Raw genomic sequence first — 196,403 nt, forward strand, 5'->3', positions numbered from 1 at the left:
CAGGTTGCTAAGTTGACCAATTTCCGGTGGCAGACTGCTCAGTTGATTAAAGCCGAGGTGGAGCGATCGCAGGTTGCTAAGTTGACCAATTTCCGGTGGCAGACTGCTCAGTTGATTAAAGCCGAGGTGGAGCGATCGCAGGTTGCTAAGTTGACCAATTTCCGGTGGCAGACTGCTCAGTCTACTATCGCTGAGGTCGAGCGATCGCAGGTTGGTGAGTTGACCAATTTCCGGTGGCAGAGTTGTTAAACCTTTGCCAGAAAGTTTTAATTCTGTCACCTGATCTCTGAGTTTTAATTCTGTCACCTGATCTCTGACGGCTTTTCTAATGATTTGCAGTAGCAGCAGTTCTTCGTGATTCATTGGGAGTTGTTATACAGGTATGTCGATGAGTTACTGCTTAGACACGCAGTAGAGAAATTTAGCTAATTAATAATGTAACTTGTATCAATACTAAGTGCTTAGTAAAAAAGTTAAGGCTTGCTATCAGTGCAAGGTGTAATTTTAGTCCAGTTAATAAACTGGCCAGATTATTTATACCAGTAAAACTATTAATGAATAGAATCACATTAAAGCACTTAATTTTAGGTAAAAAAATATGCAAACAATTAATCCAGCAAAAGACAGTGCAGCGTGGATTATTCAAACATGGGCTGCTTTTTTATTCTCTATATCGATGACCACTTTCGGTATTGTCAACTTACCTGTTGATAACTGGGTCAAAGGATTCATGGGTATGGGTTTGGCATTTTCTATTGGCTCAAGTTTTACATTGGCAAAAACCACTAGAGACTTACATGAAACCAAAAGATTAACCGCGAGGATTGATGAAGCGAAAGTAGAAAAATTGCTTTCCCAGCATGATCCACTCAATTTCAAATGAGAAACAAAAACAATAAAGGACTGGTAATACCAGTCCCCTACTTTGTATATTGAACTTTTTTATTAAAGGGATTTTTTGCTTTTTAACTTGCGTTTTTTACGTCGCCGTTCAGCAGCAGCTACAGCTTGTTCTACAGGGTAACCCACCACAGGGATGACCTGATATTTGCGCTCTTCTTCTAACTTTTTCAGTTCAGTGTAATCAACCCAATGGATGCAATCAACTGGACAAGTATCAATCGCTTCTTGGATTAGTTCTTCTCCATCTCCATCTTGGCGAATCACACGCGATCGCCCATAATCTGGTTCAATGTAGAAGGTATTACGCGCAACGTGAGCGCAGTGTAAACAGCCAATACAGGTGATTTCGTCAACGTAAACACCCTTTTGACGCACCACACCGCCTAATTCCGGTTCTAAACCAGAGCGTTCTGGGTCGTCTCGTAAAAAACCACCTAACTCTGGTTCTAAACCGGAACGATTGTCGTCTGCTTGTTCATCCGGCGACGGCAGAAAATCAGCCATTACGCACTCCAGCGTTGTACTACCAGGCGAATCGAACCATCTTGATTGTTTTGTTGTTCAGCTACTTGAAAACCGACACGTGCAGTTTCTTTGACAACTGTTTGGTAAGCATAGCGCTGTGTTACTTGGCGTAAGAACCCGTCTACAGACAAACCTTGTTGCCAATATTGCAAATCAGCTACCAACTCATATTCCTTGCCATTCCATCTAAAACCGATGTCATAGCCGTTTTCCTGTTCAATAGTTACTTCCGCAGGATGAGTTTGACCGCGATAGCCGCGTACTTCCCTGGGGCCTGGTTTCCAGTCTATGCCCAACTCAGTCAGAGCATCTTTTAAAGAGTCAAGGTTACGGATTTGAGTCTTAATTTGGCTAAAGTGTGACATGGCGGTTGTTAGTAAATGACGCTAAACTTTTGAGAAAACTTACCAATCGCTGTAGGTGGCTTGCGTATTTGCCACAGCAGACTGCTGCTGCACCTGAGCAGCAAAAAATTCCGAGGTTGGCTCATGACTAAGTACTTGTCCCAGCTGTGCCTCTATTGCTGCTGTAACCTCAGCGCAAGAATTACCCACAATGCCAGTGACTTTCTCTTGTACCCGACCGTCTGGATAAATTATGAACTCTAATGTCTCCATGCTTTTGGCCAACCACGATAGTACGCTTGAATTGTACTGCCTTAGCAGCAGGCTACGTATATAGCCTTCGGAACATTGTTACTTAGATATAAAATTGCCATTTGTTAACTAATGTTGCATCTCTCGAAATATATATCTCAGAATCTTTACAAAATTTATTAATATTATAAGCACACACGTCAGTTATTAGTTAGTTTCTCTTAACCTCATCGATTAGTCAAGTTGATGATTAATTGGGCAAAGTAAGTATTAAAATCCCGAAAAACCAGCGCTAGCAGCAGTATAGCTAGCTATGTGATTTACAAAAATATACGTTTTATTGAAAAAATTTATCATTATTATTGAACTTATACTATTCTTGCCATAGCTAGATTCAATGCTGGGTAGTGTCCCCCCAGAGGATTATTTTATTGATTTTATTGATGCGATCGCCTGAGGAAGATGAATTAAATATCATGCAAATCTAATTTTTGACCTCACCCAGTTTGATTTTAACTGGTAGTGGACTGATAAGTCTAACATGGTTGTGATAGATATAACTCTTGTAATGCGGGCATCTTGCCTGCACCGGACGAGCGAGACGCCCATGCTACAAGATAAATTTAATGCCACATTTTAGCCTTGACACGCCAGGAGGGTGCTTTATGGACTTTACCTAACGCACCGAAAATATTGATAATGCCTTGCGCTGGGCGACAACCCACCCTACAAATAATTTACATTCCTTCATGTACATTATTGAATTTTTCTCACCAATTTACTTAGTTACAACAGGGTTTTCTGGAAGCAAAAAGATAAATAATCTAAATAAATTTAAAAATATGAAAAACTTGCTTAATTTTATACCCTCTAAAGTTACTGCTTTTTTATGAAAATTCTTTGCAATACTTAACTTTTTTCTAATTAAAAAAAATAAATATAGATTAAAAATAATAACTAACATAATAATTTATGAAGTTTATTAGGCTAGATTAAGAGTATGCTTAATCGTTGAAGCCTAGTTCAAAGTTTGGATAAATAGGTACAAAAAACTAAATAATTATTAATTATTTGTCATGTGTTTAAGTGCTAATAGCTAATGATTAAAAGTTTATTTGTACCAGACTTAGGAACTAGGTTATTGAGCCAGGCGTTGGAAACTTCAACTGAGCCAAGTAATAAGAGCAAACACCAAAGCAACCTTAACCACAAGAAGTAACAATGATTGAAAAAATTTTGCTAGCGGTTTCTGGCTTGGGACATGCAGAAGAAATGCTCAAAACCTTAAAAGAAATGCCATCTATCCAATCTGCAAAAGTGACAGTTTTGCATGTTGTCTCTGCCCAAAGTACTGCGGCGGCTATGACAGATAAATGGGAAGAAGGTGGCAAAATCCTGGCTAATGCTATTCAGTCTCTGAATTTAGATCCCAGTCAGGTTTCTTCCATTTTGCGGCAAGGTGACCCCAAAGACGTAGTTTGTCAAGTAGCAGATGAAATAGATGCTGACTTAATTATTATGGGTTCACGTGGACTTAAGCGTCTACAATCAATTTTATCTAACTCAGTTAGTCAGTATGTTTTCCAACTGTCTTCTCGTCCCATGCTGCTGGTAAAAGACGACATTTATGTCAAGAGAATTAAGCGTGTAATGGTGGCGATGGATAATTCTGATTCTGCAAAACACTGCTTAAGTTTAGCTTTGTTCTTGTTAAGAGATATTCCAGGTGGCCAGTTAATTTTGACTAATGTAACTACAGATTTGCGTGGTAAAACATCTGAAGTTACGGAAATTGTCCCCGACAAAAGTTCAGCGTTGGGATCTGCGGTTGCGGAAGCACAAAAGTATGGTGTCCAAACACGTTGTTTTACCAGTAGCGGTAAACCAGGTGAAGAAATCTGCCGTTTAGCAGAAGAATTAAATACAGACTTATTATTACTCGGATCTCCAGACCGTCGGCCATCGGTGGCTAAGAGTTTTGTTGATATAGACAGACTCATAGGCGCTTCTTTGTCTGACTATGTTCGAGTTAATGCTACTTGTCCGGTTTTGTTGGCGCGGACAGTAGCTTAACATCACAATCAGTTTTGCGGTTGGTCAACAAAAAACCCCTGCACCAATGGTGTTGGGGTTTTTCATATTATGCACAAATGTCAAGAATCTTTTCCACCTTCACGGCTAGCAGTTTGGATGTAAAGAACTATTAAAAACACTGCGGGAACTAATACGAACAGAATGCTCGCTACGAACCCTAGGTCATTCACTTGCATAGCAAGAAAGCCTCTCTTTAATTTTAGTTTCCAGTCAACAACTTTAGAATAGCATTATCGATGCCTGTGTTCATCCAATTTTTTTTACTTTCTTAGCTAGGGCTTTGTGACTACGCTAACTGGCCCATTGACTAAGGTTTGACAAGCTAGGCGATAATTATCGGGCTTTTTCTGAAATTTGCGGTTTTCTACATCTGTACGCGGGGAAAGATTTTCCATTCCTTCAACTATTTCGACAATACAAGTACCACATTGACCATTGCCATTACAATTGGTCATCTTGCCGATGAATTTATATATATCAATGTCATTTTGCATGGCCTTGAGTCGAAGATTAGCCCCATCCGCCGCAATTACTTCTTTATCTTCTTTGACAAATTTGATGTTACCCATAGCAGATTGATTCCTCTTTGACTTTAGATGTGGCTGGAAAGGCGGATTTGTGGATAGGTTCTATACTCATCCTACTGAACTTATGGTAGGTTATTACAAAATATTAAGAAATATCAAGTTTTAAAAAATAATTCTCAAAAAATAGGACAGGTAAAATACCTGCCCTAGTAATTGATCATGAATTAACTTATCTAAATCCAACTGCTGCTTGCCATACAAAAGCTAGCAACAAAAAGAAGACAGGAATAATTGGGAGAACATCTACCAAGGGGTCGAATATTTGATAAGCTTCAGGCAATTTGGCTAACAACAATGCTGCTTCCATGTTCTTTTAAATCCACCGATCCAACACAGTATTCATAATTGAGATGTATCTTAACATGGTTTGGGTATTGGGAATTGGAGATTGAATACTGGGTATTTAATCTTTTGGGATTGAAAAATTCTTTCCCCTAGTCCCCAGTCCCTTTTTCTGGTGAGTTGAGCCAGTGGCCAAATTTTTCAGCAAAGGAATCACTTAATATTGCTTCACGAATCTTTTGGGTAAAACGAATTAGTTCGGTAATGTTGTGAATACTCAATAATGTGTAGGCTAAAATTTCCTGCGATCGCACTAAATGAGATATGTAAGCACGGCTAAAATTTTGACAAGCATAACAAGGGCAAGTTTCATCTAATGGGGTAAAATCTTCACGAAACTTAGCATTCTTTAAATTCCAGCGTTCACCTTGGACAATTGCCGTACCATGTCGCGCCCAACGGGTAGGAATCACGCAATCAAATAAATCTATACCAGAGGCGATGGCAATGGCCATTTCTCGATAAGTTCCCACACCCATCAAATAACGTGGTTTGTCGGGTGGTAATAGAGGTGCTGTAGTTCGCACAATTTCCGCCATGAGTTCTGGCGGTTCCCCCACACTCACACCACCAATGGCATATCCTGGTAAATCCAATTTAGCTAAAGCTTGGGCGGCTTGGGCGCGTAAATCTAGGTACACGCCTCCTTGAACAATACCAAACAAAGCCTGATCGCTACGTTGATGAAAGGTAATGCAGCGTTCTAGCCAGCGGTAAGTTCTCTCAGTGGCTGCTTCTACATCTTGGCGGCTAGCTGGGTAGGGGGGACATTCATCAAACGCCATAATTACATCTGCCCCTAAAGTATTTTGAATCTCAATGGAGCGTTCTGGCGTTAAGTGAATAACTTGTCCATCATGGGGTGAGCGAAAAGTTACACCATCTTCCGTAATTTTTCGCATTTCGCTTAAGCTGAAAACTTGAAACCCACCAGAGTCAGTGAGCATTGGCCCATTCCAGCCCATAAATTTGTGTAACCCACCGCCGCCAGCCACAATAGCTTCCCCTGGCTGCAAGTGGAGATGATAGGTATTAGATAAGACCATCTGGGCCCCAGTGGCTTTAAGTTGGTCTGGGGTGATAGTTTTGACGTTGGCTAGTGTCCCCACAGGCATAAATCTTGGGGTTTCCACGGGGCCGTGAGGGGTGTAAAAGACCCCAGCCCTGGCTTTTGTCTGGCTACATCGAGCTAGGGATTGAAAAGAAAAGTTGGCACTCAAGGTAAGATTAACGGTATTTAGCTAGATTATAAGCAATACTTGCGTTCATTTTCTCAAACGCCTTCAGGCTGGCAACTTGAGATTAATTATTGACATTTCTTGGTTTTGGCAACAACCAAAGTAATACTATGCCAGAAATAATCCCACCAAACCAACCACCTAAAACATTAGTTAATATCCACCAACTAGACTTAGGAACAAATGGCCGCAGTACCAACCATTGCCCGAAACCAACAATTAATCCGTGTACAGCAGCAAAATGTATCCAGTTATTTAACCCCACCAAGTAAAAAGGAATTATAAAAGCTAAAGTAGTTACTAATATCCACGACCAAGCCGGAAAGGACACCTGTCGGCGCAGTACAAACCATTGCTTGACTCCCACAGCTAATCCCCAAAAACAAACAGCCGCCAAATTACCTGCGATAAGCCCGAAGGGCATAGCTACGCTTATCGCAACAACATTAAAACCCAAAAAAAAGCCCCCAGCGTAACCAAAAACATTGGCTAACAACCACTGAGCATAAAAGCCCAATTGCATTTTGGGGAGTTGAATTGATGTCAGTGGTTTGATAGTAGGAATTAATTTCTTTGGTAGCAGAGAAACGGCTGAACTATGCCGGGGTGCAATAAAAGACGATAATTCATATGGTGTGGCTTGAAGCTGACTCGAATGAAGCAGCGGTTTGTATGTTTGAGTCCTTGAATATTGCTTGAGTACGAAAGGATCAGCCAAAGCTTGCACCGCCGTTAAAGCTTCTGCGGCTGATTTGTATCGCTGGCGAAAGTCGTAGCGCACCATTTTATCTAAAACATCTGCCAACTGTGGATTTACAGGTGCTAGATCACGCCAAATCATCTCCGCGCTGTGGGCATCTTCTGGGATATCTTCAGGCATTAATCCTGTCAAAGCTTGAATGCCAATCATGCCTACAGCATAAATATCGCTGCTGAATCTGGGACTACCTCGACTTTGTTCGCTAGGCATGTAACCTGGTGTGCCAATACTGACAGTAATTCTTGTTTGTCCTTGAGGACTCACCAACTGAGTGCTAATTTGTTTAACTGCCCCAAAATCGATGAGAACGATTTGTCCATCACTGTGGCGGCGAATTAAGTTAGGGGGCTTAATATCTCGGTGAATGACATTATTTTTATGGACAAAGACTAAAGGTTGGAGGATATGCTGCAAGAGGTTAATCACATAACCTTCATTCCAATGTTTACCTGGTGTCAGTTCGCGGCTTAAAGGATGCCCGGCAATAAATTGCTGAACTAAATAAAATTCCTGATTTTCTTCAAAATGAGCTAGTAGTTGCGGTATTTGATCGTGGTTCCCTAATGTGTGTAGTAACCGGGATTCAGTATCAAATAACCGTCTAGCTAACCGCAGAGTCCCAGGGTCAGTTGATTGTGGCTTGAGTTGTTTAACAACACAAGTCGTATTGTAAAGTTTGGTGTCTTCAGCTATGTATGTTTGACTAAAACCACCAGTACCTAAAGCTTGAATAATGTTATAGCGTCCGTCTAGTAAATGACCCAACATAAGGGCGATCGCCTAGCAAGTTAACAGATGTATTGTAGCTTCCTAGCGATATATTCGGTATCTGGGTGTGGGGATAGGAAGATGGGGAAAGGATATTTCTGACTAATTCTCTAACCCCTAGCCTCTAGCCCCTAGCCCTTAACTACTAAACACCTCCATCGATACACGACCGAAGGAAAGCCGCTCATTTTGCACATCGACAACGATAGTATCACCGTCATTGAATTCACCGCGTAAGATGGCTTTGGCGATTTGCGTTTCTAGTTCTCGCTGAATTGCTCGCTTTAATGGACGCGCACCATATACAGGGTCATATCCTACTTCTGCCAAAAAGTCAAGAGCAGCATCAGAGAGTTTGAGGGACATCTTGCGATCGCTTAATCTGCCTCTGAGTCTCTCTACTTGTAACAGTACAATTTGCCGCAGTTCTTTTTTGTCTAAGCCGTGGAAGATGATAATTTCGTCAATGCGGTTAAGAAACTCTGGACGGAAGCTATTTCGCATTGCTTCCATGACTCGGCGGCGCATTTCGTCGTAATGGTTGGCTTCTCCGGCGACATCGAGAATGTACTGTGAACCGATGTTACTGGTCATGATAATAATGGCGTTTTTGAAGTCCACTGTATGACCTTGGGCATCGGTGACGCGACCGTCATCAAGAATTTGCAGAAAGATATTAAATACGTCGGGATGTGCTTTTTCGATTTCATCGAACAGAATAACTGCATAGGGACGACGACGAATGGCTTCGGTTAATTGTCCACCTTCTTCATAACCCACGTATCCGGGAGGCGCGCCGATTAATCTAGAAACTGCGTGTTTCTCCATATATTCAGACATATCAATTCGCACCAAAGCTTCCTCAGTGTCGAACATATACGCCGCCAGTGCTTTGGCTAACTCGGTTTTACCTACACCTGTGGGCCCCAAGAAAATAAAGCTAGCAGTGGGACGATTGGGGTCAGCTAATCCCGCACGCGATCGCTGAATTGCATCGGCTACAGCTGTCACGGCTTCGGCTTGTCCAATGACGCGATTATGTAGCTCATCTTCTAAATGCAGCAGTTTTTCTTTCTCTGATTCCACCAACTTACTGATGGGAATCCCTGTCCACTTAGAAATGATTTCGGCAATGTCAGCTTCTGTGACTTCCTCACGTAATAAAGATTTGCCAGTTTTTTGGGCATTGGCTAATTCGCTTTCGGCGGTTTCCAATTGGCGATGCAAACTAGTTAATTTGCCATATTTCAACTCAGCCGCGCGGTTGAGGTCGTAGTTTCTTTCTGATTGCTGAATTTCTAAGTTAACCCGGTCAATTTCTTCTTTGATGGACTGAATTTTATTGATGATATCTTTTTCCGACTGCCATTGAGCATTGAGAGTTCTTTGTTCTTCCTTGAGGTCAGCCAGTTCTTTTTCAATTCTTTCTAAACGTTCTCGAGAAGCTGCATCAGTTTCTTTTTGCAAAGATAGCTTCTCCATTTCCAATTGCAAAATCTTACGGTCGATTTCGTCTAGTTCTTCTGGTTTGGAGGTAATCTCCATTTTCAGTCTGGCGGCGGCTTCGTCTACCAAGTCAATGGCTTTATCTGGTAAGAAGCGATCGCTGATATATCTACTAGATAATGTAGCGGCTGCAACTAAAGAACTATCAGAAATTTTCACCCCGTGGTGGACTTCATAGCGTTCTTTCAACCCGCGCAGAATAGAAATTGTATCTTCTACACTGGGCTGGTCTACATATACTTGCTGGAAGCGTCTTTCTAGTGCCGCGTCTTTTTCTATATACTTGCGATATTCATCTAAAGTTGTCGCCCCAATACACCGCAATTCGCCCCGCGCCAACATGGGTTTTAATAAATTGCCGGCATCCATCGCCCCTTGGGTAGCACCAGCACCAACTACGGTATGAATCTCATCAATAAATAAAACTATACTACCGCCGGATTCTGTAACTTCTTTTAATACTGCTTTGAGACGTTCTTCAAATTCACCCCGGAATTTTGCCCCGGCGATTAAAGCACCCATATCTAGGGCGATTAACTTGCGGTCTTTCAGGGATTGGGGCACATCACCAGCGATAATGCGTTGTGCTAGTCCTTCGGCGATAGCAGTTTTACCAACACCTGGTTCTCCAATTAAAACAGGGTTATTTTTGGTACGGCGCGAGAGAATTTGAATGGTGCGACGAATTTCATCATCTCGCCCAATGACTGGATCTAGTTGACCTTGACGTGCGGCTTCTGTGAGATCACGCCCATATTTTTCCAGTGATTGGTATTTGCCTTCTGGATTTTGGTCGGTCACTTTTTGACTCCCACGAATTTGCTTAATAATATTTTTGAGCTTGCCTTCGTCTAAACCAAATTCTTGGAATAAACTTTTACCAAAACGGTCATCTTTGGCATAACCCAGCAACAAATGTTCAATGGAGATATATTCGTCTTTGAATTCCTTACGATATGCCTCTGACCGATCTAACAGTGTATCTAAGCTGCGTCCCAAGTAGACAGACGTGCTGCTACCAGATACTTTCGGTTGACGACGGAAAAATTGATCAGTGCGATCGCGGACTTTTTGCAAATCTACACCCGCTTTTGTCAAAATACTGCTAGCCAGACCTTCTTGTTCCAGCAGCGCTTTCATCAGGTGTTCGCTTTCGATTTGCTGTTGTTGATATTGTTTAGCAATATCTGGGGTATGGGCGATCGCTTCCCAGGCTTTTTCGGTAAATTGGTTAGGATTAGTGGGTTGCATAGGCTGTTCGAGAAACCACTCCAAATATGAGGCGCACAGAGAACAAGAGTCAATTTTGTTTTGATATGGTTATTGTAAGAAGAGGGGCATACCTACCTGGATCGGTCTTCACGTCTTTATAGAGTAGTATTATCGCCCGTTTTTGTAGAGTGTGGGCAGGCAGAGGGTGGGTTGGCAACACCATGTAACAATATTTCTAGCTTTATCGGCATCAAAATTATGGGCAAGGACTTGAGGCACATTTTCTCGTTTCCATTGTGCCCCGGAAATCTTTGTTCGACGGTCAACCTGTTTAACGGCAGATTCAACCGAACCAGAACCAAAAAAAAGGTAGACCTTTCAGTCTACCCTAAAGAGAATATTCCGTTGCTAATTAACCCAATAATTGTTTAGCCTTAGCTAATACATTATCAACGCTAAAGCCAAATTTCTCCAGACAAACACCGCCAGGAGCCGAAGCACCAAAGCGATCAATACTAACAGTATCTCCTTCCATGCCCACGTACTTATGCCAGCCGAAGCTAGAAGCAGCTTCTACAGACAAACGCTTGGTGACAGCTTTCGGCAGAACCGACTCTTTATAAGCTGCATCCTGTGCGTCAAACAAGTCAGTTGAAGGCATTGAGACAACACGGACTTTCTTACCTTCTGTTGTCAGTTTTTCGGCTGCGGTAACGCAGAGGCTCAATTCAGAACCAGTACCAATCAGAATTAGCTCTGGTGTACCTTGGCAATCTACCACTGTGTATCCACCCTTGGCCACATGCTCAACCGATGTACCTGCTAAGTTGGGAACAGCCTGACGGGTGAACGCCAACAGAGTAGGAGCATTTTGCTTGGCGTGTTCAATTGCGACTTTGTAAGCACCAGAGCATTCGTTACCGTCTGCGGGGCGAATTACAGTCAAGTTAGGAATAGCACGCAAGGAAGCTAAAGTTTCTATGGGTTGGTGTGTGGGGCCATCTTCACCTTGTCCAATGGAGTCGTGAGTCATTACCCAAATGACTCCAGCTTGGGACAAAGCCGATAAGCGGATAGCTGCCCGCATATAATCTGTGAAGATCAAGAAGGTCGCACCGTAGGGAATTAATCCCGAACCATGCAGCGCTATACCATTACAGATTGCGCCCATACCGTGTTCCCGGACACCGAAGTGGATGTTGGGGTTTTGGTATTGTCCTTTTTGGAAGTCCCCCTTACCCTTGATTTCAGTTAAGTTGGAATGGGTCAAGTCAGCTGAACCACCAATTAACTCAGGTAAACCTGCTGCCAATTTATTGAGACAGTTTTCCGAGTGTTTGCGGGTAGGCAATCCTTTGTCTTCGGCGGTGTAGGTAGGTAGTACTTTATCCCAACCGTCTGGTAGTTTGCTGCTCAGGTAACGTTCAAATTCAGCCGCTTCTTGGGGATATTTGGCTTTGTAGTCGGCAAATGTCTTGTTCCAGTCAGCTTCGTAACCTGCGCCACGTTCTACTGCTTTGCGTGCATGATTGAGAGCATCTTGAGGAACTACGAAAGGCTCGTGTTCCCAACCCAAATTTTTCCGGGTTAATGCTATTTCGTCTCCACCCAAGGCAGCACCATGAACACCAGCAGTGTTGGCTTTGTTGGGAGAACCATAACCGATGGTAGTTGTAACCTTAATCATGGTCGGCTTGTCGGTTACAGCTTTAGCTGCTTCAATTGCCTTGGCAATGCCATCTAAATCGGTATTACCATCTTTGACATGTAAAACATGCCAGCCATAAGCTTCAAAACGCTTGGACACATCTTCGGTGAAGGCTACATCTGTAGAACCATCGATAGAGATGTGGTTGTCGTCATACAGAGCAATCAGTTTGCCTAATCCCAAGTGACCCGCGAAAGAAGCAGCTTCGCCGGAAATGCCTTCCATGTTGCAACCATCACCTAGAATTACGTAGGTGTAATGGTCAACAATTTTGGCATCAGGTTTATTGAATTTAGCAGCTAGATGGGCTTCTGCTATCGCTAAACCGACTCCATTGGCAATTCCTTGACCCAAGGGGCCAGTCGTAACTTCCACGCCTGCGGTCATGAAGTTTTCGGGGTGTCCGGGGGTTCTAGATTCCCACTGACGGAATTGCTGAATATCTTCAATGGTGACGCTATCGTAGCCTGTCAGGTACAGTAAAGCGTACTGCAACATCGAGCCATGACCAGCAGACAAGACAAAGCGATCGCGGTTGAACCAACTGGGATTTTTGGGATTAAATCGCATAAAGCGATCCCATAGGACGAAAGCCATAGGAGCCGCGCCCATCGGCAGCCCTGGGTGTCCCGATTTTGCTTTTTCTACGGCATCAATAGCCAAAAAGCGAATTGAATTAATACAAAGTTCTTCGAGGGATTGGGTTGCAACAGCCATAATCTCTTGTTCTTAACGACGGGTTAGCACTCTTGGAGCTTCTCTTCTCACTGGGTTTATTTTAAACAGTTAACAGTTAACGGTTATCAGTTATCATTTTTATTCATTAAGCCTGGTAACTGATCACTGATAGCTGACCACTGATTTAAAGGTTCCCGCAGTATCTTCATCATCCCATTCCCCATTGTGGATGGACAAGCGGGATCTCCTGAGTTTCTGGTGATAAATCAAGCTGATAATCGGGTTATGCTGAACGCTCAATTCAGCCATGAATGATATTTATGATACTTTTCACAAGATGATCTCAGGAGAACTGAAAACGGCAAATTTGAGAATTTTAGGTGTACTTCTTAAAGGCTAGTGTGACATTGTGACCACCGAACCCGAAAGAGTTGGATAGTGCGACTTCAACTTTTTGCTCGCGGCTAGAGTTGGCTACGTAATCTAGGTCACACTCTGGATCGGGATTTTCTAAATTGATGGTTGGCGGAATTTTATCACTAGCGATCGCCAATACTGTGGCTACTGCTTCGATGCCTCCTGAACCACCCAAAAGATGTCCTGTCATCGATTTGGTGGAACTGACGGCAATTTTATAAATGTGATCGCCTAAGGCAGTTTTCATGGCAGCGGTTTCGGTGGAATCATTAGCCGGGGTGCTGGTGCCGTGAGCATTGATGTAACTCACCATTTCTGGGGTGAGTCCGCCATCTTTCAGAGCCAGTTGGATGGCTCTAGCGGCTCCCGTGCCACCTGGTACTGGGGAAGTCATATGATAGGCATCACAGGTCATGCCATAGCCGACCATTTCCCCATAAATCCGAGCGCCACGACTCAAGGCGTGTTCTAATTCTTCCAAGATGAGTACTCCGCCACCTTCACCCATGACAAACCCATCGCGATCGCGGTCGAATGGACGGCACGCGTGAGCGGGGTCATCATTGCGAGTCGAAAGCGCTCGTGCTGCGGCAAAACCAGCTAAACCCAAGGGTGTAATTGCGGCTTCACATCCCCCGCAAATCATTGCTTGAGCATAACCATTTTGAATCAGGCGAAATGCATCCCCAATGGCGTTAGAACCTGCGGCGCAGGCGGTGACAGCGCAAGAGTTAGGCCCTTTAGCACCGGTATGAATTGCTGTTAATCCCGCGGCCATATTGGCAATCATCATGGGAATCATGAAGGGACTACAGCGATCAGGCCCACGATTGAGGTAGATTGTTTGCTGGTCTTCCATCACCTTTAGTCCACCAACACCGGAGCCAATCATCACTCCCACCTGTTCGGCATTTAGTTCATTAATGACTAACTTGGCGTCGGCCAGGGCTTGTTTGGCGGCTGATACCCCAAATTGGGAAAACCGATCCATGCGTTTGGCTTCTTTGCGATCCATGTAATCATGTGGATCGAAGTTTTTTACTTCCCCTGCAATGCGGCAATCATGGCGCGACGCATCAAAAAATGTGATGTGGTCAATGCCATTGCGTCCGCTTAACAATCCTTCCCAATATTCATCTGGTGTGTTACCAATAGGTGTAATCGCGCCAACACCAGTTACAACAACGCGTTTACGTTTATAATCTGTCATGACTTAGTTAAAGGTGGCGAGAAAGCTGCACAATATAGGGAATGGGGACTGGGGACTGGGGACTGGGAAGCAGGGATTGGGAAGTAGAAAGACAAAATAATGGTTTCTTCAGAAGATTTTTCTCTTTAGCCAATTATTACCAGTACCTAATACCCAGTACCCATTGCCCCTTATCCCCAGAGTGGGTCCCGAGTTCCCCAATTGCTGTTTAGGCAGATGCAGCAACTTTGTCGTTGATGTAATCCACCGCTTCTTGAACCGTCGTAATTTTTTCGGCGGCTTCATCGGGAATTTCAATATCAAATTCTTCTTCCAATGCCATTACCAATTCAACTGTATCTAGGGAATCGGCTCCTAAATCGTTAGCAAAATTAGCTTGGGGTGTAATAGTTTTGTCAACTTTGTCATCATCAACACTCAGTTGATCGGCAACAATTTTCTTGACCTTTTCAAAAATTTCTTGATTCATAGGTAAAAGTCCTTGACCAGTTGCTATTATCCGCTCTTTATGGGCGACATGGTTTTGAGCATATACATCTTATCGGAAAGCGCGATCGCCCGTATACTACCGGAGGCTTTTCCTTGAGAAAACTCTAGCCCCTAGGGTACGACTAAACTGTTGTACCTGAAAGCACAAGGTAATCTAGAGAAAAACAGTTGGCAATTAGAACCAGCGACGCGATCGCTTGATGTCAACGCTTTTATTTACCAGGTGATTAGTGACCTCCTCCCCCACTGACGCGATCGCGTACAGTCAGGGCTGCCTTACTGCGCTATCGCGCCGCTACGCTAACACGATCAGGCTTTCCTAGTTATTTCCATTTCTGGTTTTACACCCACCATCTAGATTTGGAGTAATAATTAAGTTACTTCATATCCCCGACGCTCTGATTGCCCAGGCAGTTTCCATTCCCGCCAGTCTAGCGGTACTTGTGCTAGTTTGAGTTTTTTGTGGTGCCGATTTTCGGCAACTAACAACCCATTCATTCGCCCAACATTATTGTATTACTCTTGAAATCATCGCTATATCAAGATTACATGCAACTTATCACTTCGGTTGTTATCTGTTGATTAACCCCCATCCACAAGCTCAATTTTTAGTTGAATATCTAAATTAACATCTATGCCCTGGCTAATATCCCTGTCCAAGAATGATACAACAGTAGTTGTCAGGGGCAATTGCCCTTATCCAAATATACTTTTATGCTATCTCAGACGTTAAAGTACGCTTATTACCCTGGTTGTGTCGCCCAAGGAGCTTGTCGGGAGCTGTATTTATCAACTCAAGCTTTGACTCAAGCATTGGGTATTGAACTGGTTGAATTGAAAAAAGCTGCTTGTTGCGGTTCAGGCACATTTAAAGAAGATTCTCAATTACTAGAAGATACGGTTAACGCCAGAAATATTGCTTTAGCAGAAGAATTAAATCTACCCTTACTTACCCATTGCAGCACTTGTCAGGGTGTAATCGGTCATGTCAACGAAAACCTGAAAACATGCCAGACCAGTAACCCTGCTTATGTTGAGCAAGTAAATAGTTTGCTGCACAAAGAAGGTTGTTCACCTTATCGCGGTAGTACCGAAGTTAAACATCTCCTTTATGCCCTAGTCACAGATTACGGTTTAGAGGAAATTACCCAACGTGTAACTCGTAAGTTAACGGGATTAAAATGTGCTGCTTTTTATGGTTGCTATCTCCTGCGTGCCCAAAAGTTAATGCCCTATGATGACCCTTTCCAACCTGAAGCAATGGAAAATGTCTTTCGAGCAATAGGCGCAACACCAATTTATTATCGTGGACGCACCCAATGTTGTGGCTGGCCCCTTGCTAGCTACGCTACTACCCAGTCTTTCAAGATGGCTGGGATGCACATTCAAGAAGCCTTAGAAAATGGTGCTGATTGTCTAGTCACGCCTTGTCCTCTTTGCCATCTGAATTTAGATTCTCGTCAGCCAGAAGTAGAAAAAGTCATCGGGCAGAAACTAGGTTTACCAGTACTGCATTTACCACAGTTAATTGCCTTAGCATTAGGAATTAGCCCGAAAGAACTGGGTTTAGAACGCCACATTGTTTCCACAAAGTCATTGTTGGAAAAATTGGAGATTAGCTAGTAGACAGAGGGGGAGATGGGGAGATGGGGAGATGAGGAGATGAGGAGATGGGGAGATGAGGAGATGAGGAGATGAGGAGATGGGGAGATGGGGAGATGAGGAGATGAGGAGATGGGGAGATGGGGAAGATGAGGAAGATAAAAACAAAGATATTGGTACTCACCGAAAATCCTTCCCCCCTGCTCCCTGCCCCCCTGCCTCTTCCTGCCTCGTCCCCAGTCCCAATCACTTCTTCCCTAACTGGCGTTGCAATTGCTTGAAGGATAGATACATTTCTGGCAAGCGATTATAAATAGCAGATATCTTCAGATATAGTTTGTGGGGTATTGCTGGCATTCCGGAGACGATTTCCCCTGGTGCAACATCATTATGAATTCCGGCTTTAGCGGATGCGATCGCCCCATCACCAATTTTCACTTGATTGGCAATTCCCGATTGTCCAGCGAGGATGACGCGATTACCAATTTTGACGCCTCCTGCCATACCGGCTTGACCGGCGATGGCACATCCTGCACCAATTTGGCAGCCGTGTCCTATCTGTACCATGTTATCAATTACTGTCCGACGTCCTACTCTTGTTTCCCCTACGGCTGGGCGGTCAATGGCACTGTTGCAGCCTACTTCTACACCATCTTCTAAAACAGTGTAGCCAGATTGTTCCATTTTTAACCAACCAGTAGGGGTAGGCACAAAGCCAAAACCTTCTGCACCGATGACAGCGCCACTGTGAATTACGCAATCTGCACCGATAAGTGTGCGCTCATGTATGGTGCAGTTAGCATGTAAGGTGGTGCGATCGCCTATTTTGGCATCGGGATAAATCACCACATTGGGATGAATTATGGCATGATTACCAATTTCTACATTTTGCTGAATCACTGCATGGGGGCCAATATAAACATCATTGCCTAGTTTTGCTGTGGGGTGAATCACAGCCGTGGGATGAATTTCTGGGCTGGGGCGATATGGCTGGTAGAAGAGGGCGATCGCCTGGGCAAACGTCAGCTTGGGGTTGGGTGTAGCTATCCAAGCTATACCGCGTTCTTGAGCTTGTGATTGTAATGTTTTGTCTAAAGGCAAAATTAAAGCACTGGCATTTGTTGTGCTGACAAAAGATGCGAATTTTGCGCCTTCTACGTAACTGAGATTACCAGGTTGAGCTTCATCTAAAGCAGCCAACCCTATAATTGCTGGATCGTAACTTTGCAAAGTTGTCAGGCTATTGTCGGTAGTGGCGTCCAGTTTACTGATAATTTCACTGAATTTCATATTGTGCTGTTATGAGGTTACATGTTGAAGCGATACAGTTGCTATTTAACCAATTTTTACTTGTAGTCTATATTTGTGGCTTAATTATCTCAACATTCAGGATATTTACATAAAAAATAATTAGTTCTAAAAATCGGCTATAAGTATTGCTAAATATAGCTTTAATGTTGGCGCTGAAGACATAAATTTTTCATTTAAACGACCTTTACAAAACAATTTAGTGATGCTGAGTGTAATTACTTATGGCAGTAACTCTACGTCATTATCTGATTGAACTCAAATTAATTCAATCTACGTACAAGCACGTTACATTAGTAGTTTTAATTTTTACATTATTTTTTAAAAAGATTTACTGTTTACTAATTTAATTACCTAGTAATAACACTGATGGCGCACGTATTTCTTCAAACTATCTTTGGATTGCAGTTTGATGAAAAGTGTATTTTTTATGGTAGTAAAAAGTTTAAGATTGAAAGCGTTTCTTGTACTCCCCTGGGTATTAAGCGGTGTTGGTGAAGTACAAAAAACGTCTTTAGCAACGGTTGTTCAGCCATCATCCAATTATGAAGCAATAGTAAAGAACAAACCTCAGATCATCAGTATGAATTCGGGAACAACATACTATGTCAGTGGTAGTGGCAACGACAACAATAACGGACGTTCGGCATCGTCTGCTTTTAGAACAATTCAAAAGGCAGCAAACCTGACTCAGCCAGGAGATACGGTACTGATCATGAACGGAGAGTACAAAAATTCGCACTCTGGCAACGTAGTATATATTTCACGCTCTGGAAATGCAAATGCCTGGATTACTTATAAAGCGCATCCTGGACATTCACCGAAGATTAAACACAATGCTTGGCACGGAATTGAGATTGATCGAGGCGCTTCTTATATCGAAATCAATGGGCTGGAAGTAGAAGGAAACAATGCCAATATCAGCCTTGATTATGCCAGAAGTCAAAGATATAACGGTGGCAACCCACTAACAAACGGCAATTGCATCACCCTAGATGGGCGCAAAAATGGTCGTTCGCGTCACATCCGCATTCTCAATAACAAGATACATAACTGCGGTGGTGGTGGTGTTTCAGTCATTCAATCTGACTACATAACAGTGGATGGCAACGAAATATTTAATAATGCCTGGTACTCTGTATATGCCAACAGCGGCATTTCTATGTGGCAGAATTGGAATTCTGATAACAACACCACAGATTACAAGATGATTGTGACCAACAACAAGACTTACAACAATCGTCAGAACATTGAATGGTTAGCAGTTGGTAGAATCACTGATGGTAATGGCATCATTATCGATGACTCTAGAAATACTCAGAACGGCTCCAATTTGGGTAAATATCGAGGTCGCACTTTAGTTGCCAACAATGTTACATACAAAAATGGTGGTTCAGGTATTCATACTTATGAGAGTGATCACGTTGATATTGTCAACAATACTGCTGTTTTGAATAACCAAAGTCCAGAACTCAGCGGTGGACAAATATTTGCTGCTGATTCATCTGATGTCAAAGTTTTGAACAACATTCTTTATGCTTTCCCTGGTAAGAGAATGAATGGTAACTCCCGAAGTACTAACATCACGTACGACCACAATATCTACGCTAATAATGGCAACATAGTTGTGCGAGGGGCTAACGATATTATCGCTGACCCGCAGTTTGTTAATCTATCGAAAAATGACTTTCAACTGAAGGCAAATAGTCCAGCTATCGACAAAGGTAGTACATGGAGTATTTTAAAAACTGATTTTGCTGGCAAACCTCGTCAATCGGGTACTAAATATGATATGGGGGCATACGAATATCAGCATTCAAGTACTCCCACTCATCCTACTACTCCAAATAACCCTACACCAGGTTGCCCTAGTAATTAAAATCAATAATATCCTGAAATGCTGATTTTTAGGATGTTACTAGTGGGGTTTTTGCTGCTTTTATTGGACATTTTCATAATGCTCATTGCCAATTTATTCTACGGATGAATTACAGCAGGATCATGAATTTCTTATATGAAGTGATAGGATTACCAAAAAGTGCGATAATTCCACAGGAAGCCGCAAAAGCGCTTCTTTAAGGTAATCTTAGACACCAATTATTGATGAAAATTCTGTTTCCACTAGGAATGAAAAGTTTGAGTTTGCGTGCATTTCTTGTACTTCCTTGGGTATTAGGTGTTATAGGTGCAGCACAAAAACCAACTTTAACAACCAGTAATCATCCGTTATCCAATCATCAAGAAAGGATAGAGGAATCCAAGTTGATTAGTATGAATTCGGGAACAACATACTATGTCAGTGGTAGTGGCAACGACAACAATAACGGACGTTCGGCATCGTCTGCTTTTAGAACAATTCAAAAGGCAGCAAACCTGACTCAGCCAGGAGATACGGTACTGATCATGAACGGAGAGTACAAAAATTCCAACTCTGGTCAAGTGGTATATATTTCACGCTCTGGAAATGCAAATGCCTGGATTACTTATAAAGCGCATCCTGGACATTCACCGAAGATTAAACACAATGCTTGGCACGGAATTGAGATTGATCGAGGCGCTTCTTATATCGAAATCAATGGGCTGGAAGTAGAAGGAAACAATGCCAATATCAGCCTTGATTATGCCAGAAGTCAAAGATATAACGGTGGCAACCCACTAACAAACGGCAATTGCATCACCCTAGATGGGCGCAAAAATGGTCGTTCGCGTCACATCCGCATTCTCAATAACAAGATACATAACTGCGGTGGTGGTGGTGTTTCAGTCATTCAATCTGACTACATAACAGTGGATGGCAACGAAATATTTAATAATGCCTGGTACTCTGTATATGCCAACAGCGGCATTTCTATGTGGCAGAATTGGAATTCTGATAACAACACCACAGATTACAAGATGATTGTGACCAACAACAAGACTTACAACAATCGTCAGAACATTGAATGGTTAGCAGTTGGTAGAATCACTGATGGTAATGGCATCATTATCGATGACTCCAGAAATACTCAGAACGGCTCCAATTTGGGTAGATATCGAGGTCGCACTTTAGTTGCCAACAATGTCACATACAAAAATGGCGGTTCAGGCATTCATGCATTTTTAAGTGATAATGTCGATATTGTCAACAATACTGCTGTTTTGAATAACCAAAGCCCAGAACTCAGCGGTGGACAAATATTTGCCGCGGAGTCATCTGATGTCAAAATTTTGAACAATATTTTCTACGCTTTTCCTGGTAAGAGAATGAACGGTAACTCCAGAAGTTCCAACATCACTTACGACCACAATATCTACGCCAATAATGGCAACATCGTTGTGCAGGGAGATAATGATATTATCGCTGATCCGCAGTTTGTTAATCTATCGAACAATGATTTTCGACTTAAGGCGAATAGTCCAGCTATCGATAAAGGTACTAACTTTAGTGCCGTAAAAACTGATTTTGCTGGCAATCGTCGTCCGTCCGGTAAAGGATATGATATCGGGGCGTATGAATATGAAGACTAGGCACAATTAACCTATTGGTTGATCAAATTGCCCTTCGGCAAAGCTAATGCCTAAATTTACTGTTAGGCAAATAAAGCAACCTGATACTGATTCCTCATTTCTTTAGTAAAAGTTGATTTTTTGGCGTTGCTAAATTTAGGGATGAATCTTATGGGGTGAATTTCTTAAACGCCCTAAAATACAAGGGACAGGCGAGAAACCCATCCCCAATAAAATTAAAATCATCCAGCAAATATGCAACGCCGATTTTTTTACCCTTTCCCCTGAAAGACAAAAGGTTTTGACAAAAGTTAACGTTTTTGCAACGCCACATCTTTTTTGCTTAACTTTTCGTGAGGGAAGTATTCTTTTGCATGATAAAAATAACTGCTAGATTCGTTTTTCTCAATGATTCCATTGACAACTAAACCTAAAACGTTGTGATTGGCTCTGTCTAGCATCTCTTGGGCGGCAACAGCACTATTATAATCAATTACCTCTGGTCTAGATACTAACAACATCCCATCGGACATGCGATTTAAAGTTAAAGCGTCAGCCGCAAGCAGCAAAGGAGGAGCATCGATAATTACACAATCGTACTGTGATGCAAACTGTTGAATGAGTGATGCCATGTGCTTGGATTCTAGTAAAGCCAGTGGGTTAGGTGGTCTAACTCCAGCAGTTAAGACATCCAGGTGATCCATAACTGTATTCACAGCTGTGCGGAATTCAGCCTGTCCTACAAGTACCTCACTCAAACCTGCGGCATTTGTTAGTTCCCAAAGATGATGCTGAGAAGGCATTCGCATATCTGCATCAATTAATAAAACCTTTCGTCCTAGTTGAGCGATCGCAGCAGCCAAATTAGCGGAAACTGTAGACTTACCTTCTTTGGGAACTGCACTGGCGACTACAATTGTTTTCACATCCTTATCTGAACTGAGGAATTTCAGATTGGCTTGAATCATCCGGTACATTTCGCTAGTTAAAGAGTATGGCATATCTCTAACAGCAATCTCAGGGGTAATTGATTCTGGCTCACGATGACGGGAGTTAGCCTTACTCGGCAACAAAGGAAGCATCCCTAACGGTGTATAGTTAAATACCTCTCTGACTTCCTTCGTTGTTTTGAGGGATTTATCTCTCAGTTCTAGGAAGAGAACGGCCGTAGTGGATAAAAATATCCCTGACATCAATCCCAAAGCCAAAACAATCAGTTTTTTCCCTGATGCTGGCTCTGTGGGAACTAAAGCCTGAGCAATAATCCGAGCATTGGGTGTAGTTCTATTTTCTGCTACCTCTAATTGTTGAACTTTTTGCAACAAATTTTGATACGTAGTTTCTGCAACTGTAACTTTCCGTTCTAAATCCCGCTGAGTTTGTACTAATTGGGGTATGTTTCTCAAACGCTGCTCGTAGGTAGAGCGTGAATTGTACAAAGAAGCAACTCTCTGGCTCAGTCCAGAGCGCTGCACTTCTGATTGCAGCAAATTTTGGATCAAGTTTTGTCTGAGTTCTCCAATCTGTAATAGTCTGGGCGGAACATTGGCTTGATTACCAACAGTCTGGGCAATTTGCTGTTGTAAGAGGTTTTGTAAACTAGCTCTTCTGGCTACTAGTCCGACTACTACCGGGTTTTCATCTTGGAAACGACTACGCTCATTCGCCAACTGTAGTTCCGTTTCTTGAAGTTGTGTCAGCACTCCCTGCACAGCCGGTGACTGACTCAGCGTACTCACAACGATCGCTTCCTGGGAATTTAGGGCAACTTTCTGCCGTAGTTCATTGGTTTGAGCATTTACCTCAGCTAATTGCGCCTGAACAGTATTAATCTCGTTATTAAGATTGCTAATAAGCCCAACAGATGTCCTTGTTTCTTCCGGTAAGTCTGCAATGTTGTACTTCTGTCTAAATATGCGTAACTCTTCTTCTGCCTTATTCAGAGCAGCTCGACTTTGAGGCAGCTGCTGAGACATAAAGTCACGAGTTGCTTCTGCCTCAGAACGATTGATGAGAATATCGTTTTGGAGATAGAGATCCATTATTGTGTTGATTACTGCTGCTGTTTCGTCAGGTTGACGACTGCTGTAGTTAATTTGCAACACATCTGTGCCACCAACAATTTTTAGATCTAGGGATCTCTCTAGCTCTTTTGCTTCTAGTGGTTCACCTTTGTCATTCTTGAGTTGTAATTTGTCTATTACCTGCTGCAAAAAAGAAGGAGAAGAAATTACTTGCATTTGAGTACTGATGGGATTTTGAGTAGAGATCAAAGATCTCAAATCACCTGCTTCTTGTCCTTCTGCTTGACTAGGCAACAAATTATTACCTACTGTTTTAAAAGAAGGCATCCGGAAGAAGAGTTTTCCTTCTGCCTCATACGAGGGCTTCATCAATGTTGTGGCTACAACACTTAGTCCAAATGTACCTGCCAAAATGAGTAAGACTAGTATCCAGCGCCGTTTCACTGTTAATAAGTAATGGCTCAAGTCTAAGTCAATAGACTCTTTAGATTCCACAAATTTTTCTGAATTTGACATAATTTTTCCTTTACAAGTAAGGGTTGGCAACAAAAAAATTAGATTTTATTTAGAAGAGAATTTCAAGTAATACTGCAACCATAAATGCACTGATGGGACTTAACAATAGTGTTGACTAACTAGGTTGCAAAATTGAGAATTTTTCGATGTGGGTATTTGCTTGACTTGTTTTGTTAATTGCTGCTTGTTTGTATTGCTGTATCTCAAAAAATATAAACAACAGAGGAAGGAGGAAGTATGAATAGGATCTTATCAGTCTTTGGTAGTATGATCAAGAGCATTAATAGAATCACATTCATTTCTAAATTTGCATCTGATGAGAGAATATTATTGCAACTCGCTGCATGATAAATAATCCTTATTCTCAATATATGTCAATCATTTATTAATAATAAATTAATTTAGCATAAGTGCCTGATATCATCGTAAAATACCTCCCCAGATATATTGCCTTCTTATCAATCAAATTCAAAGATTAACTTTCTTAACAAAGCAGAATATTCCCTTAGCGCTTTACTAATATTGCTTGAGTAATTCGTTGTTTGAACACACGATAAAAGAATAGTGGATTGCCTACAATATAACGTTTCCAAAGACGATTAGGCTCAACAATTAAGCGGGTTAACCACTCAAAACCATTATCAGTTAGCCAACGCGGCCCACGATATACAGATTCAGTATAGAAATCTAGACATGCTCCTAGAGGTAAAAACACACGCGTGTCAATTTTATGGAAGTTATCTTGAATCCAGCGTTCCTGTAATGGCATACCAAAGCCGACATATAAAACATCTGGCTTAAATTTATTAATTTTCTCAATTACAGCTTCTTCTTCTGCTCCAGATTTTTCAAAATAACCGTGATGTCCTTCTATGCGTAAATTAGGAGCTATCTCCAGCAACTTGCTAATTGCTTTATCTGTTACGCCTGGTTTACCAGCCAGCAAAAATAAAGAAACATTCTGTTGCTCACAAGCTAACGCTAAAGTTTCTATATAATCAGGACAAGTCATACGATGTGCGGGTTCCATTTGGTAGCCCAAAATTTTTGCTCCCAGTGACACACCAAATCCATCGCAAAATACTAAATCAGCATTGTTTATAAAATTGCGATACCAAGGTAACTCACATGCAAAGTTGATTCCTCGCACATTGACATTAGCGATAGTTCTTTTTTGCTCGATTTTCCCACTGGCTACGATGTAACTTATTAAGTCATTTACTGTTAATGTATGAAATCTTGTATCTAATATTTTTATTTCAGAAAATCTTTCCATTTGGTACCTCTACAGCTTAAAAATATGTAAATTAAATCATCACTGAATGATAAATTTTGAACAAATGAATTAAATATTTATCTACATCAAAAGGTTGGATACTTTCTCTGGCGTTCTCACCTATTTCCTGCCTTAGCTCTTGATTTACAATCAAACTCTGCATCGCTATTGATAATTCTTTAATATTCCCTGGTTTCACTAGTAACCCATTTTTATCAGGAATTACTAGCTCTGGAATACCTCCAACTGGTGTAGTAATCACAGGTAATCCCCAACTCATAGCTTCAAGTAGTGCCATTGGTAACCCTTCATTGTATGAAGGTAAAACAAAAACATCCGCTTTTTTCAAAAGTGCATCTCTTTCTTGTTCATTTACCCAATCTAAAATAGTAATTTGGTTGCTTAAATTCAGATTTTTGACTAAATCTCTAGCTCTTTTACCATCTCCATCTCCCGCCATAGTCAACTCTGAATTTTGTCTTTGTTCATGAGGAATCGCCGCGAAAGCTTCAATTAAATCAAATGCTCCTTTGCGTTCACCAATTCGGCCTAAAAACAAAAAATTGACTTTTTGAAAATTTGTTCTTGGCGGTACTTCTACCGGGAGTTTAACTGGGTTAGGTAATACAACTACCTGCTTTGGGTTTAAGCCTAGATTATCGACGTAGAATTTTTTCCAACTATCTGATAAAACAATAAAACGTGTAGATTTACAAAATGCCCATCTTAATACTGCTTGGAATATTCTGGGTATCTTTGAGTAAAATACATGAAAATCAGCACTATGGGTGTGAAGAATGACTGGTTTTTGCAGTAACCAAGCAATTAAAGTAGTGATTGACTGGCGCCAAGCACTACCTCGTTCTGAGACATGGATATGAACAATGTCAGCTTCTTGTTTTAATAGTTGCCAAAATAATAAGACTAAAGCTTGAAAAAATACTAATACTTTGATGAGTGTAGATCCCTTGGGTAAAGTAGATATATGATGAATTTGCACCTCAGCAGGAGCTTGTTTAATTATTAGCTTTTCAACTGAAACTATTCCTCCTTGATTTTTTAGGCTTTCTCCTAGCATTAAAATTCGCATTCCATAAATCCTTAATTTATTATATTTATTGTTTCGATATCCCTCTTTTTGTCTATTTTAAGCTATTAATTTTTCTTGATTTTTAGGAATTATGGGCAATGATAAAACCAAGGCAATGTAAAGTACCCAAACAATAGTGTTTGAGTCCAATAATGCGGATTCAGTCAAATTGAATGTGGCTATATAAGTAAGATGGATGGCCGGCAAAATATCTGCTGCTGTTTTACTACTACGTACCCAAGTAAATGCGTGGCGGCAACTACGCCAGAATCCTATAAAGAATAAAACTAATCCTAACAGGCCTAAATCCAGCCACAGTGCCAAAAACCCGTTGTGAGGATGAGTCGGTGTCCATCCGGCTGCTCGCCAAACATATGCCGATTCTCCATTAAAACCTTGCCAAAATCCACCGTAACCATAACCAAACCAAGGTTGTTGCCAAATCATTTCCATCACAAATGGCCATAAATCTGCCCGACCAGTAAGTGTCGCATCTCTGCCAATTGAAGCAAATAAGACATCGGCATTATCACTCAACCAAAAAGAAAAAGCCTGACTAATGGTTATCAACATCATTTGCGTTGGTATCATCACTATGTATGGCCAACGAAAAGTCCGAAAAACAAAAAATGCAAATACAAGGACGAAGAGATTGACAACAGATGAAGTTGAATCTGCAAGCACTAAAAGTAGGATTGATAAGCTCAACCCACCCCACATGAGCCAACTATGCTTTTTACTTTGATAAGCTAAAAGGAGAAAAACGATCCCACTATTGACCATTTTTGCTCCCAGTCCATTTTTATGTATAAAGACTCCGCGCCACCTTCCTTGATGAATACCGCCCATGATCCCGTATGAGGGTAAAGCTATAGCAAAGATGAAACTCAATATTACAGCAATGCCAAATGTCCAACCCAACAACTGTAATTGCTGTTTTAAAGTATAACGAGAGGCTAAATAAACTCCAAATAAACTGGAACCAATAAGTGTAAAACTGTCTTTAATTGTTGTACCAGGCTCAAAAGACCAAATAACTGAAACAGCCGCAAGAATGATTAAAGGAAAAAGCCAGCGGTCTTTACTAAAGACATAAAGAGTTTTTTTCCAACGCAAAACTAATAATACGAAGGTAACTACATAAATTAATAAATTAATTATTCTAATTAATGAACTATCAAACTCAACAACTTCATTTTCTTGCATCCCTCCTGAGAGGATAAGAGTTAATATTGCCCCTGAATAAATCAGTAAGACAGTAACTGTAAATGCCTGTTCAGCAAAAAGTAAGAGCTTTTTCATAAACTGATTCAAGATTTATTTTTTATCTTTATTGCCTGGTGATAAACTTGGACTGTTTGCGCCGCAATATTTGTCCAATTTAAATCTTGCTGACAGCGTGCTAATGCCGCAGTTTGCATCTGCTGTTGTAAGTTGCGATCGCCTAATAACCGGATGATGGCATCAGCTAAGGCTGTAACATCTTTGGGAGGAACTAGTAAACCATCTTTTTCATGGGCAACTATTTCTTGCAAACCCCCAATATCAGAAGCAATTATTGGTGTTCCCATGCCATAAGATAAAGTTGCTACGCCACTTTGTGAAGCTTCAATGTAGGGTAAAACGGAAACGGCACTACGTTGGAATAGCCCTGAAACCTTTTCTAAGGGTATGAAGTCATTTATCAGTTCGATGTGGCTGGTATCGTAACCATCGGGAAAATATTGCTGGATATTTTCTCCCCGTCCAGCAATAATCAATTTGACTTCCGGAATTTTGGCAGCAACCAATGGTAGTGCTTCTAACAAGTAGTTTAATCCTTTATATGGCCAGATTCTGCCGAAGAATAATAATGTATAAGGGTCTCTTGGTAAACTGTGTTGCCCTGATCGACGTTGGTATAAACTGCCGAGTTCCCCATGTGGTAACACGTTAACTCGCTGTTGTGGTACCCGAAAATCTTGAATCAGTGCTTGTTTTAAAGCTTCAGCATGAACGATAATTTGCTGAGAGCGATAAAATGCAATACGCCTAGTATATTCTGCACCGAATACAACTTGGCGATCGCCTGGATGACGATATACATCATGAATCGTTGTTACCAATGGCGGCATTTGATTTAGCAGCAACGTCAAGTCATACCACGGATCGTTAGTTTCTTGTACATGTAACACATCTGGTTGCACATCTTTGATAATCCGCATCATGGCGCGCATAGATGACAAGTTGTGCGGATCACGCATCCGTGGCTTTTTAAAGCTGATGACGCGAATACTGGGGTCGAGAACATCGCCACAGGTAGCGGCAACATTTTCTGGTTGAATTACTGTTAAATCAACGTACTTAACTAGACTATTGGCTAACTCAATAGTATAGTCTTCAAAGCAAAAATGTAGTAAAGCAACTTTTGTCACTCGCATTTCTCCATGTTTAGCACCTTGTCACAATTATTAAGGTCAATTTCTTCATTACCTAGTATGCTAAATATCAGTTAACAACTAACAACCCTTACTAGATAACCAAAGTTGTTTAAACTGCCAATCTTTGTTACTTAACTCATATTTCAGCATAACTAGTAATGAAGAAGGAGTAATTTTTATTACTTTGATTCCTTAACTTTTTTTATTAAAAAAGGCTTGGATACTTTTTGTAGATTGGATTTTAAATTAGCACGAGCAATTATATATTTGGTAGCTTGTACTAAATCGTCACGACCTATAGATGCAAACAAAGGTATCAGACTCTGATATTTTCCTTTTTCCAACAGAGTTTTTGGATGTGCAAACTTTATCAGCCTTTCTTTCGTAAGCTCCTTGACAGGAAAAATATTCGTTTTGTCTAATACATCTAACGCCGCAAGGTGTGCCATTGTTATTGTACATTTATGACAAATACCACAGTTTAAATAACCAGTGGGTAAAACTAATTCATCACAAACTCTAAGGTTTTGGAACGCGACATCCCAACCCACTACTAATTTAGTTTTATCTAACCTGGATAAATGCACGCTATCATACTTAACACGCAAATCATAACTGCTGTAATTGGGATCTGTTAAAGGATGTGAACCCCAAGGCTCGATATGCTTTATTTCACTAGTAGAGGCTACATACACTAAATTCAATCGGTTGACAAAAGCATGTGCAATAGCTGATAAGGCAGAGCCACCAAAATAGTATTTCCAGAAATTGTAATTGCTATCTTCTAAGTCTTTTACATGTCTATATATATTGGTATAAACTGGAATTAAGTTTATTCCGGCATCTTTAGTTACTGGTAATAGTGAAATAAAAGCTTTCTCAAATGCTTCTAAAGTAGTATTTGCTATCCCGTAAACTATAAAACCATCTTTAATTGAAGCTGGATGATCTTGTCCAAAGTTAAGACGGTTATTTCGCAAAGTGGCAAAGGTATCTACGCCACCTGAAAAAAACATCCCCGCCCTTTGAGGTCTAACTGTGTTTGATGTCTTAAAATTAGTTTTTGCCTCTATTTGCACAATATCACGATCTAATTTGTACCAAGATCTCATCCAATGCATTGACGTAATTAAACCATCACGCAATTCTGGACAAATTTCTGCTTCTTCTGTATCTATAAAAATTCTTGTTTCCCCATAGTGAAAAGCTAGCATGGTACAAGCTATGAGAAAAGTATTGGGGTTGCAGGATAAGTCATTGGCAAATTCTTTAGTAGTAGCAACGTAGATTTCTTGAGAGGGTCGATCCCGATCTTCCCAAACTACAGTCGCTGCGACTCTGGTCAAATTTTCTTTTTCATACTTTGTAAAGTTACTAATCTTCATGTTTCTCCTTCACTTTTTTTAAAAAATTTTGCCCACAGAACATTGACACCGCCTAATGTATTGACCGCTAAAAAACTAGCTATCAAAGCATAGGCACAAATTGACACAATCAAAACTACCACAAAATCAAGTTGATATCTTTGTAGTAACAAGAATACTAATGCCATGCTCACGCCAATTACCAATGGACGATACATTATTCTCCATATATTCAATGAAAATAACCGACTGTACACACCATACATAAGTATGCTAAAAGCCGTTAAACTCATTGACAAATACATAAAAGCTGCACCCATTAACTGAAATTGTGAAATTAATACTACACCTGCTATATTTCCCACGGCATTGGTAATAATCACTTCTTTCAGGTTATATCTCTCTAATCCATTAGATAAAAGCAGATAACCTAATGTGCGGACAAATGGACTAGCCAGTACGGCTAATGCAGTCAATTTAAGCACTAAATCTACTTGATTAAAATCAGAATTTTTATAAATAAATGTTATTAAATCATTACCAATAAAGTGTATACCAATCACAAATGGTAAGGCTATACACATCAGCATTGTAATAATATTTTCTGTGACTTGCGCCTGTTTCTTTTTGCCACTATTTACGGCTTTTGTCATCCCTGGAAAAGCAGCAAGACTGACACTCTGAATAATCATCGTAATGGGTTGCATTAATTGGAGAACAGCACCAAAAAGACCAACCATGACTTCACTCCCCAAGAGTGAGATAATGAGAATACTTGTTTTACTAGTGATTATTCCTACTGCATCAATAGCAAAAAATGTCCGAGCAGATTTTAATAATTGCCGGATAAAACCTTGCTTAATCTCCCATCTCGGTCTAATCATGCTGGTGAGCATGACCCATTGAATAATAAAAACTATTACTTCGGAAACAACAAATATTCCCGCTATATAATTGACCCCATAATTTAGTTCTTGCATACACCATATCATTACTACTAAACGTAGAATGTAAACTGGCACCGTTGAGACAGCTATCAAAGTCATTTTTTCTTGAGCTTGAAAAATTGCCTCCGTTATATTAGAAAGTGAAAAAGGAATAATTGCTAGACCCATGATGTAGCAAACCATTGAGGTCTCAGGATTGTAGGGCAATAAAAACACCAATATAATCATTGCTCCATAACCAAGGACACTCAAAAGTATTTGCAAGAAAGTGCCATTGACTAGATACACGGGTATTTCTTCGGGATTGCGAGAAAGTTCTCGTGTAAATAAGGTTTTTAATCCCTGTGACGCAATACTCGCAAACACAAAATAGTAGCTGAATGCTAGTAAATATTGACCTAATTCATAAGCACCTAAATTACGGGCTATGGCTGCTGTTAACACAAAAGTAGCGATACTTTGTATTAAACGAGTAACTAATAATGATAGAGAATTTGTAATTAAGGTGCGTTTTTCCATATTTTTTATAGTAAATATTTTTATAATTTTTAGCAGATAATATATATTATCTGCTATGCTTGGGTGTTTTATTTATTTTTTATAGTTTTCACTTTAAATCTTTAAAATCTTTTGGTCTTTACTACGATAAAACATGTCGTATGCTGCTGTATTGCCAAAAATGTAACGCTGTATGCGACGATTTGTAATACCAGGAAATTGGATAGAGAAATGCCAGAAAAAGTAAGGATTACGTACCATTTCTATCACACATCTAAACCATTGTCGTTGCTTTAATGAGTCTACAACACGGTAATAAGCTAAATTTTTTTTAAAGACAGTAAGATTTTTAGATAAAGCATAAGCTACTTCAGGTTTTTGCCTCAAACAGTCTTCTTGATCGATAAAAGCTACAGTTGCTTGACAATCTTGTTCGAGACGCTTGACTTTAGATGAATAAACTAGAGAACCGGGACGAGAACGATAATAATAATAAGGTTTTGGTAGAAGAAAAAATCTCGCTCCTCTTATCAAACATTTCAGGGCTAACCAAAAATCTTCGCTCACCTTCATTAAGGGATCATATTTAATGTCATGTTTCAACATAAAATCTCGCCGGAATAAAGGCTTTGATAAGCCAAGGTGTAGCCCTTGTTGTCCATACACATCTGTTTCCACAAAATATTGCGGATCAATTTGCTTGATTTCTGCAACAACTTCCCCGCTTTCGTTAATTAGTGTACTCCAGGGAGCATCTTCACCGTCTCTAATCAAAAATAAATCATCAGCAATTATATCTGCATTTTGTGCGTGTGGTAACTGTAGAAGTTTTTCTAGTCTTTCCGGAGCATACCAGTCATCGGAGTCTAAAACAGCAATCCATCTGCCTTTGGCTTCCTTCAAGGCCCGATTACGTGTAGCAGCCACTCCCAGATTTTGAGGATTTACAAAAACTTTTAGTCGTTCATCTGTAAAGCTTCTAGCTACTTCGGGTGTCCCATCAGTGGAGGCATCATCTACTACAATTACCTCAATATTTTTCAAAGTTTGCTCCAAGGCCGACTCAATTGTTTGGGAAATGTAGCCTGCGGTATTATAGGCAGGAATAATGACCGATACTTCTGGATTCATGTTGATAGTCATCGATGAGAAATTCTCAGGTGTATTTACTAGTTGATTGGGTTATGCCAAATATGAGGATAGTCAGTTTTTACAGGCTGTTATCAATTATCTTTTGAGAAGTATTGTTAGCAAGCCTTCTACTTGAAGCCCATATTTGGTGTTTTTTGTCAAGGTGTAATTCCTAAGAATCTGGAAATACTAGGACTGTTTTAAGCCTCAACGGTGGCGTTAGTCACTGGGAGTCTTACTAGTGGGCTGCCTTCAAAATAGTTGGGAATGGGCGCCCCCATTAATTCTAAAATTGTGGCTGACACATCTACTGCTTCGGCGTTAGGCAAATCAGAACCTGGTTGGATATCAGGCCCCTTTGCCAAAACAAATCCTCTGTTCCAGTGACCACCTGCGCGGAAGTGAGTTAGGGGGCCAATGCGTCCAAAGTCGGGACTATCTACGACATCAGTCATGCTCTCATGCCATAAAACAGCCAAGTCAAAATCTGGCAGATGAGGATCGTTATCTAGAGGATTTTCTCTTGTCCGCACAACTTCTTTAACTATGGGTTCTCCAGTTCTGCCATCTTTGAGACGACATAGCACTTCGGCAATTTCATCACAGAGGGAATGATATTCAGCAGCGGTGACTACACCATGAGGATCTCTGCCTTGAAGATTGATGCGAATATGTCCATTGGTGAAAGAAGGTATACCAAAAGCTTTCATTTTTGTCCACAGAGGTTGATACCAACGTGCAGGCATCCAACCCATAGGCACCGATTGTTCCATCAATGGGTAAGGAGAAGCTAAACCGTTTTGGTTAGCATGTAAGAACTTACTAGGTGTCCAGGGTTTGAGGAAGCGTTTAATGGGATTTGGCTCATAATTTTTTACCCAAACTTCTCCAGGCCAAGAGTTCCGCAGGGGTTTACTGACTGTTGGTGGTAGAGGATCTCCTACTTTACCAGGTGCGATCGCAACTTGTTCGGGAAAGTTAAATCGATACAAAACTTCGGGCAAAAAGACCATACTCAGCATATCGCTGTAGTTAGGCCCCATACCATGAAGTGAAAAACATACTACATAAGCATCTTCGGGAGCTTCAGCTAATATTGTGCCGATGGCCCTATCGATATTTTCATAGGTTTCAAATAATATATCAGGAGTGCCAGTTTTACTCAGGTCGGAATGTAGGGGATGATCTGGTTGGCTATAGTTATATATGTCATGACCAGCAGTGTGTGGCTCACCAAATACTGCTAAGAATAAATCCCAAGGTTCTTTTTTTAATAAGTCACAGCAGATTTTAGTACGACTGTCAATACTTTCTTTAAGTGCTTGCTGCAACCATTTGACGTAATCTTTATCCCACCAAATACCATCATCATTGAAGAGAATGGGATTTTTGCCATATTGATTAATAATTTCCGAATAGACTTCAGGGGGATGAGAATGACTAGGTGTATAAGGAAAATGTCCTCCCCATCCTAAAATTTGGGTGCCGTTGACTTCATCAGAAAGCCTAGTTACAGGTAAATCAAAAATAGCGACTTTGTATTTGTCTCCTAAGGCATAAAATGGGGAATATTCTTGATAATCATAGCCACTTAGAGCTAGATCACATTCCATATCATACTTTTTGTCATCATACCTAAAGGAGTCCCAATAGCCTGTTTTATGAGGCTTACAACCAGTAGAAAATGCAGACCACAATGGCTCGGTTACAGCAAATTCGGTTGTTTTACCGCAGTATTCGACTGTATTCTTAATCCGACCATAGGTTCCTTGCTGACGCAGTTTAGCAATATTTTTGAGGTGCCCTTGTGACATCCATTTTTCTAGTAATACTGGATCTGCTGCATCTAAACCAATGGCAATTACAGGTTTTTTCATCTTCCTTCAAATTTCTTGTACTTGTAAATAACTGACGTAGTTAAGATGGTTTTTTGTGCCTGATACTTAGTAAGCACCTTCTTTTTTTAAAACAACCTTGACTGTTTTCATCAAAATTTCAAAATCTAACTGCAACGACCAATTCTCGATGTAGCTTAGATCAAGATTGATTACTTGTTCAAAATCGATAATATTGGAGCGTCCGGAAACTTGCCACAGACCTGTAACACCAGGTAAAACTTCATGTCGGATAAAGTGGTGTTCAGCAAACTTGTTGACATCTCTGGTTGGCAAGGGACGAGGGCCAACTAAACTCATTTCTCCCAACATCACGTTAAATAGTTGAGGTAGTTCATCTAAGCTATAACGACGGAGAAACTTACCTACACGAGTAATCCGAGGATCATCTTTAATTTTGAAGATGATACCGTCTTTGGTTTCGTTTAAAGCTTCTAGTTCTTTTTGGAGTTTGTCCGCATCTGGTCTCATGGTACGGAATTTCCATACTTTAAACTCTTGACCACGCAGACCTATGCGAGTTTGTTTGTAAAAGACTGGGCCTGGAGAATCTAGTTTGATAGCTATAGCAATGGCGGCATAAACAGGAAAGGTGAACATGAGAAATAAGCTAGTGAAGCAAAAGTCAAAACACCGCTTAAGCCAAAAATCCTTACCTGTAAGTACTGGGCAATCAAAACTCAGACAAGTCATTCCTCCGATGTTTTGCAATTCGACTTGTCTGTGAATTGGCTTTAGCCCCATTGGGAGAAGATGTACAGTGATGCCAGATGCTTGAAATAACCAGCAAACAAACATACGATTCTTAATGGCATCCCACGTAATAAAAACTTCTGTAACCCCCAATCTCTTCAGTTTGTCTAAAGTCTCTTGACGGCGATACCTGTCTAAACATTGAGAATCTTCGAGTCCACGGATAACGTAACGCTTTTCCTTTTGCACAAAGTTAAGGAATTGCTCGCTATTTTCAGCATCACCAATAATAAAAACAGAATTACACCCGAAGATTTTTTGCTTACGAAGATATTCAAGATTAAAATTGACAAATAATCTCCCAGCACAAACCAAAGTTGTACTCATCAATCCAGATAAGATAAATGTAGAGCGGGGAAGATCTAAAATAGGTTGATATAAAAAACAAACAAGTAGTATTAACCCGTGGGCAAAAGTCAATGTTTTGATAATCCCTAGATAATCACATCGCTTTTTACCTGATTGATAAATACCTTGGAGAGCTAGTGCGGCTATTTGAATCACAACTAGCAAGGGTATATAAGTGATTTGTGTATTCCAAAGAGGATCTACAGATGCAGCATGATGTAGAGCTAATACCCAAGCAAGAGTCAGAAGACTAGCGTCTGCTGCAATCAGTGTGATTAATCGTAGCCACCATGACCCCTTTCTGAGTCTAGAAAATGCAGGCGCACGTAAATCAAATACAGGCGTACGTAAGTCGAGAGCAACTTCGCTTAATTGATTAGTTGTCAGAGTTTTGTTTGTCATGTTCAGGAACACCTGGTGCAATAGTAAATTGAAAAAAGATTATGTTGATAAATATTTGATTTTCTGTTCACAATACACCCCCAATTCACGAAATAACGTCACTTCTTCCGTTAATTATTCTCACGTGTTTAGAACCAATGAGCATAGCTAACAACGAAACTAGCGGTTGAGGAAAGGCTTAATTTACCTTAGTCAACATGCTGTGAACAGTAAACACATAAATTTAATCGAGGGCATGTTTTTATAATCCACTGTGTTTTCAAGTGGGTATGCTTACGCGTGTTATCTCTGCACACGAGTCCCAAGAAGTTGCTTCTGAGAATGTGATGTTAGTATGGTGTTGGTTATTCTAAGTAATATTGAGTAAGTATTTATTAAATTACATAATATTACCCGTTCGGTAAATATAGTAGTATTTCTGAGTTTAAAAGTCACTTAGCGGTTCAAGTCTTTACTAAATATTTATATCCTTAGAGAGACTCGTATATAGAGAAAGGTATTTTTTTATATCGAGAAAGGTATTCTTTGCAGATGAGTGGCTGAAAATTTCAACATTTTAGTAATAATCAACAAATTTTAGTTATTTCAGCCACAATACTTGAATGTTTGACTCTGGAGTGCTAAAAACAAGGTGTTCCTTATCCATAAAAAACATCTAAAATACTATTTTCATAGTACATTTGTACCATGAAAATATATAGCATAATTACTTATACTTAATTTAAACAGCTTTACAAGAACTTCATTCACATAACATACTTAGTAAGTATTGCGGATAGGCCCAAAATGGTGTATGTAAACGTGTAGAGGGAGGTAAGGGAGAAATTTGTGGAAAATTTCTCCTTTGCCCTTCTTGTTTAAAAGTGAGTTCGATGAACCTCTCCCTAACCCTCTCCGACTCGGAGAGGGGCAGAAATATCCTTAATTACCAACAAAAATTAAGCCTTTAAAGTCTCTAACGCCACTTGCTACAACGCGGGAAACCCGCGCAACGCAGTGGCTTCTCCTTGCAGGGGTTTTTTAAATCCGTCAAACTCACGTTTGTTTAAAAGTGATTTGAGATTTTCGATGCCCGTTTCTAACTACTCATCCCCATTGCGTTACCAGCTAAATATGAGGTTGTCCAAGCACTTTGGAAGTTGAAACCACCAGTGATGCCATCAATATCTAAAATTTCGCCGGCAAAGTAAAGTCCAGGAATTAGCTTACTTTCCATTGTTTTGAAGTTGACTTCTTTGAGATTCACGCCTCCACAGGTGACAAACTCTTCTTTAAAGACTCCTTTACCATTGATTAAGTATTCACCCTGAATCAGTTCTTGGACTAACTGATTTAATTTTTTGTTGGATAGTCCTGCCCAACGGTCTTCTGTGGAGATATCTACACGATCAACAATGTATTGCCAGAGGCGGTGGGGTAGGTCAACACCACGATGCAAGGCGATCGCTTTGTTGGCCCATTGGGTTTTGACTGCTAAAATTTTTTGCCGTACTTGTTCTTGATGCAAATCAGGCAACCAATTGACTAACAATTTCGCTTGATAGTGGTTTTGGTGCAGAAATCTGGCACCCCAAGCAGAAAGTTTAAGGACAGCCGGGCCACTCATACCCCAGTGGGTAATTAGCAATGGCCCGGTTTGTGTGAGTTGGGGTTTTCCTGTATCTAACCGTAATTGCACAGGATCAACACTAATACCAGCCAATGACCGCAATTTGGCATCGGGAATATTGAAGGTAAATAAAGAAGGTACAGGCGGTTCAATGTGATGACCAAACTCCCTAGCAATTTTATAACCTACAGGGTTACTGCCTGTGGCCAATAATAGGCGATCGCACTGTTTCGTTGCTCCTGATTTCCCAAAAATTTCAAACCCTTGGTTTTGAGCAAGTTGTTTGACTGTAACGACTGGTGTCCCAATGCGTAGTTCTATCCCAGATTTAGCAGCAGCTTTGACTAGACATTCCACAATTGTTTCGGAATTATCTGTAATGGGAAACATCCGACCATCTGCTTCGGTTTTTAAATGTACACCGTGGGCAGAAAACCAAGCCACTGTATCTTGTGCTTGGAAGCGGGTAAAAGCACCTAGTAGGGCCCTGCTACCTCTGGGGTAATTTTGGATTAACCTCTGTGGTTCAAAGCAAGCGTGAGTGACATTACAGCGTCCTCCACCAGAAATTAACACTTTCGCCAGGGGTTGGCGACTAGCTTCAAATAACGTGACTTGGGCATGAGGATTAGCTTTCGCACAAGCGATCGCGCCGAAAAATCCGGCCGCCCCACCCCCAATAACTACAATGTTTAACGGCAGCAAATTCAAAAACGTCTCTTTAGATCAATACCTATCTCTAGGCTAGCTGTTATTTTTACGGTTCTGACGGTTCAAATAAATCTTTTGTGGCACCGCAAACCGGACAAACCCAATCCTCTGGGATATCTTCAAAGGGTGTTCCTGGGGCTATACCGCTATCAGGATCGCCAACTTCAGGGTCATATTCGTAGCCACAAACAGTACATACATAAATTTCCATGAGCCTTTTCCTCTAAAAACGCCACCAAGTTCTTTGCACGTAGCTGATAATTCCCATAGCCATCGCCCCTAGTAACAATAACCCAATTACTCCACCCGGAATAAAGGTGAGAATACCAAAGCCTCTGAGTACCCAAACAGCTAGTCCAATGCCGAGAAGGATACCAAAAATCTGGGTTAATGTCCGGTTTAAGGAAGATTGATTCACTTAATTTTTCCTCTTAATTGAAAATTTATATTCCTATATATATATTGATAGTTAAACATCAATAGTATATGTGTAAACAAACACAAGCAAGGGTTTGATCCTGCTCAAAATCGGGTGATCCAAAATTATGACTACATTGCCTGCTTTTTGCTAAAAATCAGTTTGCATATGAGATTATATTTGTGCCATTCTAGCTGTTATAAATTTCTTTTTTCTCGAAATAGTAGTGATATTTTCATAGTCACTCATGTGTAGATCTGATTAAAAGTAATAATAAATACAGTTTTTTTAGGTGAAATTTCTGAATAATGTCCTGAAAATGTCTGGTTCCAGCAGTTGAAAACTGGAATTAAAATCTATGGGGTAGGACTCGACCTAATTTCATAGGTCGCCATTTCATCCCTAGTATAAGGTGGAAAAGGTGAGGAGTGAAGGAAATGAATATGTCTGCGTCTCAAATATCAGACTCAATGATTACAGGATCAGATATGGCTTGGAGTCAAAACCAGCAATCGTTGCTAATGCAGGGGGAAATTTTATTGCAAACGCGATCGCATACAGCCTGGGGCGGTTGTGTGACTGCTTGCATGTATTTACCACTAGTGCGATCGCAAGTCTGGCAGCAACTAACTGACTACCCTCGTTGGGTTCAATATTTTCCTGACATCACCAAAAGCGAAGTTATCTCCAAAGGTGAAGTTAAGCGACTGTATCAAGTAGCACACAAAGCCTTTTTATTTTTTACGGCGCAAGTCGAAATTTATCTTAACGTTGTAGAAGTGTTGGGGCAACAAATTCAATTCCGCATGGAAAAAGGAAATTTCCTGGACTTTACAGCCATTGTAGACCTACAGGATTGTGGTGATGGCACTTTGTTGGCATATAAAGTGCAAGCTACACCCAACCTCCCCATACCTGCGGTTTTTATTCAACAAGCCATGAATTTTGAGTTGCCTGCAAATATGCGTAAAATGCGGCAAGTTTTATGTAAGGTGCAATAAAGGCAATGTCACAGGCAAAAACTATTTTGGAATTTTGGTTTGGTCATCCCGATGAACCGGATTACGGCAAACCAAGGGCTGATTGGTTTCAGGAAAAAGCGGCATTTGATGAAGCCCTGCGAAATCAGTTTCTTGCAGATTACCAAAAGGCAGCAGCAGGATATTTAGACGACTGGATTGATGTCCCCGAAAGCTGTTTAGCTCTCATCCTGTTATTAGATCAGTTTCCGCGCAATATGTTTCGTGGCACGCCAGAAGCCTTTGCTACAGACTGGGAAGCACTTTCCGCTGCCCAGCACGCTGTGGCCAAAGGCTATGACTGCCAATTTTTGCCTGTGCAACGCTGGTTTATTTATTTACCCTTTGAACATAGTGAAAACCTTGAGGATCAACGTCAGAGTGTCAAACTATTTCAACAACTCAGAGATGATCCTGATAGTACCCAAGCCATCGAATATTCATGGCGTCATCAAGAAGTAATCGAGCGTTTTGGGCGCTTTCCTCATCGCAACAGCATTTTAGGACGTACCTCAACTCCAGAAGAAAAAGAGTTTTTACAGCAACCTAATTCATGGTTTTAGGCTAACAGATCAAGTTTTTGTTTGTAGTCAGGACTTTAGATAAGGACTAAAGTCCTGACTACGAACCCTTAAAATGAATCAGAACAGTCATCGTCAAATTCTGCATCCCATTTAGCTGACAAGACTTGTTCCATCATCTCTTCTATGGCACTGAAATTCAAATTCCGCTCTTTTCGCTCTTGTATAGGAGTCGAAAGGGGAATCAGCCGTAAACAAACGCCTTCTTGCAGCAAGTCAAAACAAGTTTCATTTTGTGGGGACTGTTTTAGCTCCAAGTAATCGAAACTATGAACATTCAAGTAAAGGGCACAATTAGCAACTAAAGTAGACCGTTGCGGATTTACAAATACTTCCATCACATCCCCTTCACCCTCGCTCTGTATGTTGCCATCTTGGGTGTAGATGTAGTGGACTCGACCTAAATCAGACAGCAATCGCCGTATGTCGAGCTTATTCACAATTATTCCCGTGTTAACAATGCACGGAGCTGGTATCCTGGCGTCGGGTAGATGATGACTCATAGGAAAATAGGAGATAAGCAAAGGTGAGGTACAACGCAGCTCAACAGTCACTTTAACAGCTTGTTGGCCCCCGATAATTTAAAAAATATCAACTTTGGAGGGCGATCGTCTCATAAGTCTAGAGTAAGTTATTGATTGCAAAATGCAAAATACAATTCTTTTTGTACAAGTATTGATTTGCTAAATTTTTGGCAATTACGTGACAATCGGCACTTTGAAAAAATAAATTACTGAAACCAGCATAACAAACTTTTTTTCATGAGTCTCTAATCAAGGGTAATCTTATTTGAAGCTTTAAAATTTTGACTACTGCTAGCGTGGGCATTAACGGCAATCTTCCTTAAGCAGTTTTTACGTATATTAACTAAGATGAATCAACTGTATCAGTGGTGGAAGTGGACAAAAAAAATAGGTTTAAAATTTTTATCGAGTATTATATTTTACACTGCAATTCCTCTACCTGATATTAAGGGGCTAGACTTCCAGGGAGTGGCGCATTTGGCCCCACTTGTCGGACTGCTGATTGGGGGAATATTAGGGCTATGTGATACGGGAATGAATTATTTGGGGATGCCCGTGCTAACTCGTAGCGCTTTAGTAGTGGGTATATGGATAGCCATGACTGGAGGATTGCACTTGGATGGGGCAATGGATACAGCCGACGGTTTAGCAGTAGGTAACCCCGAAAGACGACTAGAGGTGATGACAGATAGTGCTACAGGTGCCTTTGGGGCAATGACAGCGATCGCCTTAATATTATTAAAAACCGCCGCCTTGGTAGACATGGAACAAAACCGTTGGCTGATACTCATGGCAGCTTGCGGGTGGGGACGTTGGGGACAACAACTAGCCATCGCCTGCTATTCTTATCTCAAACCGACGGGCAAAGGTGCATTCCACAAACAAGCAATTCGTTCATCCCAGGATTTATTACCAGGACTGTTGTTGCTGTTGAGCTTGAGTGGATTACTGTGGTTATTAGATAGCCAGTCTGTATTTTTTGCCCTCGGGATGATACTAGCTGGAAGTGCGATCGCTACTCTTACAGGTGCATGGTTTAATCACAAATTAGGCGGGCACACTGGTGATACCTATGGTGCAGTCGTAGAGTGGACAGAAGCGCTGTTTCTTTGTACGCTGACCATTTTATAATTGCCAATTACTTCACCGGTTGTAGCTTGGTCACTTTCAGTTTAAAAGCCCCCACCCCAGTTTCCCCAAAAGACCGGACACGAATAATGTAAGTTCCTGTTTCGTTAATGCGCGTAAACAGTAGAGAATTACTAGTACCATCAGGCCCATCATCATTTTCTGCCACAGTCGCGCCATTGGGTGCTAACAATGTGATGATGGTATCGAAGCTTTCAGATGATAAATCAATTACTAAATTATCACCCTTATTCAACTTCACCGTATAATCACGAGCAAATCCACCCTGACCTGTGGGAATGTCTTTGTCAGACAGTGTATCGGTAAATTCAGTACTAGGAGTTAAAGGAATTGGACTGTATAACTTATTTTGGGCAAATGCTGCCCTTGTATTCATGCCAATTGCCAAAAATATGGCAGGAACAATAATTACTTTTTTTAAACCTGCCACAAAAGCTTTACTTATCATTATCAAACAGAGTTCCCACAAAAACAGGGTATTCGACCAATTATAGATTTCTCAGCTATGGCTTGCCCAGGAACTCTCAGGATATTTGTCTTTGACGGCAGTCGCAACGGCTGCTAACCCTAAAACGGCAATTCCACACTGCTGGAATGTTTGCACAGCGGATCTGGCTGTAGCACCAGTTGTATAGATATCGTCAACTAACAACACTGGGATTTTTAAACGACGACGGCGTAAGTCTTGACTGACAGCAAAAGCTGCAACCAAGTTGTTTTGTCGCTCAGACGACGATAAACCAAACTGTGCTTCAGTTTCTCGGACTCTTACTAAACCATTGACTTGTAATTTTAATCCAGTTGTTTGACAGAAGCTTTGGGCTATGAGTGCAGCTTGGTTATAACCGCGTTGTTTTTGCTTACTAGTATGGAGTGGGATGGGGATAACTAAAGGCTTATACTGTGATAAATTTGATAACCATGCTTCTCCCAGCCATTGACCCAAAGGACGGGCAATTTGGGGTTGATTGTCGTATTTCATCGTGGCGATCGCTCGTTTGAGAGGGCCGCCATACATGCCCCAGCCAAATACTGGTATTGGTTTTTGCCACAAAGTCGTAGGGTCTTGGTGGTGACAGTTGTACAATTGCCTAGCACAGTATAAGCAAAATTCACCAGAAGCAGGTTTTTGACACAAAGGACAATTGGATTGTAGAAATAAATTGAGAAAGCCTTTGAGGTTGTTAGTCCAGGTGGGCATAGGTGGGGACTGGGTAGATTTTCTCCCTCATGTCTTATAGCGTTTTAACATAGACGCGATCGCAGCGTGTTGTTTCTACACCTGTTGCTGGTTGGTAACCATTACTTTCATATAACTTGATGGCTTCCACCAAAACACTGGCGGTTTCAATCCAAACTTGCTGAAATCCACGGGAGGCGATGGCTGCTTCTAGCTGTTGTAACAAATATTTCCCTAAGCCTAAACCCCTGACACTAGATAAAAGATACATTTTGCGGATTTCTACAGCTTTTTTTCCCCGTTGAATGGGATAGTATGCTCCAGTACCCACTAGCTGCTTTTCGTGTTCAATTACCCAAAACTCGCCACCAGTAGCTAAGTAAAATTCTTCTACTTGCAGCACGTCTTTGTCTGCGCCGTTGGGTTCCCAACCCAAACCGTATTCTGATAGTACATAACTGATGACAGAGGCCGCTCTGGTGCGATCGCCCATCTCCCAATTACGAATCAAAAAATCTTGATAATAGTTTTTCATGGGTCAGGTTTGCACAGAAAATTTTTCTGAATCTATATCCCAATTTACCCAGTTAATTGCTTTTGTGGGAGATTTTGTCTGAGGGGCGCTTTTAACATGTATATATTTTGCCACAACTACGGTAAGTCTTTCCTAACAGCCACATACCACAAGGTATATCTGTGGCATAGCTGGTTAGAAGTGGACACTGGTAGGAGTTCCTAGAAGATACGTTGAGGTAGGGTCAACAGGCTCGATTTTAGTTTCCAGTTTACGTGTATCAGGTGAAAAAAGTTTATTTTGAGATGGAAATTGCAGTAGAGTCTATATAAATTCATGGTGTCACTATTATTGCCGAAGCAATGAAGCGGGGAAAGTCGTAGGAACAGTTAGATTAAAATTTCGCCTGATGCTATTATTAGCGACGAAAAAATTACTCGCTACTTATTAGTACCGAGAGAACAAGATGATAAATCAAAGTTTCTCGCAAAAGCTGGATTTACACAAGACAACCCAGAACTATTGAAAGCAGCAATTCGGCAACTGGCAGATTCAACAGAAGCAATACAAGATAGAGATAATGAATATGGGATGTTCTATCGCGTTACTGGTGAATTAATCGGCTTAAAGGGGCAAAACTTAGCAGTGATTACAGTTTGGCTGCAAAGGACTGTTGACGGCAAGTTTCAGTTTATCACCCTCAAACCCAACAAGGAGTCTGCAAATGAACTTTGAACCATACCAGCGTGTCGCCTTAAATCGTGACTTAGAAGAATATCAATTAAAAAAAGGTGATGTAGCAACTTTAATTGATTTTGTCCCTCATCCCAGCAATGGCGAACAAGGATGTGTTCTAGAAGTATTCAATGCAACTGGTGAATCAATCGCTGTTGTCATCGTTCCCATATCTGATATTAAACCACTGCGAAATCATGAAATTTTAAGTGTTCGCTCTTTGGCGGAAATTTAGGTCGCCCACCTCAACATTTTATGGACACACCTTTTATTCCTGTAGTTCATTCAATTCCTGAAGGGTCAGCTTTAATTGACACTGTACTTGATAACTACTCAATTAACAAGCCTCTCAGTTGTAAGTTATATAAACGTGGGCTTAACGATACTTATTTAATAGAAACTGAGCAAGAGAGATATATTTTACGGATTTATAGATGTAGTTGGAGAAATAAAGAAGAGATTGGTTTTGAGTTAGAACTTTTAGCATTTTTAAATAACAAAAATCAGCCAGTAGCATACCCTCTTCTGAGAAAAGATGGTGGTTTTACTACAGAGGTTTTAGCACCGGAGGGTGTACGTTATGCGGCTGTGTTTACTTATGCACCAGGATGTGCAGTTAATGAAAAGCTTCATGCTGACCAAAGTTATTTTTTGGGAAAAGTGTTGGCAGAAATTCACCAGGAATTAAACTGCTTTAGGAGTAGTTTTACTCGGAATAAATTAAATAGTGAATATTTACTTCATAGGTCATTAATAGCAATTATACGCCTCTACAAACATCGTCAACATGAGCTAGACTACCTTGAACAATTAATCAAAAAAATTACTAGCCAAATAGCCGGATTTAGGCTACCTTTTAAAGCCCCTGAGTATGGAATTTGTATAGGTGATGTACATTCAGGTAATGCTCATTTTACAGCGCAGAATAAACCAACATTGTTTGACTTTGATCAGTGTGGTTATAGCTGGCGTGCTTTTGACATTGCAAAGTTTTTACACGCAGCATTAAGGATGAAGATAGACGTTGAAGTTAGAAACAGTTTTATTGAAGGTTATCAGACAATTCGCCAGTTGAGTAAAGATGAACTAGCATCAATTCCCGTATTTGTTCAAACTGCTCATATCTGGGTTATGGGAATTAGTACAAGTGTTGTAGGTGATGTTTTACCTTATGGTTGGTTCGATGATCATTGGCTAGATACAAGGTTAGCCATGCTGAAAAGTTTAGATAATGCAGAAATTCAAATCTGTTAACCACCAAAACTTTCAAGCGCCCAAATTACTAAATATTTCAATCAAATTGCCATCAGGATCACGGAAATGGGCGGTTCGCAGTCCCCAGGTGGGACGGTCTTGGGGTTGCGTCACAACTGTCACATTTTTTTCTTTGAGATACTGATATAGTTCATCGACACTATCAACGGCGAAGACCAAAGCCACTTTATTGTGACAGTCGTTTGCTGAAGTCAGATAGGCGCTGGGGACGGCTTCAGCCATTAAGTCTTTTTTGAATAAAGCCAGTTTGATACCATCTCCAGTGTGCAACTCGGCATACCAACTATTTTCGTCGCCCCAATCAATATTAAATCCCAACACATCCCGATAAAACAGAAAGCAATCTTTGAAATTGGAGACTAGCAACCTGATGTGTGTTAATTGAATTATCATGTCTTTTGCTTGATTCTACTAACTATGGATTCTTGGTTCTGGATGCAAATTTTCCAGCAACTCACTTTCAACAATTGCCAATTCGTCTAGCCGTTGCATAACTATTGCACGATCATAGTAAGTATCGGCTAAAACCCAATAAGTACCGTAATGTCTGGCTTCTGATGCCATCAAACTGCCATAAAACGCAGCTAATTCTGGCTCAGGGCAATGTGTAGCTAATAGTCCCAGACGTTCGTGACTGCGAGCTTCTATTAATCCGGTAACTAGTAAAGAATCTAAAAAGCGATGGGGTTCTTGGGGACGCACAGCAGCACGTAAGCCTGCACCGTAGGGAGGCGGTTGTAGGGGCGCCAGGGCAATATTCCGGCGTTCTAACCATTGGTTAACTAGTTCAAAATGTTCTAGTTCTTCGCGGGCGATCGCAGTTAATTCCCGTACCATTTTAGTATTGGAAGGATAGCGAAACATAAAGTTGAGTGCTACCCCAGCGGCTTTACGTTCACAGTGAGAATGATCAAGCAAAATGATGTCTAAGTTAGCTAGGGCCTGTTCGATCCAAGCATGACTCGTCGGTTGCTTGAGGGCATTGATAGTAGGTAATACAGAAGTAAGCACAGGGTGACAAAACTCCGGAAATTTGAATATTGTGTAGTATCCCAGCAAATTGATTTTAATAGTGGATGGGACAATCAGGTAGACTTCATCAAATATGTTTGACAGTTTTTCTAATTGTCTGTCATCTTGTGAGGATATATATTTGTAAATATACTTAATAATTTAGTGTTCAGCGATGCTGATGACCACAGAATACCACAGCTGCAATAGTAAATATTTGCAGCCTCGGATAAAGTTGTTTTAACTAGTGAAAAAAGTAAATCACCAGGGCGCTGAAAATTACTCATCCTGTTCTACAAGCTTTGTGGTGAATGAACACCAATCATCCTTGTCCGGGGTAATTTGCTAACGCTCTGGTGCTTTTTGAGCGGAAGTTTCCGCCCTAAGGGTATAAGTAAAGGGTTTAAAAAGCCTATAACAGTTATTTAGAAATTATTGTATCAGCCCACACATTTTATTTGAAATTTGAGCATGTTAAGCAGTGAGTAATGTAAATACATACTCTTAATAAAAAACCACAGAAAATTCATGTGTGATTATCTATGGTTTATGTGAAAAAATCCGTAATTTTGCTTTATTTTTAAGTTTGTCGATTAACTAGGGTGGCACTAGCTTGATCCACTGGCATGAGTATCACTTCATTGATATTGACATGAGGCGATCGCGTGACACAAAAGAAAATCACATCAGCTATATCATCGGGAGTCAGAGGCGTCGTTCCTTGATAAACTTTTTGAGCGCGTTCCGTATCCCCATGAAAACGCACATCACTAAATTCTGTTTCTACCATTCCTGGGTCAACAGAAGTTACTCTAATGGGAGTTCCTAACAAGTCTTGTTTTAAACCTTCAGAAATTGCCTTAACAGCAGCCTTGGTACCACAGTAGACATTACCACCAGGGTAAGTTTGATGTCCGGCAATGGAACCCAAATTTACCACATGACCACGACCACGATTTACCATACCGGGAACAACATAACGGGTGAGGTAAAGCAAACCCTTAATATTGGTATCAATCATTTCTTCCCAGTCTTGAGAGTTGCCTTCATGCAACTTGTCTAAACCGCGGCTCAGACCAGCATTGTTAATCAGAATATCAATATCAGACCAATGGGGGGGTAAGCTAGAAATAGCAGATTCCACAGCCACGCGATCGCGTACGTCTAAAGGTAACAAATAAATCTCTACACCGTACATTTTGTTAAGTGCGTTTGCCACCTCTTGCAAGCGTTCCCCACGTCGCGCCGCTAAAATCAGTCTTGCACCACCACGCGCAAATATTTTCGCACAAGCAGTACCGATACCACTACTTGCACCCGTGATTAAAATTACTTGATTGTTTACAGTAATCATGATTAATTCAAAGTTAATCGTCAACAAAAGTAGAGAGTCGGGGAAGCAAAGACAAATCAATCAAAATTAAACTTTTTTGATTTTTGACTTTTGATTTTTGAGCGCCAGTTGCTACAAGATAGGACTGCTTCACCACGGCGCTGTCTCCCCAACGCACTGGCTCCTTTTAACTTCCCCGGAGGGGTTTCCTACCTCACCACTTGCAGACGCTGAGTTACCATCGTCATGCCACTACCGCGGAGAATCACGGCAGAAATCCACTGATTACCAGGGGTAGATGGTGCGCGTCCCACTTTAAAGAGTCCACCGGATGTCAGCAATTCCAAATCTACAGAGGTGGGATTGAGAAACTTGCTAGGTTGCACTGGTTCTTCAACTGCCGTTCCCAAAAGAAAATCATCACCTAGTGGCTCTTGAACAATGGCATCAAAACTATATTGCTCGCCTACCTTCACCTGCTGAGGTAAATTGATATCAATTTGGGGCGGCTGGTTACCAGATGTCAGGAGGGTACGTTCTGATAAAATTTCTTGATTGACAATTCTGCCGCCTTGAATCCGCTGGCGGGATTTAATGGTGGCATTGAGGCCTACATTATTAGCATTAGCTGATGGTAACCCAGTGATATTAGTTACCGTTTCAGCTACAATAGCGTTGCCCTCAGATTTCCAAGATTCCAGCGTTGTACTATATCGCAACTGTGGATATCGCTTCCAGAATGCCGTCAAGGATTGTTCCAAAGTTTGGCGATTTAACCCATCTCCATGAGTGAAGGTAGGGCTGTATAGTTGCATCACACCTTTGATGTCCCCCTTGCTAGCTGTGGCATCCATTTGTGTTAATAAATTTTTGAGTTCAGCTGGTGCATTCTGCAAAGCAACGGGTTGAACTGATGGTTCGGATTTTACTTCTTCTGAGAAAGTGTAAGCTCTTCTGCTTTCGCTCCAGTTGATTAGCCTTTCCCTCAGAGAAATCGTTTCTGTACGTGTAGCGTTGGCCACAGAAGAAGAGTTGGGTAGGAAGTTTGGTGGTGTACTGGCTTTAACAGATTGCCAACTACTAGTTACACCAAGAATCAGCAAAGATAAAATTAACCAAATACCATTGGGAAATTTTCGTTGATGTTTCAGTAATAATGCAGTAATGTTATTCATTTGGTAAGAGTTTACTGATTTAAGTAGAGAACGTCAGGAAATTGTTTTATCTTAGTTAAGCTAGGCGCTAAACGGTAGAGTGTTGATGGCAAATGCACCAATAAAATTATTAATAGCTGCTAGTGGGACTGGTGGACACTTATTTCCAGCGATCGCACTGGCTGAAAAATTGCCAGAGTATAAAATTGAGTGGCTGGGTGTCCCCAATCGTTTAGAAACTCAACTTGTCCCCAAACAGTATCCTTTGCATACTATTGCAGTTGAAGGGTTTCAGCAAGGATTTGGCTTGTCTTCGTTACGTATATTGGGTAAATTGATTGCTTCGATTCTCGAAGTGAGACAAATTCTCAAACAGGGTAATTTTCAAGGCGTGTTCACCACCGGGGGATATATTGCTGGGCCGAGTGTAATTGCGGCGCGATCGCTGGGGTTACCTGTGGTTTTCCATGAATCGAATGCCTTACCGGGTAAAGTAACTCGGTTTTTTGGCCCCTGGTGTACTGCGGTAGCTTTAGGATTTGCCGTTGCTGCTAAATATTTGCCGCGCGCCCAAAATGTCTGTGTAGGGACTCCCGTACGTTCCCAATTCCTAGATGGCGGATTGGATACAACCCTGGATTTACCAATTCCTGATGATGTTCCGTTAATTGTTGTTTTTGGTGGTAGTCAAGGTGCAGTTGCAGTCAATCAGTTAGTGCGCCAATCAGCGCCAGCCTGGTTTGATGTCGGTGCTTATGTAGTACATTTAACAGGCGATCGCGATCCTGAAGCAGATAGCCTCAAACATCCACAATACATAGCCTTACCTTTTTACGAGAATATGGCGGCGTTGTTGCGACGAGCCAATTTAGCAATTAGTCGTTCTGGTGCTGGGAGTTTAACAGAATTAGCAGTGTGTGGAACCCCAGCAATTTTGATTCCTTACCCCTTTGCTGCCGAAGACCATCAATCTTATAATGCTGACGTATTTACTAAAGCTGGTGCGGCTTTAACGTTCCCACAATCAGAGTTAACAACAGAGATATTGCAAACTCAAGTTTTGAATTTATTACAATCACCAGCAGCACTGGCAAAAATGGCAGATAATGCCAAGGCGATCGCAGTTCCTGATAGTGCTGATAAGTTGGCCTCTCTACTGCGTGAAGTTTTAGAAACATAAAAAACAGGCAGAGGTACAAAGGGATGAGTTAAAGTCCTGCCTTTCCCGACTCTCTTGCCTGCGATTTCTCCAAATATCATTATTTTATGGATAATTAAACACTACACGACCACCAGGACGCCAATCACAATGGATAAAACCTCTATGCATTCCTCTTCCCAAGCCAGTGCAATCAGAGGCGCGACAAATTTCCATAAGTCGGGAAAAGTTGCCGTCAGCAGGGGCAATGTCAATTGCTAATCCTTGAATATGCTGAGAATAACGCGCACCTCCAATGCGTCGATTAACAGCAAGTGGGCGATAAGCAGAAGTGATCGCAATGGCACTACCGTATTTCTCACGAATTTTGCCAAAACCTTGAGTCGTTTTGATAATGTTATTAATAATAGCTCTAGATTCTGGCGCTCTTTCCGGGTTACATCCTTGAGTGAATTCTCCCCAAGTTAGAGGTATGCCAGGAACTATCAATTCATTTTGGTAAACGGTCATACCAGTTACTAACCTCATAGTTCGACCTGTTTTAGTGCCTAAAGTCGATGTAGGTAAGGGTGTAAGTTTCTGGGTTTGTTCTTCAATGACTGTATGATTTACTGCAATCTCTAATAATGCAGCAACGGTGGTTGGCCCTAATAATTCCGGAGAATCTAGCCAAACACTTTCTTTAAATTGGGCAAAGGCTTTTTGGGTTAAATCACCTGCGATACCATCAATTTGACCCTGATAAATTTCTGCCTGGTTCAGCAAAGTTTGGACTTCTTTAATGGTGTCAGTATCAGATTCAGTGAGTTTGATTGTGCTATTGTCAGACTGAATTTTATTTAAATTCAGAAATTCCCCTAGAACTGTTGTCATTGATGCATCTCCTTTAATTGCCGATTGACTAATTGAAGCTACAGTTATTTCCTCGGTGATTCCTGAAAATCGCCATACCCACTATGCTGCGAATTTCAAGCAAGGGAAATTTTGAAATACAGATATAAGCTGCTTGATTATAGTTTTTTTAGTTACTTAGGTTTTACAGTGTTTATCCTTAATTTTTTCCTATTCGTACACAAAATATCCTATCTAACTCAAGACTGGCTAGGCTTTAGTATTATTTGTAACATAAAAAATATGTATTAAGTTTTACAAACGCGGAGCCGTCAAAAATCTAGACTTCATTGATCAAAATCCAGGCGATTTTACTCTGGACTGATTTTGTTTTACAATTTGTTACATGGATGATTTGCCGTTATACCAAACAGCATGAAAAAACTAATATGGTGTCCTATCATGGCTACTCTGCTAATGGGATTTACAGATAAGTTAGCTATTAGCCAGAAGCCCCAACACTATTTGCAAATAAATCTCAAATCCTCACAATCTTTTGTAGATTTAGACGAGCCTACTGCTGTTAAGGTTTCTCAGGCTACCAAAGAAATTGATGAAAAAACAGCTTTTAACTTAGTTTGGCAGTTGCCGCAAGTACAACGCAAAGCACGTACCATCTCACAACTATCCAAAGGGACAATCAAAGTTGACGCAATTGTTGATGGCTATCCGACACCCGATGATCCCTACTACAAAGTTCGGGTATTTGAGGATGAACCAGACCATAATACAACGATTTATTGGTTTCGTGTCTTAAGTACAGGTGATGTTATCGAAGTCTTAGATGTAATCGAAAACAAATACATATCCTTGGAAGAATGGAGAGTGCAATTAAAACGCTAGCAAGTAATAATTGTGCTATTTTCTACGAACATGAGATACTTTGGGAATTGCAAGTCCCTCATTACATAAGACCAATGTCTGAACACAAATCTTTAAGTCCCTGGAACTACAAACCTTGGTGGTGTCAGCCTTGGTCTATCCTACTTACAGGTGTAATAATAATTAGCGGTAGTTGGTTATTATTTAAAATTATTTGGCTAACAGTCCTCGTTGCCATACCTGTCTTAGCATGGATGGGATTTTTTCTCTTAATTTGGCCGCAGCTCATGATTCGCAGTGGCGTTTTAGAATCATATCAACGTGACTCCATACAACAATAAATAATGAGGATTTGAGAGGTTTTTTGCGTAATTCCTAAATGCATCTCCTACTCCGGATAAGTTTGGTCTGGTAAAAATAAAGTGAATTGACTACCTTTACCTAGTTTTGATACTACTGTGACATCTCCACCATGCAACCGGGCTAACTTGCGGGTCAAAGCCAAACCCAAGCCAGTACCTTCATATTGACGATTTAATCGACTGTCTAATTGTTTAAAAGGCTCAAATAGAAATTGAAACTGATTGGCATCAATCCCAATACCAGTATCAGAAACTGTGAAACTAATACCTTCAGGTACTTTTTGCACTAGTAAAGAAACTTGACCCGCTGGGGTGAACTTAATAGCATTAGTTAAAAGATTTATTAACATTTGTTTGACACGCCGGGCATCAGCAACAAACATACCTGCTTTTGAATCAATGTCACTTGTGAGGTCTAATCCTTTTTCTATAGCGCGATCGCGGACTGTCGATAAGACAGAATTACATAGCTCTGGTACTGACAAAGGTAATACAGATAATTCTTCTTTACCTGCTTCAATTTTAGATAAGTCTAAGATATCGTTAATTACTGCCAGTAGATGTTCACCACTGCTGTATATACAACTTATATACTCCTTTTGTTTCTCATTGAGTGAGCCAACCATTTCTTGTTGTAGCAACTGAGACAAGCCCATAATGGCATTGAGAGGTGTCCGTAGTTCATGGCTCATGGTTGCTAAAAATTCACTTTTTGCCCGACTACCCGCTTCTGCTGCTGCTTGAGAAGCACGTAGTTTTAACTCTATTTGTTTGCGCTCAGTAATGTCTTCAATCATCGCTAAAAAACATTCAGGTGCACCATTGCTGTCTGGAAGTATAGAAACGGATATTTGAGTCCAAACTAGGCTACCATCTTTGTGTATTAAGCGTCTTTCCATCTCAATGTGTTGTTTGACGACAAGTTGTTTACCATCGTCTAGATGGATTCCGGAAATTAGTTGTTTGTAAACTGCTAAATCTCCCTTTTGGTGAGCAATGTAATTGATGAAGCGTTGACCACATAGTTCTTGGCGGCTGTATCCCAACATGTGACACAAGGCGGGATTAATATCCACTACTTGTGCTTTGAGATTGATCAGGCCAATACCAATGGAGGAACGCTCAAAAATTGCCCGAAATTGAGTCTCGCTTTGTCGTAGTGCTTCTTGTGCGGCGTTGCGATCGCTTGCTTCTAGAGCCAGGGTGACAAAATCTGCAATTGAGGCGGCAAAATTTTCTTCCGCCAAATTCCAATGACGCACCTCGCCAAAGTGTTCATGACAGACTACCCCCACCAAATGACCCCCAAGCCAAATGGGTGCAGCCAACAAAGATGCAATACCAAATACAGAAAGATAAACCGTTGATAACTCTTGGGTTCTTTGGTCTTCGATGGCATCATGGACTGCAATGCTACGTTCTTCTTTTAACGCCTGAAAATAAGCAGGATAATTCGCTTTTAAAAAATATTTACCAGAGGTATGTTCTTGTTTACTCACATCATACAAATTGATACATTCAATGGCAGAGCGGTCTTCGTTATACAACCACACGCCAACTCGCTTCACTGAGAGGGTTTGCGCTGCAATTTCGGTTATTTCTCTGAGTGCTGCATTCAGATTTCCTTGTTGAAATGTTTTGCTTCTAGCTAATTGCACTAGCGCCTGACTTTGTTTGCGCCGCTCCTGCTCTTTGAGTTGCAAGACTTCTTCTACTTGTTGAGGTTCTGTAATATCTTCAGCCACTACCATCTGCATTTGTTGTCCCCGGAAAGAAATTACTTTGCCTTGCGGGTCTACAGGAAAGGTAGAACCGTCTGTGTTAACTACAATTACTTCACAGGGTTTTTCATAACCGGGCAGTATATTTTTATTCATCAAATCTTTTAACTATATTTATATACTGAGTCTGTCAAGTACTCACATTCTCCAGAAAATACTGGCTCTGAATCAGCTGAAATTGTAGCTGGGAGGTCATATTTTTAACGATTAACACTCAGATAACATAGAAGACTCCAAAATAGCATCACTCCCTTAGGGTAAATCTGTTAGGGTTGATACTCTCTGTTGGCTCTGATCATTAGAAAATATGATTAATGGTGATAAATTGCACCTATGGGATTTGTTACGCAATAAAGCAGCTTTATCTAAAAATTCTCAGCAAACAAGGGCTGCATACGCAATTTTAGAAAAAATTGGATTTGGATTGATAATATCTTGATGAAAAATCCTATACATAGTTAAGGGGCGGTTATATTAACCAAGACTGTCTGATAAGCCTATGCAGCAGTTGTTTAAGCTGGCAAACATCAATTTACAATAATGACCAATACTTGTTTCATAGTACAAGTACCTAGATTTATCTTGGGGGTTAAAAGAGGCAAGGGAGCAGGGGGGAAAACCGGGACGAAGCTTGGACTCTGCCCCGTATAAACGTTTTAAAAGGACGGGGCTTGTACCCATGTTCCGCTCCGCTCCAAACACTACCGTGTATACACAAATCATCTGATCCCCCTAAATCCACGCCACTTGCTACAAGTCGGGAAACCCGCCCAAAGGGGGACTTTGATTCTTTTCCCCCTCGATCAGGGCTTTACGCTTTAGCGATATGCAAAATCTCAAATTGTTTGACTTAAGGAGCAATTATGACTAATAAACCATGTAAATACTGACTACCAGAACAGCCGCAGATTCACCTAGAGAAAGATACCCTAATGCAGAAAATTTGTAAGAATTGAAAATAATACGCAGATCTTCTGGAGGTGGCTCAATGACCAATAAAAATGTAAGAATTGTTTCATTAATTCCCAGTGGTACAGAGATTTTAGCAACACTAGGGTTAACTAATGAAATTGTGGGGCGATCGCATGAATGTGATTACCCTCCAGAAATCCAAAATCTCCCTGTTTGTACACAACCACGCTTAAACTCCCAAGCAGCAAGCAGCAAAATTCACGATGATGTCAATAATTTGTTGCAATCTGCTCTCAGCATCTATGAAATCAAAACAGACGTTTTAGAGAAATTACAGCCCACTCACATTTTGACTCAAGACCAATGTGATGTCTGTGCAGTCAGTCTACAAGATGTAGAAAAAGCTGTTGCTAGCCTTATCCATACTTCACCACAAATCATTTCCTTACAACCGAATCTTCTAGAAGACGTATGGACTGATATTGAGCGCGTAAGTCATGTCTTTGGCGTAGACTCAGTTAAGGTTTTAGAAAATTTAGAAGCTCGCGTAACTATATGTCAGCAAAAAATTCAAGGGCTTTCTTTAACAGAGTTACCCACCGTCTCCTGTATTGAGTGGACAGATCCTTTAATGTTTGCGGGAAATTGGATTCCCGAACTCGTTAATTTGGCAGGAGGACAGTCACAGTTTAGTGTGATTGGGAAACCTTCGGCTCGCATACCTTGGGAAACACTGATAAATAGCAATCCAGACATAATCATCTTTATGCCCTGTGGATTTGATTTAAATCGCACTCGCCAAGAAGCCCAATTATTTACTCAACATCCAGAGTGGCAAAAACTCCACGCCACCCAGGCTGGTAGAGTTTACATCACTGACGGTAATGCCTACTTTAATCGTCCAGGTCCAAGATTAGCCGATTCCCTAGAAATTTTGGCAGAAATTTTGCATCCAGAGATTTTTGATTATGGCTATAAAGGAACCGCCTGGGAAGTATTGTAAAAATTGGGCATTTCAATTTGAGATGTTAGATTCAATTGTCATCTAAAGTCTGCGCTGCGTATACTTTGCGAACACAAATTCCAAACGCCCCAATCCCTACTCTCTACTACCCCCAAACACAGCCAAACCATAATATTTCCAAGGCACTGCCACTGTTTTAAATCCAGATGCTGTCAGCATGTATAAATGTGTCTCTAAAGTAGCTAACTGGTCTTGACTAGAATACCCTTGTGTACTGCTGGTGCCAAGTTTAGCGCGAACTTCAGTTAATGGAACTCCCTGTTGGGTTGCCCATTGCTCTCGCGCGGCTTTGTAAACTTCTGCGAGGGTAGGTGATTCCGGTAATACTGGATCTGCATTCCAAAAATAACCGCCTTGGGTGAGACTGGCAGCAATTTGCTGAAATAACTTTAATTTCATTTGATCATCAAGATGGTGAATTGCCAAAGATGATACACAGGCATCAAATTCGCTCCCAATGCCTAACTTTTTGGGATTGTCTGCCCATTCGCCAAAATCGGCTTCCATGCCAGTCCACCTGTGTTGATATCCAGCTGCGGTGATTTTAGTTTCGGCAAATTGCAGCATTCGGGGTGAGTAATCTAAAGCAATTACTTGGGCATCGGGAAAGCGCTGGAGAATTTTCAGACTCAGTTCCCCTGTCCCACAGCCTAATTCTAAAATGCGATGAGTTGTCACAGGCAAGCAATGGGTGATTACTGTCAACATCTCATCATATCGGGGTAAAAGTTGGCGAATGCCTGTATCAAAATCGGCTGTTTTGGCGAATACTTCTCCGGGAAATAGCTGTTGCATGGGAATGAGAACAGATAGAACAGGTCGATGCACTATTAATTATGATGACGCATTCTGGCTGGGAAATAACACCGAGCGATATCGCTTATTTTTGAGGTCGTCAATACACGACAATTTCGATGTTTCATCCATCACTGTTGTCAAAATATCAGCCTCCCTAGGGCATATTTTGTTTAAGTATTAAAAATAACTAACTATATATAATCACGGTAGGATTCTATACTTAATTTTTTCTAGTTATTTAAATTACTGTCCCCAAAATTATTCATTGCTTTAGCCGGAAATAGTAAATTATGAAGCAAAAAAACAAATATAAATATTTTTAATATGTCTTGATAGCAAATTGCCGCTTAATTGCGTTAGACTAATTTGTGTCATTAGTAACTCTGATGAATAAAAACTTCTGATTTTCAAGAGTTGCGGACTTAGTATATTTAGTACTGAATAGTAACTGAACTGAATCAAAGTAGAAGTCCACCATCATTCTGAATCAGACAGAATGTAACAATTTTAGTGATATAAGGTTCGAGACTCATGCGAAAACACAGCGAACTGAAAGTTAATCAGAGCTGTAATCTGAAATGGAAACCTGGAGATAATTTATCTAGACAGTTTCCGTGACCCCATTTTTGCAGAGTCAGGCAGTCAAAATCCACTATAGATAAATATAGATAGGATGCATAGCAGAGTTAATCCAAATGCAGGTTAACTTTCTGGAAGTATATTGTCACTCTAATTTAAGCAGAGTGTCGCCAATTTATTGATGTTAAGGTTTTGGACTAATGCTAAATAACAGTGATCAGAACGTTAATCAGGGCTGTAATCTCAAATGGAAGCCGGGAAATAGTTGCTCTGAGCAGGTTTCTAAAATAGAATTTTTGCGGAATCGCACAATTGGCAAGCCATTATTAATTAAAACAATGGCGTTAATCTAAATTCGAGTCAATTTCCTGAAATATAATTAACAATCTTCCATCAGCGCCAGCATAATGGTGATAATTTTTGTATGGGATTAGTTAATTAGCCTTAAGGTAATCTTGAATGAGAGATTAACCTACAAAATTTGTATACATAGGTGATGTTCTTTATTAACATTACCGGCAATAGCAATGGGGTTTTTGAATGAAAGCCTGCTTGTGGATGCTTTGGCATAATTCGTAATTATGGTTATGAATTTTGATCTGGCAAAAGCATAGTTTGTGGTTGCTATATAACAGGTGAAACTTGTAGTTTTGCCTAGATCGTCGTTATGAAAATTTTAGTTACACCAAGGTCAACAGAAATGAATAATGTACAAGCGTCCTTTGCAGCAACGGAAGCTGAGTTTCGTGTGGAAGGTTACGAGAAAATTGAGTTTAGTCTTGTCTATGTCAACGGTGCATTTGACATTAATAACAAAGAAATTGCTGACAGTTACGAGAAATTTGGCCGTTGTTTGACTGTAATTGATGCCAATGTCAATAAATTGTACGGTGAGAAAATTAAGTCATATTTTAGACATTATGATATTGAACTCACCGTAGTTCCCATTGTGATTACTGAGCCAACCAAAACCCTGTCCACCTTTGAAAAAATTGTTGACGCGTTTTCTGACTTTGGCTTAGTTCGCAAAGAACCAGTTTTAGTTGTAGGTGGTGGTTTAACTACTGATGTGGCCGGGTTTGCTTGTGCTGCTTACCGTCGCAAGAGCAACTATATTCGCATTCCTACCACATTGATTGGTTTGATAGATGCAGGTGTAGCGATTAAGGTTGCAGTCAACCATCGCAAGTTAAAAAATCGCCTGGGTGCATATCATGCGCCGCAGAAAGTTATTTTGGACTTTTCCTTTTTAAAGACCTTACCTACAGCCCAAGTTCGCAATGGGATGGCAGAGTTAATCAAAATAGCTGTAGTTGCGAACTCAGAAGTCTTTGAATTATTGGATGAATATGGCGAAGACTTACTGCGTACCCACTTTGGTTATGTGAATGGTACAGAAGAACTCAAAGCGATCGCTCATAAGTTAAACTATGAAGCCATCAAAACCATGTTGGAATTAGAGACTCCGAACCTACATGAACTAGACCTAGATCGCGTCATTGCCTATGGTCACACATGGAGTCCCACCTTAGAATTAGCCCCACTTGTACCTCTATTTCATGGTCATGCCGTGAATATAGACATGGCTTTATCTGCAACCATCGCTGCTAGACGGGGATATATTACCACAGCAGAACGCGATCGCATTTTGAGCTTGATGAGTCGCATCGGTCTATCAATCGATCATCCGTTACTAGATGGCGATTTACTGTGGTATGCCACCCAATCTATTACCCTAACAAGAGATGGTAAACAACGCGCCGCCATGCCCAAGCCTATTGGTGAGTGCTTCTTTGTTAACGACCTCACCCGCGAAGAACTTGATGTAGTCTTAGCGGAACACAAACGGTTATGCGCCAAATTACCTCGTGGTGGCGATGGCATTGATGCCTATATTGAAACTCCAGAATCGAAACTACTAGGAGTTTAAATACATGACCAGTACTTTAGGACGCCACACTGCTAGACCAATAACGCCTCATAGCATCCTTGTATGGCAGTTACAGCAAACGCTGAGAACGGCAGAAGAAAATAACATACCTCAAGAGGTATTGACTTCTCTGCGGCAAACATTGCAATTAGCAGCAGGATTAGATCCTTACCTCGATGATTGCACCACACCCGAATCGGGTGCTTTGACAGCATTAGCCCAGAGGACTAGTGCAGAAGATTGGAGTAAACGCTTCAGTGATGGAGAAACAGTCCGACAACTAGAACAAGAAATGCTCTCTGGTCATTTGGAAGGACAGACACTCAAGATGTTTGTGCATATGACCAAAGCCAAGCGCATCCTGGAAGTGGGAATGTTCACAGGGTATTCAGCCTTAGCGATGGCAGAAGCCTTACCCAGTGAGGGGCGATTGATTGCTTGTGAAGTAGACTCCTATGTCGCTCAATTTGCCCAAGCTTGTTTTCAAGATTCGCCCCACGGTGAGAAGATTTCCGTGGAGGTAGCACCAGCTTTAGAGACACTCCATAAGTTAGCAGCAGCCAAACAGTCATTTGATTTGATCTTCATTGATGCCGATAAAAAGGAGTATGTAGAGTACTTCCAGATGATCTTGGAGGCTAACTTATTGACTGCCGACGGGTTAATCTGCGTCGATAATACTTTGTTGCAAGGACAAGTATATCTGCCTGCTGATCAACGTACCGCAAATGGTGAGGCGATCGCTCAATTTAACCGTGTCGTGGCTGCCGATCCACGTGTAGAGCAGGTGTTGTTACCCATACGAGATGGGGTGACTTTAATTAGACGCTTGGTTTAAGGTTTTTTCGGATGGGTGGCTAGTGTCGCCCATCCTCAGAATTGTTAAATGCAAAGGAACGCGAAGGAAAGCGCAAAGGGGCGCAGAGTATGACACAATCGATTTCTTTATCTTTGCCTGAATCGACAACGCCAGTGATGGCTGTGAAGGTGAAGATATGGGCTTTATTCAAGACGATCGCTACTTTATTGTTATTGTTTTTGGCTTTGCCGTTGAATGTTCTGGTAGTTGTATTATCTCTGCCAATAGCAATTATACGTAGTTTATTTATTCAGGAATTTGTCGTAATTACTCAACCGAGAACCATCTTGGTGAGTGGAGCGAAGATGACCAAGGCTTTGCAGTTGGCTCGTTCTTTCCATGCAGCAGGGCACCGAGTCATTTTGGTTGAGAGTCATAAATACTGGTTATCTGGACATAAATTCTCGAAAGCTGTAAGTCGTTTTTATACAGTTCCCGCACCACAAAGCGACCCAGAAGCATATATTCAGGCTTTGGTGGAAATCGTCAAAAAAGAGAAGATTGACGTGTATGTGCCTGTATGTAGCCCTGTAGCTAGCTATTACGATTCATTAGCCAAGCCTGCATTATCAGAATATTGTGAAGTGTTCCATTTTGATGCAGATATCACCAAAATGCTGGATGATAAATTTGCCTTTACCGAGAAAGCGCGATCGCTTGGTTTATCTGTTCCCAAATCTTTTAAAATTACAGATCCAGAACAAGTAATCAATTTCGACTTTAGCCAAGAAACTCGCAAATACATCCTCAAAAGCATTGACTACGATTCCGTGCGCCGCTTGGACTTAACCAAACTTCCCTGCGATACCCCAGAAGCCACAGCCGCCTTTGTTAAAAGTTTACCCATCAGTCCCGAAAAACCTTGGATTATGCAAGAGTTTATTCCTGGGAAGGAATTATGTACTCATAGTACAGTCCGGGATGGAGAATTAAATTTGCATTGCTGTTCCAACTCATCCGCCTTTCAAATCAACTACGAACAAATAGAAAATCCCCAAATCAAAGAATGGGTGCAACACTTTGTCAAAGGTTTGAAACTAACCGGACAAGTATCCTTCGACTTCATCCAAGCCGAAGACGGCCAAGTCTACGCCATTGAATGTAATCCCCGTACCCATTCAGCCATTACCATGTTCTACAATCACCCAGGCGTAGCAGCAGCATATCTGGAAAAAACTCCTCAACCAGAACCACTGCAACCCCTAGCAAATAGTAAACCCACATATTGGCTATATCACGAAATCTGGCGACTCACCGGCATTCGCTCCTTAAAACAATTGCAAACTTGGTTAAAAAACCTAATCCGAGGCACTGATGCCATTTATCAACTTGATGATCCAGTACCATTTTTAACCTTACACCACTGGCAGATTACCTTACTTTTACTAAAAAACCTGCAACAACTCAAAAGCTGGGTAAAAATCGACTTCAACATCGGCAAATTAGTAGAACTAGGCGGCGACTAGAAGAGGGGAGTAGGGAAAACTTACTCATACTCTCCTCTGCGACTCTGCGCCTCTGCGTGAAACAACATCCAAAATTTAATACTATGCAAATCACACTCAAACACGAACTTAATTCCGCAGAAAACTACAAACCATTTCCCCTGTCTCAAGTCCAGCAGTCAACATGGTTTCTCTACAAACTAGCACCAGAAGGTTTGGCTGATAAACTGGCCTTTGCTGTCAGGGTAAAATCACAAATTAATTTCTCTACATTAAAAACCGGCTTTCATAACCTCTTATCTCGCCATTCTTGCTTACGGACTGGTTACTATCAAAAAAATAACCAATTGATGCAGCGAGTATGTAATATTACTAAGTTGCCTATTGAACAGGTTGATGCTTCTGGGTGGAATGATGGTGAGTTACAGGAAAATTTACTCGCATCTGTGAAGCAACCGTTTAACCTAGAGGCGGGTTTGGTAGCAAGAGTTACTCTATTTAGTTGTTCTCCTACAGACCATGTTCTACTGTTGAGTGTGCATCATATTGCTTGTGATTGGTGTTCTTTGTTGGTTTGTGTGGATGAGTTGTTGGGAAATAATCTCACGCAAAGTCGAGCCAGTGCGTTGGGCGGCTCCGCCGACTTGTTCGCGGAGCGTCTCGTTGGCGCAGCCTCTCGTAGAGAAGAGAAGCAAATGGCGCGCAGAGACGCAGAGGTGAGGAGTTATGAGGATTATGTGTTGCGAGAGGTGGGTTTGTTGGTGGGTTCTCGGCTGAAGGAACTGGAGGATTATTGGGGAGGTAGATTATCTGGGGTGTTACCTGTTCTGGATTTACCGATGAGTCAGTCTCGTCCGGCGATGCGGAGTTATCAGGGGGTAGGGGAGAGATTTAAGATTGAGGGGGAAGTTTATCAGCAACTTCAAGCTTTAGCACAGGCGGAAAATGTCAGTTTATCTGTTTTGCTTTTGACGGCTTTTCAAGTTTTGCTGCGACGTTATACGGGTGAAGATGATATCCTGGTGGGTTGGATGAAGGCTTCGCAGAATCCATCTGTGGTGGGAAATGCGACTAATTTGATGGTTGTTCGGTCTGCTGTTGTTGATACTTTGAGTTTTCGGGATTTACTCAAACAGGTACAAGCAGTTTGTACGGAAGCAGCTAATTATCAAGATTATCCGTTTCCTGTGTTAGTCAGACAACTACAACCAGATTTCAAACTTAGTCATCCTCCTATTTGTCAGGTGGCTTTTGCTTATGAGGATGTTCAAGATTTACCAACTCTCTCACAATTATGGGTGGAAAACTCGGAGTTAGAGTATTTTCATCTCACCCAACAGCGAACAGAGTTTGACTTGACTTTGGAAGTGGTGGCGCTGTCAGATTCTCTGGTTTGCAACTTCCTCTATAACTGTGATTTGTTAGATTCTGCCACTATAACGAGAATGGTAGGGCATTTTGAAAATTTGTTAGAGGCGATTGCTCATAATTCTTCATCCAGTATTGCCCAACTTCCTTTATTAAATGCCGCTGAACGCCATCAACAGTTGATTGAATGGAATAATACGCAAACTGACTATGATTTATCTCGATGTTTGCACCAGTTAATTGAGACACAGGTAGAACTGACACCAAATGCTGTTGCGGTGACGTTTGCAGGAGAAAGTTTAACCTATGAACAACTTAATTCTCGCGCTAATCAGTTAGCGCATTACTTACAAACTTTAGGTGTTAAGCCAGATGTACTGGTAGCGATTTGTGTGGAACGTTCCCTGGAAATGGTTGTGGGATTGTTGGGAATCCTCAAGGCTGGCGGTGCTTATGTACCTGTTGACCCGGAATATCCCCAGGAACGCACAGCATATATGATAGATGATTGTCAAGCTAATGTGCTACTCACCCAAAGTCATTTGGTGGAAGATTTACCTGGAAACACCCAGAAAATTTGTTTAGATACTGACTGGGAAACTATCTCACACAGCAGCAATAAAAATCCTGATTCCAGCGTCCAGCCGACAAATTTAGCTTATGTTATTTACACCTCCGGTTCCACTGGTAAACCCAAAGGTGCAATGAACACCCATCGGGGAATTTGTAACCGCTTACTGTGGATGCAAGAAACTTACCAACTGAATGCCACAGATAGCATACTGCAAAAAACACCTTTTAGTTTTGATGTTTCCGTGTGGGAGTTTTTCTGGCCGCTATTGACTGGGGCGCGTTTAGTGATGGCGCAACCTGGAGGACATCGAGATACTGCTTATTTAGTGAATACTATTGTTCATGAAGGAATCACGACGCTGCATTTTGTCCCTTCCATGTTGCAGGTGTTTCTCGAAGCCAAAAATTTAGAAAGTTGTCAATCTCTCCAACGCGTATTTTGTAGCGGGGAAGCGTTACCAGTTGACCTACAAACCAGATTTTTTGCCCGGATGGAATGTGAACTCCACAACCTCTACGGCCCCACAGAAGCCGCCATTGATGTCACATATTGGCAGTGTCAGCGAGATAGTATCTTAAAAAGTGTACCCATAGGCAGAGCGATCGCCAACACCCAGTTATACATTCTCGACTCCCATCTGCAATTAATCCCACTAGGAACAACAGGTGAACTTTATATTGGTGGTGTAGGAGTTGCGAGAGGTTATCTCAACCGTCCAGAGTTAACACAAGAAAGATTTATTCCCCATCCTTTTATTGATGGTGAAAAACTATATAAAACAGGAGACTCAGCCCGTTATTTACCCGATGGCAACATCGAGTATATCGGACGCATTGACCATCAAGTCAAGATTCGCGGCTTGCGGATTGAATTAGGCGAAATTGAAAACTCGTTAACTCAACACCCACAGATTCGCGAAGCAGTTGTGATTACTCAAACAGACCACTTAAATCAGCAACGATTAATTGCCTATATTGTCACACCACAACAGCAACCCACTCCCAACGAGTTACGCAGTTTTCTCAAGCAAACCCTCCCCGACTACATGATTCCCTCAGCCTTTGTGGTTCTAGAATCACTTCCTCTCAACCCCAGTGGTAAAGTAGATAGGCGTTCTCTCCCTCAACCTGATTTGTCTAGTTTGATGGGAAAGGAAACTATAATTTCTCCCCGCAATGATTTAGAACAACAATTAGCAACAATTTGGTCAGAAATTTTAAATATATCGCCTCTAGGCGTGACCAATAACTTCTTTGAAATTGGTGGTAATTCTTTATCAGCGATTCATTTAATGAATGCCATAGAAAAGCAATTTGGTCGAAATTTACCCTTAGCCACCTTGTTTGCCAATGGCACAATTGAAAAATTAGCAGAAGTTATCAATTCATCAGACGAAGTAGATTTTGATTCTCCAATTATTCCTCTGCAACCACAAGGCAGTAAACGTCCCTTCTTTTGTGTTCATCCAGCCGGAGGGCATGTCTTATGCTATGTTAATTTAGCTCGTTACCTGGGTACTGAGCAACCATTCTATGGGTTACAAGCTCAAGGATTTAATGGAACAAAAGCACCCCTAGACACAATAGAAGATATGGCTAGTCTTTACGTCAAAGCCATACAAAAAGTTCAACCAGAAGGCCCTTATCAAATAGGTGGTTGGTCTTTTGGGGGCGTTGTCGCTTATGAAGTAGCGCAACAATTAATCCAGCAGGGGCAAGAAGTTTCTTTATTAGCAGTGCTAGATTCTTATGTCCCAATATTGCTAGACAAAGCCAAAAAAATTGATAATTCCTACTTAGTAGGTGTTGTATCTCGCGTCTTTGGCGGTATGTTTGGTCAAGATAATTTAGTAGAGCCTGAAGAAATTGCCCACCTGAATATAGAAGAAAAAATCGACTATATTATCGACAAAGCCAAAAAAGCCCAAATATTCCCGCCAACCGTTCAGCGGCAAAATAATCGCCGGATTTTAGAAGTACTTGTAGGCACATTAAAAGCTACCTATGCCTACCAACGTCGTCCCTATCCAGGGAAAGTCACTGTATTTAGAGCCAGTGAAAAACACGTTATGGCTCCCGACCCGACTTTAGTTTGGGTTGAGTTGTTTTCAGTACTAGCAGCAGATGAAATAGAGATTTGTAAAGTACCTGGACATCACTACTCATTTGTGCTGGAACCTCATGTGCAAGTTCTCGCAGAACGTTTAAAGAAATATTTGGTTTAAATTAGTGGTTTTGAGTTGGAGGTAGTTTTCCCGATATTCCGGGTAGAATAGAAAAACCATAACTTAAATTGGCAAGATAGCGCATCAATGAGCGATCGCTAGCCCCAACTTTACCATTCCCATAATTGGGAACCTGTATGCTCCAGCTTATCATCGTCGTACTTGTTGTGATTATCGGTTCAGCGCTTTGTTCGGGCATAGAGACGGCGCTGTTCTCTGTGTCTCCCCTGAAAGTCCGACAATTAGCACAATCAAACAATCCTTCGGCTGTGGCGCTTTTGGCAATTCGAGAAAATATGAATCGCCCAATTGCCACTATCGTCATACTTAATAATATTTTCAATATAGTCGGTAGTATTCTTACAGGTAGCATTGCCACTCAAATTTTAGGCGATACCTGGCTGGGTATATTTTCGGGGGTATTCACCTTTTTAATTATCATTTTTGCAGAAATCATTCCCAAGACAATTGGAGAACGCTATTCGGAATCAATTGCTTTACTGGCGGCTTTACCTGTCACCGGACTTTCGATTATCTTTACACCTTTAGTGTGGATAATTGAAAATTTGACGGCAAGGTTTTTTAAAGTCAAAAAACGACCAACAACCAATGAAGCTGAAATTAAACTACTAGCAAATATTGGCCAACAAGAGGGAATTATTGAAAGTGATGAAGCAGAAATGATTCAACGGGTGTTTAGGTTAAATGATGTCACCGCCGCCGACTTGATGACACCCCGAATTATGCTGACATATATACGCGGTAATCTGACCCTCACAGAAGCAAAAAAAGATATTATTGCCTCCCAACATACCCGAATTATTGTTGTCGATGAATCTATAGATCAAGTTATTGGCTTTGCCTTAAAGCAAAATTTACTCACAGCGATGGTAGAAGGTAATAACGATGAAAAAATCGCAAATTTAGCTCGTAAAGTTCACTTTGTTCCAGAAATAATTCGGGCAGATAAACTATTAAAAAACTTTATAGAAGCGCGTGAACATTTAGCAGTTGTAGTTGACGAATACGGTGATGTTGCTGGTGTAGTCACTTTGGAAGATGTACTGGAAGTGATTACTGGTGAAATTGTAGATGAGACTGATAGAACGGTTGATTTACAAGAAATTGCCCGTAAAAAGCGCGAAAAAATGTTGCAATCTATTAATATTGCTAATCCAAGTTAGGGCGTATTTTCTAATTTATAATTAAATCCTTGCCAGCCACTTTGTAAGTGCTAAATCTGCTAGGGATTATAGAGTATTAGGAACGAACAAGCTGTAACCCCTGATTTCTCAGACTTAGGGGTATATTTGCGCTCATTGCGTTGCTGCGATCGCAAAAAAATGGCGGGATTTTGCGTAATTCCTGTTATATCTGAAATTTCATAAAGATCTTTCATAATTAAACTGCTTTATCTAAAGAAATCAAAAAGTTAATTGAGTGTAGGTTATTTATTTATTTTCAAACCCTACCTCTGAGCCAAAAAGATAGAAATTAGATAAAAATCAGTACAAATCACATTAGCGCTTAAGCGAGTAAATACTACAATATAAATATCAATATTTTCAGAATACGTGCTTTCTTCTTCTACCAATTTCATCAAAATTAAATTTGACTAAAAACTTCAATAATATTGCGTAACCTAATAAACAAACTATGGAATCTGAAAAAATAGCTTTGATTCTTATTGGATATCAAAATGATTATTTTTCACCTGATGGCATTTTATATCGAGTGGTAGAGGAATCATCGAAAGTCACAAATGTCATATCAAATACAGTTCATCTTCTGGAGTGTCTGTTTTCCACATCTGCACTAATAGTCACGACTCCCATATTCTTTACCCCTAACTATGAAGAATTAATTGAGCCAATTGGTATTCTGAAAACAATTAAAGAAGTCAATGCCTTTCAAATGGGAACTCTTGGATCAGAAACAATTAAAGAGTTAATACCTTTTCAAAAAAGAATACTAGAAGTACCTGGTAAACGCGGATTTAACGCTTTCATCAATACCAATCTTGGTGAAATTCTTAAAGAGAGAGGAATCACAGAGGTTGTTCTAGCAGGTGCTGTAACATCAATATGTATTGATTCTACTGGTAGATCTGCTCACGAAAAAGGCTATCATGTGACAATTTTGTCAGACTGCACTTCAGCCCGTACCGTATTTGAGCAAGAGTTTTATTGTAGTAATATTTTTCCGCTGTATGCAGAAGTAATAACCCACAAAGAACTACTCAGTCATCTACAGTTAACTGTTGCCATCTAAACCAGAAATTTCTGTAAATAGCAATTTTACTCGTAGAGATAGGGAATAGTTAATTCTTTTCCTATAAATTGCTACAAGTAGTTTTGCTTCTCTCATAGGGTTTTGGGAATGATAGAAATACTTTTTTTATAATTCCTGTCACTTCTACCAATATAAAAGTTTATGAAGCCAGATTTGTTAGCTGATAACGAGCTGCATACGCAGATTCAATATCGTTTAATTGAAAAAATATCAGAATCAGAACGGCGTTATCGAGAGTTAGTTGAAAATCTACGTGAGATTGTATTTAAATGTGATCAAGCAGGTAATATTACACTTTTGAACAAAGCTTGGACAATGACTTTGGGTTATAGTGCTGAGGAATGTTTAAATCGCCCCATCGATGATTATCTCCATGCCGAAGATCGAGAAGTTTGGTTGAATTTTTTGAATCAAATGTATGATAACCAGGATTTGGCAGGTAGAGAATTACGTTTTCATCATAAAAATTCAGAGATTGTCTGGTTAGAGTTATCAGCCCGTTCTGAAGATCAGGGAGAAATATGTGGCTCTTTAACGAATATTACTGATCGTAAACGAGCGCAGGCTGCTTTGAAGGAAGCAAATGAAGCACTACAAATGCGAATTAAACAATTGCGGGTTGAGAACCTAGAACGCAAGCAGACAGAAGCGACTCTGTTACAGTCAAGAGAGCAACTGAAGGAGCAAAAACAGCAGCTAGAAGCGACTTTAAAGGAACTTAAACAAACCCAAACTAAACTGATTCAAGCAGAAAAAATGTCGAGTTTAGGGCAGTTGGTTGCGGGAATAGCTCATGAAATTAATAACCCAATCAACTTTATTTATGGCAATATAATTCATGCGAATGATTATATTAAAGACTTATTGAATTTAGTGAATCTCTATCATCAAAACTATTCTGTGCCAGCAGAGGATATTCAAAAACAAATCAAAAAAATAGACCTCATTTTCCTACTTGAAGACTTACCTAAACTCATGACTTCTATGCAAATGGGAGCAGATCGAATTTGCGAAATTGTACTTTCTTTACGAAATTTTTCTCGTTTGGATGAAGCAGAAATTAAACCTGTGGATATCCATGAAGGAATTAATAGTACTTTAATGATTTTACATAGTCGTCTTAAGGTAATTAACGATCGCCACTTTATTCAAGTAATTAAAGATTACGGCGAATTGCCACAGGTGGAGTGTTATGCAGGACAACTAAATCAAGTGTTTATGAACTTGCTGAGTAATGCCATTGATGCGGTAGTATCTCGCTGTAAGTCTGAAGTAATCAATGAGGAAACTCAGCTTCAGTTAATACCGGAGGAAGAAACAGAACTATCTTCTTTCATCCCCACCATTAGAATTCACACCGAAGTTATTTGTGATGATTATGTGGCAATTCGGATAATTGATAATGGTACTGGTATGACTGAATTGATTAAAAAGCGCATATTTGATCCCTTTTTCACGACAAAACCTGTGGGTCAAGGGACAGGCTTAGGTCTTTCCATCAGCTACCAAATAATTGTCGAAAAGCACGGTGGCATGTTGGAATGTTCTTCAGAGTTAGGCAAAGGAACAGAGTTTTTAATTAAGTTGCCAATCTCGCTTTCACATTCAAACTAGATTTTTAGACTACATGGGTACATTGTCGCCGCTCACTTGACTCATAACGGCAGTTCAAGAGAATTTTTGTTCGGTCATGATTTGGCAGAAAGCTTCTGTTTATTAACACTTATTGAGTGAAAAGATAAAACAATGTCACAGTACCATATGGGAATTAATTTAGGGCATGAGCGCTCAGTGGCCATCGCTCAGGATGGGAAAATTGCGGTGGCTATTGAGCAAGAACGTTTAGACCGCCACAAATATAGTCCTGGTTATATGCTTCATGCTCCTGGTGTAGCAGCCCAAATGCAGATTCCCGCAGAAGCCATGCGTTATTGTTTGGATGCTTGTCACATCACTATGAGCGATTTGGCGACAATCACGGCTAATATGCCTGGCTATGATTGTGCCCCTGATATTCTGCGTCGGGTATTACCTGCGGAAATTACGGATAAAGTGATGCGAATTCCTAGCCATCATTTAGCTCACGCCTATTCTGCCTACTGGCCTTCAGGATTTGATGAAGCATTGATCTTGGCTGTAGATGCTACAGGTAGCACCACTCCCGCCCATTGCACCGAATCTTATACCCTCTATGAAGGCAGGGGACAGACAATTACAACGCTGCATAACGAAATGGTTGCAGCTCATTTAGCTCAACTTTCCACCCTCGGCTTTGTTTATGAGTACATCACTCGCAAAGCTGGGTTTGTGACCAAAGTTGGCGATAAAATTCAGCACGCCGAAGCTGGCAAACTCATGGGTTTAGCTCCCTACGGCGGCGACCAAATCAATTGGCATTCTTGGATTCGGACTGTAAAAGATTCTTATAGCCTGAAAATTTCTGCTTACGATATCTTTTTGGAAGTCGCGGCACTAGAAAAGCGTTATGACAATGGAGAAGGCAAACCTTACCTACGTCCTTATTTGGTTGACCTCGCCTATAAGGTGCAAAAAGAATTAGAACAAGCACTATTGCATATTGTCGGTTTGGCTATCAAACGTACCGGACTGCGAAAGCTATGTATTGCAGGTGGCGTAGGCTTGAACTCTGTAGCTAACTACCAACTTTTACGCCAATTACAACTGGATGATATTTTTATTTTCCCCGCAGCCGGAGATAGTGGCATTGCTGCCGGTTGTGCTTTATGGGCATACCACACTGTCGGCGCGGGACAAAAGCGCGTATCTCTAACACGGGCTACCCTTGGTCGTCAGTATAACCGTGAGCAAATTACTCAGGCAATTCAACACTTCCAAGATTCTATTCAGGTGGAGGAGTTAACTACAGATGAGATGATTGCTCGTAGTGCTAAAGCCCTAGCACAAGGCAGTATTGTGGCTCGCTTTGAAGGTGGTGCCGAGTATGGGCCACGAGCTTTGGGACATCGGTCAATTATGGCTGACCCTACCTTTAAAAGAATGAAAGACATTTTAAATATGCGGGTCAAGTTCCGCGAAGCATTTCGTCCCTTCGCACCGGTGATTCCTGTAGAAGCAGTTTCTCAGGTGTTTGAGCAGCAAGTTGCCGCCCCGTTTATGTTACTCGTACCCCCATTGAAGCCAGAATCTCAAGAGAAATTACCAGCCATTACCCATGTAGATGGTACAGGACGGGTGCAAACAGTTACAGAATCAGAAAATCCTTACTTTTATCGACTTTGCTACAAATTGGTAGAAGAACGCCAGGGGCCGCCTGTGTTACTCAACACCAGTTTTAATGTAGCAGGTCAGCCAATTATCGAAACAACATTAGAGGCGATCGCCACCTTTCTGGGTACAGATATTGATTATTTAGCCATAGAAAACTTTTGGATTTCTAAACGACATGTACCTGTGCGTAGTTATGAAGAGCATCTGACAAAGGTTGGTGAAGTTATACTACCTCATGGACTACCCCCCCATGCACCTGATGTTACTGATTTAATGGCAAAACTAGACCAGGCCTTATTCTTTGGTCAGACGGTGGGTTGTCCTTGGACTCCAGAAGAGTTGCAGGTACTTTCTGCCCAGGGCGCTCAATATAAAGAAACCAGCGAACTGTTTCCAGAAAACCCGTTCATTGGTTCATTGCAGACAAAGCTTTCTAGTGATGTCATTCTACTACTTGACCCGTTAAACAAATCGACTCTGGTCGATCTCAAACAACAAGTACCCCCCTCAAGCTACACTTTTGCAGAAGTTCAGTTGTTGCTAGCTGTGCTGAATGCACCCATGAATAGCTTAGAACAAATGCGAATTGATCTGCGTCTGACTCAACGGGAATTTACACAACAAATTGAATGGGCAAATCAACAACTGCGTAAATACAGATTAGAACCTGCATCTCCCTACGTTCAATTTTTGACTACAGATTCAATTTTACCTTTGGCCTCAGAGCGCACCTTGGCACCTTTTGAAGATGAAAATTTTTCTGCCCGACATATTCTGTGCCATTTGTATGAATGTCTACACCAAGCAGGTTATAACGAAGCTAATATTTGCCAGTTACTAGGTGTTACCTCACAGCAAAATATTGAGCCGACATACCTGCACTATTATGATCGCCACAAACTACCGCAATCTGTATTAGGAGACTTGATTCGATTATTCTTACTGCGGGGTGCATTAACCAAAAGCAAATTACAAGAAATTTTTGGTAATGAGTTATTCTCAACTTTATGTAGTTTGGGTTTGTTAATTCGACGAGGTGAAAACTGGGTATCAAGAGTTGATTTATTTAGTGTTGCCGGACTATATTTAGTTACTGATCATCGCTACATGATCTTGGCAGAAGATGAGATTCACGAAGATGCTGTGATGTACGTAGGTATGGACAGCATGGGATTAGTTTACACTGCTCCCCAATATCCAGCCCAAAGAGTTTTAGATCTTTGCTGTGGTAGTGGCATTCAAAGCTTAGTAGCCAGTCGTTATGCTCAAGAAGTGGTAGGCATTGATATTAACCCACGAGCAATTCGCTTTGCCCGGTTTAATGCTCAATTCAATGGCATATGTAACACTCACTTCTGTTTAGGCAATTTATACGAAGCAACTTCTGGCCAGTTCGATACTATTTTGGCCAATCCCCCATTTGTTCCTAGCCCCAGTCAGCAATGTCGCTTCCGGGATGGCGGCTTAACTGGTGAAGATATTTTGGCCCGCATTATTTCTGAAAGTTCTAAATACCTGACACCTAATGGCAGACTGTTTATTGTCACAGATTTAGTGAATATTCAAGAGTATGAGTCTAAATTAGAACATTGGTGGCAAGGTGGAGCCGCCCACAAATTAGTGTTGGGAACTGCCGATCGCAATGATATTCTGTTCTCAGTGCCTCACTGTCATACAGCTTTTAATCAGACTTGGGATGAATACAACACTGAGTTAGACCAATGGCTACAAAATTTCCATACCACTGGTTTAAGGGCTGTCAACTTTGGTTATATTCTCATTTGTCGGGATACTACAAGCTCATATTACAGCCGCACAATCCACAATCCCCATCAGCCAATTCACCAGCAAGTACAAGAATATTTCCAGCAACGGCAGTTATTAGAAGCAACGCCAATCCAAGATTACTTTTTGGCACTGTCTCCAGATTTGCGATTCCGATTAGAGACGAGTCCCCGAACTGGAGAACGCCAAATTGAGTTATTTGCTCCCAATAATCCTTATTTCACCACTTATCCCATTAGTGAACAAATGTATCGCTTGTTGCAAGATGTCAATCAATGCCAACCTACGTGGGCATCTTACGTCACCGCAACTAACCAAGAATGGCTGCGGGAATTAATTTATAAGGGTATCCTTTATTTAACTGTGGAAGCACCCAATGTTAACCGGAATCGCCGATTAAATGACCCGGCACCCATTCATGGATTAACCATTGAAGAATTGCAAACTAAAACAACCCCCACCTGTGTTTCTTCCTATTTAAGGTAGATAGGTGGCAGTAAATAGAAAAAACTCATATCCCCGACATATTCAACAAATCGGGGATTTTTTTATGGGTATTTTTCCCTTTGATTTTAATCTTCATAAGGTTGTGGTCATTTCCTCAGGTGATACTTGCCTAAATCCACCAGTTGGATATAGATATTATGCATTGAGAATTTCCACAATTATTTTAGAAATCACATTTTACTCTATTGAACAAAAGGGTTTTCAATGTTTAGTTCAGCAATTCCTTGAAAGTCATGAACATTTCTTGTTACTAAACATGCTTCTGTATATATCGCAGTAGCTGCAATAATTGCATCAGGGAGTTTAATCTTATAATGTCGTTTTAATTGAATGGTCTGATTTTCAATTTCTCGTAATAATGCAACTGAGTTAAACTGAGATAATAAATCTTCTATTACTTGTTCTTCTGCTTTTGATAAACCAGTAAAACTCAGTAATTCAATCCGAATAATTGGTGAGAATAGAACATCATGTAAATTCAGGAATTTTTCTGCAAACCATGAATTAATTACTGGCTCACCAGCAAGATAGTAAATGAAAATATTTGTATCATAAAGATATTTCATTCGTCCCATTCCTGACGTAAAATATTTAAATGAGCCAGGATGTCTTCTTTTTTATGCTTTAAGATTCCTTGAGCTTGAGAAATTTTGTCATAGTCTTTTTTCCAATTTAACAGCATTGATTCTGGTACATCTACTGTAATCGAATCTTCATCTTGATATACAAGATAATGTTTTGGTATTTTGATTAATGGCACAGTTTATACTCCTGTTTTTAAGATTTATGGCTTTGATTATAACTGATTTATTTGGTTTTTCATTATGAAATAGCTGACTATATTAAGGCTTGGTGAGATTACACAAAAATTAAGGTCATGCCAAAATGGACAAATTAGTTGTCACTGATTTAAAACTGTTGATCACCTATTTGACCGTAATATGAAACGTCTTTTATTAATTACAGAACGGTTTGCGCCAGAGTTGGGAGGTTTAGCTACTAGTGCGACACGTCTTGTAACGACACTCTGCCAATTGGGAATAGAAGTTGATGTTGTTACCTGGAGCCGTTATTTACAGCCGGGTGAAGTTTTACCACCGGAAACTCTAGATGCTAAATCTCGGATCTATCGTATAGGCTTATACCGTCATTGGGATATGACAATGCCTCACACACTAAATTTTCTAGATTGGTTGTATCAAACTCGTCACTATGATGCTCTGTGGGGACATTATCTTTTTCCTTGTGGTTTTCTCGCTACTTGGTTTGCTGCACTCCAAGAAATACCGAGTACAGTCAGCGCCCGTGGTAATGATATTGACAAAGAAATGTTTCCTCCAGGTGATTTTTCTCGCCTACAATGGACGTTACAACATGCCAGTGTCATTACTGCTGTCAGTGCTGATATGTCTCGCAAAATTCGGTTACTTAGTGGACGAGATGATGTGTTGGTGTTGAAAAATGCAGTGGATACAGATATATTCTGTTTGCAGAACTTTGATTCACCAGCAGAAATCACTAGGGAAAAGTTAGGAATTGCGCCTGATGAAGTTGTCATGGGGTTTTGTGGCGAATTACGAGAAAAGAAGGGACAGCAGTTTCTTTTAAATGCTTTGACAACAGTTCGCAGTCAGCGTGCGGCTTGTTTATTAATTATCGGTGAGGTCAGGGCTTCTCAGGAATCGGTGTTGCAAATTTATCAAACTCAACAGCCAGAACACGCCCAAAGAATCATGATTACGGGACATTTGGGAAATTCGCGGTTAGTTGCTGAATATTTACGACTTTGTGATGTTTATCTCCAGCCTTCACTGTGGGAAGGAATGCCAAATGCACTGTTAGAGGCGATGGCTTGTGGTTGTTGCTGTATTGCTAGTGATGCGGGGGGGATTCCAGAGGTGATTTTACACGGTGAAAATGGTTTTTTGCTACCGCGTTCGCAGTTGCATAGATTGGGTGAGGCGGTGCTAGAATGTCTGACAATACCAATAGCGCAAAAAAATATGCTGATTCAGGCAGCAGGCGATCGCATTCTCAATGAATATTCTATCGCCCAGGAGCAACAGCGACTTCAAACTGTGATAGATCGTTTAATCCCCAACTCTCCATAAGCAGCGGTTAAAGCTTCACCTGCACGTTGCCAAGTGTAATATTTCTCAATGTGCTGACGAGCGTTGATTGCTAGTTGGGTGGCTAATTCTTTCTGGTTTTGCAATTGCAACACCGCATCTTTAATGGCTTTGGCTGAACCAGATTTGACTAACAAAAAATGTACTTTGTCTTCTCCAAGTTCCCGTACCACTGGTAAATCACTAGCAATTACAGGAACTCCCGTTGCCATACCTTCTAAAATCTTTAGGGGACAGCAACCTTGGACTAAGTTGCGATCGCTAGGCATTAATGGTGCCAAAATCATATCAGCAGCATGGATATATTCGACTAACTGTGTTTGTGATGTTGGTTCTAAAATAGTTAGTTTGTCTGTAACTCCCAACTTTAACGCCAGTTGCTTTAACTTTTTGATTTGATAATCTCTAGCTTGTCCTATTACTGTTAAATAGGCAGGAAAATCTTTATTTACTAGTTCTAAGGCTTCAATTGCTAAGTTGACACCTTGCCACGGTGAAAGTGTGCCAAAATAGATCATTTGTAAGGCATTTAGTGCGCCATCGTTCAGTATAGGTAATGTGTTTGCGTGTTTATAAGTAAATACATTTAAATCCACACCGTTGGGAATCACCCGAATTTTCTGGGCTGCTACACCCCGACTTTGCAAATATGCCGATGTCACACTACTTGGTGTCACAATTAAGTCGGCTGCTGTTAAACAAATTTGTTCTTGGGTATGTAATTTGTGCAGTAATACCGGATCATCAGCAACCCCAGGATAGCGATATTTTAGTTCAATAGACGGTAAACCGTTGACTTCAAATATCAGGCGATCGCAATATTTCTGTTTATTACGGGCGATGATCAAACCTTCATAAATTGAACGAATATGAACTACGGAAAATCTCTGATCTTGCAACCATACCCTTAATGAATTTTGAAAATACAAAACTCTGGCAATCAAGTTTTTGCCTAAAGCTGGCAACATTGTTTGCCTTATATGTGGATACATTTCGTTGACATCTATCTTAACCACTGTAGGTGAAACTGTCACCAACTGAATATGATCAAAATCTCCAACTAAGGCCATCGAGAACGCCATAATATGAATCGCTGCCCCTTTTGGTGCAGGAACAATATCGAAACAAATATAAGCTATCTGCGGTTTATTCATAAAACTTTGTATACTTCGTTGACACTTAGTTTTCCCTTTGTTATACTGGCGGCTATTTATATGAGTTTTATCTAATATATTTCGACAAAAATCAATTGCAAAATAATTTAAATAAAATTAATAAAACTCTATCCATTTGCACAATAAAACAAGATATTTGAAATCAATTTAAATTAATGGAGTTAGTCTATTATGCCCATTGAATTACAGCAATTTCGTCAGAATTTAACGTATGATGTCAAGGCGCCATTAACTATTATTTCAACTGATTTAAATGATTTAGAAGCACTTTCTCAGTTAGCAGAACTCAGAAAAAATAAACACGCTAAAAAAGCTATTTACTATTTTGTAGGAGCAGCCGTATTAGGTGTAGTGAGTTTGATTGTATCTAGCTTAAGCATATTATCGTTGTTGCTAAAATTGGGCTGTATAGGTTTAGGTATTGCCTGGGTTTATTCCTTAGTAATGATGTCTAAGTTTGGTAAACTCAATATTCTTAATTATCGCTATAACGTCACTAAGCAAATCTTAGATATGCTAGTTCGAGATTTAGATGAAATATCTGACGTTTATCTAAAGTTATCTTTTCAGAACGATGAAATCAACGAAAATAAAATAAATACAATAGCACATCCCCATCGCACAGGATGGAAAATAGATATTTATCAAAATCAGTGGTTAAATATTCAAGGAATATTTTTAGATAAAACTCGCTTTAAATTAACTACTATGGGGCTAACCAAAAAACAATATGGCTGGAAACGTGGTAGGAGTGGCAAGAGTAAGTATAAATCGAAAGTTAAATCAGTAGGATTAGATATCAACTTAAGCCTAACTTATCCTCAACGCCGTTATGGAGCAGTAAAAATTTTAAAAAATGAAATTAGAGATGCCATCAAGCTACCTCAAGTAGCTGTTATCAGAAATTTAAAAATTACAGATAAAGCTATGCATCTTATGGTGAGAATCCCGCCAAATCGATCAAAAATTCAAGAAGATATATATCAAACAATTGTAGCTATGTTTTTGAGTTTATATCAAATCCTCAATTTAGCAAAGATGCTTTCTAAGGAGAAAGTATGAAAATTATTTTTCTGATTTTGGCTTTTTTGATAACATCAATTTTAGGATGTAATAACCAGGCAGTAAATGAGTTACCACAAAAAAACATATCAGAAACCACAACTAGGGCAGTTGCGGTTACTAACTCTACAGAAAAAATTAAATTTAAGACTGAGTTTGGAGCAGATTTATTTTCCTTAAAGCAGCAAGCAAATGGAGCTAAATTAGTAGATGGTAATGATCAAGAATTAGCCAACATGAGAGCAGAAGAACTAGGGAAACTAAAAATTAAAAATGCTTCAGATAAAGTTTTAGGTTACGTAATTAGAGAAAGGGGTCAGTGGACAATAAAAAACCCTGAACAAACTCAATCGTTGTATATCCTCAAGCGGCACAATGATCTAAACTATAGTTTAGAAGATACGGCTAAAAAAGAAATTTATCAGATTAAAACGCAAAATGATAGGTGGGAAATTAATACACCACAGCAAAATTTAGTGTATCAAATTAGGATTAAAGATGGTAAAACTTCTTTAAGAAATGCCTCTGCAAATACAGTATTTTCTACCAAATCGCAAATAGCACCCATTGCATTCGCTTGCTTTGGATTAGACATTCTCACGCATGAACAACAAGCAGCTTTAGCTTATGCTGTAAATTTAACAGGGGGACAATAAAACTTGCAAATTCAACTTACTTGGATAGATCCAAATACCGCAGAACACCGAGAACCATTATTAGAAACACCAGTGGTGATTGGGCGCAATTTTCAGCAAATGCCACACGAAATTAATGGTAAACGAGTTTCTAGGGTGGTAATTAATGATGATTTAGTTGCAGATTATCATGCTTTGATTGATGGGCACAATCAAGAATTAATGATTATTGCTCAAAATACAAATTTTGGACTAAAAGTTAATGGTTTGTTCGTGAATAATGGTAAATTGAAAAATGGCGATCGCCTGCAAATTGGTAACTGTGAAATAGAAGTCAAGTTAGCCGCATCAGCAGGATCAAATGTCTGCGATCGCCTGGTAGGATTTCTATTTAAACGACGCTGCGATCGCACTGATAAAATCGGCTGTCCTCACTGTAACGAATCATACGAAGAAGACTATGCTTTTTACAGCAACTATGGCAATTATCGCTCTGGTGACTGGGGTCATAACTATTACGAAGATAGAGATTATTATGTTTATGACTCCTATACAGGTAATGTCAATTTTACAGAAGCAGATGCTGTCAGTTTAGAACATGAAAATGATACGGATTTTGAATATGATATGGGAGCAAGTTGAACAGTTATATAGATTATTTGGATTTTGCAAAAAACTTGGTTAATTTATGCTTTAGGTGGGGGATGGGGACATTTAACTCGTGCTTTGTCTCTAGGAAGAATTGCCGCACACCACAGAAAAATCAGAATTATTACCAATAGTCCTTATGCCCAGCACATGGATAGTCAGGGTTGTGTAGTGCATTGGATTCCCGATTATACGGGTTTTTCTGCCACTTGTTTACAAGTACGAGAAATTTTACTCAATACTCGCTACGATGGCTTAATTATTGATACCTTTCCCAGAGGCTTGGGGGGTGAATTGGCAGATATATTACCGCAGTTGTATCCTATCCCCCGGATTTTAATTCATCGGGATATTAACCCACAATATATTACTGCCAAGGGTTTACAGTCTTTTGTCAAGAAAAATTTTGATGCTGTGATTGTACCAGGAGAAGGTACAGATTTAGGGTTGTGTGACTTGCCTGGTGTCCACCACACAGCACCTTGGTTGATTCGTAATGCTGAGGAATTACCAGAGAAAAATGCCACGCGATCGCATATCCTCAGAGTAGATAAGTCCGTAAAAACCATCCTTGTGTGTGCAGCCGGGCAAGCATCAGAGTCAAGTATTTTTACGCAAATAGCCCTGGAACTACATCAAAAATTTCCCGAATGCGCCGTGAGAATTTTAGCCCCTGACTGTCCGGTAGATGTTCCACAAGCTTTATGGATGTCTCACCATCCAGGTATTGAATGCCTAGCCGCAGCCGACGTAGTTATAGGTGGGGCTGGATATAACACAGTTTACGAATGTGCCGCTGTGGGTGTACCTTTAGTAGCATTAGCTTTTCATCGACTGTACGATCGCCAAGAAAAACGAGCCAGCAAGGGTTATTGGGTCAAGAATATTCCAGAAGCTGTTGCCACTGTGAGCATACTTCTCGATCAAGTACCAACACAAAAAACTCCCGTAGCCTCAACTTATGTTAACGGTGCCGTGGAAGCAATGCATCAGATTATGAGTTATAAGTTGTAAGTTATGAATTTTATCTTCTAATTACTAAATTTTTACCTGTATTGAATCGTGAATCTACGCCATCTGATTCCCATTTTTGATAATTCCGTCGCCACTTGGGCCTTAGAAGCCCGATTACTGCGTTGGTTAACATTGATTTGGCTGTCTGTAGGACTAATCATGCTATTTTCAGCATCTTATGCCGTTGCCGATGCGCGTCAAGGAGATGGACTATATTACTTTAAGCGTCAAGTCATTTGGGCTTTAGTGGCCTTAATTGGATTCAACATAATTGTGAATCAACCCCTGAGGAAAATTCTGGGGATGTCTCATTGGTTTTTAGCAGTATTTCTGGCGTTAATTTTTGCCACCTTGATTCCCGGAGTAGGGAGAAAGGCTTTCGATGCAGCACGTTGGATAGCCATTGGGCCCATTCCCCTCCAACCTTCAGAATTAATTAAACCCTTTTTGGTGCTGCAAAGCGCCCGACTGTTTGGACAGTGGGAACGTTTGACTTGGCCAGTGCGTTTAACTTGGTTAGGTATTTTTGGTTTAGTACTTTTAGGAATTCTCGCCCAGCCTAACTTAAGTACAGCCGCACTCTGCGGGATGACTATGTGGTTAATTGCTTTAGCGGCTGGCTTACCTTACAAGTATTTGGGAGGAACAGCAATTGGTGGTCTACTCCTAGCCGTACTCAGTATTAGTATCAAAGAGTATCAGCGAAAGCGGGTGATGTCGTTCCTCAATCCTTGGGCTGATCCTACAGGTGATGGTTACCAATTAGTACAAAGTTTGTTAGCTGTAGGTTCTGGTGGCCCTTGGGGGGCTGGATTTGGACTTTCCCAACAAAAGCTGTTTTATTTGCCAATTCAGGACACCGATTTTATCTTTGCAGTGTTTGCCGAAGAATTTGGCTTTGTTGGCAGTATAGTACTTTTGATACTTTTAACTTTATTTGCCGCTTTAGGATTAGTTGTGGCATTAAAGGCGAAAAATCCAGTAAATCGCCTCATAGCCAGTGGTGTAATCATTGTGATCATTGGGCAATCATTGTTACATATTGCTGTAGCGACAGGTGCCTTACCAACTACAGGTTTACCGCTACCCATGTTTAGCTATGGCGGTAATTCCATTATTTCCAGCTTAGTTTCCATTGGATTACTAATTCGGGTAGCCCGTGAGAGTAGTGAAGCTGAAGTAGTACCGTTGCGACAAAACAAATCCGAGAATGGACATCAGCGCCGGACGTTAGCGAAACAAAAAATCTTAAAACGCTAGACTCGGAAACTGTTGTCTTAAATTCGCAGCCCCATAATAATCAAGTCCCGTTCTGTACCATCAAGTTCTGCAACTTGTGGCAAATATCCCCATTGTTGAAACCCGAATGATTCAAATAGCCGTAAACTGGGTTGATTGTGGGCAAAAATAAAGCCCAAAAGCGTTTTTAAACCCAAATTAGGACTTTCTTGGATGGCTTTGGCTAACAGTTGTCCTCCTAATCCACATCGATGAACAGCAGGGGCAATATAAATACTAATTTCGGCAGTGGAATTATAAGCTGGCCGCCCATAAAAAGATTGAAAACTCAGCCATCCGACAACTATACCTTCTACTTCTACCACCCACAATGGTCGATGAGAAGGCGATCGCCCTTGAAACCAAGCAAAGCGACTTTGCACAGACACTGGTTCTAAATCAGCGGTTGCTGTGCGGTGGGGAATTGCCGCATTATAAATTGCTACGATAGCAGGTAAGTCAGTTTCAGTCGCATGGCGGATAGTCATCGCTGCCGTTTCAGAGAAAGTTTTGCACAAATATTTCAGAATAATACAGTTTTTGGCGAAAAAAATAGCAGAGAACCAGGAATGTTTACGAGATGCTATATCTGCACCACCTAACCTGATTTTGCTGGATGTGAATATGCCAGCAATGAGTGATTATTCTCTAGAAGAAGTAATTGGCTATACAGTAGTTGAACTAAATTTGGGTAAAGATAAACAGGCGATCGCTAAACCTTTTCGCCCTTTGAAACTAGCCGAAAAAATTAGTCAAGCATTACAATGGGGTGCCTAAGGTAGCTGCTAAGAAGTATTTTCGTTAAAACTCTTAAAATAAGTCACAATTATGACAACTACTCTGATCACAGGCGCATCAGCAGGAATTGGTGCTGCTTTTGCCCAAGAATTAGCCTCTCGTCATCACAATTTAGTTTTAGTAGCTCGTTCAGCAGATAAACTAGAACATCTCAAGTCTACGCTGCAAGAAAAATACAAAATTCAAGTAGACTACATAGTCCAAGACTTAACAGCACCACAAGCGGCACAAGTAGTATACGATGCCGTCAGCAACAAAAAAATAACCGTTGACTTGTTAATTAATAATGCTGGTTTTGGCGATTATGGCGATTTTGCTGAACAAGACGACGAACGGCAAGTTAAAATGATACAACTAAATATTTTGGCATTAGTTGATCTCACACAAAAATTTCTGCCAGGAATGCGACAGCGAAAAGCTGGAGGAATCATCAATTTAGCTTCAACTGCGGCGTTTCAACCCATTCCTTACTTTTCAGTTTATGCTGCCAGTAAAGCTTTTGTCTTAAGTTTTAGTGAAGCACTATGGTCAGAGAATCAACAACATGGTGTGCGTATCTTAGCCGTTTGTCCTGGGCCAACAGAAACACAATTTTTCCAAGAAGCACAATTCCCCAATGTTCTGATGAATTCTTTAGGTAAAAATTACACCTCTCCAGAAGAAGTAGTACGTACAGCACTCCAAGCATTAGAAAAGAATAAATGTAATGTAGTTCCTGGTACTATCAGCCACAAAATACAAGTGAATATACCCAGATTTTTCCCGCGACAAGCTGTAGTAGAATTTGTACATAAATTCTTTAGCATTTGACTTTTGACGTCCACACAGCGGTACTAGTGCCTAATTTTAATTTTGGCGTGTAAACTTTGACAAGTAATCCCTTGAAAGAAATATCCACGCCATGAAAAAAATTACTGCTTTCATACTGATGAGTGCTACCTTGGCTATGAGTACAGATGCCTTAACACCTAGACTTGCCAATGCTCAATTGTTTTATCCACCAGCAAGCGATCGCAATTCCTTGATGGTTATTGGTCAGGGTATAGTCAAAGTGCCAGCCGATACGGCGGATATTGAATTGGTCATCAGTAATGACAGTAATCATGATGAGTTTGAATCGCAACCATCATCTCTACCAATCAGCCTGCGCTCATCTTCAACAAGTGTGCTTTTAAATCAGCAAAAACCAGCAGCACCAGTTTCACGTAAATTATCTTTGGCTAGCCAAATAGATCTAAATCAAGCAACTCTTAAGCCTATAGTAGATAGCTTAGTGGCTAAAGGTATTAGAGTTAACAACATTAAAATACAACCCAGTGAAAATCAAGCCAAAATATTAGTGAGGTTAGAAAAACCAACAAGTGATAGAGTCAAAGAAATAATTGCTACAGCAAATGCAGCAACTAGTAAACTTGATAATCTAACTATTAATAATGTCGGTGTAAATTATGCAGTAAACGACTGTCAGGCTTTGCAGAGTGCAGCATATCAATCAGCCATGAAAGACGCCCAAAGCCGCGCTCAGGCTTTAGCTACAGCTATGGGTGCAAAACTTGGTAATGCTTCTGTCGCCGAACCATTTTACACATTGCTATATCCCTCATGTAGTTCCAAAGCGGGATTACCTTTACCTTCTTTTGGGGGTTTATTATCTTTCCCATCTTTCAATCCAGATAATCCCGCAGAAGTAGAGATGAAGAAAGATATTTTTGTCACATATACAGTGCAATAGTTTTACAGGCGATCGCACTTTTTATTAGAGTGTAATTAGAGTGCGATCTGCTTGCAGTTAACTAATAAGAATTGCCCATAAATACACATTTAGAAAGTTGTCTTGATAGAATATCAATAAATTAACTGGTGAAGAAGAATGGCAACAGTAAAACTAGAAGTACAACTGTCATCAGCAGAATTAATAAAAGCTGTTGAACAGTTAAGTCATGAAGATTTAGAGCAATTTGTTTCTCAAGTTATTATGTTGCAGGCACAACGAAAAGCATCTAATTTGCAAAAAACAGAGGCAGAATTATTATTAAAAATTAATCAAGGTGTTCCTTTAGATATTCAAAATTACTATAACGAATTAATTGTAAAAAGAGAAAATGAAACTCTCAATGCAGACGAGTATCAGGAATTGTTGAGGTTAACTGAACAAATAGAAAAACTGCAAGCACAACGTATTGAATATTTGGCAGAATTAGCTAGTTTACGTGAAAAATCACTCACGGAATTGATAAACGATTTAGGCATTAACACACAAATATATGTCTGATAATCGAGTTAATAGCGAACAAAAAAAAAGCTATTGTCGAAAGAGCAAATGGATGTTGTGAGTATTGTAAAAGTCAAATAAAATTTGCTATTCAAGCTTTTTCCATAGAACATATTTTACCTAGAAGCCGAGGTGGGACAACTATGTTAGAGAACCTGGCTTTATCTTGCCAAGGTTGTAATAATCACAAGTATAACAAAACAGAAGGAAGAGATAATATAAGCGGGACTATTGCATCTTTATACAATCCACGTCAACAAAAATGGCATGAGCATTTCGCTTGGAATGAAGACTTTACTCTTGTGATTGGGTTAACTCCAACAGGACGTACTACAGTAGAAACTCTGCAACTAAATCGAAATGGTGTTGTTAATTTGCGTCGTGTATTATATGCGATGGGAGAACACCCTCCGGCTGAATTAAATAATTAAATATTATTATAAATGAATTTTTACAGCCGCCGAATAGCAACTTCTAAACCTTCACAAACACCTGTGAGAAAATCTAAATCTAAAGTAGCGATCGCATCACTGGGTTTATGATAATGAGGATTCCTTAAAAACGCCGTATCTGTAACCATCATTGCTGGATAACCCAAATCCCAAAACGGCGCATGATCACTTTGTCTGGTTTGGGGAACTATCAAACCGCGATTTGGCGCAGGTAACCATTGGCTAGATACACCAGCCTGACGAATACTCCGACTCATCCCAATTAAGTCACGGATGGTGCGTAAGTTACCAATTAACGCAATAAAATCGCCCTGAGGCGGATAAAAGCGTTCTAGAGGAGATGGATAGCGCTGCGAACCAGGGGTAAAATCACGATACCCTAACATTTCCAAAGACATCATCAAGCGTAGTGGTTGCTTTTGTTCATGCAATAAAGCTGCATATTCAGCACTACCTAGCAAGCCATATTCTTCCATATCAAAAGCAACCATCCGTAAAGGATATTTGCCTGGTTCAGCAGCAAATTTTCTGGCTAATTCCAACAATACTGCCACACCTGTAGCATTATCATCCGCCCCTGGTGTACCGGGAACAGCATCATAGTGAGCCGCAATTAAAATAGGAGGTAAATTATTCTTTTTTGATTCACTTTGGCACGGTAAATCAAGAATAAGATTTTTACAGGTTTTGCTACCTACTTGAAAGGTGTGGAAATCCACACTTCCCCATTGAGAAAACTCTTGGCGGATGTATTCTTGGACAAAAAAATGCCCCGCCGTGGCTAAGTAGGGATCTCGTTCTCGTGCTATCTCCCGCAGATGATTTTGTAATCGCTCTTGTAAAATCAAATGTTTAAAATAGTCGCCATATCAACTTTTTGAATCGATAAAAAGGAAAAAGCAACTTTTATGAGGGTGGATTTCCCAACTTGAAGCCACGATAAAGCCCTGTATTCAGGGGATAAGATTTGCGGCTGCTTGGACATACTCAGCATCGTCAATGTTATCCTAGTCTTGCAACTAGCTCCTCAAGCTTAAACTTTTCTACTTCTTACCTTAATGATGATTATCATACCATTGAGGTGTTTTCATCCGATAGCAAACAGCTAGAGGTAGTCCGGCATAATCAAATTAAATGTACAAGACACGCTAGGAGAAGAGTAACGCATGGGCAAGGTAGTCGGCATCGACTTGGGTACAACCAACTCAGTAGTCGCCGTAATGGAGGGTGGCAAGCCGGTGGTGATTGCCAATGCAGAAGGAATGCGAACAACCCCCTCCGTTGTCGGTTTCAGCAAAGAGGGCGAAAAGGTGGTTGGCCAAATGGCAAGACGGCAAACCGTTCTCAACCCACAAAACACATTTTTTGCAGTTAAACGCTTTATTGGGCGGCAGTATAGTGAACTGAGTCCGGAATCTAAGCGTGTACCTTATACTATCCGCAAAAACGAATTAGGTAATATTTCTATTCCCTGTCCCCGACTGAAAAAGAATTTCGCCCCAGAAGAAATTTCGGCGATGGTGATGAAAAAACTGGCTGATGATGCCAGTACATATCTAGGAGAACCAGTTACAGGGGTAGTAATTACAGTTCCTGCTTATTTTAATGATTCTCAACGACAGGCCACCCGCGATGCTGGCAGAATTGCTGGTTTAGAAGTGTTGCGGATTCTTAATGAACCTACAGCCGCATCTTTGGCTTATGGATTAGATCGGGGGACAACCGAAACTATCCTCGTATTTGACTTGGGTGGTGGCACCTTTGACGTGTCGATTTTAGAAGTAGGCGATGGCATATTTGAAGTTAAAGCTACTAGTGGAGATACACAACTAGGCGGTAATGACTTTGACAAACAAATAGTAGATTGGTTAGCAGAGCAATTTCTGGAAACTGAAGGTGTAGACTTAAGACGCGATCGCCAGGCTTTACAACGTCTGATGGAAGCTGCGGAAAAAGCAAAAATAGAACTTTCGGCAGTTAGCGTCACTGATATTAATTTACCCTTCATCACCGCTACTGAAGACGGCCCCAAACACCTAGAAACTCGCCTCACTCGTGCCCAGTTTGAAGGTTTGTGTCTTGATTTAATTGGACGCATACGCACACCAGTCAAACGCGCCCTTAAAGATGCTGGACTTTCAGCAATGGACATTGAAGAAGTTGTCCTAGTTGGTGGTTCCACACGGATGCCCATAGTTAAGCAGTTAGTGCGCGACTTAATCGGTATAGAACCCAACGAAAACGTCAACCCTGATGAAGTAGTAGCTGTGGGTGCAGCCATTCAAGCAGGTATTCTTGCAGGTGAACTCAAAGATGTGCTGCTGTTGGATGTGACACCCCTATCTTTAGGGTTAGAAACCATCGGTGGCGTGATGAAAAAACTCATTCCCCGCAACACTACCATCCCAGTGCGTCGTTCGGACATTTTTTCCACATCGGAAAATAACCAAAACACTGTGGAAATTCACGTAGTCCAAGGTGAACGGGAAATGGCAGCAAATAATAAATCATTAGGGCGTTTCAAGCTCTATGGTATTCCCCCAGCACCACGAGGCATTCCCCAAGTCCAGGTATCGTTTGATATTGATGCCAACGGAATTTTGCAGGTAACAGCCCTGGATAGAACCACGGGTAGAGAACAAAGCATTACAATTCAAGGTGCTTCCACCCTGAGTGAATCAGAAGTAAATCGGATGATTCAAGATGCTCAAAAATACGCCGATGTTGACCGAGAACGCAAAGAAAGAGTAGAAAAACGCACTCGTTCTGAAGCTTTGATTTTACAAGCAGAACGACAACTTAGAGAAGTAGCACTGGAATTTGGAATGCAGTTTGCCCGCAACCGCCGCCAGCGCATTGATAGTATTTGCCGGGAACTGCGTGACAGCCTCAAAGAAGACGACGATCGCGGCATAGATCAAGCATACGCCGATTTACAAGATGCACTGTACGAACTAAACCGGGAAGTCCGCGAATATTACGCTGAGGACGAAGACGAAGACTTGTTTGGGACAATTCGGGACATTTTTACAGGTGGAGACAAGGAACGCGATCGGGATTTTTCCCGTGATACATATCGAGAACGTGATTCCTATGGCAGGGATTATTACGGCAAAGACTACGGCAGAGACTACGATCAGAACTATGGTAGAGACAACCGTCCTCCAGCCTACGACAATCGTCCCCCAGCCTACGACAACCGTTCTTCTCGCAAACCCTCTCGCCCCAGCTATCAAGATAACTGGGATGACGATGACGATGATTGGTTGTAGTCATTCGCCCTGAGGCTACCCCCAGGGTAATATTGCTCATTAGTTATCCCCAATCCCCATTACCCCTGCTCCCCAGAGGGCCCCCGAGTTCCCCAATCTAAAATTTCAAGTTAAATAACCGAGCTATGCAAAATTTGCAGAATTTTCGCGATTACTACGAAATTCTAGGAGTACAGAAAGATGCTTCCGGTGAGGAAATTAAAAAGGTTTATCGGCGGTTAGCCAGACAATATCACCCTGATCTTAATCCCGGAAATAAAGCAGCCGAAGAGAAGTTTAAAGATATTGGTGAAGCTTACGAAGTCCTGTCTGATGTCGCCAGGCGATCGCAGTATGACCAATTTAGCCGCTACTGGAAACAAAAAGGTTTTACTAGTAACAAGGTACCCAAGACTAAAAGCTGGTCTGGGGCTGGTGCATCCAATCGCAATAACACTCAGGAAGTAGACCCCAGCCAATTTTCCGACTTTGAGAGCTTTATTAATCAAGTTGTTGGTGTCGGCGGCGGTCGTAAAGATAGCAGAAATGGGGGTAGTAGCACCAAAAGTGATCCATTTCGTTCCCCGAAAAGCCGAGTTGAATATACAGTACCGAAAAGCCCACCACGCACTCCTCGCCGAGATATTGAAGCCAGATTAACCTTACCCTTAGAAAAAGCTTATCAAGGCGGTAACGAACGTATTCGCTTAGAAGACGGGCGATCGCTAGAAGTAACTATGCCTGCCGGAATGGTTACAGGTCAAACTATCCGTTTGCGAAACCAAGGTATTGGCGGTGGTGACTTGTACTTAAAAATTACCGTTGAGCCACATTCTTTATTTAAACTAGACGGTTTTAATATACTCTGCCAAGTTCCAGTTACCCCTTGTGAAGCCGTCTTAGGAGGACAAGTAGAAGCACCAACTTTAGATGGACCAGTCAAAATGACAATCCCACCAGGAGTAAGGTCTGGTCAAAGACTGCGTTTAGCCAATAAAGGTTACCCAAACGAAAACGGTAAACGTGGCGATCAATTAGTAGAAATCCAAATACTTACCCCTAAAAACATCAGCCCCGAAGAACAGGAACTTTACGAAAAATTGCGGGAAATAGAAACTTTTAAACCCCGCGCTGATTTGTTGCGTTAAATACAACAAACTTTATATATATTGAACCTTAAGAATCAGCAAAAAAGGCATAAAAAATGCCACGACTAAAAAGATCTAACAAAATGAAGGTTTCGGCTAAGTCTACTAACAAATGCCCATTAACCTATCCGCAGAGTATTGGTTATTGTGTATTATTTTCAATGCAGATGATAAACTTGGTCTTTCTCTGTTATGAGACTCAGGTGTATCTCCAATGCCCAGGCAAACAAAAGTAATGCAACAACTGTCTCTTGCTCTTGAACTACTTGAGTCTGAACAAGCCAATAAACATTGGTTTCAAAATCTTTTATCTACTCTTGAGGTGAGACAAGAACCTGGATGGACTGATAATTTCGGTAAATCTCTTCGTCAATGGTTATGGCAGCAGGGTATCGCTCCAGTTAAAACTCTTAGTTTATTTTCCGGTGGTGGTGGTTTAGATATTGCATTTCATGATTCTGGATTTGAGATATTTCAGATGATTGAGCTGGAATTTAAGTATATTCAAACACTACAAAAAAATTCTCAATTGGGAAAATGTTTAGAAGGTTCTGAACCGATTTGTATTGATATAAAAAAATATTCACCTGATCCCGACCTCAAAGTAGACTTCATCATTGGAGGTCCACCTTGTCAAACTTTTTCTGCGGCTGGACGTAGAGCTGCCGGAGTGTCTGGAACAACAGATAGTAGAGGAACATTATTTCAAGAATATGTTCGCATTGTAAAGTTACTTCAACCTAAAGGATTTTTATTTGAGAATGTATACGGAATTACTGGTGCAAATGGAGGAAAAGCATGGCAAGCAATTCAAGAAGCTTTTCGAGAAGTTGGATATAACATTTACTTCCGTATTCTAGATGCTGCTGACTATGGTGTTCCTCAGCACCGAGAGCGTTTGTTTATCGTTGGATTAAAACAAGAAAAATATTTATTTCCCTATCCTACTCACGGTTTGGATTCTCTTGATCATCTGCCATATTACTCCGCAGCAAAAGCTGTTAAAGGTGCTGATACTTCAGACATCGAAACAGGCTTAAGCGGACGATTTGGTCATCTACTTGAGGATATTCCTCCTGGACTTAACTATAGTTTTTATACAAAGGAAATGGGGTATCCTAATCCAATTTTTAGTTGGAGATCCAAATTCTCTGATTTCCTTTATAAAGCAGATCCGGATGTGCCAGTACGAACAATCAAGGCTAAGGGTGGACAATATACTGGTCCCTTTAGTTGGGAAAACCGCAGATTTTCTATTCCTGAACTCAAGCGTTTACAAACTATTCCTGATGACTATGAAATAGTAGGCAATAGACAAGTTGTTATTGAGCAAATCGGCAATTCAGTTCCTCCTCAATTAGGTAGAATCCTAGCTCTCAGCATTTTAGATCAAATCATAGATGTTAAATTGCCTTTTGATATTGCTTATTTACCTCAAAACAAACAATTAGGTTTCAGGCAACGCAAAAGGAAATTAACAAAAATTTACCTTCAAAAATCCCAAGCAGCAATTGCTGAACTGTTTAACCAAGGAAAAATTACACATTCAGACGCGTATCTTTATAAAGAAAACTGTGATTCTGTCAGATTTTTATCGATGGAAGATTTTTCGTGGACAAAAGAACCTGTTTTTAAATGTGTAAAAATTTATTTGAAATATGAATTAAATTCTTCCTCTTGGATAATTACAGCAAGTACTAATGGCAACTGGGATGAGCCAGATAAATTTTCCATTGATGTTTATCCTTCATACGATTACGATGACTGGGTTTTGGGTACAAAATCGGTGAAGCTATGTGCTAAACAGTTGGATACACAAATTTTTACATCTCTTTGGAAAGCTTTTGAAGAAAAATTGAACGAAGCTACAGGCAAGGCAGATTTAGTCCAGCTATCTGGATATTATCAGTATAATGCTCGTATTAGTGGGGTTATGAACTTCTGTGCTAAGTCGAAAGTTAATTCATTTTGGCGTGTAGTTCAATCTGTAACAAGATGTATTGCTACTTCTACTCAACTCAAAGTTAAAGAATTTTCAGAGTATTGGGGTGTCAATGAAGAAGATATCTTCTCTTACCTCCAGTCTTTAAGAGCTATGGGCTACGAAGTTAGAAGTCATAATACAAATCCCCAGATTCCTGTAGACGAGTATCTAATTCCTTATGCCTTTCCTACATTAAACCCAAAGAGTGTTCAACTCCGAAAGATTCTGTAGCTACATTATGAGTGAATTACATTTAAGAGTTTATGCAAATAGAAGCGAATTAATTCTCCCTGATGGCACAGTTCAAGCCTTTTATGAAGGAGGAATGAGTCAGGAAGCAAAAGCAAGGTATAGCAAGATAGCAGTAGAGCTTGCCAATGGTTATTTAGAAAGAAAAATTTTAGCTTGTAGGGATAACTCCTCAAATCTTGACTTTTCAGAGTTAATACAAGTGCATAGACTGCTTTTGGATAGATTAGTTCAATCAGTAACTAGTGAAGTTGGCAGAGCATTAGTTGGACTGACAATACTACAATTATGCGTTAAGTCAATTGAGCCGGAACAGAATATTAGATTGCATAAAGGTAGCGCAAGCACAAGAGACTTTTCTTGGCGTGATGGAATTTCTATGCGTTCTCTTGATAAACGATACATTACACCTGTGTTGCGAGAGTATGAATTGCTTCGGCTAAATGCTGATGGTTTTATGATGACTCGCAGTCTTGCAGAAAATTATCCATATTCAACTGTATATAAGGCAAATTTACGAGGTGCGCGTTCTGAATGGGTAAGTATTGTTGAAGCTACAGAAAAAGGTGAATTAGATGCTGATTTTGCATTACTATATCTTCTTTCACAATTACTTAATCAAGCAGAAAATTTTAGAAGACTAGCCTTGCAAGTGATTGATAAACTTAGTGCATTTTGTGAAACAACAGTTATCAATCAAGAAATTGTATTAAATCTTATTCTTCGTCATATTAACAAATCTGATTATGCTGCTAGATTAATGGAAATTGCTATGCACAGTTTGATGCAAGCAATGCAAGATTATCAAGTTTTTCCAAATAGCCTTTTGAAACCGCTTTCACAAATGCGATCAGCTAACAAAAAACATGGCAATATTGGTGATATTGAGCTTTTAGAAGCTAGACAAATTGTAGAATCTTGGGATGCTAAATATGGCAAATCATACCTAAGAGATGAGATTGAAGAATTATCAGAAAAACTGGAGGTACATCCTTCTGTTAGACGCGCTGGGTTTGTGACAAGTCTGGACCCTGAACGGCTTGATGAATTGGAACCCAGATGTAAAGAAATTGAGCAGATACATGGAATATATTTAGAAGTTTTGACTTTTGAGGAATGGGTTAAAGAACAGTTTGAACGTGCATTAATAGAGGAAGTTACTTCGGAGCAGGAACTTGCTGTAGCCTGGATTAGAGCATACACAGAATCTTTAGCACAGAAACGTAGAGACATCGCTCCCATTGACGAACCATGTTACCAGTGGTTGTTAACAGTGAACGATATCTTGACTGAAGATATGCCAAAAGCACCAAAATTTTAAAGACTGTAGTTCCGAAGGGCATCTGATTATTTCTTAATATAGAAAGCTTTTGTATTTATCTGTACTTGTCCACAAAAATTATTGGTTCCCCACCGTGGTGTAGGAGGTTTACAATATGAGAAAAAACTCCATTGCAAAGTAGCTTAAACAGCCGTGAATCAAAATGGGGCAATGTCACAACGCAGTGAACCCACCTATTACTCCCTGTTAGGACTACATCCTTCAGCATCAGTAATAGAAATTCGTCGTGCTTATCGGGAACTGAGCAAACGCTATCACCCCGATACTACAGACTTGCCTGCTGCCTTAGCCACCACTAAATTTCAGCAAATCAACGAAGCCTATGCTACCCTTAGCAGTCCAGAACGCCGCCAAAGCTATGACCTGAAAATTGGCTATTCCCGGTTTACAGTGATTCAACCACCCCCGGACTTGAATCATCCTGTTTCCCGGTCGTACAATTGGTCAAAATCAGCTTATTTGGACGCAAGCGATCGCCCTCTGTCATCTGGTGAAATTTTTGCTTTATTTATTTTGGTATTAACCTTTGTCGGTTGTCTACTGCTGGCGATCGCCATTGGTTTCACCCGTGGTGAAGCTGCTTTCCAAAGGCAAACACAAGCAACTCCCACACTCAACCAGCAAGTTAGCCACCTATCACTACTAACCATCCCCTGGGAAAGTAGCAATTTTCCCGCAAAAAATACTTAATCTCAAATTCTTATGTCTATACTTTCATCTGACACGCCCTTATATAGTCATCCCCTACCACAAATTGAGCAGTGGTTAAAAGACCAAGGCTGTCAACAAGACGAAACACAACTACATTGTTGGCGTATACAGCGACCTACTTGGCAAGCCGAACTATGGCTAGATATTGAGCAACTTGTAGTTCGATACATCCAAGCCGGGGAAAATGGACAAGATATTCAACGCTCATTTAAATATTCCCTCAGTCGTGAAGATATAGAACAAGCCGTATTCTCTGGCCCGTGATGGGAAAATGAGGGGAATGAGGGAGTCAAGATTGAGAATAGTCAGCCAAAAGTCTTTCCCTCCTGCTCCCTACCCCCTTGCTTCTTCCCCCAGTCCCTAGACTTTCCCAAATCTCCGCTCCCGTTGCTGGTAGGCACACAAGGCGCGATGAAACTCCACACGATCAAAATCGGGCCACAGCGTATCGGTAATATAAATTTCCCCATAAGCCATTTGCCAAAGCAGGAAATTAGAAAGACGCATTTCGCCGCTGGTACGGATTAATAAATCAGGGTCAGTAATTCCGGCTGTGTACAAGTGACGCTCAAACAACTGTTCATCAATTTCATCAGGTTTGAGGATACCTTGTTGCACTTTTTCGGCGATCGCCCGACAAGCTTGTAATATTTCTTGCCGTCCGCCATAATTGGTAGCCACAGTAAAGCGAATGGCACGATTATTCTGGGTTTCTGCCATTGAGCGGGAAATTTCTGCTTGGAGCGATCGCGGTAAAGCATCCAAATTGCCTACAAACTGAATTTGCACATTCTCCTCGATCATTTCTCGCAGTTCTTGACGTAAGACTTTTTGGAACAAAGTCATCAAGAAATCGACTTCTTCCTGGGGTCTTTTCCAATTTTCCGTGGAAAACGCATAAGCTGTGAGTGCTTGAATCCCCCAATCTTGACAACAGCGCAGCAACTCCTTGAGGGCATCTACTCCTCGCTTATGTCCCATAATTCTGGGTAGACCTTGACGTTTAGCCCATCGACCATTGCCATCCATAATCACTGCAACGTGCTGTGGTAGCAGTTCTCGTTTCAAGTCAGGGGGTAAATATTGCAGTTCAGTTTGTTGTGCTGTCATTTTTTATTTCGAGAAGCGGTCGATGGTAATCCGAGTAAACGTGAAACCAATATTAATGCCTTGCCGCCCATTTGACGACCCAAACTGAATAAACCAGGAGCAACAGCCTCCCGATCTACAGTGGTCGATAATCGAGCTTCTAATGACTCTTTAAGTGTCCTAATCGTCAGTGGTCTATTTAAGATTCCCCTTTCCGCTAAGGAAATAGAACCTGTTTCTTCTGATACAACGACACAGATGCAATTTTCGACCCGCTCAGTAATTCCCATCGCAGCCCGATGGCGTGTTCCCAACTGGCGCGAGGCTGTGCGTCCCGAAAGTGGTAAAATTATACCTGATGAGACAATACGTGAGCCACGAATTAACGTCGCTCCATCATGCAATAAAGTTTTTGGCTGAAAAATTGTTTGTATCAGTTCTTTAGAAACGTCAGCATTCAGCTTGACTCCAGGTACAGAAAAATCCCGTTCGTCAATTGGGCCACTTGTTTCCAAAATCAACAAAGCTCCTATTCGGTTTTTCGATAGTTCTTTAACCGCATCCACAATTTCATCAATTACACTATCAGACTTAGGGATTGTTAAAGTAGATGGTTTAAATAGCTGCTGGAATTCACCACGCCCCACTTGCTCTAAAAAGCGGCGAAACTCTGACTGGAGAGCAACAGCCATCGCTACAGCACAGCCAATCACTAACTTTTCTAGAACAAAATTTAAGAGTGGTAGACCCAATTTACCACTGAGTGCTGAGGCTAGCATCAATATAATAAATCCCCGCACCATCCACAGTGTCCGGCGCTCACTAATAATCACTAGTATCATATACGTCAGTGCCAGCACTAACATGATATCCAGAGTCCCAAGCAGCAAGGACTGTGACCATCCCAGGTTTGTCAGCCATTGCTTCCACCAATCTCTCATGACATCTGGATTACTCTTTGTTCTGCCTCAATAATCTGTTATTACCTGTGTCATTTTCATGCACCAAAGGTTAACACTTCGGTAGGAAGTAAATGATTAGTCATCAGCTAATAGTGATGATTTATTAGCTAGTGGCTAATCATATGTCAACTCGACAAAGATTTCCCTTCTCCAACCCCACTACAGGTGAGGACACTTAACACTCCCATTTTTCCCATCGTTGTGAGATGAGACAAACAACAAGGTTACAAACTATTGAAGTCTTTCTCATTGTGGTCAAGCGGTTTGTAGAAGGGTCAAATAAAATTTGTCGAATTCACATGAATATCACTTCCAATTTTCCACCTTTGAGATGTTTATTTTTGCACGTTGAGTCTTTCTGGTAGACAATCTTGTCGAATCAAGTCCTGATAAGTTTCGCGGCGCAGTATTAAATTAGCCTCGCCATTCGCCACGACAACGGCTGCTGGCCGAGGTAAGCGATTATAGTTAGAAGCCATACTGTAATTGTAAGCACCTGTTCCCATAATTACGAGAATATCCCCGGATTCAGTTTTTGGCAGTTGGGCATTTTTAATGATAATATCCCCTGATTCACAATGCTTACCGGCAATTGTGACTGTTTCTGTACAAGGAGCCGACATTTTGTTGGCAACTACCGACCGATACACTGACTGATAAGTAATTGGGCGGGGATTATCAGACATACCACCGTCAACTGAAACGTAGGTACGAATTTCTGGGACAACTTTCGATGATCCAATAGTATAGGCGGTGACGCACGCTGTGGCAATGAGCGATCGCCCTGGTTCGCACAACAATTTCGGTAAAGGTAAATTCTGGGCTGCACAAGCTTCCTGAATAACTTCACAAATTGCCTTCACCCATTCTTCAATGCTTGGGGGATCATCCGATTCGGTATATCTAATCCCTAAACCACCACCGACATTTAATTCTGTGATAGCTAAACCATAATTTGCCGCTTTCTGTAACCACTGCACCATGACAGCAGCTAAATCCCGATGGGGTTGGCGTTCAAAAATTTGGGAACCAATATGAGCATGTAACCCTACACAGTTTAAAGTAGGTTGTTGGCTGACAAAGGTAAATACTTCATCTAAGTCATTGGGATCAAAGCCAAACTTACTATCTAAATGTCCTGTGCGAATGTATTCGTGGGTATGGCATTCAATCCCCGGTGTTAACCGCAGCATCATCCGGATGGGGGATGCTTTATCGGCAATTTCTACTAAGGTACGTAGTTCTTGCCAATTATCCACAACAATAGTCACACTGGACTGGATTGCAAAAATTAGCTCTTCACGAGATTTGTTATTACCGTGGAGATAGAGTTTATCAGGGCTAACTCCTGCACTTAAAGCTGTGTAGAGTTCACCGCCAGATACGATATCTATGCCTAATCCTTCCGATGCGGCGATCGCACAAACTGCAAGACAATTCCAAGCTTTTGAAGCATAGAGTACCTGAGATTCACCCTGGTAATATTGCTTAAAAGTGTCCCGGTATTGCTGACAAGCTAAACGCAGGGTTTCTTCATCTAAAATATATAAAGGTGAGCCAAACTGCTGAACTAGAGTTGTGACATCACACCCACCAATTTCCAGGATGTCTTGACTATTAACTTTGGCAGTCAAAGGCAAAAGTTCCTGGTTAGGTGAAAAATTCACATTGTTTTGGGCGTTTGTGCTGCGTCTTTGAGGTAAATACTGACTACCAGCATGTTGAACCCCAGTGGGGTGAGTCGATACCATAGCTATTATGAATTGTCCTTGCTCAAAATTACGGGCATGAGTAAGTCTCCCGATTCTCAGTTTACCGAAAATAGGGCGGGAACATAAAAAGCTAAGTGACTAACCCTATCTCCCTATGTCTCCACCTCCCCAACTCTCTATCAATAGTGATCTCATTAGACTTAAAACTTAAATCACTGACTGTAGACGATCTCAGTGCCATCATAGAATTAGACCAAGCTTGTTTTGGTGGTTTGTGGACTCTAGAAGGTTACCAACGCGAATTAGACAGTCCTAACAGTGAGTTATTAGGTTTATTTTCCCCTCTTTCTCAGTCAACACTGCTGGGAATGGGTTGCTTTTGGTCGATTTTAGAAGAAGCACACATTACAATTTTGGCTATTCATCCCCAATATCACCGTCAAGGCTTAGGGCAGGCTTTACTATATTCTCTACTGAAAACAGCTAGCGATCGCGGTTTGGAACGAGCTACCCTCGAAGTTCGCGCTTCTAATGTAGAGGCCATATCTTTATATCAAAAATTTGGCTTCAAAACCGCAGGGCGACGGCGACGCTATTACCAAGATAACGGTGAAGATGCCCTGGTGTTGTGGCTATCAGATTTACAGCATCCTCAATTTACAGCCACTTTGGACAATTGGCAAACCATTATTAGCGATCGCTTGAGCAAATCTTCTTGGCAGATGCTGTAGTCATTGGTCAATCAATTTTAGATTTTGGGTTAAATGTGCTACTTACACTTTGATCAGAGATTGCCAAAATCCACAATTCTTCAGTCACCATCACATTAATGCGAAAAAAATTCAGTTTTCATTTGCCCCTTATGATTAAAATAATTAATAGTTTTTAGGTTTAACTTTTGGAAAACATATTGATTGATCAAAAAAATTGACAATGCCACCATGAAGATGCTAACAATTAATATTTGTGATTGGTTAAGTGAATACTTATCCAATATTGGTCTGCTGCATAGTAGTCAACCCCAAAAATACTGGTAAACTCAAGCCCCTCAGTATAGCAGCCATACAAAAAGTAATAAATATTGAGTAACTGCACCATCACCTTGGGCGAGATTTCTGGGAAGCCTATAATCTTTATACAGGCATCCAAATTCTAAGCCTGTGCTAAAATCAGCATACCGGCACGACGCAGGTGATGGGAAAAATGCCATGTTTGAACGCTTCACAGAAAAAGCCATTAAGGTAATCATGCTGGCCCAAGAAGAGGCCCGCCGCTTAGGTCACAACTTCGTCGGAACCGAACAGATCCTCCTGGGTCTGATTGGGGAAGGTACAGGAGTCGCAGCCAAAGTGTTGAAATCAATGGGTGTCAACCTTAAAGACGCCCGCATTGAGGTAGAAAAAATCATAGGCCGGGGTTCGGGCTTTGTCGCCGTGGAAATTCCGTTTACGCCACGGGCAAAGCGTGTTCTAGAACTATCCTTAGAAGAAGCGCGCCAATTAGGGCATAACTACATTGGCACCGAGCATCTGCTGTTGGGCCTGATCCGGGAAGGGGAAGGTGTAGCAGCCAGGGTGCTAGAAAACCTCGGGGTGGATCTATCTAAGGTACGAACCCAAGTCATCCGCATGCTGGGAGAAACAGCAGAGGTTTCAGCCACTGGACAATCGGGACGCACCAAAACTCCAACCTTGGATGAATTTGGCTCAAACCTGACCCAAATGGCAACAGACAACAAGCTAGACCCAGTTGTCGGACGCGCCAAAGAAATTGAGCGGGTGATCCAAATTTTGGGTCGCCGGACTAAAAATAATCCAGTATTAATTGGTGAACCAGGGGTTGGTAAAACAGCGATCGCTGAAGGTTTAGCATCGCGTATTGCCAACAAAGATATCCCCGATATCCTGGAAGATAAGCGCGTGGTCACTCTAGATATTGGCTTGCTGGTAGCAGGAACCAAGTACCGGGGTGAATTTGAAGAACGCCTTAAGAAAATCATGGATGAAATCCGCTCTGCGGGTAACGTCATTCTGGTGATTGATGAGGTACACACCCTAATTGGTGCAGGTGCAGCGGAAGGTGCCATTGACGCAGCAAATATCCTCAAGCCAGCTTTGGCCAGAGGCGAGTTGCAGTGTATTGGCGCTACAACGTTGGACGAATACCGTAAGCACATTGAACGAGATGCAGCCTTAGAGCGACGCTTCCAGCCAGTAATGGTCGGAGAACCATCAGTGGATGAAACCATTGAAATCTTGCACGGGTTGCGCGAACGCTACGAGCAACACCACAAGTTGAAAATCTCCGACGAAGCCTTGGTAGCGGCGGCAAAATTATCTGACCGTTACATAAGCGATCGCTACCTCCCAGACAAGGCCATCGACTTAATCGATGAAGCTGGTTCTAGAGTACGTTTGATTAACTCCCAACTGCCACCCGCAGCCAAAGAGTTAGACAAAGAACTACGGCAAATCTTAAAAGAAAAAGACGACGCTGTACGCTCCCAAGACTTCGATAAAGCTGGGGAACTGCGCGATCGTGAGATGGAAATCAAAGCCGAAATCCGGGCGATCGCTCAAAGCAAGACCAATGGCTCTGGTACTGAAGGTGAAGAACCTGTAGTAGATGAAGAGGACATTGCTCACATTGTTGCTTCCTGGACTGGCGTACCGGTGAACAAACTCACCGAATCGGAATCCGAAAAGCTGCTGCACATGGAAGACACCTTGCATCAGCGGCTAATTGGTCAAGAAGATGCGGTAAAAGCAGTTTCACGGGCAATTCGTCGCGCGCGTGTTGGTTTGAAAAACCCCAATCGACCCATTGCTAGTTTTGTCTTCTCTGGGCCGACAGGTGTAGGTAAAACTGAGTTAGCGAAATCCTTGGCATCTTACTTCTTTGGTTCCGAAGAAGCAATGATCCGTTTGGATATGTCGGAGTATATGGAACGCCACACCGTCAGCAAGTTGATTGGTTCGCCTCCTGGTTATGTTGGTTATAACGAAGGCGGTCAGTTAACTGAAGCTGTACGGCGACGTCCTTATACTGTGGTGCTATTCGACGAAATCGAAAAAGCTCACCCCGACGTTTTCAACATGCTGCTGCAAATTTTGGAAGACGGTCGATTAACCGATGCCAAAGGACGCACAGTAGACTTCAAAAACACCTTGCTAATTTTGACTTCCAACATTGGTTCCAAGGTAATTGAAAAAGGCGGCGGCGGTATCGGCTTTGAATTCGCTGACGATGCTAGCGAATCCCAGTACAACCGTATTCGCTCCTTGGTGAACGAAGAACTGAAGCAATACTTCCGTCCAGAGTTCCTCAACCGTCTAGATGAAATCATCGTCTTCCGTCAGTTGAGTAAGCCAGAGGTGACACAAATTGCCGAAATCATGCTCAAAGAAGTATTTGGTCGTCTAACTGAAAAGGGTATTACCTTAGAAGTTACCGATCGCTTCAAGGATCGCTTGATTGAGGAAGGTTACAGTCCTAGCTACGGTGCAAGGCCCTTACGTCGAGCGATTATGCGCTTGTTAGAAGATAGCTTGGCAGAAGAGATTCTGTCTGGACGCATTAAAGATGGCGATACAGCCTTAGTTGATGTTGATGAAAATGGCATTGTCCAAGTTAGTTCTCAACAGCGTCGGGAATTAATGCCTCAAGGCGCTGAGTAAGATTTAAGATTTGGGGTTTAATTCTCAAATAATAAATACATAAACGGTAGGGTTATAAATGCTCTACCGTTTTTTTCAGGTAATAGGGAAATCCCCTACCCTCGTTGTAGGTTCTTGCTTGTGAGTATCTAAGGCCAGGGTGATTCTCGATAAAACAACTTTATCAGTTTCTTGGGCGATCGCCTGTTGTAAAGCAGCCTGAGCCTGGGGTGTAGCAATTTCTTGCAGAGATACTACAGCAGCGTAACGTAGTCCCCAATCCTCAGGTGTCAGCAACGCCCAAATTAGCTTTTCTTCAGTACGACGAATCATATCTGCATTTTGAGAAGTACTACCAATTAGCCCTATTCCTCGCGTAGCAATGCGGCGGACGTTTCCCTGACAGTGGTTAGCTACTGTTGTGCCTACAACCTCAGCTAACAAATCAAAAGCTCGTTCATCGCCAATTTGAGCTAATGCTTGAATAATATAAGCCTGGAATTCTTGGTCGGTAGAATGCTCATAGGCAGCAATTAAAGGATTTACACTTGCAGGTGCTAATTGCACTAATGCCACAACAGCCGCCGCACCCACCGAGGGATGATGATGGCTTAATGCGGGAATTAAAATATTGACAATTGCCGCTTCTTGTGTATCAATGGCGCCGAGGGAATTAATGAGTGCGATCGCTTGTTGAGGAGTTGAGGCGTTATTTAATTGTGCAATCAAGGACTCGATATTATGAGAGTTTAATATATTCATCACAGTTGGATTAATAAATCATCAATTGCTTGAAAAACTAACTTCGATGTTTCCTGTGTAGAAACATTACTATCCAACAATGCTTCTAAAATCCGTTTTAAATTTAATAACTTTAAACTGTTAGGAACCTGAGCCGCCAAAATCGCCTGTATAGCTTGCTGGTGTCCCACTGCACCCAAATCAAAAACAGCCGCCCAGCGTAAATACATATTCTCATGGTTGAGATTTTGGATAATGCGTTCCAGGTACTGGGGCTGCTGAGTTAAAAGATACATATATCGAGCCGCAGCACATTGCACCCGTTCCGAAGAATGTTGCAGAAATTGTTCAATCTCAGAACGAACTGACCAAACTTTTAGCGTTGCTAGTGCTTCAATTAAAGCTTCATAAGGCTGTTCTTGATCAGATTGTAAAAGATCCAGTAACGGAGTCACAGCTTTTTGGTCACCAATGGCAGCCAAGGATGCGATCGCCGCTGCTCGCAGACGCACATCTGTATCACATTCTAAGGCTGCAATTAACGCTGGTACAGCCTGGGGATTTTTCAATTGTCCTAACGCCCGCGCCGCTTGACGACGCAGAGGATATCCACCAGCAGGAATACGATATTTTTCATCAAATAGGGCTTCACACAGCGCTGTACAACCACCTTGCACCTGATGTTTCCCTAACCACCAAGCAGCATAATAACGAATTTGATTATCGTCACTCGACAACGCCGCGATGGCCGTTTCTGGAGACAGAATTGGTTCAGTCATGGAGAGTGGAGATTGGGGGGACAAGGGGATTGGGGGACAAGGTGAGACAGCGCTGCATCACCCCATCACCCCATATCTTCCTAAACGGGCGAAATTTTAGTAATCTTACCGCCGCGCTTGTGAATATCTTGGTATGTAGTAGAAAGTCGCTCGTAAGGTACGGTGTAAACTTGTCTACTACGACGGACTGCTACATTTGTATTTTGTCCACCTGCGATCGCTTCAATGACGAACATCCGACTGTCTCCCCGGAGTGAAGAACTAACTAATGTCGGTGCCAATGATGCAAATTTAGCAGTTGCTGAGGTCGGTGGCAAAATCCCGTTAGCCAAATTCAAGGAAATTTTTGACCGTAAGCGAGAATTTTTACCGCCCATTTGCGCGTTATCACTGTTACCACGACCACGATACAGCTCGAATATGCGATTAAATCCTACAGTTTTCATTCCCGGAATTGATTGAAATCCCCGGTAATAAGGAACGACAGAAGTACCAAAACTATTTTCGTATTCTGGGCTGTAAATGTAAGACTCAATATCAGCATCGTAACCACGAGAGGCATACATATCTACGTGGTAAGCAATTTCTGATTGATCGTAGGGCGCACGTCCTAGTAAGTGCTTGTAGTTCAATTCAATGAAACGCACCTGGGAGTTTTTGTAAAAAAAGCATTCTTTGTAAAATTCAGATTTTGCTAAAATCTCCACAAATTGCTGCACACTAATTCTACCGTTGCGTAATAAAGCTTCGGCACTAGTGAACTTTTGGCTAGCATAAATTCCTTGACGACCAAAAATCTGGTCATAAGCAGCCCGAAATACTAGTTGTAACTCTTCTTCAGTCCAATTGGGACGCAGTTCAACTTTTTTGCCTATCTCATCTCTAATTCCTAGCCGTTCTGCGACTGAAATACTCATTTTGCCAATCGTTCCTTTGCAAATTTAGTTTGTAAATAAATTTGGGTCTTTGGCAGTAGATAAATGTGACAATTAAGAAGATAAATAGCCAATAATCAGATAATTCATAGTAGCCATGAGGGCTATAGCTACTAAAAATATTGATTTCGCTAATCTACTTATTTGCCCCTGAATCTATTTCCCAAGACCCAAAAGTGTTTTCTTAGCTCAATGCGTTAATTGCATAATTAAGATAGGTGTTGGCTTCACCAGCAACATCACCATTTAGCCCATGATTGTCACGCACAAATTCCAGGGCTGCTACGTACCAACTAGGAGATAAACCCAAGGCACTGTTGAGTTCGCTCAAGCCAGCAACTACATATTCATCTAAAGGGCCAGTACCGCCAACAACACAACAGTAACTGATGGTGCGGAGGTAGTGGTCAATATCTCTTACACACTTGGATTTGCCTTCTGGAGTGGAGGCATATTGAGGCCCCTTCATTTGGGTGGTGTAAGGGAATTTTTGATAGACGTGATTTGCTGCTGCTTCTGCCCATTTTTTGCCATTATTAGAAAAAGCTTTAGCAGCTTCTAAACCTGCACCGGCACGGTTGAAACGACCAAAAACCGCTTGCATTTCGGTGTTACTTAGATAAGAACCGCGAATATCGGCAGTGGCGATCGCTTCAGTCAAAGGTGTTTTCATGATTCTCTTAATCTCCGGATTTTTTAACTAAACTACTAACAATCAGCTGGAAAAATTACAAGCAAAATATGTTTATTAAACAACAGCAGAAGCAGCACGATCAAAATAGCTGGCTACTTCAGACATTAGTTGGCTACAATCTCCTTTGGTAATCCCATTGGCATCGTTAGCAATATTAATTGCTGCTTCTTTCATTTTTTCAATTCCTGAAGCCACTGCATCACCAGGAGTACCCAAAGCTTGATAGGTTTCACGTAGACCATTCAAGCAACGATCATCCATAACACTGGCATCACCTGCTAACACTGAATAGGTGACATAACGCAGAATAAATCCTAAATCACGCAAACAAGCAGCCTGATTGCGGTTATGGAAGCAAGCACCACCAGCGTTAAATATTTGAGGACGTTCAGCAACTAGGGCACGATAAGCATTAGACACTATCGAGGAAGCATTACTAGTAAGTCTATTGACCACATCTAAGCGTTTATTACTATCAGCAATAATTGCGGATAATCCATTAATTTCATCACCACTGAGGTAAGAACCTTTTCTGTCAGCTTGTTCAACTACTTTAGAAAAAGCGTCAAGCATTGTAAATTTCTCCTCAAAATTATTGCAGCTTTTTATCTAGGTCAAATGCAATTAATTATTCAAGACAAAAATCCAATACAAAATATGGCAAAAACTCCACATGCAATATGGAAAAAATGCCTTGTGTATAGCGAATAATTACGGGCAAAATTACAGATTTTTGCTCGATTTCTAATTGCTTTTAAAACCTTGTTCGTATTTTATATATCGCTTGAGTCGGTTTTTTATAAAGTTTTGTAAAATAGTATTAAAGCATACATATTTGGGGAAAACTTCTTATCCCATAAAGCTTATAAGCATTTTCCTTAACTAATATATTTACAATCAAATATTTTCCTTAATATTACTTTAGATATTCTCATTTTCACTTTTAGGTTTCGTATCAAATACAGCTTATACCTAGTTATTTACTGGCAATAAACCTCTGTAACCAAGTAACTCTGAAAATTTATTTCCCCAAAAAATGTGATCTATGTAACCAAATAAGATTTTTATTGACTAAATAAAAATAATTATCATCTTGATGCCAAATAGCTATAAAAATTTCTTAATACCCACTTAAAATCCTAGTTCATCAACATTACATGGACAATTACTCCTATTTATGGCAATTATCATGCAAAATCTATGCGTAATGTTTTGTAAACTTAAGTAAAGAAGACGTTGAAAAAAATTTTTTAAATTTTGATTTCTGCAAGCCGCACACTCGTGACTAGAAGTCATTCCTTAGGCACTCCATATTCTGTATCCTGTTAAAATTAGCGGATAGCGAAAACCAAGCTAAACTGAACCACGACAACTAAAGATATAGGGTTCTACTCAAAAATAGATACTTTTGTACCGATCCTTTACCTTTATTGCCGTTCCCAGTGTAGATATGGATGGCATACATGAGCCAATTATGGGTTTATTGATGCATGGTAAAAACTAGATATGAATTTCTAAAGCTTTAACTGAATTTTATTCACTAAATCATTAAAAGGTTGCCAGTTATCTTCCTGAGCAATAGGTTCCCAAATCGATTCTATTACTGGTCTTAACAAAACTGTTTGGGGATTTTGTTTAGCTAGAGTTTGGGAAATTATATCCATTTGCTCAGGGTTAAAATCATTCAAAATTTTATGATAAAGTACACACCAGTTATCAAAAAGATTTGACATACCTAATGCTGGTGCAATGTGGGAATTATTCATTACCAGTCCTGGCTCATCGCGCCATTTCGGTGAAAAAGTCTGCGCCATTTCCGAAAAAAACTGATGATAACCAACTTGGCTATCTTGTAAAAATTGCATAGTTAATTTTAAAAGCTCATCGGCTTCAGGAAATTCTAATTGCTCAAAACCTAATTTCTTCAACATCAATGAGCGATATTCAGCCAGATAATACTTATTAAATCTGCCTAACGCTACTTCCATTTCTGTTTTATCAATAATTGCCTTTAATGGTTCTTGCAACAGTTCTAAATTCAATTGGCAAATACTTGGTTGATGACTATAACAATAACGACTATAGTAGTCAAAATAAGCAGCTGTAAAATATGGATCATAAGTAGGAATAAAAGCATAAGGCCCATAATCAAAGCTTTCCCCAGTAATTGACATATTGTCAGTATTGAGAACAGCGTGACAAAAACCAGCCGCCATCCATTGGGCTACTAATTCGGCTACTCGTTGGACTAATTCAGCATAAAATAAAACATATTGATCCGGTTTTCCGATTAAATGGCGATAATAATATTCAATTACATGGTCTAAAAGTTTTTGAATTAAATCTGGTCTTTGGAAATAATGCAAGCGCTCAAAAGTTCCAAAGCGAATATGGGAACTATTCACCCTGACCATAACAGACGAACGTGTAGGTGAAGGTTCATCACCCCGCCACAAAGATAAACCAGTTTCAATCATGGTCAAACAACGGGAAGTCTTTACCCCCAATTGATGCAATGCTTCTGCTGCTAAAACTTCTCGTAATCCACCTTTGAGTGTCAACATTCCATCGCCACCACGAGAGTAGGGTGTTCTACCAGAACCTTTGGTGCCAAAGTCGTACAACTCGCCATCGGTAGCGCGTACTTGTCCATAGAGAAAACCCCGGCCATCACCCAAGTTAGGATTATATTCACCAAATTGGTAGCCATGATAGCGCAGTGCCAACAATGGCTGGCGTCCCTGAAATTTGCCAAATGCGTTAATGAAATCTGCATCTGTCACTGCTTTGGCATTTAGTCCTAAAAGGGGTAATAGTGAGTCGTTGCGCCACCGGAGGATATGTTGGGGAAAATCTGCCGCTACTACCTCGTCATAGTAATCATTACCTAAAGATTCCAAAGCAGGTTCATAGTTGAGGCGCAGAAACGGATTGAGAGAATTTTCGTTGTCAGGAGTGTCAGTCAGATTCATTACAGGCAAAGCTAATTTATCTCCCTTTCATCCTACCGCTGCCAGGATGTCAATGTGAATTACCTCCTGATGCTGATGCACAACTGCAATTTTTGGGTTCTAACTGATAACTTTTTAGTGCAGAAATTCAAGTTAATGGTGAATCATTGCGTGTGAAAACGGTGCAAATTGCTGTAGGTAATGGTCGCTATTATGGTGGGGGGATGGCAGTAGTTCATGATGCTACTATTGATGATCAAAGACTAGATATTTATAGTGTCGAGATAAAACATTGGTGGCAAATTATTCCTTTATTGCCTGCAATGCGACAAGGAAAACACATTCATTCTCTGGATGTACGCACTATCCAATCACAAGAAATTCAGCTTAATACTCGTAAACCATATCCTGTGAACACCGATGGTGAAATTACAACTTATACCCCTGCCCAATTTCGAGTTATTCCCCAGGCTATAGCTGTATTAGTCCCGCCAGTTGAAATAATTGAATTAGGAAACTGAGAATTATTCACCCAAATATGAATTTGATTATCTAGAATAGTGGTGATGGTATTAGTATAGTTCAGGAAAGCTGAGTATTTTGGCCAATCACATCAAATCACGCCAAATGCATGTGAGATTTTCTCAAGAAATTAAATTCTTATTGCAACGCTTGGCTGAACAGCCCTTAACTATAGGTGATATTCTAGCTGAAACCTCTGAACGTGGTTTTAGCTTAGTTATTACATTATTAGTCTTACCTTTTTTGTTTCCCACGCCGCCAGGATTAACAGGGCCGTTTGGTGCTGCTTGTTTGATATTATCAGTACAAATGGCATTAGGCAGGCGATCGCCTTGGTTACCTAAAAGAATTGCTAACTACAAATTTCCGCGGGCTGTTACCGAATTACTTTTACAAAATCTCCGGCGCTTAACGAAAATAGTCGAGAAAATAGCCCGTCCTCGTTTTTTCAAAATAGCCCGTCATCCTTTGGCTTGGCGAATCAATGGGTTATGTATCTCTTGGTTGGCTATATTACTTATGTCACCAATTCCTTTTACCAATCCCTTCCCCACTATAGGGATTTTATTTTTGGCAATTGCCACTATTGAAGCTGACGGTTTATTAATTTGTGTTAGTTACTTAATTACTGTCTTAATTACTTTATTATTTGTGTTTATTGCTTATGGACTGTGGATGGCTCCTGGTTGGCTGCCATCTATATTTAGGTAACTTTTACGGCGATTTTTTCTTAATTATTAAGACAATCTATGATTTTTGTGACAAATTTGTTGTCAAAAAAAAAGATATGTATGATGATTTGGGAATTTTAAATTATGGCAGGAAATATCAATATTTAAAACTTGATACTGCTTTAGAAACTAAATTATAGTAGATACTTTGAGTAATAAAATATGCTGACAAACAGCAACAATTGATACAAGTTAAATTTTCCGGAATATCATCTTCATTACAACTTTAAAAATTATTTCCAGCGACAATGGGTGCAGAAAAAGAATACTAAAAATTTGCGCTCGGAGACGAATAAAATAATGGTAGCGATGTCTACGACCGGCAATGCCCACCCAGAGAACGTACAGCATCGACTGACAATACAGACTGTAGAAATTGCCCCTAACACAACGGCGATTCGCTCTCTTGACTGGGATCGCGATCGCTTCGATATCGAATTCGGACTGCAAAACGGTACGACTTACAATTCCTATTTAATTAGGGGCGAGCAAACAGTTTTAATTGATACTTCTCACCAGAAGTTTCGTCAGCAGTATTTAGACACACTCAAAAGTATTGTCAACCCCAAGACAATTGATTACATAATTGTTAGCCACACAGAACCAGACCATAGCGGCTTAGTGGAAGATGTGTTGCAGTTAGCACCTAGAGCTACTGTATTGGCATCGAAAATTGCCCTGCAATTCTTAGAAGGTTTGGTACACGAGCCATTTTCCAAGCGGATTGTCAAAAGTGGCGATCGCATCGATATTGGCAAAGGACACGAAATTGAATTTGTGAGTGCGCCTAACTTGCACTGGCCAGATACCATCTTCAGCTATGACCGCAAAACCCAAACCATTTTCACCTGTGATGCTTTTGGGATGCACTTCTGTGACGATCGCACCTTTGATGAAGACTTAGAAGCCATCGAAGCCGACTTTAGATTTTACTATGACTGTCTCATGGGGCCCAATGCGCGTTCTTTGTTGAACGCCATGAAGAGAATGGGCGATCTCGGAAAAATTAACATAATCGCTAACGGTCACGGGCCTCTACTACACCATCATCTAGATGTACTCACCGAGTGCTACCACACTTGGAGCCAAAGACAAGCCAAAACAGAAACCACCGTCGGCTTGTTTTACGTTTCCGAGTATGGATATGGCGATCAACTCGGTATGGCCATCGCTGAAGGTATCCAAAAAACAGGGGTAGGCATAGAAGTCATTGACCTCAGCACCGCCGAACCCCAAGAAATTCAAGAACTAGCAGGGAGAGCCACCGGCGTAATTATTGGGATGCCCCCATCTACTGCGGTGGCGGCCCAAGCTGGTATCAGTTCATTGTTATCAGTTGTTAAAGACAAGCAACTGGTAGGCTTATTTGAATGTTACGGCGGCGATGATGAACCCGTAGACACCCTGCGGCGGAAATTTATCGACTTGGGTGTCAAAGAAGCCTTCCCTGCAATTCGCATTAAAGAAGTTCCCACCGCCAGCACATTCCAACTGTGCCAAGAAGCGGGTACAGACTTGGGACAATTGCTGATGCGCGAACGTAACATCAAGCAAATCAAGTCCCTTGATGTCAATCTAGAAAAAGCCTTGGGGCGGATTAGCAACGGACTATACATTGTCACCACCCAAAAAGGTGATGTTAAAAGCGCCATGCTAGCTTCCTGGGTAGCCCAAGCAAGTCTGCAACCATTAGGATTCACAATTGCTGTGGCCAAAGACCGCGCCATTGATTCTTTGATGCAAGTAGGCGATCGCTTTGTCCTCAATGTCTTAGAAGAAGGCAATTATCAAGAACTGAAAAAGCAATTTCTCAAGCGCTTGCATCCCGGCGCTGACAGATTTACCGGAGTCAAAACCCAAACCGCCAAAAACGGTTCTCCTATTCTCACAGACGCTCTAGCATACATGGAATGTGAAGTCCAAAGCAGCATGGAGTGTAGCGATCACTGGCTTTTATACTGCACCGTTGATGAAGGTCGAGTTTCTAAAGCCGATGCACTCACAGCAGTGCGCCATCGCAAAGTCGGTAATTACTACTAATGGAGACTGGGGATCGGGGACTAGGTAAAGTCTCTCCCATCCCCCCATCTCCGCATCTCCACACTCCACATCTTCCACACATGAGCTTCCTGAATCGCTTCATTCAATCTGCTAAAAACTGGGCAACATCTACCCGGTTTTTCCATTTTTTCTCCACATTTGGCCAAAAATCTATGAGCAATTCCAAACCCCGTGACGTACAAGTTCTCCCCATCGCTACAAATACAAAATTCATTAGAGCGCGTAGTTGGTCACGTCTGCGGTTTGAAATTGAATATGCACTAGAAAGAGGTACTACCTCTAATTGCTATTTAATTGAAGGTGATAAAACCGCAATTATTGACCCACCCGCTGAAACTTTTACTGAACTTTACTTAGAGGGGTTGCAGCAAACCATCAACTTGAAAAAGTTGGATTATGTAATTTTGGGTCATTTTAGTCCCAATCGCGTACCGACTTTCAAGAAACTTCTAGAATTAGCACCACAGTTGACTTTTGTTTGTTCTCTTCCTGGTGCAGCTAATTTGCGTAATGCTTTTCCAGATGACGCACTGCAAATTTTAGTCATGCGCGGGAAGGAAACTTTAGATTTAGGTAAGGGTCACGTTTTAAAATTTTTGCCTATTCCCAGTCCCCGTTGGCCAGAAGGACTTTGTACCTACGACAAGCAAACCCAAATTCTCTACACAGATAAGTTATTCGGCTCTCATATCTGTGGCGATGATGTGTTTGATGACAATTGGGAAGTATTGAAAGAAGACCAGCGCTACTACTACAACTGTCTGATGGCTCCCCAAGCTACGCACGTAGAAGCCGCTTTGGAAAAAATTTCCGATTTGCAGGTGAGAATGTATGCGGTTGGTCACGGGCCGTTGGTACGTACAGGTTTAATCGAACTTACCAAAGCTTACGGAGAATGGAGTCGCGCTCAAAAGGATCGGGAGATATCTGTAGCGCTACTTTATGCCTCAGCTTATGGAAATACAGCCATCTTGGCTCAGGCGATGGCTTTGGGATTGACTAAAGGTGGGGTTGCAGTACAATCAATTAACTGTGAATTTGCTACCCCTGATGACATTCGCGCTGCTGTGGAACAGTCAGATGGCTTTGTCATTGGTTCTCCCACCATCGGTGGTCATGCACCGACTCCCATTCATACAGCTTTGGGTATTGTGCTGACAGTGGGTGATAGCAGTAAACTCGCAGGTGTTTTCGGTTCCTACGGCTGGAGTGGCGAAGCATTTGATTTAATTGAAGGTAAACTGCGGGATGCTGGCTATCGTTTTGGGTTTGATACCCTCAAAGTCAAGTTTAAACCCGATGATGTCACGCTCAAGTTCTGTGAAGAAGTTGGCACAGACTTTGCTCAAAACTTAAGAAAAGCTAAAAAGGTTCGCCTACCTCAACAATCTGCTACTCCTATGGAACAAGCTGTAGGTCGGATTGTTGGTTCAGTTTGCGTAGTCTCAGCTAAACAAGGTGATGTATCTACTGGAATGCTTGGTGCTTGGGTATCTCAAGCCACATTTAATCCGCCTGGGTTGACAGTTGCGATCGCCAAAGACCGAGCCATAGAATCTTTGATGTATCCAGGTGGTAAATTTGCCCTGAATGTCTTGGAGGAAGGCAATCATCTAGAGTACGTGAAGCATTTCCGCAAAAGTTTTGTGCCTGGAGAAGATAGATTTGCCAACTTTAGCACCACAGTCGCAGACAACGGCTGTACTATTCTCACTGATGCCATAGCATATGTTGAATGTTCAGTCAATCAACGTATGGAATGTGGTGATCACTGGGTAGTTTATGCAACTGTTGACAACGGTAAATTAATCAAACCTGATGCCGTTACTGCCATCAACCACCGTAAAACGGGCACTCATTATTAAAGAGTTAATTGATATTAATTAGCAGTTATCTTGCTGATTTTTCATTACCCTGCTGCGTATAGCTACGGTGTACACACAAATAGAAAGGAAAATTTCACCTCGCTTGTTTTTAACTGGTAGTGGACTGACAAGCCTAAAATGATGTGATAAATATAACTCTTGTAGTGCGGGCATTTTGCCTGCACCGGACGGGCAAGACTACAAGATAAATTTAATGCACATTTTAGCTGAAACAGTCCAGTAGGGTGCGTTGCGTTGGGCTACTTGTGAAAAATTTGGGATGATTAGATCATTTGTGTGTACACCGTAGGCACCGTATAGGGATGAAAACTTGGAGACTCTGCCTTTGATTATGAGGCTTTTGGTTGAGAAATCATCCCTATTTCTGACCCAACGCAATGTGTTTCTTGCGAGTTAAATCTGATTGCCAAAATTTTTTATAGACTCTAGAAGATAAGCAAGCTATAACTACAATAGTATTTTTAACTAGGAACTTTTAGCATTATACTCAGTCTAGCAAATCTGGCAGAAATATTTAGGTAAAATTCCGCAATTGCCACCAAGACAACTGAATATGTATCATGTCATCTTTAACTAGGAAATAAGTATCTGGCAGTTCTCACACAACATGCCAACTACTCTGCCGTAACGCTTTTATACATTTTGTTCCTCCTATGTCCGCACAAAACAACAAGATTAAATTTCCTTTTTGGCAGTATCTGAACCAACCCTTGTTTAGCCGTGATTCTCAATTAGAATTGAATCCCCGTCGCTTCGCCTATAGCTGGCGAATTGGGCTTCTAGAACGATGCTTGAATAAAGAGTGTGATGCTAAAGGGCCTCAACAGTATTAATCCATTTTGCGGGTTATAGATGACAGGAACACTATTCTAGGGGCATGGCATGTAAATGTATGTCCCGTGTTTCTCATGATGTGAGGTAGTGTTGAAACCATTGGCTGGCTAATCGTGCTACTTCTTCCAGGGCGCCAGGCTCACCAAATTGGTGAGTTGCTCCTGGAATAATTTCGATTTTTTTGTTTTTTGCGGGCATTTGTGCTAAAAAATCCTCCTTCATGGCAATTATGGGCAGGCCGTTCCCACCAACAATGAGCAAGGTTGGGGTTTGGAGATCAGACAGTGCTTCACTAACTAAATCTGTTTGCCCACTGCGCGCTACAATTGCTTTGATTGCCAACAGACGTATTATGGCTGCTGCACTACCGCCAGTATCTGTACCACAATAGCCGATATTGAGATGGTGGATTATGGGGCTTTGTAATAGCCAGTAACTATTTGCTCATTAATATTAAATAATAGTTTGTGATTCATAATTCTCTACCTAGGGGCTATTTTTCTGGCTGCGCGGAAGTCAAAAAGCTAATTCTATAGGCTTTGGTTTTTCATTATATGCAAATTAAATTTGCATGAGCTGAGTAGGTAGGGAATAGGAGGATGAATGAGGGATAATAAAAAATGAGCATTAGTTGAGCATAAGAATTAAAGTATAAAATACTACTAAAAATAGATGCTTAAACACAAGAAATAATACTTTTAAACATTGTTTGAGCATTTATGTAAGCAAAATGGCTGAAGGTGTTGATTTTGAGAAATTTAGCGGTTCACTGCATAAATCCTGACTGTCAACGTCCTTATCCTCAGCCTTGGGGAAACAAGTTTTGTAACAGTTGTGGCGCTCTGCTACATCTGCTAGATCGTTATACCCCTATCCAACCCTTAGGCTCGGGAGGGTTCGCCCAAATTTATACGGTTTGGGATGAAAAAACTCAAACGGAAAAAGTATTGAAAGTTTTGGTGGAACATACACCAAAAGCATTGGAGTTGTTTACACAAGAAGCAGCAGTTTTAAGGGACTTGCAGCATCCAGGTGTTCCTAGAGTGGAATCGGATGGTTATTTTCAGGTGAATATGCCCGGTGTCAAACCACATCCATTAGCTTGTTTGGTAATGGAAAAAATTAACGGGCCAACTCTAGAAGAGATACTAAAAAAGTATCCCCAAGGATGTCCAGAAAATTTGGTGTTAACCTGGTTTATTCAAACTGTAAAGATTCTACAAGAATTGCACAAACGCCAAATTATTCACCGGGATATCAAACCTTCTAATTTGATGTTGCGGACTTTTTCGTCAACTGTACCCTTAACTCCAGGCGCAACTAAGGGAGAACTAGTACTGATAGATTTTGGTGGGGTAAAGCAATTTAATGCCGCAATGCTACGTCGAGAGTCTAGTTCAACTAGGTTATATTCTTCTGGCTACAGCCCACCAGAACAAATCTCAGGTAGTAATGTGGGGCCAGCCGTTGATTTTTATGCTCTCGGTCGGACGATGATTGAATTACTCACAGGCAAATATCCACCGGAGTTGGAAGATCCCCACACTGGGGTTTTGCGTTGGCGAAATCAGGTGAACGTTAATCCACAACTGGCAGATTTACTAGATGAGATGGTACAGGAGGATGTGCGATCGCGTCCAGCTAATGCGGCAATTATTCAAAAACGTTTGACTAAAATTACCCGCAAATCTTTGCACCCAGGTTTATTTTCCCAACTCAAAGACTCTGTTGGGCAAGCTGTCACCCAAGTTGGTAGCCAATTTACATGTTTAATCCAAGCTATTGAGCAAGCATTAGACAATTTGACCCAAGCTATAGGTAAAACAGTTCTTTTTATAGCTCAGACAATTCTCAAAGTCTTACAAGCTTGTCTGGCAACACTTTGGGCTATGCTGCTAACTGGTATTGGCGCTTGTGTAGGTACGATTATTGGGTTTATTGTGGCGTATCGCACAATCTTAGGCGATCAAGTTTCCGAATATATTTTTAGGCAGCTACCCGAATTAGTCACCAATACTCAAACTGTCGTCGCCTCAGAGATGATGGTATTTGCCGCCGCAGGTTTAGGAACTGCATGGGGACTGACGGTATCAGGGTGTTTTGGTCAGCGGCGAAGGTTTGTAGTAGCGTCCCTCATGGGCATGATCAGTTATGGGTTGAGCTGGTTGATTTTACAATTAGTCTCATCAAAAGATAGTAGCGAAGGTCTGTTGGGAGTAATTTTAGTTGCCGTTTCTTTGTTGACGTTGAGTATTGGTTTTCGCAGCCATCATATAGTTCATGCTGTAGTCGCAGCCCTTGGGACTGCGATTATTTTTGCAATTTTCATCGTTTTGGGATTTCCCACTACTGTCTTACAATTTTCTAGCCAGCCCCTTTGGTCAGCATTATCCCCACCCATTGTGTTTTTTAGTTTGGTGGCTATCTTCATGAGCTTTTGGCTAGGGGTGAGTTATTACCTAATTGTTCCAGGATTAAAATTTTTGGGGTGGCGGTAGACGGGGAGTTGGTGAGATGGAGAAAATTTCTAGTCCCTAGCCTCTAGCCCTATCCCCAAAAACAAGATCCCCCTAGCTGCTTTTTGCTTTTCAACTAGGGGGATCACATATGTGGTAGTCTATAAATGATTCTGTATAGTTCCTTACGCTACTGATTGTAGATCCTAGATTTGAGTTTGTGTAGTCTTATAACTAGAATTTATAGGATTTTCATAGCATCTTCATCAGCACTTCATCACCTGTTAATTACTGAAAACTTTGTAAATATTGCGTATATATTTGTGTATTGTATTAAGTATTGCATCACTGGTCATCTTGAAAATATACGTAAAAATATGAATTTAAAAATTGTTGCTGGCATTGCTGTGTTGGCTTGTTTCGGCCTGGTAGACGCAGCTGTAGCATTTAATCAGCAAGACCTGGAGAATCTCAAGGCCAATGGTGCTTGTCCCAGGTGTAATTTAATGGGCGCTGATTTAACTCGTGTGAATCTAGTAAGGGCAAATCTGCGAGAAGCTAACTTGACGGGTGCTATTTTATCGGAAGCAAATCTGGCCAATGCAGATCTGACTGGTGCCAATTTAGAAGGTGCGGTTTTAAATTCGGCGAACCTCTCTGGTGCTTCCTTGACGGGCAGCAATTTAAAATCAGCATCATTGGAAAATGCTGATTTGTCTTCGGCTGGTTTTATGAGCGCTAATTTAGAAGCAGCTAACTTAAGAGGTTCTAGAATACAATTCACAAATTTTAGAGGCGCACATTTCCAACTAACAACTCTAGCTAATGGAGTCGTCAGTTCTGATAAGTCTTATGACTGGTCTTTAGATCGGGCGACTGTTAGCCAATGTATCAGGTTCCGAACTGCAAATGTTCCTGGGTCAACTTGCTATAACTCAGATGTCGCACCGGCTCAATCTTCCGTCCAGCAATAAGTGATATTTTGGGTCAATTCTTCTCTAACGTGAGTTCGATGAACCTTTCCCCAACCCCTCTTTGACGCACAGAGGGGCAAAAATATTCTGAATTACCAACGAAAAATTCAGCTTTTAAAGCCTCTTGACTTCCGTGCAGCGGTAGCAGGGGTACTCGCCTCTAGCTGTGGAGCAAAAGCATTTTGTTTTTGAACACTTATTTATCATGGGAACAAAGCCTGTAAGATAAAATTGAGTAATGCTAACCCGTATTAAAGACTTAGCCACAAAATTAGCGCCCCGTTTAATTGAAATTCGCCGCCACATTCATGCTCACCCAGAACTCAGCGGTCAAGAATACCAAACTTCTGCCTTCGTTGCTGGTGTCTTGTCTTCTAGTGGTCTGCATGTAGAAGAAGGAATTGGTAAAACTGGGGTCATTGGAACATTGCAAAGCAACGGCACAGATGAGCGTATATTGGCAATTCGTACAGATATGGATGCTTTGCCAATTCAAGAACGTACAGGTTTGGAATATGCCTCTCGTTCAGAAGGTGTGATGCACGCTTGCGGTCATGATGTTCATACCACTGTGGGATTAGGTACAGCAATGGTACTTTCCCAAATGGCAGAGGAGTTAGGTGGGAAGGTGCGGTTTTTATTTCAGCCAGCCGAGGAAATAGCTCAAGGGGCAAACTGGATGGTCAAAGATGGGGCGATGAAAAACGTCTCAGGTGTCTTAGGCGTTCATGTTTTCCCTTCTATACCCGCAGGGTCTATTGGTGTGCGGTACGGGGCATTGACGGCAGCTGCTGATGATCTAGAGATTATCATTATCGGTGAATCTGGGCATGGGGCGCGTCCTCATGAAGCAATTGATGCGATTTGGATTGCATCGCAAGTAATCACGGGATTACAACAAGCCATTAGCCGTACACAGAATCCTTTACGTCCTGTGGTGTTGAGCATAGGCAAGATTAGTGGTGGTAGAGCGCCAAATATAATTGCTGATCAAGTACAGTTGTTGGGAACCGTGCGATCGCTCCATCCAGAAACCCGGACTCAACTCCCCAACTGGATTGAAAATATTGTAGCCAATGTGTGTCATTCTTACGGGGCGCGTTATCAAGTTAATTATCGCCAAGGCGTGCCCAGCGTGCAAAATGATTATGCCATGACGCAATTATTACAATCATCTGCCGAAGAAGCTTGGAGTAGCGATCGCGTCCAAGTCTTACCCGAACCTTCCCTGGGTGCTGAAGACTTTTCTGTGTATTTAGAACACGCCCCTGGTTCCATGTTTCGTCTCGGTGTAGGCTACAAAGATAGAATTATTAATCACCCCCTACACCATCCGGAATTTGAAGTCGATGAGTCTGCTATTATCACTGGCGTTGTGACGATGGCTTATGCTGCTTACAAATATTACTTGTGAACATAGGTTGGCACGAAAACAGACGATCGCCCAATATCAATCAAAGGCGATCGCCTGTTCTTTTGGGAATTAATCCCTATTCCTCATTCCTGATCCATACCAGACAACTTTGGCTATGGGTAGTCAAGTATTACTAGGCATTGGCTCCAGTCTTACTACCGCCCAATTTTTGTTGAATTTTGCTCTTAGCGGCTTTAAATTCTGTCGCCATTTGCTCAGTTTGGTTAGAACTTAAGTTGTTGCGAATCGCCGCAAACATTGTACTTTCTTCTTGACGAATATGGTCGCCAACACTATCCATTAATTGTCTGACTCTATCTTTGAATTCAGGTGCAGAAGGGTTAATAGCGCGGATTTGCTCCAACATTCGCTTCATTTCTGCTTGTTCGTCATAAAGCTCTTGGGTGTCGTTTTCACCATAGAAGGAACGCACTCTTGGGTACACAACTTCCTCTTCAGCTTCCGCGTGAGCAGTTAGGTCTTTGTAGATTTGACCAAAGTACTCTTGGATCTTTTGGGGATCATTGCTTTGCAGTAATTCTGTAAACAGAATATTTACCTTGTTGTGATCCAGACGAATCACATCTTGGATATTCATATCTTTTTTGTCACTGGTTTGAGTCACCGCACTACCGACTGCACCACTAAATGCAGCAACAGCATCTTGAACTCGTGCCCAAATTCCTTGATCTGCATCTTGTCCGGTGAGTTCACGAACACCTAGGACTTCTAATATACCTTTGAGTTGCTCTTGATGAGCGCGGTTTTCAAAGTTAACAGTATTTAAAGGCCCAATTGCTGCCATCACGTCAGCACCAACTTTTTGAGCAGCTTTGTGGATTGTAATACCAGACATTGCTTGTTGATGCTTTAACAGTTCATGCTGGAATACTTTTTCATAGAAGCTCAATTCAGAGCCTTGCATCACTTGACGAATTGTTTTGAGCATTTCTTGAACTGTTTTGTTTGGCTCTTGTTGGATGCCATATTGAACTATTACAGTTTCGAGAACGCCTTGATTTTTTTGGTCATCTTCGAGCATCTTCCGAAAGCGATCTGTGATTTCACTATCGGTTGATTCTCTTAAAAACAGTTGTTCGTTTTCGATAATCAACTGTTGAACCAATTTTAAATCTGCCAATTTTTTAGCAATAGCATTACGCTTTGTATCATCTAAAGTAGATACCATGCTTCAGTTCTCCTCTGAAAAAATGTTCGGATCGTTACTTGTTTTAGGTTGTCATATTGCTTAGTTATATTTCATCTTTCTTTTGAGCGATCGCCTTCGTAACTCTAGATAGAAAAACAGAGTTTTTTCGCTATATTTCTACTTTTATACTCCTAGGCAGATAAATTCATAATCTGTACTCCACCTCTAGGTAGATAAAAAAAATAGCATAGTTCTATAAATTTACTCAAAGGATATTTGCATATAAAAAACAAATATTTTATTAGCAAGTTAAAGCTGATATTTAATAGCTATTCTGTCAGTAAAAAATAGGATCATCAATAATGGAAACTACAGGCGCAGAATCAACTTCCACACCATTTCCCAATATTCCCCCAATTATTGAAAGTGACGACAAAGAATATCTTGATACTGGTGTACCCAGCACAGTAGCGATCGCCGGACATCCTTTACACCCCCTAACAGTGATCTTTCCTATCGCTTTTTTAGCGGGTGCCTTAGGTAGTGATGTGGGCTATTGGTTAACTAATGATTTTTTCTGGGCTAGGGCATCGCTCTGGTTAATTGGCTTGGGTTTACTGGGGGGTATCGTTGCTGCCATAACTGGTATGAGTGACTTCTTGAGAATTGAACGTGTCCGCAAGCGCACCGCAGGGTGGACACACATGATTCTTAATGTGGCAATTTTGTTATTGACAGCCCTCAATTTCATCTTGCGTCTGGGTAATGCTGATGCTCGAATATTACCTTGGGGATTATTGATTTCGTTGGTTGTCGGGACATTGACTAGCGTTTCCGGTTGGTTTGGGGCTGAACTTTCCTATCGCCATAAAATTGGTGTTGTGGGTGCTGGGAGCAGAAGATATCCGTAGACTCATCTCTGGCCCATTTAAATGGGCAGGGATACTTATCTTCTCGGTTTCAATTCCTAGCAACCACTAAACACTCATTTGGCGCTTTAGCAAGCATCTGGTTAAAGGCCGGAGTATAGCGCCCATTTTCATCGACAATCCGCCGCAGAGTATATTCTCCCACGTTGGAAATTCCGCCAAACCAAGAGTTTTTACGATACCAAGTATCTCCATTGTTAGAGTTTTCAGCTCGACACAGTGTAGCGTCAATGATCCACTCAGGAATCCGCACTCCTAATACCCAGGGTATGACTTGCGATCGCTGTAAAGTTTCATCTTCAAATTGAATTTGGTACTTTAATTGCGTCAATTGAACGGAAAACAGTAATAACCAACCTAGAATTGAGCGATGAAAAGTCCACTGCAACGGCGCAAACACTGGTAATATTAAACTTAGCTGTTGTGTGTCCCATTCTAAGTTGTACATTGTGATGCAATCATCTGGAAGCGGGTTACCATCCAGAAAAAAAACACCCTTCAAGACAGTTGGTAAGTTTGTTTGTTGAATCGGAATCATCCAGGTGGCAATATTATCTAGTTGCCTGTTCTCAATTGAGCCAATCATCATTTTTGAGCAAAGCCTTGTAGTACTAAATCATTGGGAGTAACTGCTGTTACTCTTTCAAAATTCCACTTAACTTCTGTGATTGATTCCCATTGATATTTTTGGAAAAGATACAAACAAAAAACTTTAATTAAGCCAACAGATAATGAGCGTCCAGGACAAATTCGCTCATGCTCTTGGCCATTCCAAGATAAGATATCTGAAAAATCCCGATTCACATCAAAACTATCAGGATTTTCATATCTTGTAGCATCACGATTAGCTGTGAAAATAGAACCAAGTAACCGCGTACCTTTTTGAAATGGACATCGCTGTTCACCTATTTTAACTTCACCTGACTCAGTAGTAAGTTGACTGACAAATCGCACAGGTGGATAAAGACGAGCCGTTTCTAGAATAACTTGATTGAGCAGAGGTAAGTGTTCTAATGCGGATGCATTCAAGGTTTCTTGATGGTTCCAGACAGCATTAATTTCTGATATTACGTCATTTCTTAATGCATGATCTTGGCATAAAACACCAATTACAGATCCTAAAAGCGCACTTGTACCAGCCGTACCAGCAATATGAATCATATCGAATATACTGTTAGCAATCTGATGGGCATTCAATTGATATTGGCTACCAATTTCTAGATAAGATGCCCATAGTGGAGATTGTTGATACTTCTCGATTAAACGCCGACGATGGCGAATTTTCGGTGCTGTGATGATGGCTAATAAATATCTGCTGACAAAATTAGGTAAGGATGCGAGAGCCAGAGTTTGAATATAACTATTCGATGCTGTAATTTCTGCTTCAGATAATGAAATTTCCCACACAAGTTGATGCAAAATAGACAGTATCATCTTAGGCAAATCATTGCCGATGTGGATTTCTCCTTTGTGGGCAGCTACTAATAAACTTTGATTTACTAGCTCACCAATGACATTTATTTTGGCAGATGGATCTGGCAAAGCTTGTTTAAAAACAGCACGAATTCCTGTATGTTCATTGCCGTTCATTCCCAAACTCAGGGGATTATTTAGCAAGTAGCTAGGAGCTAACATTCTAATTATGCCTAAATCATTGCCCCGTAATTGCGGCTCAACGTGCATGAGTTCTTTCACTTGGGAGTGAGAAGAATGCATAATCGCCTGATCTACGGCAAAATACTTGTCTCCAATATGTTCCTTGCGAATATAGAGAAAGTCTTTCCATTGCTGGAGTATGAGCAAAGCTTCTCTGTAGTAAGCAATTAGGCGAAACAGCCTGCCAAGGGTAGTATCATAACCAACTTTAGCAAGACGGTGAGAAAGCCGAATTTGGCGATCGTGAGCTTGAAGTATTTTGGAAGTTTCCATAGTTTCTCACTTGTGAATAGGTGATGGGGGAGATGAGCGCGATCAGGAGGCTAAGGAAAAAGCATGTATTAAAAGCCCAAAACATATGCCCCTATACACTGCCTCTCTAGCCTCTAGCCCCTCAGATATTAATGCTTTGAGGAATTTTAGACGGGAGCAAATATTCATAAGGTGGGCGGTGTAAATTGCGTTCTTTGATGGTGGCTTCTACCTGTTGAAGATGACTCTGGAATTTCTCTAACAAGGGTTTTATCTGCGGATCTGTGAAGTGTCGTTGCGGATACTCACCAAGCTTGTTGTAATATACAGAACCCAGCAAAGTCAGTACATTTAATTGTCGTTGTGCTTGTCCTAAAGGCGGAAGTAAAGTTAGGTAGTCTTGCTCACTAACGTTGCCTTTGAGGGTTGTCGCTGGCAAATAACCTGCTAAGGGTATACCTGGGTAACTCATCAAATCTTTTTGGGGGAAATTCACCGCAGCGTGTTGGGCACTACCAGTGAAAATAATTAAAGTCACGGCGTCAATTAGGTAAGCCCGTGTCTTAATTCCTCCATCTTCGCCAAAGTCAATTACACGTCCGCCATCGTCAGCTTGCGCTTCGGCTGCCCATGCTTGCAGGGCTGTATCATTTTGAATATCTTGATCTGTCTTGTAGTAAAGGCTGAGATAATCTGATACCCATTGATGGATAGCATCCCAAACTAGTAGTGCATCATCTCGGTAAGGATAAACAGGTAATAAGTTGGGATCTTCTACACCACGCTGTTTCAATTGTTGCGGTAACATGGCTTGATTGAAAGCATAGGTTTGCAACCCACGCACTGCTAATACCCGTGAGTTATCGACTGTTGATGCAAGTAATCTATCAACACCGCCGCTAGGAGCGATGAGAACTCGTTGGGCGGCATCGTTAATTGCTAAAGTGCCTTCAAAATGGGGACGTAGTAATAAATTGAGGGGATGGCTAGGAGATAACTGGCGATGGGTTGTGATGACAAAAGGCCCAATAAACAGATGTGTTCTCCCCAGGTGACTAACAGCTTCATGAAAGTTGCCATCTGCTATGTAGACGACGGTTTTGGCAAATAGCCAAGCATATTCACCAGAATTGGGGGTAATAATCGGGTAATCAGTTCCGGGAGTTTGTCCACATTGAATAGCTATAGGGCGCAGTAAACGATTAGGATCAGATCCTTTGGGTAATGCAAACAGCGCCAGAGGTGCATAGATATATTTTTGCGTATTAGGAAATGTGCCGTTGATCGCACCATCTAAAATTTTATAATCTGCTAGATAGAGTCTTCCTTCTTCTCCTGCCATTGCTAATGAATCCTCACTACCCATGACGGCTTGGTAATGTTCCTCTTGGACGGGGAAGTTATCACCTGGAATTTTTACCCGTTTAATCACCAGAGGATTGTAGCCACCTACTTGCATATATGCAAAAACTTCATCTTGCTGAAAAGTTTGAGCGATCGCTTGTGGCTTCATGATCGGAAATATCTTTTCGTAATCTTGAAGATTGCTCACATGCCCTGTAGGATGGCCCTCATATAGCAGGGCTGTGACGCGATCTAAAGAATCTTGAAATATCTTGAGTCCGTTTTCGCGGATCATGGAAAAAAACAGATCATCGAGTTCCCGAAAATCTTTAGATAGTCCGAGAATTAAAACCTTCGGAATAATTGGCAGCAGTTGAGTAATAATACTAATCTTGACGGGTATTGCCCCTTTAATTAAGGCTTCTAAAATAAACCATTTCACATCATCACGAACCGATTGGGAACCACGATTCCCCCGATTGGTGATGATAGTATTCACGACAATCACCTTTAGTACTTGGGCTAACAAATAAATCCACTGATTTGAGAACAACTCTGAACCAGGAAGCTGATCCACCATTGCTAGAGGTGGAATATGAGTATAGTTATATTGATATTGTTTCTTAGCTGCTTCCAGGTCTTGAGTGATGGGTCTACTGATGGAATTATCTGATGATGAAGCCGTCATAAACACTCCTCTTGTGTAGTGGTTTGACAATACTTTAAAAGTTAATTGAAAAAACCTCCTGTAATTTTTTTTATCAATGAGATTGATCAGCTGTAATTTTCGTGTTTTCAATAGTTGAGTGCTACACAGGATTATCGCAAGTAAGTTTAGACTTACGGTTTTTTTAAAAGAAATCTTAGGAAGTTCCCAGATTTAGGGAGGAAGACAATCCTTCTTCCCCATTCCCCATTTCCTGCTATATCATGGCTTGTATGCATTCCCAGCAACATAAAATTGGGTGATCTGAGCGTAGAACTATGGATAAGCAAGCGATACAAGTAATTGGAGGTGGATTAGCTGGGACAGAAGCAGCTTGGCAAATAGCTCAGGCTGGAGTGCCGGTGATTTTACATGAAATGCGCCCCAAACGCTTTAGCCCAGCCCATCATACAGAACATCTGGCAGAATTAGTATGTAGTAATTCATTTGGGGCAATGGCAAGCGATCGCGCTACAGGATTGTTGCATGAAGAACTACGCCAACTTGGTTCTATAGTCATTGCTAAAGCCGATGAACACGCTGTTCCGGCTGGTGGGGCGCTAGCTGTAGATAGAGGACAATTTAGCCAAGACTTAACGGAAACTGTATCGAATCATCCTTTAGTGGAATTTCGGCGCGGTGAAGTTCCAGCTATTCCTGAAGGTATTGTGGTGTTAGCAACCGGGCCTTTAACCAGTCCTGATTTAGCCGCAGACTTGCACCGTTTGACGGGGATGGAATACCTCAGCTTTTTTGATGCCGCTAGCCCCATTGTCGTCGGTGAATCAATTAACCATGATATTGCTTTTATGGCGTCGCGTTATGACAAAGGTGAAGCTGCTTACCTCAACTGTCCGATGAACAAAGAACAATATCTGCGGTTTTGGCAAGAACTACGTCAAGCGGAACAAACTGAATTAAAAGACTTTGAACGGGAAACGGCAAAATTTTTTGAAGCTTGTTTGCCTATTGAAGAACAAGCGCACCGGGGAGAAGACACCATGCGCTACGGCCCCCTAAAACCAGTAGGATTGTCTGATAGTCGCACAGGGGAACGTCCTTATGCTGTGGTGCAGCTACGCCAAGAAGATAAAGCCGGCCAACTATGGAATATGGTAGGATTCCAAACTAACTTGCGCTGGGGTGAACAAAAGCGAGTCTTCCGCCTCATTCCTGGTTTAGAAAATGCGGAATTTGTGCGTTTGGGAGTGATGCACCGCAATACTTTTATTAATGCACCCCAATTAATGTACCCGACCTTACAATTTAAACAACGTCCCACTGTGTTCGCCGCTGGACAGTTGATTGGTACTGAAGGTTACACCGCAGCCGCCGCCGATGGTTGGTTAGCGGGAACCAATGCTGCGCGGTTAGCTTTGGGTAAGGAATTATTAACAGCACCAGTAAATACCATGATGGGGGCGTTATTAGAATTTATTAGTTCGGCTTCACCCAAGCATTTCCAACCAATGCCACCAAATTTTGGCATTTTGCCGGATTTAGGCGTGAAAATCAAAAGTAAGCCAGAGCGTTATGGACGTTACCGCGATCGCTCTTTGGCTGATTTGGCAAGTTGGAAAAGTCAGTTTTAAACTGTTAGGATTTTCTCAGTTTTGGGAATAATGCTGTTGACGCCTGCAATTGTTTGGCTGAATCAACAGCATGAGATCGCTATTTATCCATCTAACAAGAATTTTTTGGTTACGTCTTGCATTTGGCTGTATTTTATGCATATTAGTAGCACTACCAGTATCTGCAACTACAGCACCATCAGTTGATATCCTGCGACAGCAACAGCAACAAATTAAACAAGAGCGTGAAAAAACCATACAGCAGCGCGATCGCTTGACTAATTTGCAAGAAGCCGCTGAACAACGACTGACTGGAATCAACCAAAACTTGCAAACTACAAATAGTCATATTCAAGACAGTGAATTACAATTACAACAAGCGACAGAAAACCTCCAGCAGTTAGAAGCTGATTTAGTTGTCGCGGAAAATTCTTATGCAGAACGCCAAGCAGCAACAGTAGCCAGATTGCGATATCTTCAGCGATCGCCTGCTTCTCAAGGATGGGCTGTGTTATTACAAAGCCAAAATATCAGCGACTTTATCAGTCGGCGGCGGCAATTAAAGTTAGTGTATCAGGCAGACCAGAAGATTTTGGCGAAACTCAATGAACAAGCCAACGAAATCCAGCAACAAAAAATGGCAGTAGAACAGCAAAAGAATGAAATTGCTTTGATTCGCCAGCAGTTGCTAGCACAAAAAACTGATTATCAAACTCAAGCAGAATCACAATCAGAACTAATCGAACGCCTAAATAGCGATCGCCTGGCGTTGGAAACTGCACAAAACCAGCTAGATCGAGATTCCCAAAACTTAGAAGTTTTAATTCAACAAAAAGTAGCCGCAGCCCAAGCTAAAGCCAATAGCCGCACCAATATCCTCATTCGGGGAACGGGAATACTCATTTATCCCAGCGATGCCCGCACTAGCAGCGCCTTTGGTTGGCGGACACATCCGATTTTGGGATATCGGCGCTTTCACTCAGGATTAGATTTTGCCGCTAGTCATGGCAGTAGAATCCGCGCCGCCGATTCCGGAACCGTAATTTTTGCCGGGTGGTATGGCGGTTATGGTAGAACGGTAATTATTGACCACGGTAAAGGCATGACTACCCTGTATGCCCATGCCAGCGAATTATTTGTGAATGACGGGCAAACTGTAGAAAGAGGTCAAGCGATCGCGGCTGTGGGTTCCACAGGCTTATCTACTGGGCCCCATCTGCATTTTGAAGTACGTCGTCATGGTTCCCCCATCAACCCTGCCGATTTTCTCTAAAACGTGCTATGATCAGCCAGTATTAGGGCGCGTGGCTCAGTGGATAGAGCAACAGATTCCGGTTCTGTGGGTCGGGGGTTCAAATCCCTCCGCGCTCGTTGTCTAAAGTGATTAATTATTTGTCTGCCTTGAGAGATTAATGCTTTGTTATTACTCTCGTCATATTAAATTTGAAACCCTATTTTGAGGTTAGTCCGCGCAGGCGGACTTTGTTTGTGTAGCCGCGATTTATAATCGCCTAGATTATTCTCGTCCCCAGAGTCATAGAAGAGCGCTAAATACCTGCTGAGAGGGGTTTTGAAACCAAAATAGCAGCCAGCGAACTGTGGCGATCTCACTCATGTAAAATCTTCGTGGTTAGCTATTAGATACAAAGCAGAATTAGCAGTAGCTACTCAAAAAACTTATGAAACTCTGAGCAAAAAGACCAATCAAGATGATATATATGATCAGCTAGTTAAAAGATTATTTAAAGATAGATTACATCAAGCAAATATTAATCATATAGTTTTTGCTAGACGTGGTAAAACGGCACGAGAAGAAGCACTACAACAAGCTATTAATCAAGCAAAAAAGAATTTTGAAACTAAATGGCAAATCTCTTCAGATAGTCAAACTATTATTAAACCAGCTTACCCATCAGAGTATGCTGGCTTGCAGGTTGTTGATTACTATTTATGGGCTTTACAAAGATTATATGAACGTCATGAAGATAAGTATTTTATTCCACTTGCTCAGAAATACAGGATGATTATGGATTTAGATGATCGGCGAAATAAGAACTATGGAGAGTGGTACACCGATTCTAACCCGCTATCATTGGATAAACTTAAATGGTTTGTGGGCTAGGTTCAAGTAGACAAGCTACTCAAACACACGGCATGAAGCCGACGTTCACCCATGATTATATTATATCATTTATAATAGAAAGTCTCAAATATTTAAATGTTTGGTTGATATTAAAATTATGTCGCTTTTGATGACCATATCATGAGCGATCGCTGGCAACATCCCTAAAACAGAAACAACCTTCAGTGTGACCAGTGACTAAAATCTGGACATGAGGACTGAATGGCGCAGATATAGCAGTGGATAAGATTTTCGCCCCTATACCATTATAGAGGTCTGCATAGGCAAAGTTCATTTGTTCTAGGGGCCTACTTTGCAGATATGGTTGCCAAATACTTAAATCAGAAAATTTATATGAGAAGTTTTACCGTTTATTTCCTATTTTATCATTTTACGACCGAATAAATGCGGACGTTCGCCAACAGCATCATAAATTCAGGGGCTTTATGCATCACAGTAGGTAATTTGATCTAATTTGTGCAACTTGCGAATATTCGGAATTGGTTTTTATATTTATCAAGTTTTTATAAATTTTATTTTCTACATAATCATTTACGATTACTATGTCAGTCTTTATCTATAGGTGACATCTTTGAGATAGAACAAATCATCTACAATTGTCATATCACAAAAGATTGTCAAATTAATGATTACAGAAACGGTGATTATATGAATTTATTATCTGCAACTACCCCAAAAACCTTTAGCCTGTTAAGTATTGGTCAACGAGGAGTAGGCAAAACAGTTTTTCTGGCCGGTAGCTACGCAGAATTACATCCCGATAATCACCCAGACAATTCTCAACAGATGTGGTTTGATTGTCAAGATAGCAATGTGCAAGCCAATCTAGAAAAAATTAAAAAGCATGTTGCTCGCACTGGTCAATACCCGCCACCGACAATTAGAATTACTAACTTTAACTTTAGTTTGAAACGTCAAAGTGTCTCGGGGGCAAAAACCCTATGTAATTTTCGTTGGTGGGATATTCCTGGGGAATTCTCTAATATTGTTAATCCTGCATTTCAAGATATGATATTTTCTACCAATAGCTGCTGTGTATTTATTAATGCCCACGCTTTGATTCAAGATCCAGATTACCCACGGGTACTAGAAGATATTTTCAACCAGGTAGCGGCGATCGCTTCCGTAATCTCCAAGTATAATGTAAAATACGCTTTTGCGTTAATTTTAACTAAGTGCGACCTCATCGAACTTAATTCAGCTACCCAGCAACGAATTACCAAGAAACTGGAACCGCTGACTACGTATCTTGATAATTTGAAAGCCACACATCAAACATTTTATTCCGCTATTCCCATTGTCTCTTTAGAAGGTGTTTCCCGTCTCCAAGCAAAAGGTGCAGCTACTCCACTGCTTTGGATTTTATCACAACTAAATGATGCTCATGAACAGTCATTTTTCCAAACATTGTCTAGTAGATTCACCCAAATCTTTATGGGACAGGGATTATCATTAAAGACCCGGAGGTCTATTTTAATTATGTCCTTAGTAAGTGTTAGTTTCGTAGGGGCGATCGCTTCACTGTTATTGGTCTTAAATTTATTGAGAATTTTTCCTCAGCAAATGCCAATAATCCAACAATCACCAAACCCTACTCAACAAAATGATATTGACAACTAAATACTCAACAAAGTTTCCTCTACTAACCTAGAAACCCAGATTAAGTTTGACTATTTTAATTACGAATTGCTCTTAGTATGACCCCTTTGCTTTTAGGTCAACTTGTATATACTAGTTTTGCTGGCGTGGGATTTACAACTCTGGTGAGTACAGAAGTTCCCGCAGAAGTTCAGCAGGCCTTTATCCAAGAGGTGGTTTATCAGTACTGGGATTCCTACAATCCACCAAGTGCTGGATATCAAGCGGCTTATTTATATCAAGTCACCCCAGAGCAATGCTTGTTTGGTTGGTTATACAACGATGGACTAGATGATTTCGGTCGCAGCGATGTCCCTTACTTTGTTTGTTACTATTTAGCAGGTAAACTACAGCCTATTCAACTGGAAAATATTTTTATTTGCCTACGCACCGGGCCAGCAACTCTCATAGACAGGCAAAATGTCCCAGATACTTTAGAAAACGTAGTCGCTCCCGACTTGTGGAATTATCATTCTGCTCGTGCTGGGGTGGAGATTCCTCGAGATAAAATTGACCAAAGCCAAATGGCTCTTCAGGAGGGAGAATTACTCAATTTATTTGCCTTCACAGTTGATGGGAAAATACCCAGCATTTCCATTTCTCATCGAGATTCATTGGCTGTTGCAACACCACTATATGCCCATGACACCATCATTCCCCAAGAGATACCTATAGTAATACGGTCAGCAGAAGATTATCGCCAGATACTTTTGGGTAAAGCTCAGTCCCAATATAAGGCAAAAAAACTTCTTCCCCATTCAGAACAATTGACTTTAATACTGGGGATCATCGTATCCATGACGGCGCTGCTGGCTTTGGTCCCAGGTAGCTATTATGCCAGTTCCTATTTTTTGAAAGTCACACCTTTTGAGGCCAGTGTCCCCCAGACTCCAGATTTTACTCCCTCTCCCAATCCCGTACCATCTCCCCAAAATCTTGCTCTCACTCAAACTTTGGCTGGTCACGGAGATTCTGTTTGGTCTGTTGCTCTCACCGCCAATGGACAGACTTTGGTGAGTGCTAGTGCCGATAAAACTATTAAAGTTTGGAATGTAAATCCTGGCAAAATTATATCCACACTGGAAGGACATACCGATACCGTCAGAGAGATCGCAATCAGTTCAGATGGTCAAACTCTGGTCAGTGGTAGTGGAGACAAGACAATTAAGGTTTGGAATTTGCAGACCTTCGAGATTATCAGGACAATTACTCCTAATGGCGGCCCTGTGTGGTCAGTTGCCATCAGTTCCGATGGACAGACCTTAGTCAGTGGTACTGAAGACGGTAATATCCAAATTTGGAACTTTCACACAGGTCAACTGCTGCGGACAATTCAGGGACATGAAAGTCGGGTGTTCTCGGTTGCTATCAGTCCCGACGGGGAAACTTTAGCTACAGGGGGTCTTGACAAAACCATTAAGATTTGGGATATGTATACAGGGGAATTGCGTCAGGCGATCGCCCAACATAATGACGCTGTGAGATATGTGGCCTTTAGCCGCGATGGAGAAACACTCGCCAGTGCCAGTTGGGATCAAAGTATTAAAATTTGGGATCTGCAAACAGGCAAACTACTGCATACACTGCTAGGACATACCTCACGGGTAGTTACTCTGAGTATGGGACTGGATGGGCAGACTCTCCTCAGTGGCAGTATTGATAATATGGTCAAAATGTGGGATATGCAAACAGGTAACGTGCTGCAAACCCTCTCTGGTCATAGCGACTGGGTTTTAGCTTTGGCCACCAACCCTACCCAAAAAATCCTAGTCAGTAGCAGTAAAGATAAGACAATTCGCATTTGGCAGCCTCAAATAAAAAACTGAAGTTAGCATTTAAGCGAATTATTTATCTGGCTTTTTACATCATGTGGAAAAGTCCACGAAAAATCTAACTTCCAAACCAGGAATTCAAAGTCTCTCTCCTGCGAGGCTACCGTGTACATTAGGCAAAAGCGGTATGAATATTCCTCCTGCTTTATTGCCGTTGTGTTATGCCGGAGGCTAATGCACCTGGGATTAAAGGTTTGCTAAATTTGTAGTAATCATTTGAGAATTTAGCACATTTAGGACTAAAGTCCTGACTACAAACACATCACCCATAAAATAGGAGGGTGGTTATGTTCAAAAAAATAAAATACATTCAACTGCTGCTAACTAATAAAAACTGGGAACATTTAGGTGATATTGCCATTCTCAAATCTGAGTTATTGGGTGCTAAGATTTCGCCAAAAGTAGCTACTAAATTACAAGCAGTAGAGGGATATCATCCCCCCATTAATTTGGAGATATTAAGCCAATATCCTCCAGGAACTTTGGGAAGAGAATATGCCAACCATATGCAAATTAATCATTTACAACCATTCAATGTCAGTCCGGCATTAGATGAAATTGCTAAACACAATGTCTTTGCTTTGCGCTATGTGATTACTCACGATATTTTTCACGTTTTACTCGGTTTTGACACTAGCTATGCTGGAGAAATAGGTGTTCTTGCTGTTGCAGTTGAGCAAAACTATAGCCAATCATTGAAAATCGGTTTATGGATAGCTCAATGGCTTTATCCTCTGCTTGCGCCTCAACAAAGAGGTGAAATTTCTGCTAACTTAAAAAAAGGGAAAGAACTGGGCAAAAAAGCAGACTTTTTATTAGGCTATCGTTTTGAAGAACACTGGAAAGATTCTCTTGCTAATTTGCGAACCAGTTTATCTTTACCACCAGTGTAAATAAATATTTGACTAAAAATTTATTTATAGATCATCCTAAATTAGGAGTAGTAATTCATGGTTACCATTGAAAAAAAAACTGCAAACCAAACAATTGCTAAACTACCACCAAAATCTCGCGTACCTAGAATAATTCAAACTATTCGCTCAGTTTTTACACCAGTCTCGTTTTTAAAAGCAACTCAACAAGAATATGGAGATATTTTTCTTTTTGAATCTAAGAATTTTTCTTCACAAATAGTTTTGAGTAATGTGCAAGCAATTCAGGAACTTTTGACAGCCGACTCTAAACTATTTGAATCAGGTTCAGGAAGCAAAATTATTCAACCACTTGTGGGAGCTAATTCCTTAATATTGCTCGATGGCGATCGCCACCTACAACAGCGGAAGCTATTAATGCCTCCTTTTCACGGTGAAAGGATGCGGGCTTATGGTCAATTAATTTGTAATATTACCAATCAAGTCACTAGTCAATGGACTGTGGGGCAAAGTTTTTTAGCCCGTCCTAATATGCAAGATATTTCCTTGCAAGTGATTTTACGTGCTGTTTTTGGATTAAAAGAAGGCGAACGTTACCAACAAATCAAGCAAGTTTTAACTGAGATGTTGGATACCTTTAATTCTCCTCCCACAGTAATTACTCAACTACCATACTTGAATGCTGTTTGCTCAGAAACGCTCCGAATTTATCCAGTTGCTTTCTTTAGTTTGCCGCGCATTCTTAAAGAGCCTATGCAATTCATGGGTTACGATTTACCCAAAGGGATGATGCTTTCTGTCAGTATTTATCTAACTCACCATCGCCCAGATGTTTATCCAGAACCTGAGAAGTTTCAGCCAGAACGTTTTTTAGAACGGCAGTTTTCTCCTTATGAGTTTTTACCCTTTGGTGGGGGAAACCGTCGCTGTATTGGTGCAGCATTTGCTTTATTTGAAATGAAATTAGTTTTAGCAAATATCCTCTCACATTACTCATTAGAGTTAATGGATAAGGCGCCTTTAAAACCTGTGCGTCGTGGCATAGTATTTGCACCCAATGGTGGCGTGCATTTGATGGTAAAAGATAAATACGGGACTGGAAAATAAATCCCAGTCCCGATAAAAAAGCGGGCTAACCGCTAATGATGTGGTTAACCCGTTCAGCTTTGGGAACGCGCTGAGAAATTTTTATTGCAATACCAACTTGACATTGGCGTTTTGCAGACCGCGCTGTTTTACTTCAGCCAAAGTCTTGTTAACGGCATATTTTTGGTTGATGGAGTTGATCAACTCGGTTTGGTTGTGCTTTTTAGCAACACCCCATAGGTCAGCGATTAGGTCAAAGGAACCATCGCTGTTGCGAGACCAACCTAGATCATATTCGCCTTCTAAAACAGCTACGATGTCGGAGCGTACACGCTGACCGTTATAACCACGAACATCAGCTTCAGTCTTTACGCTGATACCAAGGTCGCGCAAAGAAGATTTGAGGATTTCGGCATCGGTGATTTTGGTACGCAGAGTGCTAAAGTGAGACATTTGGGTTTCCTCCAGTGAGAAGATTGAGAAAAAGACAACGGTTTGTTTTTGGGAAGCCGCGCTTATCGAGATGCGGCTGTTTTTCGTAACTGCTAGCTTTTTGGGCTAGCCTTTGCCCCTGGGTTAGTAGGGGAAAGCTTTTAAAACTCCATGCGCTGATATTCAGCAACGGAGGATGCGGCTGGTCGTGCGCGCTGTCTGGCCCAGTCCCTCAGGGCTGTTACCTGTTCTTGCATGGTACGAGACAGTGGCAATGTTGCTTTTAGGGCCGCAATAATATCTAATTGTGTGAACTCGCGGTCTTGGGCAAAAGCTTCATACATGGCTGCCACAAGTGCTTGTTCAATTTCTGCCCCAGAGAAACCGTCAGACATCTTGGCGAGTTGCTCAAGATCAAACCTGGAGATGTCTTCACGACGCTTGGCAAGGTGGATTTTATAAATATCTTGCCGTTCTTCTGGTGTGGGCAAATCCACAAAGAAAATTTCGTCAAAGCGTCCTTTCCTTAAAAATTCTCCAGGTAAGCGTTCCACTCGGTTAGCGGTTGCCATGACGAATACTGGAGATTTTTTGTCTTGCATCCACGTCAGGAAAGAACCAAAGATTCTACTTGATGTACCACCATCAGAATCAGATGAACCTGAGCTACCTGCAAAGGATTTATCTAACTCGTCTATGAACAGAATCGCTGGAGAGATGGATTCTGCTGTTTTTAGGGCATTACGCAGATTGGCTTCACTTCGTCCCACCATTGAGCCGTCGTAAACTCGACCCATATCTAAGCGTAACAATGGTAAACCCCATAGTCGGGATGTAGTCTTGGCAATTAGCGACTTACCACAACCGGGAACTCCGAGAATCAGCATTCCTTTGGGCTGGGGTAAACCATACTCTCTTGCTCTTTCTGTAAAAGCGTTAGAGCGCTGTTTAAGCCACTTTTTCAGTTCCTCTAAGCCACCTACAGCATCAATGGTTGCATCTTCTTCAATGTATTCTAAGATCCCATTGCGCCGAATTAGCTGCTTTTTCTCCGATAGAACTATATCGACTTCATCTTCTGTCAGGCGCCCTGTGGTTACTTGCGCCTTGCGGTATACTTTCTCAGCTTCATCTTTAGTTAGACCTAAAGCTGCTCTCAGAAGTTTTTCTCGCGCCTCGGTGGTCAATCGCCGTCCACGACTTTGCTCTAGATGATGAGTCAACACTTTGTTCAACTCAGCCATATCTGGTAATCTAAAGTCGAGTACAACAACTTCCTTTTCTAGTTCGATGGGAACTTGCTGCATGGGTGACATCAATATGATGTTCTTTTGCATTCCCTTAAAGCTAGCGATCGCATCACGTAACGATCTTGTTGTCGCAGGCGCATCAATAAACGGATGTAAATCTTTAAGAATAAATATACCAGGTTCTCTCTGCCGGATAATCCACTCAATGGCTGCCTCTGGAGAAACAGTATTGTGTTGTGTGACGTTCCGGGGTTGCCCATATTCCACGATGCCGTGAGTTACTGTCCAGACGTATACGCGGCGTTGGGGCTTTAATAGTTGGGCGATTGTGGAAATTGCCTGCTCCGCCCGCTCTTCCTCGGAGGTCACAAGGTAGATTAGAGGATATTGAGCTTGAATTAGAATATTGAGCTCTTCTTTCATACAATCGACCTACTTGAGACCTTATACAGTAAAGACATCGTTTGTTGGTTGCGACAACCGAATTATGAACTGTTTATTCATAATTCTTACCTAGCAAGGAACCAACTCCTCTTCACCCTTAGGATGAGTTTCTTCTTTTTCCATTTCGTCAATGGACAGAGGCTCTTGAGTGGTTATTCCTGGTTGACTACCCATAGGAATCAATTCTCCATCCCGCAAGACTAATGAACTCTCGCAGTTTGGACAGGAATAAACTCGGTGAGTTCTTCCATATACAGAAGCTTCAACTTCCTCCACTAATTCTGAGTTAGCTAGGTAGAAGACTAGGGCACGTTCGGCAAGTTCTGACATCGGTTCGGAATCAACAGCTGAACGAATTTTCAGTCTTTTGTGAACTTCTGGTGACAAATACAAAGTAACCTTTTGCTTAGCTTGCATATAACTCTTTAACGGCCTTACCCGGGTATGTATATTACGTTATCGGTTGCTTTCTTCGTTGTCAAGACGTTAAAACGTTTTGACGCTAATTTTGTTACATTTATTTATATTTTGTTGATGGTTGTTAGTGACATAGTTCCCTGACAGAGTTATTTATGAAACAGTTTTTGGTTTTACTCCATTGAATTAAGCAATAGTAAACCACCGCCATTTTATCCATATAAATGTATTTAATATGGTACTTATAAGAAATCAGTGACTTCAATAAAAAATCACATCATGTCTACTACTACAGTAAAAACATGTAGGCATCAACAAAAAAATTATACTAAAATTGCCAACATTGGCGGAGCAGTTATCTTGCTCTTAAGTTTGTGGGGTTGTACTGCTACAAATTTTCAGGATTCCCCTGTAACATGGAATACTTATAAAAATTCCCGTTATGGCTTTGAATTTCCATACCCTAGTAATTGGAAGACTTTGCCAGTACCAGGAAATTCTGATGGAATTGCCTTGGTGTCACCGCAAAACGAAGCCGTAGAAATTCGCTCATGGGCAGTTAATTTACTACCTGAATCTATAACCACAGAAACAAACAGCAAAACCAAGATAACTCCTAACTTTCAAACAGATCAGGGTATCTCTGGGGTGCTACTGGTGGAAATTGATCAGGAAATTAGCTTGATGAAACTGAGTTTAATTCAGGATGAAGTCGAATATTACTGGCAAGGACGCAGCCAGAACCTAGAATTTCCCAGTTACTATCCTTTGTTCTACTACATTGCCCAGCAGTATCGGATTGGGGAGTGATCTGTTTGGTTAATTGCATCTTTAAACTCAAAAATTACGTATCTTCTCCAGAATGATGATGAACAGGGTACAGAAACCTGATAGATTTAGCTATCAGCGAGTAAAAACTGGTGAAGATGAAAGTCCTGGTTATTGGTGGCGATGGATATTGCGGTTGGGCAACTGCACTTTACCTTTCCAATCGAGGTTATGACGTTGGAATTTTAGATAGTTTGGTGCGGCGGCACTGGGATAATGAATTGGGTCTCGATACTCTCACTCCCATCGCACCAATTCAGCAACGCCTCCAGCGCTGGCAAGATTTGACAGGTAAATCCATCGACCTGTTTATTGGCGATATCACTAATTACGAATTTCTCAAGAAAGTTTTACACCAATTTGAACCAAATGCCCTAGTACATTTTGGTGAACAGCGATCAGCGCCCTTTTCGATGATTGACCGTGAACATGCTGTTCTTACCCAGGTCAATAACGTAGTAGGGACGCTGAACTTACTGTATGCGATGCGAGAAGATTTCCCAGATTGCCATTTGGTGAAGTTGGGAACGATGGGTGAATACGGCACACCCAACATCGATATTGAGGAAGGTTACATCACAATTGAACACAATGGGCGCAAAGATACTTTGCCGTATCCCAAGCAGCCTGGTTCAATGTACCATCTCAGCAAAGTCCATGATAGCCACAATATCAACTTTGCTTGCCGTATTTGGGGATTGCGCGCTACCGACCTCAATCAAGGGATAGTTTATGGTGTCTTGACCGAAGAAACGGGCATGGACGAACTATTAATTAATCGCCTTGATTACGATGGGGTATTTGGTACAGCACTTAACCGCTTCTGTATTCAAGCTGCGATCGCCCACCCCCTAACCGTCTACGGTAAAGGTGGACAAACGCGCGGACTATTGGATATTCGGGATACAGTGCGATGTATTGAACTAGCGATCGCTAACCCAGCCGAACCTGGCGAATTCCGGGTATTTAACCAATTTACTGAACTATTTAGCGTTGGTGATTTGGCATTAATGGTGAAAAAAGCCGGGAATGCCATGGGATTGAATGTGGAAATCAATAACCTGGATAACCCCAGAGTTGAAAAAGAAGAACACTACTTCAATGCTAAAAATACCAAACTGCTGGATCTCGGTTTAGAGCCTCACTATCTCTCTGATTCGTTGCTTGACTCTTTGTTAAACTTTGCCGTCAAGTATCAACAACGAGTTGATCACAAGCAAATTCTACCCAAAGTCTCTTGGCATAGAAAGTAGGGTAAAGACTGCTATCTACTGGTTGTCATGTCTTAGCACAATATGACAACCAGTCAATGTTTATACAGATGTAACTCTGTGTTTGATTTCTGCAAGCCGCACACTCGTGACTTCTAGTCATGCGAGGTTCAAACCACAATGCAAACAAAGCTGGGATTATTTGCTTGTATAGTTTTTTATGAGAATTGCCCTATTCAGCGAAACCTTTCTACCTAAGGTTGACGGTATTGTCACGCGCCTGCGCCATACTGTTGACCATCTACAGCGCAATGGTGACCAAGTACTAGTGATTGCCCCTGAAGGTGGTATTACTGAACACAAAGGAGCCAAAGTTTACGGCGTTACTGGTTTTCCCTTGCCATTGTATCCAGAGTTAAAAATGGCACTGCCCCGTCCAGCTATTGGTTATGCACTAGAAGAATTTCAGCCAGATATTATTCATGTTGTCAATCCGGCTGTTTTAGGGTTGGCGGGAATTTTTTACAGCAAAATGCTGAAAATTCCGTTAGTAGCCTCTTATCATACACATTTACCCCAATATCTCCAGCATTACGGTTTGGGAATGTTAGAAGGGTTTCTTTGGGAATTAATTAAAAATGCCCATAATCAAGCATCATTGAATCTGTGTACCTCCACAGTAATGATGGAGGAACTGACAACACATGGTATCGAACGGGTGCAAGTGTGGCAACGCGGTGTAGATACAGAATTATTTCACCCGGATTTAGCTAGTCCAAAAATGCGATCGCGTCTCACACAAAATCATCCTGAAAGCCCTTTGCTGCTTTATGTGGGGCGGCTTTCCGCCGAAAAAGAAATTGAGCGCATCAAACCCATATTAGAGGCAATTCCCGACGCAAGATTGGCATTAGTGGGTGATGGCCCTCATCGCCAGGAATTAGAAAAGCATTTTTCCGGGACTCACACTCATTTTGTCGGATATCTCATGGGGCAAGAATTAGGTTCTGCCTTTGCTAGTGCTGATGCCTTTATTTTTCCTTCTCGGACAGAAACACTAGGCTTGGTGCTGCTAGAAGCAATGGCCGCAGGCTGTCCAGTAGTAGCAGCACGTTCTGGAGGCATTCCTGATATTGTCACAGATGGCATCAATGGATATCTTTTTGACCCTACAGCAGATATTCAAGATGCCATTACTGCTACTGTTCGTCTCTTAGAAAATCAACAAGAAAGAGAAATTATCCGTCAAAATGCCCGCAAAGAGGCAGAAAGCTGGGGATGGTCAGCGGCTACATGCCAGCTGCAAGATTATTATCAAAAGGTGGTGTTTTCAGAACAACTGACAAAAGCAGCTTAAATGGGTGTTGTAATTATACAGGACTTATGCAAAAACCACCAAAAACCTTAATTTATTCAACCGCCCGCGCGCAGCGATGCCCGTAAGGGCTGTAGACGCCAAGAACGCCAAGAATGCGTAGAATGTGCGTAAGTCCTATTATATAGTGTTGACTATAACCCGGTTTCTTGAAGAAATCGGGTTTCTCATATGAATTATGATTGCTACATATCAAGATAAAAATAAAATTTTAAATTTATCATTCCCATGACTCCTTCCAATCCTGGTAGCGTCTTGGCTACATTAACTGAATTAACTCAAGTTAATCGTATTCATTCTTTATTAGGTCGTGTAAAAGACCTACCAGTTAACGAATTTATTTGTTTACTTGACTTCATCACCGCTGAATTTCAACAGTTTCTTCGAGCAATTGAGTTAATCAATAATGAAGCTCTAGAAACTATGTTAGAAAAGGTGCTAGAAGCCATCACAGTTAAAATTGGTCAAATTCTCCAAGCGGAAAATTCAGCTATTTTTTTAGTTGACTATGACAAAGGTCAATTGTGGTCAAAAGTTCCTCAAAATAATACGCAAAAATTTTTAGAAGTTCGTATTCCCATTAATGTCGGCATTCCAGGTCATGTAGTCAGCACAGGTGAATATTTAAATATATCTGACACTGTTACTCACCCTTTGTTTAGTCCAGAACTCGAAAAACAAATGGGCTACCAAATCCGAAATATGTTATGTATGCCTGTGGTTAGTAGCAAAAATCAAACTGTCGCAGTAGTACAACTAGCGAATAAAACTGGTGATATTCCGTTTAATCACGAAGATGAGGAGCGTTTTCGAGACTTTGCTGCTTCTATTGGGATTATTCTGGAAAGTTGTCAGTCTTTTTATGTAGCAGCTCGTAATCAACGCGGTGCAACGGCTCTTTTACGGGCAACGCAAACACTAGGGCAAAGTTTAGATTTAGAAGCAACTTTGCAGATGGTGATGGAACAAGCCCGGATTTTAATGCAAGCTGACCGTAGCACGTTATTTTTGTACCGTAAAGAAATGGGCCAACTCTGGACAAAAGTAGCAGCAGCAGCAGATGGTACAAACTTCATAGAAATTCGGATACCCGCTAATCGTGGTATTGCTGGCTATGTAGCTTCTACAGGTGAAGCACTGAATATTCCTGATGCCTACAAAGATCCTCGTTTTGACCCCAGTATAGATAGAAAAACGGGGTATGTAACTCACAATATTTTATGTTTGCCAGTGTTTAATTCTGCCAATGAATTAATTGGCGTTACACAATTAATTAATAAGCAAAAAGGTAGTTTTACCGCCTCTGATGAAGAGTTTATGCGGGCTTTTAATATTCAAGCCGGAATTGCTTTAGAAAATGCGCGCTTATTTGAAAATGTATTATTAGAAAAGCAATATCAAAAAGACATTTTGCAAAGCCTCTCGGATGCTGTAATTTCTACAGATATGGCTGGTCAAATTGTGACGATTAATGATGCGGCTTTAGTGTTGCTAGGTTGTCCATTAGATAAGGCTAACACCAGAAATAATCAGCTTTTGTGGGAACACAATTTAATTGGTCGCTTGGTTTGGGAAGTTGTACCGATTGAAAATTTACAAATACGCTTAGAAGACAGTTTAAAAACTGCTGCCAAACATTATGTACCAGAACAAAACTTGATAGTGGGTTTGTACCCATTACTTAATTCTTCTCAAGACTCAGGAGTGAGTAATCAACAATTAATTTTAGCAGTACGCGATCGCACTAACCCCGATGTGTTCATTCCCTGGAATCAACCCCTAACGCCCCAGCTTAATTGTTTCACCTCTAGCCAGGTGGAAATCTTAGAACGGAGCATTAATTTGACTGTGAATCCGCTGACTAACCCAGAAGGTGGAGTCCGGGGTGGTTTGGTGGTTCTAGAAGATATTAGTCAAGAAAAGCGCATGAAAAGCACCATGTATCGCTACCTCACACCTCATGTTGCCGAGCAAGTAATGGCATTAGGGGAAGATGCTTTAATGGTGGGTGAGCGCAAAGAAGTCACTGTTTTATTTTCAGATATCCGGGGCTACACCACACTGACAGAAAATCTGGGCGCATCTGAGGTGGTATCGCTGCTGAATCAGTATTTTGAAACAATGGTAGAGGCAGTATTTAACTACGAAGGCACTCTAGATAAATTTATTGGAGATGCCTTAATGGCGGTGTTTGGTGCGCCACTACCTTTGACAGAAAATCATGCCTGGAGGGCGGTGCAGTCAGCATTGGATATGCGCCAACGTTTAGACGAATTTAATCAACGGCGGATTATCCAAGCGCAGCCTCAAATCCGGATAGGTATTGGCATTAGCTCAGGAGAAGTAGTTTCTGGGAATATTGGCTCCCATAAACGCATGGATTACACCGTAATTGGGGACGGGGTAAATTTAAGTTCACGTTTGGAAGGAGTCACCAAGGAATATGGCTGTGATATTATTTTGAGCGAATTTACTTACCAATTATGCAGCGATCGCATCTGGGCGCGCCAGTTAGATAAAATTCGCGTCAAAGGTAAACACCAAGCAGTCAACATCTATGAGTTAATCGGCGATCGCACGACTGATTTAGATGCCAATACCCAAGAATTTTTATGGCATTACCAAGCTGGGCGTACGGCTTATTTAGACCGGAATTTTGCCCAGGCGATCGCTTGTTTTACGGCTGCTCAATATATTCGACCCACAGACCAAGCTGTTAATGTCCACCTAGAACGTGCTTATAACTACCAAAAGACACCACCTCTAGAGTCTTGGGATGGTGTCTGGGATTTGATGGCAAAATAGCTAGTTTTTTTCAGTCTTGAGCCTCATTTCCGTCACTTTGAAAGGGATTTTCACCAATTTGTAGTTGTTTTTTAGTTCTTTTCAAGTTTTTCCACAAAACTTTGATTTGTTCGTAAGCGTCATCCGGCGATAACTTGCCACCTGTTTCTAAATTACAGATGTAACTCACCCGTTGAGCAAATTCCTGTAAATTTGCATTAAAAACCACATTTTCCGGCTTTACTTGACCATAGTAACGTCCACGCGGATATAAAAAATTATCTTTGTTCACTAAATTTTTCTCCATTTATTTAATATCCTTCCCGTTTTAATATATAAAGTTGAATTATTAACCACCCTTAACGTTAAATTTGCGAAATTAGCGTCAAATGTAAGAGTAGTTGCCTTAACAATCTTTAATGATAGAGGTGATACAGAAGTTAGTTAAAGGTGCCAATTTTAGATTTTGCATTGGTTTTTTCAGTGAGAGTCAGGCCACCATAGCTGCTCTCAAATCTAAAATCATCCATCTAAAATGCCTGCTACCTTGAGTATGCTACACTCAAGCACATTTAACCCATACTAGGTAACTCTTGCCAATTTATTTCATCAAATGGTAGTCTGTTTTTTTACAATTGCCAACAAATTTTATAAAAAATGAAATGCTAATTATAATAAATGTATCAAGACTTACTAAACTTTGCGTAATATTACTTTCTTTATTTTACGATATTTACGATTATTTTGAGGCAAAACGTTTATATTTAAGTATTAAAAAATACACAAGAAATACCATGTCTTAAAGGTGACTGTCACCCATCGAAGGTTAGATGTTAAGTATTTTTTTGCCCCCACTTTTAATAGCCGATTCATGAGCAATGGCTAATCTGGAATAACTAAAGATAAAATAGTTAAGCTCGAAAGGGCAAAAGCTACCCCTCGCCCACAACGTTACCTCTTATCATGTCTGTTAATTCCAAGCTCTACGAAGGCAAAGCGAAAATTCTTTATGCAACGGATGATCCAGAAGTCTTGCTAGCTGACTTTAAAGATGATGCCACAGCTTTTAATGCCCAAAAGCGTGGCAGTATTATCGGTAAAGGAAAAATTAATTGTAGCATTTCTAGCCAATTGTTTCAGCAATTAGAACTACGGGGGATAAAAACTCATTTTATTGATTCTCCGGCACCACATCAAATGCGGGTAAGGGCTGTGAAGATTTTTCCCTTAGAAGTAGTGGTGAGAAACATTGCTGCCGGTAGTTTATCTCAGCAAACAAAATTACCGGTGGGTACACTGCTGAAACAACCTTTAGTAGAGTTCTATTATAAAAATGATGAATTAGGAGATCCACTATTAACACGCGATCGCCTATTGTTATTAGAACTGGCAACACCGGAACAAGTAGATGCAATTACCAATCTAGCATTGCAAGTCAACGAGTTTCTCCAAAACTTTTGGCAGCAGTGCGGCATCACGCTAGTAGACTTCAAACTAGAATTTGGTTTGGACTCACAACAGCAGTTGCTCTTGGCCGATGAAATTAGCCCCGACACCTGCCGTTTGTGGAACACAGCCGAAGCAGATCCTAACCTGCGGGTAATGGATAAAGACCGCTTCCGCCGGGACTTGGGAAATGTAGAAGATGCTTACCAGGAGGTTTTACAACGAGTATTACAAGCAGTAGCAAGCAAAAATTAAATCTATGGAAACCATTACATAAAAATGGCAAATTTTTAATTCTTGCCTGGTGACATATAACTTAAAAAGGCAACAGCAAACAACGCAATTTTTGCCTTTACTTTTTGCATGAGAGCATAATTGCCTAGAAATGGTGTGTGGACGTGAAGAGGAATTTAAATAGAATGCGTTTATCTCCCGTATGGGTAGCAGCTGTAGCAATTGCAGCGCCATTAGGCGGCACGCTCAGTGCAAATGCCCAAAGTAATCATAGTTTAGAACAGACAGCCGAAATTTTCACCCCCGCGATTAATCAGCAGTCGGCAAAGGATGCTAATCAAGGACTAACCAGTGAACATGTAGCACCTAGTTCCAAATCTACAGATTTTGTAGTCATTAAAGAACCTCCAACTTCTGTAGTTGCAGTTTTTCCGGCTAATTCAGCCGAGAAACAACAATCAGAGGTGATATTGCCTACTGTGACCACGCCAACAGTGGTCCCAACTTCCCATGTTGTGGTGCCAGATGTAAGTCCAGAACTGACAAGTGAAAGTCTCAAGCAACCTGTATCTTCTGAAGTTGCGGCTTTCCCTGCTAATTCAGCCGAGAAGCAGCAATCAGAGGTGATATTACCCACCTTGACAACACAAGTAATTGCCCCAATCTCCAAAACAAACCCTAACCTTGTTACTCAACAGCCAAACTCGGTTCCCGATATTACACCCCCCCCAACCCAGCAACAGGTACCGGGCACAACTCCAGGTCAACAGCCAGAGTCGGTTCCCGGTATTACACCTCCCCCAACCACGCAACAAGCACCTGCCACAACTCCAGGCACAACTCCAGGTCAGCAGCCAGACACGGTTCCCGATGTTACACCCCCCTCAACCCAGCAACAGGTACCGGGCACAACTCCAGGTCAGCAGTTAGATACTCCCAACGGCGCTTCAGATGATACCGAACCACGGGTGCTGGTGTCAGAAGTAGTAGTCAGACCAGAGACAGGGCAACTAACACCGGAATTGGAAAACCAAGTTTACAACGTAATTCGTACCCAACCAGGCCGAGTCACAACCCGCACCCAATTACAACAAGATATTAATGCCATCTTTGGCACTGGCTTCTTTGCTAATGTTCAGGCAGTACCTGAAGATACACCACTGGGTGTAAGGGTGAGTTTTATCGTCCAACCAAACCCAGTACTGACAAGGGTAGAAATACAAGCCAATCCTGGCACTGATGTAGACTCGGTACTGGCTCCTAGCACTGTAGATGAAGTTTTTCAGGCGCAATATGGCAGAATCCTCAACCTGCGGGAATTGCAAGAAGGCATCAAACAGTTAACCCAGCGATATCAAGATCAAGGTTACGTCCTCGCAAACGTTATTGGTTCGCCACAAGTTTCAGAAACCGGCGTTGTTACCCTGCAAGTAGCTGAAGGCGTAGTAGAGAATGTGAGAGTGCGGTTTCGTGATAGAGAAGGTCAAGAAACAGACGAAACAGGAAAACCAATCCGAGGTCGGACACAGGAATATATCATTACTCGAGAATTGCAGTTACAGCCAGGACAAGTATTTAACCGTGACGTAGTGCAAAGAGATTTACAACGGGTATTTGGATTGGGGCTATTTGAAGATGTGAATGTCTCCCTTGACCCTGGTAGTGACCCTAGTCAGGTAGATGTAGTAGTGAATGTCGCTGAACGCAGTACAGGTTCTATTGCTGCTGGGGCTGGTATTAGTTCTGCCAGTGGCTTATTTGGTACCGTCAGTTATCAACAGCAAAACTTGGCAGGAAGGAACCAACGACTGGGAGCAGAAGTACAAGTAGGACAAAGAGAACTGCTGTTTGACCTCCGATTTACCGACCCCTGGATCGCAGGAGATCCATACCGCACCTCTTACACAACTAATTTGTTTCGCCGCAGTTCCATTTCCTTAATTTTTGATGGACAAGATGGTGACATTAGGACATTTCAAGTCGGAGACACAGATGGTGAAGGTGAAGGCGATCGCCCCCGTGTTCTCCGTTTAGGCGGTGGTGTCACTTTTACCCGTCCTTTGTCTCCCAATCCCTACGAAAGATCAGAATGGACGGCTTCAGCCGGGTTGCAATATCAACGAATTTCTACCCGCGATGCTGATGGCAACGTCAGACCAGAAGGAATTGTCCTTCGTGATGGACAAACAGTCGGCGAACCCGTTCCACTCAGCTTCTCTGGGCAAGGTGAAGACGATTTGTTACTAGTACAACTAGGGGCACAACGCGACCTCCGTAATAACCCCTTGCAACCTACCACAGGTTCCTTTCTGCGCTTTGGCGTTGATCAATCTGTACCAGTGGGATTAGGTAGTATTTTTCTCACTCGACTCCGTGGTAGTTATAGCCAATACGTACCTGTAAACTTGACTAACTTCGCCCCAGGCGCACAAACTTTAGCTTTTAACCTACAAGGTGGCACAGTTCTGGGTGACTTGCCTCCTTATGAAGCTTTTACCATTGGTGGCAGTAACTCTGTACGGGGTTATGAAGAAGGCGCACTAACTAGTGGACGCAGTTATGTCCAAGCATCAGTTGAGTATCGCTTCCCAGTTTTCTCCGTAGTCAGCGGTGCATTGTTTTTTGATGTTGGCAGTGATTTGGGAACTACAACTAGACCAGCTGAAGTATTGAACAAAAATGGTACAGGCTATGGCTATGGACTAGGTGTACGTGTGCAATCCCCACTAGGCCCCATTCGTATTGACTATGGTATCAATGACGATGGTGATAGCCGCATCAATTTTGGTATTGGTGAAAGGTTCTAAGAAGAAGCAGGGGAGCAGGGAGAGAATAATATAGGTTTTTCATCTCCCTCATCTTCTTCATCTCTCTCATCTCCCCAATCCCCATTCCCTGCCAAAATGATATAAGTACTTGCTAATTTTTACGTTTCCCTGAATACTGATCCAATAAAGCGATCAGTAACATTTAGAGGATACATCAGGGTCTTTGCCAAAAATTTACATGAATAATACAAATCAAAATATATTAATTTCTTGCTCATGCAACAGCACACTATAGCAGCGGAAATCACCCAAACTGGAATGGGACTGCATAGTGGTGTGAGTACTCATGTCCGGATACTGCCAGCTGAGGTAGACAGTGGGCGCTACTTTGTCAGAGTGGATTTGCCAGATTTACCCATCATTCCAGCCCAAGTTGCCGCAGTCAGTCAAACTGTACTTTCGACTCAGTTGGGTAAAGGTGAAGCCAGTGTTCGTACAGTTGAGCATTTGTTGGCAGCACTGATGGGTATGGGTGTAGATAATGCCAGAATTGAAATTGATGGCCCAGAATTACCACTATTAGACGGTTCTGCCAAAATTTGGACGGACAGTATTAGTCAAGTAGGCTTGGTATCTCAACCCAAAAGCAACCAAGTTTCTTTGGCGGTGAAAGAGCCGATATGGATTTATCACGAAGATGCTTTTGTCTGTGCCCTCCCAGCACCGGAAACTCGTTTTAGTTACGGGATTGATTTTGAACTGTCAGCTATTGGTAACCAATGGCATAGTTGGTCACCGACTGCTAGTTTTGCTGAAGAAATTGCTCCTGCTAGGACTTTTGGGTTACTTCACCAAATTGAATATTTACAAAAAACTGGGTTAATTAAAGGTGGTAGCTTAGAAAATGCACTTGTTTGCGGGCCTGATGGTTGGTTAAATCCACCATTAAGATTTGCAAATGAGCCAGTTCGTCATAAAATTTTGGATTTAGTAGGAGATTTGAGTTTACTAGGTAATTTTCCTCAGGCTCATTTCTTGGCGTATAAGGCTAGTCATAATTTACACATTCAATTGGCTGAGAAAATTTTGGAGTTGGGATTAGTTCAAGTCTAAAATCCAAATTCTCTCAAAGCTTTGAATGCCTGCTTACTAGTTAATCGCATTAATGATCAGGGGAGAAATAACAAACCACATTCGCGAAGCATCCGTAGGGATAGGTTTCAAAGAACACAAATTAAGAGAAACAAAAGAAAAGACAAAAACTTTTTCCCTACTCCCTTTATGCTCGCAAGTACTTTTTAAGTTCCAGATTGAAAATTAATCACACAGATCATGACAACCATCACTAAAGTGAATAGTACCGATACTACTGCAACTGCATCTACTGAACCACAGCCTATTAATGAAATTAAAACAACATTGTCATCGGAAGAAATTCAGCAATTGTTGCCCCACCGTTACCCATTTTTACTTGTAGATAAAATAATTGACTATGTGCCAGGAAAAATGGCTATAGGCGTAAAAAATGTTACTGTAAACGAACCTCAGTTTCAAGGACATTTTCCAGAAAGACCACTGATGCCAGGAGTGCTAATTGTTGAGGCAATGGCACAGGTAGGGGGGATTATTTTGAAGCAATTACCTGGATATGAGGAAGGATTATTCGTTTTTGCCGGTATCGATAAAGTCCGTTTCCGTCGCCAAGTAGTTCCCGGTGATCAGCTAATAATGACGGTGGAACTGTTATGGATAAAACAACGTCGTTTCGGTAAAGTGCAGGCCCGTGCCGAGGTTGACGGTCAACTCGCTGCTGAAGGCGAATTAATGTTTTCTTTAATTAACTAAAGATCTGCTGTGGTGGTATTGGGTAAAGCTGTGTATTTACTCTTACTGAATCTTGAACTAGGATAGCAGTAAAAAAACAACCTACAACAGCATTTTATAATTTCTTGATTTTCGCCACCCTCACACATAACCTGTTTTGCTCGACACTTTCGGCCACTGAATACTTACACACTCAGCACTTAAAAAAGTTCTGGAGATTCACCCTTGAAGACGCTTATTCATCCAACTGCTGTAATTCATCCAAAATCGGAACTCCACCCAACAGTGCAAGTCGGTGCCTATGCTGTGATTGGAGCGCATGTCAAAGTCGGCCCGGAAACAATTATTGGCGCTCATGTAGTGCTAGAAGGGCCTTGTGAAATTGGGGCGCGAAATCAAATTTTTCCAGGTGCAGCTATCGGCATGGAACCCCAGGATCTCAAGTTTGTGGGAGAACCTACCTGGGTAAAAATTGGTGATAATAACTCAATTCGGGAGTATGTCACCATTAACCGGGCCACTGGTGCTGGTGAAGCTACGGTGATTGGCAACAATAATTTATTGATGGCTTATGTACACGTAGCTCATAATTGCATAATTGAAGACCACGTAATCATCCCTAACTCAGTAGCCTTGGCTGGTCATGTCCATATAGAGTCACGGGCCAGGCTGGGCGGTGTTCTGGGTGTGCATCAATTTGTACGTATTGGTCAACACGCAATGGTCGGGGGTATGGCACGAATTGACAGAGATGTACCTCCTTATATGTTAGTGGAAGGAAATCCGGCACGGGTACGTACCTTGAATTTGGTGGGACTCAAACGTTCGGGAATGAACTCGACCGATCTGCAAACCCTCAAAAAAGCATTCCGGATTCTCTATCGGTCTGGCTTAACTTTTAAGGATGCTTTGGAACAGCTCGAAAAACTGGGAGAAACTGAACAATTACAAAACTTGCGTCGTTTCATCCTGCTTTCTCAAATGCCAGGAAGACGCGGCTTGATTCCAGGAAGGGGCAAACCAGGCGCGAGTGATGATTCTTAAGCACATTAACGTCCTCAGGCTAGAAGCCTGGGGCGATACAAACATGACGCGTAGCGTCTTCCCGGAGGGGAGGTAGCCTCAGCAGGCTAGTTTTATATAATTTTTCTCCTAACTTCTGAATTTTTACGAGTTATTAATTATCAAATGCGGATATTTATCAGCACTGGCGAGGTAGCTGGTGATTTACAAGGGTCGTTGCTGATTACGGCGATTAAGCGTCAAGCAACGGCTATGAATTTGCAATTGGAAATTGTTGCCCTGGGTGGTGACAAAATGGCAGAAGCAGGGGCTACTCTATTGGGTAATACCAGTGGTATTGGTTCTATGGGTCTGATAGAAGCCATACCTTATGTTTTGCCTACTCTTCAGGTACAAAGGCGGGCGATCGCCTTCTTAAAACAAAACCCACCAGACTTGGTAATATTAATTGACTATATGGGGCCAAATCTGGGTCTGGGGACTTATATGCAAAAGCATTTACCACAAATACCAGTGGTTTATTACATTGCTCCCCAAGAGTGGGCTTGGACAATGGATTTGCGTAATACATCCCGGATTGTCGGTTTTACAGATAAACTGTTAGCTATTTTCCCAGAAGAAGCCCGTTATTTTAGTGAAAATGGCGCACAAGTTACCTGGGTGGGTCATCCTTTGATTGACAGAATGCAAGACGCTCCCAGCCGTGAAGTAGCCAGAGCGAATTTAGGGATTCCACCAGAACAAAAGGCGATCGCACTTCTTCCAGCTTCCCGTCGCCAAGAATTAAAATATCTTTTACCAGTTATTTTTCAAGCAGCCCAAACTATTCAAGCTAAATTACCCGAAGTTCATTTTTGGATTCCCCTATCTCTGGAAGTTTACAGACAGCCCATTGAAGAAGCAGTTAAAAGTTACGGTTTACGGGCGACAGTGGTATCTGGTCAACAAAAAGAAATATTTGCCGCAGCTGATTTCGCCATTACCAAATCCGGGACTGTGAACTTGGAACTGGCCATATTAGATGTACCGCAAGTTGTAGTTTACCGTTTAAGTCCCATTACCGCTTGGATTGCCCGGAGAGTTCTCAAAGGTGACATTGTTTTTGCCTCGCCACCAAACTTAGTGGCCATGAAAGCAATTGTGCCAGAATTTTTACAAGAGCAAGCCACACCAGAAAATATTACCCAAGCAGCGATGGAACTCCTACTAAATTCTGAGCGCCGTCAGCAAACCTTGGCAGACTATGCAGAAATGCGGCAGTCTTTGGGAGAATTAGGAGTATGCGATCGCGCTGCTCAAGAAATTTTGCAAATGCTACCAAATGAGGGGAGTAGGGAGTAGGGAGTGGGGAACTCGGGGCCCCCTCTGGGGATAAGGGGTAATGGGGGAATGGTCAATGAAAAAACAACGGCCGATTGCAGTTGATTTATTTGCCGGTGCGGGCGGGATGACACTTGGCTTTGAACAGGCTGGCTTTGATGTGTTGGCTGCTGTGGAAATTGACCCAATTCATTGTGCCACACATGAGTTTAATTTTCCTTTTTGCTCGGTGTTGTGTAAAAGTGTTGAGGATACATCTGGGGCAGAAATTCGGCATTATTCACAAATAGGCGATCGCGACATTGATGTGGTAATTTCTGGTTCACCCTGTCAAGGTTTTTCTTTAATGGGTAAACGGATTTTTGATGATCCGCGCAATTCTTTGGTGTTTCACTTTTACCGATTGGTATTAGACTTAAAACCCAAGTTTTTTGTGATGGAAAATGTTAGGGGAATTACAGTCGGGAAACACAAGAAAATCCTCACGGACTTGATTAGCGAGTTTCAAAATCAAGGCTATCAAGTAGTAGAAAATTATCAAGTTCTCAATGCAGCCCATTATGGAGTTCCCCAGTTTCGGGAAAGATTATTTCTTTTGGGTGCTAGGGAAGATGTAGAGTTACCGAAGTACCCGCAGCCCATTACTCAACAAGCTTTTCCACATGATTCTCAACCAGAAAATTCTTCTGTGCTTCCTCATAGCCCAACAGTTTGGGAAGCAATAGGGGATTTACCAGAAGTTGAAAATTACTCAGATTTACTAACACAAGACTGGATAGTAGCGGAATATGGCAAGCCTAGTGATTATGCCCAGAAACTTCGCGGTATCAGCACTGTAGCAGATGATTATGCAGGCGATGGGCTACGCCCCCCTGGAGGCGATCGCACCTTTGATGCTCGCATTCTTACTTCTAGTCTCAGAACAAAACACTCCACTACCACTATTGAACGGTTTGCTAAAACAAGTCAGGGAGAAAGAGAACTGATTAGTCGTTTCCATAAACTACATCCTGCTGGTGTTTGTAATACTTTAAGGGCAGGAACTGATCAATATAGAGGTTCTTTTACTTCTCCTCGACCGATTCATCCCATTACTCCCCGTTGCATCACTGTCAGAGAAGCGGCGAGATTACATTCTTATCCTGACTGGTTTAGATTTCATGTCACCAAATGGCACGGTTTCCGCCAAGTTGGTAATTCTGTACCACCTCTCCTAGCAAAGGCTGTAGCAGGAGAGATTATTCGTAGTTTAAATATTTCACCTTTTAAGCCCAGTTGCCGTTACGAGTTGGGACGGGAGGACTTATTACAACTTACCATGTTGCAAGCAGCACAACGTTATAATTCGTAATTCGTAATTGACGTTTAAAGTCTTACCTCCACTCCCCACTCCTTTCCTTTATGTCCAAGCACGGAAAAATGTGGTGTCTTGCCAAATACTAGCTGTTTGTTGAGCGATCGCAGCGAGTTCTTCTTCACTTAGGGGTTGAAAAGCACGAGCTATCTTGATATTATTTTCTAATTGTGAAACATTTTCTGCCGCAATTACGCAGCAATGAACCCCAGGCTGAGACATGGCGTATCCTAAAGCTTGTTGCATACCTGCCAAGCCACCAGGCTGAAATAACCGACCATAAGCCGGGACTTTCATCGCTATGACACCCACATTCCTTTCTTGCGCTACTGGCATAACTACGGGTAGAAAAGGACGTGGGTGATGTTGGTCGGCAGCATTCACAGGAATCAATGTAGTGTGAAAAGGATAACGGCGCAGTCCTGTGGCAATTATTTCTGGGTCATGATGTCCGGTAATACCTGCGAACCGTACAAGTTTCTGCTGTATGGCTTCTTCTAAAGCTTGAATTGCACCAGATGCACTAAAAATAGTATTGAGTTCTGAGGAAAATGATACATGATGCAACTGCCATAAATCAAGATAATCTGTATTCAGACGTTTAAGCGATCGCTCTAATTCTCTCCATGCACCATCACGATCTCTTTTATCTGTCTTGCTGGCTAGAAACAATTTTGAACGATGAGGTGGCAGCACTTTTCCCAAATAATCTTCACTAGGGCCATAACTAGCCGCCGTATCAAAGTAACGGATACCTAATTCCCAAGCTTTTTGAATAATTGCCTCAGCATCACGTTCTCTATCATTCCACGATAGTGGGGTTTGTCCTGCGCCTCCCAACCCAAAGATAGGCAACTTTACTTCAGTGCGTCCCAATACTCGTTCTGGCATAGTTGCTATTGGTTTAGCCGCCTGTTGAAACGCAGTAGTTGCTGTAATACCGCCAGCAACAGCAACACTGGTAATTAAAAAATTGCGCCGTGTTTGCTTGTCTGTCATGATTGACTTCAGTGAATTTGCCGTTCTTGCCTTATTTTAACTAAGAAGAATTACTCTCAGATATCTAAAAATAGTCCATCTATGGGCTGTTGCTTGCTTGATATTAATATGTTGCTTCGAGGTTCTTCATTAACGCTTGAGGTTTATTTGGGCTTGGACTATTGAAGTTGCTAGAGTGAATATAGAGTAATCATATAAGTTAGTTAGTTATTCTATGCAGCAATCAAAATTTAGAAATTCCGGGGATTTTATTCGCCAAGTTGCTACTTTGTTGGCAATTATCGGTGCTTTTTTAATCAATATAATATCAAACATTATGCCTTTAAATGGCATGAGTATAGGAGAAATTTCTAATACTTTATTCAACAATGTTCTGATTGTTCCTGCCAATTATGCTTTTGCAATTTGGGGGCTGATTTACCTTGGTTTATTTGCGTTGGGAATTTATCAGTTTCTCCCTAATCAAAGACAGAATTTAGACTTTCGTAATACAGGATATCTACTAGTAGTTGCATCAATTTCTCAAAGTGTTTGGGTATACCTTTTTCTTTCTAGATTGTTTGCCCTGTCTGTAATTGCCATGTTGTTGATTCTGCTATCACTGATTGGTGTTTATGTGAAGTTAGAAATTGGCAAAAAGCGTGTGTCTCAAATCAAGAAGTGGTGCGCTCATATTCCCATCAGTATTTATCTGGCTTGGATTAGTGTGGCGACTGTTGTCAATGTCGCTTGTGCGTTGTATTTCCAAGAATGGAATGGGTGGGGAATTTCTGCCGAATTATGGGCGGTCATCATGTTGTTTGCGGCTTTCTCAATTGCTGCCATCATTGCGATCCAGCGTCGGGATATTGCTTACACGGGAGTTACAGTATGGGCAGTTGTGGCGATCGCACTCAAGCACTGGAATATTTCTTTACTGAGGAACACAGCATTAATTTTGGCAATGGCTTTGGTTTTACTCATCACTATGAAAAGTTTACAAAAATCAACACCTGTTTAAATATTCGGTTGTGAGTCCTGTCATACGTTAGAAAATGGATAGTAGGAAGAACTGGATGAAACGATGAACGCACAGCAGGGAAATGAGCCGCCACAACAATGGATGCAACCAAGTAGTAATCCTCAAGATTGGTCATGGCATTTATGGACTGCGTTACCGCTGTATCCCTACGGTAAAAGGCGCACAGTTTGCCAGGAAATAATCAAAGATACTATTTGGATATTTGATCAGCTGCACGGCATTCTCTACACCGTCGTGCCGATTCGGATGACTGTTGTGAAACTGCAAGCAGGCGGTCTTTTTGTCTATGCACCAGTGGCTCCGACAATTGAGTGTGTTCGCTTAGTTAATGAGTTGGTAAAAAAACACGGCGAAGTTAAGTACATTATTCTGCCAACTAGTTCTGGTTTAGAGCATAAAATCTTTGTTGGCCCCTTTGCCAGACGCTTTCCCCAAGCACAGGTCTTCGTAGCGCCTCATCAGTGGAGTTTCCCCATCAATTTACCTTTGCATTGGCTAGGATTTCCTCGAAAGCGGACTCAGGTGCTGCCAGAAGATAATAGCCAAGCGCCTTTCGCTGATGATTTTGATTATGAAGTACTGGATATTAATTTAGGACGAGGGTCGTTTGCAGAAGTGGCATTTTTCCACAGGCGATCGCACACTTTGCTGGTGACTGATTCTATTATGTCTGTATCAGAAGATCCACCTGCTATTTTGGAATTAAATCCTGATCCTTTGCTATTTCATGCTAGAGATCATGCCTTAGAAGTAATTCCAGATAATTCAGTTAATCGCCGTAAGGGATGGCAACGCATTTCGCTATTTGCTATGTATTTTCGTCCTAGTGCCTTAGAAATGACTAAATTAGGGCAAATGTTTCTGGATGCTTTTAAAGCACCAAAGCGATCGCCCAAGGCATATTTTGGGTTATTTCCCTTTCGTTGGCAAGACAATTGGCAGCAATCATTTGATGCTTTACGCGGAAATGGGCGTCCTTTTGTCGCACCGATTTTACAAATTCTGATTTTGCCCCAAGCACCTCAACAAGTAATCGACTGGGCTGATAAAGTTGCCACTTGGGATTTTCGCCAAATCATTGCTTGTCATTTTGATTCACCTATTACCACTAGTCCCAGTCAATTCCGGCAAGCATTCAGTTTTCTAGAGAAGCAACCTGTCCTCAACAACAATCCGCCATTGTTAGAGGCAGACATGAAATTCATTAGGGAAATGGAAGCTGGTTTAAGGCGACAAGGTATTGCCAAGCCAGGCAAGGAGAAGGTGTGATAGCTCCTAGATTGTTATGATTTCGGTAGCGTCAGTATATGAGCAAAACTTGATATGTGGTCTGGTGAAAAACTGCCCCGTTGGCTTAACTTAGGAATTACATTTCCTGTAATTTTTTTGAATATTTGGCTGATTTTACTGTTGTGTCAATACTTGCAGCCAATTCCTAGTGTTGTGCTAACCGCTAGTCTCGCGGCTTTCTTGCTGGACTTCCCCATTGTTTTTTTAGAACAGCGCCAAATGACAAGAACTTGGGCGATCGCACTTGTTTTGCTGTTCGCCCTGGCACTTTTAACTGTTATCACGTTCTTTTTAGGGCCTGTAGTATTTCAACAGCTAGTAGAATTTGGCGATCGCTTGCCTGCATGGATTGAAAAAGGCAGAACACAATTACAAAATATCGAGCATCAAACGATACTAGAAAATTTGCCTATTGATTTAAACGGACTTACGCTTCAGCTAACAAATCAAATCTCAACTACCCTTAGGTCTTTAACTAGTCGCATTATTAATCTCACCCTCGACACTATTAATATTGCTGTGAATTTTTCAGTTACGGTGGTGCTAACTATTCTTTTAGTTCTCAATGGTAAACAACTTTGGGACGGAATCTTTGGCTGGTTTCCTGCTGAATGGAATCTGCGGATTCAAAGATCCCTACAACAAAGTTTTCAAGGATATTTTGCCGGACAAGCAATTATTGCTTTGATTCTCAGTGTAGTTTTATCGCTGACATTTGAAGTTTTGCAAGTCCCTTTTGGCTTACTTTTTGGTTTGGGAATCGGTCTTGCAAGTATTATTCCCTTTGGCGGTACACTTAGTACTATTCTTGTGAGCTTATTACTAGCATCTCAAAATGGTTGGCTAGGAGTCAAAGTGTTAGTAATATCAATCATTATTATTCAAATTAATGATAATGTTGTTGCTCCTCGCTTAATTGGGGGAATTACCGGATTGAATCCAGCTATTGTAGTCATTTCTTTACTCATTGGAGTCAAAATTGGCGGCTTCCTAGGTTTAATTTTAGCCGTCCCCACAGCCAGTTTTATCAAGAGAATAGCTGATACCATATATAGTTCTGTAATTACAGAAGAGGAACTTACTACCAGCCGTTCATGAACGTAACTTATTTATTGGTCATTGATGATTAGCTATTCTGTCATCTGACCATACTTTTTTCTCTGTTGATTATGTACCAAATTTTATGGTGTGTTGTCAGCGCAACGCACCTTCAACTGCGCTCAGAGGTTCGTTAGCCTATGACATAACACAACGATAATAAAGCGGGAAGAATATCCACATCACTTTTTGCCTCCCCTGCAAATAATTTATATTTCTGCATATACCTAAAATTTTTTCACCAGCTTACATGAGAATTACAGTTAACAATATTTACTTTTTTTATAATTTATGCGCCAATTTTCTAGCTGCTCTATAGAGATAGATTTAGTTATAACATTTACGCTATCTCCTCGCCAATCAACTTCTGAATCTGTTGTGAAAACCGCACATTCTAGTTGTTCCAGTCTGATATCCCAATATTGACTAAATCTACTTTTTAAAGTAATAACTTGTTCAAAAACTTTATTTCTATGCTTATTTCTTCTTTTTCTTTCTGTTGCGCCTTTAGCTTCTGTATCAATAAATTTGGTTTCCACTAAAAATAAATTACCTTCAAATGTCAGATAAACAAAATCACATTTCCCTAAATCTGTATAATCGGCAATAGGCGATTTTTCAAATAACAGCAATTCGCAACATTTAGGAAATAAATCTTTAATATGTAAAAATAAATAAGCTTGTAACAAAAGTTCCTTATCATAAGGAAAAAGAATCACCCCTTCAAAAAATTGTTTAATATCTTCTTGGGTTTGGGGTTGAATCCTTTTGCAATAAGAAACAAATTTATATAAATCGTTTGCAATCATTCAGCTTTAGCTCCTTATCTTGGCGATCGCCTATGCACTCATAGCATCAAAAGATACTACTTGTCAGGCAAAATTACCAACCGCACAAGTAACTAAAAAAACTATTTAGGTTAATATTTTTCCAGTAATAATACTTATAAAGTAACTATCCCTGATTTATGAACTTCCAATCAGTGGTTTAAGATGAGCCGTAAACCTAGCATTTTGCAAAGCTTGCACTGTGATTCGAGAATCTTGCACACAAAACTGCCAGCCTAAACGCACCAATTTCCGGGAATCATCAGACTGTATAATTCCGATCACTGGCATTTTTGCTTTTTCTTTATCACCTGACTGTTCTTGCAAAATTGTTTTTAAGCGATGCAGTTCTTCAATATCAGAGGCTTGTTGAGGATTTAGTTCCACCATCACCATTTGCACTGTTTCTACTGGTTCTGCATCTTCAACAATCAGTTGAGTTTGGTCATCACGGCGGTCTACTTTACCCCAAATAATCAACCTCACGTCAACTTGCAGTAAAAAACTAATCCGTTCATAAGTTTTAGGAAAAACCACCGCTTCAGTTTGTGCAGTTAAATCTTCTATTTGCAAAATTGCCATTGGATCACCTTTTTTGGTCATCACTTTTTTGACATTATTCAGCATGATGACCACACAAACTTTAGTATCTTCTCTTTGTTCGTTGAGTTGAGAAAGATTAATAGGAGTTAGCAACGATGCTGATTGTCTTAAAGCTTTTAATGGATGATCTGACACATAAAAACCCAACAATTCCTTTTCCATACGTAATTTTTCCTGGGGAGGAAAATCCATCACCGATTCTGCTTTAGGAACTGCTTCAAAAGCCTTAGTTTTTGCTTGACTATTAGTGTTAGTAAAACCTCCACCTAATAAATCAAATAGATTACCTTGTCCACTAGCTCTATCTTTAGCGCGGGACTGCGCCCAATCGTATACTAGTTCTAAATCACGGATTAACTGTTGACGATTCGCTTCAATTTTGTCAAAAGCGCCGCAGTAAATCAGAGATTCCAAAGTCCGACGGTTAACAGCACGCAAATCCACGCGATCGCAAAAATCAGCCAGTGATTTAAACTCATTTCCCTCACTTCTAGCCTCCAGAATACAGGCGATCGCATTTTGTCCCACATTCCGCACCGCCGAAAACCCAAATAAAATCTTACCTGCTGCTGGTGTAAAATCTAGACCAGAGCGATTGATATCAGGCGGATCGATGGGAATACCCATACTAGTACAGTTGTTAATATATTTTTGGACTTTATCTGTATCACCACTATTAGCAGTCAACAGCGCCGCCATATATTCCAGAGGATAATTAGCTTTTAAATAAGCAGTTTGATAAGTTACATATCCGTAAGCAGTGGAATGGGATTTATTAAAACAATTAGAAGCAATCAAATTATTTTTAATAGCAAAATTATGGTCACGCGCCACCCCAATGTCATAGACATTCTGCTGACCCACAGATTTACGAGCAATTATTTTGATCATCTTTTCTAACCCCCAGCGCTCATTTCTAGATTTAATAGTTTAACTCAGTCGGGATAAGGGGCATAAGGGAGAATAAATTTTCTCATCCCTACTCCCCATTACCCCTTATCCCCAGAGGGGGCCCCGAGTTCCCCACTCCCCAATACCCAGTACCCTGGAATATGTAATAAAATCAATCACTTGAGTCACAAAGAGAGCAATCATGGCATCCATCCGCGAGCTGCACGAACAGCTAATTATAAAGGAACGTTCTGCTGTTGAAATTACCCAAGAAGCTTTAGATCGTATTCAAGCATTAGAGCCGAAATTACACAGTTTTCTACATGTAACGACACAAAAAGCATTAGAACAGGCTCGTGCTGTGGATGCAAAAATCGCTGCTGGCGAAGAAATAGGGCTGCTAGCAGGGATTCCCATTGGTGTGAAGGACAATATGTGTACCAAAGGGATTCCCACTACTTGCGGTTCCCGAATTTTGGAAAATTTTGTGCCGCCTTATGAATCTACAGTGACACAAAAGTTGCTGGATGCGGGGGCTGTAGTTGTGGGTAAAACCAACTTAGATGAGTTTGCGATGGGTAGTTCCACAGAAAATTCTGCCTATCAAGTGACAGCTAACCCTTGGGATACATCACGGGTTCCCGGTGGTTCTTCTGGGGGTTCAGCGGCGGCTGTGGCGGCTGATGAATGTGTAGTATCCCTGGGTTCTGATACTGGTGGTTCTATTCGTCAACCTGCATCTTTTTGCGGTGTGGTAGGGATGAAACCGACTTACGGGTTAGTTTCTCGCTATGGTTTAGTGGCTTACGCTTCATCCTTGGATCAAATTGGCCCATTTGGACGCTCAGTAGAAGATACAGCAATATTGTTGAAGGCGATCGCAGGTTATGATCCCCAAGACTCTACCAGCCTCAAAGTGGAAATTCCTGATTATGTTAGTAGCCTCAAACCGGACTTGAAAGCTAGAGCCAAACTGCGTATTGGGGTAATTAAAGAAACTTTTGGCGAAGGTTTAGACTCTGTTGTCGAGCAAGCTGTCACCAAAGCCATTGATCAATTACAAAGTTTAGGTGCAGAGATTCATATCATTTCCTGTCCCAACTTTCGCTATGGCGTACCTAGCTACTATATCATCGCCCCATCAGAAGCATCAGCTAACCTTGCTCGTTACGATGGTGTGAAATATGGGTTACGTGCTGAGGATGCAGATAATTTGTTATCTATGTATACTCGTACCCGTTCCACGGGTTTTGGTGCAGAAGTTAAACGCCGGATTATGATTGGTACCTATGCCCTTTCTGCTGGCTATTACGATGCCTATTATTTGAAAGCACAAAAAGTCCGCACCTTGATTAAACAAGATTTTGAAAGAGCATTTAAGACAGTCGATGTATTAGTTTGTCCCACTGCTCCCACCACAGCGTTCAAAGCCGGAGAAAAAGTTACTGATCCCTTGAGTATGTACTTGAATGACTTAATGACTATTCCAGTAAATCTTGCAGGTTTACCGGGTATAAGTGTACCTTGTGGTTTTGATGACCAAGGGCTACCCATTGGATTGCAGCTCATTGGCAAAGTGTTACGAGAAGACCAACTACTCCAGGTAGCTTATGCCTATGAGCAATCAACTAAGTGGCATTTAGAACAGCCGCAAATATCTTAAGAGTGGGGAGTGGGGAATAGGGGAGAAAATTGACAATAATTTTCCTCATCCCCCTCATCCTCTAATTACTGTTGAGCATAAGTTTCCGTTGTGAAGGTAACTTCCTTAATATCACCATCATCCCCAAAAGGTTTTGCTGGTTGCTGATTCACAGAAATCAATACAGCACCGGCATTACCAGAGCGTACAGTCAATTTTTCTTTTGCTGTCCAAGTTCTCTGCGCTCCCTTGTTTAAATTCCCCATAAATTCGGTCTTATCATCTACAGTTACTTGTAACCATGATTTACCTTGCAGTTCTAAACTAACTTCCACATTTGTGTTGGCTGGCTTTTGGGGAGGATCTATGAGCAAAGGTGTAGTTTCGGAAGTTGAGACTGAGTTCTGTATCTGAGCCAAAGGTTCATCTGTAGGTGTTACAGGTGCTGTTAATGGTGTTGTTGTTGCTGCTTGAGTGGCAACTGAGTTTTGTTTTTTCGCTATAAACTCTGTGATCACTTTTGAATTGAGTACATAAATCACTCCGACAGCAGCAAGTCCTAATAAAAGAACGTAGGGGACAAAATTAGGTATGTATGTGGTTGTTTTTTTGTCTAAATTTTGACTATTATTATAAGTAGCGTATTGAGGAAAATCGTTAATTGTAAAAGTATTAGCTAAAGTCGCACCGTCTAATCCTACAGCATCCCCATAACGACGGATAAATCCTTGAACATATACAGGTTCAGGCAGTTCTTCAAATTTCCCTGCATCTAAGGCTTTCAAGACAGTTAATTGAATGTTTGTGCGCGCAGCTATTTCTTCTATACGTATGGATCTATCTTGTCTAACTTGGCGTAAATATTGAGTTATTTCCTGTAATTGCTCTTGTTGAGCTTTATTTGCGAGCTTCACAGTCTTCTCCTCTTAATGACTAAATCTTGACTTTACATAAGCAATCTTACTTACGTGTAGTCAATATTTGTACTATTCACAATATTGAGATAATTTTATAGGGAAAATACCGACTTCGCTTGCTTTATAAAGAGTTCTTTTTGATAAATATTTGTTAAAGTATAAATCCTAGTGCATGAATATAAAAAAACTGCAATTTTCAATGCAATTGTGTTTTAAGTTGCTACTTATGGTAGAGGTAGTTGCAATTACCGCCTACCTTGCCATTTGTGTGGTTCTGGTTGTTAAACAGCCGCGGTTCATCTTCTTTCCCTCTAGTGTTATTGAAAAGACACCAGAGTTTTTTAATCTGCCATACGAGGAAGTATGGTTACCTGTACCAGTTAGTTCAGGTAAGGTGGAACTAGTTCATGGTTGGTGGCTCAAAGCCCAGCAGCCAGATGCGAAAGTCTTGTTGTATCTGCACGGTAACGGCATCAATATTGGTGCAAATATTGGTCATGCCAAGAGGTTTCATCAACTGGGATTTTCCGTACTACTGATTGATTATCGCGGGTATGGTCGCAGTGAAGGGATGTTTCCTAATGAAAAGCGAGTTTATGAAGATGCAGTTATAGCGTGGAATTACCTGACACAAGAGAAACAAATTTCACCAAGTAGAATTTTTCTTTACGGTCATTCTCTGGGTGGTGCAATAGCTATTGATTTAGCAGTCAAACATCCAGAAGCTGCGGGATTAATTGTGGAAAGCTCGTTTACCTCTATCCAGGATGTAGTGGCTTATAGAAACTTGTTTCGGATTTTCCCTGTAAATTTACTTCTCAACCAACGGTTTGAATCTATTAAAAAAGTACCACAGTTAAAAATGCCAGCTTTATTCATTCACGGTACTGCCGACACTACTGTGCCATCTTTTATGAGCCAACAATTATATAGCGCTGCTCCTGAACCGAAAAAACTATTTTTAGTTCCAGCCGCAGACCATAATGATACTGCTGTAGTCGCTGGTGTGGAATATCTGCAATGGGTGAAGTCTTTTGTTCAACAGGTAAAAGTTCATAGTTACTAAGGCATCATGTAAAAATAAGTTGTACAAATTTAATCTGGAACAAGTTGTGAGCTTAACTCCTCTATCAAAAGTATTCAAGTTATTATTGCAAGGCTCCTGAGGAACAGAAATTAAATAATTCCCGTAGGTTGGGAGCCACTGCGTTGGGTGGCTTCTCTTAGGGTAAAACTCCTGGTTTTGTTGGGTTTCACATCCTTCAACTACCAAGGAAAATTTTAGCTATGAAACTTATTTTCATAGTTAAGGTCTTGAGTACCAAGCAGTTTGTCCCACAACGTGAAATACAAGCCATAGTGGATGGTGTACTGGCGATGATGTATTGAGTGATGTGTCGGGCCGATGAACCACTTTCCGAACCAGTGGCTTTTGAATGACGAGGGAAATAGCTCGAATCCCAAATGATTAAACACTGCCCATATGGTCATGATCATCAGCGCGGCCACTAAAGTAATGAAATGGAGTGGGACTAGGAAGACTACACCTACAAAAAAGAGCGCCTGTATAATCGCCTCTGGTGGATCAAACGCGAAGGAACTCCAAGGTGTGGGATCTATTGAAGAGTGGTGTCCAAAATGTATCCATCTGAAAAGCAAGCGGTTGTGAAAAATCCGATGAATAAAGTAAAAATATGTATCCTGAAGAATAAGTAGCGCCACAAAACTGACTGCTAAATACCACAGTCCATACTCACGTAAGTCAGTGTACAAGAGAGTTACTCCCAAATCGTATTCTGAGATGATCAGCGCTGCACAAAGAGCAAAAATCACCGCAGAGAGAATTGATAGTTCGATATCCTTCCAAATCAACCGACTCACCGGCGGCTTTAAACGCAAACTCCGTTTGGCAAGAGACTTTCCGAGAACCAAATAGAAAAGCAAGTACGCTCCCCCTGCAATCAGAAAGTATCGGGCAAAAATAATCCCGAAGAAAACAAACGAATACAAGCAAAATGAGTGGTTCGTCAATTTAACGTTTTCTCCTTCGGATAAACTAATATTCGATGGCGAATAACTTGACCACTGTGACAATCTGGCGTAAGTCTTTTCTATATCTTATGTCTATATTGAAACCGAGGCGCATTTGCCGCAAACCAAGATTTTAGAAATTCACAATTCTTTCTAGTTCCGTACATTTATTGATTTTAGAAAAATAACGTATAAAAGATGCAGAAGCATCCGGATATGGCAGCTAAGAAAACGACAAATTATAAAGATTTAAACTTTTTTGCCTGAATGCCGGGAGCGACTGACATCATGACTATGACACCTGTGTATTTATTAACTATTCCAGGAAATTACAGTATTAAAATTCCTCAAGATGAATTGCGATCGCTCTTAGGTGAGATTGAAACTGAACTTCATAGCAGTAAAGTTTATCAGCAGGCGATCGCTACAGTACAAAAGTTGCTGGGGTCTTCAGCAGAACAAGCCAAGATTTTGTTTAAAGCTGTAGGTAGAGAAGCCATTGGTTTAACCTTCCAGCAACTTGCACAACATCAAAAATTTACAGAACATCAACAAAATATAGACCATACAGATACTGATAGTCTTTCACCAAGTGTAAAATTAGCCAAGACTAGTGACGTATCAAGTATTAAAGGAGACAATAAAAACAGCAGTATAAATGCTATCCAAACAAAGGTATCATCTACAACTACTGTTAATCCAGTCAGCAACTCAGAAATCGACTTTCCAGGTAAAACACTGATGCAATGGTTCAAGCCCAACAAAACAGTCTCTAAAACCGAAATAGCCAAGGAAACGGCAGCCGAACAGCGCTTAACCACTATGTGCCAAATCGGCCAGCAACTTAGGCAAGCTCGTGAATCTCAAAGCCTTTCTTTGAAACAACTAAATATATATACTCACATACCAATTCATCAGATGGAAGCCATAGAAAATGGCAACTTAGAATCATTGCCAGAAGATACCTTGGTACGTGGATTTATTCGAGTTATGGGGAACTCTTTGGGACTAAATGGCACTAATCTAGCTGCTTCTTTACCAATACCCCATATGGCAACATCAGTCATCCCATCTTGGCATCATTCCCAAAAAATTACCGGAAGATTGGGACTAGAAGTACGTCCTCTGCATTTGTATTTCGGCTATACAGCCCTTGTCGCTGGAGCAGTAGGAGGATTATCTTTGATATCTCAGCCAGCTGATACTGGTAGGGCCCTGAATCCGGAGGTGATGACTCCCCCGTCTGCATCTATTCCTCAATCATCCCTTGAGTCTGAAGTAACTGTGAAACCGGGGTTACAGTCTAGTAATGTTGGCATCAGTGTGGGATCGGGTATCGCCCCACCAGAAGCTTTTTAACTCACTTCTTGCACCTGGAAATATGGATGTCAAAACCGCAACCAAGTGCAAGGGGAGTTAGGCGTTCAATATTAAGTAAAATAAGATACAGAACCATAAAAGGGAAAAATCAGATCTTGCACCAAACGTAGATACCCGTAAAAAACAAATAAACAGCGCAAAACTATAACAATAGTCAAATAAAAATCAATAACTATACTTGGTTATAAATAAAACTTGACTAATGTATGGTGATGTCGGGGTTTACTTTTTCACCCAAAACATGGATATGTTTGCTTGTGAAACTCAAAACATGATAGAAAAAGAATTAGCGAAACAAAAAGTTGTGGGTTAAAAGACTTATCTGATCATCATTCATAGTTTGCAAAGAAACTTCAAATTTCTGTGGCGATGCTTCTGCTGTAAATGCTTGATAGCCTTGATTCAAGAACATATCAAAGGTCGCTGCAAAGTTTGGATTCATCCTAGTTCCAGTAGGTTGGTGTTCTGTGGTGGAAATTTCCACTATCCAAATCGGGCGGGGATGATTGGCAAGAGTAGCTTTAGCACCTTGCAACATCATGTACTCAGCCCCCTCGATATCTACCAAAATCAACGCCCGCTTACCTTGGAGAGTATTACTTAATAAGCGGTCGAGGGTGATAACAGGTACTTGTGTAACATAACTCTCTGGAATTGAAGCCCAGCCCTTAACCAGGGAGGCTCCTGTTCCTTCTCCCCACATTTCCAAAATGTTAGTACTTTGCCCCAGGGCTACTGGAAAAACCTCGGCTTGGTTTGCCCAACCATTATCACGAATGTTCTTAAGTAGGTAATGCATATTTCGGGCAATAGGTTCCACAGCAATCACATATTTGCCAAGGCTCAGAGCATGGCAACAATAGTAGCCTACATTTGCACCGATATTTACCAGTACATCTACTTCCTGCAAGAGTTGACGAATTAGCTGAGTTTCTTCTGGTTCAAAGGTTCCTCTAGCCATAGCTTCGTGACCCGCTAGGGTGAACCCCCACGGAGTATTTACAGACGGAGCGTTCTGATCTAGTTGCGATCGCAGGCTACGCAGAAAACGCGCTGTTCCAGGAAATGGTTCAATGACTGTTTGTAAAAAACTTTTAATCATAAACTTAATTTTTAAGTTTTTACCGCTACACAGTGATGCTTAATTTTTAGTTATAAATAATATCAAGTCCTGTGAATTAGTAATAATTTGCACAAGCATTGCACCCCCAATCCCTCAGAGTCCACAGGGAAGGCAGACAAAACTTAGTTTTGGCGGGGTGGGGTTGTTCGGTTTTAGTAAGTAATCAAGCGGACATGATATAACAGCTTTTTTGAATTTGATGTAGCAGTTTTTCACTCCATACATCTCGGTTGGATACATAAATGGGTAATTTATGTTGATATTAAAATTAAAAGATTTATTCCTGAATTTGTCATGCCAGTTTGGCAAAATCTTATGTTATTGAGTGAGCAATACGGTTCGGTTAAGCTTAAAAGCAGGTAGTATGAGGGTTGTCACCCAAATGTACTGATATTTTTCACTAATTTGGTATTGATCCGCATTAACGTGCAGTCTCCCACGGAGGCAGGCGCACGTTAAATTGTGGAAACCTTTGTCAGTTTAGAATCAATGCGTAAGTGGGATTAATTCACGACCTGACTACCATGACTACGGGGGTCATCTTGACTATTAGCTGGTGCAACTGGGGCGGAAAATTTGGAAACTTGCCCGCTAGTTTGGGCATAGGGTAAGGATGAACCAGCAACCAAAGCGTCTAAGTTACTGGCCATGACTGTGTGGGGTTGATCACCGATGGCCTGTGCGATGGTTTCTCCGTTGTTATCTAAAAATACAAAGTGGGGAATACCATCTACACGGTATTTCAACATCTCTGGGAGCCATTTGGTATTATCTACGTTCAACATGACAAAGTTAACCTTGTCAGTATATTCCTGTTCTAGTTGGGCTATATCTGGGGCCATTTTTTGGCAAACAGTACACCAGTTAGCATAAAATTCCACGATTGAGGGTTTGCCGTTGCTGATAGCGACTTCTAGGGGTGTAGATGCTTGATCTAAGTCTGCCAGAGAAGCCGAAGTTGTCTCTGTTCGCAGTCCTAAGACTAAAGCTACACTAAGAGCGATCGCCACTATGGCAATTAAGAAATTTCTCACACGCGCCCCAGTTGTAGTTTCTGGCTTGGCAGAAGAATTAATAGATGATTCTGTAGTCATAACAAATTTATTAAAACTTATTAAGCAAGGTCATTATTTTAGTGTACCTCTTTCTCCTATGCCCCCTCTGGAGTTGTTTGTACGCTACAACAGAACAAACCCTCTGCAAAACCTGTGAAAAAACGAGTCACTCTGACGTTTCCTAAACGCGCCATTCAAATGCCAGTTACTTACGTACTGGCAAAGGAATTTAATGTAGCGGCAAATATTATCCGCGCCCAAGTGGCCCCTAACCAAATAGGCAAACTGGTGGTGGAACTATCAGGAGACATTGATCAGTTGGATGCAGCTATTGAGTGGATGCGATCGCGTCACGTCAGTGTTTCCCATAACTTAGGTGAAATTGCCATCGATGAAGATACCTGTGTTCATTGTGGTTTGTGTACTGGGGTTTGTCCTACAGAAGCCCTGAGTCTGCACCCAGAAACATACAAATTGACGTTCACGCGATCGCGCTGCATCGTCTGTGAACAATGTATTCCTACATGTCCTGTGCAAGCGATTTCCACAAATCTTTAAATTACCAATTAAAACTGATAAGAAACTCCCAAAGATATAACTGGATAAATACTATATCCCTTTAGATCCTTCTCCAGTTCTTTGGTTTCTATAGCGAGGTCTTGCAATATTTGATTTCGCAAAGCTACATTGTTGATATTCGGTGTTAAATTTACTTGGGGTGAGCCAGCAAACATTACACCCAAATTAGCCGAAAATCCCCAGCGTTGCCCTTTTTTAAATGGATTTCCCCAACCAATACCAATATAGGGTGCAACCTGATTAGGTAAGGAAACCTTGCCCTTCACAGACTCAATATCAGCGGTGGTATAAGAGTTATTATTGTAGACAAATACCTGATTATTTTTAATTTTGGCGTTTCCTGTGACTTCTGTATTATGAAATACTATACCTCCAGTCATGCGAAAACCAGAGTTATTAAATGGATGATAATCTAACACAGTCGAAACATTGAGAAGATTTAATTTAGCTTCGTAAGTAACTGTATTGTCTCGTCTTTGATAGTTGCCGACATCAATGGCACCAGTGTTTAAACCTACTCTACCATTGAGGTTAGGTGTAACTGATTTTATTACTGATGCGCCTAAACCCAAGGTACTTACTTCCGGAGTGACAGCCCAACCATGATTTTGTTGTGGTGTTTCAGGATTCACAATAGTCTGTTCAACTATTTCTGGTTGTGAAGCTGGTTCAGAAACTTGATGACAACGAGTATTCAGGGGATAGTCTTTACAGAATTTCTCTAAGTCAATAATGTTATTAACAAGTTGGTAATCCAAAAATAAATTATCTTGAGTTTGTAAATCAGCAGTATTGGCCGTTACTGGCTGAATCATCAAATCCGAAACCAAACTAGTAGCAATTAATCCAAGTACTGATAAACTGAAACGACATCTATTCATTAGTCAACTAAATTCATACCAAGTAGACCACATTATATAAGTTATGTTTCTCTATTCTTTTGTGGGTATGACAGTTTACAGACTTGTATTTTGGGTTTATTATCTCAATTTAACTTACTACTATAATCAGGAATTATAAAGTCTCTCTCCTCGTAGGAGAGAGATTTAGAGAGAGGTTTTCCAGATACCGTGAAAAGTTAGTTACTCGATAGAGTTGGGTATTTCACTAGAAAAGCATAATATTTTCAGGGGAATTAACCAAACCAATGAGACGGTTCACAACCTGTATGAACTGTTTCACAAAGATGAAGGTTAATCCAATCTGACTTTTCTTGCATGATAGAGCAAATACCTTGATGAATTAAATTTTGCAGGTGTACTTGCTGCCCTAAAGGGCTACGGGGTAACTTGTGACTTAATAAGCTTTCTTCTGGTAAATCTGGCAGATAAATTTGTTCTTCAGATACGGCTTTATAAATGCGGGGTATGCGGTTGAGAACAAAAGTAATTAACTCTTGGCGTAAGTCAGAAAGTGCAAAAGCTTGTTGATAGTGATATGGATATGTATCCAAGACACTTTCAATCTCTCCTAGGACTGATTGGTGGGTTAAATTAACAAGTGTTTTCATCGTTTTTTAACTCCTCTTTTATGCGGTCAGTATTTTATGCAAAGAGCAAAACCCTAGCAGCTTAAATTGAAAACTATTGAGAAATTATCCAAGTATATATCCTCTAAAAATAAATCTCACTTTTTTTCAGAGAATATTCAGCGGTCTAGACCTGACGACTGTAGTTAAAATTGCTGCTGAAGAAGAACATGAATACTAAAAACAGTATTCAATCTACTGGTGCAGCACTGATGTGTTATGTCTATAATTTTAATTATTTATTTTATTTTTTTGTTTTTGGCTAAAAACGCAACAAAACGCATCATAACTTAGCAGGGATCAATTTTAGATTTAAATTAAATAATGTTAAATATGGCATAGTGACACTATTTTATTTGGTTACATTATTTACTAATTTTCGGCGTAATTTTTACTATAGACTGAGTTCGGGATAATCAGAAACCCGATTCTGTCGTGCTTCTAGCTGAATACTCACGATATGCCGCCGCGAGTGAAACAAAGTGAAACGACGCGAACACAGGGGTTTTGGGATTGCTTCCCTGCGGTCGCAATGACAATTTTTCTACTGGATATGATATTGGCGAAACTGGTTAAATTCACCCCAACCTAAATACCGACATTTTAGGCTATTACTAATAGTCATAATTATTTACCTTACATTGAGTTTAGTCTTGATGCTCCGGATCATCAAAACTAAGTGGCATTCTACTTCACTAAAGGGCTACTAAACTTGACTTATCTTGTTCACGGGCTGCAACTACTAGAACTAAACATAATGCAGCCACAGCTTTTTGCCATTCTTGTTTGATTAGCTCATTTTCCACACCTGCAAACATTCCCACCAACCGAGGAACAGCAGTTTCTAAAGCCATACGAGGAACTGGACGATGTAATTGAACCAAATGGGTGAGACTTTCCTGATTATTCACAAAATCAACAACCCATTTTGTTGTGTGGTCTGGGCTATCAGGAACCCGCTTAATATCTAACTCGTTTTTCAACCAGTGGTAAAAAGATGGTAATTCCTTGGCTAAAATAGCGCCAGATGTAGGTAAAGTTTCCCTCAGCAAATCAATATCTAAGCTATTTAGTTTTTTTTGCAACTCAGGTGAATTAAGAAACTCAGTTAGTGGTTTTGAGAAGATGGCTTCTAATTGAACTGGAGAAATATCTAAGTGTTGAGTGAAAGTTGAAACTAATAATGACATTTGGGAAAAATCCTATTTATTTGCTACTTTTTCAGATAGTGTCAGCAAGAAAGCTAAATTTTCCTCAGCCTGTAAAGCATGGAGTTCATTGGCAGGCATAAAGATAAATACTCCAGGTTCAAGAGTAATATCTTCGCCTGATAAATTTAGTATTCCTCTGCCTTCTAGAACGTTAATAGTGGCATTGCGAGTAGAAGAATGCTCGGAAATCTCAGTAGTAGCTGCCAAACAAAATAGAGTATATTGGCAGGCTTGATCTTGAATTAGAACTTTGCTGAGAACACCAGCACGAGGATATTCAATCTGTTCTCTCAGTTGGGTAACGAGAGATTGGTTAGATATTGTTTGATTAGTCATGTTTTCCTACTATTGGTTTGCTTGTTTATCAGAAATAACCTTGTCGTTAGTCATCATCTTCTTCAACCACAGTACAGAGAATGATATAGCCTAATTCGTGTCGGTATTTGTTGAAAACATGGCGCATTTCTAATACTCGTTGGCGGATGGATTTCTGCGTGAAAATATTCCACAAGATATATATAGTGTTTAAAATACCTTCATCTTGAAACATCCGTCTTAAGTTCAATAAACTCATACTTCCAGTTTGATGTTTCTGTACTTGCAGTCCTGCCGTTGCACAAGCTGCAATCCAGTTAGCTGCTGAAAGTGGTGTGGAATTAACTCGAATTACTCTTGCTAAATCGGCGCGAATTTCTTCTTCTTTGTCAGCAGCTAATAATTCATGGGAGAGAAACTTACCTCCCGGTTTCAGTCGATGATGAATTTCCGTCAACAGCCGGGCTTTTCCTGCTGGGGGCTGCATTGTGAGAATAGCTTCCGCTAAAACATAATCAAACTTCTCTGGTATTGCATCTAGATGAAAAATATCGCCTTCAATGATTTCAACTTGATTTGCTAATCCAGCTGTACGGACGTTTTCTCGCGCCCGAACTACACTATCAGGATTTTTTTCTACCCCCACTACTTTGACATGGTAGCGTTGGGCCAGGGATATTGCACTGTATCCAAAGCTAGAAGCTAATTCTAAAACTGTTTCACCAGGCTGAAAGTTCGCCCATTGGCATAATTGTTCTGTAGCTATTCGTCCACCGGGACGCAGATATTTTTTACCTGCGGCGGCTAAAACTTGATGTCCGGAAGCCGTTGGCAAATTGAGGATAGTGTTGGTCATCTCTGTGACCCTCTGAACTGGTTATATCCTCAATTTGCCACAAATTAATGATGCTGTCTCTGAGGTAGCTCAAAGAAGGAAATTAAGTTTTACATTTTGCTCCTTGGGGAGTAGCATCGGGGTAGAACGTAACTATAGCCTTCTGTCTCCGCACAAAAACTTTGGGAAAAGTTTTTCCAGTATCCTGATCGCGGACATTAAAAATACACGCTCCCTCAGCATTTCCTTGGAGCTTAAAGATTTTGGTAGCATCTAAAAGCAATTCTTGAGCATTACTGAGGTAGCTGTAGCCTTTAATCACATCTGTAATTGTGCGGTTTCCTTGTTGAATAACTACACCCATTGTATAAATTACACCAGGAACAACTTCCTCTCGCCTTTGATTATTTGGTAAGCGTCCGCCAATTCCCTCATTCTGCAACTGTAAATATCTGCCGTAAAAATGCAAGCCGCCAATATCATTAGCGCTCTTGATTTCTCCACAAAAAATATGTTCAAAGCCCCGATTTTTAAACCAAATATCGGTTAAATCATCTAAAAATTCTGTTTTATTCTTGCGTCCAGGACGTAGTTCACCGCCGCTATCTGTCTGAAGCTTCTGTAATATATCTGGGTAAGAGGACAATAACTGTTTAAATTTATTGGGGGTGACTCTTGTTCCTATAGGGCCGCAGATTTTGAGGACAGCTTGATCAAAGGAATTGAGCAGAGGAGGAGGTGGTGTAATATCTAATTTTTGCCCTCTGGGGAATCCTACAGGAACGGGGTTGCTGACATTATCGAAAAATGGCAGAAGTTTCGCTGCTGGCTGAGACTGTGCTGGTGCTGTATTTTGCATTCCTAGCAAGCCAGCTAAGACTAATACAGTTACTCGACTCGCTATCCGTCGAGATAGCTTTTTTGCAGGTTGGAGTTGTATTTCTGGCATACGGAATATGTATTTCTACTTAGTAATTGACCAATTTTTAAGGGGAATACTCAAGATATGAGTTAAGTCTTTTATACTCCAACCCTGATGAAAATTGTAGAAGAAACTCGTACCCGATTGCGGTTACAGCACAGACCAGTCAATAAATGGTTGAGTGGGGTGTGTCTTTTTATTGGCTGCTGGGGTTTTTTAATTTACTGTATATTTTTTGAGTTTGCGTCCGCTAGATTAACTTGCGATCGCGGAGCGCGCGTTTTAGGCGATCGCCCTCTACCTAATCAACTAAACTGTGAATTGAGGCGTTCTAGTTTGTTGGGTAGGAAGGAACGGCTAAGAATTTTTGATATGCAGGAAGCCTACGTTAAAACTACCAGACAAAGTAGGGGTGGGAGTAGTCATCAGGTAATTATTGTTACTTCTCTGGGGAACCGTTACTTAATATCTAATCTGAGTTATCAAGAAAATCAACAGGTTGTCCAGCAAATTAACAATTTTATTTATTCTAAACAGCAATCTTTATTTGTGAGTAAAAATCAATTTGGCTTTTTGTATTTTGTAATTCTAGGTATATTATTGGTGATGGTTATTAATGGTTTTGTTGCCACATCACCTGTCAGTAACTGCACTTTTTATAAAAGTATGAATAAACTACTTATAGAGCGTAATGGTTTGCGTAGTCAACAACTTATCGAAGAACCGCTAGAAAAGATTCTCCGTGTAGATATTCGAGAGAAAAAATTTAAATATTCTAAGCTTTATCGCGCTGTAATTGTGTTGCAATCTTATGAGGAAATTCCTATTAGTCCAGAATATACTGATGAAAAGAGTGTCAGATATGCAGTATCTAGAATAAATTCTTTTTTGAATATTAGGGGTTAAAATTAAATTCAGTTACTTGGGGAAGTACTCTGTAAATTAACGTGCGCCTCCGTTGGAGACTCACGTTAAATTATTTATCATGGAATAGATATATTGACTTTTATGGGCGGGCGAGGACACCCACCCTACAATCATTATTTTTATACAGGTTTATTCAGTACTATCTGGAAACTAGCAATTTTCCAAGGCTGGATAGTTAAACTTTGTGGTTGAGATGAGGAACGTTCTAATAAATCTACTGTATCGCCTAAACTCATCTCTAAATTACTTTGCAGAGATAACTCGGCTGTTTCTCCGTGACATTCATAACAGCGTAAAATTAACTGTTGAGGATTATCTTCTGCTGGCTTTAAGGCCATTAAAATTAAATTTTCAGCTGTTAAATTGAGAAAACTTACACCTGGGGAAGCGTTAATACTGGAGTCTTGAGTGTTGAATGAATTTACTATCACTTGTAACGGGATATTTAATTCATAACCACGCTTGACTGTATGGGCTGTTTCCCAGGTACCAGCATGGGGATACAAAGCATAGGTAAATTCATGAAAGCCTCGGTCAGTTTCTGGGTCTGGCCAATGTGGACTGCGTAGTAATGTTAAGCGTAATTGATTGGGTTGACTGTCATAACCGTATTTACAGTCATTGAGCAAACTCACACCGTAAGTTTTCCCAGTTAAGTCGGCCCAACGTAACGCCGGGACTTCCCATTTGGCTTTTTCTGCGGGTGTCTGGGGTTGGGTGGGGCGACGAATTGCGCCGCAGGGAATTTCATATGTAGCAAAATGTGCTTCTACATTTAAAGGAAAAGCAGCTTTCACCATTACCTGATTTTCTTGCCAATCAACAGTTGTTTTAATTTTGAGAATAGCAGAACCTTGTTCTAGAATATAATCTTGGCAAAATTCTGATTTACCGATTGTTCGCACCACACGCACACGACTACGTAATTTTCCTGGTTCTAGATGAGAAATAGCTGAAAGTTTGGCTGGTGGTAAAGGATGTTGGGCATAATTGGGGTCAATATTCCACGCATCCCAGTATTGACCGCTATCTTGAAAGGCTTGTAGTTGATTTCCTCGACCATTCAGAACTTCACACTGCTGAATTTTATCAAAAACGCTGGCTAAATCACCTGTTAGTTCATCAACTGTAACTCGCAAATACTCGTTTTCTAACACATAGTTGTCTGGAAGTTGTGCAGCAGATAAACTAGGCTTACCGGGACATAACCAAAAAACTCGATAACCACAAGCAGGAATATCATTGGCGAGAAAAGAGACTGATATGTTGGGGATTTCGCCATTAAAACAGCTTTGAAAAAGTACCTCATTTCCCTCTATGTCATAAATTTGCCCAAGTTCGACATCTGGGAAAACAATTTCTACTACCTCAGAACGTTGCCAATTAAGAGCATTAAAAACGAAGATGGCTTGAGCTTCAGGGTGGGGTGGTGGCGGTAAAATAGCTTGGGATGCGATCGCCTGCAATGATTGTTGTAATATCTTGGTTCCTACTTGTTCCACTTGTTGCCACTCTGGTAGGGCATCTTGATAAACTTGGGTAATGGAAGAACCAGGTAAAATATCATGAAACTGGTTGAATAATACCTGCTTCCAAGCGGTTTCTATTTCGGCTTGGGGATATGACACACCACAGCATACTGTTGCCAAAGTCGCAAATAATTCAGCTTGATACAATAAATCTTCACAACGTCGGTTCCACTGCTTTTGGTCTGCGTGGGTGGTGTAACAACCGCGATGAAATTCTAGGTATAGTTCGTCATTCCAGGTGGGTAATGGGGAATGGGTTTTGATTTGTTGGAGATATTTTTCTGAAGTAGTAAATTCTAGGGCTGGGAAGATGGGGGATTTTTGCCAGCGTTGGGCAGTTTCTAACATATCACGGGTGGGGCCGCCGCCGTGGTCACCGACACCGGGAAGCCAAAGTGCGTCTTCTAAATCGGTTTGGGTTTGCCATTCACATAAATATGATGCCATTTTCACCGGGTCAATGCTTTCACCGATGAGTGCAGACATGACACTAAAAATTTCGCTCCCATCAGGCGATCGCCACCAAAAAGCCCCATGATCAAACTTAGTTGTGTCATTCCAGCGCAACTTCTGAGTCACAAAAAACTCCATCCCCGCATTCACCAAAAACTGCGGTAAAGTCGCACAAAACCCAAAAGTATCCGGTAACCAAGCCACAGTAGACAACTTACCGAACTTTTCTAGTACATAACGCTGTCCATACAATAACTGTCTGACTATGGATTCACCAGAAATCAAATTTAATTCCGGTTCCACCCACAAACCGCCCACAACTTCCCAACATCCAGCCGCCACTGCATCTTGAATAGCCCGAAACAAATCAGGACGGTGTTCTTCCACCCAAGCATAAAGCGCCGGCGTAGAGTGACAAAAAATCAACTCGGAAAAATCTGCTTGTAACTTCAACACCGACTCAAAAGTATTTTGCGCCGCCCGCCAAGTTTCACTCACAGGCCAAAGCCATGCTAAATCTAAATGAGCATGACCCACTAAATATATCTTCCCTTTTTCTTTACCCCACCCACAAGCAGCCAAAAAATCCGACTCAATCAACCTTTCCCGTAATATTTTTATTAACTCCTCCTGGGCGTCTTGGTGAATCAGCGCTGTAGGAAGGTTTCCCGCCGTAGGCGACTGTGAACCCATTCGCGTAGCGTCTCCGATAGGAGAAGGGCGGTTTATTACCTCCCCCACCACCTCAGCCAACTCAGCCAACTTTTCAGGCGCTAACCTTTCCACACAAAGCTGTACCACCGCCAACTCATCAGCCACAAAACCCGGAGTTACCCCATCATCAGACTCATAAACCAAGAGCGATCGCACTAAAGCACCATTATCATGCCCAGGACTCACTAACCGCAAAGCCACAATAAATTCTTCACCAGGAGTCACCCTTGGACTCAGAAGGACTCGCGGCCAACAATCAAATAAATCGCCCTCCAGCACTAACTCCCCATTCACATAAATCTCAGCCGCATCAGCCCACCAACCCAAAGCCAACCGCAAAGACAACCCAGCCAACCGATACCCCTGTAAATCCAAGGGAACTACTACTTTTTGCACCAGCCAAAGGACTTTTTTCCCGCCTGTCCAAGCAATATGTTCTTTAGCATTTAACTGGGCTACTGGCCAAGCAGAACAATTAGATACATTAATTTCAGTAATATTCAGGTGAGATTCCTGGTATAGCCAAGTAGACTGTATATTAACTTGACAACAAGAGCGTAATTGCTCAATTACGTCCGAGATCAATTTAGTCTGAGATTTCCATATGGGAAGGGTCATAATTTTCGCTAAGATAAGGTCACTGACGATAATAAACAGTTTGTCGTTGTTATTGTTTGGCGGGAGTCTCCTACTAATGAGGGATTTAAGATTTTGGATTAAAATTCCTTACTAAAAGGCTATTTGAGGAATTTTAAACCTTATTATTTATCCCAACTTGGTATCAAAACTAAACCAGACTCAAACTCACAAATCACCATCATGTCCTCTGGTTCCTCTGGCCGTTATCAAAGCAGACTCTTTAACTTTGTCCACCAGCAATCTCGGCGGTTGACATCACAGTGGGATCACACCTTGCGGCATGTGCAAGTTGCTACTAAGTGGGGTGTGGAAGTATTACTTTATCCCTTATACTTAGTTTTGCATTCAGCCGCATCAAATGGCAAAATACTGGGGACTCAAGAATCAGCATTCAGACCGCAGTTACAACCAAATGATACCGACTTACTAGGGGAAACTCCTCCACCTGCTGATACCCCTATTCAGCAAGTACTAGAAGCAATACAAACTTTACCATCGGAGTTAGATACTACTAACACCCAAATCTCTGCACCTCTGAAATTTTTGAGTTCTTTGTGGGCGAAATTGGTTCCTCATCCTGCAACTAAGTCCAATTTTTCACCATCTTTAACAACTGTAAATAACGAATCAGCCAATCTCAAATGCCATTTGCCATTGGTACGAGGAATTGCCACAAACTTGGTAAATCGTAATTTGGTACTTGTTAGTAGCAATAACGAAATTTTAGATATTTTGACACCCCAGCAGCAGGCTAAATTAGAAGCCCGAATTATTAATGAAATTGGTAACTACTGGCATTCTTGGCAGTTAGCCACAAATAAACAAGCAGCGGAGTTACTACCAGAAATTCAGCGAATTTTGGCAAAGCTGACTGGTAATACTACAGCTAAAATTCCCCAAATTGCTGAGGGGATACCAAAAGATTTATTACCTACAGACAAGTTATTAGCCTTCTTAGATGCATCTATTGCCAAGTTAGAAACCAATGCTGTATTACCTGCACAACAGCGTAGCCAGGAACTTGTTCGCATTGCCCAATTACAGCTAGATATATTTCTTTATGGTAAAGAACAAGTAGCCGCTAGAGGAGATATGGCGGCTACTGTTGAAGGTTTAGAAACTCACACACTCAATTTTTATGCTTTAATTGAAGCGGCGCTGAATTACTTTTTTGGTGTGAATAAAGGGAAAAACCTCGAGCCAAAATACAGTAATAATGCTTCACCAGGAAAAAGATTATCTGCTAAAAATCGCTTCCAAGTTTTGCCCGCAACCAGCCAATCTCAACATGAAGTTTTAGCGGTAGATCCTTGGTTGAATTGGAGTGATTTGTTTGGTAAAGTTGATATTGTTACTGAGCGGCCAATTACATCTAAACCAAATACCGTCACCGTTTCTAGTTCAACCCAACAATTGAATAGTAGCCAGCCAAAAACTAAATTTAGTTTATTACCAAAGAAAAAAGTAAACCACAATCTCACTACGAATCAACGAACATCTGGAAAACTCAATAAAGCCCATACTTCCCAAGCCATAACTAAGAGTCACAAAAATACCCAAATTGAAACCCAGCCAGACTGGATAGATGTAGAAGCCACTTTTATAGGTTATGATAAACATCCTTTAGAGCAACTTCTAGAATGGCTTGATCATGCTATTCTCTGGTTAGAAGAAATAGTGGCAAAAATTTTTCAGGCATTACAAAGGTTATGGCGGGGTAGGTGAGATTAAAGTTGCCCACATTTTATTTACCTGCCACAAATTAGCCAAATACTGATTATAATTAATTTTTACATTTCAAACTAGGCAGTTTGAAGTTTTAATTGTTCAGTGCTATTGGTGGTTTTTTGCGTGAAAATTATTGTTTACTGTAAATACTTCAATTTTAAAAATCCACTAGATAAACCCAAGCTGGAAACATTCGTGGTCAATTTACCGCAAATTCCCAAGGTAGGGGAAACAATTGTTGTCGAGAGAATTTCCCCCCAAAAAGAGTTTGTAATTATTTTTGAATACGTTGTCACAGCAGTGCAGTTTAATGCTTCTAGAGAATTGACTGATGCAGCCGATGCTCAAGTAAGTGCATCTTTGAACCACTGTTGGGAGGGAACTTCCAATTTCAAAATTAATAACTTTTTGGAAAAATAAGAATTTACCACAACATGTGATTGAGGAAATTACGTAACAGCTTTGGCCCTTGTGGTTCTTGATAGTTAGTGGGTAATAAATTCAGCATGGCATTTTGCAATGTTTCCAAAGCTGTATCTACTTCCTGTCGCTTGACTCTGGAAGTTTGAGAAAAGTATAACGGCTCCCCAAAGCACACAGTTAACTCTTTGCCTAAATAAAGATCATACGTGCCTGTTAAGGTGACTGGTACTATGGGGACACCAGCCCGCAAAGCATAAATTACAGTTCCTCGCTTGAGGGGGAGATACAATTTACCCTCAGCACTTCCCAAGCGTCCTTCAGGAAACAGTACCAGTCCATCACCTTGAGACAAAATACCCTGGACAATGCGGTCTATTTGTCGTAGTGTCTGGATATCTCCCCCTGTAGGTACTGTTTCCTCAATTACTTTAGCCAGTTCAACAAGGTCATTTCGTCCAGCTTTAGCCGCTTCGATGACAGCTACTTCTTCTTTCCAGATTCGTTCTAAAGGAATGACACCTCCCACTAAACGCAGAATCTGACGCTTCCACCACTTGTTATAAAGGGTACGCGCGTCACCAAGGACATAATAGTGGGGATGAATGGGGAGTTCTCCCAGCAGCAGCAACGGATCAATGTGGTGGAGATGGTTGACAGCGAGAATGGCTGGTTTTTCAGGTATCCTATCGAGGTGTTCGACTCGTACCCGAAACAGTGCATGAATGAGCGATCGCAATACACAACGACGCACCATAGCATGAACTCTGGTTTCTGGATGACCTTGACTCATGGCTTCTAGGCGTTGGAGAACTTCTGCAATTGTCTGGCGCACAGCGCGATCGCTAGCCGCAGCTACACCTTCTTGCACTCGCTTAATCATGGCAGATGTCAAGTCAGCAGCATCAACATGGGAAGTCACCTCATCAGTTTGATCTTCCCGATTAGGTTCGTGAGAAGAACTTTTGATAACACCCTCTTTGAATTCATGAACAGATCATAATTCTTGATGACACATTACGTACTAATCTCCAGTTAGAAATATGAAACCGCTGCTAACCCCAGAATTTTCTATAATTTTTTAGTACACGAGGATTTTAATATGTCGCCTTGGATTAGTCTCATAACTGCTCTTACATTGCTTCTGTACTTGATTATTACGATTAATGTTGGTCGAGCCAGAGCCAAATACAAGGTGAAACCTCCCCAAATGTCAGGAAACCCTGACTTTGAAAGAGTAGTGCGCGTTCAACAAAATACCCTAGAGCAAATGGTTTTTTTCCTACCTGCTTTATGGTTATTCTCTTTTTATGTCAGCCCATTGTGGGGCGCAGGTATTGGTGCAATTTGGCTTTTAGGACGTATTGCCTACGCGTGGGGTTATTATCAAGTCGCTGAAAAACGAGCCATTGGCTTTGCCATTAGTTCTATTAGCAGTATGGTGCTACTTTTAGGTTCCCTTGTAGGCATCATCCTCTCTTTGGTACAGCCATAATCATTGGCAAAGGATTACAAATACCAAAACGTCCCTCATTATTTTGTGGAATGGGTGTTTTCACCCGTCCCATAATTAAATCATGACAGTTAAAACCTTCGACATTATGATGCTAAAGAGCAAAATAAATTTTTATAGCAAAAACCATGCTCATATAAATAAATTAAGTAATATGAAAAACTCACTGCAAATACCACTAAAATAACAGGAATTGTAGTATTTATATCTATTTTTCGTTTCTTAAATATTTCCCAAACAGACATTAAAATCATCAAAGGCCAGAAGATAATTGTCATTAAACACATAATCAATGAAAGAAATTTATCTTCTGGAGTAGAAGCATGATGACGCAGAGAAAATCTGAGCCAATTGCTGAAAAAATAGCAGGTCATCAATAAGTAACTAATACTGAAAGTTAATTGCATTTGATTCATTGTCAATCCTCCTTAACAGTGATTGTATGATTTATTAAAGATACTATAATAAAGGTTGATAAAATCTAGATATATGCAACACGAATTTTACTGAAAACCCCTGTGATTTCAGTTTAATATTCTTTGAATAAAATAAATATTATGCGAAGCCAGAAAAATAGCAAGTTAATTTAACTCACTTTAATTCATGCTGGTAGTAATTGTCCTTGGGGGTGTCACCCCCAGTCACCAGCGCGGATCAAAAAGTTTGCAGTGAGGACTTTAGTCGTCTTTAACATCTGTGCTTGTGAGCGGTCAGCGTTCGCCGCATATCATAGAGAAGCTATACCCGCACAACTTAGAGCCTATTTCTTTTTTCAATTAGTCTTGGGAATGATTCTGAGGAAACAAGTAGGCGATCGCCGCACCACCAGATACAGTTAGTATACTTACCAATAATGTAGCTAAAACAAAAGTAGCCATATGGGGATTGGGGAACTCATGGCCCCCTCTGGGGATAAGGAGCAATGGGGATTGAGCAGAAAAGTGATTTCATTACTTTTAAACTAGCAATTGCATATGACACCCGTGCATAGTGGTTGTGACAATTGTTTGTAAATAAAAAACTAGCCTCTAGCCCCTAGCCCTATCCCCTAACTATTATGAAGTGAAGCAGAACCAACAAGATTGGCACAAGTTCGACAAAATTATCTCTACCGTAAAAATTCAGGAAAAGAAATGAATCAACAAGAATATTTTTTATTAACTCGGATTTTACTGCAATTTGAGCAGAGAACTCAGGATATTGTGAGTGATATTTCTGCTGCTGCTTTTAGTGATGATGGTAGCTTGTGGATTGGTTCTGATGAAATGGTTGGTGTTGAGCGTCTTTCTCCCATAGGATGCTCCCGTTATGGAAAACATCAACGTTTTTTATTAAAGGACTATATCGAGTTATTTGATGATGATGAAATTGATATTGAAGGAATGGATTTTGCGAATGGCTATCTTTGGTTGACTGGTTCTCATAGTATGAAGCGAAAAAAGCCGAAAGGGAAAAATTTAGAAACAGATTTAAAAAGACTTGCAACTATTAGCACAGATCTAAACCGTTTTATACTAGCAAGAATTCCTGTAGTTAATGGAGAGTTAATCAAAGAAGGCATGACTGGGAAAGGAGAACAGCTTGTTGCAGATTCATTGCAGAAAGTTAATCAGCGTGATTTATTGTTTGAAATTTTAAAAGAAGATGCTCATTTGCAGCCATTTATTAATGGAAAAATTCCTTCTAAAGATAACGGTTTGGATATCGAAGGTTTAGCGGTAGCCAGCAATAATCGTCTTTTTATAGGGTTACGTGGACCTGTATTGCGAGGATGGGCGATCATTATAGAAATACAAGTAACACAATCCCAGCCGGGTGTACTTGTACTGCAACCAATCAGGGATGATGGTGTAAAATACAAAAAGCATTTTCTGGATTTGAATGGTTTGGGAATACGAGAGTTATGTCTGCGAGGAAAAGATTTGATCATCTTGGCTGGACCTACTATGGGTCTAGAAGCGCGAATGCAGGTATTTTGCTGGAAAAATGCTGTGGATAGTGTCGGGGACAATATTTATCAACAGGATCAGGATAGTTTGTTTCCTTTATTTGACTTACCTTTTACTGCTGGTTGTGACTATGCTGAAGGTTTGGCGTTATATTCCTGCTGGGGAGACAAAGATGGTTTGATGGTATTTTATGATCTTCCCAGCGAGCAGCGTTTGAGAAGGGATAAACAAATATTAGTTGATGTTTTTCAAATTCCAATTCAATTATGAATTACAAATTAATATTATGAGTAATTCTAAACTTTTGGAAAAACAAGCCCTAGAAAAAGAACGTAATGAAGTCTTGCAACAGTTGGAAGATTGGCTAGAAATTCCAATGCTGGTGCTGGGCTTTGTATGGCTAGCACTATTCATCATCGAGATCATCTGGGGATTAAACTCTTTACTGGAAGCCTTTAGCATCACTATTTGGATTATTTTTATATTAGATTTTCTACTTAAACTAGCGATCGCTCCTCATAGACCTTCCTATATCAAAAGTAACTGGCTAACAGCTATTTCTCTGTTTTTACCAGCACTGCGAACTTTTAGGATTATCCGAGTCATAAAAATCCTCCGCACAGCACGGGCTGTCAGAGGGCTACAACTGTTGCGAGTTATGACTCGTGCTAACCGAGGAATGCGGGTTTTGACAGCAAGTGTTAGCCGTCGAGGCTTTGGTTATGTTGTGGCGTTAACAATGATTGTTACTGTAGTAGGATCAGCAGGTATGTATGCCTTTGAAAACGAAGTTCCTGTGGAATCAGGGCTGCACAGCTACAGCACTGCTTTTTGGTGGACAGCAATGCTCATGACAACGATGGGTTCTGACTATTCGCCCAAAACGCCCGAAGGACGGGTGCTTTGTTTTTTCTTAGCGTTATATGCGTTTGCCGTGTTTGGCTATGTTACTGCAACTCTGGCGACGTTTTTTATTGGTCGTGATGCTGATGATGACGAAGCAGAGTTAGCTGGAGCGAAATCGATTCAAATGCTTCAGGGTGAAATCGCAGCATTGCGCGGGGAAATTCAAGAATTATTGCATCAAAATTCTGAGCGTTAACGTTAGCAAAAATTACTTAGTGAGGAAAGTTCATGAATGCAGAAATCTCCAGAGCTTGGGATAAGGTTCAAGGCATGATTAACGGGTTCATAGCTTTGCTACCTAATATTGTATTAGGATTAATTGTCTTCATCTTATTTTTGTTTATTGCTGGCAGAATTAAGGCACTGGTCAAGCGGTTAACTCGCAATCGTCGCTATGCCCGAAACCTGGGATTAGTGCTGGGTAGGTTAGCGCAAGGAGTAACAATTTTAATTGGGTTGTTTATCGCCCTTTCCATTGTGATTCCCACATTTAGAGCGGGTGATTTGGTGCAACTTTTGGGAATTAGTGGTGTAGCAATTGGTTTTGCTTTCCGCGACATTTTGCAAAATTTCTTAGCTGGAATTTTAATTCTGCTCACTGAACCTTTTCAAATTGATGACCAAATTGTGTTTAAAGGTTTTGAAGGGACTGTAGAAAATATTGAGACACGCGCCACAACAATCAGAACTTATGACGGTCGGCGGATTGTCATTCCCAACTCGGAATTGTTTACTAATTCGGTAACTGTAAACACTGCCTTTGATAATCGACGATTAGAGTACGATGTCGGCATTGGCTACAACGACGACATTGACTTAGCCAAGCAATTGATGCTAGACGCAATGCATAGTGTAAATGAAGTTTTAAAAGATCCGGCTCCTGATGTACTAGTAATGGAACTTGCCGAAAGCACTGTTAACATCCGTGTGCGTTGGTGGGTTCATCCACCACGACGCGCAGATAATCTTATTTCGCGGGATAAAGTGATTACTGCAATCAAGAAAACGCTTGTTGCAAACGGCATTGATTTGCCCTTCCCAACTCAACAAATTTTGTTCCACGACCAGACAGAAGAGACAGATGGCGATCGCTCTCGTCAACGTGAAGGTTGGCCCAAAGGTAAAGGTGAAGTACCAAAGCCTCGACGTATCAGCGATTCGCTTCTTTTACTTGCTCAAGCGCGCTTCTCACAAGATAACAACGGTAAAGTGGATTCTCAAACCAACGAACAATGATAAATGTCAAGATCAGCAAGCTTTTTCAATTAAATCGTGGCGCTGCAATTGGCTGCTTCTAACTTTGGTTCCCGACTCCTGCGTAATTTTATTATTATTTTATTGCCAGTTGTTGAGTATATCTTCGACCAAAACTTTTTTGATCCAAATTTGTAATACAATTACTAATGGAATAGCGAGAAATACACCTAAAAAACCAAAAAAGCTGCCAAAAAATACTACTGCTACTAAAGTAACTGCTGGCAAAAGGGATGCTTGGCTTTTCATCACTAAAGGTACTATGATTAGACTTTCAACCTGCTGAATTCCAAAGTACAAAGCTATAACAGCGGCGATTTTCCAAGGCTCTCCACTTAATGCTAGCAGTGCAGGCGGAATCACGCTCAAGGTTGGCCCAACATTTGGGATAAATTCTAATAATCCTGCCAAAATAGCATTAACTAATGGCAATGGTATTCCCAAAATCAACAGTCCAATATAGCTCAATGTTGCAATAACCAGCATAGTCAGAAGCGTGCCTTTTATCCAGCCAGTTAATGAAACTGCACACTTATTGAGAATATCATCAACTCGCCGACGATAAAAGGCAGGAAATAGCATGATAAATCCCTGTCGATAGGGCGAGGGATTGGCTAATAACATGATAGTGAGAACGACAAAAAGCAACAAACCTAAAATAATAGAAAGCGAGCTACTTACCAAACTAAAAAAGTTGTTTATTAGCCGATTTAACCAATCTTGTAAACCTTGAGTCAGATACCTAAGTCCTTGAATATTTTCTAATAGTTGCTCAGGAATTACATTTTGTAACCAGTTGTTCCACGATTGCAACCTTTCTAGTGTCATAGGCATAATATTACCAAATTGTTGCAATTGGTCAATCAGACGCGGCACAATTATTGAAAAAAAACCGACTAAAACAACCAATAGAAGAATAACTGATATGGCAACTGCAATTCCCCTCTTGATCCGAAATCTTTGAAAAAAGCTCACTAGTTGATTTAAAACTGTAGCTAAAACTATCGCTGCAAATACCACCAGAAATATTTGCCGAATTTGCCACAAAATGTAAAGAGATATAACAAGAGCGAGAAACCCGATCAATTGTCCGAATCGCACAATGTAGTCCCCATATTTTTGTTATTACCAGCTATTATGCTGATTTTAATTACTTCAAAGTAGCTGTATTACCATTTTTAAAAAGCCTCTGAAAGGATGATTTTTGAAGAGCAGTGATATATCCACCTTACGACAGAATTTAGGTGTTTTCTTAACAGAGTAATCTAAAACAAGCAAACTTTGATGGCTGTACTCAGAAAAATGCAATAACCACGTCCCAGTAATATATTGATACGTGCCTTTATATTGATTTTTGTCAGTTGAGCTGTCTTCGCTATTGGCTCAATATTCTTTAACTTGAGTAAACAATTTAGAGAAAGCCCTGAAAGTATTGAAGAGCCTGAACAGGAATTATTAAAGTAGTACAGTAGGAACCTCAGCAACAAAGACTTATCTAAGTAGTAGGGTTGGTAAATTTGCATCATGTATAAACCGATTAAGTTTATTTGTTGGGTATTGATAGGCATCCTATTTTTTTCGATGTCCGCTTTGCCTAACTTGGCTAGAGATGTAAATGTACCCAAATTTCCGCTTTCAGAACCTCAACAGCAGCAACCAACTGAACCAAAGCCGCCTGTAATAACATCTCCTACTGCACCGGGATTAAGTAATCTCCAGGAATTTGAAAGCTTTGCAGACAAAATCATCAATGAAGAGATATCAAAGTCTCATGTTCCTGGCGTAGCTATTTCTGTGGTTAAAGATGGGAAACCGTTTTTTTCTAAGGGTTATGGCTACGCAAATGTAGAAAAAAAGATACCAGTCGTCATAGATAAAACTTTGTTTCGTGTAGCTTCCCTTTCCAAGTTATTTACAGCGACAGCCGCAATGCAGTTGTATGAACAAGGAAAGCTTGATTTGGATGCTGATATTAATAAATATCTCACCAGTTTCCAGTTAGAAAACCCTGATCTGGAACCAGCCAAGGTTGCTCAGTTGATGACACACACTGACGGTACGACGAAACGGCGAATCGGTCTAGCAGCTCGTACCGCAGCACAAATGAAGCCATTGGGAGATTATTTAAGTAAGTATATGCCACCTGTGGTCTGGCAGCCCGGTAAACTCTACAGCTACTCCAGCCATAGCACAGCTTTGTTGGGATATTTGGTAGAAAAAGTTTCCGGTACCCCCTTTGTTGAATACATTGATAAAAACATTTTGCAGCCATTAGAGATGCGCCGGAGTACATTTCTCCAGCCACCCCCGCCGCCTTTAGCTGATGATTTGGCTGTGGGTTATCAGTATCAAAATGGTAAGTTTAAAGCTGTTCCATATCTATATTTAAATATCGCTCCAGCTGCATCCATGAGTGCGACAGCTACAGATATGGCTAATTTTATGATTGCTCATCTACAATACGGTCGCTACGAAAATTCCCGCATTTTGGCAGAAGATACTGTGCGGTTAATGCACGAACAGCATTTCAGCCATCATCCTAAATTGCCAGGTACTGGCTATGGTTTTCGTGAACGTTTAGAAAACAATATTCGGTTGATTGGACATTTAGGAAGTTTACGGGGTTATTCTAGCTCCCTGACTTTAATGCCTGAGCAAAATATTGGCATTTTTATTGCTACTAATGGCTTTAGTGGGGTGGCTGGCAAATTCCTCACTCAGTTTTTAGACCGCTATTTTCCTGTTACCAATAAATCTACATCTGTTAAACCTCTTGCCCTGACAGAGGAGCAACTTAATCGCTTAACTGGTACTTACCGAGATTTGGAGTATCCTCGTCACACATTTGCTAAGGTAACCGCACCGTTTAAACATATTAATATCAAAAAAGGCGAAAACGGCACTTTGACGATTAATACCCCTGGTTTGTTCTTTTTGGGAAATACTCCAAAGCACACATTAGTGCCTGTGGAACCACTGTTATTTAAGCTAGTTGAAGATGACGCGTTTACTGCGTTTAGAGAAGACAGCAGGGGGAATATTGCATTTGCCTTTAATCCACTGTGGCCTAAGATAGGAGCTTATGAGCGGATATCTTGGTATGAATCTATTTGGATACAGTTAGGAATTATTGGCTTTTGTGCCATTGTTTTTCTGTCAGCCTGTATTTTTGGGTTGATACGCCCTCTAATACGTCGCTTCAGAGGAAAACCTTTTATAGTTGAGCAGAAGTTTCGCAGTGCTTGGGTAGTAGCTGGTATTGTCGGTACTCTCAATTTATTATTTTTGATTGGCTTGCCTTTGTCTTTGTGGCTTATAGGTGTATGGAAACTTGTGTATGGTGTACCTGGCGTTGTAGTAGCATTACTTTGCCTACCATTAATAACTACCGTTCTAGCAGTTGTATTAACCTTGTTTACTGGATTAGCTTGGGTAAATCATAGCTGGTCTTTCGTTCAGCGATCGCACTACTCATTGATTACTCTTGCTGAATTGATTTTTATTCCCTTGTTAGCTTACTGGAATTTATTAGGGTTTCAGTTTTAAGTCAGTTATCTATGTTGCTGTGCATAGAGTTTAGCCAAGGGTACAGCTGTGCAACCGTGGACGAGAATTGAAGCACAAATAACTAAACTACCTATAATCCAGGGTTCTTCCACACCAGCCTGACGCACTGAAAGAAAAGCATAGAAGAGCGCCGCTACACCAATAGGGCCGAACCACCCTAAAAACAGGGCATCCTGCATCCCTCGCAACCGCCCAAGAAGGGGACGCAGTAACAGTACTACTGGTAGTCGGCGCAGCAACAGAATCGCTACCACCAACACCAAACCCTTCCAACCTAACTCAAACCATTGCTGCCAGGGTAGATATAAACCCAATATCACGAAAATATACAAAGTAAAAAAGCGGTCTACTGCCTCCTGTACGTTCTCTTCTTCAGCTCTGTCACGACCGCCCACAACCATATCAAACGTAATTCCCGCCGCAAAAACGGCCAGAATGCCATCGCTACCAACTAGCTTCACAAGACCCAATACAGCTAGTGAAAGAGCGACGGTATAAGCTAGAAAAGACTGCTTCTCCAGAGTTTGTTTGGTTTCAGCCCAGCCCAAGAGCCATCCTGCTAGGTAGCCGATCAGCGCTCCCATCACCGCCGCGGCTCCTACTTCCCACAGTAAAGTTTGAGTGAGCCAGTGAAGTAGAGCTTCTTGTGGCGGTTTGGTTAATATCAAAATTGGCAGGAGGACAAAGGGATAAGCCAGTCCATCATTTGCGCCAGACTCAGCAGAGATGGTGTGGCGGATGTGTTCGGGAAGGTTCTGCTCGGCGACTTTTCCTGTAACAACGGAAGTAGAAATAACCGGATCGGTAGGAGTAATTACAGCCCCAACCAGCATGGCTACCCAAAAGGGTAGATCTAAAAGCAGATATACAAGCAGTCCACTAATTAACCACATCAGGGGCATCAACAGTCCTAACAGTACAGTTAAAATGCGCCAATGGTTGAACGGGTAAGCCTTTGGTAGACGTAACGCTACTCCCATCACTTGGATAGCGATCGCTAATCTTGCTCCTTGCTCTAAAATCATCTCTGGTTTACCCCAGTGAGTAAGGTCAATTAAGCCAAACACAGATGGACTCAATAACACCCCAGCTACCAAAGCTATGAGAGGGTCTGAGAGAAACAATTGCTCTTTGAGCCAGCCAGACAACAGGCCAAGCCCAAGTACTAGCCCACCAAGGGTTAGGAGAGCTATATTTATCTCACTTGTAGTTAATTGGCTCATAGTTTTATACCTGTAGTGGCTCAACATTTCCTTGAGTTGAGAATCCAGAGTAGAAAAATGAAATACAAAAACTCATTTAGCAGCTATAGGCATTCTTCATTAGTTGACTTCGCTCCAGACGGTTCAAAATGCGGGTGATTAGTTTTGAATCTACGATAGGCTTGCTGACACAATCATCTGCACCGATTACAAATATTTGCTCAACAGTATCTGCTTGAAAATTATCAACCAGAAACATTACTGGCAAGAATTTCCAGTACGGATCGTTACGTACTATTTGGCAAAGTTCAATGCCACTGATATCAGGCATTCCCACATCTAGAATTAGCAAATCTGGAGAAAATTCTGTCAGAGTATCCCAAAAGTGCCGTGGATCTTCAAGAGTTTTGAGAACAAATCCCAATGGTTCTAAGGATTGCTGTATAACAGTTAATGTCTCTTGGTCATCGTCTACAACCATTACTCTAACTTCGGTAATACGAGTTTGTTGTAAGATTTGACTCACTGACTCCAAAATCTGGCTAGGAGGCATAGATTTTTGCAAAAAAGCACGTCCGCCAGCTCGTGCAACCTCTAGGCGTAGGCGAAGCCCGCCGCAGGCATCGCTAAAATTATTTTGCTCTGTAAAAACTAACACAGGTATTTGTAGCTTTGGCATTTCGCCTGCTGTAGGCGATCGCTGAGATAATTCTCTTATTAATTTCCAGCTGTCTTTCTCAATATCAATATCAAGTAGCACCACATGGGGATTTAAAGATGGGATTATACGAATGGCGATGGTGAGATTAGTAGCAACTTTAATTTGTATTTCTTGATTCTCAGCCTCCTTTATCAATCCCTCAACTACTTGGAGATCATTGCTAATTACTAATAGTAAATTTTGGGTTTGTTCAACTGGGCTTTTTTCTAGCTCTCGTTGCAACTTTATCAAAAGCTTATCTAAATAAAAACATTTAGCTTGGTTAATAAATTTTTTAGTTTGAAATAAATCTTCTATCTCATTGGCTAATAACGAACCTTTTGGAAATCCAAAGCTACCCAGGGAACCAGCTAGCTTGTGAGCTTCTTGCTCTGCTTTTTGTCGCACTTGAGGATCAAGTGTACCTTTTCTTAAAGCATCAGCTGCTAGTTTCAATACTGCAATGCGCGAACCAACCTTAGCTTGGAAATTTTCCCGCTCTTGAGCAATGGCTGTTAGTAGAATTTGCTGCTGCTTTAAATCTATTTCTGGCTCATGTGTAGGGCAACTTTGCTCATGAGATAGAGCTTTTAAACGATAACCCATTCCGTAAACAGTTTCTATAAAATCGTAGTTAGCACCTGCTGATTTTAACTTCTGTCGTAAACTCTTGATATGAGATTTAATCGTGTTTTCTTCAGGTGGATCTTTTTCAGCGCTCCAAAGTTGATCTATAATTGCACTCCGGCTAAAGATGCGCTGATTGTTGCGTAAAAAAAGGTCTAAAAGACTAAATTCTTTTGCTGTTAAGTGTAGTGCAATGTCTGCATAAGTTACCTCACAAGTACTAGGGTCAAGGCGTAAGCTTCCCCATTCCAAAACTGGAGGTAAAGAAGTATTTCCCCGACGTAGTAAAGCACGAATACGCGCTGATAACTCTTGAAAGTCAAATGGTTTGACTACATAATCATCTGCTCCGGCATCTAAACCTAAAATTTTATCAGTTTTAGAATCTTTGGCCGTTAAAAGCAGAATCAGCATTTGATAGCCTGCTTGTCGTAATTGTCGACAAAGACTTATACCATCCAGCTTCGGCAGAACAATATCTAACAAAATTAGGTCATAGTTACAAACACTCACAAGCTCCCAACCAGCTTCACCATCAGTAGCAATATCAACTAAGTAATTTTGCTTAGTAAGAGCCGTTGCTACAGATTTAGCAAGCAAATCATCGTCTTCAACTAAAAGAATTTTCATGCAAAGTAGTCGTTTCTAGACATAACCCTAAACGCTATCATCAAATTTTTATAACTTAGGTTATGTCCTTTTGTGTTATGTCAGACATCTATCAAAAGCAATGTTTAGCCTGAAAGATAGTACAGTCAGACGAGGTTTAGCTACATTTTTTACAGTACCTCTAAACGCGTTTTCTCACCAACCATAGTAGTAATGCACCAAAGCCAAAAATATTGGCCACTGACAACACCAGTCCTCCTAGTATCGGAATCAAACCAATTAAAGTTAAAATCACCACACCGATGAGAAATTTTTGTATGGGCGATCGCTCCGCAGTAGAGGAAGCTCTTTGCCCTACCCAAAGAGTAATTCCGAGGGTTCCGAGTACGACTGTGACAGCAACTACTAAACCCACTAAGGGTAAAAATGGTATGCCAATTAAGCTCACTGCTAGCAAAATGATTAGCAAAATTACAGCAAACAACCCGCCTAACCCCCATAACCCACTTTTTAGGGGATATTGATTAATAGTTGCTGCCAAGTTAAGCAGGAAGTTTGGTCGCCACAGCAAGATGACAACACCAATAACGGTTCCTATCAGTACGTTGAGAAGATGAAAAGCAGTACTTAAAAAATAGCGAACGCCAAAGCCACTAATTCCCCTTCTTCTCCCATGCATCCCCCATCTACCATTCTCCAAAATTGTACCGGAAGCACCGCCAATAGTAGCTCCTGGTGATGTGATAATTTCTCCTCCCACCGCATAAGCATCACCATCAATACGCGCGCCCTTTTCTAAAATCACATCTCCATCAATTGCGATCGCAGCTTGGGTAACTCTTGCTCCTTCTTGAATTGTCACATCACCACCGATGGCGTGGGCATTCTCCACAACCTGCCCAGGAGGGACTATCACATCACCTCCAAACCGGATCATATTACTGTTATTAATGTTGACATCAGTTTGTGCTAGAGCCGTTGTAGAGAGTAAAATCACACTCAAGGCTGCTATTAATGCCAAAATCAATGAGTTGATTTTTATACTTTTCATACCTCATCTCTCATTTTCTTGTGGAGCCTCAAGCACGCTAATATCAACCATAGATCTCGGATTAAAGCCTTGTTGCAGTTATATTGATTGCGGAATCTGCAATTGACCCAATCAGCATCACTGCTACCACTTCTTTTTCCACGGCTACTTGGATAATCAATTTGCGCCTAGCATAATATGTTGCATTGCAAAAAGTTTTATCTCTAGCTGAGGAAGTAAACTAAAATTTTGTTCTTACAATCCAGTAAAGTTGTAACCAACTCCTATCATCAGTCCCACATCGGTTTCATCTAAAAATGCCGCATTCACTCCTGCTGTTGCTGTGAAGTTTTCATTTAAAGGAACATCTACGCCACCAGATAACAGAAAACCAACGTCTGCATCCTCACTAGTTTCAATCGCTACGCCAGCTCCAACGTATGGTGCAACAGATAAGTTTTCGTCCAAAGCATCGGCACTACGCAAGTTAAAATCATAAGTAAGAGGAACCAGAACTACGGGGTCGTCCTCAATTGCTACAGATGGCCGCACAGATATAGTACGCGTCAGCCCAATTTTACTGATAACCATGAAGCCACCTTCACTTAAAGCTGAGTCACCACCTAATCCAATGTTGCCAGCAACTCCGATATAGCTGGAGCCACTACGGGTAGCTTGACCAGGATCGATATCTACTTGCGCCACCTCAGTAGAAGTTTCAGCAGCAGGTTGTGTTGGCTGAGGAATTAAATCAGCTGCTGTTGTTGAAGTATTACCAGAATTCTGTACAGTCTGTGCTTGAGCAGATAATCCACTTCCAAGCATTGTCATTGTGCAGGAAATCAGCAACGTAGAAAATCGTTGTAACCAAATATTATTCATTGTTCAATTTTCCAAATATTTTTACATCAAGAAATCAGGCGTAGGAAAGTAATCCAATTTATGCAACCATATTGCTGTTACTTTCCTAAACTAATTCAAACTAATATTAGGCGGTGGAACTTCATTAACCGCATGGATAACACCACTCATCACTTGAATATCACTTGAATTACACTTTTGACGATATCTTTAAAAAGTGGAAAACTTGTGGATCATTGACTAATTTGTCAAATTTATTCAGAGTTTACCAGGCATTGTACCGAAACTGCCAACAACTGCAATTAACTCAGCAGCTCTAACTGGTTTTGCGACATGAAGCTGAAATCCGGCTGCTAATGCCTCTCTGTAATCTTCTACCCTGGCATATCCCGTCAGCGCTACAGCAGGAATGCATCCGCCTAGCTCCGGTTCAAGTTCTCTAATTTTACGTATCAGCGTGTAGCCATCCTCGTCTGGCATTCCAATGTCGCTGACCAACACATCTGGATGTATTTCTTCTAGTGCCTCAAGTGCTTGTCTTGTAGAGCTAAAAGCACTAACTTTCGCGCCACATTCTTCCAGTACTGTGGTAATCCACTGTCGCACATCTGCCTCGTCATCTACAACCATTACCCGCAAGTCAGTCAGGAGATTGGGAACTGGGAATTGCAAAGATGAGGGAGGAATGTAAGTTATTCTCTCCTGCCCCTGTGCGCTTCTGTTCTCCGGCTCAACAGTTTTTTCTCTGTTTTGTTCAACCATGAGTAATTTGACTGTAAATGTCGCTCCTTTTCCCATTCCCTGGCTTTGGACTTGGATTGTACCGCCATGCAGTACTACTAGATGACGTGCGATCGCCAGCCCTAAACCTAGTCCTTTATTTGACCGAGTATGGGTACTATCTGCTTGGCTAAAGTGCTCAAATACGTGAGGGAGAAAATCAGCACTAATACCCTGACCCGTATCACTCACTTGAATTTGAACATAGTTAGGGGTTGGGTATTGGTGATTGGGTATTGGCGATTGAGTATTGGCGATTGAACATGAGGGATTAGTTTTTTCTTCCATGCTCACCTGCTCACCTGCTTCCCAGTCCCCATTACCCTTTATTTCCAGAGGGGGTACCGAGTTCCCCAATTCCTTTGATAACCGCACCTCAACCCGTCCGCTGTTGGGTGTAAATTTTATGGCATTGGTAAGTAGATTTAATACAACCTGTTGCAAGCGGTCTGAGTCACCCACAATTTTTTCTATGGAAGTATCAAGTATAGATTCAAGTTGAATACCCTTAGCATCTGCCAGTGATTGTACAACTTCAATTGCGGCTGTAATTACTTCTACTAAATCAACTAAATCAATGGCGAGTGAAAGTTCTCCTCTAACAATACGCGAAATATCAAGCAGGTCTTCAATCAGTTGCATCTGCAACTTAGCGTTACGCTCAATTGTCTCAAGTGCAAGAGTTGCTCTAGCCTCATCTAGCGTACCCGTTTGTAACATCCCAGCCCAACCCATAATTGCAGTCATGGGAGTACGTAGTTCATGGGAAACTATTGCTAAAAAGTCGTCCTTAGAACGATTTGCCGCTTCTGCCTCAGCTCGTGCTGCTTGTTCTCTCAGCAGTAGTTGCTCTTTTTCTTCTTCAGCTTGTTTGCGTTCAGTAATATCTTGCATAATTTTAGAAAAACCGCGCAGATTTCCATCGTCATCTCGTAAAGGTGTGATCAGACAATGCGCCCAGAAAAATGTGCCATTTTTACGAATGTGCCAGCGATTCTCTCTAGAAAAACCTTCAGTTACTGCTTTTTTTAATACTTGTTGTGGTTGTCCGCGCTCAATTGCTTCGGGTGAAAAAATCAACTCAAAAGGTTGGCCAATAATCTCTGCTTCTGGATAGCCTAAAATACGCTCTGCGCCGATATTCCAACTGGTAAATTTACCACTGGGATCTAGCATAAAAATTGCGTAATTAGTTACTCCTTCTACTAGGAACCGATAACTTTCTTCGCTTTGACGTAGACGCTCATAATTTTGCTGGGCTACGCGCGCGTTCATCTGAGCTTGCGATCGCGCTTGACGCAATGCAGCATTCAAGGAGCTAATCAATAATCCTACTAACACAAACTGAAGCAACCCCACTACACTGAACCCACTTACAGCCAGAGAATAAAAAGGGGGCAAGAGGAAGTAGGCGCAGACTATAGAAGACAAAAAAGTTGCCAACAGTCCTGGGTTTAAGCCACCATACCAGGAACTAAGCATGACAGCAGCTAAAAACAATGGGTAAATAGAATTTAGCCTGTGTAACTGCCATAGAAGCAGTGTCATTATTAAAGCCAGTAAAACGCTTAAGCAGGCAATGTTATAGCCTTGTAGTTGCGATCGCGTAGCGTCTTTGTAGGAGAATCGCCAAAGGCGGGGCGTTGGCAAAGCCTCTCGAAGAGAAGCCCATCGCATCAATTTCCACATTTTATGTTGCTGCAATTATAGGTTTATTTAAGTTCTACACGAGTTTTCCACTTTCAAGTTTTATCTTAAAAAATTAATCTTCAAAGTATAGATGGGTTTGAATATTTCCCCTCACTAACCAATCATAATTCCTTGTAGCAAGGAAAATAACAATGATGAACATTCAACAAATTTTAGTTATTGATGATGAAGATGACATCCGTCAATTGATTCAAACTTGTCTAGAAATAATGGGGGGCTGGAATGTGTTGACTGCCACTTCAGGTAATCAAGGATTACTCTTAGCTCAGTCATCTCAACCCGATGCCATTCTTTTAGACTTAATGATGCCTGATATGGATGGTTGGACAACTTTTAAAAAACTACAGGCTAATCAAATAACTAAACATATACCTGTGATTTTTCTAACAGCCAAGGGACGTACATCTGACCAGCACTTATTTACTCAAACGGGCGTCAGAGGCATAATCAGCAAACCATTTAATCCTCAAAAACTAGCTGCTCAAGTAGCAGCAGTCTTGAGCTAAAGTACATTGATTGATAAATTAGAAAGACTGCTTTAAACCCAGCTATTGTTAAGTTAACCTCTCACTACGATTGCATACTTGATAAAAAATTAGTCTATCCATAGTTTTAGTAAGTTCAATCTTAAGAAGTAATTTTACTAAAAAGTATATATATTCCAGGGTAAGAGCATCTCAATCAGGCTTGACACAAGGAATCAGAAGAATCTAAAGT

Annotated in this window: 169 protein-coding genes, 1 tRNA gene and 2 pseudogenes; 86 read left to right on the forward strand and 86 right to left on the reverse strand. The window is 41.1% G+C overall.

The window, feature by feature from the left end; all coding sequences use genetic code 11:
• Positions 1 to 363: leucine-rich repeat domain-containing protein (locus ACM0OT_RS15050; protein ID WP_414565164.1), on the reverse strand; the 363-nt coding region annotated here is incomplete at its 3' end.
• A 235-nt stretch (positions 364 to 598) separates the two neighbouring features.
• Between ACM0OT_RS15050 and ACM0OT_RS15055 the strand changes: the two genes are divergently transcribed.
• Positions 599 to 883 (forward strand): YiaA/YiaB family inner membrane protein, encoded by a 285-nt coding sequence (locus ACM0OT_RS15055; protein ID WP_414545433.1) that lies wholly within the window; start codon positions 599 to 601, stop codon positions 881 to 883.
• Between the two features lie 62 nt (positions 884 to 945).
• On the opposite strand, the gene ACM0OT_RS15060 is transcribed toward ACM0OT_RS15055, so the two are convergent.
• From ACM0OT_RS15060 to ACM0OT_RS15070, 3 genes are read right to left on the reverse strand one after another with little or no spacing between them, the layout of a single operon-like run.
• A complete protein-coding gene (locus tag ACM0OT_RS15060; protein ID WP_414545434.1) occupies positions 946 to 1,407 on the reverse strand; it encodes a ferredoxin in 462 nt (153 codons plus the stop codon).
• Positions 1,407 to 1,793 (reverse strand): DUF1257 domain-containing protein, encoded by a 387-nt coding sequence (locus tag ACM0OT_RS15065; RefSeq protein WP_414565165.1) that lies wholly within the window; start codon positions 1,791 to 1,793, stop codon positions 1,407 to 1,409. The genes ACM0OT_RS15060 and ACM0OT_RS15065 overlap by 1 nt, the downstream gene beginning before the upstream one ends.
• Positions 1,794 to 1,832: 39 nt before the next feature.
• Positions 1,833 to 2,045, reverse strand: coding sequence for a DUF2997 domain-containing protein (locus ACM0OT_RS15070; RefSeq protein WP_414545436.1), 213 nt, complete (start codon positions 2,043 to 2,045; stop codon positions 1,833 to 1,835).
• A 1,200-nt stretch (positions 2,046 to 3,245) separates the two neighbouring features.
• On the opposite strand from ACM0OT_RS15070, the gene ACM0OT_RS15075 reads away from it, so the two are divergent.
• On the forward strand, positions 3,246 to 4,097 hold the full coding sequence (locus ACM0OT_RS15075) for a universal stress protein (RefSeq protein WP_414565166.1): 852 nt from the start codon (positions 3,246 to 3,248) through the stop codon (positions 4,095 to 4,097).
• Positions 4,098 to 4,177: 80 nt separating this feature from the next.
• Here the strand turns inward: ACM0OT_RS15075 and psbM are convergent, their stop codons facing one another.
• The 12 genes and pseudogenes from psbM to ACM0OT_RS15135 form a co-directional block, all read right to left on the reverse strand.
• Complete coding sequence (gene psbM / locus ACM0OT_RS15080; protein WP_280653519.1) at positions 4,178 to 4,294, reverse strand: photosystem II reaction center protein PsbM; 117 nt, start codon at positions 4,292 to 4,294, stop codon at positions 4,178 to 4,180.
• 96 nt (positions 4,295 to 4,390) lie between these two features.
• A complete protein-coding gene (locus tag ACM0OT_RS15085) occupies positions 4,391 to 4,687 on the reverse strand; it encodes a 2Fe-2S iron-sulfur cluster-binding protein (RefSeq protein ID WP_414545439.1) in 297 nt (98 codons plus the stop codon).
• Positions 4,688 to 4,874: 187 nt separating this feature from the next.
• Positions 4,875 to 5,012, reverse strand: coding sequence for a photosystem II reaction center protein K (locus ACM0OT_RS15090; protein WP_010995059.1), 138 nt, complete (start codon positions 5,010 to 5,012; stop codon positions 4,875 to 4,877).
• Positions 5,013 to 5,139: 127 nt separating this feature from the next.
• Positions 5,140 to 6,267 (reverse strand): tRNA guanosine(34) transglycosylase Tgt, encoded by a 1,128-nt coding sequence (gene tgt / locus ACM0OT_RS15095; RefSeq protein WP_414565167.1) that lies wholly within the window; start codon positions 6,265 to 6,267, stop codon positions 5,140 to 5,142.
• A gap of 82 nt (positions 6,268 to 6,349) precedes the next feature.
• Positions 6,350 to 7,813 (reverse strand): protein kinase domain-containing protein, encoded by a 1,464-nt coding sequence (locus ACM0OT_RS15100; RefSeq protein WP_414565168.1) that lies wholly within the window; start codon positions 7,811 to 7,813, stop codon positions 6,350 to 6,352.
• A gap of 138 nt (positions 7,814 to 7,951) precedes the next feature.
• Entirely contained in the window at positions 7,952 to 10,570 is a 2,619-nt protein-coding gene (clpB, locus tag ACM0OT_RS15105) for an ATP-dependent chaperone ClpB (RefSeq protein ID WP_414565169.1), read from the reverse strand.
• Between the two features lie 129 nt (positions 10,571 to 10,699).
• Positions 10,700 to 10,891 (reverse strand): annotated as a pseudogene (locus ACM0OT_RS15110) (hypothetical protein); the annotation flags it as partial.
• Positions 10,892 to 10,943: 52 nt separating this feature from the next.
• The gene (gene tkt, locus ACM0OT_RS15115) at positions 10,944 to 12,956 is read right to left on the reverse strand and encodes a transketolase (protein WP_414565171.1); all 2,013 of its coding nucleotides are present in this window, start codon (positions 12,954 to 12,956) and stop codon (positions 10,944 to 10,946) included.
• Between the two features lie 123 nt (positions 12,957 to 13,079).
• On the reverse strand, positions 13,080 to 13,226 hold the full coding sequence (locus ACM0OT_RS15120; RefSeq protein WP_414565172.1) for a hypothetical protein: 147 nt from the start codon (positions 13,224 to 13,226) through the stop codon (positions 13,080 to 13,082).
• A gap of 67 nt (positions 13,227 to 13,293) precedes the next feature.
• Positions 13,294 to 14,544 carry a beta-ketoacyl-ACP synthase II gene (gene fabF / locus ACM0OT_RS15125; RefSeq protein WP_414565173.1) on the reverse strand — a complete coding sequence of 417 codons (1,251 nt, stop codon included), beginning with the start codon at positions 14,542 to 14,544 and terminating at the stop codon, positions 13,294 to 13,296.
• Between the two features lie 208 nt (positions 14,545 to 14,752).
• Positions 14,753 to 15,013 (reverse strand): acyl carrier protein, encoded by a 261-nt coding sequence (gene acpP, locus ACM0OT_RS15130; RefSeq protein WP_414546307.1) that lies wholly within the window; start codon positions 15,011 to 15,013, stop codon positions 14,753 to 14,755.
• A gap of 392 nt (positions 15,014 to 15,405) precedes the next feature.
• A complete protein-coding gene (locus tag ACM0OT_RS15135) occupies positions 15,406 to 15,531 on the reverse strand; it encodes a hypothetical protein (RefSeq protein WP_414565174.1) in 126 nt (41 codons plus the stop codon).
• Positions 15,532 to 15,747: 216 nt separating this feature from the next.
• Between ACM0OT_RS15135 and ACM0OT_RS15140 the strand changes: the two genes are divergently transcribed.
• The gene (locus ACM0OT_RS15140; protein ID WP_414565175.1) at positions 15,748 to 16,656 is read left to right on the forward strand and encodes a CoB--CoM heterodisulfide reductase iron-sulfur subunit B family protein; all 909 of its coding nucleotides are present in this window, start codon (positions 15,748 to 15,750) and stop codon (positions 16,654 to 16,656) included.
• A gap of 225 nt (positions 16,657 to 16,881) precedes the next feature.
• On the opposite strand, the gene lpxD is transcribed toward ACM0OT_RS15140, so the two are convergent.
• Positions 16,882 to 17,925 carry a UDP-3-O-(3-hydroxymyristoyl)glucosamine N-acyltransferase gene (gene lpxD / locus ACM0OT_RS15145; RefSeq protein ID WP_414565176.1) on the reverse strand — a complete coding sequence of 348 codons (1,044 nt, stop codon included), beginning with the start codon at positions 17,923 to 17,925 and terminating at the stop codon, positions 16,882 to 16,884.
• A 601-nt stretch (positions 17,926 to 18,526) separates the two neighbouring features.
• On the opposite strand from lpxD, the gene ACM0OT_RS15150 reads away from it, so the two are divergent.
• Positions 18,527 to 19,822, forward strand: coding sequence for a choice-of-anchor Q domain-containing protein (locus tag ACM0OT_RS15150; RefSeq protein ID WP_414565178.1), 1,296 nt, complete (start codon positions 18,527 to 18,529; stop codon positions 19,820 to 19,822).
• A gap of 224 nt (positions 19,823 to 20,046) precedes the next feature.
• Entirely contained in the window at positions 20,047 to 21,450 is a 1,404-nt protein-coding gene (locus ACM0OT_RS15155) for a choice-of-anchor Q domain-containing protein (RefSeq protein WP_414565180.1), read from the forward strand.
• A gap of 290 nt (positions 21,451 to 21,740) precedes the next feature.
• On the opposite strand, the gene ACM0OT_RS15160 is transcribed toward ACM0OT_RS15155, so the two are convergent.
• The 13 genes from ACM0OT_RS15160 to ACM0OT_RS15220 all read right to left on the reverse strand — a co-directional run bounded on the left by ACM0OT_RS15160 (position 21,741) and on the right by ACM0OT_RS15220 (position 38,831).
• Positions 21,741 to 23,969: a GumC family protein gene (locus ACM0OT_RS15160; protein WP_414565181.1), complete on the reverse strand. Its 2,229-nt coding sequence runs from the start codon at positions 23,967 to 23,969 to the stop codon at positions 21,741 to 21,743.
• Between the two features lie 505 nt (positions 23,970 to 24,474).
• The gene (locus ACM0OT_RS15165; protein WP_414565182.1) at positions 24,475 to 25,245 is read right to left on the reverse strand and encodes a WecB/TagA/CpsF family glycosyltransferase; all 771 of its coding nucleotides are present in this window, start codon (positions 25,243 to 25,245) and stop codon (positions 24,475 to 24,477) included.
• Between the two features lie 31 nt (positions 25,246 to 25,276).
• Positions 25,277 to 26,335: a glycosyltransferase family 4 protein gene (locus ACM0OT_RS15170; RefSeq protein WP_414565184.1), complete on the reverse strand. Its 1,059-nt coding sequence runs from the start codon at positions 26,333 to 26,335 to the stop codon at positions 25,277 to 25,279.
• A 57-nt stretch (positions 26,336 to 26,392) separates the two neighbouring features.
• On the reverse strand, positions 26,393 to 27,637 hold the full coding sequence (locus ACM0OT_RS15175) for an O-antigen ligase family protein (protein ID WP_414565185.1): 1,245 nt from the start codon (positions 27,635 to 27,637) through the stop codon (positions 26,393 to 26,395).
• Between the two features lie 8 nt (positions 27,638 to 27,645).
• The gene (locus tag ACM0OT_RS15180; protein ID WP_414565186.1) at positions 27,646 to 28,755 is read right to left on the reverse strand and encodes a glycosyltransferase family 4 protein; all 1,110 of its coding nucleotides are present in this window, start codon (positions 28,753 to 28,755) and stop codon (positions 27,646 to 27,648) included.
• 179 nt (positions 28,756 to 28,934) lie between these two features.
• On the reverse strand, positions 28,935 to 30,140 hold the full coding sequence (locus ACM0OT_RS15185) for a hypothetical protein (protein ID WP_414565187.1): 1,206 nt from the start codon (positions 30,138 to 30,140) through the stop codon (positions 28,935 to 28,937).
• Complete coding sequence (locus ACM0OT_RS15190; protein WP_414565188.1) at positions 30,137 to 31,585, reverse strand: oligosaccharide flippase family protein; 1,449 nt, start codon at positions 31,583 to 31,585, stop codon at positions 30,137 to 30,139. Before ACM0OT_RS15190 ends, ACM0OT_RS15185 begins: the two co-directional genes overlap by 4 nt.
• Positions 31,586 to 31,678: 93 nt before the next feature.
• Complete coding sequence (locus ACM0OT_RS15195; protein WP_414565189.1) at positions 31,679 to 32,707, reverse strand: glycosyltransferase family 2 protein; 1,029 nt, start codon at positions 32,705 to 32,707, stop codon at positions 31,679 to 31,681.
• Between the two features lie 188 nt (positions 32,708 to 32,895).
• On the reverse strand, positions 32,896 to 34,572 hold the full coding sequence (locus tag ACM0OT_RS15200) for an alkaline phosphatase family protein (protein WP_414565190.1): 1,677 nt from the start codon (positions 34,570 to 34,572) through the stop codon (positions 32,896 to 32,898).
• A 66-nt stretch (positions 34,573 to 34,638) separates the two neighbouring features.
• Positions 34,639 to 36,093 carry a sugar transferase gene (locus tag ACM0OT_RS15205; protein ID WP_414565191.1) on the reverse strand — a complete coding sequence of 485 codons (1,455 nt, stop codon included), beginning with the start codon at positions 36,091 to 36,093 and terminating at the stop codon, positions 34,639 to 34,641.
• Between the two features lie 1,078 nt (positions 36,094 to 37,171).
• Positions 37,172 to 38,407: an NAD(P)/FAD-dependent oxidoreductase gene (locus ACM0OT_RS15210; protein WP_414565325.1), complete on the reverse strand. Its 1,236-nt coding sequence runs from the start codon at positions 38,405 to 38,407 to the stop codon at positions 37,172 to 37,174.
• Positions 38,408 to 38,459: 52 nt separating this feature from the next.
• Positions 38,460 to 38,624 (reverse strand): rubredoxin, encoded by a 165-nt coding sequence (gene rd, locus ACM0OT_RS15215; protein WP_414543956.1) that lies wholly within the window; start codon positions 38,622 to 38,624, stop codon positions 38,460 to 38,462.
• A 12-nt stretch (positions 38,625 to 38,636) separates the two neighbouring features.
• Entirely contained in the window at positions 38,637 to 38,831 is a 195-nt protein-coding gene (locus ACM0OT_RS15220; RefSeq protein WP_414565192.1) for a hypothetical protein, read from the reverse strand.
• A gap of 443 nt (positions 38,832 to 39,274) precedes the next feature.
• On the opposite strand from ACM0OT_RS15220, the gene ACM0OT_RS15225 reads away from it, so the two are divergent.
• Together ACM0OT_RS15225 and ACM0OT_RS15230 are read left to right on the forward strand one after the other, a co-directional pair.
• Complete coding sequence (locus tag ACM0OT_RS15225) at positions 39,275 to 39,832, forward strand: SRPBCC family protein (RefSeq protein ID WP_414565193.1); 558 nt, start codon at positions 39,275 to 39,277, stop codon at positions 39,830 to 39,832.
• Between the two features lie 5 nt (positions 39,833 to 39,837).
• Positions 39,838 to 40,413 (forward strand): DUF924 family protein, encoded by a 576-nt coding sequence (locus tag ACM0OT_RS15230; protein ID WP_414543953.1) that lies wholly within the window; start codon positions 39,838 to 39,840, stop codon positions 40,411 to 40,413.
• Between the two features lie 68 nt (positions 40,414 to 40,481).
• Here ACM0OT_RS15230 and ACM0OT_RS15235 read toward each other — a convergent pair whose 3' ends face one another.
• Positions 40,482 to 40,934 (reverse strand): hypothetical protein, encoded by a 453-nt coding sequence (locus tag ACM0OT_RS15235; protein WP_414565194.1) that lies wholly within the window; start codon positions 40,932 to 40,934, stop codon positions 40,482 to 40,484.
• 369 nt (positions 40,935 to 41,303) lie between these two features.
• Here ACM0OT_RS15235 and cobS point away from each other — a divergent pair, with 369 nt between their 5' ends.
• Entirely contained in the window at positions 41,304 to 42,086 is a 783-nt protein-coding gene (cobS, locus tag ACM0OT_RS15240; protein WP_414565195.1) for an adenosylcobinamide-GDP ribazoletransferase, read from the forward strand.
• A gap of 7 nt (positions 42,087 to 42,093) precedes the next feature.
• On the opposite strand, the gene ACM0OT_RS15245 is transcribed toward cobS, so the two are convergent.
• The 3 genes from ACM0OT_RS15245 to ACM0OT_RS15255 are packed head-to-tail and all read right to left on the reverse strand — an operon-like array spanning position 42,094 to position 43,819.
• Positions 42,094 to 42,552, reverse strand: a complete 459-nt coding sequence (locus tag ACM0OT_RS15245; RefSeq protein WP_414565197.1) for a PPC domain-containing protein — start codon at positions 42,550 to 42,552, stop codon at positions 42,094 to 42,096.
• A 51-nt stretch (positions 42,553 to 42,603) separates the two neighbouring features.
• Positions 42,604 to 43,305 (reverse strand): ComF family protein, encoded by a 702-nt coding sequence (locus tag ACM0OT_RS15250; RefSeq protein ID WP_414565198.1) that lies wholly within the window; start codon positions 43,303 to 43,305, stop codon positions 42,604 to 42,606.
• A gap of 34 nt (positions 43,306 to 43,339) precedes the next feature.
• Entirely contained in the window at positions 43,340 to 43,819 is a 480-nt protein-coding gene (locus tag ACM0OT_RS15255; RefSeq protein WP_414565199.1) for a GNAT family N-acetyltransferase, read from the reverse strand.
• Positions 43,820 to 44,215: 396 nt separating this feature from the next.
• Between ACM0OT_RS15255 and ACM0OT_RS15260 the strand changes: the two genes are divergently transcribed.
• The 3 genes from ACM0OT_RS15260 to ACM0OT_RS15270 are packed head-to-tail and all read left to right on the forward strand — an operon-like array spanning position 44,216 to position 45,787.
• Positions 44,216 to 44,533, forward strand: a complete 318-nt coding sequence (locus ACM0OT_RS15260) for a DUF6883 domain-containing protein (protein WP_414565326.1) — start codon at positions 44,216 to 44,218, stop codon at positions 44,531 to 44,533.
• Complete coding sequence (locus ACM0OT_RS15265) at positions 44,523 to 44,768, forward strand: DUF4926 domain-containing protein (protein ID WP_414565200.1); 246 nt, start codon at positions 44,523 to 44,525, stop codon at positions 44,766 to 44,768. Before ACM0OT_RS15260 ends, ACM0OT_RS15265 begins: the two co-directional genes overlap by 11 nt.
• 20 nt (positions 44,769 to 44,788) lie before the next feature.
• Complete coding sequence (locus ACM0OT_RS15270; protein WP_414565201.1) at positions 44,789 to 45,787, forward strand: phosphotransferase enzyme family protein; 999 nt, start codon at positions 44,789 to 44,791, stop codon at positions 45,785 to 45,787.
• 12 nt (positions 45,788 to 45,799) lie between these two features.
• On the opposite strand, the gene ACM0OT_RS15275 is transcribed toward ACM0OT_RS15270, so the two are convergent.
• The 4 genes from ACM0OT_RS15275 to ACM0OT_RS15290 form a co-directional block, all read right to left on the reverse strand.
• Positions 45,800 to 46,201, reverse strand: a complete 402-nt coding sequence (locus tag ACM0OT_RS15275) for a VOC family protein (RefSeq protein ID WP_414565202.1) — start codon at positions 46,199 to 46,201, stop codon at positions 45,800 to 45,802.
• Between the two features lie 18 nt (positions 46,202 to 46,219).
• Positions 46,220 to 46,819: a tRNA-(ms[2]io[6]A)-hydroxylase gene (locus ACM0OT_RS15280; protein WP_414565203.1), complete on the reverse strand. Its 600-nt coding sequence runs from the start codon at positions 46,817 to 46,819 to the stop codon at positions 46,220 to 46,222.
• Positions 46,820 to 47,399: 580 nt separating this feature from the next.
• Positions 47,400 to 48,173, reverse strand: coding sequence for an SDR family oxidoreductase (locus ACM0OT_RS15285; protein WP_414565204.1), 774 nt, complete (start codon positions 48,171 to 48,173; stop codon positions 47,400 to 47,402).
• A gap of 188 nt (positions 48,174 to 48,361) precedes the next feature.
• Positions 48,362 to 49,327, reverse strand: a complete 966-nt coding sequence (locus tag ACM0OT_RS15290) for a nuclear transport factor 2 family protein (protein ID WP_414565205.1) — start codon at positions 49,325 to 49,327, stop codon at positions 48,362 to 48,364.
• An 85-nt stretch (positions 49,328 to 49,412) separates the two neighbouring features.
• Between ACM0OT_RS15290 and murG the strand changes: the two genes are divergently transcribed.
• On the forward strand, positions 49,413 to 50,486 hold the full coding sequence (gene murG / locus ACM0OT_RS15295; RefSeq protein WP_414565206.1) for an undecaprenyldiphospho-muramoylpentapeptide beta-N-acetylglucosaminyltransferase: 1,074 nt from the start codon (positions 49,413 to 49,415) through the stop codon (positions 50,484 to 50,486).
• An 84-nt stretch (positions 50,487 to 50,570) separates the two neighbouring features.
• Here the strand turns inward: murG and ACM0OT_RS15300 are convergent, their stop codons facing one another.
• The gene (locus tag ACM0OT_RS15300; protein ID WP_414565207.1) at positions 50,571 to 51,338 is read right to left on the reverse strand and encodes a D-Ala-D-Ala carboxypeptidase family metallohydrolase; all 768 of its coding nucleotides are present in this window, start codon (positions 51,336 to 51,338) and stop codon (positions 50,571 to 50,573) included.
• Between the two features lie 420 nt (positions 51,339 to 51,758).
• Here ACM0OT_RS15300 and ACM0OT_RS15305 point away from each other — a divergent pair, with 420 nt between their 5' ends.
• Positions 51,759 to 52,199, forward strand: a complete 441-nt coding sequence (locus tag ACM0OT_RS15305; protein WP_414565208.1) for a hypothetical protein — start codon at positions 51,759 to 51,761, stop codon at positions 52,197 to 52,199.
• A 74-nt stretch (positions 52,200 to 52,273) separates the two neighbouring features.
• Positions 52,274 to 52,519: a DUF6737 family protein gene (locus ACM0OT_RS15310; protein WP_414565209.1), complete on the forward strand. Its 246-nt coding sequence runs from the start codon at positions 52,274 to 52,276 to the stop codon at positions 52,517 to 52,519.
• Between the two features lie 47 nt (positions 52,520 to 52,566).
• On the opposite strand, the gene ACM0OT_RS15315 is transcribed toward ACM0OT_RS15310, so the two are convergent.
• The gene (locus ACM0OT_RS15315; protein ID WP_414565327.1) at positions 52,567 to 54,297 is read right to left on the reverse strand and encodes an ATP-binding protein; all 1,731 of its coding nucleotides are present in this window, start codon (positions 54,295 to 54,297) and stop codon (positions 52,567 to 52,569) included.
• Between the two features lie 1,012 nt (positions 54,298 to 55,309).
• Here ACM0OT_RS15315 and ACM0OT_RS15320 point away from each other — a divergent pair.
• A complete protein-coding gene (locus ACM0OT_RS15320; RefSeq protein WP_414565210.1) occupies positions 55,310 to 56,236 on the forward strand; it encodes a cobalamin-binding protein in 927 nt (308 codons plus the stop codon).
• Between the two features lie 96 nt (positions 56,237 to 56,332).
• Here the strand turns inward: ACM0OT_RS15320 and ACM0OT_RS15325 are convergent, their stop codons facing one another.
• Positions 56,333 to 57,052: a class I SAM-dependent methyltransferase gene (locus tag ACM0OT_RS15325; protein ID WP_414565329.1), complete on the reverse strand. Its 720-nt coding sequence runs from the start codon at positions 57,050 to 57,052 to the stop codon at positions 56,333 to 56,335.
• Between the two features lie 1,282 nt (positions 57,053 to 58,334).
• On the opposite strand from ACM0OT_RS15325, the gene ACM0OT_RS15330 reads away from it, so the two are divergent.
• From ACM0OT_RS15330 to ACM0OT_RS15365, 8 genes are all read left to right on the forward strand, one after another.
• Entirely contained in the window at positions 58,335 to 59,564 is a 1,230-nt protein-coding gene (locus ACM0OT_RS15330) for a sedoheptulose 7-phosphate cyclase (protein ID WP_414565211.1), read from the forward strand.
• Positions 59,565 to 59,568: 4 nt separating this feature from the next.
• Complete coding sequence (locus ACM0OT_RS15335; RefSeq protein WP_414565213.1) at positions 59,569 to 60,402, forward strand: O-methyltransferase; 834 nt, start codon at positions 59,569 to 59,571, stop codon at positions 60,400 to 60,402.
• A gap of 89 nt (positions 60,403 to 60,491) precedes the next feature.
• A complete protein-coding gene (locus tag ACM0OT_RS15340; RefSeq protein WP_414565214.1) occupies positions 60,492 to 61,889 on the forward strand; it encodes an ATP-grasp domain-containing protein in 1,398 nt (465 codons plus the stop codon).
• 83 nt (positions 61,890 to 61,972) lie between these two features.
• A complete protein-coding gene (locus ACM0OT_RS15345; RefSeq protein ID WP_414565215.1) occupies positions 61,973 to 66,034 on the forward strand; it encodes an amino acid adenylation domain-containing protein in 4,062 nt (1,353 codons plus the stop codon).
• A 137-nt stretch (positions 66,035 to 66,171) separates the two neighbouring features.
• The gene (locus tag ACM0OT_RS15350) at positions 66,172 to 67,218 is read left to right on the forward strand and encodes a hemolysin family protein (protein ID WP_414565216.1); all 1,047 of its coding nucleotides are present in this window, start codon (positions 66,172 to 66,174) and stop codon (positions 67,216 to 67,218) included.
• A 472-nt stretch (positions 67,219 to 67,690) separates the two neighbouring features.
• Entirely contained in the window at positions 67,691 to 68,305 is a 615-nt protein-coding gene (locus ACM0OT_RS15355; RefSeq protein ID WP_414565217.1) for a cysteine hydrolase family protein, read from the forward strand.
• A gap of 162 nt (positions 68,306 to 68,467) precedes the next feature.
• Entirely contained in the window at positions 68,468 to 69,940 is a 1,473-nt protein-coding gene (locus tag ACM0OT_RS15360; protein WP_414565218.1) for an ATP-binding protein, read from the forward strand.
• A 132-nt stretch (positions 69,941 to 70,072) separates the two neighbouring features.
• Complete coding sequence (locus ACM0OT_RS15365; protein ID WP_414565219.1) at positions 70,073 to 73,846, forward strand: carbamoyltransferase C-terminal domain-containing protein; 3,774 nt, start codon at positions 70,073 to 70,075, stop codon at positions 73,844 to 73,846.
• A 203-nt stretch (positions 73,847 to 74,049) separates the two neighbouring features.
• Here ACM0OT_RS15365 and ACM0OT_RS15370 read toward each other — a convergent pair whose 3' ends face one another.
• Positions 74,050 to 74,433 carry a type II toxin-antitoxin system VapC family toxin gene (locus ACM0OT_RS15370; protein ID WP_414565220.1) on the reverse strand — a complete coding sequence of 128 codons (384 nt, stop codon included), beginning with the start codon at positions 74,431 to 74,433 and terminating at the stop codon, positions 74,050 to 74,052.
• Positions 74,430 to 74,627: a hypothetical protein gene (locus ACM0OT_RS15375; protein ID WP_414565221.1), complete on the reverse strand. Its 198-nt coding sequence runs from the start codon at positions 74,625 to 74,627 to the stop codon at positions 74,430 to 74,432. The genes ACM0OT_RS15370 and ACM0OT_RS15375 overlap by 4 nt, the downstream gene beginning before the upstream one ends.
• A 181-nt stretch (positions 74,628 to 74,808) precedes the next feature.
• Between ACM0OT_RS15375 and ACM0OT_RS15380 the strand changes: the two genes are divergently transcribed.
• Positions 74,809 to 75,978, forward strand: coding sequence for a glycosyltransferase (locus ACM0OT_RS15380; protein WP_414565222.1), 1,170 nt, complete (start codon positions 74,809 to 74,811; stop codon positions 75,976 to 75,978).
• Here ACM0OT_RS15380 and ACM0OT_RS15385 read toward each other — a convergent pair.
• On the reverse strand, positions 75,939 to 77,150 hold the full coding sequence (locus ACM0OT_RS15385) for a glycosyltransferase family 4 protein (protein ID WP_414565223.1): 1,212 nt from the start codon (positions 77,148 to 77,150) through the stop codon (positions 75,939 to 75,941). The two genes, ACM0OT_RS15380 and ACM0OT_RS15385, sit on opposite strands and share 40 nt — an antisense overlap.
• Before the next feature lie 192 nt (positions 77,151 to 77,342).
• Here ACM0OT_RS15385 and ACM0OT_RS15390 point away from each other — a divergent pair, with 192 nt between their 5' ends.
• The 5 genes from ACM0OT_RS15390 to ACM0OT_RS15410 are packed head-to-tail and all read left to right on the forward strand — an operon-like array spanning position 77,343 to position 81,790.
• Complete coding sequence (locus tag ACM0OT_RS15390; protein WP_414565224.1) at positions 77,343 to 78,233, forward strand: hypothetical protein; 891 nt, start codon at positions 77,343 to 77,345, stop codon at positions 78,231 to 78,233.
• Positions 78,230 to 78,889 carry a hypothetical protein gene (locus ACM0OT_RS15395; protein WP_414565225.1) on the forward strand — a complete coding sequence of 220 codons (660 nt, stop codon included), beginning with the start codon at positions 78,230 to 78,232 and terminating at the stop codon, positions 78,887 to 78,889. The genes ACM0OT_RS15390 and ACM0OT_RS15395 overlap by 4 nt, the downstream gene beginning before the upstream one ends.
• 3 nt (positions 78,890 to 78,892) lie before the next feature.
• The gene (locus ACM0OT_RS15400) at positions 78,893 to 79,510 is read left to right on the forward strand and encodes an FHA domain-containing protein (RefSeq protein WP_414565226.1); all 618 of its coding nucleotides are present in this window, start codon (positions 78,893 to 78,895) and stop codon (positions 79,508 to 79,510) included.
• Between the two features lie 24 nt (positions 79,511 to 79,534).
• Positions 79,535 to 80,530, forward strand: a complete 996-nt coding sequence (locus ACM0OT_RS15405) for a UDP-N-acetylglucosamine--LPS N-acetylglucosamine transferase (RefSeq protein ID WP_414565227.1) — start codon at positions 79,535 to 79,537, stop codon at positions 80,528 to 80,530.
• 48 nt (positions 80,531 to 80,578) lie between these two features.
• Complete coding sequence (locus tag ACM0OT_RS15410) at positions 80,579 to 81,790, forward strand: FtsW/RodA/SpoVE family cell cycle protein (RefSeq protein WP_414565229.1); 1,212 nt, start codon at positions 80,579 to 80,581, stop codon at positions 81,788 to 81,790.
• A 17-nt stretch (positions 81,791 to 81,807) separates the two neighbouring features.
• Here the strand turns inward: ACM0OT_RS15410 and ACM0OT_RS15415 are convergent, their stop codons facing one another.
• Positions 81,808 to 82,296 carry an N-acetyltransferase family protein gene (locus ACM0OT_RS15415; protein ID WP_414544233.1) on the reverse strand — a complete coding sequence of 163 codons (489 nt, stop codon included), beginning with the start codon at positions 82,294 to 82,296 and terminating at the stop codon, positions 81,808 to 81,810.
• Between the two features lie 52 nt (positions 82,297 to 82,348).
• On the opposite strand from ACM0OT_RS15415, the gene ACM0OT_RS15420 reads away from it, so the two are divergent.
• From ACM0OT_RS15420 to ACM0OT_RS15440, 5 genes are all read left to right on the forward strand, one after another.
• Positions 82,349 to 82,585 (forward strand): hypothetical protein, encoded by a 237-nt coding sequence (locus ACM0OT_RS15420; protein ID WP_414565230.1) that lies wholly within the window; start codon positions 82,349 to 82,351, stop codon positions 82,583 to 82,585.
• 51 nt (positions 82,586 to 82,636) lie between these two features.
• On the forward strand, positions 82,637 to 83,416 hold the full coding sequence (locus ACM0OT_RS15425) for an SDR family NAD(P)-dependent oxidoreductase (RefSeq protein ID WP_414565231.1): 780 nt from the start codon (positions 82,637 to 82,639) through the stop codon (positions 83,414 to 83,416).
• A 91-nt stretch (positions 83,417 to 83,507) separates the two neighbouring features.
• Positions 83,508 to 84,338 carry an SIMPL domain-containing protein gene (locus ACM0OT_RS15430; RefSeq protein WP_414565232.1) on the forward strand — a complete coding sequence of 277 codons (831 nt, stop codon included), beginning with the start codon at positions 83,508 to 83,510 and terminating at the stop codon, positions 84,336 to 84,338.
• Positions 84,339 to 84,476: 138 nt separating this feature from the next.
• The gene (locus ACM0OT_RS15435) at positions 84,477 to 84,878 is read left to right on the forward strand and encodes an STAS/SEC14 domain-containing protein (RefSeq protein ID WP_414565233.1); all 402 of its coding nucleotides are present in this window, start codon (positions 84,477 to 84,479) and stop codon (positions 84,876 to 84,878) included.
• 113 nt (positions 84,879 to 84,991) lie between these two features.
• Positions 84,992 to 85,309: an HNH endonuclease gene (locus ACM0OT_RS15440; RefSeq protein WP_414565330.1), complete on the forward strand. Its 318-nt coding sequence runs from the start codon at positions 84,992 to 84,994 to the stop codon at positions 85,307 to 85,309.
• Positions 85,310 to 85,329: 20 nt separating this feature from the next.
• Here the strand turns inward: ACM0OT_RS15440 and ACM0OT_RS15445 are convergent, their stop codons facing one another.
• Positions 85,330 to 86,178, reverse strand: a complete 849-nt coding sequence (locus ACM0OT_RS15445; protein WP_414565234.1) for a M28 family peptidase — start codon at positions 86,176 to 86,178, stop codon at positions 85,330 to 85,332.
• A gap of 318 nt (positions 86,179 to 86,496) precedes the next feature.
• Between ACM0OT_RS15445 and dnaK the strand changes: the two genes are divergently transcribed.
• The 6 genes from dnaK (at position 86,497) to ACM0OT_RS15475 (ending at position 94,279) form a co-directional block, all read left to right on the forward strand.
• Positions 86,497 to 88,602 carry a molecular chaperone DnaK gene (dnaK, locus tag ACM0OT_RS15450; RefSeq protein WP_414565235.1) on the forward strand — a complete coding sequence of 702 codons (2,106 nt, stop codon included), beginning with the start codon at positions 86,497 to 86,499 and terminating at the stop codon, positions 88,600 to 88,602.
• Between the two features lie 125 nt (positions 88,603 to 88,727).
• Entirely contained in the window at positions 88,728 to 89,729 is a 1,002-nt protein-coding gene (locus ACM0OT_RS15455; RefSeq protein WP_414565236.1) for a DnaJ C-terminal domain-containing protein, read from the forward strand.
• Between the two features lie 235 nt (positions 89,730 to 89,964).
• On the forward strand, positions 89,965 to 91,944 hold the full coding sequence (locus tag ACM0OT_RS15460) for a DNA cytosine methyltransferase (RefSeq protein WP_414565238.1): 1,980 nt from the start codon (positions 89,965 to 89,967) through the stop codon (positions 91,942 to 91,944).
• Positions 91,945 to 91,951: 7 nt separating this feature from the next.
• The gene (locus tag ACM0OT_RS15465; protein ID WP_414565239.1) at positions 91,952 to 93,283 is read left to right on the forward strand and encodes a hypothetical protein; all 1,332 of its coding nucleotides are present in this window, start codon (positions 91,952 to 91,954) and stop codon (positions 93,281 to 93,283) included.
• A gap of 171 nt (positions 93,284 to 93,454) precedes the next feature.
• The gene (locus ACM0OT_RS15470; protein WP_414565240.1) at positions 93,455 to 93,994 is read left to right on the forward strand and encodes a J domain-containing protein; all 540 of its coding nucleotides are present in this window, start codon (positions 93,455 to 93,457) and stop codon (positions 93,992 to 93,994) included.
• Between the two features lie 12 nt (positions 93,995 to 94,006).
• Positions 94,007 to 94,279, forward strand: a complete 273-nt coding sequence (locus ACM0OT_RS15475; RefSeq protein WP_414565241.1) for a DUF3143 domain-containing protein — start codon at positions 94,007 to 94,009, stop codon at positions 94,277 to 94,279.
• A gap of 96 nt (positions 94,280 to 94,375) precedes the next feature.
• Here ACM0OT_RS15475 and ACM0OT_RS15480 read toward each other — a convergent pair whose 3' ends face one another.
• The 3 genes from ACM0OT_RS15480 to lysA form a co-directional block, all read right to left on the reverse strand.
• Positions 94,376 to 95,125, reverse strand: a complete 750-nt coding sequence (locus ACM0OT_RS15480; protein WP_414565242.1) for a polyprenyl diphosphate synthase — start codon at positions 95,123 to 95,125, stop codon at positions 94,376 to 94,378.
• Positions 95,122 to 96,045 carry a diadenylate cyclase CdaA gene (gene cdaA / locus ACM0OT_RS15485; protein ID WP_414565244.1) on the reverse strand — a complete coding sequence of 308 codons (924 nt, stop codon included), beginning with the start codon at positions 96,043 to 96,045 and terminating at the stop codon, positions 95,122 to 95,124. The genes ACM0OT_RS15480 and cdaA overlap by 4 nt, the downstream gene beginning before the upstream one ends.
• Positions 96,046 to 96,401: 356 nt before the next feature.
• A complete protein-coding gene (gene lysA / locus ACM0OT_RS15490) occupies positions 96,402 to 97,817 on the reverse strand; it encodes a diaminopimelate decarboxylase (RefSeq protein WP_414565246.1) in 1,416 nt (471 codons plus the stop codon).
• 146 nt (positions 97,818 to 97,963) lie between these two features.
• Here lysA and rimI point away from each other — a divergent pair, with 146 nt between their 5' ends.
• Both rimI and ACM0OT_RS15500 read left to right on the forward strand, forming a co-directional pair.
• A complete protein-coding gene (gene rimI, locus ACM0OT_RS15495) occupies positions 97,964 to 98,509 on the forward strand; it encodes a ribosomal protein S18-alanine N-acetyltransferase (RefSeq protein WP_414565331.1) in 546 nt (181 codons plus the stop codon).
• Positions 98,510 to 98,986: 477 nt separating this feature from the next.
• Positions 98,987 to 101,455, forward strand: coding sequence for an ATP-dependent Clp protease ATP-binding subunit (locus ACM0OT_RS15500; RefSeq protein ID WP_414565247.1), 2,469 nt, complete (start codon positions 98,987 to 98,989; stop codon positions 101,453 to 101,455).
• 75 nt (positions 101,456 to 101,530) lie between these two features.
• On the opposite strand, the gene ACM0OT_RS15505 is transcribed toward ACM0OT_RS15500, so the two are convergent.
• From ACM0OT_RS15505 to ACM0OT_RS15530, 6 genes are all read right to left on the reverse strand, one after another.
• Complete coding sequence (locus ACM0OT_RS15505) at positions 101,531 to 102,196, reverse strand: HEAT repeat domain-containing protein (RefSeq protein ID WP_414565248.1); 666 nt, start codon at positions 102,194 to 102,196, stop codon at positions 101,531 to 101,533.
• Positions 102,196 to 102,954, reverse strand: a complete 759-nt coding sequence (locus ACM0OT_RS15510; RefSeq protein ID WP_414565250.1) for a HEAT repeat domain-containing protein — start codon at positions 102,952 to 102,954, stop codon at positions 102,196 to 102,198. The genes ACM0OT_RS15505 and ACM0OT_RS15510 overlap by 1 nt, the downstream gene beginning before the upstream one ends.
• An 80-nt stretch (positions 102,955 to 103,034) precedes the next feature.
• Positions 103,035 to 103,871, reverse strand: coding sequence for a phycobilisome rod-core linker polypeptide (locus ACM0OT_RS15515; RefSeq protein WP_414565251.1), 837 nt, complete (start codon positions 103,869 to 103,871; stop codon positions 103,035 to 103,037).
• Between the two features lie 202 nt (positions 103,872 to 104,073).
• Positions 104,074 to 104,562: a phycocyanin alpha subunit gene (locus ACM0OT_RS15520; protein ID WP_414544253.1), complete on the reverse strand. Its 489-nt coding sequence runs from the start codon at positions 104,560 to 104,562 to the stop codon at positions 104,074 to 104,076.
• Positions 104,563 to 104,637: 75 nt separating this feature from the next.
• The gene (locus tag ACM0OT_RS15525; protein WP_414544254.1) at positions 104,638 to 105,156 is read right to left on the reverse strand and encodes a phycocyanin subunit beta; all 519 of its coding nucleotides are present in this window, start codon (positions 105,154 to 105,156) and stop codon (positions 104,638 to 104,640) included.
• Positions 105,157 to 106,097: 941 nt separating this feature from the next.
• Positions 106,098 to 107,555, reverse strand: coding sequence for a protein adenylyltransferase SelO (locus ACM0OT_RS15530; protein ID WP_414565252.1), 1,458 nt, complete (start codon positions 107,553 to 107,555; stop codon positions 106,098 to 106,100).
• 113 nt (positions 107,556 to 107,668) lie between these two features.
• Here ACM0OT_RS15530 and ACM0OT_RS15535 point away from each other — a divergent pair.
• The 4 genes and pseudogenes from ACM0OT_RS15535 to ACM0OT_RS15550 all read left to right on the forward strand — a co-directional run.
• Positions 107,669 to 108,055 (forward strand): annotated as a pseudogene (locus ACM0OT_RS15535) (lipid kinase); the annotation flags it as partial.
• A 106-nt stretch (positions 108,056 to 108,161) separates the two neighbouring features.
• Positions 108,162 to 108,767: an exopolysaccharide biosynthesis protein gene (locus ACM0OT_RS15540; RefSeq protein WP_414565332.1), complete on the forward strand. Its 606-nt coding sequence runs from the start codon at positions 108,162 to 108,164 to the stop codon at positions 108,765 to 108,767.
• A 320-nt stretch (positions 108,768 to 109,087) separates the two neighbouring features.
• Positions 109,088 to 110,827: a diflavin flavoprotein gene (locus ACM0OT_RS15545; protein ID WP_414565253.1), complete on the forward strand. Its 1,740-nt coding sequence runs from the start codon at positions 109,088 to 109,090 to the stop codon at positions 110,825 to 110,827.
• A gap of 173 nt (positions 110,828 to 111,000) precedes the next feature.
• The gene (locus ACM0OT_RS15550) at positions 111,001 to 112,713 is read left to right on the forward strand and encodes a diflavin flavoprotein (RefSeq protein ID WP_414565254.1); all 1,713 of its coding nucleotides are present in this window, start codon (positions 111,001 to 111,003) and stop codon (positions 112,711 to 112,713) included.
• 927 nt (positions 112,714 to 113,640) lie between these two features.
• Here the strand turns inward: ACM0OT_RS15550 and ACM0OT_RS15555 are convergent.
• Positions 113,641 to 113,910 (reverse strand): hypothetical protein, encoded by a 270-nt coding sequence (locus ACM0OT_RS15555; protein WP_414565255.1) that lies wholly within the window; start codon positions 113,908 to 113,910, stop codon positions 113,641 to 113,643.
• Between the two features lie 398 nt (positions 113,911 to 114,308).
• On the opposite strand from ACM0OT_RS15555, the gene ACM0OT_RS15560 reads away from it, so the two are divergent.
• From ACM0OT_RS15560 to ACM0OT_RS15575, 4 genes are all read left to right on the forward strand, one after another.
• Positions 114,309 to 116,066 carry a protein kinase domain-containing protein gene (locus tag ACM0OT_RS15560; RefSeq protein WP_414565256.1) on the forward strand — a complete coding sequence of 586 codons (1,758 nt, stop codon included), beginning with the start codon at positions 114,309 to 114,311 and terminating at the stop codon, positions 116,064 to 116,066.
• Between the two features lie 335 nt (positions 116,067 to 116,401).
• Entirely contained in the window at positions 116,402 to 116,998 is a 597-nt protein-coding gene (locus tag ACM0OT_RS15565) for a pentapeptide repeat-containing protein (RefSeq protein ID WP_414565257.1), read from the forward strand.
• Between the two features lie 238 nt (positions 116,999 to 117,236).
• The gene (locus ACM0OT_RS15570) at positions 117,237 to 118,412 is read left to right on the forward strand and encodes a M20 family metallopeptidase (protein WP_414565258.1); all 1,176 of its coding nucleotides are present in this window, start codon (positions 117,237 to 117,239) and stop codon (positions 118,410 to 118,412) included.
• Positions 118,409 to 118,549: a hypothetical protein gene (locus ACM0OT_RS15575; protein ID WP_414565259.1), complete on the forward strand. Its 141-nt coding sequence runs from the start codon at positions 118,409 to 118,411 to the stop codon at positions 118,547 to 118,549. Before ACM0OT_RS15570 ends, ACM0OT_RS15575 begins: the two co-directional genes overlap by 4 nt.
• On the opposite strand, the gene ACM0OT_RS15580 is transcribed toward ACM0OT_RS15575, so the two are convergent.
• On the reverse strand, positions 118,546 to 119,601 hold the full coding sequence (locus ACM0OT_RS15580) for a hemerythrin domain-containing protein (protein WP_414565260.1): 1,056 nt from the start codon (positions 119,599 to 119,601) through the stop codon (positions 118,546 to 118,548). The genes ACM0OT_RS15575 and ACM0OT_RS15580 overlap by 4 nt on opposite strands.
• Before the next feature lie 323 nt (positions 119,602 to 119,924).
• On the opposite strand from ACM0OT_RS15580, the gene ACM0OT_RS15585 reads away from it, so the two are divergent.
• Complete coding sequence (locus ACM0OT_RS15585; protein WP_414565261.1) at positions 119,925 to 120,473, forward strand: DUF2231 domain-containing protein; 549 nt, start codon at positions 119,925 to 119,927, stop codon at positions 120,471 to 120,473.
• A gap of 49 nt (positions 120,474 to 120,522) precedes the next feature.
• Here ACM0OT_RS15585 and ACM0OT_RS15590 read toward each other — a convergent pair whose 3' ends face one another.
• The 3 genes from ACM0OT_RS15590 to ACM0OT_RS15600 form a co-directional block, all read right to left on the reverse strand.
• Complete coding sequence (locus ACM0OT_RS15590) at positions 120,523 to 121,080, reverse strand: hypothetical protein (protein ID WP_414565262.1); 558 nt, start codon at positions 121,078 to 121,080, stop codon at positions 120,523 to 120,525.
• Positions 121,077 to 122,420, reverse strand: a complete 1,344-nt coding sequence (locus ACM0OT_RS15595; RefSeq protein WP_414565263.1) for a cytochrome P450 — start codon at positions 122,418 to 122,420, stop codon at positions 121,077 to 121,079. Before ACM0OT_RS15595 ends, ACM0OT_RS15590 begins: the two co-directional genes overlap by 4 nt.
• A 121-nt stretch (positions 122,421 to 122,541) precedes the next feature.
• Positions 122,542 to 124,431, reverse strand: coding sequence for a lipoxygenase family protein (locus tag ACM0OT_RS15600; RefSeq protein WP_414565265.1), 1,890 nt, complete (start codon positions 124,429 to 124,431; stop codon positions 122,542 to 122,544).
• Between the two features lie 296 nt (positions 124,432 to 124,727).
• Here ACM0OT_RS15600 and trmFO point away from each other — a divergent pair, with 296 nt between their 5' ends.
• The 4 genes from trmFO (at position 124,728) to ACM0OT_RS15620 (ending at position 128,142) form a co-directional block, all read left to right on the forward strand.
• Positions 124,728 to 126,041 carry an FADH(2)-oxidizing methylenetetrahydrofolate--tRNA-(uracil(54)-C(5))-methyltransferase TrmFO gene (trmFO, locus tag ACM0OT_RS15605; protein WP_414565266.1) on the forward strand — a complete coding sequence of 438 codons (1,314 nt, stop codon included), beginning with the start codon at positions 124,728 to 124,730 and terminating at the stop codon, positions 126,039 to 126,041.
• A 70-nt stretch (positions 126,042 to 126,111) separates the two neighbouring features.
• The gene (locus ACM0OT_RS15610) at positions 126,112 to 127,293 is read left to right on the forward strand and encodes a murein hydrolase activator EnvC family protein (protein WP_414565267.1); all 1,182 of its coding nucleotides are present in this window, start codon (positions 126,112 to 126,114) and stop codon (positions 127,291 to 127,293) included.
• 25 nt (positions 127,294 to 127,318) lie between these two features.
• Positions 127,319 to 127,391, forward strand: a tRNA-Arg gene (locus tag ACM0OT_RS15615).
• A gap of 316 nt (positions 127,392 to 127,707) precedes the next feature.
• Positions 127,708 to 128,142 (forward strand): DUF3800 domain-containing protein, encoded by a 435-nt coding sequence (locus ACM0OT_RS15620; protein ID WP_414565334.1) that lies wholly within the window; start codon positions 127,708 to 127,710, stop codon positions 128,140 to 128,142.
• Between the two features lie 139 nt (positions 128,143 to 128,281).
• Here ACM0OT_RS15620 and ACM0OT_RS15625 read toward each other — a convergent pair whose 3' ends face one another.
• A complete protein-coding gene (locus ACM0OT_RS15625) occupies positions 128,282 to 128,437 on the reverse strand; it encodes a hypothetical protein (protein ID WP_414565268.1) in 156 nt (51 codons plus the stop codon).
• Positions 128,438 to 128,811: 374 nt separating this feature from the next.
• On the opposite strand from ACM0OT_RS15625, the gene ACM0OT_RS15630 reads away from it, so the two are divergent.
• The 4 genes from ACM0OT_RS15630 (at position 128,812) to ACM0OT_RS15645 (ending at position 133,612) form a co-directional block, all read left to right on the forward strand.
• Positions 128,812 to 129,783, forward strand: a complete 972-nt coding sequence (locus tag ACM0OT_RS15630) for a hypothetical protein (RefSeq protein ID WP_414565269.1) — start codon at positions 128,812 to 128,814, stop codon at positions 129,781 to 129,783.
• 77 nt (positions 129,784 to 129,860) lie between these two features.
• A complete protein-coding gene (locus ACM0OT_RS15635; protein WP_414565270.1) occupies positions 129,861 to 131,627 on the forward strand; it encodes a WD40 repeat domain-containing protein in 1,767 nt (588 codons plus the stop codon).
• 293 nt (positions 131,628 to 131,920) lie between these two features.
• Entirely contained in the window at positions 131,921 to 132,526 is a 606-nt protein-coding gene (locus tag ACM0OT_RS15640; RefSeq protein ID WP_414565271.1) for a Coq4 family protein, read from the forward strand.
• A gap of 57 nt (positions 132,527 to 132,583) precedes the next feature.
• Entirely contained in the window at positions 132,584 to 133,612 is a 1,029-nt protein-coding gene (locus ACM0OT_RS15645) for a cytochrome P450 (protein WP_414565272.1), read from the forward strand.
• An 81-nt stretch (positions 133,613 to 133,693) separates the two neighbouring features.
• On the opposite strand, the gene ACM0OT_RS15650 is transcribed toward ACM0OT_RS15645, so the two are convergent.
• From ACM0OT_RS15650 to ACM0OT_RS15660, 3 genes are all read right to left on the reverse strand, one after another.
• Complete coding sequence (locus tag ACM0OT_RS15650) at positions 133,694 to 134,044, reverse strand: DUF1257 domain-containing protein (RefSeq protein ID WP_048868763.1); 351 nt, start codon at positions 134,042 to 134,044, stop codon at positions 133,694 to 133,696.
• Positions 134,045 to 134,184: 140 nt separating this feature from the next.
• The gene (locus tag ACM0OT_RS15655) at positions 134,185 to 135,696 is read right to left on the reverse strand and encodes an AAA family ATPase (protein ID WP_414543284.1); all 1,512 of its coding nucleotides are present in this window, start codon (positions 135,694 to 135,696) and stop codon (positions 134,185 to 134,187) included.
• Positions 135,697 to 135,786: 90 nt separating this feature from the next.
• Positions 135,787 to 136,134 (reverse strand): hypothetical protein, encoded by a 348-nt coding sequence (locus ACM0OT_RS15660; RefSeq protein WP_414565273.1) that lies wholly within the window; start codon positions 136,132 to 136,134, stop codon positions 135,787 to 135,789.
• A 279-nt stretch (positions 136,135 to 136,413) separates the two neighbouring features.
• Between ACM0OT_RS15660 and ACM0OT_RS15665 the strand changes: the two genes are divergently transcribed.
• The 4 genes from ACM0OT_RS15665 (at position 136,414) to ACM0OT_RS15680 (ending at position 142,353) form a co-directional block, all read left to right on the forward strand.
• The gene (locus tag ACM0OT_RS15665) at positions 136,414 to 136,944 is read left to right on the forward strand and encodes a hypothetical protein (protein ID WP_414565275.1); all 531 of its coding nucleotides are present in this window, start codon (positions 136,414 to 136,416) and stop codon (positions 136,942 to 136,944) included.
• Positions 136,945 to 137,060: 116 nt separating this feature from the next.
• Complete coding sequence (locus ACM0OT_RS15670) at positions 137,061 to 138,215, forward strand: NAD-dependent epimerase/dehydratase family protein (RefSeq protein WP_414565276.1); 1,155 nt, start codon at positions 137,061 to 137,063, stop codon at positions 138,213 to 138,215.
• 178 nt (positions 138,216 to 138,393) lie between these two features.
• Entirely contained in the window at positions 138,394 to 139,530 is a 1,137-nt protein-coding gene (locus ACM0OT_RS15675) for a glycosyltransferase family 4 protein (protein ID WP_414565277.1), read from the forward strand.
• 246 nt (positions 139,531 to 139,776) lie between these two features.
• Positions 139,777 to 142,353, forward strand: a complete 2,577-nt coding sequence (locus ACM0OT_RS15680; protein ID WP_414565278.1) for a GAF domain-containing protein — start codon at positions 139,777 to 139,779, stop codon at positions 142,351 to 142,353.
• 10 nt (positions 142,354 to 142,363) lie between these two features.
• Here ACM0OT_RS15680 and ACM0OT_RS15685 read toward each other — a convergent pair whose 3' ends face one another.
• Positions 142,364 to 142,639, reverse strand: coding sequence for a hypothetical protein (locus tag ACM0OT_RS15685; RefSeq protein ID WP_414565279.1), 276 nt, complete (start codon positions 142,637 to 142,639; stop codon positions 142,364 to 142,366).
• A gap of 656 nt (positions 142,640 to 143,295) precedes the next feature.
• On the opposite strand from ACM0OT_RS15685, the gene purC reads away from it, so the two are divergent.
• The 7 genes from purC to ACM0OT_RS15720 all read left to right on the forward strand — a co-directional run bounded on the left by purC (position 143,296) and on the right by ACM0OT_RS15720 (position 152,298).
• Positions 143,296 to 144,033, forward strand: coding sequence for a phosphoribosylaminoimidazolesuccinocarboxamide synthase (gene purC, locus ACM0OT_RS15690; protein WP_414565280.1), 738 nt, complete (start codon positions 143,296 to 143,298; stop codon positions 144,031 to 144,033).
• Positions 144,034 to 144,197: 164 nt separating this feature from the next.
• On the forward strand, positions 144,198 to 146,819 hold the full coding sequence (locus ACM0OT_RS15695) for a BamA/TamA family outer membrane protein (protein WP_414565281.1): 2,622 nt from the start codon (positions 144,198 to 144,200) through the stop codon (positions 146,817 to 146,819).
• Positions 146,820 to 147,056: 237 nt separating this feature from the next.
• Positions 147,057 to 147,893, forward strand: a complete 837-nt coding sequence (gene lpxC / locus ACM0OT_RS15700; protein WP_414565283.1) for a UDP-3-O-acyl-N-acetylglucosamine deacetylase — start codon at positions 147,057 to 147,059, stop codon at positions 147,891 to 147,893.
• A 219-nt stretch (positions 147,894 to 148,112) separates the two neighbouring features.
• Positions 148,113 to 148,625 carry a 3-hydroxyacyl-ACP dehydratase FabZ gene (fabZ, locus tag ACM0OT_RS15705; RefSeq protein WP_414546412.1) on the forward strand — a complete coding sequence of 171 codons (513 nt, stop codon included), beginning with the start codon at positions 148,113 to 148,115 and terminating at the stop codon, positions 148,623 to 148,625.
• A gap of 204 nt (positions 148,626 to 148,829) precedes the next feature.
• The gene (lpxA, locus tag ACM0OT_RS15710) at positions 148,830 to 149,648 is read left to right on the forward strand and encodes an acyl-ACP--UDP-N-acetylglucosamine O-acyltransferase (RefSeq protein ID WP_414565285.1); all 819 of its coding nucleotides are present in this window, start codon (positions 148,830 to 148,832) and stop codon (positions 149,646 to 149,648) included.
• Between the two features lie 144 nt (positions 149,649 to 149,792).
• Positions 149,793 to 150,968 (forward strand): lipid-A-disaccharide synthase, encoded by a 1,176-nt coding sequence (gene lpxB / locus ACM0OT_RS15715; protein WP_414565286.1) that lies wholly within the window; start codon positions 149,793 to 149,795, stop codon positions 150,966 to 150,968.
• Positions 150,969 to 151,023: 55 nt separating this feature from the next.
• A complete protein-coding gene (locus ACM0OT_RS15720) occupies positions 151,024 to 152,298 on the forward strand; it encodes a DNA cytosine methyltransferase (protein ID WP_414565287.1) in 1,275 nt (424 codons plus the stop codon).
• 48 nt (positions 152,299 to 152,346) lie between these two features.
• On the opposite strand, the gene ACM0OT_RS15725 is transcribed toward ACM0OT_RS15720, so the two are convergent.
• Entirely contained in the window at positions 152,347 to 153,300 is a 954-nt protein-coding gene (locus tag ACM0OT_RS15725) for an aldo/keto reductase (RefSeq protein WP_414565288.1), read from the reverse strand.
• Positions 153,301 to 153,514: 214 nt separating this feature from the next.
• Here ACM0OT_RS15725 and ACM0OT_RS15730 point away from each other — a divergent pair, with 214 nt between their 5' ends.
• The 3 genes from ACM0OT_RS15730 to ACM0OT_RS15740 all read left to right on the forward strand — a co-directional run bounded on the left by ACM0OT_RS15730 (position 153,515) and on the right by ACM0OT_RS15740 (position 156,709).
• A complete protein-coding gene (locus ACM0OT_RS15730) occupies positions 153,515 to 154,300 on the forward strand; it encodes a tryptophan-rich sensory protein (protein ID WP_414565289.1) in 786 nt (261 codons plus the stop codon).
• A gap of 63 nt (positions 154,301 to 154,363) precedes the next feature.
• Positions 154,364 to 155,590, forward strand: a complete 1,227-nt coding sequence (locus ACM0OT_RS15735) for a DUF4336 domain-containing protein (protein WP_414565290.1) — start codon at positions 154,364 to 154,366, stop codon at positions 155,588 to 155,590.
• Between the two features lie 54 nt (positions 155,591 to 155,644).
• A complete protein-coding gene (locus ACM0OT_RS15740) occupies positions 155,645 to 156,709 on the forward strand; it encodes an AI-2E family transporter (RefSeq protein WP_414565291.1) in 1,065 nt (354 codons plus the stop codon).
• A gap of 263 nt (positions 156,710 to 156,972) precedes the next feature.
• On the opposite strand, the gene ACM0OT_RS15745 is transcribed toward ACM0OT_RS15740, so the two are convergent.
• Together ACM0OT_RS15745 and ACM0OT_RS15750 are read right to left on the reverse strand one after the other, a co-directional pair.
• Positions 156,973 to 157,518: a hypothetical protein gene (locus ACM0OT_RS15745; protein ID WP_414565292.1), complete on the reverse strand. Its 546-nt coding sequence runs from the start codon at positions 157,516 to 157,518 to the stop codon at positions 156,973 to 156,975.
• A gap of 156 nt (positions 157,519 to 157,674) precedes the next feature.
• Positions 157,675 to 159,030 carry an OB-fold nucleic acid binding domain-containing protein gene (locus tag ACM0OT_RS15750; RefSeq protein ID WP_414565293.1) on the reverse strand — a complete coding sequence of 452 codons (1,356 nt, stop codon included), beginning with the start codon at positions 159,028 to 159,030 and terminating at the stop codon, positions 157,675 to 157,677.
• A gap of 202 nt (positions 159,031 to 159,232) precedes the next feature.
• Here ACM0OT_RS15750 and gatA point away from each other — a divergent pair, with 202 nt between their 5' ends.
• Positions 159,233 to 160,693, forward strand: coding sequence for an Asp-tRNA(Asn)/Glu-tRNA(Gln) amidotransferase subunit GatA (gene gatA / locus ACM0OT_RS15755; RefSeq protein WP_414565295.1), 1,461 nt, complete (start codon positions 159,233 to 159,235; stop codon positions 160,691 to 160,693).
• A 65-nt stretch (positions 160,694 to 160,758) separates the two neighbouring features.
• Here the strand turns inward: gatA and ACM0OT_RS15760 are convergent, their stop codons facing one another.
• Complete coding sequence (locus ACM0OT_RS15760; RefSeq protein WP_414565296.1) at positions 160,759 to 161,586, reverse strand: helix-turn-helix domain-containing protein; 828 nt, start codon at positions 161,584 to 161,586, stop codon at positions 160,759 to 160,761.
• Positions 161,587 to 161,761: 175 nt separating this feature from the next.
• Between ACM0OT_RS15760 and ACM0OT_RS15765 the strand changes: the two genes are divergently transcribed.
• A complete protein-coding gene (locus ACM0OT_RS15765; protein ID WP_414565297.1) occupies positions 161,762 to 162,655 on the forward strand; it encodes an alpha/beta hydrolase in 894 nt (297 codons plus the stop codon).
• Between the two features lie 215 nt (positions 162,656 to 162,870).
• Here ACM0OT_RS15765 and ACM0OT_RS15770 read toward each other — a convergent pair whose 3' ends face one another.
• Positions 162,871 to 163,488: a sterol desaturase family protein gene (locus ACM0OT_RS15770; protein WP_414565298.1), complete on the reverse strand. Its 618-nt coding sequence runs from the start codon at positions 163,486 to 163,488 to the stop codon at positions 162,871 to 162,873.
• Positions 163,489 to 163,908: 420 nt separating this feature from the next.
• On the opposite strand from ACM0OT_RS15770, the gene ACM0OT_RS15775 reads away from it, so the two are divergent.
• Positions 163,909 to 164,979, forward strand: coding sequence for a helix-turn-helix domain-containing protein (locus tag ACM0OT_RS15775; RefSeq protein WP_414565299.1), 1,071 nt, complete (start codon positions 163,909 to 163,911; stop codon positions 164,977 to 164,979).
• 307 nt (positions 164,980 to 165,286) lie between these two features.
• Here ACM0OT_RS15775 and ACM0OT_RS15780 read toward each other — a convergent pair whose 3' ends face one another.
• Positions 165,287 to 166,102 carry an FkbM family methyltransferase gene (locus tag ACM0OT_RS15780; protein ID WP_414565300.1) on the reverse strand — a complete coding sequence of 272 codons (816 nt, stop codon included), beginning with the start codon at positions 166,100 to 166,102 and terminating at the stop codon, positions 165,287 to 165,289.
• 524 nt (positions 166,103 to 166,626) lie between these two features.
• Positions 166,627 to 167,217, reverse strand: a complete 591-nt coding sequence (locus ACM0OT_RS15785) for a thioredoxin family protein (RefSeq protein ID WP_414565301.1) — start codon at positions 167,215 to 167,217, stop codon at positions 166,627 to 166,629.
• A 114-nt stretch (positions 167,218 to 167,331) separates the two neighbouring features.
• On the opposite strand from ACM0OT_RS15785, the gene ACM0OT_RS15790 reads away from it, so the two are divergent.
• Entirely contained in the window at positions 167,332 to 167,736 is a 405-nt protein-coding gene (locus ACM0OT_RS15790; protein ID WP_414565302.1) for an NIL domain-containing protein, read from the forward strand.
• 8 nt (positions 167,737 to 167,744) lie between these two features.
• On the opposite strand, the gene ACM0OT_RS15795 is transcribed toward ACM0OT_RS15790, so the two are convergent.
• The 6 genes from ACM0OT_RS15795 to ACM0OT_RS15820 all read right to left on the reverse strand — a co-directional run bounded on the left by ACM0OT_RS15795 (position 167,745) and on the right by ACM0OT_RS15820 (position 172,505).
• Positions 167,745 to 168,638, reverse strand: a complete 894-nt coding sequence (locus ACM0OT_RS15795; RefSeq protein ID WP_414565303.1) for a hypothetical protein — start codon at positions 168,636 to 168,638, stop codon at positions 167,745 to 167,747.
• A 254-nt stretch (positions 168,639 to 168,892) separates the two neighbouring features.
• Positions 168,893 to 169,267 carry a hypothetical protein gene (locus ACM0OT_RS15800; protein WP_414565304.1) on the reverse strand — a complete coding sequence of 125 codons (375 nt, stop codon included), beginning with the start codon at positions 169,265 to 169,267 and terminating at the stop codon, positions 168,893 to 168,895.
• A gap of 713 nt (positions 169,268 to 169,980) precedes the next feature.
• The gene (locus ACM0OT_RS15805) at positions 169,981 to 170,475 is read right to left on the reverse strand and encodes a hypothetical protein (RefSeq protein ID WP_414565305.1); all 495 of its coding nucleotides are present in this window, start codon (positions 170,473 to 170,475) and stop codon (positions 169,981 to 169,983) included.
• 12 nt (positions 170,476 to 170,487) lie between these two features.
• A complete protein-coding gene (locus ACM0OT_RS15810; protein ID WP_414565306.1) occupies positions 170,488 to 170,832 on the reverse strand; it encodes a cupin domain-containing protein in 345 nt (114 codons plus the stop codon).
• Positions 170,833 to 170,878: 46 nt separating this feature from the next.
• The gene (locus tag ACM0OT_RS15815) at positions 170,879 to 171,667 is read right to left on the reverse strand and encodes an SAM-dependent methyltransferase (protein ID WP_414565307.1); all 789 of its coding nucleotides are present in this window, start codon (positions 171,665 to 171,667) and stop codon (positions 170,879 to 170,881) included.
• Between the two features lie 82 nt (positions 171,668 to 171,749).
• On the reverse strand, positions 171,750 to 172,505 hold the full coding sequence (locus ACM0OT_RS15820) for an EndoU domain-containing protein (RefSeq protein ID WP_414565335.1): 756 nt from the start codon (positions 172,503 to 172,505) through the stop codon (positions 171,750 to 171,752).
• Between the two features lie 177 nt (positions 172,506 to 172,682).
• Between ACM0OT_RS15820 and ACM0OT_RS15825 the strand changes: the two genes are divergently transcribed.
• Positions 172,683 to 173,474, forward strand: coding sequence for a hypothetical protein (locus ACM0OT_RS15825; protein ID WP_414565308.1), 792 nt, complete (start codon positions 172,683 to 172,685; stop codon positions 173,472 to 173,474).
• Between the two features lie 140 nt (positions 173,475 to 173,614).
• Here ACM0OT_RS15825 and ACM0OT_RS15830 read toward each other — a convergent pair whose 3' ends face one another.
• Positions 173,615 to 176,809, reverse strand: a complete 3,195-nt coding sequence (locus ACM0OT_RS15830; RefSeq protein ID WP_414565309.1) for an alpha-mannosidase — start codon at positions 176,807 to 176,809, stop codon at positions 173,615 to 173,617.
• Between the two features lie 201 nt (positions 176,810 to 177,010).
• Here ACM0OT_RS15830 and ACM0OT_RS15835 point away from each other — a divergent pair, with 201 nt between their 5' ends.
• Complete coding sequence (locus tag ACM0OT_RS15835) at positions 177,011 to 178,555, forward strand: hypothetical protein (RefSeq protein ID WP_414565310.1); 1,545 nt, start codon at positions 177,011 to 177,013, stop codon at positions 178,553 to 178,555.
• A gap of 198 nt (positions 178,556 to 178,753) precedes the next feature.
• Positions 178,754 to 178,978, forward strand: a complete 225-nt coding sequence (locus ACM0OT_RS15840; RefSeq protein WP_414565311.1) for a hypothetical protein — start codon at positions 178,754 to 178,756, stop codon at positions 178,976 to 178,978.
• Between the two features lie 4 nt (positions 178,979 to 178,982).
• Here the strand turns inward: ACM0OT_RS15840 and ACM0OT_RS15845 are convergent, their stop codons facing one another.
• A complete protein-coding gene (locus tag ACM0OT_RS15845; protein WP_414565336.1) occupies positions 178,983 to 179,861 on the reverse strand; it encodes a lysophospholipid acyltransferase family protein in 879 nt (292 codons plus the stop codon).
• A 219-nt stretch (positions 179,862 to 180,080) separates the two neighbouring features.
• Between ACM0OT_RS15845 and ACM0OT_RS15850 the strand changes: the two genes are divergently transcribed.
• From ACM0OT_RS15850 to ACM0OT_RS15865, 4 genes are all read left to right on the forward strand, one after another.
• Positions 180,081 to 180,473: an MAPEG family protein gene (locus ACM0OT_RS15850; RefSeq protein WP_414565312.1), complete on the forward strand. Its 393-nt coding sequence runs from the start codon at positions 180,081 to 180,083 to the stop codon at positions 180,471 to 180,473.
• Positions 180,474 to 181,624: 1,151 nt separating this feature from the next.
• Positions 181,625 to 182,710 carry a DUF3616 domain-containing protein gene (locus tag ACM0OT_RS15855; protein WP_414565313.1) on the forward strand — a complete coding sequence of 362 codons (1,086 nt, stop codon included), beginning with the start codon at positions 181,625 to 181,627 and terminating at the stop codon, positions 182,708 to 182,710.
• Positions 182,711 to 182,726: 16 nt separating this feature from the next.
• Positions 182,727 to 183,542: an ion transporter gene (locus tag ACM0OT_RS15860; RefSeq protein WP_414565314.1), complete on the forward strand. Its 816-nt coding sequence runs from the start codon at positions 182,727 to 182,729 to the stop codon at positions 183,540 to 183,542.
• 32 nt (positions 183,543 to 183,574) lie between these two features.
• A complete protein-coding gene (locus ACM0OT_RS15865) occupies positions 183,575 to 184,582 on the forward strand; it encodes a mechanosensitive ion channel family protein (RefSeq protein WP_414565315.1) in 1,008 nt (335 codons plus the stop codon).
• Between the two features lie 99 nt (positions 184,583 to 184,681).
• Here ACM0OT_RS15865 and ACM0OT_RS15870 read toward each other — a convergent pair whose 3' ends face one another.
• Entirely contained in the window at positions 184,682 to 185,701 is a 1,020-nt protein-coding gene (locus ACM0OT_RS15870) for an AI-2E family transporter (protein WP_414565316.1), read from the reverse strand.
• Between the two features lie 480 nt (positions 185,702 to 186,181).
• Here ACM0OT_RS15870 and ACM0OT_RS15875 point away from each other — a divergent pair, with 480 nt between their 5' ends.
• A complete protein-coding gene (locus ACM0OT_RS15875; protein WP_414565318.1) occupies positions 186,182 to 188,146 on the forward strand; it encodes a serine hydrolase domain-containing protein in 1,965 nt (654 codons plus the stop codon).
• 5 nt (positions 188,147 to 188,151) lie between these two features.
• Here ACM0OT_RS15875 and ACM0OT_RS15880 read toward each other — a convergent pair whose 3' ends face one another.
• The 5 genes from ACM0OT_RS15880 to ACM0OT_RS15900 form a co-directional block, all read right to left on the reverse strand.
• Complete coding sequence (locus ACM0OT_RS15880; protein ID WP_414565319.1) at positions 188,152 to 189,390, reverse strand: cation:proton antiporter; 1,239 nt, start codon at positions 189,388 to 189,390, stop codon at positions 188,152 to 188,154.
• Positions 189,391 to 189,466: 76 nt separating this feature from the next.
• On the reverse strand, positions 189,467 to 191,326 hold the full coding sequence (locus ACM0OT_RS15885; RefSeq protein ID WP_414565321.1) for a response regulator: 1,860 nt from the start codon (positions 191,324 to 191,326) through the stop codon (positions 189,467 to 189,469).
• A gap of 160 nt (positions 191,327 to 191,486) precedes the next feature.
• Positions 191,487 to 192,356, reverse strand: a complete 870-nt coding sequence (locus ACM0OT_RS15890) for a hypothetical protein (RefSeq protein ID WP_414565322.1) — start codon at positions 192,354 to 192,356, stop codon at positions 191,487 to 191,489.
• Positions 192,357 to 192,590: 234 nt separating this feature from the next.
• Positions 192,591 to 193,217, reverse strand: coding sequence for a hypothetical protein (locus tag ACM0OT_RS15895; RefSeq protein WP_414565323.1), 627 nt, complete (start codon positions 193,215 to 193,217; stop codon positions 192,591 to 192,593).
• Positions 193,218 to 193,454: 237 nt separating this feature from the next.
• The gene (locus ACM0OT_RS15900; protein ID WP_414565324.1) at positions 193,455 to 195,665 is read right to left on the reverse strand and encodes an ATP-binding protein; all 2,211 of its coding nucleotides are present in this window, start codon (positions 195,663 to 195,665) and stop codon (positions 193,455 to 193,457) included.
• A gap of 155 nt (positions 195,666 to 195,820) precedes the next feature.
• Between ACM0OT_RS15900 and ACM0OT_RS15905 the strand changes: the two genes are divergently transcribed.
• Positions 195,821 to 196,192: a response regulator gene (locus tag ACM0OT_RS15905; RefSeq protein WP_414565337.1), complete on the forward strand. Its 372-nt coding sequence runs from the start codon at positions 195,821 to 195,823 to the stop codon at positions 196,190 to 196,192.
• Positions 196,193 to 196,403: the final 211 nt, after the last annotated feature.

It is taken from the genome of Anabaena sp. CCY 9613 (assembly GCF_963920895.1).
In the GTDB taxonomy this organism is placed as follows: domain Bacteria; phylum Cyanobacteriota; class Cyanobacteriia; order Cyanobacteriales; family Nostocaceae; genus Cyanocohniella.

Coding starts and splice junctions, on each gene's coding strand:
- gatA (WP_414565295.1), top strand. CDS start 159,233: ATGGCATCCATCCGCGAGCTGCACGAACAGCTAATTATAAAGGAACGT.
- ACM0OT_RS15905 (WP_414565337.1), top strand. CDS start 195,821: ATGAACATTCAACAAATTTTAGTTATTGATGATGAAGATGACATCCGT.
- ACM0OT_RS15380 (WP_414565222.1), top strand. CDS start 74,809: ATGAAACGTCTTTTATTAATTACAGAACGGTTTGCGCCAGAGTTGGGA.
- ACM0OT_RS15140 (WP_414565175.1), top strand. CDS start 15,748: ATGCTATCTCAGACGTTAAAGTACGCTTATTACCCTGGTTGTGTCGCC.
- ACM0OT_RS15500 (WP_414565247.1), top strand. CDS start 98,987: ATGTTTGAACGCTTCACAGAAAAAGCCATTAAGGTAATCATGCTGGCC.
- ACM0OT_RS15740 (WP_414565291.1), top strand. CDS start 155,645: ATGTGGTCTGGTGAAAAACTGCCCCGTTGGCTTAACTTAGGAATTACA.
- ACM0OT_RS15425 (WP_414565231.1), top strand. CDS start 82,637: ATGACAACTACTCTGATCACAGGCGCATCAGCAGGAATTGGTGCTGCT.
- ACM0OT_RS15345 (WP_414565215.1), top strand. CDS start 61,973: ATGCAAATCACACTCAAACACGAACTTAATTCCGCAGAAAACTACAAA.
- lpxD (WP_414565176.1), bottom strand. CDS start 17,925: ATGAAATTCAGTGAAATTATCAGTAAACTGGACGCCACTACCGACAAT.
- ACM0OT_RS15745 (WP_414565292.1), bottom strand. CDS start 157,518: ATGATTGCAAACGATTTATATAAATTTGTTTCTTATTGCAAAAGGATT.
- ACM0OT_RS15465 (WP_414565239.1), top strand. CDS start 91,952: ATGAGTGAATTACATTTAAGAGTTTATGCAAATAGAAGCGAATTAATT.
- ACM0OT_RS15340 (WP_414565214.1), top strand. CDS start 60,492: ATGACACAATCGATTTCTTTATCTTTGCCTGAATCGACAACGCCAGTG.
- ACM0OT_RS15735 (WP_414565290.1), top strand. CDS start 154,364: ATGAACGCACAGCAGGGAAATGAGCCGCCACAACAATGGATGCAACCA.
- ACM0OT_RS15275 (WP_414565202.1), bottom strand. CDS start 46,201: ATGATAATTCAATTAACACACATCAGGTTGCTAGTCTCCAATTTCAAA.
- ACM0OT_RS15655 (WP_414543284.1), bottom strand. CDS start 135,696: ATGAAAGAAGAGCTCAATATTCTAATTCAAGCTCAATATCCTCTAATC.
- ACM0OT_RS15545 (WP_414565253.1), top strand. CDS start 109,088: ATGGTAGCGATGTCTACGACCGGCAATGCCCACCCAGAGAACGTACAG.
- ACM0OT_RS15475 (WP_414565241.1), top strand. CDS start 94,007: ATGTCTATACTTTCATCTGACACGCCCTTATATAGTCATCCCCTACCA.
- psbM (WP_280653519.1), bottom strand. CDS start 4,294: ATGCAAGTGAATGACCTAGGGTTCGTAGCGAGCATTCTGTTCGTATTA.
- ACM0OT_RS15765 (WP_414565297.1), top strand. CDS start 161,762: ATGAATATAAAAAAACTGCAATTTTCAATGCAATTGTGTTTTAAGTTG.
- ACM0OT_RS15510 (WP_414565250.1), bottom strand. CDS start 102,954: ATGACTGAACCAATTCTGTCTCCAGAAACGGCCATCGCGGCGTTGTCG.
- ACM0OT_RS15855 (WP_414565313.1), top strand. CDS start 181,625: ATGAATCAACAAGAATATTTTTTATTAACTCGGATTTTACTGCAATTT.
- ACM0OT_RS15595 (WP_414565263.1), bottom strand. CDS start 122,420: ATGGAAACTTCCAAAATACTTCAAGCTCACGATCGCCAAATTCGGCTT.
- ACM0OT_RS15230 (WP_414543953.1), top strand. CDS start 39,838: ATGTCACAGGCAAAAACTATTTTGGAATTTTGGTTTGGTCATCCCGAT.
- murG (WP_414565206.1), top strand. CDS start 49,413: ATGGCAAATGCACCAATAAAATTATTAATAGCTGCTAGTGGGACTGGT.
- ACM0OT_RS15825 (WP_414565308.1), top strand. CDS start 172,683: ATGAAAATTGTAGAAGAAACTCGTACCCGATTGCGGTTACAGCACAGA.
- ACM0OT_RS15455 (WP_414565236.1), top strand. CDS start 88,728: ATGCAAAATTTGCAGAATTTTCGCGATTACTACGAAATTCTAGGAGTA.
- ACM0OT_RS15205 (WP_414565191.1), bottom strand. CDS start 36,093: ATGACAAACAAAACTCTGACAACTAATCAATTAAGCGAAGTTGCTCTC.
- ACM0OT_RS15565 (WP_414565257.1), top strand. CDS start 116,402: ATGAATTTAAAAATTGTTGCTGGCATTGCTGTGTTGGCTTGTTTCGGC.
- purC (WP_414565280.1), top strand. CDS start 143,296: ATGTCTGTTAATTCCAAGCTCTACGAAGGCAAAGCGAAAATTCTTTAT.
- ACM0OT_RS15090 (WP_010995059.1), bottom strand. CDS start 5,012: ATGGAAGCAGCATTGTTGTTAGCCAAATTGCCTGAAGCTTATCAAATA.
- ACM0OT_RS15675 (WP_414565277.1), top strand. CDS start 138,394: ATGAGAATTGCCCTATTCAGCGAAACCTTTCTACCTAAGGTTGACGGT.
- ACM0OT_RS15235 (WP_414565194.1), bottom strand. CDS start 40,934: ATGAGTCATCATCTACCCGACGCCAGGATACCAGCTCCGTGCATTGTT.
- ACM0OT_RS15265 (WP_414565200.1), top strand. CDS start 44,523: ATGAACTTTGAACCATACCAGCGTGTCGCCTTAAATCGTGACTTAGAA.
- ACM0OT_RS15330 (WP_414565211.1), top strand. CDS start 58,335: ATGAATAATGTACAAGCGTCCTTTGCAGCAACGGAAGCTGAGTTTCGT.
- ACM0OT_RS15835 (WP_414565310.1), top strand. CDS start 177,011: ATGTCCTCTGGTTCCTCTGGCCGTTATCAAAGCAGACTCTTTAACTTT.
- ACM0OT_RS15680 (WP_414565278.1), top strand. CDS start 139,777: ATGACTCCTTCCAATCCTGGTAGCGTCTTGGCTACATTAACTGAATTA.
- ACM0OT_RS15830 (WP_414565309.1), bottom strand. CDS start 176,809: ATGACCCTTCCCATATGGAAATCTCAGACTAAATTGATCTCGGACGTA.
- ACM0OT_RS15180 (WP_414565186.1), bottom strand. CDS start 28,755: ATGCGAGTGACAAAAGTTGCTTTACTACATTTTTGCTTTGAAGACTAT.
- ACM0OT_RS15150 (WP_414565178.1), top strand. CDS start 18,527: ATGAATTCGGGAACAACATACTATGTCAGTGGTAGTGGCAACGACAAC.
- ACM0OT_RS15065 (WP_414565165.1), bottom strand. CDS start 1,793: ATGTCACACTTTAGCCAAATTAAGACTCAAATCCGTAACCTTGACTCT.
- ACM0OT_RS15190 (WP_414565188.1), bottom strand. CDS start 31,585: ATGGAAAAACGCACCTTAATTACAAATTCTCTATCATTATTAGTTACT.
- ACM0OT_RS15515 (WP_414565251.1), bottom strand. CDS start 103,871: ATGAGTATTTCAGTCGCAGAACGGCTAGGAATTAGAGATGAGATAGGC.
- ACM0OT_RS15350 (WP_414565216.1), top strand. CDS start 66,172: ATGCTCCAGCTTATCATCGTCGTACTTGTTGTGATTATCGGTTCAGCG.
- ACM0OT_RS15525 (WP_414544254.1), bottom strand. CDS start 105,156: ATGCTTGACGCTTTTTCTAAAGTAGTTGAACAAGCTGACAGAAAAGGT.
- ACM0OT_RS15055 (WP_414545433.1), top strand. CDS start 599: ATGCAAACAATTAATCCAGCAAAAGACAGTGCAGCGTGGATTATTCAA.
- ACM0OT_RS15730 (WP_414565289.1), top strand. CDS start 153,515: ATGCAGCAATCAAAATTTAGAAATTCCGGGGATTTTATTCGCCAAGTT.
- ACM0OT_RS15325 (WP_414565329.1), bottom strand. CDS start 57,052: ATGCAACAGCTATTTCCCGGAGAAGTATTCGCCAAAACAGCCGATTTT.
- ACM0OT_RS15120 (WP_414565172.1), bottom strand. CDS start 13,226: ATGGCTGAATTGAGCGTTCAGCATAACCCGATTATCAGCTTGATTTAT.
- ACM0OT_RS15070 (WP_414545436.1), bottom strand. CDS start 2,045: ATGGAGACATTAGAGTTCATAATTTATCCAGACGGTCGGGTACAAGAG.
- ACM0OT_RS15200 (WP_414565190.1), bottom strand. CDS start 34,572: ATGAAAAAACCTGTAATTGCCATTGGTTTAGATGCAGCAGATCCAGTA.
- lpxC (WP_414565283.1), top strand. CDS start 147,057: ATGCAACAGCACACTATAGCAGCGGAAATCACCCAAACTGGAATGGGA.
- lysA (WP_414565246.1), bottom strand. CDS start 97,817: ATGGTATCGACTCACCCCACTGGGGTTCAACATGCTGGTAGTCAGTAT.
- ACM0OT_RS15530 (WP_414565252.1), bottom strand. CDS start 107,555: ATGAATCTGACTGACACTCCTGACAACGAAAATTCTCTCAATCCGTTT.
- ACM0OT_RS15585 (WP_414565261.1), top strand. CDS start 119,925: ATGGAAACTACAGGCGCAGAATCAACTTCCACACCATTTCCCAATATT.
- ACM0OT_RS15590 (WP_414565262.1), bottom strand. CDS start 121,080: ATGATGATTGGCTCAATTGAGAACAGGCAACTAGATAATATTGCCACC.
- lpxB (WP_414565286.1), top strand. CDS start 149,793: ATGCGGATATTTATCAGCACTGGCGAGGTAGCTGGTGATTTACAAGGG.
- ACM0OT_RS15780 (WP_414565300.1), bottom strand. CDS start 166,102: ATGATTAAAAGTTTTTTACAAACAGTCATTGAACCATTTCCTGGAACA.
- ACM0OT_RS15645 (WP_414565272.1), top strand. CDS start 132,584: ATGGTTACCATTGAAAAAAAAACTGCAAACCAAACAATTGCTAAACTA.
- ACM0OT_RS15250 (WP_414565198.1), bottom strand. CDS start 43,305: ATGCCCACCTGGACTAACAACCTCAAAGGCTTTCTCAATTTATTTCTA.
- ACM0OT_RS15460 (WP_414565238.1), top strand. CDS start 89,965: ATGCAACAACTGTCTCTTGCTCTTGAACTACTTGAGTCTGAACAAGCC.
- ACM0OT_RS15880 (WP_414565319.1), bottom strand. CDS start 189,390: ATGAGCCAATTAACTACAAGTGAGATAAATATAGCTCTCCTAACCCTT.
- ACM0OT_RS15860 (WP_414565314.1), top strand. CDS start 182,727: ATGAGTAATTCTAAACTTTTGGAAAAACAAGCCCTAGAAAAAGAACGT.
- ACM0OT_RS15390 (WP_414565224.1), top strand. CDS start 77,343: ATGCCCATTGAATTACAGCAATTTCGTCAGAATTTAACGTATGATGTC.
- ACM0OT_RS15845 (WP_414565336.1), bottom strand. CDS start 179,861: ATGATTAAGCGAGTGCAAGAAGGTGTAGCTGCGGCTAGCGATCGCGCT.
- dnaK (WP_414565235.1), top strand. CDS start 86,497: ATGGGCAAGGTAGTCGGCATCGACTTGGGTACAACCAACTCAGTAGTC.
- cobS (WP_414565195.1), top strand. CDS start 41,304: ATGAATCAACTGTATCAGTGGTGGAAGTGGACAAAAAAAATAGGTTTA.
- ACM0OT_RS15570 (WP_414565258.1), top strand. CDS start 117,237: ATGCTAACCCGTATTAAAGACTTAGCCACAAAATTAGCGCCCCGTTTA.
- ACM0OT_RS15355 (WP_414565217.1), top strand. CDS start 67,691: ATGGAATCTGAAAAAATAGCTTTGATTCTTATTGGATATCAAAATGAT.
- ACM0OT_RS15895 (WP_414565323.1), bottom strand. CDS start 193,217: ATGAATAATATTTGGTTACAACGATTTTCTACGTTGCTGATTTCCTGC.
- ACM0OT_RS15075 (WP_414565166.1), top strand. CDS start 3,246: ATGATTGAAAAAATTTTGCTAGCGGTTTCTGGCTTGGGACATGCAGAA.
- ACM0OT_RS15600 (WP_414565265.1), bottom strand. CDS start 124,431: ATGACGGCTTCATCATCAGATAATTCCATCAGTAGACCCATCACTCAA.
- ACM0OT_RS15245 (WP_414565197.1), bottom strand. CDS start 42,552: ATGATAAGTAAAGCTTTTGTGGCAGGTTTAAAAAAAGTAATTATTGTT.
- fabZ (WP_414546412.1), top strand. CDS start 148,113: ATGACAACCATCACTAAAGTGAATAGTACCGATACTACTGCAACTGCA.
- ACM0OT_RS15415 (WP_414544233.1), bottom strand. CDS start 82,296: ATGACTATCCGCCATGCGACTGAAACTGACTTACCTGCTATCGTAGCA.
- ACM0OT_RS15550 (WP_414565254.1), top strand. CDS start 111,001: ATGAGCAATTCCAAACCCCGTGACGTACAAGTTCTCCCCATCGCTACA.
- ACM0OT_RS15315 (WP_414565327.1), bottom strand. CDS start 54,297: ATGCAGATGGTAGTGGCTGAAGATATTACAGAACCTCAACAAGTAGAA.
- ACM0OT_RS15820 (WP_414565335.1), bottom strand. CDS start 172,505: ATGCAAAATACAGCACCAGCACAGTCTCAGCCAGCAGCGAAACTTCTG.
- ACM0OT_RS15800 (WP_414565304.1), bottom strand. CDS start 169,267: ATGAAAACACTTGTTAATTTAACCCACCAATCAGTCCTAGGAGAGATT.
- ACM0OT_RS15580 (WP_414565260.1), bottom strand. CDS start 119,601: ATGGTATCTACTTTAGATGATACAAAGCGTAATGCTATTGCTAAAAAA.
- ACM0OT_RS15695 (WP_414565281.1), top strand. CDS start 144,198: ATGCGTTTATCTCCCGTATGGGTAGCAGCTGTAGCAATTGCAGCGCCA.
- ACM0OT_RS15060 (WP_414545434.1), bottom strand. CDS start 1,407: ATGGCTGATTTTCTGCCGTCGCCGGATGAACAAGCAGACGACAATCGT.
- ACM0OT_RS15650 (WP_048868763.1), bottom strand. CDS start 134,044: ATGTCTCACTTTAGCACTCTGCGTACCAAAATCACCGATGCCGAAATC.
- ACM0OT_RS15610 (WP_414565267.1), top strand. CDS start 126,112: ATGAGATCGCTATTTATCCATCTAACAAGAATTTTTTGGTTACGTCTT.
- ACM0OT_RS15225 (WP_414565193.1), top strand. CDS start 39,275: ATGTCTGCGTCTCAAATATCAGACTCAATGATTACAGGATCAGATATG.
- fabF (WP_414565173.1), bottom strand. CDS start 14,544: ATGACAGATTATAAACGTAAACGCGTTGTTGTAACTGGTGTTGGCGCG.
- cdaA (WP_414565244.1), bottom strand. CDS start 96,045: ATGAGAGATTGGTGGAAGCAATGGCTGACAAACCTGGGATGGTCACAG.
- ACM0OT_RS15750 (WP_414565293.1), bottom strand. CDS start 159,030: ATGATCAAAATAATTGCTCGTAAATCTGTGGGTCAGCAGAATGTCTAT.
- ACM0OT_RS15720 (WP_414565287.1), top strand. CDS start 151,024: ATGAAAAAACAACGGCCGATTGCAGTTGATTTATTTGCCGGTGCGGGC.
- ACM0OT_RS15290 (WP_414565205.1), bottom strand. CDS start 49,327: ATGAATAACATTACTGCATTATTACTGAAACATCAACGAAAATTTCCC.
- ACM0OT_RS15900 (WP_414565324.1), bottom strand. CDS start 195,665: ATGTGGAAATTGATGCGATGGGCTTCTCTTCGAGAGGCTTTGCCAACG.
- ACM0OT_RS15630 (WP_414565269.1), top strand. CDS start 128,812: ATGAATTTATTATCTGCAACTACCCCAAAAACCTTTAGCCTGTTAAGT.
- ACM0OT_RS15155 (WP_414565180.1), top strand. CDS start 20,047: ATGAAAATTCTGTTTCCACTAGGAATGAAAAGTTTGAGTTTGCGTGCA.
- ACM0OT_RS15310 (WP_414565209.1), top strand. CDS start 52,274: ATGTCTGAACACAAATCTTTAAGTCCCTGGAACTACAAACCTTGGTGG.
- ACM0OT_RS15640 (WP_414565271.1), top strand. CDS start 131,921: ATGTTCAAAAAAATAAAATACATTCAACTGCTGCTAACTAATAAAAAC.
- ACM0OT_RS15285 (WP_414565204.1), bottom strand. CDS start 48,173: ATGATTACTGTAAACAATCAAGTAATTTTAATCACGGGTGCAAGTAGT.
- ACM0OT_RS15360 (WP_414565218.1), top strand. CDS start 68,468: ATGAAGCCAGATTTGTTAGCTGATAACGAGCTGCATACGCAGATTCAA.
- ACM0OT_RS15890 (WP_414565322.1), bottom strand. CDS start 192,356: ATGAAAAGTATAAAAATCAACTCATTGATTTTGGCATTAATAGCAGCC.
- ACM0OT_RS15885 (WP_414565321.1), bottom strand. CDS start 191,326: ATGAAAATTCTTTTAGTTGAAGACGATGATTTGCTTGCTAAATCTGTA.
- ACM0OT_RS15865 (WP_414565315.1), top strand. CDS start 183,575: ATGAATGCAGAAATCTCCAGAGCTTGGGATAAGGTTCAAGGCATGATT.
- ACM0OT_RS15685 (WP_414565279.1), bottom strand. CDS start 142,639: ATGGAGAAAAATTTAGTGAACAAAGATAATTTTTTATATCCGCGTGGA.
- ACM0OT_RS15320 (WP_414565210.1), top strand. CDS start 55,310: ATGACCAATAAAAATGTAAGAATTGTTTCATTAATTCCCAGTGGTACA.
- ACM0OT_RS15785 (WP_414565301.1), bottom strand. CDS start 167,217: ATGACTACAGAATCATCTATTAATTCTTCTGCCAAGCCAGAAACTACA.
- ACM0OT_RS15100 (WP_414565168.1), bottom strand. CDS start 7,813: ATGTTGGGTCATTTACTAGACGGACGCTATAACATTATTCAAGCTTTA.
- ACM0OT_RS15300 (WP_414565207.1), bottom strand. CDS start 51,338: ATGACAACAGTTCTAGGGGAATTTCTGAATTTAAATAAAATTCAGTCT.
- ACM0OT_RS15365 (WP_414565219.1), top strand. CDS start 70,073: ATGTCACAGTACCATATGGGAATTAATTTAGGGCATGAGCGCTCAGTG.
- ACM0OT_RS15165 (WP_414565182.1), bottom strand. CDS start 25,245: ATGGAAAGATTTTCTGAAATAAAAATATTAGATACAAGATTTCATACA.
- ACM0OT_RS15085 (WP_414545439.1), bottom strand. CDS start 4,687: ATGGGTAACATCAAATTTGTCAAAGAAGATAAAGAAGTAATTGCGGCG.
- clpB (WP_414565169.1), bottom strand. CDS start 10,570: ATGCAACCCACTAATCCTAACCAATTTACCGAAAAAGCCTGGGAAGCG.
- ACM0OT_RS15635 (WP_414565270.1), top strand. CDS start 129,861: ATGACCCCTTTGCTTTTAGGTCAACTTGTATATACTAGTTTTGCTGGC.
- ACM0OT_RS15775 (WP_414565299.1), top strand. CDS start 163,909: ATGACTATGACACCTGTGTATTTATTAACTATTCCAGGAAATTACAGT.
- ACM0OT_RS15670 (WP_414565276.1), top strand. CDS start 137,061: ATGAAAGTCCTGGTTATTGGTGGCGATGGATATTGCGGTTGGGCAACT.
- ACM0OT_RS15185 (WP_414565187.1), bottom strand. CDS start 30,140: ATGAAGATTAGTAACTTTACAAAGTATGAAAAAGAAAATTTGACCAGA.
- ACM0OT_RS15520 (WP_414544253.1), bottom strand. CDS start 104,562: ATGAAAACACCTTTGACTGAAGCGATCGCCACTGCCGATATTCGCGGT.
- ACM0OT_RS15435 (WP_414565233.1), top strand. CDS start 84,477: ATGGCAACAGTAAAACTAGAAGTACAACTGTCATCAGCAGAATTAATA.
- ACM0OT_RS15665 (WP_414565275.1), top strand. CDS start 136,414: ATGTCTACTACTACAGTAAAAACATGTAGGCATCAACAAAAAAATTAT.
- ACM0OT_RS15305 (WP_414565208.1), top strand. CDS start 51,759: ATGGCTACTCTGCTAATGGGATTTACAGATAAGTTAGCTATTAGCCAG.
- ACM0OT_RS15395 (WP_414565225.1), top strand. CDS start 78,230: ATGAAAATTATTTTTCTGATTTTGGCTTTTTTGATAACATCAATTTTA.
- ACM0OT_RS15805 (WP_414565305.1), bottom strand. CDS start 170,475: ATGTCATTATTAGTTTCAACTTTCACTCAACACTTAGATATTTCTCCA.
- ACM0OT_RS15725 (WP_414565288.1), bottom strand. CDS start 153,300: ATGACAGACAAGCAAACACGGCGCAATTTTTTAATTACCAGTGTTGCT.
- ACM0OT_RS15480 (WP_414565242.1), bottom strand. CDS start 95,125: ATGACAGCACAACAAACTGAACTGCAATATTTACCCCCTGACTTGAAA.
- ACM0OT_RS15795 (WP_414565303.1), bottom strand. CDS start 168,638: ATGAATAGATGTCGTTTCAGTTTATCAGTACTTGGATTAATTGCTACT.
- ACM0OT_RS15430 (WP_414565232.1), top strand. CDS start 83,508: ATGAAAAAAATTACTGCTTTCATACTGATGAGTGCTACCTTGGCTATG.
- ACM0OT_RS15335 (WP_414565213.1), top strand. CDS start 59,569: ATGACCAGTACTTTAGGACGCCACACTGCTAGACCAATAACGCCTCAT.
- ACM0OT_RS15160 (WP_414565181.1), bottom strand. CDS start 23,969: ATGTCAAATTCAGAAAAATTTGTGGAATCTAAAGAGTCTATTGACTTA.
- ACM0OT_RS15625 (WP_414565268.1), bottom strand. CDS start 128,437: ATGAACTTTGCCTATGCAGACCTCTATAATGGTATAGGGGCGAAAATC.
- ACM0OT_RS15385 (WP_414565223.1), bottom strand. CDS start 77,150: ATGAATAAACCGCAGATAGCTTATATTTGTTTCGATATTGTTCCTGCA.
- ACM0OT_RS15170 (WP_414565184.1), bottom strand. CDS start 26,335: ATGCGAATTTTAATGCTAGGAGAAAGCCTAAAAAATCAAGGAGGAATA.
- ACM0OT_RS15255 (WP_414565199.1), bottom strand. CDS start 43,819: ATGAAAAACTATTATCAAGATTTTTTGATTCGTAATTGGGAGATGGGC.
- ACM0OT_RS15540 (WP_414565332.1), top strand. CDS start 108,162: ATGCATGTGAGATTTTCTCAAGAAATTAAATTCTTATTGCAACGCTTG.
- ACM0OT_RS15270 (WP_414565201.1), top strand. CDS start 44,789: ATGGACACACCTTTTATTCCTGTAGTTCATTCAATTCCTGAAGGGTCA.
- ACM0OT_RS15505 (WP_414565248.1), bottom strand. CDS start 102,196: ATGAATATATTAAACTCTCATAATATCGAGTCCTTGATTGCACAATTA.
- tkt (WP_414565171.1), bottom strand. CDS start 12,956: ATGGCTGTTGCAACCCAATCCCTCGAAGAACTTTGTATTAATTCAATT.
- ACM0OT_RS15470 (WP_414565240.1), top strand. CDS start 93,455: ATGTCACAACGCAGTGAACCCACCTATTACTCCCTGTTAGGACTACAT.
- ACM0OT_RS15175 (WP_414565185.1), bottom strand. CDS start 27,637: ATGAAAAAGCTCTTACTTTTTGCTGAACAGGCATTTACAGTTACTGTC.
- ACM0OT_RS15135 (WP_414565174.1), bottom strand. CDS start 15,531: ATGAATGGGTTGTTAGTTGCCGAAAATCGGCACCACAAAAAACTCAAA.
- trmFO (WP_414565266.1), top strand. CDS start 124,728: ATGGATAAGCAAGCGATACAAGTAATTGGAGGTGGATTAGCTGGGACA.
- ACM0OT_RS15660 (WP_414565273.1), bottom strand. CDS start 136,134: ATGCAAGCTAAGCAAAAGGTTACTTTGTATTTGTCACCAGAAGTTCAC.
- ACM0OT_RS15875 (WP_414565318.1), top strand. CDS start 186,182: ATGTCCGCTTTGCCTAACTTGGCTAGAGATGTAAATGTACCCAAATTT.
- acpP (WP_414546307.1), bottom strand. CDS start 15,013: ATGAATCAAGAAATTTTTGAAAAGGTCAAGAAAATTGTTGCCGATCAA.
- rd (WP_414543956.1), bottom strand. CDS start 38,624: ATGGAAATTTATGTATGTACTGTTTGTGGCTACGAATATGACCCTGAA.
- ACM0OT_RS15810 (WP_414565306.1), bottom strand. CDS start 170,832: ATGACTAATCAAACAATATCTAACCAATCTCTCGTTACCCAACTGAGA.
- ACM0OT_RS15815 (WP_414565307.1), bottom strand. CDS start 171,667: ATGACCAACACTATCCTCAATTTGCCAACGGCTTCCGGACATCAAGTT.
- ACM0OT_RS15195 (WP_414565189.1), bottom strand. CDS start 32,707: ATGACTATCAACATGAATCCAGAAGTATCGGTCATTATTCCTGCCTAT.
- ACM0OT_RS15370 (WP_414565220.1), bottom strand. CDS start 74,433: ATGAAATATCTTTATGATACAAATATTTTCATTTACTATCTTGCTGGT.
- ACM0OT_RS15850 (WP_414565312.1), top strand. CDS start 180,081: ATGTCGCCTTGGATTAGTCTCATAACTGCTCTTACATTGCTTCTGTAC.